The 230686-nt window shown below is 44.3% G+C and carries 209 protein-coding genes, 3 pseudogenes and 1 other annotated feature (2 of these 213 cut by a window edge); of the genes and pseudogenes, 42 read left to right on the top strand and 170 right to left on the bottom strand.

The features are described 5' to 3' along the window. The 5 genes from hemW to gpr form a co-directional block, all read right to left on the bottom strand. A protein-coding gene (gene hemW / locus ACUC6J_RS16490) for a radical SAM family heme chaperone HemW (RefSeq protein WP_016821619.1) crosses the window boundary here: on the bottom strand, window positions 1-579 show its beginning. It extends 609 nt beyond the left edge of the window; the window shows 579 of its 1188 coding nt (coding positions 1-579); the start codon lies at window positions 577-579; its stop codon lies off the left edge, out of view. 412 nt (window positions 580-991) lie between these two features. Next, window positions 992-2806, bottom strand: coding sequence for a translation elongation factor 4 (lepA, locus tag ACUC6J_RS16495; protein WP_016821621.1), 1815 nt, complete (start codon window positions 2804-2806; stop codon window positions 992-994). Window positions 2807-2877: 71 nt separating this feature from the next. After that, complete coding sequence (locus ACUC6J_RS16500) at window positions 2878-3387, bottom strand: hypothetical protein (RefSeq protein ID WP_016821622.1); 510 nt, start codon at window positions 3385-3387, stop codon at window positions 2878-2880. A gap of 27 nt (window positions 3388-3414) precedes the next feature. After that, window positions 3415-4674 (bottom strand): stage II sporulation protein P, encoded by a 1260-nt coding sequence (locus ACUC6J_RS16505; protein ID WP_102998831.1) that lies wholly within the window; start codon window positions 4672-4674, stop codon window positions 3415-3417. 232 nt (window positions 4675-4906) lie between these two features. Then, window positions 4907-5908, bottom strand: a complete 1002-nt coding sequence (gene gpr / locus ACUC6J_RS16510; protein WP_447249113.1) for a GPR endopeptidase — start codon at window positions 5906-5908, stop codon at window positions 4907-4909. Window positions 5909-6106: 198 nt separating this feature from the next. Here gpr and rpsT point away from each other — a divergent pair, with 198 nt between their 5' ends. Beyond that, window positions 6107-6379 (top strand): 30S ribosomal protein S20, encoded by a 273-nt coding sequence (gene rpsT, locus ACUC6J_RS16515; protein WP_013372187.1) that lies wholly within the window; start codon window positions 6107-6109, stop codon window positions 6377-6379. Window positions 6380-6462: 83 nt separating this feature from the next. On the opposite strand, the gene holA is transcribed toward rpsT, so the two are convergent. The 6 genes from holA to ACUC6J_RS16545 all read right to left on the bottom strand — a co-directional run bounded on the left by holA (window position 6463) and on the right by ACUC6J_RS16545 (window position 14205). Next, window positions 6463-7494, bottom strand: coding sequence for a DNA polymerase III subunit delta (holA, locus tag ACUC6J_RS16520; RefSeq protein WP_017428180.1), 1032 nt, complete (start codon window positions 7492-7494; stop codon window positions 6463-6465). A 213-nt stretch (window positions 7495-7707) separates the two neighbouring features. Beyond that, complete coding sequence (locus tag ACUC6J_RS16525) at window positions 7708-9171, bottom strand: zf-HC2 domain-containing protein (RefSeq protein WP_447249114.1); 1464 nt, start codon at window positions 9169-9171, stop codon at window positions 7708-7710. Then, entirely contained in the window at window positions 9168-9716 is a 549-nt protein-coding gene (locus tag ACUC6J_RS16530) for an RNA polymerase sigma factor (protein ID WP_013311184.1), read from the bottom strand. Before ACUC6J_RS16530 ends, ACUC6J_RS16525 begins: the two co-directional genes overlap by 4 nt. A 407-nt stretch (window positions 9717-10123) precedes the next feature. After that, window positions 10124-12742 carry a ComEC/Rec2 family competence protein gene (locus ACUC6J_RS16535; protein WP_447249115.1) on the bottom strand — a complete coding sequence of 873 codons (2619 nt, stop codon included), beginning with the start codon at window positions 12740-12742 and terminating at the stop codon, window positions 10124-10126. Between the two features lie 202 nt (window positions 12743-12944). Next, complete coding sequence (locus ACUC6J_RS16540) at window positions 12945-13463, bottom strand: deoxycytidylate deaminase (RefSeq protein ID WP_016821629.1); 519 nt, start codon at window positions 13461-13463, stop codon at window positions 12945-12947. 85 nt (window positions 13464-13548) lie between these two features. Further along, the gene (locus ACUC6J_RS16545; RefSeq protein ID WP_025365376.1) at window positions 13549-14205 is read right to left on the bottom strand and encodes a ComEA family DNA-binding protein; all 657 of its coding nucleotides are present in this window, start codon (window positions 14203-14205) and stop codon (window positions 13549-13551) included. Window positions 14206-14494: 289 nt separating this feature from the next. Between ACUC6J_RS16545 and comER the strand changes: the two genes are divergently transcribed. Next, entirely contained in the window at window positions 14495-15340 is an 846-nt protein-coding gene (gene comER / locus ACUC6J_RS16550; RefSeq protein WP_340865049.1) for a late competence protein ComER, read from the top strand. On the opposite strand, the gene leuS is transcribed toward comER, so the two are convergent. Beyond that, window positions 15321-17759, bottom strand: coding sequence for a leucine--tRNA ligase (gene leuS / locus ACUC6J_RS16555; protein ID WP_447249116.1), 2439 nt, complete (start codon window positions 17757-17759; stop codon window positions 15321-15323). The genes comER and leuS overlap by 20 nt on opposite strands. A 61-nt stretch (window positions 17760-17820) precedes the next feature. Then, window positions 17821-18079 (bottom strand) — a binding site (T-box leader). Between the two features lie 179 nt (window positions 18080-18258). Here leuS and ACUC6J_RS16560 point away from each other — a divergent pair. Continuing rightward, window positions 18259-18648: a tautomerase family protein gene (locus ACUC6J_RS16560; protein WP_031461817.1), complete on the top strand. Its 390-nt coding sequence runs from the start codon at window positions 18259-18261 to the stop codon at window positions 18646-18648. Window positions 18649-18720: 72 nt separating this feature from the next. Here ACUC6J_RS16560 and ACUC6J_RS16565 read toward each other — a convergent pair whose 3' ends face one another. From ACUC6J_RS16565 to spoVAC, 15 genes are all read right to left on the bottom strand, one after another. Continuing rightward, complete coding sequence (locus ACUC6J_RS16565; RefSeq protein WP_016821634.1) at window positions 18721-19494, bottom strand: class I SAM-dependent DNA methyltransferase; 774 nt, start codon at window positions 19492-19494, stop codon at window positions 18721-18723. Window positions 19495-19496: 2 nt separating this feature from the next. Next, complete coding sequence (locus tag ACUC6J_RS16570; protein ID WP_447249117.1) at window positions 19497-20405, bottom strand: CvfB family protein; 909 nt, start codon at window positions 20403-20405, stop codon at window positions 19497-19499. Next, window positions 20402-20749 carry a ribosome silencing factor gene (gene rsfS, locus ACUC6J_RS16575; RefSeq protein WP_017428187.1) on the bottom strand — a complete coding sequence of 116 codons (348 nt, stop codon included), beginning with the start codon at window positions 20747-20749 and terminating at the stop codon, window positions 20402-20404. Before rsfS ends, ACUC6J_RS16570 begins: the two co-directional genes overlap by 4 nt. Next, window positions 20746-21342 carry a bis(5'-nucleosyl)-tetraphosphatase (symmetrical) YqeK gene (yqeK, locus tag ACUC6J_RS16580; protein ID WP_016821637.1) on the bottom strand — a complete coding sequence of 199 codons (597 nt, stop codon included), beginning with the start codon at window positions 21340-21342 and terminating at the stop codon, window positions 20746-20748. Before yqeK ends, rsfS begins: the two co-directional genes overlap by 4 nt. After that, entirely contained in the window at window positions 21326-21916 is a 591-nt protein-coding gene (nadD, locus tag ACUC6J_RS16585) for a nicotinate-nucleotide adenylyltransferase (RefSeq protein ID WP_017428189.1), read from the bottom strand. Before nadD ends, yqeK begins: the two co-directional genes overlap by 17 nt. A gap of 17 nt (window positions 21917-21933) precedes the next feature. After that, window positions 21934-22230, bottom strand: a complete 297-nt coding sequence (yhbY, locus tag ACUC6J_RS16590) for a ribosome assembly RNA-binding protein YhbY (RefSeq protein WP_013372202.1) — start codon at window positions 22228-22230, stop codon at window positions 21934-21936. Window positions 22231-22297: 67 nt separating this feature from the next. Next, window positions 22298-23167 (bottom strand): shikimate dehydrogenase, encoded by an 870-nt coding sequence (gene aroE, locus ACUC6J_RS16595; protein ID WP_019688082.1) that lies wholly within the window; start codon window positions 23165-23167, stop codon window positions 22298-22300. Between the two features lie 105 nt (window positions 23168-23272). Further along, window positions 23273-24400 carry a ribosome biogenesis GTPase YqeH gene (gene yqeH, locus ACUC6J_RS16600; protein ID WP_019688083.1) on the bottom strand — a complete coding sequence of 376 codons (1128 nt, stop codon included), beginning with the start codon at window positions 24398-24400 and terminating at the stop codon, window positions 23273-23275. Next, the gene (locus ACUC6J_RS16605; RefSeq protein WP_013372205.1) at window positions 24393-24923 is read right to left on the bottom strand and encodes a YqeG family HAD IIIA-type phosphatase; all 531 of its coding nucleotides are present in this window, start codon (window positions 24921-24923) and stop codon (window positions 24393-24395) included. Before ACUC6J_RS16605 ends, yqeH begins: the two co-directional genes overlap by 8 nt. A gap of 141 nt (window positions 24924-25064) precedes the next feature. Next, window positions 25065-27311 (bottom strand): transglutaminase TgpA family protein, encoded by a 2247-nt coding sequence (locus ACUC6J_RS16610; RefSeq protein WP_447249118.1) that lies wholly within the window; start codon window positions 27309-27311, stop codon window positions 25065-25067. Beyond that, window positions 27308-28555 (bottom strand): DUF58 domain-containing protein, encoded by a 1248-nt coding sequence (locus tag ACUC6J_RS16615; RefSeq protein ID WP_447249119.1) that lies wholly within the window; start codon window positions 28553-28555, stop codon window positions 27308-27310. Before ACUC6J_RS16615 ends, ACUC6J_RS16610 begins: the two co-directional genes overlap by 4 nt. Before the next feature lie 3 nt (window positions 28556-28558). Beyond that, the gene (locus ACUC6J_RS16620) at window positions 28559-29518 is read right to left on the bottom strand and encodes an AAA family ATPase (RefSeq protein ID WP_019688086.1); all 960 of its coding nucleotides are present in this window, start codon (window positions 29516-29518) and stop codon (window positions 28559-28561) included. A gap of 215 nt (window positions 29519-29733) precedes the next feature. Further along, window positions 29734-30090: a stage V sporulation protein AE gene (gene spoVAE / locus ACUC6J_RS16625; RefSeq protein WP_016821644.1), complete on the bottom strand. Its 357-nt coding sequence runs from the start codon at window positions 30088-30090 to the stop codon at window positions 29734-29736. After that, complete coding sequence (spoVAD, locus tag ACUC6J_RS16630) at window positions 30087-31109, bottom strand: stage V sporulation protein AD (RefSeq protein ID WP_016821645.1); 1023 nt, start codon at window positions 31107-31109, stop codon at window positions 30087-30089. Before spoVAD ends, spoVAE begins: the two co-directional genes overlap by 4 nt. Beyond that, a complete protein-coding gene (gene spoVAC / locus ACUC6J_RS16635) occupies window positions 31106-31612 on the bottom strand; it encodes a stage V sporulation protein AC (protein ID WP_016821646.1) in 507 nt (168 codons plus the stop codon). The genes spoVAD and spoVAC overlap by 4 nt, the downstream gene beginning before the upstream one ends. A 184-nt stretch (window positions 31613-31796) precedes the next feature. On the opposite strand from spoVAC, the gene ACUC6J_RS16640 reads away from it, so the two are divergent. Next, window positions 31797-32876: a M42 family metallopeptidase gene (locus ACUC6J_RS16640; RefSeq protein ID WP_019688087.1), complete on the top strand. Its 1080-nt coding sequence runs from the start codon at window positions 31797-31799 to the stop codon at window positions 32874-32876. A 95-nt stretch (window positions 32877-32971) separates the two neighbouring features. On the opposite strand, the gene ACUC6J_RS16645 is transcribed toward ACUC6J_RS16640, so the two are convergent. Then, window positions 32972-33688 (bottom strand): metal-dependent hydrolase, encoded by a 717-nt coding sequence (locus tag ACUC6J_RS16645; protein WP_016821648.1) that lies wholly within the window; start codon window positions 33686-33688, stop codon window positions 32972-32974. A gap of 350 nt (window positions 33689-34038) precedes the next feature. Here ACUC6J_RS16645 and ACUC6J_RS16650 point away from each other — a divergent pair, with 350 nt between their 5' ends. Further along, window positions 34039-34752, top strand: a complete 714-nt coding sequence (locus ACUC6J_RS16650; RefSeq protein ID WP_447249120.1) for an expansin EXLX1 family cellulose-binding protein — start codon at window positions 34039-34041, stop codon at window positions 34750-34752. A 229-nt stretch (window positions 34753-34981) separates the two neighbouring features. After that, on the top strand, window positions 34982-37243 hold the full coding sequence (locus ACUC6J_RS16655; protein WP_447249121.1) for an AraC family transcriptional regulator: 2262 nt from the start codon (window positions 34982-34984) through the stop codon (window positions 37241-37243). 71 nt (window positions 37244-37314) lie between these two features. Here the strand turns inward: ACUC6J_RS16655 and ACUC6J_RS16660 are convergent, their stop codons facing one another. The 5 genes from ACUC6J_RS16660 to ACUC6J_RS16680 form a co-directional block, all read right to left on the bottom strand. Further along, entirely contained in the window at window positions 37315-38856 is a 1542-nt protein-coding gene (locus ACUC6J_RS16660; RefSeq protein WP_126665853.1) for an extracellular solute-binding protein, read from the bottom strand. Window positions 38857-38965: 109 nt separating this feature from the next. After that, the gene (locus ACUC6J_RS16665) at window positions 38966-39859 is read right to left on the bottom strand and encodes a carbohydrate ABC transporter permease (RefSeq protein ID WP_447249122.1); all 894 of its coding nucleotides are present in this window, start codon (window positions 39857-39859) and stop codon (window positions 38966-38968) included. Window positions 39860-39877: 18 nt separating this feature from the next. Continuing rightward, window positions 39878-40870: an ABC transporter permease gene (locus tag ACUC6J_RS16670; protein WP_016821653.1), complete on the bottom strand. Its 993-nt coding sequence runs from the start codon at window positions 40868-40870 to the stop codon at window positions 39878-39880. A gap of 233 nt (window positions 40871-41103) precedes the next feature. Further along, window positions 41104-41880: an NAD-dependent epimerase/dehydratase family protein gene (locus tag ACUC6J_RS16675; RefSeq protein ID WP_025365389.1), complete on the bottom strand. Its 777-nt coding sequence runs from the start codon at window positions 41878-41880 to the stop codon at window positions 41104-41106. A gap of 169 nt (window positions 41881-42049) precedes the next feature. Beyond that, window positions 42050-42937: a DMT family transporter gene (locus ACUC6J_RS16680; protein ID WP_045244361.1), complete on the bottom strand. Its 888-nt coding sequence runs from the start codon at window positions 42935-42937 to the stop codon at window positions 42050-42052. A 211-nt stretch (window positions 42938-43148) separates the two neighbouring features. Between ACUC6J_RS16680 and ACUC6J_RS16685 the strand changes: the two genes are divergently transcribed. Beyond that, complete coding sequence (locus ACUC6J_RS16685; RefSeq protein ID WP_447249123.1) at window positions 43149-43898, top strand: YdcF family protein; 750 nt, start codon at window positions 43149-43151, stop codon at window positions 43896-43898. 93 nt (window positions 43899-43991) lie between these two features. Here the strand turns inward: ACUC6J_RS16685 and ACUC6J_RS16690 are convergent, their stop codons facing one another. Together ACUC6J_RS16690 and ACUC6J_RS16695 are read right to left on the bottom strand one after the other, a co-directional pair. Beyond that, complete coding sequence (locus ACUC6J_RS16690; RefSeq protein WP_031461831.1) at window positions 43992-44462, bottom strand: DUF523 domain-containing protein; 471 nt, start codon at window positions 44460-44462, stop codon at window positions 43992-43994. A 157-nt stretch (window positions 44463-44619) separates the two neighbouring features. Next, window positions 44620-44846 (bottom strand): annotated as a pseudogene (locus ACUC6J_RS16695) (sigma factor); the annotation flags it as partial. A 221-nt stretch (window positions 44847-45067) separates the two neighbouring features. On the opposite strand from ACUC6J_RS16695, the gene ACUC6J_RS16700 reads away from it, so the two are divergent. Further along, window positions 45068-45718, top strand: a complete 651-nt coding sequence (locus tag ACUC6J_RS16700) for a TetR/AcrR family transcriptional regulator (protein ID WP_447249124.1) — start codon at window positions 45068-45070, stop codon at window positions 45716-45718. Then, entirely contained in the window at window positions 45693-46667 is a 975-nt protein-coding gene (locus ACUC6J_RS16705; protein ID WP_031461833.1) for an alpha/beta hydrolase, read from the top strand. Before ACUC6J_RS16700 ends, ACUC6J_RS16705 begins: the two co-directional genes overlap by 26 nt. Window positions 46668-47011: 344 nt before the next feature. Here ACUC6J_RS16705 and sigK read toward each other — a convergent pair whose 3' ends face one another. After that, window positions 47012-47713, bottom strand: a complete 702-nt coding sequence (gene sigK, locus ACUC6J_RS16710) for an RNA polymerase sporulation sigma factor SigK (protein ID WP_025365394.1) — start codon at window positions 47711-47713, stop codon at window positions 47012-47014. A 210-nt stretch (window positions 47714-47923) separates the two neighbouring features. Then, window positions 47924-48295 (bottom strand): hypothetical protein, encoded by a 372-nt coding sequence (locus ACUC6J_RS16715; protein ID WP_025675174.1) that lies wholly within the window; start codon window positions 48293-48295, stop codon window positions 47924-47926. A 314-nt stretch (window positions 48296-48609) separates the two neighbouring features. Here ACUC6J_RS16715 and ACUC6J_RS16720 point away from each other — a divergent pair, with 314 nt between their 5' ends. Beyond that, window positions 48610-49077, top strand: a complete 468-nt coding sequence (locus ACUC6J_RS16720; protein ID WP_447249125.1) for a discoidin domain-containing protein — start codon at window positions 48610-48612, stop codon at window positions 49075-49077. A gap of 881 nt (window positions 49078-49958) precedes the next feature. Here the strand turns inward: ACUC6J_RS16720 and ACUC6J_RS16725 are convergent. From ACUC6J_RS16725 to ACUC6J_RS16735, 3 genes are all read right to left on the bottom strand, one after another. Next, window positions 49959-50201, bottom strand: coding sequence for a hypothetical protein (locus ACUC6J_RS16725; protein ID WP_167440709.1), 243 nt, complete (start codon window positions 50199-50201; stop codon window positions 49959-49961). A 56-nt stretch (window positions 50202-50257) separates the two neighbouring features. Further along, complete coding sequence (locus ACUC6J_RS16730) at window positions 50258-50575, bottom strand: hypothetical protein (protein ID WP_225164786.1); 318 nt, start codon at window positions 50573-50575, stop codon at window positions 50258-50260. Between the two features lie 143 nt (window positions 50576-50718). Continuing rightward, entirely contained in the window at window positions 50719-50922 is a 204-nt protein-coding gene (locus ACUC6J_RS16735) for a hypothetical protein (RefSeq protein WP_031461836.1), read from the bottom strand. Window positions 50923-51130: 208 nt separating this feature from the next. Here ACUC6J_RS16735 and aiiA point away from each other — a divergent pair, with 208 nt between their 5' ends. The 5 genes from aiiA (at window position 51131) to ACUC6J_RS16760 (ending at window position 55652) form a co-directional block, all read left to right on the top strand. Then, complete coding sequence (gene aiiA, locus ACUC6J_RS16740; protein ID WP_447249126.1) at window positions 51131-51889, top strand: quorum-quenching N-acyl homoserine lactonase AiiA; 759 nt, start codon at window positions 51131-51133, stop codon at window positions 51887-51889. Between the two features lie 14 nt (window positions 51890-51903). After that, a complete protein-coding gene (locus ACUC6J_RS16745; RefSeq protein ID WP_447249127.1) occupies window positions 51904-53226 on the top strand; it encodes an MFS transporter in 1323 nt (440 codons plus the stop codon). A 45-nt stretch (window positions 53227-53271) separates the two neighbouring features. Continuing rightward, the gene (locus ACUC6J_RS16750) at window positions 53272-54660 is read left to right on the top strand and encodes an Asp-tRNA(Asn)/Glu-tRNA(Gln) amidotransferase GatCAB subunit A (protein ID WP_031461839.1); all 1389 of its coding nucleotides are present in this window, start codon (window positions 53272-53274) and stop codon (window positions 54658-54660) included. Between the two features lie 29 nt (window positions 54661-54689). Beyond that, window positions 54690-54881, top strand: coding sequence for a hypothetical protein (locus ACUC6J_RS16755; RefSeq protein ID WP_031461840.1), 192 nt, complete (start codon window positions 54690-54692; stop codon window positions 54879-54881). Between the two features lie 159 nt (window positions 54882-55040). Next, complete coding sequence (locus tag ACUC6J_RS16760; protein ID WP_447249128.1) at window positions 55041-55652, top strand: TetR/AcrR family transcriptional regulator; 612 nt, start codon at window positions 55041-55043, stop codon at window positions 55650-55652. A gap of 201 nt (window positions 55653-55853) precedes the next feature. Here ACUC6J_RS16760 and ACUC6J_RS16765 read toward each other — a convergent pair whose 3' ends face one another. From ACUC6J_RS16765 to ACUC6J_RS16780, 4 genes are all read right to left on the bottom strand, one after another. After that, window positions 55854-56537 carry a hypothetical protein gene (locus ACUC6J_RS16765; protein ID WP_031461842.1) on the bottom strand — a complete coding sequence of 228 codons (684 nt, stop codon included), beginning with the start codon at window positions 56535-56537 and terminating at the stop codon, window positions 55854-55856. Between the two features lie 606 nt (window positions 56538-57143). Continuing rightward, window positions 57144-61736, bottom strand: coding sequence for an OmpL47-type beta-barrel domain-containing protein (locus tag ACUC6J_RS16770; RefSeq protein WP_447249129.1), 4593 nt, complete (start codon window positions 61734-61736; stop codon window positions 57144-57146). Between the two features lie 231 nt (window positions 61737-61967). After that, window positions 61968-62846 carry a hypothetical protein gene (locus ACUC6J_RS16775; RefSeq protein WP_044785397.1) on the bottom strand — a complete coding sequence of 293 codons (879 nt, stop codon included), beginning with the start codon at window positions 62844-62846 and terminating at the stop codon, window positions 61968-61970. Window positions 62847-63057: 211 nt separating this feature from the next. Continuing rightward, window positions 63058-64524: an Ig-like domain-containing protein gene (locus ACUC6J_RS16780; protein ID WP_340865071.1), complete on the bottom strand. Its 1467-nt coding sequence runs from the start codon at window positions 64522-64524 to the stop codon at window positions 63058-63060. 337 nt (window positions 64525-64861) lie between these two features. Here ACUC6J_RS16780 and ACUC6J_RS16785 point away from each other — a divergent pair, with 337 nt between their 5' ends. Next, on the top strand, window positions 64862-65350 hold the full coding sequence (locus ACUC6J_RS16785) for a hypothetical protein (protein WP_019688100.1): 489 nt from the start codon (window positions 64862-64864) through the stop codon (window positions 65348-65350). A 37-nt stretch (window positions 65351-65387) separates the two neighbouring features. Here ACUC6J_RS16785 and ACUC6J_RS16790 read toward each other — a convergent pair whose 3' ends face one another. The 11 genes from ACUC6J_RS16790 to moaA (ACUC6J_RS16840) all read right to left on the bottom strand — a co-directional run bounded on the left by ACUC6J_RS16790 (window position 65388) and on the right by moaA (ACUC6J_RS16840) (window position 73828). Then, window positions 65388-66218: a siderophore biosynthesis protein gene (locus ACUC6J_RS16790; protein WP_340865072.1), complete on the bottom strand. Its 831-nt coding sequence runs from the start codon at window positions 66216-66218 to the stop codon at window positions 65388-65390. A 26-nt stretch (window positions 66219-66244) separates the two neighbouring features. Further along, window positions 66245-66682 (bottom strand): AAA family ATPase, encoded by a 438-nt coding sequence (locus ACUC6J_RS16795; RefSeq protein WP_013372243.1) that lies wholly within the window; start codon window positions 66680-66682, stop codon window positions 66245-66247. A 3-nt stretch (window positions 66683-66685) separates the two neighbouring features. Further along, entirely contained in the window at window positions 66686-67423 is a 738-nt protein-coding gene (locus ACUC6J_RS16800; RefSeq protein ID WP_151256166.1) for a tRNA(His) guanylyltransferase Thg1 family protein, read from the bottom strand. A 100-nt stretch (window positions 67424-67523) separates the two neighbouring features. Next, complete coding sequence (locus ACUC6J_RS16805) at window positions 67524-67871, bottom strand: DUF2294 domain-containing protein (protein ID WP_016821668.1); 348 nt, start codon at window positions 67869-67871, stop codon at window positions 67524-67526. A gap of 185 nt (window positions 67872-68056) precedes the next feature. Beyond that, a complete protein-coding gene (modB, locus tag ACUC6J_RS16810; protein WP_016821669.1) occupies window positions 68057-68722 on the bottom strand; it encodes a molybdate ABC transporter permease subunit in 666 nt (221 codons plus the stop codon). A 27-nt stretch (window positions 68723-68749) separates the two neighbouring features. Continuing rightward, a complete protein-coding gene (modA, locus tag ACUC6J_RS16815) occupies window positions 68750-69571 on the bottom strand; it encodes a molybdate ABC transporter substrate-binding protein (protein ID WP_447249130.1) in 822 nt (273 codons plus the stop codon). Between the two features lie 75 nt (window positions 69572-69646). Further along, on the bottom strand, window positions 69647-70726 hold the full coding sequence (locus tag ACUC6J_RS16820) for a thiazole biosynthesis adenylyltransferase ThiF (RefSeq protein ID WP_375761843.1): 1080 nt from the start codon (window positions 70724-70726) through the stop codon (window positions 69647-69649). A gap of 90 nt (window positions 70727-70816) precedes the next feature. Further along, the gene (locus tag ACUC6J_RS16825; RefSeq protein ID WP_340865074.1) at window positions 70817-71521 is read right to left on the bottom strand and encodes a molybdenum cofactor biosynthesis protein; all 705 of its coding nucleotides are present in this window, start codon (window positions 71519-71521) and stop codon (window positions 70817-70819) included. 59 nt (window positions 71522-71580) lie between these two features. Next, window positions 71581-71829 carry a MoaD/ThiS family protein gene (locus tag ACUC6J_RS16830; protein ID WP_123797433.1) on the bottom strand — a complete coding sequence of 83 codons (249 nt, stop codon included), beginning with the start codon at window positions 71827-71829 and terminating at the stop codon, window positions 71581-71583. Between the two features lie 133 nt (window positions 71830-71962). After that, a complete protein-coding gene (gene fdhD / locus ACUC6J_RS16835; RefSeq protein ID WP_016821674.1) occupies window positions 71963-72775 on the bottom strand; it encodes a formate dehydrogenase accessory sulfurtransferase FdhD in 813 nt (270 codons plus the stop codon). 39 nt (window positions 72776-72814) lie between these two features. Then, the gene (moaA, locus tag ACUC6J_RS16840) at window positions 72815-73828 is read right to left on the bottom strand and encodes a GTP 3',8-cyclase MoaA (protein ID WP_026065494.1); all 1014 of its coding nucleotides are present in this window, start codon (window positions 73826-73828) and stop codon (window positions 72815-72817) included. 602 nt (window positions 73829-74430) lie between these two features. Between moaA (ACUC6J_RS16840) and fdhF the strand changes: the two genes are divergently transcribed. Both fdhF and ACUC6J_RS16850 read left to right on the top strand, forming a co-directional pair. After that, window positions 74431-77373: a formate dehydrogenase subunit alpha gene (fdhF, locus tag ACUC6J_RS16845; RefSeq protein ID WP_290409381.1), complete on the top strand. Its 2943-nt coding sequence runs from the start codon at window positions 74431-74433 to the stop codon at window positions 77371-77373. A 12-nt stretch (window positions 77374-77385) separates the two neighbouring features. After that, window positions 77386-77868 (top strand): DUF1641 domain-containing protein, encoded by a 483-nt coding sequence (locus ACUC6J_RS16850; RefSeq protein WP_340865076.1) that lies wholly within the window; start codon window positions 77386-77388, stop codon window positions 77866-77868. Between the two features lie 84 nt (window positions 77869-77952). On the opposite strand, the gene ACUC6J_RS16855 is transcribed toward ACUC6J_RS16850, so the two are convergent. The 6 genes from ACUC6J_RS16855 to ACUC6J_RS16880 all read right to left on the bottom strand — a co-directional run bounded on the left by ACUC6J_RS16855 (window position 77953) and on the right by ACUC6J_RS16880 (window position 86005). Continuing rightward, window positions 77953-78306 carry a hypothetical protein gene (locus ACUC6J_RS16855; RefSeq protein ID WP_016821678.1) on the bottom strand — a complete coding sequence of 118 codons (354 nt, stop codon included), beginning with the start codon at window positions 78304-78306 and terminating at the stop codon, window positions 77953-77955. Between the two features lie 170 nt (window positions 78307-78476). Further along, window positions 78477-79478, bottom strand: coding sequence for a 2-keto-3-deoxygluconate transporter (kdgT, locus tag ACUC6J_RS16860; protein WP_017428226.1), 1002 nt, complete (start codon window positions 79476-79478; stop codon window positions 78477-78479). Window positions 79479-79526: 48 nt separating this feature from the next. Further along, window positions 79527-80534: a tripartite tricarboxylate transporter substrate binding protein gene (locus ACUC6J_RS16865; protein ID WP_340865077.1), complete on the bottom strand. Its 1008-nt coding sequence runs from the start codon at window positions 80532-80534 to the stop codon at window positions 79527-79529. Window positions 80535-80660: 126 nt separating this feature from the next. Beyond that, the gene (locus ACUC6J_RS16870; protein ID WP_447249131.1) at window positions 80661-83102 is read right to left on the bottom strand and encodes an AraC family transcriptional regulator; all 2442 of its coding nucleotides are present in this window, start codon (window positions 83100-83102) and stop codon (window positions 80661-80663) included. A gap of 197 nt (window positions 83103-83299) precedes the next feature. Next, complete coding sequence (locus ACUC6J_RS16875; RefSeq protein WP_447249132.1) at window positions 83300-84973, bottom strand: methyl-accepting chemotaxis protein; 1674 nt, start codon at window positions 84971-84973, stop codon at window positions 83300-83302. A gap of 27 nt (window positions 84974-85000) precedes the next feature. Next, window positions 85001-86005: a BMP family lipoprotein gene (locus ACUC6J_RS16880; RefSeq protein WP_447249133.1), complete on the bottom strand. Its 1005-nt coding sequence runs from the start codon at window positions 86003-86005 to the stop codon at window positions 85001-85003. Window positions 86006-86295: 290 nt separating this feature from the next. Between ACUC6J_RS16880 and ACUC6J_RS16885 the strand changes: the two genes are divergently transcribed. Next, a complete protein-coding gene (locus ACUC6J_RS16885) occupies window positions 86296-89472 on the top strand; it encodes a bifunctional cytochrome P450/NADPH--P450 reductase (protein WP_447249134.1) in 3177 nt (1058 codons plus the stop codon). A gap of 89 nt (window positions 89473-89561) precedes the next feature. On the opposite strand, the gene ACUC6J_RS16890 is transcribed toward ACUC6J_RS16885, so the two are convergent. The 4 genes from ACUC6J_RS16890 to ACUC6J_RS16905 form a co-directional block, all read right to left on the bottom strand. After that, entirely contained in the window at window positions 89562-90158 is a 597-nt protein-coding gene (locus ACUC6J_RS16890; protein WP_031461861.1) for a restriction endonuclease, read from the bottom strand. A gap of 167 nt (window positions 90159-90325) precedes the next feature. After that, window positions 90326-91735: an aspartate ammonia-lyase gene (gene aspA, locus ACUC6J_RS16895; RefSeq protein ID WP_016821686.1), complete on the bottom strand. Its 1410-nt coding sequence runs from the start codon at window positions 91733-91735 to the stop codon at window positions 90326-90328. A 199-nt stretch (window positions 91736-91934) separates the two neighbouring features. After that, entirely contained in the window at window positions 91935-92465 is a 531-nt protein-coding gene (locus ACUC6J_RS16900) for a GNAT family N-acetyltransferase (RefSeq protein ID WP_240753026.1), read from the bottom strand. A gap of 106 nt (window positions 92466-92571) precedes the next feature. After that, window positions 92572-92976: a VOC family protein gene (locus ACUC6J_RS16905; RefSeq protein ID WP_447249135.1), complete on the bottom strand. Its 405-nt coding sequence runs from the start codon at window positions 92974-92976 to the stop codon at window positions 92572-92574. A gap of 298 nt (window positions 92977-93274) precedes the next feature. On the opposite strand from ACUC6J_RS16905, the gene ACUC6J_RS16910 reads away from it, so the two are divergent. Further along, entirely contained in the window at window positions 93275-94429 is a 1155-nt protein-coding gene (locus ACUC6J_RS16910; protein ID WP_447249136.1) for an aminotransferase A, read from the top strand. A 521-nt stretch (window positions 94430-94950) separates the two neighbouring features. Here the strand turns inward: ACUC6J_RS16910 and ACUC6J_RS16915 are convergent. From ACUC6J_RS16915 to ACUC6J_RS16945, 7 genes are all read right to left on the bottom strand, one after another. Beyond that, window positions 94951-96024, bottom strand: a complete 1074-nt coding sequence (locus tag ACUC6J_RS16915) for an ABC transporter substrate-binding protein (protein WP_090889522.1) — start codon at window positions 96022-96024, stop codon at window positions 94951-94953. Next, a complete protein-coding gene (locus ACUC6J_RS16920) occupies window positions 96021-96842 on the bottom strand; it encodes an ABC transporter permease (protein WP_017428237.1) in 822 nt (273 codons plus the stop codon). The genes ACUC6J_RS16915 and ACUC6J_RS16920 overlap by 4 nt, the downstream gene beginning before the upstream one ends. Further along, window positions 96832-97644: an ABC transporter permease gene (locus tag ACUC6J_RS16925; RefSeq protein WP_016821692.1), complete on the bottom strand. Its 813-nt coding sequence runs from the start codon at window positions 97642-97644 to the stop codon at window positions 96832-96834. The genes ACUC6J_RS16920 and ACUC6J_RS16925 overlap by 11 nt, the downstream gene beginning before the upstream one ends. Beyond that, window positions 97634-98743 (bottom strand): ABC transporter ATP-binding protein, encoded by a 1110-nt coding sequence (locus ACUC6J_RS16930; RefSeq protein WP_090889525.1) that lies wholly within the window; start codon window positions 98741-98743, stop codon window positions 97634-97636. Before ACUC6J_RS16930 ends, ACUC6J_RS16925 begins: the two co-directional genes overlap by 11 nt. A gap of 75 nt (window positions 98744-98818) precedes the next feature. Then, the gene (locus ACUC6J_RS16935; RefSeq protein WP_031461868.1) at window positions 98819-99955 is read right to left on the bottom strand and encodes an N-acetyldiaminopimelate deacetylase; all 1137 of its coding nucleotides are present in this window, start codon (window positions 99953-99955) and stop codon (window positions 98819-98821) included. A 182-nt stretch (window positions 99956-100137) separates the two neighbouring features. After that, a complete protein-coding gene (dapD, locus tag ACUC6J_RS16940) occupies window positions 100138-100851 on the bottom strand; it encodes a 2,3,4,5-tetrahydropyridine-2,6-dicarboxylate N-acetyltransferase (protein WP_013372273.1) in 714 nt (237 codons plus the stop codon). 212 nt (window positions 100852-101063) lie between these two features. Continuing rightward, window positions 101064-101969 carry a hypothetical protein gene (locus ACUC6J_RS16945; protein ID WP_447249137.1) on the bottom strand — a complete coding sequence of 302 codons (906 nt, stop codon included), beginning with the start codon at window positions 101967-101969 and terminating at the stop codon, window positions 101064-101066. Between the two features lie 232 nt (window positions 101970-102201). Between ACUC6J_RS16945 and ACUC6J_RS16950 the strand changes: the two genes are divergently transcribed. Next, window positions 102202-103146 carry a DMT family transporter gene (locus ACUC6J_RS16950; protein WP_016821696.1) on the top strand — a complete coding sequence of 315 codons (945 nt, stop codon included), beginning with the start codon at window positions 102202-102204 and terminating at the stop codon, window positions 103144-103146. Between the two features lie 74 nt (window positions 103147-103220). Next, window positions 103221-104084 carry a sulfurtransferase gene (locus tag ACUC6J_RS16955; protein ID WP_447249138.1) on the top strand — a complete coding sequence of 288 codons (864 nt, stop codon included), beginning with the start codon at window positions 103221-103223 and terminating at the stop codon, window positions 104082-104084. A 142-nt stretch (window positions 104085-104226) separates the two neighbouring features. On the opposite strand, the gene ACUC6J_RS16960 is transcribed toward ACUC6J_RS16955, so the two are convergent. The 10 genes from ACUC6J_RS16960 to ACUC6J_RS17005 all read right to left on the bottom strand — a co-directional run bounded on the left by ACUC6J_RS16960 (window position 104227) and on the right by ACUC6J_RS17005 (window position 111184). Next, window positions 104227-105231: a phosphotransferase enzyme family protein gene (locus tag ACUC6J_RS16960; RefSeq protein ID WP_447249139.1), complete on the bottom strand. Its 1005-nt coding sequence runs from the start codon at window positions 105229-105231 to the stop codon at window positions 104227-104229. A 36-nt stretch (window positions 105232-105267) separates the two neighbouring features. Next, window positions 105268-105867, bottom strand: coding sequence for a YdeI/OmpD-associated family protein (locus ACUC6J_RS16965; RefSeq protein ID WP_330707557.1), 600 nt, complete (start codon window positions 105865-105867; stop codon window positions 105268-105270). A gap of 203 nt (window positions 105868-106070) precedes the next feature. Further along, entirely contained in the window at window positions 106071-106331 is a 261-nt protein-coding gene (locus ACUC6J_RS16970; RefSeq protein ID WP_017428245.1) for a hypothetical protein, read from the bottom strand. A 138-nt stretch (window positions 106332-106469) separates the two neighbouring features. Continuing rightward, window positions 106470-107093 (bottom strand): class I SAM-dependent methyltransferase, encoded by a 624-nt coding sequence (locus ACUC6J_RS16975; protein ID WP_447249140.1) that lies wholly within the window; start codon window positions 107091-107093, stop codon window positions 106470-106472. A 21-nt stretch (window positions 107094-107114) separates the two neighbouring features. After that, a complete protein-coding gene (locus ACUC6J_RS16980; RefSeq protein WP_019688125.1) occupies window positions 107115-107570 on the bottom strand; it encodes a DinB family protein in 456 nt (151 codons plus the stop codon). Window positions 107571-108085: 515 nt separating this feature from the next. Beyond that, window positions 108086-108880, bottom strand: a complete 795-nt coding sequence (locus ACUC6J_RS16985; protein WP_447249141.1) for a phosphotransferase — start codon at window positions 108878-108880, stop codon at window positions 108086-108088. 49 nt (window positions 108881-108929) lie between these two features. Further along, complete coding sequence (locus tag ACUC6J_RS16990; protein WP_447249142.1) at window positions 108930-109208, bottom strand: hypothetical protein; 279 nt, start codon at window positions 109206-109208, stop codon at window positions 108930-108932. Window positions 109209-109504: 296 nt separating this feature from the next. After that, window positions 109505-110152: a DMP19 family protein gene (locus ACUC6J_RS16995; protein ID WP_447249143.1), complete on the bottom strand. Its 648-nt coding sequence runs from the start codon at window positions 110150-110152 to the stop codon at window positions 109505-109507. A gap of 80 nt (window positions 110153-110232) precedes the next feature. Beyond that, window positions 110233-110646, bottom strand: a complete 414-nt coding sequence (locus ACUC6J_RS17000) for a GNAT family N-acetyltransferase (RefSeq protein ID WP_447249144.1) — start codon at window positions 110644-110646, stop codon at window positions 110233-110235. 88 nt (window positions 110647-110734) lie between these two features. After that, window positions 110735-111184 carry a GNAT family N-acetyltransferase gene (locus ACUC6J_RS17005; protein ID WP_447249145.1) on the bottom strand — a complete coding sequence of 150 codons (450 nt, stop codon included), beginning with the start codon at window positions 111182-111184 and terminating at the stop codon, window positions 110735-110737. A 504-nt stretch (window positions 111185-111688) separates the two neighbouring features. On the opposite strand from ACUC6J_RS17005, the gene ACUC6J_RS17010 reads away from it, so the two are divergent. Then, window positions 111689-112084 carry a hypothetical protein gene (locus ACUC6J_RS17010; RefSeq protein ID WP_016821711.1) on the top strand — a complete coding sequence of 132 codons (396 nt, stop codon included), beginning with the start codon at window positions 111689-111691 and terminating at the stop codon, window positions 112082-112084. Between the two features lie 106 nt (window positions 112085-112190). Here the strand turns inward: ACUC6J_RS17010 and ACUC6J_RS17015 are convergent, their stop codons facing one another. Then, window positions 112191-112760, bottom strand: coding sequence for a TetR/AcrR family transcriptional regulator (locus tag ACUC6J_RS17015; RefSeq protein WP_090889568.1), 570 nt, complete (start codon window positions 112758-112760; stop codon window positions 112191-112193). A gap of 240 nt (window positions 112761-113000) precedes the next feature. Between ACUC6J_RS17015 and ACUC6J_RS17020 the strand changes: the two genes are divergently transcribed. Further along, window positions 113001-113750 carry an SDR family oxidoreductase gene (locus ACUC6J_RS17020; protein WP_447249146.1) on the top strand — a complete coding sequence of 250 codons (750 nt, stop codon included), beginning with the start codon at window positions 113001-113003 and terminating at the stop codon, window positions 113748-113750. A 288-nt stretch (window positions 113751-114038) separates the two neighbouring features. Here ACUC6J_RS17020 and ACUC6J_RS17025 read toward each other — a convergent pair whose 3' ends face one another. The 7 genes from ACUC6J_RS17025 to ACUC6J_RS17055 form a co-directional block, all read right to left on the bottom strand. Beyond that, window positions 114039-114389, bottom strand: coding sequence for a hypothetical protein (locus ACUC6J_RS17025; RefSeq protein ID WP_025365449.1), 351 nt, complete (start codon window positions 114387-114389; stop codon window positions 114039-114041). A 269-nt stretch (window positions 114390-114658) separates the two neighbouring features. After that, window positions 114659-114751, bottom strand: a complete 93-nt coding sequence (locus ACUC6J_RS17030) for a putative holin-like toxin (protein WP_447249147.1) — start codon at window positions 114749-114751, stop codon at window positions 114659-114661. A gap of 410 nt (window positions 114752-115161) precedes the next feature. Then, window positions 115162-116883: a helix-turn-helix domain-containing protein gene (locus ACUC6J_RS17035; protein ID WP_447249148.1), complete on the bottom strand. Its 1722-nt coding sequence runs from the start codon at window positions 116881-116883 to the stop codon at window positions 115162-115164. 109 nt (window positions 116884-116992) lie between these two features. Continuing rightward, window positions 116993-117769: a (2Fe-2S)-binding protein gene (locus ACUC6J_RS17040; RefSeq protein WP_058829969.1), complete on the bottom strand. Its 777-nt coding sequence runs from the start codon at window positions 117767-117769 to the stop codon at window positions 116993-116995. A 1-nt stretch (window position 117770) separates the two neighbouring features. Beyond that, window positions 117771-118811 carry an ABC transporter substrate-binding protein gene (locus tag ACUC6J_RS17045; RefSeq protein WP_447249149.1) on the bottom strand — a complete coding sequence of 347 codons (1041 nt, stop codon included), beginning with the start codon at window positions 118809-118811 and terminating at the stop codon, window positions 117771-117773. 621 nt (window positions 118812-119432) lie between these two features. Beyond that, window positions 119433-119933: a hypothetical protein gene (locus tag ACUC6J_RS17050; RefSeq protein ID WP_447249150.1), complete on the bottom strand. Its 501-nt coding sequence runs from the start codon at window positions 119931-119933 to the stop codon at window positions 119433-119435. Between the two features lie 171 nt (window positions 119934-120104). Then, a complete protein-coding gene (locus ACUC6J_RS17055; RefSeq protein WP_010345209.1) occupies window positions 120105-120329 on the bottom strand; it encodes a helix-turn-helix domain-containing protein in 225 nt (74 codons plus the stop codon). A 153-nt stretch (window positions 120330-120482) separates the two neighbouring features. Here ACUC6J_RS17055 and ACUC6J_RS17060 point away from each other — a divergent pair, with 153 nt between their 5' ends. Beyond that, window positions 120483-120770, top strand: a complete 288-nt coding sequence (locus tag ACUC6J_RS17060) for a DUF6809 family protein (protein ID WP_023989605.1) — start codon at window positions 120483-120485, stop codon at window positions 120768-120770. Window positions 120771-120953: 183 nt separating this feature from the next. Here the strand turns inward: ACUC6J_RS17060 and ACUC6J_RS17065 are convergent, their stop codons facing one another. From ACUC6J_RS17065 to ACUC6J_RS17090, 6 genes are all read right to left on the bottom strand, one after another. Further along, window positions 120954-121244: a hypothetical protein gene (locus ACUC6J_RS17065; protein ID WP_447249151.1), complete on the bottom strand. Its 291-nt coding sequence runs from the start codon at window positions 121242-121244 to the stop codon at window positions 120954-120956. Between the two features lie 55 nt (window positions 121245-121299). Then, window positions 121300-122406 carry a hypothetical protein gene (locus ACUC6J_RS17070; protein ID WP_447249152.1) on the bottom strand — a complete coding sequence of 369 codons (1107 nt, stop codon included), beginning with the start codon at window positions 122404-122406 and terminating at the stop codon, window positions 121300-121302. Next, window positions 122403-122711, bottom strand: coding sequence for a nucleotidyltransferase domain-containing protein (locus ACUC6J_RS17075; RefSeq protein ID WP_076293995.1), 309 nt, complete (start codon window positions 122709-122711; stop codon window positions 122403-122405). Before ACUC6J_RS17075 ends, ACUC6J_RS17070 begins: the two co-directional genes overlap by 4 nt. 212 nt (window positions 122712-122923) lie before the next feature. Further along, entirely contained in the window at window positions 122924-123562 is a 639-nt protein-coding gene (locus ACUC6J_RS17080; protein ID WP_447249153.1) for a DUF2971 domain-containing protein, read from the bottom strand. A gap of 735 nt (window positions 123563-124297) precedes the next feature. Further along, window positions 124298-125587, bottom strand: a complete 1290-nt coding sequence (locus ACUC6J_RS17085) for a hypothetical protein (protein WP_447249154.1) — start codon at window positions 125585-125587, stop codon at window positions 124298-124300. A 197-nt stretch (window positions 125588-125784) separates the two neighbouring features. Next, the gene (locus ACUC6J_RS17090; protein ID WP_010345194.1) at window positions 125785-125988 is read right to left on the bottom strand and encodes a helix-turn-helix domain-containing protein; all 204 of its coding nucleotides are present in this window, start codon (window positions 125986-125988) and stop codon (window positions 125785-125787) included. 171 nt (window positions 125989-126159) lie between these two features. Here ACUC6J_RS17090 and ACUC6J_RS17095 point away from each other — a divergent pair, with 171 nt between their 5' ends. Continuing rightward, window positions 126160-126447, top strand: coding sequence for a hypothetical protein (locus ACUC6J_RS17095; RefSeq protein ID WP_447249155.1), 288 nt, complete (start codon window positions 126160-126162; stop codon window positions 126445-126447). Window positions 126448-126623: 176 nt separating this feature from the next. Here ACUC6J_RS17095 and ACUC6J_RS17100 read toward each other — a convergent pair whose 3' ends face one another. The 8 genes from ACUC6J_RS17100 to ACUC6J_RS17135 all read right to left on the bottom strand — a co-directional run bounded on the left by ACUC6J_RS17100 (window position 126624) and on the right by ACUC6J_RS17135 (window position 135146). Then, complete coding sequence (locus tag ACUC6J_RS17100; RefSeq protein ID WP_165178547.1) at window positions 126624-127595, bottom strand: restriction endonuclease; 972 nt, start codon at window positions 127593-127595, stop codon at window positions 126624-126626. A gap of 146 nt (window positions 127596-127741) precedes the next feature. Continuing rightward, on the bottom strand, window positions 127742-128389 hold the full coding sequence (locus ACUC6J_RS17105; protein ID WP_447249156.1) for a hypothetical protein: 648 nt from the start codon (window positions 128387-128389) through the stop codon (window positions 127742-127744). A 126-nt stretch (window positions 128390-128515) separates the two neighbouring features. Then, a complete protein-coding gene (locus ACUC6J_RS17110) occupies window positions 128516-128800 on the bottom strand; it encodes a tyrosine-type recombinase/integrase (RefSeq protein ID WP_447250304.1) in 285 nt (94 codons plus the stop codon). Window positions 128801-128903: 103 nt separating this feature from the next. Further along, window positions 128904-129248 carry a tyrosine-type recombinase/integrase gene (locus ACUC6J_RS17115; protein WP_447249157.1) on the bottom strand — a complete coding sequence of 115 codons (345 nt, stop codon included), beginning with the start codon at window positions 129246-129248 and terminating at the stop codon, window positions 128904-128906. Then, window positions 129224-129445: a hypothetical protein gene (locus tag ACUC6J_RS17120; protein WP_447249158.1), complete on the bottom strand. Its 222-nt coding sequence runs from the start codon at window positions 129443-129445 to the stop codon at window positions 129224-129226. Before ACUC6J_RS17120 ends, ACUC6J_RS17115 begins: the two co-directional genes overlap by 25 nt. A 294-nt stretch (window positions 129446-129739) precedes the next feature. Continuing rightward, window positions 129740-131803, bottom strand: a complete 2064-nt coding sequence (locus ACUC6J_RS17125) for a methyl-accepting chemotaxis protein (RefSeq protein ID WP_447249159.1) — start codon at window positions 131801-131803, stop codon at window positions 129740-129742. A gap of 283 nt (window positions 131804-132086) precedes the next feature. Then, window positions 132087-132623 carry a CueP family metal-binding protein gene (locus ACUC6J_RS17130; protein ID WP_330720658.1) on the bottom strand — a complete coding sequence of 179 codons (537 nt, stop codon included), beginning with the start codon at window positions 132621-132623 and terminating at the stop codon, window positions 132087-132089. Window positions 132624-132758: 135 nt separating this feature from the next. Then, window positions 132759-135146: a polyprenyl synthetase family protein gene (locus ACUC6J_RS17135; RefSeq protein ID WP_447249160.1), complete on the bottom strand. Its 2388-nt coding sequence runs from the start codon at window positions 135144-135146 to the stop codon at window positions 132759-132761. A gap of 178 nt (window positions 135147-135324) precedes the next feature. On the opposite strand from ACUC6J_RS17135, the gene ACUC6J_RS17140 reads away from it, so the two are divergent. Beyond that, the gene (locus ACUC6J_RS17140) at window positions 135325-135894 is read left to right on the top strand and encodes a TerD family protein (RefSeq protein ID WP_447249161.1); all 570 of its coding nucleotides are present in this window, start codon (window positions 135325-135327) and stop codon (window positions 135892-135894) included. A gap of 43 nt (window positions 135895-135937) precedes the next feature. Here ACUC6J_RS17140 and ACUC6J_RS17145 read toward each other — a convergent pair whose 3' ends face one another. From ACUC6J_RS17145 to ACUC6J_RS17160, 4 genes are all read right to left on the bottom strand, one after another. Next, a complete protein-coding gene (locus tag ACUC6J_RS17145; RefSeq protein ID WP_447249162.1) occupies window positions 135938-136858 on the bottom strand; it encodes a hypothetical protein in 921 nt (306 codons plus the stop codon). 212 nt (window positions 136859-137070) lie between these two features. Continuing rightward, on the bottom strand, window positions 137071-138012 hold the full coding sequence (locus tag ACUC6J_RS17150) for an ADP-ribosylglycohydrolase family protein (RefSeq protein ID WP_447249163.1): 942 nt from the start codon (window positions 138010-138012) through the stop codon (window positions 137071-137073). A gap of 84 nt (window positions 138013-138096) precedes the next feature. Next, on the bottom strand, window positions 138097-139182 hold the full coding sequence (locus ACUC6J_RS17155) for a hypothetical protein (RefSeq protein WP_447249164.1): 1086 nt from the start codon (window positions 139180-139182) through the stop codon (window positions 138097-138099). Then, window positions 139182-140177: a hypothetical protein gene (locus tag ACUC6J_RS17160; RefSeq protein WP_447249165.1), complete on the bottom strand. Its 996-nt coding sequence runs from the start codon at window positions 140175-140177 to the stop codon at window positions 139182-139184. Before ACUC6J_RS17160 ends, ACUC6J_RS17155 begins: the two co-directional genes overlap by 1 nt. A 181-nt stretch (window positions 140178-140358) precedes the next feature. Here ACUC6J_RS17160 and ACUC6J_RS17165 point away from each other — a divergent pair, with 181 nt between their 5' ends. Both ACUC6J_RS17165 and ACUC6J_RS17170 read left to right on the top strand, forming a co-directional pair. Continuing rightward, window positions 140359-141009 carry a hypothetical protein gene (locus tag ACUC6J_RS17165; RefSeq protein ID WP_447249166.1) on the top strand — a complete coding sequence of 217 codons (651 nt, stop codon included), beginning with the start codon at window positions 140359-140361 and terminating at the stop codon, window positions 141007-141009. A gap of 34 nt (window positions 141010-141043) precedes the next feature. Further along, window positions 141044-141613: a DUF1697 domain-containing protein gene (locus tag ACUC6J_RS17170; RefSeq protein ID WP_447249167.1), complete on the top strand. Its 570-nt coding sequence runs from the start codon at window positions 141044-141046 to the stop codon at window positions 141611-141613. Window positions 141614-141724: 111 nt separating this feature from the next. Here the strand turns inward: ACUC6J_RS17170 and ACUC6J_RS17175 are convergent, their stop codons facing one another. Beyond that, entirely contained in the window at window positions 141725-143470 is a 1746-nt protein-coding gene (locus tag ACUC6J_RS17175) for a methyl-accepting chemotaxis protein (protein ID WP_447249168.1), read from the bottom strand. Between the two features lie 349 nt (window positions 143471-143819). Between ACUC6J_RS17175 and ACUC6J_RS17180 the strand changes: the two genes are divergently transcribed. Continuing rightward, on the top strand, window positions 143820-144404 hold the full coding sequence (locus tag ACUC6J_RS17180) for an RBBP9/YdeN family alpha/beta hydrolase (protein ID WP_102998912.1): 585 nt from the start codon (window positions 143820-143822) through the stop codon (window positions 144402-144404). A gap of 148 nt (window positions 144405-144552) precedes the next feature. On the opposite strand, the gene ACUC6J_RS17185 is transcribed toward ACUC6J_RS17180, so the two are convergent. From ACUC6J_RS17185 to ACUC6J_RS17230, 10 genes are all read right to left on the bottom strand, one after another. Beyond that, entirely contained in the window at window positions 144553-147345 is a 2793-nt protein-coding gene (locus ACUC6J_RS17185; protein ID WP_447249169.1) for an alpha-mannosidase, read from the bottom strand. 38 nt (window positions 147346-147383) lie between these two features. After that, complete coding sequence (locus ACUC6J_RS17190; RefSeq protein ID WP_447249170.1) at window positions 147384-150539, bottom strand: beta-galactosidase; 3156 nt, start codon at window positions 150537-150539, stop codon at window positions 147384-147386. Then, window positions 150536-151855, bottom strand: coding sequence for a glycoside hydrolase family 125 protein (locus ACUC6J_RS17195; RefSeq protein ID WP_447249171.1), 1320 nt, complete (start codon window positions 151853-151855; stop codon window positions 150536-150538). The genes ACUC6J_RS17190 and ACUC6J_RS17195 overlap by 4 nt, the downstream gene beginning before the upstream one ends. A 67-nt stretch (window positions 151856-151922) precedes the next feature. Continuing rightward, window positions 151923-155036, bottom strand: a complete 3114-nt coding sequence (locus tag ACUC6J_RS17200; RefSeq protein ID WP_447249172.1) for an alpha-mannosidase — start codon at window positions 155034-155036, stop codon at window positions 151923-151925. Continuing rightward, a complete protein-coding gene (locus ACUC6J_RS17205; protein ID WP_447249173.1) occupies window positions 155036-157339 on the bottom strand; it encodes a glycoside hydrolase family 3 N-terminal domain-containing protein in 2304 nt (767 codons plus the stop codon). Before ACUC6J_RS17205 ends, ACUC6J_RS17200 begins: the two co-directional genes overlap by 1 nt. 21 nt (window positions 157340-157360) lie before the next feature. Then, window positions 157361-158281: a carbohydrate ABC transporter permease gene (locus ACUC6J_RS17210; RefSeq protein ID WP_447249174.1), complete on the bottom strand. Its 921-nt coding sequence runs from the start codon at window positions 158279-158281 to the stop codon at window positions 157361-157363. Window positions 158282-158304: 23 nt separating this feature from the next. Beyond that, on the bottom strand, window positions 158305-159234 hold the full coding sequence (locus ACUC6J_RS17215; RefSeq protein WP_404302241.1) for an ABC transporter permease: 930 nt from the start codon (window positions 159232-159234) through the stop codon (window positions 158305-158307). A 111-nt stretch (window positions 159235-159345) separates the two neighbouring features. After that, window positions 159346-160824 carry an ABC transporter substrate-binding protein gene (locus ACUC6J_RS17220; protein WP_447249175.1) on the bottom strand — a complete coding sequence of 493 codons (1479 nt, stop codon included), beginning with the start codon at window positions 160822-160824 and terminating at the stop codon, window positions 159346-159348. Window positions 160825-161009: 185 nt separating this feature from the next. Then, window positions 161010-162533 (bottom strand): response regulator, encoded by a 1524-nt coding sequence (locus ACUC6J_RS17225; RefSeq protein ID WP_447249176.1) that lies wholly within the window; start codon window positions 162531-162533, stop codon window positions 161010-161012. Further along, window positions 162526-164370 carry a sensor histidine kinase gene (locus tag ACUC6J_RS17230; RefSeq protein ID WP_447249177.1) on the bottom strand — a complete coding sequence of 615 codons (1845 nt, stop codon included), beginning with the start codon at window positions 164368-164370 and terminating at the stop codon, window positions 162526-162528. The genes ACUC6J_RS17225 and ACUC6J_RS17230 overlap by 8 nt, the downstream gene beginning before the upstream one ends. Before the next feature lie 170 nt (window positions 164371-164540). Here ACUC6J_RS17230 and ACUC6J_RS17235 point away from each other — a divergent pair, with 170 nt between their 5' ends. Continuing rightward, window positions 164541-167288: an endo-beta-N-acetylglucosaminidase gene (locus ACUC6J_RS17235; RefSeq protein WP_447249178.1), complete on the top strand. Its 2748-nt coding sequence runs from the start codon at window positions 164541-164543 to the stop codon at window positions 167286-167288. A 153-nt stretch (window positions 167289-167441) separates the two neighbouring features. Here the strand turns inward: ACUC6J_RS17235 and ACUC6J_RS17240 are convergent, their stop codons facing one another. From ACUC6J_RS17240 to ACUC6J_RS17280, 9 genes are all read right to left on the bottom strand, one after another. After that, entirely contained in the window at window positions 167442-167978 is a 537-nt protein-coding gene (locus ACUC6J_RS17240; protein ID WP_123797475.1) for an SMI1/KNR4 family protein, read from the bottom strand. A 53-nt stretch (window positions 167979-168031) separates the two neighbouring features. Continuing rightward, on the bottom strand, window positions 168032-168466 hold the full coding sequence (locus tag ACUC6J_RS17245) for a hypothetical protein (protein WP_447249179.1): 435 nt from the start codon (window positions 168464-168466) through the stop codon (window positions 168032-168034). 28 nt (window positions 168467-168494) lie between these two features. Continuing rightward, window positions 168495-169154 (bottom strand): DUF2625 domain-containing protein, encoded by a 660-nt coding sequence (locus ACUC6J_RS17250; RefSeq protein ID WP_447249180.1) that lies wholly within the window; start codon window positions 169152-169154, stop codon window positions 168495-168497. Window positions 169155-169189: 35 nt separating this feature from the next. Continuing rightward, on the bottom strand, window positions 169190-169708 hold the full coding sequence (locus tag ACUC6J_RS17255; protein ID WP_340865196.1) for a hypothetical protein: 519 nt from the start codon (window positions 169706-169708) through the stop codon (window positions 169190-169192). 30 nt (window positions 169709-169738) lie between these two features. Beyond that, complete coding sequence (locus tag ACUC6J_RS17260) at window positions 169739-170899, bottom strand: immunity 26/phosphotriesterase HocA family protein (protein WP_447249181.1); 1161 nt, start codon at window positions 170897-170899, stop codon at window positions 169739-169741. An 84-nt stretch (window positions 170900-170983) separates the two neighbouring features. Continuing rightward, the gene (locus ACUC6J_RS17265) at window positions 170984-171991 is read right to left on the bottom strand and encodes a phosphotransferase (protein ID WP_165081941.1); all 1008 of its coding nucleotides are present in this window, start codon (window positions 171989-171991) and stop codon (window positions 170984-170986) included. An 89-nt stretch (window positions 171992-172080) separates the two neighbouring features. Next, window positions 172081-173079 carry an AraC family transcriptional regulator gene (locus tag ACUC6J_RS17270; RefSeq protein ID WP_044787682.1) on the bottom strand — a complete coding sequence of 333 codons (999 nt, stop codon included), beginning with the start codon at window positions 173077-173079 and terminating at the stop codon, window positions 172081-172083. A 28-nt stretch (window positions 173080-173107) separates the two neighbouring features. Further along, complete coding sequence (locus ACUC6J_RS17275) at window positions 173108-174301, bottom strand: MFS transporter (RefSeq protein ID WP_153795079.1); 1194 nt, start codon at window positions 174299-174301, stop codon at window positions 173108-173110. 14 nt (window positions 174302-174315) lie between these two features. Further along, a complete protein-coding gene (locus tag ACUC6J_RS17280) occupies window positions 174316-177078 on the bottom strand; it encodes a family 78 glycoside hydrolase catalytic domain (protein WP_447249182.1) in 2763 nt (920 codons plus the stop codon). Between the two features lie 278 nt (window positions 177079-177356). On the opposite strand from ACUC6J_RS17280, the gene ACUC6J_RS17285 reads away from it, so the two are divergent. Further along, a complete protein-coding gene (locus ACUC6J_RS17285) occupies window positions 177357-178358 on the top strand; it encodes a hypothetical protein (RefSeq protein WP_017428311.1) in 1002 nt (333 codons plus the stop codon). Window positions 178359-178488: 130 nt separating this feature from the next. On the opposite strand, the gene ACUC6J_RS17290 is transcribed toward ACUC6J_RS17285, so the two are convergent. The 3 genes from ACUC6J_RS17290 to ACUC6J_RS17300 all read right to left on the bottom strand — a co-directional run bounded on the left by ACUC6J_RS17290 (window position 178489) and on the right by ACUC6J_RS17300 (window position 180659). Further along, window positions 178489-178890, bottom strand: coding sequence for a hypothetical protein (locus ACUC6J_RS17290; RefSeq protein ID WP_017428312.1), 402 nt, complete (start codon window positions 178888-178890; stop codon window positions 178489-178491). A 22-nt stretch (window positions 178891-178912) separates the two neighbouring features. After that, window positions 178913-179185, bottom strand: coding sequence for a hypothetical protein (locus tag ACUC6J_RS17295; RefSeq protein ID WP_447249183.1), 273 nt, complete (start codon window positions 179183-179185; stop codon window positions 178913-178915). 274 nt (window positions 179186-179459) lie between these two features. Continuing rightward, on the bottom strand, window positions 179460-180659 hold the full coding sequence (locus ACUC6J_RS17300; RefSeq protein WP_017428314.1) for an MFS transporter: 1200 nt from the start codon (window positions 180657-180659) through the stop codon (window positions 179460-179462). A 251-nt stretch (window positions 180660-180910) separates the two neighbouring features. On the opposite strand from ACUC6J_RS17300, the gene ACUC6J_RS17305 reads away from it, so the two are divergent. Together ACUC6J_RS17305 and ACUC6J_RS17310 are read left to right on the top strand one after the other, a co-directional pair. Beyond that, a complete protein-coding gene (locus ACUC6J_RS17305; protein ID WP_447249184.1) occupies window positions 180911-182671 on the top strand; it encodes a methyl-accepting chemotaxis protein in 1761 nt (586 codons plus the stop codon). A gap of 301 nt (window positions 182672-182972) precedes the next feature. Further along, window positions 182973-184550 carry an S-layer homology domain-containing protein gene (locus tag ACUC6J_RS17310; protein ID WP_447249185.1) on the top strand — a complete coding sequence of 526 codons (1578 nt, stop codon included), beginning with the start codon at window positions 182973-182975 and terminating at the stop codon, window positions 184548-184550. An 89-nt stretch (window positions 184551-184639) separates the two neighbouring features. Here ACUC6J_RS17310 and ACUC6J_RS17315 read toward each other — a convergent pair whose 3' ends face one another. The 30 genes from ACUC6J_RS17315 to ACUC6J_RS17460 form a co-directional block, all read right to left on the bottom strand. Further along, the gene (locus tag ACUC6J_RS17315) at window positions 184640-185602 is read right to left on the bottom strand and encodes a helix-turn-helix domain-containing protein (protein ID WP_447249186.1); all 963 of its coding nucleotides are present in this window, start codon (window positions 185600-185602) and stop codon (window positions 184640-184642) included. 130 nt (window positions 185603-185732) lie between these two features. Beyond that, window positions 185733-186128, bottom strand: a complete 396-nt coding sequence (locus ACUC6J_RS17320) for a hypothetical protein (protein WP_016821773.1) — start codon at window positions 186126-186128, stop codon at window positions 185733-185735. A gap of 40 nt (window positions 186129-186168) precedes the next feature. Then, complete coding sequence (locus ACUC6J_RS17325; protein WP_447249187.1) at window positions 186169-187152, bottom strand: sensor domain-containing diguanylate cyclase; 984 nt, start codon at window positions 187150-187152, stop codon at window positions 186169-186171. A 24-nt stretch (window positions 187153-187176) separates the two neighbouring features. Then, window positions 187177-187983, bottom strand: a complete 807-nt coding sequence (locus ACUC6J_RS17330) for an alpha/beta fold hydrolase (protein WP_019688184.1) — start codon at window positions 187981-187983, stop codon at window positions 187177-187179. Window positions 187984-188069: 86 nt separating this feature from the next. Continuing rightward, on the bottom strand, window positions 188070-188420 hold the full coding sequence (locus ACUC6J_RS17335; protein WP_206704146.1) for a hypothetical protein: 351 nt from the start codon (window positions 188418-188420) through the stop codon (window positions 188070-188072). 106 nt (window positions 188421-188526) lie between these two features. Further along, window positions 188527-189363, bottom strand: coding sequence for a methyl-accepting chemotaxis protein (locus ACUC6J_RS17340; protein ID WP_447249188.1), 837 nt, complete (start codon window positions 189361-189363; stop codon window positions 188527-188529). 227 nt (window positions 189364-189590) lie between these two features. Next, window positions 189591-191048: a glycoside hydrolase family 1 protein gene (locus tag ACUC6J_RS17345; protein ID WP_447249189.1), complete on the bottom strand. Its 1458-nt coding sequence runs from the start codon at window positions 191046-191048 to the stop codon at window positions 189591-189593. Window positions 191049-191076: 28 nt separating this feature from the next. Further along, complete coding sequence (locus ACUC6J_RS17350) at window positions 191077-192993, bottom strand: beta-glucoside-specific PTS transporter subunit IIABC (RefSeq protein ID WP_017426867.1); 1917 nt, start codon at window positions 192991-192993, stop codon at window positions 191077-191079. Window positions 192994-193109: 116 nt separating this feature from the next. Further along, window positions 193110-193937 carry a BglG family transcription antiterminator LicT gene (licT, locus tag ACUC6J_RS17355; protein WP_016821780.1) on the bottom strand — a complete coding sequence of 276 codons (828 nt, stop codon included), beginning with the start codon at window positions 193935-193937 and terminating at the stop codon, window positions 193110-193112. Window positions 193938-194334: 397 nt separating this feature from the next. Beyond that, window positions 194335-195351 (bottom strand): GTP 3',8-cyclase MoaA, encoded by a 1017-nt coding sequence (gene moaA, locus ACUC6J_RS17360; protein WP_016821781.1) that lies wholly within the window; start codon window positions 195349-195351, stop codon window positions 194335-194337. A gap of 69 nt (window positions 195352-195420) precedes the next feature. Continuing rightward, the gene (locus ACUC6J_RS17365; RefSeq protein WP_016821782.1) at window positions 195421-195654 is read right to left on the bottom strand and encodes a MoaD/ThiS family protein; all 234 of its coding nucleotides are present in this window, start codon (window positions 195652-195654) and stop codon (window positions 195421-195423) included. After that, window positions 195647-196090, bottom strand: a complete 444-nt coding sequence (locus ACUC6J_RS17370; protein ID WP_026065414.1) for a molybdenum cofactor biosynthesis protein MoaE — start codon at window positions 196088-196090, stop codon at window positions 195647-195649. Before ACUC6J_RS17370 ends, ACUC6J_RS17365 begins: the two co-directional genes overlap by 8 nt. Before the next feature lie 86 nt (window positions 196091-196176). Continuing rightward, window positions 196177-197196, bottom strand: coding sequence for a ThiF family adenylyltransferase (locus tag ACUC6J_RS17375; RefSeq protein WP_017426865.1), 1020 nt, complete (start codon window positions 197194-197196; stop codon window positions 196177-196179). 108 nt (window positions 197197-197304) lie between these two features. Next, entirely contained in the window at window positions 197305-198501 is a 1197-nt protein-coding gene (locus ACUC6J_RS17380) for a nitrate/nitrite transporter (protein ID WP_025365500.1), read from the bottom strand. Window positions 198502-198708: 207 nt separating this feature from the next. Further along, window positions 198709-199356, bottom strand: coding sequence for a response regulator transcription factor (locus ACUC6J_RS17385; RefSeq protein ID WP_038978085.1), 648 nt, complete (start codon window positions 199354-199356; stop codon window positions 198709-198711). Window positions 199357-199363: 7 nt separating this feature from the next. Continuing rightward, entirely contained in the window at window positions 199364-200428 is a 1065-nt protein-coding gene (locus ACUC6J_RS17390) for a PAS domain-containing sensor histidine kinase (protein ID WP_025365501.1), read from the bottom strand. Between the two features lies 1 nt (window position 200429). Then, a complete protein-coding gene (locus tag ACUC6J_RS17395; protein WP_016821790.1) occupies window positions 200430-200882 on the bottom strand; it encodes a GAF domain-containing protein in 453 nt (150 codons plus the stop codon). A gap of 45 nt (window positions 200883-200927) precedes the next feature. After that, window positions 200928-201611 (bottom strand): respiratory nitrate reductase subunit gamma, encoded by a 684-nt coding sequence (gene narI / locus ACUC6J_RS17400; RefSeq protein WP_013372381.1) that lies wholly within the window; start codon window positions 201609-201611, stop codon window positions 200928-200930. Continuing rightward, window positions 201608-202174, bottom strand: a complete 567-nt coding sequence (gene narJ, locus ACUC6J_RS17405; RefSeq protein WP_340865213.1) for a nitrate reductase molybdenum cofactor assembly chaperone — start codon at window positions 202172-202174, stop codon at window positions 201608-201610. Before narJ ends, narI begins: the two co-directional genes overlap by 4 nt. Continuing rightward, window positions 202167-203756 (bottom strand): nitrate reductase subunit beta, encoded by a 1590-nt coding sequence (narH, locus tag ACUC6J_RS17410; protein WP_016821792.1) that lies wholly within the window; start codon window positions 203754-203756, stop codon window positions 202167-202169. The genes narJ and narH overlap by 8 nt, the downstream gene beginning before the upstream one ends. After that, window positions 203746-207420, bottom strand: coding sequence for a nitrate reductase subunit alpha (locus tag ACUC6J_RS17415; protein ID WP_447249190.1), 3675 nt, complete (start codon window positions 207418-207420; stop codon window positions 203746-203748). Before ACUC6J_RS17415 ends, narH begins: the two co-directional genes overlap by 11 nt. A 199-nt stretch (window positions 207421-207619) precedes the next feature. Beyond that, window positions 207620-208297: a molybdate ABC transporter permease subunit gene (gene modB / locus ACUC6J_RS17420; RefSeq protein WP_447249191.1), complete on the bottom strand. Its 678-nt coding sequence runs from the start codon at window positions 208295-208297 to the stop codon at window positions 207620-207622. Continuing rightward, window positions 208294-209145 (bottom strand): molybdate ABC transporter substrate-binding protein, encoded by an 852-nt coding sequence (gene modA, locus ACUC6J_RS17425; RefSeq protein WP_031461948.1) that lies wholly within the window; start codon window positions 209143-209145, stop codon window positions 208294-208296. Before modA (ACUC6J_RS17425) ends, modB (ACUC6J_RS17420) begins: the two co-directional genes overlap by 4 nt. A 48-nt stretch (window positions 209146-209193) precedes the next feature. Then, entirely contained in the window at window positions 209194-209901 is a 708-nt protein-coding gene (locus ACUC6J_RS17430; RefSeq protein ID WP_447249192.1) for a DUF542 domain-containing protein, read from the bottom strand. A gap of 108 nt (window positions 209902-210009) precedes the next feature. Continuing rightward, on the bottom strand, window positions 210010-211431 hold the full coding sequence (hemG, locus tag ACUC6J_RS17435; protein ID WP_447249193.1) for a protoporphyrinogen oxidase: 1422 nt from the start codon (window positions 211429-211431) through the stop codon (window positions 210010-210012). Beyond that, on the bottom strand, window positions 211424-212530 hold the full coding sequence (locus tag ACUC6J_RS17440; RefSeq protein WP_017426857.1) for a TIGR04053 family radical SAM/SPASM domain-containing protein: 1107 nt from the start codon (window positions 212528-212530) through the stop codon (window positions 211424-211426). Before ACUC6J_RS17440 ends, hemG begins: the two co-directional genes overlap by 8 nt. Before the next feature lie 15 nt (window positions 212531-212545). Further along, on the bottom strand, window positions 212546-213334 hold the full coding sequence (locus ACUC6J_RS17445) for a YwiC-like family protein (RefSeq protein ID WP_044787712.1): 789 nt from the start codon (window positions 213332-213334) through the stop codon (window positions 212546-212548). A 123-nt stretch (window positions 213335-213457) separates the two neighbouring features. After that, window positions 213458-214252, bottom strand: a complete 795-nt coding sequence (locus tag ACUC6J_RS17450) for a hypothetical protein (protein ID WP_031461951.1) — start codon at window positions 214250-214252, stop codon at window positions 213458-213460. A 44-nt stretch (window positions 214253-214296) separates the two neighbouring features. Further along, window positions 214297-214764, bottom strand: coding sequence for a hypothetical protein (locus ACUC6J_RS17455; protein WP_447249194.1), 468 nt, complete (start codon window positions 214762-214764; stop codon window positions 214297-214299). A gap of 46 nt (window positions 214765-214810) precedes the next feature. After that, the gene (locus ACUC6J_RS17460) at window positions 214811-215287 is read right to left on the bottom strand and encodes a DUF6097 family protein (RefSeq protein ID WP_447249195.1); all 477 of its coding nucleotides are present in this window, start codon (window positions 215285-215287) and stop codon (window positions 214811-214813) included. Window positions 215288-215419: 132 nt separating this feature from the next. Between ACUC6J_RS17460 and ACUC6J_RS17465 the strand changes: the two genes are divergently transcribed. Next, window positions 215420-216151 (top strand): hypothetical protein, encoded by a 732-nt coding sequence (locus ACUC6J_RS17465; protein ID WP_447249196.1) that lies wholly within the window; start codon window positions 215420-215422, stop codon window positions 216149-216151. A 5-nt stretch (window positions 216152-216156) separates the two neighbouring features. Here ACUC6J_RS17465 and ACUC6J_RS17470 read toward each other — a convergent pair whose 3' ends face one another. Together ACUC6J_RS17470 and ACUC6J_RS17475 are read right to left on the bottom strand one after the other, a co-directional pair. Next, window positions 216157-216858, bottom strand: a complete 702-nt coding sequence (locus ACUC6J_RS17470) for a DUF1963 domain-containing protein (RefSeq protein WP_447249197.1) — start codon at window positions 216856-216858, stop codon at window positions 216157-216159. 20 nt (window positions 216859-216878) lie between these two features. Continuing rightward, on the bottom strand, window positions 216879-217805 hold the full coding sequence (locus tag ACUC6J_RS17475) for a cell division protein ZipA C-terminal FtsZ-binding domain-containing protein (protein WP_447249198.1): 927 nt from the start codon (window positions 217803-217805) through the stop codon (window positions 216879-216881). A gap of 159 nt (window positions 217806-217964) precedes the next feature. On the opposite strand from ACUC6J_RS17475, the gene ACUC6J_RS17480 reads away from it, so the two are divergent. The 4 genes from ACUC6J_RS17480 (at window position 217965) to ACUC6J_RS17495 (ending at window position 221420) form a co-directional block, all read left to right on the top strand. Beyond that, window positions 217965-218711, top strand: coding sequence for a hypothetical protein (locus tag ACUC6J_RS17480; RefSeq protein WP_031461957.1), 747 nt, complete (start codon window positions 217965-217967; stop codon window positions 218709-218711). Window positions 218712-218986: 275 nt separating this feature from the next. After that, window positions 218987-220072: a WXG100 family type VII secretion target gene (locus ACUC6J_RS17485; RefSeq protein ID WP_447249199.1), complete on the top strand. Its 1086-nt coding sequence runs from the start codon at window positions 218987-218989 to the stop codon at window positions 220070-220072. Between the two features lie 33 nt (window positions 220073-220105). After that, window positions 220106-220942: a hypothetical protein gene (locus ACUC6J_RS17490; protein ID WP_447249200.1), complete on the top strand. Its 837-nt coding sequence runs from the start codon at window positions 220106-220108 to the stop codon at window positions 220940-220942. Next, window positions 220935-221420, top strand: a complete 486-nt coding sequence (locus ACUC6J_RS17495; protein ID WP_031461960.1) for a DUF5381 family protein — start codon at window positions 220935-220937, stop codon at window positions 221418-221420. Before ACUC6J_RS17490 ends, ACUC6J_RS17495 begins: the two co-directional genes overlap by 8 nt. Before the next feature lie 44 nt (window positions 221421-221464). On the opposite strand, the gene ACUC6J_RS17500 is transcribed toward ACUC6J_RS17495, so the two are convergent. Both ACUC6J_RS17500 and ACUC6J_RS17505 read right to left on the bottom strand, forming a co-directional pair. After that, complete coding sequence (locus ACUC6J_RS17500) at window positions 221465-222640, bottom strand: aminotransferase class I/II-fold pyridoxal phosphate-dependent enzyme (protein WP_447249201.1); 1176 nt, start codon at window positions 222638-222640, stop codon at window positions 221465-221467. Between the two features lie 68 nt (window positions 222641-222708). Next, window positions 222709-223548 carry a MetQ/NlpA family ABC transporter substrate-binding protein gene (locus ACUC6J_RS17505; RefSeq protein WP_025365511.1) on the bottom strand — a complete coding sequence of 280 codons (840 nt, stop codon included), beginning with the start codon at window positions 223546-223548 and terminating at the stop codon, window positions 222709-222711. A 289-nt stretch (window positions 223549-223837) separates the two neighbouring features. Between ACUC6J_RS17505 and ACUC6J_RS17510 the strand changes: the two genes are divergently transcribed. Continuing rightward, complete coding sequence (locus ACUC6J_RS17510; RefSeq protein ID WP_025365512.1) at window positions 223838-224395, top strand: YdhK family protein; 558 nt, start codon at window positions 223838-223840, stop codon at window positions 224393-224395. A 114-nt stretch (window positions 224396-224509) separates the two neighbouring features. Here ACUC6J_RS17510 and ACUC6J_RS17515 read toward each other — a convergent pair whose 3' ends face one another. From ACUC6J_RS17515 to ACUC6J_RS17530, 4 genes and pseudogenes are all read right to left on the bottom strand, one after another. Next, window positions 224510-224656 (bottom strand): antitoxin Xre/MbcA/ParS toxin-binding domain-containing protein, encoded by a 147-nt coding sequence (locus tag ACUC6J_RS17515; protein ID WP_236633968.1) that lies wholly within the window; start codon window positions 224654-224656, stop codon window positions 224510-224512. A 153-nt stretch (window positions 224657-224809) separates the two neighbouring features. Then, the gene (locus ACUC6J_RS17520) at window positions 224810-225295 is read right to left on the bottom strand and encodes a methylated-DNA--[protein]-cysteine S-methyltransferase (RefSeq protein ID WP_025365513.1); all 486 of its coding nucleotides are present in this window, start codon (window positions 225293-225295) and stop codon (window positions 224810-224812) included. A 571-nt stretch (window positions 225296-225866) separates the two neighbouring features. Continuing rightward, window positions 225867-226901, bottom strand: a pseudogene (locus tag ACUC6J_RS17525) (glycosyl hydrolase); the annotation flags it as partial. Between the two features lie 1355 nt (window positions 226902-228256). After that, window positions 228257-228459: pseudogene (locus tag ACUC6J_RS17530) on the bottom strand (isocitrate lyase/phosphoenolpyruvate mutase family protein); the annotation flags it as partial. A gap of 346 nt (window positions 228460-228805) precedes the next feature. On the opposite strand from ACUC6J_RS17530, the gene ACUC6J_RS17535 reads away from it, so the two are divergent. Continuing rightward, the gene (locus tag ACUC6J_RS17535) at window positions 228806-229807 is read left to right on the top strand and encodes a chitosanase (protein WP_025365516.1); all 1002 of its coding nucleotides are present in this window, start codon (window positions 228806-228808) and stop codon (window positions 229805-229807) included. Window positions 229808-230038: 231 nt separating this feature from the next. On the opposite strand, the gene ACUC6J_RS17540 is transcribed toward ACUC6J_RS17535, so the two are convergent. Continuing rightward, the gene (locus ACUC6J_RS17540; protein ID WP_025365517.1) at window positions 230039-230410 is read right to left on the bottom strand and encodes a hypothetical protein; all 372 of its coding nucleotides are present in this window, start codon (window positions 230408-230410) and stop codon (window positions 230039-230041) included. A 182-nt stretch (window positions 230411-230592) separates the two neighbouring features. On the opposite strand from ACUC6J_RS17540, the gene ACUC6J_RS17545 reads away from it, so the two are divergent. Next, on the top strand, window positions 230593-230686 hold the 5' portion of the coding sequence (locus ACUC6J_RS17545; protein ID WP_025365518.1) for a hypothetical protein. The gene runs 86 nt beyond the window's last position; only the first 94 of its 180 coding nucleotides appear in the window; the start codon lies at window positions 230593-230595; its stop codon lies off the right edge, out of view.

Below are 230686 nucleotides of genomic sequence, written 5' to 3' on the forward strand. Positions count from 1 at the left end.
CTCTAGGGCTCTACTGACGCTTTCATCCAGCATGTCCACCGTTTGGTTCGGCAAACCGAACATCAGGTCAATCGACAGATTGTCCAAGCCGGCCTTACGTGCGTTTTCCAAACTACGATAGACGTCATCTGTACTATGAATACGACCTATGCCTGTAAGCAGCTCATTCTGGAAAGCCTGCACACCAAAGCTGAGTCGATTGACGCCGCCTTCTTTCATCACAGAAAGTTTTTCAAAATCAGTTGTGCCTGGATTGGCTTCCATGGAAAACTCAATATCTTCCGCCCAATTTGGAAAATAGGTACGAACGCTCTTCAGGAAATATTCCATTTCCTTCGGATTGAGGGTTGTTGGTGTTCCGCCCCCGACAAAAATGGTCTTTATCTGTCCTGGCGGGTGAAGTTTGACCGTATGTTCCATCTCCCGTTCCAAGGCATACAGATATTCCATAACAGGCTGATCCTTGAGCACATAAGAGTTAAAGTCACAGTAAAAGCATTTATTCGTGCAAAAAGGTATATGCAGATAAACCGCTTGAGGCGCGGATGAATATTCATGTTTTTGTATGGATGCGGTCATACCGATCCTCCTTGTCGATTCAGGGTTTAGTGAGAAAATGAGCCGAGGTCGAGACCAACCGCTTCGTGTTCCATTTGATCTTCTGATCGCTGTTACTCCCAAATTTTCCATTATATAAGCACTCTTAGGGATAAAATTGGGGAGTAAAGGCGAACGCTACGCTTCTCCAGATTCAAATGGCCCACTCCGCTGCTGCCCACCACGAGTCGGCCCATTTTTGTGGTGTAGGTGTTGCAGTAAAAGAGACACTGCTTTAAGAAATACTCTAAAGTTTTAATGATACTATGCTTTGTTACGCTGATTGTAACTTGAACGAGCTCTCTGTCCTGAATAGCTTGCTCAAATAAAGAACGTCCATTCTCCATGCATGGCAAATGCCCCATGAAAGAATGGACGAATACTTCAAACTGCTTTACTCATCTATCTTCAGTACCGCCATAAATGCTTCCTGCGGTACTTCTACGTTACCGACCTGCTTCATACGTTTCTTGCCCTCTTTTTGCTTCTCAAGCAGCTTCCGTTTACGAGAAATATCGCCGCCATAACATTTGGCCAAGACGTTTTTACGCATAGCCTTAACGGTTTCACGCGCAACAACCTTTGTTCCTACAGATGCCTGGATTGGCACCTCGAACATTTGCCGCGGGATCAACTCGCGCAGCTTCTCACAAATGATACGGCCGCGGTGGTAAGCTCGATCTCTATGCACGATGAACGATAGCGCATCGACCTGCTCACCATTCAACAGAATATCCATCTTCACCAGATTAGATTGGCGATAGCCTGAAATCTCATAGTCAAAGGAAGCATAGCCTTTGGTGCTGGATTTAAGCTGATCAAAGAAATCATATACGATTTCAGACAAAGGAATCTGGTACGTAATTGTTACCCGTGTTGTATCTAGGTACTCCATGTTCACGTACTCACCACGCTTGTTCTGACAAAGCTCCATAACTGTACCTACATAATCATTTGGCACGATGATGCCCGCCTTAACATATGGCTCTTGTACATGTTCAATACGCCCTACTTCTGGGTAGTTGGACGGGTTATCGATTTCGATCGTTTCCCCATTAGTCAATTGTACACGGTAAATTACGCTTGGTGCCGTTGTAATCAACGGAATATTGAATTCACGTTCAATACGTTCCTGAATAACGTCCATATGCAGCAGACCAAGGAAACCGCAACGGAAACCGAAGCCCAGCGCACTGGATGTTTCCGGTTCAAAGCTGAGCGAAGCATCGTTCAGCTGCAGCTTTTCAAGCGCCTCACGCAGATCGTTGTATTCCGATGTTTCAATCGGATACAGACCGCAATACACCATCGGATTAATTTTCCGATAGCCTGGCATCGGTTCTGGTGTTGGATTTTTGGCATCCGTTACCGTATCCCCGACACGAGTGTCGCCCACATGCTTGATTCCGGCCACAATAAAACCAACATCACCGATATTTAGCTCATCCACGATCGTCATACGTGGCATGAAAGCTCCAACCTCGATAACCTCAAACGTTTTGTCAGTCGCCATCATTTTAATTTTCGAACCCGCACGGATACTGCCGTCCACAACACGTACATATACGATTACGCCTTTATAAGGATCATAATGCGAATCGAAAATAAGCGCCTTAAGCGGATTATCCGGATTTCCTTGCGGAGCAGGCACACTTCTGACCACCTGTTCCAAAATTTCCTTGATACCGATTCCAGCTTTGGCTGAAGCATGTACAGTTTCACTCGTGTCCAAACCGATAACATCCTCGATTTCCTGCTTTACCCGTTCAGGATCAGCACTTGGCAAATCAATCTTGTTAAGCACTGGCAAAATCTCCAGATTGTTGTCGAGCGCCAAATAAACATTAGCCAATGTCTGCGCCTCAATCCCCTGCGCTGCGTCTACTACCAGCAAAGCACCTTCGCAGGCTGCCAAACTACGAGATACCTCATAGGTAAAATCGACGTGTCCCGGTGTATCAATCAAATTCAAAATGTACTCTTCGCCGTCATCGGCCTTATAGGTGAGTCGCACTGCCTGGAGCTTAATTGTAATCCCGCGCTCCCGCTCCAGTTCCATCTGGTCAAGCACTTGCTCCTGCATTTCGCGGGAAGTGAGTGCACCGGTGTACTCCAAGATCCGGTCAGCCAGCGTGGATTTACCATGGTCTATATGTGCAATGATACTAAAGTTCCGAATTTTACGTTGTCTTGCCAAAATGTCAGTCATGCCTTACCCCCACACAATGCCTAGTATCAATCAGCTTATTATAGCAGTTGTAAGGGGGGGCAGCAATATTTCTATTCTGTTACCCCGTCAAATACAGATACAACCCAGCGAATACCTTGTCTTGACAGGTTTTGAAGCAGCCCAGCCGTTTTATCGGCCATGGTATCCACCGAAGCCTGCTGCGCCTTTACGGCTAGCAGCTCACGAGGCGTCTCTAGGCCCTGCCGAATATTGTCATTCTGAGCAGTCTTCGTATCCCATTCATGTGTCCAGCGTGCGGTCTGCTCCTCACTTCGTTCGTTTGTTTTTCCTTCATTCGTGTCCGTTTGTGGCTCAAACTCGACCTTTCCACTTGTATTATACGTACGATTATACGCTCGGGCATTAGCTGCCGGGGTATCTTCAATCACCGTCTGCTCATAATCAACTTTCTGTTGATTCACCGATGAAACTGGATTCTCGTCCCATTCCGGGCCATAGACTGAGCGCAGGCCAGAGCCTGCCAGCTGCATGCCAAGTAATACGCCTGCTCCGATCAGAAGCACAAATCCAAGCGCTTTTTTACGAAAATGTCCGGTCATTATATCCCCCCCTAACTGCTACCTTATTTAATTACCGCTGTTGTTCTTTTTGGTGTCAGATACGTTGGTACCCGCCTTCTGTGCTTTCTGATCCTCCCAATACACTTCACTGATCATGTCCGCCAGAACGTCAGAAGTTCGTTTTAACTCCTCCTCGGTGTTGTCAATCCCTCCGATTTCGATCAAAATGCTATGAGAAGACAAGCTTTGATTGTATTCACCATTGTTTCCTTTGCCGCCATCTTTTCCCCATACACCGCGCGATACGCCGTGATATGATTTTTCCAGCTTTTCATGAATGCGAGCAGCAAAAGCTTCATTTTTGCGCCAATTTTTGTTGTCATGTCCGATAATAAAATACACTTTGGCATAAGAAAGTCCATTAATCGTGGCTGTTGTTTTTCCATGACGTTGGGAATCACGATGAATATCGAGCAGATAAGTTAAACCTTTATTTTGAGCCAAAGCCTCCTTGACTGTTGTGCGTGAATATTTATAGGAGTAGTTCCAATTGTAATTTTGAACTGTGGTGGCATAATCCTTGTTTACATGCAGTGTAGATATCCCTTGCTTTTCCAGTCTCTTCTTTACAAAGTCTCCTACCCTTGATACATTAGCTGACTTAGAGCCTGAATTGGGGTTGGAACTGGTTTTGCTCAGTAATGGATTATATGCTTCTCTGGGATGAGAATGGTAGATTAATATACGCTTCTCCCCTTTGGCGGCATCACCTGGATCATCCTCACGTGCAGGGTCTGTTTCCGGTGTTGTCGGAATATCCGGCGTAGTAGACGGCGGGTTCTCAGCTGCGTTTGAGCTCCCAGGGGTATCTGTCGTTCCCTGATCAGGCTGATAATCCGTAGGACCCTCTACCTTGATGTTCCCCGAACCCTTGCGCAGCAAGACAGGCGCTCCAGCAGCCATGCCAGGAATTTCACGAGAAATGAGACTTTTGGGATCTTGCGGATTAATACCTGTAAGCATCTGAAAAACAAATGGCGACCATTGTTCACCCGACAACGAAGAATGCTGTTTTTTTTGTGCCAAATGAGGTACCTCCATACCTAGCATATCCGCGAAAAAACCGCTGGACACCGAGCCTGCCAATCCTTTCATCGAAGAAACAGGAGAAGTTTGCAAACGATTTTCTGCCAGCCCTCCTAGTCCCAAAACGACAAATAAAAGCGCCGAGCCCATGATGAGCAGCACAAGCGTATGTCCCATTGCCAAAATTTCGATACCTTTTCTTCTCCATCTTCCGACGTTCCAGGTCTGAATTTTTTTCATGTGAGCCTTGTCCTCCTTCGTCCCGTCGAAACCCGCTTATTACATTCAGAACACAGGGTTCCTATCTGTTTCGGAAATCTCTTATACTTCAACTCTATGAACGGAGAACAATTACTAGAACACAAAAATCTCTATCTACAGGACAAGCCCATCCCTTTTTGAAAGAGATAGGCTACCTGTTAAATAGAGATTTTCTGTCGTGTCTTAGAAAGATGGTTTTGCTAGCCTTTCATTAATGCGTATAAGCGGCGACATTGTCGGGATCAACAGCTTCATGTAGAGCTGCGTTCAAACCGGTCGCAATGATATTCGCGATATCTTCAATAAATTCATCGATCTCTTTTGGAGTCACAATCAAATCATGCCCCAGCGGTTGAAGTACCTCTCTCACCAGCCCGAGTCTCTCAGGTTCTGAAATATCATCCAACATTCCCAGAATTACTTTGGTAGAAGCCTTTTCTTTGGTAAAATGCGTTTTCATCAGTTCGATTACATTATTGACGATGGTCGAAGCATAGCATACCGTTGGAACGCCGATAGCAATACACGGAACTCCCATAATATCCTTGGTGATACCGCGGCGCTTGTTGCCAATACCTGAACCCGGATGTATTCCGATATCCGCCACCTGGATGGTCGTATTGACACGCTCCAGTGAACGTGACGCCAAAGCATCAATAGCAATAATAAGCTCTGGTTTTGTGCGGTCCACAATACCTTGAACAATCTCACTGGATTCGATTCCCGTGATACCAAGAACACCCGGCGCAATCGCACTCACATCCCGATATCCAGGGTTGATCTGATCAGGTGTCAGTTCAAAATATTGACGGGTGACCATTAAATTTTCAACGACAAGCGGACCCAGCGAATCAGGAGTAACGTTCCAATTCCCCAGCCCTACCACCAGCACCCTTGCCACCTTAGAGATCCCTATTTTTTGTATAAAATGCTCCATTTCTTTTGCAAAGGCAATGGCTACCCGTTGTTGGAGTCCAGTGTCGCCTTCACGCAAGCCAGGTACTTCGAGCGTAACGTAATGCCCTTGTATCCGCCCAATACGGTTGGCTCCTTCCTCATTTAATACATCCAGCCGCGTAATTTTAATCCCGTTATCTTCCTCCACATTCTCATTTATACCCGCCAGCGGTACAGGCTGATTCCGTTCTGCCAGCTCTCTTGCCTCTAATGCCAAATCCGTGCGTACCGCATACTTCTGCAAATCCAGATCCATCTGTTAAACCTCCTTGTATACCATCTCTGGCTATAGTGTGCGAGACACCCAACAGGTTTATGCACATCCATTTTCATCCTGTAATTTGCATCGTCTTAGAATGTTTTCTTATTGCAATTTGAGGTGTGGCATGCTAAAATATTTTAAGTTGTGAAACGTTTGTGTTCATAAGTAATGCCTTTACAGGAGGTGAATGTAATGCCAAACATCAAATCCGCTATCAAACGCGTTAAAACTAGCGACAAACGCCGTGCGTTGAACGCTTCCCAAAAATCCGCGCTTCGTACAGCAGTTAAAGCTGCCGATACAGCGTTGGTAGGTAACGAAGCTGAAGCTGCTGCTGCTGCTTTCAAAGTGGCTTCCCAAAAGCTGGACAAGGCTGTAACTAAAGGTCTGATCCACAAAAATGCAGCTGCTCGCAAGAAATCCCGCTTGGCGAAAAAACTTAACGCTCTTACAGCTCAAGCGTAAGCAAGAGCTACTTTTATACGTTAATGAAAAAATCCTGACCAGCCTTGGCTGATCAGGATTTTTTAGTTTATAACTTTATGAGATTAGATTGAAGCGCCTGCCCCCATTTTCATTAAAAACAGTTCCAGTCCCAGCACCTTGTCAACGACACCTGTCTTCATATGATAATCCAGCTCGCCCAGTTCATAGAGAAGCTGGCGCAGCTGCTCAGAACGGAAGCGTCGTGCTTGATCCCCTGCAACTTTCACCCCATAAGGATGCAAGCTGAGCTGACTCGCAATTTGTTGCTGAGAATAGCTTTGACCTGCCAGCTCTTTGACCTGCAACATAATACGAAACTGCCGTGTGATCAAAGCTGCTATCTTGATGGGTTCTTCTTTTTGCTTAAGCAACTCATAAAAAATACTGAGCGCCTTATCCAGCCGCAAATTAGCCAGATCCTCGACCATCGCAAATACGTTCTGCTCTGTATTACGAGGCACAAGGGATTCAATGTCAGCGGATGAGATCGTTCCCTGCGCTCCTGCGTACAAGCACAGCTTATCTATCTCGGCTGCCAAGGATTGAAGCCCGACACCCGTGTATTGAATGAGTCTCTCAGCCGCTCCTGCTGCCAACTGCACTTCTCTTTCTGCTGCACGCTTATGGACCCAAGCCACAAGATCATCTCCACCCATAGGGGCGAAAGCAATAACTGAGGCATCACTTTTCAGTTTCTTGACGATCTTTTTCCGTTCATCCAACTTTTCAGCCTGAACCGTAAAAACGATGACGCTATAGTCAGTCGGGTTATCCATGTAAGTCAACAGCGTCTCAAGACGGTGCTCTATTTTGCCGTTATCTTTGCCTGCTGCAAATACACTGGTATCCCGTACAATAATTAGCTTCTTTGGCACCAGAAAAGGCGCTGTTTCTGCGTCCTCTACAACCACCTCAATTGGCGTCTCGGTTAAATCATAAGAACTAATGGCGAAGTCACGATGCTCCTCCTCGACCACCTTCTCTTTTAGCATCTCAACAAACTGCTTCATTTGATATTTTTCATTGCCATATAACAGATACACTGGCGAAATATCACCTTTACGAATAGCCTTAGAGGCTGTTTTTACATCCATTTTCCGTTCCCCCCACCCACTGATCGTACCTGACATCCGACCGGAAGGCAAGTCATGACACAAACAAAGGGACCCCACCTTTAGGCAGAATCCCTTCACCACCATCTATATCAACACGGCAGCAGAAAGCTCTAGAAACTTTCGGCCGTCGGGATACGACGTCGGTTCATATAGTTTATTCTCTGTTTCTAAAAAGTGTGCCACTTACGAAAACTATTTTCCAGTGCCACGCGGAACGGTGTACGTATATTTACTTGCAGTCCCATCCTGCTCTGTCTCATACATAAAGGTCTGGCTGTCATCTGACCAGCTTCCTTTGACCCAAGCACCCTTCAGGGTACGGACTTCCAGTGTTGTTCGGTCTACACCGTTATCGGAAAGCTTATACACTTTCAGCTTTTTGCCCTCAATAGCCACCGCATAGCTACCATCAGGCGAGTTGAACTGATCTGTAGAGGCCGACTGGGCACCATAGGTGGAAGCATTATCACTGTCCGGAGAGACCAGCGAATTAGATACAAAGCCTTCTCTACGAACCGGGTCTTGTGACACCGATGATTGCTGATCATTAGAATCGGCATTGCTGCTATCCGCCCCTAAAGAGTTCCCCGCATCCTTGGTGACACTTTTGGATGTCGCATCTTTCGACGTTTCATTTGAGGCAATTCGACTCTGTACCTTTAATTCCTGGCTAAGCGACGAAGATGCATCATTTGTACTTGTATCATCGCTATTATCCTCCTGAGCGGTACTCGTACCCGCTAAAGGTGCCTTTTCCATTTTCGGATCCAGCTGTTCATCAGGAGCAATCGTGGGTTGATCAGATTTTTTCTGTTTTAGCTGTTTGTCATCGGATGTAGGAGCATCTGCAGGCGAGTCATCCTTTGTCGCCTGACGATCGACGTTCGGCTGTCCCTGCTTTTCATCCTGATGGGATGAATGCTTAGTCGGTGCAGACTTTGTTGAAGGTTCCTCGCCAGCTTGCTGGTCATCAACCTTCCCAGCATCCTGTTTGGAAGGATTCTTTTCGCTATCTGAACTGTCTGTTCCCTGGTTGCCCAGGTCAGGTTCCTTATCTGCAGGTGTCAGTGAGGAATCAGCACCTTGTCCCTGTTCAGATGGCTGCTTGGTCGATTCCGCTCCAATGGCTGCATCACGTCCTCCACTCCCATTGGTCGTACCTGGAATTTCCGTCTGAGTCTGCTGGCTTGTCACCTCGGGTGACTGGGATGTAAGTATACCTTCCGCATCCTGCACGGTTTTAGGCTCGAAGTTGAATACTACAATCCCCAGTACAACAGCAGCGGCAGCCACGCCCATGGCAGCACGCCCTCCCACCCGGTTCCACCAAGGTACAGGCTGAGTACGTTGTCTAGGCCCTGCTCCAGACTCTGGATCAGCAGCCACAGGCTGCATTTCCTGAAGCGCGCTTCCCTGCTCTTCACGTGCGCGGTCAATGGCATCAAGCTGAGGCATGATGGAATCCACCAGGCTGAACGCCGGGGAAACCGCAGGCAATTCCTCCAGCTCGCGAGAGAGTGTCTGAAGAATATGAAATTTTTCCGCACAGTCCGGGCAAGTCGCAATATGGTTCATTAATTGGGACGTCTCTTCTTCGCCCAGTTCATGATCCACATAACGCTGCATCCAATCCATCACCTCTTCTCCACACTTCATCCTGATACACCACCTTTCTGATATTCCTGAAGTAGCCCTTGCAATTGCTGTCTTGCACGATACAAGTATGACTTGACCGTATTTAGCGGCAAATCCAGAGAATCGGCAATCTCGTTATAAGAGAAATCCTGCAAATATCTCAGGACAATTACCGTCCGGTGGTGTTCCGGGAGCTGTTGTATAGCCTCACGAACATCCTGTGCCATGTAAGAGGTTAACACCTCAACCTCCACGTTTTGGGGGTCGTTAAATATCATGTCATGCTCGTCAATGGAAACCGAAGGCTTTGTTCTTCTGAATTTGTCGATGCATATGTTCGTTACAATGCGCTGGACCCAGGTTTTAAACTGTGCTTTTTCCTCATAAGAGTTAATTTTGGAATATATTCGTATGAGGGCTTCTTGTGAAGCATCCATGGCGTCCTGCTCATTATTTAGAATGTAATATGCCGTACGGTACACATGCTGTTCTATCTCTCTTAATAGGGTAATGAGAGCGTCGCGATCGCCCGATTGAGCGGCTCGGATGAGTCCCTGCTCTACCACAAAGGATCCCCCTCTCCCTGCAATATTACAGACGTATCCCTTTTGCAAATTGTTGCAGGATAGACGTCTGACGCTAATTTTATTTTTTTAATAAAAAAAATTATAACAAAATGCCCAGAATCCCCATTGTATCCTCCCTTAGAATAACAGAAAAAGGGAAGGTAGTCACCTTCCCTCAGCCCCTACATACATCTAAATACTAGACCTATTAAACTGCATGAAACATTTTGTCACTTCTTAGAAATCAGAAAATCAGATATGAGTTGTAATCGATAAGATAGAGCAATCGGATCTTGAAAATAAAAATCGTCGATTAAGAATTGATATACCTTATCTGATTTAACGGCAGGCAGGTTCTTGGCTGTTACAAGCCTGCTTTTTTGTAGTTGAAGATGATTTTAACAAAATCATTTTGAATTCGTCTGTTCACGTCTGCGTTGATACCGAACACTCAGCTTCCCTTGCTGCGCACGAATCTGTACCTCTCCCATTGTATCTGTTCGATATATGGCAGAATCAACCTCCGCCAAACGTTCCAATACTGCTTGATTCGGATGTCCATAAGTGTTGCTTGCACCAACTGAAATGACGGATACTTTCGGCTGCCAATAGGACAACCACTCTTCCGAGGTGGAATACTTACTTCCGTGATGTGCCACTTTCATAACGTCTACAGCTTTCCTTGCAGCTCCTATTGCTCCCTGAGCTTTCACATGGGATGAAGAATGGGTTAATTCAGAAAGCAACAGCGACTCTGCGGCATCATCCATATCTCCTGTGAATAAAAACGAGACCCCCTCCATCTCTAAAATCATGGCAACGGAATAATGATTTTGTTCCTTCATAACAGGCAACTGCCCAGATTCGTTCTCCTCCAGCTTAAACGGATAGAGAAAGCGAATTGTCGTATCCCGGTCTGGTTCCCACTTCATGCTATGATGTGCACCGTACAGCTTGATCTGCTTGTTCAAAGCCGTGTTTAACAACTTTCGAAATGGAGCTTTGTCTGTTAGGGTACCATTAAAAAACAAGGTGGTTACGGGAATCTGGTCAAATATAGCCTGTAGTCCTCCGGCATGATCATGGTCTCCATGCGTTAAAATGACAGCGTCCAGCCGATGCACCCCACGTTGCTTTAGCAAAGGGACAATCGTATCCGCGCCAACCTCGTAGGGATCTGTACGCTTGCGCCAAGCATTTTTCCCTGTTGCAAAGTCCATCGTACCCCCGCCATCTACCAAAATATGTTTTCCTCCCGGCGTTGTAATTAAAATGCTATCACCTTGGCCCACATCCAGATATTGAACAACTCCCGTGTTTCTTTCACTAGGAGATTGGTACCCTATACATAGTATGCCAAGCCAGGCAATACCACTTAAAGCGAGTGCCGCATGACAATATCCATCCCACTGTCGATGCGCAAATTTCCCTGCACCCTTCGGTTCATGATCCGTTTGCAAAATAGTCGCCCACTCGGCAGAAGCCGCTAGTCCTGTATGCACAGGTGAAGCTATGGGATTAGATTTCACATCGGAAATGTCGCCTGTTTGCCTTCGAGATATCAACCATGTTTTGAGCCAGTACAGAACGCTGTACAAAGCTGCGTAATATGCCAGAACCCACAGAATAGAAGAAGACGGCCAAATACTCACATAAGCATCATCCACATTCATCCATTTCACAAGCGAAAAGGTTAGATCGTTTAATTGCTCCGCTGGCCACGCAAGGATGCGAGCCCCCTCCCCCCATAAAAAGGCCATTCCCATTGCCACCGTACCTAGTGGAAGCACGATATATGTAATCAGGGGGACAAGTAAAAAATTAGCTGCAAATGATAATATCGAAAATTGATTAAAGTAGAACACCGTCATTGGAAACGAAACAAGCTGTGCCGTGATTGTGATCGCAAGTTCACCACCGATCAGGAGGGGCCATTTGGCGAAAAACGGCTTCATAAGCGGCATATATATGAGCAACCCACCTGTCACCAAAAAGGAAAGCTGAAAGCTGACGCTAAGCAGGTAGTATGGATTCCATAGCAGCATAAGCAACGCAGATATACTTAAAATATTAAGTCCGTCTTTGAGCAACCCTCGCCGAGCTGCAAACAAACCGATCATCGCCATAATCCCTGCTCTTACAACAGAGGGAGAAGCACCTGTCAGCAGCACATAAGCCGGAATCAGTACCATCACAATCGTAAGGGAGGTTTCACGGCTAACTCGTAACAGCTTGAGTAAATATAATAATGTGGCCGCATATACCGCCACATGCATACCTGATATCGCCAAAATATGCGTTAAACCAAGCTGCGTAAATTCATTATACGTTGCTGGGTCCAGCTCATCTGTAACCCCAAGTATCAGACCTTTCATATATCCTGCGTGAAGAAGTGATGTAAAAGCAGATTCCATTTTTTGACCTAGCTGCTCTCTAAGCTGATCATTCCATCTCAATAATGTGTAGCGGTTCCACAGTGAAGCCTTCTGCCTCTGTAACGAGGCGGCTCCAGCCCCCTTGATAAGCCAGTGAATTTCCTGCGTGTGCAGGTACTCACTGTAATCAAAGCTACCAAAGTTCCCCGCTTTTGCTGGTGCCTTTAAGCTGCCACGCAGCAGGATTGCATCCCCACGCTGCCATGCTGCCGCAAGTTGCTGTTCCTGCTTCGCAGCCAACTTGATATGAACAATGACCTGTTCAGAAATAGACCCCCGTTGTTCATCCTTATTGGAATGACTAGCAAAGTGATGAATTGAAGTAACTCTCATCTCAAACTGCGCACGATCACCATCAATCTCAACTTCTGAAGCAATAAACCCTAATGCTTGAACAGGCATGTCTTCTATGACAGAAGAAGATACATGAAGTGCACCAGGAATACTGCTCACGTTATGCCCATCATGCCAAAACCAATGAAATCCACCACCACTCAATGCAATCCACAGCAATACCATATGTCGGATAGGAATTTTCATCAATAAAGCTATAAGCGGGAAAACCAGAGTAATTCCCGCCCACAGCACCAAAAGTATACGTCCCGAATACAGACACGCTCCCGCACTTCCTATAATCCAACAAACAGTGAGGCTTAATATAGGCCTAGTAAACACAAGTTGGGCTTGAATACAATCACCTTCCCATTAGCAAACATTGCTTTCTGTCAACACACAAAACAAAAAAAGAACCCCTGACAAAATAACATTGTCAGAGGTTCTTCCTCGTTATTATTTAATCCTTAACATCCATCAGCGTTTCCTGCGGTGGATGATAAGTCTCCAGCATGCGAAAGGCGATTCCCTTTTCCTCCATCATAGCTCGAACCTTGTCGGCATCTTTTGGATAAGGTCGGTGATATACAATCTCCACAATGCCGCTGTTCGCCAGCATATTGGCACACGTCCAGCACGGCTGGTCGGTGACATATACTGAGGAGCCTTCACGGTCAATCCGGTCAGTAAACAGCAGCAGGTTCTGCTCCGCATGAATAGTGCGAATACAACGCTGCTTCTTAACCATTTCCTCCCGTCCATCACGGTGAACGACCTCATATTCCTCCGAGATCATACAGCCTGCCTCAGAACAGTCAGGCACCCCGGATGGTGCTCCATTATAGGCCGTCCCCAATAGCTTCTTACCTTGCACAAGTACGGCTCCAACATGACGCCGCGAGCAGCGCGAACGGGTGGATACCATATAAGCGATATCCATGAAATAGGTGTCCCAGTCCTTGCGTACATCTGCACTCATTTCCATCTCTCCCGTATAAACAAGTTAAACGTAAAACATATCCGTTACAGCCACTCTCAAAGCCTACACCGTAAACTTAAATAAGTTATAAGCTAACATACGGCTTCATTTTCGCTAACATTTTAGCTCCGATTCCCTTTACATGATCCAAATCGTTCACACGTTTGAACAGCCCGTGCTGATTACGATAGTTCAAAATAGCCTCGGCCTTTTTAGCCCCAACTCCCGGCAGCTCCATTAACTCGGCAGCAGTCGCTGTGTTAATGTTCACCTTTTTTTCACCGGAAATGGATGGAATAGCCGAATCATTCACCGTATTTGTCCTACTCGTCGTTGCAGCATTCGAACTGGCAACAGCTGTGTCTGATCTCGAATCCGCAACATCTGACTGCTTTACGGTACTTGAATTCCCCGCCATGGAGTGTTCAGAGTTTTCACTTAAATCAGCAGATACACCCGTAGAACTCTGCTTAGTATTATGCTTCACATTGTCAACAGCTTCGTCATTCGCACTGCGTTCAGCTTGGTCTGAAGCCTCTTTTACAGCATGCTTTCCTTCGGCATACTCACTGCTGCGCTGTGACTCAATTGGCTGCGACTCTATCGCCAAAGCCTGCTCCACCTTATGGTTAAGCAAACTCCACTCTTCTTGTGGCTCAGTTCGCTGCCCTCCAGCAAACAAAATAAGTCCACTCCCGATTACAGCAAGCGTTATTGCCGTTCCTGTCCATACGCGTTTCATTTTTCGTATCGTCCCCTACTCCACATGGATTTCGAGAATTTTGAGCCGACTGAAAACACCGTCTCAATTAAACAGAGCAAGTCTGTTCAATTCCCGTCAAACCGGAGGTTGTAAACACCTCCATACGGTATCGCTGTGAGTATTTATACACAAGGGTGGTACGACCCCAGGCACGATCTAATGTGCTCAGACATAAAATTCGTCATGTCGGCCAAGACCAAGTGCATACACTAAGAAGAATGACAGCACAGCGTCTATACCGCAAAGTATGAAAGGAGGACGTTGAACAATGAAAGTTGGATTTATCGGGACTGGCAGCATGGGAAGTCTGCTAATTGAATCTTTTATTCATTCGGACGCACTCAAACCGCAGCAAATATTAGCAAGCAACCGAACGTATTCCAAGGTAGCCGAGCTAGCCCGTCGTTATCCAGGTTTGCATGCAGCCCAAAGCAACCGTGAGACGGCAGCGGAAAGCGATATTCTATTTATCTGCGTGAAGCCGCTGGAATCAAAAACCGTAACGGATGAAATACGCAACGTCATTACAGAAGAGCAGATCGTCGTTTCTATCACAAGTCCAGTACAGATCCGTATTTTGGAGCATGCACTGAAAGCCAAGGTGTCCAAAATTATTCCGAGTATCACTCACCAGATTGGAAGCGGAGCCTCACTGTGCATCCATGGAAACCGGATTACAGAGGAGGATCGCTCCCTTCTGGAAGAGCTTATGTCCCACATCAGCAGGCCAATTCGGGTTAAAGAGTCTCATACACGGATCACATCGGATTTTTCGAGCTGCGGCCCTGCTTTCTTGGCCTTTTTTATGGACCAGTGGATTCAAGCCGCAGTTCAAGCTACGGGTATAGACCGTACAGAACTATGCGCATTGGCCGGTGAAATGATCATCGGCACTGGAAAGCTGCTCACGGAAGGCGGGATGACACCAGCCGAGTTACAAGCAAGAGTAGCGGTTCCCGGAGGTATAACCGCTGAAGCTCTTGCGTTGTTAGACATCAGCCTGCATAGTGTCTTCCCTGAGCTAATACGGGTCACGCACAACAAGTATGAAGAGGACATGCAAAAGATAGATGCCTCCTTCGGCTTAAAGCCGATTAACCGGCAACAATATTAACCAGCTTACCCGGAACAGCAATTACCTTGCGAACCGTTTTACCAGCCAGTACTTCCTGAACGCTGTCCAGCGACAATGCAAAAGTTTCCATCGCTTTGGCATCAAGATCTTTGGCAATCGTTGCACGCTGTACGATTTTACCATTCATCTGAATGACAATTTCCACTTCAGCGTCTACCGTCCATGCTTCATCATAGGCAGGCCAAGCCGCGTAGGTAATGCTCTCGTTGTGTCCCAGCAGCTGCCACAGTTCCTCGGCTAGATGCGGTGCAAGCGGCGACAGCATTTGCACGAAGTTTTCCATCGCTGCACGCGGCAGAAGGTCTGCTTTGTATGCATCATTGGTGAAGATCATCAGCTGGCTGATCGCTGTATTGAAACGCAATGCATCCAGGTCCTCGGTTACCTTTTTCAGCGTTTTATGCCAGGTCCGTTTGAACTCGTCGCTACCGCCGTCATTTTTAATTTTTTCGTTCAGGCTACCATCCTCGGAAACAAACAGGCGCCATACGCGGGACAGAAAACGATGCGCTCCCTCTACCCCATTCTCATTCCATGGCTTGGTCGCTTCCAGCGGCCCCATAAACATCTCATAAATACGCAGCGTATCGGCGCCAAACGTATTAACAATATCATCTGGATTGATGACATTACCGCGTGATTTACTCATTTTTTCATTATTGTTGCCTAGAATCATACCCTGGTTGACCAGCTTATAGAAAGGCTCTTTCGTTTCCACTACGCCGATATCATACAGCACCTTGTGCCAGAAACGGGCATACAGCAAGTGAAGAACCGCATGTTCCGCTCCGCCAATATACAGGTCAACAGGCATCCATTCGCGCTGTTTCTCTTTGGACACAAGCTCTTTATCATTTTTTGGATCAATAAAGCGCAGGTAGTACCAGCAGCTTCCTGCCCATTGCGGCATCGTATTTGTCTCGCGACGTGCTTTCATACCTGTTTCAGGATCAACGGTTTCTACCCAATCTGTCGCATTCGCCAGTGGGGATTCACCTGTACCTGAAGGCTTGATATTGTCCATCTCTGGCAGTACGAGCGGCAGTTGATCCTCAGGAACTGTTTTAATCGTTCCATCTTCTAGATGAATTACTGGAATCGGCTCGCCCCAATAACGTTGGCGGCTGAACAGCCAGTCACGCAGACGATAGGTTACTTTGCCCTGCCCCTTACCCTCAGCTTCGAGCCATTCAATCATTTTCGGAATAGCTTCCTCATTGGTCAGTCCATTCAGCAGGCCTGAATTGACATGCGGACCATCCTCGGTGTATGGCTCTTTGTCCACGTCTCCACCTTGAACGACCTCAGTGATTTTCAATCCGAACTTCTTGGCAAATTCCCAGTCACGTGTATCATGGCCCGGTACTGCCATAATTGCACCTGTTCCGTAGCCTGCCAGTACATAGTCGGCAATCCAGATTGGCAGCTTTTCGCCGTTCACCGGGTTCACTGCATAAGCTCCTGTGAATACGCCTGTTTTATCTTTGGCCAGATCCGTACGCTCCAGGTCACTTTTCCGAGCAGCTTGTTCACGATACTGTTGTACAGCGTCCTTTTGCTCAGGTGTAGTGATCATATCCACCAATTCCTGCTCTGGGGCCAGCACACAGTAGCTTGCACCGAACAATGTATCTGGACGGGTTGTAAATACTGTGAGTTGTTCGTCATAGCCTTCAATTGGAAAATGAACCTCTGCCCCGGTAGACTTACCAATCCAGTTCCGCTGCATATCCTTAATGCTTTCGGACCAGTCCAGTTCCTCCAGATCGTCAAGCAAACGATCGGCGTATTCCGTAATTTTCAGCATCCATTGACGCATGGGTTTGCGGATAACCGGATGACCGCCACGCTCACTCTTACCATCAATTACTTCTTCATTCGCCAGTACCGTTCCCAGTGCTGGGCACCAGTTCACGGGCACTTCAGCTACATAAGCGAGGCCACGCTTGTACAGCTGGATGAAAATCCACTGTGTCCATTTGTAATAATCAGGATCAGTTGTGCTGATTTCACGATCCCAGTCATATGAAAAGCCAAGTGATTTGATTTGACGGCGGAAGTTATTTACGTTCTTCACCGTAATTTCGCGTGGGTGCTCGCCTGTATCCAGCGCATGCTGTTCGGCAGGCAGACCAAAGGCGTCCCAACCCATCGGATGCAGTACGTTGTAGCCACGCATTCTTTTATAACGTGAAACAATATCTGTAGCTGTATATCCCTCCGGGTGGCCTACATGCAGACCAGCTCCAGACGGATACGGAAACATATCCAAAGCATAAAACTTCGGTTTACCCGGTTCTTCCCCAGTGCGGAACGTTTTGTTCTCATCCCAATATTTCTGCCATTTTGGTTCAATACTTTGCGGTTGATAGCCGTGCTTCGGCTGTGTGTCTGTCATTGTCTTTTCCTCCTCAAACGGTATGCAACAAAAAAACCTCTGCATCCCGTAGCGTGTCAGCGCTAGGGACGAGAGGTTATATTCCCGTGGTACCACCCTAGTTAGCAGAAAGCGTTCTTCGCATTCTACTCCCTTTGCACCTGATAACGGAGGTGATCCGATGCGTATTAATAACAGGATACTGACACCTATATAGGTGCTTTCCTGCGTTGGACGCATATCTCCGAGGTGAGTTCGCTTTGCACTGTCAACCGGCTTGCACCACCCGCCGGCTCTCTACATGTCCAGACAAAACTACTATTCCTCATCAGCGATTATTTAACCGTTAATAATGGCACTATTATATTGAAAACCGCGAAAAAAGTCAAATAAGGACTACATTTGATACGAAGCGCCATCTTCATACTAGTTGTCCATGACACATGAATACGAATGTTTTATAATAACTCCAAGTTGCAATGGTTCAAGTTGAGATGAGATAAGAAAGGTGAGTGGAGACATGGCACAGATTAAAATTTTCGGGACAAAAGAGAAGCTAAATCCGATCAAAAAGCAACTTTCAGAGGTGATTCACTCTGCCGTGGTGGATGCGTTCAATTATCCTCCAGACAAGAGGTTTCATCGTTTTTTCCCTATGAATCATGAAGATTTTATATATGCAGATGGTCGCTCCGACGCATACACCATTATTGAAATCAGTATCTTCGAAGGCAGAACGACAGAAGCTAAGAAGCAACTCATCAATCTGTTATTTCAAAGAATTAACGATCTTTTGGGTATTTCTCCACAGGATCTTGAAATTACTATATTTGAAACCCCGAAACAGAATTGGGGCATTCGGGGTGTACCGGGTGATGAACTTCAGCTGAACTATAAAGTGAATATATGAGAGCAAAAAGACGCCCTTCATGACTTCATGAAAAGCGTCTTTCTTTTTCTATATTAGCTCAATGAATCCTAGCTATTTTACAGCGACATAAAAAAGTCTCGCCGCGTCATCTGCTGCTTCTACCCATTCAAAATCTGCATATACCTTCACATCACGAAAACCCGCTTTGGACAATTCTGCCTTCATCCAGTCTGGATCATAAGCACGCTGTACATGAATTTCCTCAAAACGCTGGTACAGATCGCGTCCTTCATGTTCTGCTTTCGCAAAGATACTGAGATGATGCTCAATTTCACAACGGGGAGTGTCCAATGCGCATGTCCAGATATACGAAATAGAGCGTTCATCCAGTACGAATGGTTGTTCTTCATCATAACGCAAAAATGTCTGGGGATGATGTACATCAAACAGAAAGGTTCCACCAGGCTTCAGACCAGCATACGTTCTGCGAAAAGTAGAAATGATATCTTCTTCCTCAAGTAAATAATTCAGGCAATCGCAAAAAGAAATGACAGAATCCACGGGCTCCGGTAAAATCCATTCTCGCATATCCTGCTGTATCCAGCGAACGCTCCCCTCACGAAACAATCGCTGCCCTTGAGGAGTAGTTTCCATTTTGCGACGGGCTACTGCCAGCATGTCAGAGGACAAATCGATGCCAGCCACCTCGAAGCCTGAGTTAACCAGTGGAATCGTAATTGAGCCCGTTCCGCAGCCCAGCTCGGCCACTGTATGTGGCATACCGTATCGATCCCAAGCTTGCCGTGCAAAGCGCAACCAGTCCGGGTACGGCATGTCCTGCATTAGCTCATCATACACATAGGCAAACTTGCGGTAAGAAGCCATCTTTATTCCCCATTCCCGTCCTTCGGTTTAGGCATCTTCTCCACCAGGTAGGTCCAGTTTTCTTTTTGTGTAACCAGCCCTTCCTTCATCAGCTTGCCCATCGCACGCTTGAAGGCGGATTTACTGATACCAAACCGTTGCTTGATAATATCCGGCGGCGTTGCGTCAGAATATGGCATACCGCCACCCGGACGTTCCTTCAGAAATGCAATCAACCGATCCGCATCCTCATCACGGCCTACTTCCTTGCGTGGCGACATCGCCAGATTGACCCGACCGTCTTCACGAACAAGCGTGACCCGTACCTTAACCTCCTCGCCCAAGCGAAGCATGCGGTTACGTTCCGACGAATGAATCATTCCTATTGCACCAAAACCAAGCACCCCCCCGTCCACCAGGACGAATGTGCCCATCTGAAGCGGCTTGTACACCGTCGCCTGCACCCATGTATTAAGCCACGCACTAGGAGCATGGAAACACAATGGAGCCAGTTCCTGCTCCCCTGCCAGCTTAGCTCGCAGTCTGCCTTGTTTGTCATGCTCCATAATGGCATACACGTAGTCACCCACCCGAGGATGCAGATCACGGTTTTCTGGCAACTCACGAATCGGCAGCAAAAGTTGGCGCCCCAATCCCATCTCCAGGAAGCATCCCAACCGCGGATGCACATCGGCCACCTCAAGCTTTGCCATTTCTCCCAGAGACAAGAACGGCCTTTTCATAGTTGCAGCCAAACGGTCCTCTGTATCGTGGAAGATAAATACCTCCAGCCGTTCACCCACCTCGATTTCACGAGTCAGCTCCGTATAATGCAGCAGAACATCCTGCTCACCGACGGTAAGAAAGTAGCCGAAAGGAGATACCTCACGATCCACCATAATGGTGACATAAGTACCAGCGATCAAACTCATACCTTCTCCACAACCTTAGCATCCGACCAAAGCCGTTCAATGTTATAATATTCGCGTTCGTCGCGATGGAAGACATGCACTACAACATCTCCCAAATCCATTAGAACCCAGCGAGCAGAATCCATTCCTTCGATTCCTTTGATGGTTACACCTTCATCATGAGCGCGTTTGCGAATTTCTGTTACAATCGCCTGTACTTGTGTATCCGAATTACCGTGACAGATTACAAAATAATCCGCAACTAGCGATACTCCACGCAAATCCAGTGCGACAATATTCATTGCCTTTTTATCATTAGCGGCCTCAACCGCCGTTTGCATTAATTTCTCATTCGTTAGGGTCATTCATGAACCTCCGTTTTTTTCTGTTTTAGCTGTCGAATCAAGTCATTGCGCGACAAGACCGTCAGCGGAAAAATAACCTTTTGCTTTTCCAGCAACAAAGAAATCGTAGAATCAAATCCAGCGATAAGGCCCTGCTCCAAACTTTTCTTTGCCTGTTTACGAATATGTTCAACCCCAGGAAAATCCCGCCCCGGTTCGATGTAATCAGCCAGACACACGACTTTATCCAGCAGGCTCATACCTACGCGGCCTGACGTATGCCAGCGGATCGCATTCCTTATTTCCGGATCATCCACTCCGTAATCTCTTGCCGCAACGCAGTACCCTACCTCTGAATGCCAGAGCTGCTTGTCATGCTCCAATAGCGCCTGATCACATTCGGGATAGTTACGAATCACTTCCTCCATCTGCTGAACAGGCCAATATTTCGCTACATCATGCAAAATAGCCGCCAGTTCTGCCTTATCCGGGTCTGCTCCATAACGCTTCGCAAGCTCAACAGAGGTATGCATAACACCCAGCGTGTGCTTCCAGCGTTTTTCAGGCATCTGGCCAGATACGACTTCCATTAGCTGCTCACGGCTGTACTTCATACAAACCGCCCCTTGTAATATAGTCATGAACACGATCAGGCACAAGATAACGAATAGTGCGGCCTTCTGCCACACGCTCCCGTATATCCGTCGAAGAAATGTCTACCACTGGCATATCCGCCAGCAGTACCTTGTCCTGCAAATAATATGGCAACTCATCCAGCGCAAGCTGGAAGCCCGGTCGCCGCACCCCAATAAAACAAATCCGCTGCGCCAATTCCTCAATCCCCTGCCAATGAGGCAAGTAGTTCACCATATCTGCACCAATAATAAAATAAAAATCTACAGCAGGATGCAGCTCCTGAAGCTTCTTGATCGTGTCAATGGTATAGGATACCCCCCCGCGAAGCACTTCAATATCCAGCACTTCAAAAGCAGGATGACTCGCTACCGCTTCACTCGTCATCTCCAGACGCTCCTTGCCGCTTGCCCCCGCTTGATGCTTGTGCGGAGGAATATGAGAAGGCATAAACCATACTTGATCCAGCCCATAGGCATCTCTTGCCGCTTCTCCAGCCAGCAGATGTCCAATATGAATGGGATCAAATGTACCACCCATAATACCGATTTTCATAATTTTCTCCCCGCGTATTATCCTCTAGGCAACTCGATTTGCTTATGATCACGAGATTCCTTGTACAAAATAATGGTGCTCCCAATAAGCTGTACAAGCTCGGAACCCGTCTCTGCTGCCAGTTCTTCCGCAATTTCATGTTTGTCGTCTAAACAGTTGTTCAAAATTTGTACTTTCATCAGCTCACGCTTTTCAATCGCATCATTGATGTGACGCATAAGATGCTCATTCGTACCGTTTTTACCTACTTGAAAAACTGGGTCCAAATGATGCGCCATGGAGCGCAGATATCTTTTTTGTTTACCTGTTAACATGTATATTTAACCCCTTCGTCGCCACATATACAATGCGGCATTTCCATAATTTTAATGTATATCCGACTTACGTTAGGCTTCTCAGCACAGCCGCTCTCATTTGGTCTACTGCAGGGGCCACTCCCGTAAAATACTCAAAAGCCACTGCCCCTTGGTACACAAACATGCCTAAACCTCCATGTACAGTGCAGCCACGCTGTTCACGACTTTCGCGTAAAAGCCTCGTTTCCAGCGGGTTGTAGATCAAATCGCTCACAATGATTCCCTGCGGAATCAGATTCGTTTCCAGTGGAAGCTCATCAGATAAAGGAGACATTCCCACCGAGGTTGTATTAATCAATACATCCACTGTCGTGAGTACATTCTTGGCTTCCTCGTTGGAATAGCCCATTACTGGAATTGCTTCTGTCGTCCACTCCAATGCCAGTTGTTCAGCTTTGTCACGTGTTCGGTTCAGAATAATGACCGATTCAGGTCGCTCCTCCAACAAAGCATGAATCACGCCCCGAGCAGCCCCACCGGCTCCTAGAACAGCAATTCTTGCACCCTTTAACTCAACAGAAGTCTCTTCTTTAAGGGAACGCACATAGCCAATTCCGTCCGTATTATAGCCCTTGAGCCGTCCATTGTCATTCACTATCGTATTGACAGCGCCGATGAGCCTGGCCCCTTCATCAATCTCATCCAGATATTTCATAACCTCAACCTTATGGGGAATCGTCACATTGACTCCGCGGAAATGCAAAGCCCGAATCCCCTTCACAGCATCCTCCAGCTGATCCGGTGTGACATGAAGAGGTACAAAATCTCCCTCAATCCCCGCTGCCTGTAAAGCTATTTTATGCATAAGAGGCGATTTGGAGTGCTTGATCGGATCACCCAATACGCCCAATAGTACAAGATCTCGTTCGGTCGCTCCAGACTCCCCGCTGTTCATCGTTGCTCTCCCCCATATTGCAAAATATTAGGCCGCTCAAATACATGAATGGCGGCAGGAACCCGTATGTGTTCCTTGCCGCCCTATAGCTTGGTTACAGCATTGTTAAATCAACGCAGGCCGCAAAAGCACACGGACTCCCCGAGGAGCATGAACCGCTACCAGAGCTCCGTTCTCACTATTTACCCTAATCCATCCCAAACCGGATATATAGATGTCCGATGGAGATTTGCGTGGAACGCGGAACTCATGTCTGGTCCATTCTGGCATCTCTGCCAATTGATCGCGTGTTGGTGGAGACAATAGCTCCCCGGCATGATCAGCGAACAACTGATCAGCTCGCTCCAGCTTCGTGCGATGTATTTTAAGACCACCGTTAATGTAGCAGGTAAAAGATTGGTGCTGACCGTCTACAAAATCAAATCGGGCCATACCGCCGAAAAACAATGTTTGTCCGGCATCAAGCTGATATGCAGCAGGCTTCAGCGGCTTGTCCGGCATAATAGCACTCAAGTCCTGACGGGAGACAATTTCACTGAACCGCCAAGGGTACACAATACCCGGAGTATCAATAATGTGCTTGCCGTCGTCGAGCGGAATATTCACCATATCGAGTGTAGTTCCTGGGTAACGGGATGTTGTGAGTTCCTGCTCCATATCGCTATAATCACGAATCAAGCGGTTAATGAGCGTGGATTTACCCACATTTGTGGCTCCGACTACATATACATCACGGTTACCACGCAGTTCAGATACCACATCCAGCAGACGGTCAAAGCCCTGATTTTTTTTAGCAGAGCACAGTACGATTTCTTCCGTGCGTAGCCCTTGCTCCTTCGCTTGCTTTTGTACCCAGTTACGTACCTTGTTCCAGTTTGTGACCTTAGGCAACAAATCAGTCTTATTGACTGCCAGTACAACCGGATTCGAACCTACAAAACGCTGTAGGCCGGAAATCAAGCTACCTTCAAAATCAAAAATATCTACAATGTGGATGACGAGCGCATCCTTGTCCCCAATCTGACTAAGCAGCTTCAAGAATTCATCTTGATCTACCGTCACCGAAGAGGTTTCATTATAGTTTTTGATCCGGAAGCAACGCTGACAGATGACCGGTTCACGAGTTAATAATTTTTCCGGAATATATCCCGGAAGGTCCGGGCTAGTGGTCTGCATGGCGATACCGCAACCACTACATTTGACGGCAGTTCCACCGTCAGGTCTTTCAGTCATTCTTCTTTTCCTCCTCAAGCCATAAGCCTTTCTTACGTAACCTTGTGAGCGCGATTCGCTCCAACCGTCGATTAAATCGGGTCATGACTCCTTCATCATGAATGGATATCGGCAGCACCAAAACGGTATGCAAACCCATTCGGTTGCCTCCCAATACGTCCGTCAACATTTGATCCCCGACCATAATAGTCTCTTCCGGAGTAAGCCCCATCATACGAATGGCTCTACGAAAGGACGAGTTGGATGGCTTCCGGGCGGCATGTATAAATTCAATGTCCAAAGGCGTAGCAAACACGGATACACGGTCCATATTGTTATTAGACACGATGACAAGCTTAAAACCCGCCTGTTTGACCTTTTCAAACCAGGCCACCAGCTCGGGAGTTGCGTTCGGCGCTTTTGCACCGACCAGCGTGTTATCCAGATCCGTAATAATGCCGCGATATCCTTGAGCATACAAGCCTTCAAGATCAATATCAAAGACGGTATTCACCCGTAATTTGGGCATCAGCATTTCAAACAACGTCGGTCACCTCAGTTTCATACGACAAACTATACCATATTACTATGGCTTAGTAAAAAGCTATCCGCAACAAACGGACAGCTTTTTACTAAACATATAGATTAAGATTAAAAATTGCGACACCAAACCTAGTAAAAATGACTAGCCTTCATCCTTCTGGTCAGACTTGGCTCTTCGCCCAGCCCATCGTTTTATCCATGGTTCCTTTTGCAACAGGGAAGCTTGCTGGCGAACACTGCGCCAATCCTCGGCGGTTACCGACGAAGGACTATAACGCGCTTGTTCAAAGCGTCCTAGTAACTGATGTAAAATCACAGCGCGTTCCGGTGCTTCTTGTGACCATCTGTCGACTGATTCCCTCAGTGTCTCATGGCTTGCGCGGACATAGCCTTTCCTTCGCATGTACCGTAACCAGTGTTCCGTTTCGACGACCACTTTTTCATCTGGGGTCAGCGGTTTACCTGTGCGTAAACGCAGCAGGTAAAAGTGAATGTCTGCCCGATTACGCCAAATGATATAAGCAGCCCACAGCAGAAGAATGGCAACAGCAGGGCCTATGATTACAGGATGAACCTCTAAGCCTTCCCCTGGATCCGTCTGCGGAGTCTGCTCAGGCTGCTCTGATTCTGGCTGATCCTTGACCTCTGGGGCGTCTGGAGTCTTTGAATCCTCCTGCTCTGTAAGTAACGGCATATCAAAGCCAGGCGTAGCTTCTACCGGAACCCAGCCATATTCGCCTAAATATACCTCTGCCCAGGAATGAGCGTCCGCGTTTGTCACGGAATAAGAGGACATGTTTTCGTCACCATCGCCCGTGGTTGCATCATCTGAAAACGTCTGCTGGCCAGGAGCATACCCTTTGACCCAACGGGCTGGAACCCCAACGGAGCGAGCCATCATGACTAATGAAGTGGAATAATAATCGCAATAGCCCTCCCGAATCTCAAACAGAAAGGCATCCACGAAATCCCTGCTTCTTTTCCGTGAGAGATCCGGATTGTTCGTATATGCATAATTTTGCTGTAGATACTGCTGTAGCAATCCGACTTTTTCATACGGCGTTTTGGCCGTCGCCGTTACATTGCGAGCCAAATCACGAACCCGCTGCGGCAATTCCTCTGGAATTTGTAAGTAGGCTTCCTGTTTATTTTTTCCATACAACTCATTAAAACTTTTTCTACGCAGCTCTTTCTCAGGGATCACTGGAACATGCGATACCAAAGTATACGTTTTAGGATAAGCAGTTCTTCGAGATGCTGGATTCCAAAGCAGTTCTGCCTGTTCCGGATTCCAACGCAACCCGTTTGCCCGTGAATCTCTGTCCACCGATTGAACACGATGCACCGAATAGGCGCCAAACAGAACGGGATAGCTCTGATCATTTTGCATGGTAACGGTCTGCACGACCTGCTCAGTAGAGTGTCTCGTTTCTTGTGCGTTTTCAAGCTCTGCGGTCATCGACACCTCATTTGGTGCTGGATCATCGTTGCCCACGTCGACCCAACCTGTACCGGAATAGGTTCGTTTCGTTTCTCCTCGCCAATAGCTTCGCTGATTAGTTGTGATAGTCATGACAGGCGAATAATCAAAATTAAAACCTCCACCCAATCGATTATCCTGGCGACTATAACCAGATGCGGTGTTCATGCGCTGATTCAGTGCCCCAGATCCATTGGTGGTTCCTGCGGTGGTTGAGCTAATGCGCTGGGTCCACGCTGTATAGGGGTCCGTCAAAGCTGGCTGTACCTCGGGCATATTCACACCCGCCATAATTATAAGCGCAAAAATGACAGCAATATTGGCCGCAATTTTATACGGATAACGCCGAATATGCTTCCATCCTTGAGGATAATGCTTACGAAAATACTGCAGATGCTGTGTCACTAGCCATCCCATACCAGCAAAGACGATCCAGGCAACCTCCTCCCACAGCACAGTTGGTGTGAAGGAATCAAGCACCGCCAGAGCTGCAACGTTGATGCCCACAAAAACTAGAATCCGCTGCTTCGTGGTAACGATGAGCGGCACCATTTCAATGACTAGCCAAGCAATGAGGGAAAACCAAACATAAGGAGACATATTAGATATAAACTGATCCAGACGATTGGCTGCTCCGCCAAAGGGGATAATGATGGAGTAAGACACTAATGTCCGATACAAAATAAAGAACAGCGTTACCGCCTTAACGACAAATTCAATCCATGGACGGAATGGTAGTAAAATCTTCACCAGCGCCAGCATTGTAATGGTCATCAGTACAAGTGCCCTCGTCTCTTCCAGCCATAATTCAGAAGCAAAAGACACCCATTGCATAGCAATAATAATAATCCACAAGAACGTAAAGGCGGGAGCCCAGGAGCTCTTTAACGATTGTAACCAGCTTTTCATTGTGTCCCTCCCCCCATTACAGCCGGGAGCTCTTCGAGGCTCTCAACATCGTAGCCCTTAATTCCCCTTGCACGAAGCATACTCATCCACTTTTCAGCTTCTCCCTCGGCAGAGCCTTCGCCGATATAGACATGGCACGGAGTCATCCCCCGGGTATCGGCCCAGCGAAGAAGTTCCAGCGCCTGATGATCCTTCAGCGGACTAATCAGTATAAAATAACAGCCTTGCGGAAACTGGCGCACACAGCTTTCTACAGCAGTCATCAAGCTGCCTTGCGAAGTGGTGTGGATGTCTACCAAGTGATGCATCATTCGTTGTCGTTCCATCATCTGCTCACTTGGCTGAAAAACAGTCCCCTTCTCTCCAGCTGTACACAGTCCGACTCCCATCCGCTCCCGTCCACCATATTCCAGCAATGAAGCGGTAGAAGATACAGCTAGCTCAAACTGGTCGGCGTTTACATAATGCTTTGTTTGTACGTCGAGCACAAGCATCGTTTTGGGAACCGTCTCATGCTCAAATTCCTTCGATTTCCAACTACCTGTGCGAGCCGTCGCATTCCAGTGGATACGTGAAAACCGATCTCCATATACATAATCTCGTACACCGTTGATTTGTGTCGTTTCACGGCGCGTTCGAGTTTGAACGGTCTGCGGTCCAGACATCCTTGAGCGGCGATCATTGATCTGCCAATATGGAATGAATGCCGTGCGAGGAAGCACCCGAAATTCACCGCGTGCATTCAACCTGCCCTTGTGCTCCAACAGGCCAAAGATGTCCTCACTCACACATTCGGTTTCCTCAAAATAGTAGCTTCCTCGTTCTAAAGCAGGGGTTTGAAATGTAAGCTGGCCGCCACCTTTCATACTAGGGATAACACTGTCTTCAAACGACCAGGATTCCCCCGTATGTCGCTTGAGCACCTCGCGAACAATGACATAGGGTAACGGAAGAAAGCCAGGAATGCTCAGACTGAGCTTTACTTGTACCTGATCTCCCGCATGCAGCAGCTCGCCAAACTCCGAGCCTTGCGAAAGCTGACGATGGCCCTGGACGCGACGAACTCCACTCAGACCAACCATCCATAAATAAACGATTAACAACGTAACCATAGAAAACAGCATGACCGATGTCTTTCCACCCTGAAACAACAAATAAAGCAGGCACACTACCCATATACATAGCATAAGCCAGATGCGACTTGATAGCCGGGGAAGCCTGCGCTTCCTTTTGACCATGTTCATTCCTTAAGAACGCTCCATTCGTACGGGTACATGAACCTGTCGGAGCACGGACTGCAGCACGGACTGGGCGTTGGAGCTATCGAGGCGTGCTTCGGGACGCAGCAGCAAACGGTGCGTCAGTACATAAGGTGCCAGCGCCTTCACATCATCAGGCAACACATAGTCACGGTTATCCTGAAAAGCGAATGCCTTGGCAGCCATGACAAAAGCAAGTGCGGCCCGTGGACTAGCTCCCAGTAGCACAGATGGATGTTCTCTTGTCGCACGCACGATATCGAGTAAATAGGACGTCACCGCTTCGTCCATATAGATATCTCTGATTTCCTGCTGGATGTCAGCAATCTGTTCCATATGCGCTACAGCCTCCAGACGATCTGCTGGCTGGCCCGTCTGATGATGAAGCAGCATGTTACGCTCTGTCTCCAAATCAGGATAGCCCAGGCTGATTTTGAGCATAAAACGATCTAATTGTGCTTCCGGCAGCATATAAGTACCTTCAAAATCAATCGGGTTTTGAGTGGCACACAACATAAAAGGATGAGGCAACATATGAGTGTCCCCATCCACCGTCACACTTCGTTCCTCCATAACCTCCAGCAGAGCTGACTGGGTTTTCGTCGTCGCTCGGTTAATTTCGTCTGCCAGTAAAATGTTAGTCATAACCGGACCCGGACGGAAATAAAAACGCTCATCCCGTGGATGAAATATAGATACCCCTGTAATATCACTCGGTAGAATATCAGGATTACATTGAACACGGCGATAATCACCACGCATGGATTTTGCAAGAGCCTTGATCATTTGCGTTTTCCCCGTACCCGGAACGTCTTCGATCAGAATGTGTCCACCCGCCAGCATAGCCGTAAGCAATAATTTTATTTCAAAGGATTTCCCTAATATACATGATTCCAGATTAGAACGGATTGCAGATACAATCTGCACAGATTCTTGACGCACGGGCATAACTCTGTAAACCTCCTAGATAGCAACATGTTTCCTATTATTGTACATGAAGGTGGACATAGAGTACACTTAACTCCTTGCCCATATTATTCAAGCTCCATCTTCTCTTATAGGTACATATTTTTTGGAACAGTCAAAAACCCTTCGGTTATCAAATCCGAAGGGTTCACGTATACAATTTATTTTACTTTTTATCCTATTTAAAGCACCCTGCTTTATATGCTTCCTTTTGGACGAACAAACAAGCATGCCAGAAAAGAGAAAATAATCGCCGAGGAAATCCCTGCGCTTGTCAGACTAAAGATCCCTGTAATAACACCAAGCCATCCGTCCTTTTCCAATTCGGTTAGTGCACCATGTACGAGTGAGTTACCAAAGCTGGTAATTGGAATCGTCGCACCCGCTCCAGCAAATTTGATAAGGGGATCATATATTCCGACAGCGTCGGCAATTGCACCTGCTACCACCAACGTACTCATTGTGTGTGCCGGGGTCAATTTGATTACATCCATCATCAACTGACCCACGACACAAATGGCACCGCCCACTAAAAAAGCCCATAGAAATATCATACTTTTCCTCCCGCTTCAAAAGCTACAGCATGTGCAACACATGGAATGCTTTCACCCTGCTGTGTAGTCAAAGGAGACAATAACGCTCCGGTCGCCACGACCAGCACCTTTTGTAGTTCTCCCTTTTCGATCCGCTTTAACAGATGTCCATAGGTTACAACAGCTGAGCATCCGCAACCACTTCCACCCGCAATGACCTTCTTTTGCTTATTGATGTCGTAAATCAGTAAACCGCAATCATTAAATTCCGTTTGATTCATATCGAATCCATCTTTTTTAAGCAGCTCCTTGGCAATCGGCAGCCCTACGGAGGCTAAATCCCCGGTTACAATAAGATCATAGTAGCCTGGGTCCCTGCCTGTATCTCGAAAATGAGACAAAAGCGTGTCCGCCGCCGCTGGAGCCATGGCCCCGCCCATATTAAAGGGATCTTTAATGCCCATATCCATTACACGCCCAATAGTGGCACAATCTACCACCGTACCTGACTTCGCATGTCCCACAATGGCCGCACCGGAACCGGTAACAGTATACTGAGCTGTGGGGGGCTTCTGTGCTCCGTATTCATTAGGATAGCGGAATTGTTTTTCCACAGTACAGTTATGGCTGGTTGTACCCGCCATCACGTAGTCGCCCGCCTCTGAATCCACAATAAGTGCTGCTAAAGCCAAGCTTTCCATCGACGTTGAGCAGGCTCCGAAAACACCTAAATAAGGAATAGCAAGCTTGCTAGCCGAAAATGAGCTGCTGATAATCTGATTCATCAGATCACCACTTATGAAAAATTGCACTTCCTCTTTGTTTAAATTTGAATTAATTAACGCAAGCTCTGTAGAATGCTCAATTAATCTTCGTTCCGCTTTTTCCCATGTTTTCTCGTTTATTTCGATATTGTCATAAATATAATCGAAATCTGTGGACAACGGTCCCTCTCCTTCATCCGGGCCTACAACAGTTGCACTCCCAATGATGCGCGGTCTCGACTCGAACTTCCAGGTTTGTCCTCCCTGTCTTCTCATAAGTGATTGCCCCCCACACCGAGGATTGCGTATATAACGCCCACGATAAATGCGGCCACAACACCAAATACAACAACGGAGCCTGCCAGCTTGAACATATTTGCACCAACTCCAAGTACCAATCCCTCGGAACGATACTCCAATGCAGCTGAACACATTGAGTTCGCAAAACCTGTGATGGGTACAGCGGTTCCCGCTCCTGCCCATTGGGCAATCTTATCGTAGACCCCGATGCAGGTTAATATAACAGACAAGAGGATCATCATGGATGCAGTTGGTGCCGCAGCTTCTTTGGCTGGAATATGCATCCCTGCCATAAAGGCTTCCTGAATCGCCTGCCCAATCACACAGATGACGCCACCAACCAGAAAAGCACGCACACAATTGGCAAATACTTTTCTGGAAGGTTCATGCTTTTGGGAAACACTTTGATAGTCTTTCTCATTTATGGACAACGGCGACGAATTGGTACGAAAACCGCGCTGTCCTGACTTAGCTGGCATCATTCACCACCCCTTATTCAAAAGTTCCGCGCTTGGCGGTTCAGATTGCTTGGCTCCTTAACATTATGAGCTTTTTGGGGAAATGTTATGTCAGGAAAATGATATCGTGGACATTCCGTACAAATCCATTCATACTGAATACATGACGACCACTGGTTAATTAATAAGGAGTGAGGTATACATCATGGAAGCAAAAACATTGGAATTGTTTAAAACCTTAACAGAGTTCCCTTCCATTTCTGGACATGAGCGAGATCTGCGGGCATGGGTTAAAGAACGAATATCCGGTTATACGGATGAAATCGTTCAGGACCGTTTGGGCAGTCTTTTTGGTGTACTGCGCGGGCAAGAAAGTGGCCCACGTGTAATGGTGGCAGGACATCTGGATGAAGTTGGTTTTATTGTGAATGGCATTACGGAAAATGGAATGATTCGTTTTCAGCCGGTTGGAGGCTGGTGGAGCCAAGCCATCATGTCACAACGTCTTCAAGTATTGACCCCAAATGGCCCAATCATTGGTGTAGTTGGATCTGTCTCACCACATTTGCTTGATGAAGCGCAACGCAGCAAACCGATGGACATCAAGCATATGTACCTGGATATCGGCGTAGACAGCAAACAGGAGGCGCAAAATCTGGGGATTGTACCCGGAACGGCGATCGCTCCGATCTGTGATTTCACTCCACTTGCGAATCCCAAAAAAATCATGGCTAAAGCATGGGACAATCGATATGGTGTTGGCCTGGCCATTGAGCTGTTGGAGGCATTACATAAGGAAAAGGACCAGCTTCCAAATACATTGTATGCAGGAGCTACGGTTCAGGAGGAAGTGGGACTGCGCGGTGCACGCACAGCTGCCAATCTGATTCAGCCGGATATTTTCTTTGCACTGGATTGCAGTGCTGCCAACGATATGGGTGGGGATCCGAACGCATACGGACAGCTTGGTAAAGGCGCACTGTTGCGGGTTTTTGATCCAGGTATGATTACACACCGCGGAATTGTGGAGTATGTGCAGGACATGGCGGAAACTCACAAAATTAAGTACCAATATTTTATCTCCACTGGGGGAACGGATGCTGGTCAAGTGCACTTGAGCGGAATTGGTGTGCCATCTACCGTCATCGGCATATGTGGACGATACATCCACACTTCCTCGTCCATTATTCACACCGATGATTATGATGCGGCCAAGGAACTGATCATTAAGTTGGTTCAAAATCTGGATCGCACAACACTGAATACCATTATTGAACGAGCTTAAGAAGTAACAGAGAATAAGAATCTATAAAAAAACAGTCAAGACACATACGTGTGCTTGACTGTTTTTTAATTTAATAGAAGAAAAAATAGAAGTTCTCAAATTAAATGCTTGTACCGAAGCAAAGCAATCACTACAAGTACAGCTGTTAAGGTGATACAGATATTTTCTACCTTTGCTCCCTTCCGGGTTCCGGTGCTCATTAATCTAAATCTTAGCTTCCATTTGAATGGCGGCAAAGGCTTAATTCCGTTATTCGTCAAGGAATCTGCCAATAAATGTAGCAAGTACGCTATACCTCCAGCCAGCCATATACTGTCGCCATGCAAACGTGTCGTGCCGTAAAGCAGCGCGGTCCATGCTACTGTCCCATATACCGTATGCGTCAATCCTCGGTGCGGAACAAGCGTACATATGATCAGCAGACACCCGGCGATATAATTCCACGGTGCATATGATTCCCCATACCAGGCAAGGCCGATACCAATTAGAAAAATGATAACTTTACGCATAGACCGTGACGGCATAAAAGAAGCGCTGATCATCAGCAAAGCCAAAACAAGATTCCAGGGTGGCGGAGCCAAACGGGTGAAAAACACCCAACCCGCAGCCCCAATCATTAGAAGCTGTATGAGCCTAAGCATTTTGTTCGGTAACGCACGGCTCACAAGCATGGAGTTAGGCTCGTCAATATCCGGCAGCAATGAACCAACCACAGCGGCTGCCACGGCAGCCGGAGTCACTTCGAATCCACTTAAGGCTAATACCGATAGGGAGACCCCGGTTCCAATAATTAAATGGGCTCTTCCCATCATGATGCATAACATCCTTTCTTGCAGTATACACAGAGTCGACATTACTCTATTTGAATCAGCATTATTCGATTGTATACGACAATCAAAACGAGAACAATAGTTCGCTTATTCTATTTAAAAGACTTCATCCAAAAGTCCTAGTTTCGCCCTCCATTACTTGACCCTCCCCTTATTCTTTATCTGTACAGCCATTTCTCAAAAAACACGCCATATGACCTATGGGTATGTTGACAAATATCTTCAACATTTTCTTTTTGACTAAAAGTCCTATTGTACAATTTGGAATATTAGGTAATATAGTGTTTATATTTACTATATAAATCTATTAAATGAACAAGGAGGAAATGATTATGCAAGAAAAATCTCTGTTCCGAAAGTTCAAAACGATTGGTCTGACGTCGTTGCTAAGTGTCGTATTGTTCGCACTTCCCGCTTCAGCTGCTTGGAATGATACATACACGGGGTACGCCACATATACAGGATCAGGTTACTCTGGAGGAGCATTACTGCTTGATCCTATCCCTTCTGATGCCAAAATTACAGCGCTTAACCCCACACAATTGAATTATAACGGAATTAAAGCCGCATTAGCTGGAGCCTATTTAGAAGTTCAAGGCCCCAAAGGAAAAACAACCGTCTATGTAACAGATTTATACCCTGAGGGTCCGAGTGGCGCACTTGATCTGTCTCCGAATGCCTTCAACCTGATTGGCAATCAAAAGGATGGAAAAATCAATATTTCATGGAAAGTTGTCAAAGCTCCGGTTAGTGGTAATGTCTCCTACCGCATTAAAGAAGGCAGCAGCCAATGGTGGGCAGCCATTCAAGTACGCAATCATAAATATCCAATCTTAAAAATGGAGGTCCAACAAAACGGGCAATGGCTCAATCTCGAAAAACAGGATTACAACCACTTTCTGGGTACTAACTTAGGAAAACAGCCTCTGAAAATACGGATTACGGACATTCGCGGTGTCGTACTGAATGATACCATCCCAGCTCTAGCGGAAAATGGCACAGGCCAAGCCTATATTGTTAAAGGTAATGTTCAATTTCCTGACTAATTGAAATGCCGCCTCATCTTTGCTTCTTTCATTTGAACCAATAAAACAGGCCGGGAACCGACGCAATCTAGTTTGCGTATCCGTGTTCCCGGTCTTTTTACGAAAAAATCATTATTTTTCACAAAGAATCGGTTTGTTCACTGTCCTGTTCATAAAATCATACGTATAATGAATACATAAATAGGGTGTACTTTACAGCTACGTTCACACAGACAGGAGGCCTGTTCATATGAGCAATTTCAAAAAGCATCACAAGCTACACAGCAAATTGCTGGTCAGCATTACGTTATGTATAACACTAACGTTGCTGGTATCCACCACTGTATATTATTTCTACTATATTCGCGTGGAAAAGGAGCAGGCGTTCGAAGCCAATCACAATAGCTTAACGTTGAGAAGCAAAGAGGTCATCAACATGACATCTATTGCTCAATCGTTGGCATTTCAAATGTATCGCAGCAGTACCCTATCCAAGCTGTTGTATTATCCCAAGCCCAATGTATATGATGTAACCGCTGCCATGACCGAATTAAATAATTATCTTAACTCCATGCCTTATATTGAATCCATCTACGTGTATAACCCTAAAAGTGACACCTTCTACATTGCGTCCTCACAAGGCCAAAACGGGTTATTCAGCAAGCATGAACTGGCTGATACAGACATCATTCGCGTGCTGGATCATTATCAGGACTACAAACCCTTTACGCCTATTCCACGCACGTATCCGTTGCTGTCTGCCTCAGACCCCGAAGCTGGCGTAGAGCAAGCAAGCCCAGACATCGCAGCCTATACGTATTTATGTTATGACGCAATCAACTCGAACGAAGCGATAAATTCGGCTGTGATTGTGAACGTGTCAGCGGCCTGGATGAACAAGGAAATGGCGTCGACCCCCATCTCAGGTGGGACTGCTTATATTTTAGACGATCAAGGCAGATTGTTATCTGGTACAACGTTGACAGACGAAGCTTTGAACGAAAAAGAACAGCTATGGCTGCACACTAGAGTCAAAAAACAGGAAACAGGCTATTTTGTAGAAGACTTTCATGGTAAAAGATCACTGATTTCCTATACTTCCCCGGATGGACTAGGTTGGCAGTATATTAGTGTCACACCTTATGAAAGCGTTATCAAAATGGCGAGTGTTATTCGTAATGCCATGGTACTGATCGCGGCCATCATCGGAATGGCAGGATTTGTAGCTTCCTGGCTGCTGTCCAAAATGCTGTATACGCCTATTGGTCAAATTGTTGTGCATATGAATTCACTGGAATCGGAGAAACGCAACAGTATGTACACAATCCGGCAAAACATTTTACGGAATGTGATTCGCGGCATCCGAAATCTTCCTGCCGGTGAAGAACCGGAAAGACTGCGTGAGCTTGGGATTACATTCCAGTTCGATAAAGATTATCGGCTTGTACTCCTGCGCATAGATGAATATGCCCGCTGGCAAAGCGAGCGCGGACCTGATCTGCTACCCTACAAGTTTGCCATCATGAATATCGCTTCCGAAATATGCGGGCAAACGTATCGGGTGGAGACCGTTGATATGGATGAGGATAGCGTCCTGTTGATGCTCAACATTTTAGACCCTGCAGAACATACAGACACGGTACTACTGGAAACCCTATTACGCCAAATACGCGAAGCCTGTTTTGAATATTTAAAGCTAAGTGTATCACTAACCTACAGCGTAATTACAAGTCAACCAGAACGGCTGCATTTGCTGTACCGCCAGGTAGAGAACGCATCTATGCACCGTTTTTTTCAGGGTCATGGCTGTATTATTAATGCGCGAAACACTACAGATGAAGATGTCCAAAATACTTATGTATTTCCATCGGATAAAGAAAAAAAATTGCTGGATACGCTGCTATCTGGTCATACGGAGGATGCACACCGGATGTTCCAAGATCTGTTGATGCATATGGAGCAATATCCGTTTTCCTCTGTACGGGTGGCAATATCTCGGCTTATCATGAGTGTGAATAATGCCGTTCGGCATATAAGTGAGCTCAATGGATTTGCTATCGAATCTAAACCTGAATTACCATCCGCAGATCGATTAGAGACCGCCGAGGATCTTATTGCTCATTACCAATTGGTCTTTGAACAGGTTCGCTCCAATCTGGCGGAAAAACGAAATACAAAGCAAGAACGATTGGTACAACAAATCAACGAACGAATGGAGCAAGCTTATACGGACCCTAATTTCTGTCTCAATCAGATTGCGGAAGAGCTGGATATGTCTCCAATCTATGTAAGTAGGCTTTATAAGCAACAAACCATGTCCACCATCGTAGACGTCATCCAGCAGCTCCGTATTCGCAAGGCCTGTGAGCTGCTGGAACAGACCGACTGGTCGGTGGCTGACGTGGCAGAACAAACCGGGTTTGCGAGTAGCTCTTATTTCCACCGTATGTTTAAACGCAGTTTGGGCGTGACACCCACAGATTTTCGCCGTTCTAAAGCGAATGCGCAATAGGCGATATCAAAAAAGCAAGCCTCCAACTTTCTGGAGACTTGCTTTTACTTTAGATCACAGCTCTTAACGTTTTACTTGATCCCCTTCTCCTTCACATAGGCTTCCCATTGTTTTGTATATTCGGTTTGAATCTTCTCCAAACCAGCTTGGTTCGCCTTTTGCATGAAAGTCTCAAGACCTTGATCAACGTTGTCGATCAGCCCAGCTTGAAGCGGGTACAGATACTGCTTCTCGACCTGTTCTAATGCCGCCTTTTCTGCTTGGTAGGTCGTATAGTCCTCTGCAAAACCGGTAAACAGGTCAGGCTTCTGGATTTTATCCAGCTCGGCAAAAATCTTCTTCACACGGTCAAAACCTGAATCAAACAGCATGTATTCCGGGTTACGCCAAGCCCAGCTGTTCATACCTTCCCGTGAAAATCCATTCGTACTACCGCTACCTATCATATGATAGTAACCATCTTTGACTTCGTAGTTTTTGCCTTCAACACCATATTGCGTAAGCAAATTATAACGTTTGTCTGTTACCAGCTTTTCATAAAAGGCCAATGCACGGGCTGGGTTCGGGCTGCTTTTTGGAATTGCAAAGCCATTATGGATCGGATGCACCGGAGTTGCATAGCCTGTTGTCAGCGGGAATGGATAGTACTCAAGCTTCCAGTCGGGATGAGATGCTTTGAGCTTAATGACCATATCATTAAACCGGGTTGGGTTGTCGCCAAAAATACTCGCAGCTTTACCAGAAGTGACCTGATCCTGAAGTGTATCTTTTACGTTTAATACGTTTTTAGGAATGAATCCTTTATCAGCCCAGCGTTTATAAGTATTCAGCTCTTCTTTTTGTTCATCTGAGCCCCAATATTTATACACCTCTGTTGGTTTTTCATATTTGATGCCAATGCCATAAGGCAAAGCACCTACACTCTTCGTGACTAATTCGGTATAACGATCATGCAGATTTCCCTTGATATCACTGTTCAAAGATACCGTTTTCATACTAGGCTCATGCTGACGTATCCCGTCCATGTAAGCCTCGTAACTTTTGATGTCTGTCGGTTTAGGCAAATTGTACTTTTCGCGTAAATCCTCACGCCATACAAAACCGTTTGTGACATATTCTTTATACGTGCCAGGCACGGTATAAATTTTTCCTCCGATTTTAACCCCATCCCACATGTCCTGAGGCACGAATTTTTGCAAGGCAGGTGCGGCCTTAGGCAGCAGATCGTCTAGCGGCAGGAATGCCCCCTTCTTGGCATAGGCCTGATACTGCGTCCAATCTGCAGTGAAGATCAGGTCGATAGGCTGACCCGAAGACAATAACAGCTTATATTTTTGATCCCAGTCTGTCCACGTCGTATAGTTAAATTTGACGGTGGCATTCAGATCTTTTTCTGCCAACTTATTAATCTCTGCCTCAATGGTAGACAGATCCTTAGGAGCATCACCCAGCATATAAAATTGCAGCTGTACTTTCTGGGCTTTATCATCCTCTCCATTTGCTTTTTGTGCGCTGTTTCCGCTACCGCCCCCACATCCGGCTAAGAGCGCCATGATAACCATTACTGCAATCAGGATGGACATGCGTTGTTTTCTTTTCTTTGTGAATGTCATGTGAATCCTCCCTTTGAAATGGTAGTCCGTTTAAATAGAACGCTTACAAAAAGTGCTGTTTGGATGGCACAATGTCAGCACATTATGCCATCTCAACCTTTAGTGCCGCTTATCCTTTTACCGCACCAATCGTCAGCCCCTTGACAAAGTAACGCTGAATGAACGGGTACAGTAGTAAAATGGGACCCGTAACCACGATCGCCATTGCCATTTTGGTCGACTCTGTCGGCATATCGTTGGAAAGAGACACGCCGGTGCCTGCACCCATTTGAGCAATAAATTGCATGGAGTTAATGACATTATACAGATAGTATTGCAACTGGTATTTATGCGGGTCATTAATAAAGAGTGAGGATGAAAACCAGTCATTCCAGTAAGCCAAAGCCAGAAACAGCCCCACAGTGGCAATACCCGGTGTAGATAAAGGCAGTACAATTCGATAGTAAATTTTAAAATCACCCGCACCGTCTATTTTAGCGGACTCGAACAGTTCTTCCGGCATGGAGGAACGAATGAAGTTTTTCATCAAAATGATCAGAAATGGAGTCATTAATCCCGGGAAAATAAGCACTGTATACGTATCTAGCAGCCCCAAATACCTCGTGAGCATAATGTACCAAGGTACTAATCCGCCTCCAAACAACGTCGTAAAGTAAATATAGAATGAAAACGCGTTGCGGTATTTAAAATCTTTGCGTGCCAGCACATATCCGGCCATCGTCATCAGGAACAGGCCCAGCGTCGTACCTACAACCGTGGTAAAAATCGTCACCCCATATGCCCGCAACACCTCTTCAGGAAAGGTGAACACCGTCCGGTATCCTTCCAGCGAGAATTGCTGTGGAATGAAGTGATAGCCATCCCTGATAATCGATTCATTACTGGTTAGTGAAGCCGAAATAATAAGTAGGAACGGGAGTAAACAAGCAATGGATGCCACAATGATAATCACATAAGAGATAATTTTAAAAAGTCGAGTGTATACATCCTCTTTGATCGCCATCCGTTTCGGTCCTCCTTTCTAGAATAAGGCATATTCGTCGTTCAGCTTGCGAATGATATAGTTCACGGTCATGATCAGTACAAATCCGAACAGGGATTGATACACGCCTGCGGCCGAAGCCATACCCACATCAAAAGTTACTTTCAAGGAACGATACACATAAGTGTCCAAAATATCCGTCGTATTGTACAGCACACCGTTGTTACCGATTAACTGATAGAACAGATCAAATTGTCCTTTCATAATACTACCCAGTGCAAATAACAGCAGCACAACGAATGTTGACTTGAGCATAGGAACGGTAATGTACCAAATTCGTTGAAAAATGTTGGCTCCGTCTATTTTAGCTGCCTCATAATACTCGTCACTGATCCCTGTGATCGCTGCCAGGTAGATCACCATACTGTAGCCGAGATTTTTCCACAAATAGAACAGGATAATCAGGAAAATCCACACCCATGGTTTGTTATACACATCCACGCGTTCACCACCGAATTGCACAAGCAACGTGTTCAGAAAACCATTATCATAATTAAATATGTTATACACGATGACACTTAGAATGACGAAGGAAACAAAATATGGAAGAAACATCACAGATTGAGTGATCTTTTTAAAGTAGCGGCCTCGCAACTCATTCAGTAAAATAGCGAGGACAATCGCTAACACGTTACCTAGTAAGATAAACGCCGCGTTATATCCAACCGTGTTCAATGTCAATTTGGTCAGCGTACCAGATTGCCATAGAAAGCGAAAATTCTGGAGTCCGACGAACTGGGCCTCAAAAAGGCTGGTATTAAAGTCAAACTGGGTAAATGCATAATAAATGCCGACCATAGGAATGTACGAATTTATGAAGAAAAAGATTAAAGTGGGCAACAACATCAGAAATAATACTCGATTGCGGATCAGTTCATAGAAAAAACCGTGTTTCTTGCCTGTTCCCAGCCTACCGTTCAAGCGGGAATCCGTCGTAAGCATTGCAGAATTTTTGGGCATAGGCTGATTCAATGTGAGTCACTCCCCCTCTATATACATACCGACTGCAAGGTTTGTAGCATCGCCGCCGTATAACTATATATTATGTAAGCGCATTCAAAATGAAAAGTGAAGCCTCTCATGCTTCATGAACAAAGGAGTGTCCAGAGGAGTGAACAATTCTGATATTTGTGAAGTTTTATGTGATATGAGGCGCCTGATCGACGCCTTCAGCCCATTCGTCAAGCATATTTGGACGATCTGCTCTATTCCTTTTGCCCACCCTGAAAAATGGTTTCATCCTGTTTTACTCGAAATCCGTTTTTCTTGGCCTGCTCCAGCAGCTCAGCGGCATTATCCTGCGGCTTATATCCGATTAGTTCTTCCAAGTAACCAATGTCATAATAATTATCCGTATTGGCTGACGTACCGTACAAATTAAGATAACTCATCTCCGAAGGGGCCTCGATACAGCAGACGGTCAGATGGATCATATCGCGCTCGGAGATCCATATATGAGCAGCACGCTCCGAATGCGGCCGATCATCCCCAGGAAAATTACCGATGCGGATATTCATTGAAGATATTTTGCCCTGATCGGCATACAGCCGTCCCAACAGTTCAATATAGCACTTACTCAATCCATAAAAGCTATCCGGTCGGTAGGGATCTTCTACATCTATGGCTTCGCCTACTTTATAAAACCCTGTGGCATGATTGGAACTGGCGAAAATAATGCGCTTCACCCCATTTTTGACCGCAGCTTCATATAGCTTATAGGCTCCGCTTACATTGCCAGACAGCACTTTGCCGAGGAAATCCCCTTCATCCTTAATCCATGCAAAATGCAGTACCGTATCCACTCGATGTGTAAGCTCAGCCAACCTTGCAGTATCATGTATATCCAGTTCGACAATCCCTGCTTCTTCATCCCTCATTACATCGGCAGCGGTTATTTCATATTTTCCTTCCGCTTTTAGCCCTTCATAGAGTACTTTCCCAATTGTGCCCGCCGCCCCTGTAATCAACAATTTTCGTGCCATCGTCCGCATCTCCCTTCTTTATTTGGCAGTGTGCCGTCATTCATAGCTTAACCAACTCCCTAGAGTGGGAACCTTGTTACCATCATTCATTACATTCTGTCACCTATAAAAAAAGGACTCTGCTACCTGAGCAGAGTCCTTACTTGTTGCTATTATTAAGTTATTAATTTCAAGCTTGCCGTACTACCCTCACTCTGCGATTAACCAGATAAATGCTAAAGCCGATTAATACCAGACCGATCAGCAGAAAAGCCGTAATCGATTCGTGAAGCAGCATAGAACTGACAAATACCGAAATCACCGGCACCAAAAACGTATAGGAAGCGACCTTACTAGCATCTCCCGAATTGACCAGCGTGAAATACAGCAGCCAGGATAGTGAAATTCCCAGCACAGTCCCGAACACCAGTCCTGACACATATGGAACATTCCATACGATGTCTGACCAGCTTTCCGTTACCGATCCAGCCCCTGTCAACACGATGCCTCCAAGTGTACATTGAAATGCGACCAGCCACAACGAATCCACACGCTTGTTAACCTTTTTCACATACACGGTTCCTAACGCCCAGCTCACCGCTGTAATAATGGCAATAATTACACCTGCAATAGCCACATGTCCTGAAAAGCCTCCGACACTGACAGCTGCCACGCCCAGAAATCCAATGATCAATCCAATCACTTTGAGCTTGGACATTGCTTCCCCCAGCCACATCCATGCAAAAATGCCAACCAACACAGGCTGAAGATATACCAGCACAGAGAACAGACCTGATGGAACGTACATGAGCCCCACGGTTTGCAAGCCATAAAACAGAACTACGTTAAAAATACCTGAAATAGCATACACCCGCCAATTTTCTTTCCAGCGAATGCGATTCCATCTCGGTGCTAAAATCGCTCCCAATAGCAGGCCACCCAACAGTGTACGTAGCCCTGCAAACAAAAGGGGAGGCGTGAATTCCAGTGCAACTTTATAGATGGGCCAAGAAATGCCCCACAATACGACCAGTAGCGCGATCATCATTATCCGCTTGGCTGTCGTTAACTCTCCCATGATGCACTCGCTCCTCTATGAAAAAAATCACTAGACTTTATATATTACGCCTATGGGACAACTTTATCAAACAAAAATATATAGGGAAAAGCTCCGCTTCTCCAGTGCGTTTGTTCATAGGATAGGTTTTCGAACAGAGGAATCCAGTCTTTGGCCTATGTTACAATGTACCCAATAGATAAAGCTTATTAGGATAGGAGGTTGTCTGCACTTGATTTATTTCATCAAATTTCTATACAGCTTTGTGCTTCCTCCCGGTTTGTTCATCCTCGTGATGGCAGGGCTTGTAATCTGGCTATGGAAACGGGCGCGTAAACCTGCTGTTGTACTGCTCCTTGTTACATTACTCCTGTATGTTTCATCGACCAATTTGGCTGGAGATTTGTTAATCCGTAGTCTGGAAAAGCAGTATCCACAGCCCCGTACTGTTCAAGGCGATGTTATTGTCGTACTTGGGGGCGGAGCTACAGAGGGAACTCCCGACATCAACGGGCAAGGTAATCTGCTAGGGTCTGCAGCCAACCGACTGCTCACTGCGGCCAGACTGCATGAAGCAACAGGTCTACCTATCCTTTTTTCAGGTGGACAAGTGTTTGGAGACAGTGGTAATGAAGCGAATATTGCGCAGAGGCAGCTAGTAGGACTCGGTATTCCGGCAAAGGACATCCTCATCGAAAACCGTTCCTTAAATACACAGCAAAATGCCGTATATACCTCCCAAATTTTAAAACAGCACCAGCTCACAAAACCTATTCTGGTGACCTCCGCATTCCATATGCCCCGTGCTGCACTGGAATTTCAGCGTGCAGGTATGCAAGCCACAGCTTATCCAACCGACTATCTGGCAAGTGAAAAGCTGTCACTATATGCTGCCAAACTTTCACCGTCTGCTGGAGCCATATCTACAACCGGGACAGCCCTCAAGGAGTATTTGGGGATTTTGGCATTAAAGCTCAAATAATGTGATACACAGGTGTAAAACGAACACAGCACAAACAAGCGTCTTGCGCTTACCGCTATAAGCCAGTAAGCGATTAAGACGCTTGTTTTATCATTACATATTCTCATGCAAGAAAATTTCCGATATTGGTTCTTCTGATATGACCTTAAAGCCCTCCCTTTTTAACAAGGCTGAGGTTACCCCATTGCCTGCAATTTTACGGTTTTCGAATGCCCCATTATAGATCGCTGCCGATCCGCAGGACGGACTGTTTTCTTTTAAAACAATAAGTGACGCGTTAACCTCTCTGGCTATATGTAAAGCTTCGTACGCACCTCTAATGTACATATCACTGACATCATTGCCTGAATACTCGATCACCTTGGCGGTGCCAGTCAGCACATCCGCCCCTGTCCCTCCAACAATCTCAGCAGGCTCTCTCGGCGTCATAAAGCCCCCCAGTAGCTCAGGACAGATCGTCATTGCCTTCTTTTCCTCTACCAACTTCTGAATATGTACATCCAGGCTATCCGTCCCGTTATATCGCACCTTCATGCCTGCCAAACATGAACTTACCAGAATCATTAATCCACCTCATATCCATTGCTTTCACTGTTGAGTAATTTAAAGTATAAACAAATTTTCTCGTAGAGTCATCGTACGAAAATTTAGACTCGCCACTACGTCCGCGCTCCGTCAGGATATTCGTCCAGCTGATGACATAATCATAATCCTGTATTCAAATCTCGTTGCCTTCCTTTCAGTCCCTATAGGATCATGGAGTGATACGTCTTTGCGTGTTTTTTTCAGAGATTGCAAATGCATCAGGATCTCATTTTCTATACAACGAGCTGCAAATATTGCTAACTTGGTGCCTTTCCCATTCTGAAAGCTTTTAATGACCTTGATCAGTCCGATGGTACCGATGGATATAAGATCCTTCAAATCTTCGCCGGTGTTATCGAATTTAAGGAAGGCGGAACGTTTAACTCATCCAAAATAATCTGATAAAAACAAGCCTGAGGCGCATATTGGGCAGCACTCCGGCTTATTTTTATATGTTGAGGTTCATCCTGCTCGTAAGTAAAATAAATTAACTCTTGCTATAAGTCATAATTTTAGATATATTATTAATTAAATAATCAATCATTTAATTAATTAAAGTTTAGTTTAAAGAAAGGGGAATACATTTGGCAAGACCCATCAATGAAGAAAAAAGACTGGAGCGGCGTAAACGTATCCTAGAAGAAGCTGTTGTCCTGTTCGCAGAAAGTGGATATTCTAATACCACAATGGCTATCATTGCGCAGAGTGTGGGAGTGACTCCTGGAACCATTTTTCAATATTTTCCTAGCAAAGAAGCTTTATTCTACGCCGCAGTCCTTGAGCCGCTTGCTGATATTCAGGTGAAATCGCTTGCTTGTCTAAAAAAAGAAGGGACACCAGGCGTATTGATTAAGAGCATGGTGGCAGAACAATTCAACCATATCTACTCCTATATAAATGAATTGCGGCTTGTTCAATCTGTCTTAGGACAACGAATAAGATTCCCTGAACTTACACAGAAGGTCCTTGAAAGTGTAAAGGTAATGACAGATGCGATCGAATGCATCTATGCCAAGGGACAGTTAATGGGAGAATTCAACAAATGCTTTTCTCCAGCAATGATCTCTCGTGCCTATATCTCTTTCTTAAATGGAGTGGGCTTAACTCTTGGAGAAAGTATTATTCAGCATCCGGAGTGGGAAAATCTGAAGGAGCATGCCTTTTATTTGTTCGCACCCATACAACCTAAAGAAAACCGGAGGAGTCTGAATGAGTCAAACATCATTACAACCTGATCTGACATTTAACGTTCGTGTGAAAAAACGGAAGAAAATTTTATGGAGCCTAGGAATCGTGCTTCTGCTTGTAATGGCTCTTGTATTTTTTATATCTTATAAAGTAGTAGACACCTTGTTGCACCATCCTAGAGACACTAATGTCAGCTACGAATTGAATATCGATAAAACACCCTACGAAGAGATCGAGTTCAAGAGTTTGAAAAATGATAATACGATTAGAGGTACATTCTTTCCTGCAAGTGGTCTTTCTGGTAAACCAAGTGATAAGACGATTGTTGTCGTCCATGGATATACGAGCAATCGTTTAGTCAAAGGGCGGACCCAAAAGTTAGTAGAGCATTTCGTTCCGAAAGGCTACAATGTATTGGCATTTGACCTCAGCTCGCAAGGTAAATCCGATGGTGACTTGATTACACTGGGCCTCAATGAAAAATACGATTTGCTAGGAGCTGTAAGCTACTTAAAATCCAGAGACCATACGGGTGATAACATTGGAGTTATCGGCTTTTCAATGGGTGCTGCTACTTCTCTGCTAGCCGCAAGTGAAAGTGATGACATCAAAGCCGTAATTGCGGATAGTCCTTTTCGTAATGCTGGTCTATTTCTGAGAGAGGGTTTGCCCTACTTTTCAGGTCTACCTGCATTTCCATTCAGTTATACATCGACATGGATGGCAAATTGGGTCTTTAAGGTTGATCTTGATTCCATATCTCCTATGAATGCGGTAAAAAAGATGCAAGACAAGCCAGTTATGCTCATTCATGGTACTGGAGATCAGCAAATCAGTTATAAAAATACAGAAATTATTTACGAGTCCTTAAAAGATAACCCAAAAGCAGAAGTATGGTACCCGCAAAATACGGAGCACATCGATGCCATCAACCATTACCCCACTGAATATTTCAAAAGAGTAGATCGCTTTTTGGATGAGTATGTAGGAAAATAAATTCAATCCAAGAGAGCCGACTAGCGAAAAAGCTTGTCCTGACGAAGTAAAAATACCCAATAATATCAAGCATTTTTAGCCTGTAGTGCAGAAAACCACTACAGGCTTTTATTTGCGTTTTAAATGAAAATACATAGCAAAATAGCTATTATTTAAGCGAAAAAAAACGGTAGTACGAGTACAGAGCATGTTGATAAAGACAAAAGACAAGTGTATGCTGTTTGCTGGTCAGGAGAAGATCCTTTTTGGAGATCATTTGAATAAAGACTCGGAATTGAATAAATGAACTAGAAAACAACGCGTTCTCTACAAGAGCAGCGCGGCTTCAAATATCTCCTTATCCATTATCCCTTCTGCTTGTAAAATTCATGGTACAACTTCATCAGCGCGCGCTTTTCAATTCGTGACACATACGAGCGTGAAATTCCCAGTTCTCGTGCAATTTCCCTCTGTGTTCGTTCTTCTCCTCCAGCTTCCAGACCAAATCGGCCAATCACCACTTCTTTTTCACGGTCATCTAAAATATCCAGATTGCGATAGATTTTGCTCTTCTCGATTTTGAGCTGTACCTTATCTACAATATCGTCCGCCTCGGAACCAAGGATATCAATTAAAGTAATCTCGTTGCCTTCCTTGTCAGTCCCTATAGGATCGTGGAGAGATACGTCTTTGCGTGTCTTTTTCAGGGACCTTAAATGCATCAGAATCTCATTTTCTATACAACGGGCTGCAAATGTTGCCAGTTTTGTTCCTTTTCCGGTCTGAAAGCTTTCAATAGCTTTGATCAGTCCAATGGTGCCGATGGATATAAGATCCTCCAAATCTTCGCCGGTGTTATCGAATTTTTTTACAATATGGGCCACCAGCCTTAGGTTATGTTCAATAAGTGTGTTACGGGAATGTGCGTTGCCTTCGGCAAACAGCTTTAGGTGTCGAGCTTCCTCTTTCTCAGTCAATGGCTGCGGAAAGGCGTTGTTTTTCACGTAGGAAACGAGTAGCGTCAATTCCTTGATGAACAGAGCGATAGCACTAAATAGTCCGGGCACGGATGACACCTCCTGAGGTAGTTGCGAACTTACCGGCCTTTGTTACTTACCGGGCTTGCGGTCTGTTTATTGTATGTAGGCAGGTGCCCATCCGTGCCTGTACTCCGAAAACTGCTCCGTAACAATTTGCCGGATATCTTTCTGGAGCAATCTCCAATACTTAATTTGAAACTTAGAGACTTGATTTCCCCATTTTCTTTCAGTAGAGTATTAACTTTTTTCTAAATATGACAATGGAAGTGGGGAATAGACTATCGTATCTCCATCCTCATCTCGTTTTAAAATAATAGCGAACTCAGCACCATTACTCTCATCGCCTCTTGGCAACGGGAAGATCATAGCGGGACAACGCAACTCATAATTATAAGGAAATTCTTTTCGAAAATCCTCTAAAGCATAATTCAGAATTGCATCTATTTTATCGGTAAGCACATGAAATCCACCTATTACAAAATCATTGGACTCTTGGGAAGCGGTATACTTCTCAAATAACTGGGTCTTGTATTCCTCAACAGTGCTAAAACAAACTTCCCAATCCAAAGGGAATACGCCATTTGCCAAATAATAAGTGTATATTTTCATATTCTATACATTCTCCTTCTCGCAGCTAAAATAGTTATTTATATTGTTTCTCTCAATCTTTTTCGATATAAATTAGCCTAGCCTTTAGAATGAGCTTGTTAAAGACCCGAAAATAGCACCCTTTTCTTATTTCCTCCTATATCGTTTGAATTTTTTAATTACGTAGGTTCTTATCCCGTCCATTGCTAGTATAGTCATGAAATAACTGGTTGCTATTATAATGCTTGGCCACTCATTTATGATTATGCCTTTTTTAATTAAGGAATACATTCATTGAGAGTTTCATACAAAATCCAGATAGTTATTCGTTTTCCATGGAACCTGTCGTTATAGCTGAAGATAACGTTTCAACGAATGGAGATACCAAAAATACTTTTCCGAAAAATGTTTTGATCGATAATAATCTCTATTGGGAGAGCAGCTTAAGTGGTAAAGGTGGGGAAATCATCTTCAAATTAGATACGGGAAAAACGATCAATGATATCCTCTTAGCCCAGCCACCTTCTCGCGCTTTTATACTTTCGTTTTCGTTTCATGGCTCGAGTGACGGAGAAAACTGGTATAGGTTAGGACAAGTCGAGGCTGTACCAAGCACTGCAAAAATAACCTATCAGTTTAGTAATGAAATTCCTTTTTCATATTATAAAATAGCTGTACTTTCCTCTGGATTGAATAATACAACCACCTATTATGGTATCCGATACATTCAACTAAGAACCGCGCTAATCAATGGCGTTCCTGCCTACAGAGCGTCCAATATAAATCCCGATATTGCGGAATAAGCCAGTACAAAATACAAAAAAGGGGGCTGGACAACGCCCCTATGAGTAAAGGCTATACTTGAGACAAAAGTTATTCTTACATTCCTAAAATTTCTAGTTATAAGTGATACTTTCTTGCTTTATAACTGAGACTTATCCTCCAACAATAACATAATCACACCCTAATATGATCACTCGTCATTCTATAACTGTGAAGAGAAATGAGAACCAGTAGATTCCTTTTAGCTACTGGTTCTACCTGAACCGCAACAGCGACACAACATCCGTTTGAGTAAACTGTAGGCGATCTGCCCGGCTAAAAAAGTCTCAGACATATACCAAAAAAAGTATAGCCAAATTCGTCTCATGTATTACCGTAACTCATACCTGCGTCAATATGCCGGAAGTGTATTCAATAAGATATCCTTTTTCACGAGCATATTTGATTGTGTTTCTAATCCGACGCTGAAACTCCATTGGTGATTTAACCTTTCCGATATGAATTTCTATCGTATTATCCCACCGAAAATAGCCGTAAATATTCGTCCCTTTACCAGGAACTCGTAGCCACCGGACTATTCGTGTTAAAGCTAAGCAATCCAAGAAGAATGCCATAATGTCGATTGACAACCATGAAACCTGGTGCATGACCTAAATACAAGAATAATCCAACGAGAAAACTAAATATAAAACTTATGCAAACAGTTTCAAGCGAACGCCCTTGATAAAGCCTGAAGCAAAATTTGAATCTCTTAAACATTTCATCCCACCAATCCTTAAATCTCTGCAGTTGTCTCCATGCCGTGGATTTTCCACCATTTGATCACAGTAACCGCTGACTCCCCAAGATCCTGTAAGTCAGTAACGTGTACAGCATGACAACATTCAAGCTTTTACCCGGACTAGATGCCCCTCATGGATCGAAATCCATTCGTGCCGAGAGGAGTGAATTCTAATCGGGCTACTTTCTCAAATGACCACTCGTATCTCCCTGGTATCCAGCCGCCCCCAAATTTAACCTCCATGTAGCTACCCGCTTGGATCGGCTTACCGGCAACAAAATGCCGCAGGCCATTGCTGCTGCCTTTGTGTCCAAGTGTAATCAGATCTTCAATCATTCCATTTTTTTTCGGCTGCGGAGTCATCGGGTCCTTCTCCCCAACCCACTTCCTGACTTTCAGTTCCAGCCCAGGGATCGGTTCTATCCAATCCGCATCCTAATAATATGTTCCGGTGTGATTCCGAAGTTATCCGCTGTAAATAGTATTCTAAGCTGACTAAAAGAGGGCACTGTCACAATTTCCTCTCCTACTTCGGGGTACCGTCGTAAGATTAAATCGGACCACATTTCAGATACAAATTCATCGTTGCTTTTCAATTCAAATCGTGGCAGATGACTAATAAACTCGGATCGCTTTTTGCCAACTGCCTCTGCATCTTCTTCTTGCTTCCGGGATGCGTAAGGGTAGAGCAGATACATACCAAAATGATATAGATGAATATCTATCTTATTGTCCATGAGCTCGTCCACCAGGTACTTGAGCATTACGAGACAGTCAGGCTTCTTTTCGGCATTCAAAAAGATATCATATCTGTGTCTCAGGTTTCGAAAGAATCTTTCCGGGTATTGGTATACATATAAAAAATCCCCTTTTCAAGTCCTCAATTATTGGCATACATATCGACCTGCACCCGGCTGCAGGCTAGCCACTTCTCCAATCGATCAAAAACCTTAATTTCAAATCCCGATTCATTTCTCAATACTTCAAACCGGATGTTCTCCTCTACCGCCGGCCCTCCAATTGTAACTTGATCTCCTATCAGCATACCTTCAAGATTAGCTTTTCGACTTAGGCTTAGTTTCATAAAACTCATTCTTTCCTTATTAATTAAGTCCAACTGATCGACTCCACAGCCCGTAGCAGTTGTTCAATCAATCTTTACTTGTTGCAGGTGTAAGGCTTTTGCCGAAGCCCAACCGCCGATGACAAATTGACATCGGACAATTTGTCCGATATAATGAAAACAAAACGGACAAACTGTCCGAATCTATAATCTGAAGGGTGAAACTGGGATGTATATCAAAAAGTTGTATTTTTTACCCGTAGGTGAATGTTTCCTAGATCAATCGGCAGTTAATCGAACCCTTGTCCCCGGGAAATTAGTCGGAATGCCTGTGTGGTCTTTTCTATTGGAAACGACCAGCGGGCCGATACTCATCGATACGGGAATGCCCGACGCTTTTATCAACAATCCCGATTACTACAAGGGGACTAGACGTGAAGGGCGCGTCGTCCCCAGCATGTCTGACGGCGACTCGATCGTAAATGTGTTAAAGCGTGTCGGTTATCGACCTGACGATATTCAAATGGTCATTAGCTCCCATTTACACTTGGATCATTCTGGGGGAAACGGGCATTTCCGCAATACGCCGATCCTTATTCAAAGGGCAGAGTATGATGCGGCCATAAACAATGAGGATTACTCTCCATTAGAGTGCAGGCTGCCCGATTTACAATATCAAATCATTGAGGGTGACCATGAATTAATTCCGGGGGTTCAAATTTTATTCACTCCGGGTCATTCCCCTGGCCATCAATCAGTCCTTGTCACAACGGAAAAGTCGGGCCCAGTGCTACTGACAATTGATGTTGCTTATACTAGGGAGAACTTTGAGAATAGCGTACCGTTCTTGACATTCGATCAAGAGATGGCTGCCAAATCGATTACTCGCATGCAGGAGTTAATTCAGGATGTTAGGCCGTCCTATGTTTTCTTGGGACACGATAGAGATCAGGCGCAAAAATGCCGCACCTTTCCTGACTTCCTGTAATGGAGGGACAGGCTATGGATACTCAATCAATGGCTTTATCCGGCAATGAGCGGAAATTAATGGGGACACTTTGCTTGCTCATTATTTTCGGAAACATCAATATGACCATGTTTAATTTGTCTATACCTTCGATTTCCGCTGACTTTGCCCTGACCTCCTCGCAGGTGAGCTGGGTTATGGTCGGTTACAGCATTTTGATGGCTATCGGCGCCGGTACTTACGGCAAGTTAACGGAGTCCTTTTCCTTTCGCCAGCTGTATGTCATTGGTTTAATCCTTTTAGCTTTCGGCTCTATGATCGGCTTTTTTGCAGCTTCATACTTGCAAGTCATCATTGGAAGACTGCTGCAGGCAGCAGGGGCCTCATCCATCTCTCCCCTGTCTTACGCGGCAGTAACCCTGTATTTTAAGCCTACAGTCAAGGGACGGGTGTTGGGAACCTTATCCGCCACAATTGCCTTTGCTTCCGGCTTCGGGCCTGTGTTCGGCGGTTTCGTGGAGCAATACTTTGGCTGGCGTGCTTTGTTCATCGTGTCCAGTCTGAGCCTATTTGTTATCCCTTTGATATTCAAGTATGTTCCTGACAAGAAACACGACCGCGGTTCATTCGATTTTCTCGGAGCTGTTTTGTTCTCCGCGGGACTGGCGTTGGTGTTGCTAGGGGTTACGAACTATTGGTTTATGCTCATTGCAGGAGCAGCAGTTCTTCTATGGTTCGGTACTCATATTCAGAAAAAAGAACATCCATTTATCGATGCATCTTTCATGAAAAATGCTCCTTACCGACGAATTCTAGGGATTGGATTCCTTACCTTCGTATGCAACACGGGGTTAACCTTTACTCTTCCTGTCATGATGAAGAATTCCTTTCATTTACCAACTAGTAAAATCGGTCTGCTGATGCTTCCCGGTGCCGCCTGTGCAGCCTTGCTCGGATCCCGGATCGGAGGTTGGACAGATCGTTTCGGAAGCTCCCGCGTGCTTGTCATGTCGCAAAGTCTCGTCATCAGCGGATTTATACTACTGGGGGTATCTGTACATTTGCCGCCATGGATCGACGCTTTATTGATCATTATCCTTATGATTGGATTCAACGGTGTCCTCACCTCTAGCAGCAATTTAGTTTCGACGACACTCCGTTCGGCTGAGCTGGGTGTGGGGATGGGTATTTTCACACTGGCCTATCTCCTAGGCGGAGCATTCGGCCCTGCGCTGGTCGGCCGACTGATTGATCTAAAGATGCCTTTTTTTGTTGTTTATTTTACCATTTCCCTGTTGGCAATCCTGACATACTTATTCGCAAGAAAGGCAAATCCTAGCGGAAGCTATGGTAATTAGTTTGGTAGACTTACGACATGTCCGAAAGATATGGAGGATGAATAGATGAGTAAATTAAATTTCCAACTGTCCTTTGCTGCTATTCATGAGCTGGCCGAGGGGATCCGAACAAGGAAAATATCCCCCGTAGAGATTACAGAACATGCGCTTCACCGCATCGAACGTTTGAATCCGAAACTGAACGTTTTCGTTACCCAAACGTCCGAACTGGCGATTGAACAAGCGAAGCAATCGGAACGCGATATTATGCATGGTCGGTACAAAGGGCCCCTTCACGGGATTCCCATCGTTCATAAGGATCTATATTACACTAAAGGGATCCGAACAACTGCCGGTTCAAAAATATTGAACAGCTTCGTCCCCGATTACGATTCGACGGTTGCAGCTAAGCTACATGAGGCTGGAACAGTTCTGCTAGGCAAAGTACAGACTCACGAGTTCGCTGCGGGATTGACAACAACTAGCCCGCACTTTGGTCCTTGCCTCAATCCGTGGAACACTGAACTTGTAGCGGGAGGTTCAAGCGGCGGTTCGGCTTCTGCTTTAGCGGCTGGACTTACTTATCTGGGCACAGGCTCGGATACCGGAGGTTCGATCCGCATACCCGCTGCTTTGTGCGGTGTCGTAGGGATGAAGCCGACGTACGGTCGGGTCAGTCGGTATGGTATCATTCCAATGGCCTGGTCATTGGACCACTCGGGTCCGTTGACCCGCTGTGTCATGGATGCGTCCCTGTGCTTGGATGTGATGTCTGGCTTCGATCCAAAGGATGAATCGACTGTCGATCTGCCTGCGCCAGGTATCAAGATGTATCCGAATGGTCTCAGAGGTGTGCGTATCGGATTGCCGACAAGCTACTATTACGAGGATTTGATGCCGGAAGTGGAAGCTGCGATGAAGGCCGCTATCAATAAATTCCGAGAACTGGGAGCAGAAATCATCGAAGTTAGCCTGCCCCTGATCAAACATGTTAGAAGTGCGACGATGGCCATTATGATGACGGAAATGTACTCGTACCACGAGAAGTGGCTTGAGACAGAATTGGAACAGTATGGACCGGACGTCCGAATGTTTCTTGAAAGCAGTAGAGATATTCCGGCTTCCATTTACCTTCAGTCTCAGCGGGCCCGGCAACTAATTGTCAATGATTTTTTGAATGCATTGTCCGGAATCGACATCTTGTTGACGCCGGCAACACCGATCACTGCGCCGCGTGCAGATGATGATGCTAGTGTATTCAGATTGAACTCATTTACGGTTCCGACCAATTTGACTGGCTTACCTAGCCTGAGCATGCCTTGCGGCTTCTCACCTTCCGGTCTGCCGATTAATATGCAATTGATTGGCCGCCCCTTCGAAGAAGCGACAGTACTAGGTATCGGCAATACTTATGAAATGAATACAGACTGGCACAAGAGACATCCGGATTTGTAAGCCTGACTATATTTGATGGAGGGTAATCTATGGATCAAAAGCAACTTAACTCTGAAGTTAGCAGGGAAGCATCGACCGAAACCGGAACAGATACGACGAGCGACAAGAAAAAAGCATACGAGCAGTTTATTCATACGATCGCAAGTTTAAAGGAACTGGACCTATCGGGCATTGAACCGCATTTGCCTCCAATTTACAAAAAGCACTATACCAAGAAATAAAAAAAAGCTCATCGGTCACCCAAATGAATGTATTTTTAATTTTTCACGAAATGTATTATAATTATGAAGACGGACAACATGTCCTATACACAAAAAACGGACATATTGTCCGTTTTTCGTGTTAAATAACAGTTAAATTAATGATGAAGGGAGATGTTTATGGTGAATTCAGAATCGCAATCTGTCTCTCTGAAAATTCCCAGAGAGGAGTTAAACCGAAGACGAATTTTGGCGGCGGCTAGAGAACTTTTCATCAAAAACGGTGTTTACAATGTCAATATGCATCAGATTGCGAAGACTGCTGGAGTAGGACAAGCAAGCCTATACCGCCGCTACTCGGATAAGGGCGACATATGTCAGGAGATCGCGTATGAAGAATACCAACCTTTGTTTGATGAAGTTCAAGCATTTCTTGATCAATCCCCAGAAACCGCTGCCTTGGACCGGCTTTACCATGTAATCGTAAGATATGTCTCTTTTTTAGAGGCGAAAGTTCCTTGGCTCTGTGAGGTCAGCCGGGCCTCAACCGGGCATCGTCCGTTACAATCTCCGTTATGTCAATGGATGCGCAATATAAGCAGAAATCTGCTAAATGAGGCCATTGAACAGGGAGACGTATCCGGGGTGGACATTTCATATACTATTGAAGCCCTGCTGGCCGTGCTTCACAATATTGATTACCCTCTCCAAGATGAAGGCTTTACAAGCCAACGAGTTCTTGATGGATTACACCGCATATTTATTGAAGGTTTAAGAACTAATAGACATTAATTGAGGGGCTGGCCACAAAGCCACATAACATGGATGAGGGATAGTCCTGCGTAACTCCTCTTTTTATCTCATAATGGTATATTGAATGTACAAAGAAACCATATCCTTTCAAATGGTCGGGTGGTACCTCCATTTTACCCAGGAACGGTTTCTTATTGTTTTACAATTGGAGAATAGGACGTCCCTAGTCATTTTTATGACTTATGGGACAACCCTTTTTTTCTGCCAATGGCTGCTATGCGAGTTGAAGAGATTTGTACAGCACTTGGGGATTTTATTAAAATTTAGTCTATCTTTCTCCTTACGGATATACAGTAATACTTCGGGCATAGATTTATATAAAGTATGGTAAGATACCCCCGTGTATTCTAATACTGTACAAACTGTTATCCGGCCGGCTTTTTGGAGCAAATCAGAAATCACGAAGTCTACATCAGCCTTATACTTATTGATTCTTTCCTGTCTTAGTTTCTCTTTAGTTTCTTCTATTTTTGAAGTTATTTTATTGTTTAATCCGTTATAATTCGTGATTATATTGCTATAAGACATCCCTAAAAATGTGACTACATCCCTTAATGTAATTTGTTCATGATCGTGTGTTTTGATGTACTCATTTGCAAGTGACCAAAGATATTTTTCCTTTAACTTTTTCTTATTGTGGTTTTGCTTTCTAATTGCTTTAGAGATTCTATTACCCAGTCCGTTTACTCCCAAAGCAGAAAATGGAATTTTTAGATATCGAGCAATTGCCTTATGAGATATTTTAAGATTTTCATACACAAATGTTTGAAGAGCTTTCTCCAATTGATCTACAAGTTCAGCACTGTTATAATTCTGACGTTCTATTGTTTTCCTTTGATAATGTTCTTTATTTAAATAGGGCATTAAATATAAAATACCGTTGCACAGAAGGATCAAATAAATAATAGTAGAACGTTAATATTCCAACCTAAAATCGCTCTTGAGTTCTGTAGTAATCCGAGTTTACCCTCCCAATTTAAATCCCCTCTAAAAATCTGTACCAAATCACTACTACATGTTCTGGTTGGACCGAATTTTTTAGATAACTCCCTTGACAAAAGCTTATTTTTGTTTAAATATCCCATGATCTTGTACACAGTATTATTGGACCTTCCTAGTCGACGTGCTATTTCACTCACCGATTGTGTATTCTTTAGAATCTCCCGTGTTCTCTTAATTATACCAACCCAGTCATTAATTGATTTCCACATGTTATCTGAGGTATCAATTCCGTATTCCATCCAACATACTGTACAGACGGAATGCCTATTATATTCCTGACCTTGTACCATATGTTAGCATATATAGGGTAGATATAGTAAATAGAAACACAAAAAAACCAATAGAAACAAGGAGCTTTGTTTCTACTGGTTTAAAAATGTCTCAAACATATACCCAAAAATGTCTCAGTTATCAACCAAATCAGTCTCAATTATTACCGTTACTCACAGCCCCCCTCCCTAATTTTGGTTATTTCATTTGAAGCATATTATAAATCATCTCAGCAGCTTCCGCACGCGTAACTTCCTGTTTGGCACGGAAGCTGCCATCTGGATATCCTTGCACTAAATTAATCTCAGTTAGGCCAAGCACATCCTTTCTGGCCCACTCAACAATTTGAGAAGAATCTGAGTATACATTGCTTTCTTGCTGTGGTGTAGCCTTAATAATGTTATTCACCATTTTAGCAGCCTGCTCCCGGTTTATGACCCGATCTGGACCAAATACTTTGCTACTAAAACCTCGAGCGACTTGATCCTTAATTGCTGTTTTGAGTAGATCAACGTACCACGCCGATGGATTAATATCCTCGAATTCTAGAGCCATATCCGTTTCGAGCGGTAATTTTAGAGAACGAACAAGCATCGAAGTGAATTCCATACGTGTTACAGGTCTGTTTGGTTCAAAAAGCGTGCTGGATGTCCCCTTCACTACGCCCAAATCGGCAAGCGCATTTATTTTCTCTCTATTAAGTACCCGCTCGATGTCACTAAAATGATTTGGCTTCGTCTCGATTGTTAAGCCTTGAAAGAACTCTATTTTTGTTTCTGTCGGCTCCTCTACAACAGTCTGAATCGGTTTTGCACTCCCTGCGCCTCCTGCTCCACCACCTGTATCCACAGTGTTCCCTGTAGTTTTGCCGTTTGCTTGTTTTGCCTCCGTGCGTTTTCCTTGACTATTTTCTGCCCAAAGTTGAACGGTATACAATTGCTTCTCTCTCAGTTGTCTCCAGATAAAACCTCGATCCTTGCCACGATATAGCTCAGTTCCTTCTTCACTGGCGAGGACGAAAATATCTTTTTCATGTTCTGACTCCCAATGGATGATAAATTCTCTATTGGTTGTTTCTATCTTGGAAAACGCAAATGCTGGAGACGGTAGCGTCTCCACCTCACCTTCTGCCCGCTTACCTTCACCGCTTGTGTTCACTGGCTTAACAGTAATACGATACAATGTAGAACTATCTAATCCGTCTACTTTAAACTCTTGAGTAGTCGTATGGCCGATAAGCATCTCGTTTTTGTAGACATTGTAAGCATCCGCACCCGGAGCTTCTGGCCATGTAATAAGCAAATCGGTATCCGTTACGCTTTTCACAACCAACCCATGATTTGGTATTTGACCTGGCAATGTACGATACGTAAAGGGAGCAACGTCGCCTTCTCCCGTAGTATTCATCGCCTGTATACCAAACGAGTAAATTATACCAGGCTGGATATCTGAAAGTATGATGCAAGCTTCTCTAGTGTCAAAAACTTCCCCTGTATCTTTGCGGATTACTGCATATTGGGAAGCACTCTTGATTTCATTCCATGTCAGCGAAATCTGTCCATTCCCAAGTTCCGTAACTTTTACATTTTGTACTTGAGGCGGAAGTGTCAGCAGTTCACCCAACGCTGGCGGGCTGTAACCACTGCTGTTCCCACTGCTCACTTGAAAAGTGTAGTTACTCCCACCTGCTAAACCAGATACAACTATCCGTGGTTCCGTACTATAATAATTTTGACCGTTGATTGTTACCTTATATTGAGTTGCCCCATCAATCGGAGCCCATATCAATGTGGCATCATGCTCGCGAACATCTACAACTGCAAGTTGTACAGCCAAATTCGGTAGTGTTAATACGTTGATAGACGTATCTGGACCCGTGCCACTTCGATTGTAAGCCCGAATTTTTATATTGGCCGGTCTGCCTGATGGCAAGCCCTCAAAAGTATAAGTACGGATACCACGCGGGATCTGCACCTTTGGTCCATCGTTAACATTTAAGATGTACCCTTCAGCCCCCTGCACATCTTGCCACTCTACACCAACAGAATATACATCCTTCGTTACACTTGAAAGTGTAGTCACCTGCGCTGGTAATGTCATAACGCCGAGATGAGCATAGTCTCCGAATCCTGTTTCATTTTCAGCAGATATACGATAGTTATACTCCGTTCCCGCCTGAAGCTCAGTATCGGTGAATTCTGTATATACATCGTTATAAACCGAGACCTTATCTCGCTCTAGAGCATAGTAGGTGGCAGTGATTACAGAATTCCACTTCAAGTCGATTCTATCTTCTCTTACGGTTACATTTCGGAATCCGCTTGGGCTGTCTGGTAGACTTAAAAAAGATACATGTTTTGCTGCCCCCTCTCCCATGGCGTTTATAGCGGATACAGAAACTTCGTAATACTTACCAGGTTCCATCCCCTTAATCGGATTATACACATCCTGTGTAACCGTATCGCTAAATATGATTTCTCCCGTACTTGCGTCCGCTGCTGTAATATTATATTTATTAGCTGAAAAAACTGGCGTAAAGTCGGCCATGATTTCTGCTGAATGACGAGAGACCGGTCGTAACTGAACATGCTCAGGGGCATCAGGTAACGTTAATACACGGACTCGATTAGAATATGCATTGCCTCCTACATAATTACTGCAACGCAGTTCATACTCATATTGATGTCCTCCTAATAGCCCTGTATCTGTAAAAAAATTTGTCGGATGGTTAACATCCCAAACCTCATTTGTTGTTAGATTTCGGACTGTATAGACATAACCATCATCAAGACCAGAGGGGAGAGTCCATTGCAAATCAACCTCTGTGTTGCGTACAGATGTTGCCGAAAGCACAACAGGCTGCGGTTGCTTTTGAATGCGAAGTGCACTGCTGACCGTTTCATACATGTTTCCTGCCTGGTCTTTCACCTTCGCATGGACATACCATTCACCTTCATTTGAAAGATCCAGCTGGACTATGGGATCGACTGCAGCCTCCCAGTTTTCAGGTGAATCGGAGCTGTTCGTGACTTTGTACTGCCTTGAAGATGGTTCAATCCCTGAGTACTGGTCAGCATATCGCATGTTCACATGAATATTAGTATCTTTCCATTCACGCATATTGGGTGTCAGTTGAATGCTCGGCGGCTCCAAATCGATATAAGACATTGCGTTCACCGGAACGCTTCGATTTCCAGCTGCATCTACAGCTTGAGCAGTTACTTTTACAATTCCGGAACTATTTAATATTCCCGATGAACCAGGCACATAAGCGCCAGAACCCAATTGATATTCATAATGCACTGCTGTAGTATCCGTTGCACCCGAGAGTGTAAACTGTACTGGTTTATTGATATATCGGTTAGGATTCGTTACCTCAGAAAACATAACTTTCGGAGGGGTGGGTTTGGTTCGATCAATCATAACCGATTGAGTCACAATGGGACTAGACACATCAAGATTATTGATCGTCCGCGCTGATAGTTCGTAACTCCCTTCTGCATTTAATGTAAAAATGCCATTGTATGTCAGCCACTCCCCAGTTGGACTCAAACGATACTGTGTCTTCTTAATTCCATTTGTAGAGTCACTTCCCGACTCAATGGCAATGTCCACATCACGGTTCGTTGGACCCGTTTCGCTAGCCAGTATAACAGGAGCCGTCGGCCCCTTTTTATCAACGGTGACTTCTTTGCTTACCTCCCGGCTTACATTACCGACATTATCAATGGAACGAGCATAAATTGTGCTTTTGCCATCTTGATTGACATGAAACACTCCACCATAATCCTGCCAAGCCTGATTCACAACACCGGACAATCGAAATTGAGTATGGGCTAGTCCAGAATAATCGTCTGCGCCCGGTTGTAATGAAATGGTATATTCATTACTGTTTCCTGTTGCATCTATAATGGGGGGAGTTGGTGGCATCCTGTCTATTCGGACATTGGCGGAAGAAAGACCACTATACTGGTTATTGACGTCCACTGTTCGGGCATAAATTGTATTTACACCATGATCATTGACAGTGAAGGGACCAATATATTGCTGAAATGCTCCTCCATTCAGGCTATATTCATAGTACTTTAATCCTTCAGGAGCCACATCCCCATCAATCCACACGGTTACAGGCTCTTTGGTCCACCCTGTAACAGCCTGTCCCTCTGCACCAGCATGAATCTGGGGTGGTTTAGGCATCAAGTCTGATTTGGGAATAATACGAATTCCAAACTTGGATATTTCATCACTTGTCTGTTGACTAGTTCCCATCGCTCTGAAATATCGTACATCCCTTAATGTAATAGAGTCGGTGATATCTATCCATTTTCCCTGGTAATAGCTATTGGCATAGAATTTCGTTACATTAGTCCATGTATATAAATTCGTTCCGTTGGGTCTCCAGCTGTCGCCTGCGGCGGCATTAGATGTATATATATCTGTATGATAAGACCCCTCAATGTAAACAAAAATCCTGTAATCCGAAGTCTTAATAGATCTTCCAATATCAACAAAACGATTTGTCGGCTGTTTAGTTCCATCACATGTATACCTTGCCGACCCCATGCCAGTGTATACTTCCGTTGCTCCTACTCCACTTCCTGACCAAGAGCCCCAACTGTCGCCACCACCTGGCAAATTATTTTGGCAAAAAGGACCTCCGATGATTTCCTGGGTAGCAGCTGATACCCTTTCCGGAAATATGGGAATGGCCATTAATAAGAGGAGTAAAGCCAGTACTCCATACACCCATTTATTGTGCTTCCTAACCTTTCGTTTATTTTTTCGATACATACACTTCTCCTTACTTTATTTTATTTTCAAAGAGTTCTACGTACTCGCTTTGGCTAAAATAGAAAAAGCACCTCAAACGAAGGCAGTAATGCCTAAGTTTGAGGTGCTTCCTCAATTTCACGAGTATGTTTTGAAGTTATTATACTTCGTTCCAAACAGGATGTAAACAGAACAGCAAAATGAACTGAAATAAATTTTCGAAACACTCATCCCAGAGACCCTTTTGAAACTTTAATTGGCCTGAACACCCAAGTTCCGAAAAAATCCCCGCATATTCTGCATGTAAGAATCCTCAGGAGCAGAAGATTCCTTAAGAAGATTTTGCATACTATTCATAAACGCGGAAGCTGAGGATGTATCCGCTTTGTCAAACCGATTCGTTAACTGTGGTTTATTTAACAGCTCTTCAGTCTGTTCTGTACGTTCCTTGTATTTATTAATCCAATCGGGGTTTTGAGGAACCTTTTGTGCAAAACTCAACAGCTGGCTTAATCCATTTCCTCCACCCTTAATGTCATTCATGAACGCAGTATATTTTTGAGGATCGACCTGTTTCATCACTTCCGACAGCTTGACGTAGTCCTCAGGGGCACCTATCGGACGATCTGTAGGAGTCGTGTAGCTAATATCTCCGGTCTCTGAATCAATGGTTCGTGTCAAGGCAATACCAGCTATCTGGTTCATGGTTTGCATAAATTCCTTGGCTTTATCGCCTTCCATGTAATGATCCGCAATATACTTGGACTGGGAAACTCCCATCTCCAGCAATACCGCGCGCTGCTTCTCATCCGTTACCGTTCCATCGACGATAAAATTGGATTGAATCATATTGTACACAGCATCGGATACTTCTTCCGGTTGGCCCTCCAAAACCCGGTTTAATGCATCGTTGATCTGAGTTGTGCCAAAATACTTGGCAGCATGTGACACGATATCCCCCTCAGCCAGCTTTCTGCCAGCTTCACTAATCTCCACGGTGTCCTGAACGACGAACCTGGACACTTTTTCTTCATGTAGCTGGGGGGACGGAACTTGCTTGCTTGTCGGATTGATCCGTAAGCTACCAGAGCTAAGAACCGCTTGTTGTGCTTTAAGAGGTTCAAAATTCATTCTACTTCCTCCTGTCATGTTTGTAACAGGCAATCTAAGGCGTATGTACGATGTAATGTAACCCTGTTGCTATATATATCGGACAAAGCATATATGGAATGAATATATGCTTTGTCCTAAAAATGAACAATTTTTGAAGCAAGATCCTGACTCTGAATATAAATTGTTAAAATAAACAATCTGACGTTGTCATTGCTTTATAGACAGTACATCAACCACCATAAATGCTATAAGCAAAGTGATATACAATATCTGTAGCTGTAAGTGAAGTACCTGACACCTGGGCAGCTACACCTGAAAGATCATAGTAATGTGTAAAGCTTATGGGACCAGACAAGTATTCTGCAATACTTCCCGTAGAATGCGGCAGGGAAAGGGTCACACTAAAGGCTCCATTTTGATCCGTATAACCAGTACCTGTACGAGTTCGATTCCCGCTGCTTTCAGTCCAGTTCTGGTTCAACCATGTCACATTAACTGGTGCATTTGCTACTGGATAATTATCCGTTGTAGTAACAACACCCTTTACAGTCAGGCTGGTGTTTCCATTAACCCGATAATGGCGACCGTAAGAGTAGGATGGATAGTCATTCGGACCGTTTTTAGAGTCATAACCGTTAATTACAATTTTTCCAGCCCGAAGTACTGGTTTAAGTGTGAGTGCATATAAATGGTCGGGTGAATACTGGTTTGTGGTGTACACTCGCACATAGTAGGTTCCCGTATTCAAAGTGACATTATGATTGGTTTGCGGCAGAAGCGCCATTTGGTTGCCACTAAGAGCCCCATAAACTTCCGCTTTGTAACCGTAGCTTTCCGAAGTGCTGTCCAGTTTGACATTCAAACCATCATAATTTCGATTCACAGGAATTGTGATTTGATACCAATCATTGTCAATCCCTGAATGAATGGAGCGTGAATTCAGGGTAGATCCCCCTGTACTAAATGTAAAGTTATAGGCATGAAAAGCACTCTCATCCGGTTCATAGGCATCATATTGGGAGTTTACATCCACGGTTAAATAGAAAGGATCATTTATGCTCGATCCCTTTTTGGAATGGACTGCAACTGCGTAAGCTTTCTCAGATCCGGTAGCATTGCGGCTTCCTACGTTTTCAGGAAGTGATGCCGATCCCTGTTCATACTTGTTAAAATAGGTTCCATAGGTGGAGGCGTCAATAGCATTGGGGTTGATATCCCCTGTTGTCATATCAAATTCGTACAAGTATAAGTCATAGTCAAGCTGCTCTGAAAATGGACCATCCAACTGTGCCTGCAACAATTCACCTGGCTTCACATAAATCGGATATAAAAACTGTGTGCCTCCCTCTTCCGTAATTGTACCTGAATACGTAGCAGAAGAAGCTGTGGCTGCCGTTGGACTAGCTTTCAGGGAAGGAAGGGTCTCCCTTTTCAAAGAGAATGTCTCTGGTGCTTTAAAATTGATATTTTCCTGCATGTTATAAACGGAGGATGTAATACCTTTAGGCTTGTCCACCCGGGTTAAATGCTCAATAACATCCTCGTTGTTCGTTGTTAGCTGAAAACTAGAATCAGCTTCAATAGCTTGTTTTTCCTTGTTCATCTCTGTGCCTTGACTCGCGTTTGCAGTCATCCCAAAAGCAAACAGGAGCATCATGCTTAGCATAACTGAAATAGCCTTTCTGAACCTCTTCATACTGAAATCCCCTCTCAAATGGTTTAAGGAATTCCCGCTATTCCCTGGAGAATCAGGGTATCTTCTAGGCTGTTGTCTCTATCATAAAACATTCTTGGTTCTAATGGAATATATTGTAGCAAATATTTTTAGTCGTCATTTCCTAAAATAGAAAGCTCTAGAATCCATAGATTAAATGATAATACTAGGATAATAGACTTACTTTAGACACCTTTTTACCATAAAAACCCTACCATTCTCTTATTCATACGATATAATAAACTGATATGGGTAGTTCTTTTAGACTAAGTAATATATCTAATTACCCATAAACATACATAGAAAAAGGGGAATACAGATGAAAAAACTTAGTATATTTATGTTAGTATTGTGTTGCTTTTCAATTTTGGCAGCTTGCTCTACCGATCCGGTAAAAAAAGATTTAATTACCTATGTGAATGATGGAATGCTTCCGTTAACACAAGATGAAAAAGCAGTAACTGAAAAATATGAATCTGTGACCGGGGATAACTTCACAGATGATGAAACACTATATAATACGTTACGAGATGATATTATCCCAGAATACACCAAATACCTCGATAAAGTTGAAGCAGTAAAGACGGAAACTCCTGAGGTACGGGCCGTCCACGAAACCTACATCAAGGCGGTTAGCACTCAAAAAGAAGCACTCATTACGATGATCGATGCGTTGGAAAAAGGAGATCTAAACTTAATTAATGAAAGTAACACCAAGCTTAGCGAGGGTAAAAAGCTCTTCAGAGATTTTGGTGAACAGGTTAACACACTGGCTAAAGAGCACGATGTGAAGATCAATAAGAAATAAATTTTAAAGCTCCCATCTCGGGAGCTTTTTCTATATCCTAGGAATACTCGAAGCAAATTATCGCTTTCCTTAATTCTCTATCATAAAATAAGTAAACCTTATCGGCTCCAAACGCTTGAAAATAATATCCGGTGAAAGAACCGATATAGGTAAATGTCTCACCATTGGCACGTTTAGGCACATGAAGCAGATTGGTTTGCTCGAACTGGAGCATCTCTTCCAAGGATTCGTCATATTCCTTGATGTAGCTTTGGGCCTCATCAGACTGAAATGCGATATCATCCAGAATACCGTTGACTTCGGGAAAGCTTAGCCCCCAGCCACTGGATTGTTTTTCCTCAAAATCGTGAGTGAGCTCTTCCACAGACTTTTTGGCCTCTCCAAAGGAGGAATATGGATAAATTTTATGGTTTTCCAGGAAAAATGCTTTGCGAGCTTCGTAGTCTTGTTCATTAGCTATGTACACCTGTTCCAGTCCGTCCAGTGCCATGACTTCTCTCTTCATACGTAGGTACGCTTTATCTCCGGTAGATTTCAGCGCTTCATAGGTAGCCTCCAACTGCGCTTTCTGATGAAGACTAAAATAATTCCAGTCTGCTTCGAATTTGTATTTGCCGTCAATTACATCGAATCCCAGCATATCTTCCTTGGTATATAAGGTATGAAATTGCTGAGTATTTTCACCCACACAGCCTTCGTGGATTTCTTTTACGGAAACAAAATGAAGCCACTCGTCCTGCTCTGGAAATAAAAATTGGAGATTAATCGAGCAAATTGGCAGAAAGTGCTTGCGGTGATGTTCAAGATCGCTGGCAAATACGTCCTCGTATGCTGGAAAACGTTTGATAAATCTCTCTGGTATGTTCATGGATGCTCCTCCTAAATTGTACGGTTCTATGGTTGCTTTTCGATCCGAAACGTCCCTTCACTCGAAATCACGCTGTAAATTTCATCAAATCCTTCTTCGTAACTTGGGACCTCTAGTTTACTCATTACACTTTTAATACCGATTTCAGGAATATACTCTTTGCCTGTGCGCTGCTCATTACGCTTAATAGATTCAGCATAATCAGGTTCAAAGTAGTAGCCAATGATTTTAAATCCCTTGTTTTTACAAGCATCTATATATTTCTTTCGTTCTTCGACTGTGGGATTGGTATTGTCCACTACAAAACGCTGCATCGTTTCGATGGAGGTCTGAAGGTACATATTTTCCCTATTCCGTGTTTTAAGCATATCAAGATTTATCCGCATATGTGTTTTGAAGAATCGTTCTTTATAAAAAGTCGACTTGCCCGAAGCCTGAATTCCTATAAAAATGACACACTCCAAACCTCACACATCCTTGTCCAGGTATACATATTGGTTAATATAATCTCTATTTTGTGAAAAGATTGGTGTGTCATGATCAACATCCCACTTGCTTCTGACGGCTTCTCCTTTGTTATACTGTTGTTTGGTAATGCAGACTCCCCGCTTTTGCCAGACCGGAAGGTCATTCCAGTTCAGCCCTTTTTCCACAAAAAGCTTGTCTTGAAGCTGATTTCCGTTCAATCCTTGTAGTTCTGAATGCCTGAAATGAGCTTGAGCTACCATAGAAATGCTGTTTTTAGTAGCGTCTTGTTGTCTCCATAGAAAGTAGTTTGCAACCTCATCGTGAGGCAAAACCCATGCTCTTGCATCAAAAGTGGCTAGAGGCTTATCCGGATAAACTTTCTGGATTTCCTCATTAAATTTGGCAGTAGCCAAAGAAGCAGATATAGACACCATCTTTTGAAGATTATTTTCAAACCATGATTGTGTCGTTAATTTGTCATAATTCGTAAGAAGCAGAGAGATTTCATCACTCTGATGGTACACCAGTTTACAGCCCATAATATTATAGGCCAAATATTTGCATGTCTCCCATAATGCAAAGATTAGCTTTTCATCAAAAGGTTTCGTCATCTCACGTGTAAAAGTATGAAAATGAGCACCATCGATTCTGATAATTACGGGTAAACGGCGGGGCAGATTTAATCTATAAGCATTTTCATATTCCTTCATTCTATTTCCAAAATCATCTTTTTTCATAAACTATGTAGCTCCTTCGCTTTTCATAGTATCTATTAATCAAAGGTGCTGCTGAACTCTCCAACAATCTACAATCCAATGTCGGTTTCACCTTCTCTTTTTATTTCACAGCAATATTATCCTCAAATACAAAAACGGAGATGGCTATATCTTCTTCCACTTTAATATCTGAAAATAAATGCAGTAAGCGGGAATCCATATAATCCTCCAGTTCTTTATTGAACTGTACAGGATAGATTTTTTGTACCATTTTGGTTCGAGCTGCATGCACCATCTCTCTTCCTGCATCCTCTTGTGCAAGAAACTTTTCGGATGGAGTTAAATTACCGTATAGCATTGTGATGGCCATATTATCTACAAAGGTTGTATGTATGCGTTCCGGGCCTTTTCCAAATAGCTCTTTACGTACTTTTCGAATAATTTCGTTAAAACCCGTTTCCTTTCTCATATCGCACCGCTCTCCTAAATCTACTAAAATCCTTGTTACTATTTCCATCATAACCGATTCCTATCATATAAAACAGAGATGAAGCGAAAGTGATTCTTGGAACATGCTTACCATTGAACGTCATAGAAAAGAAAACGCAGCCCGCCCGATCGGACAGACTGCGTATATTACTGAATCCAAACGGACTAGTCCTTCACCAGTCGATTCGATAGCATCAACATGATAAAAGAGAATAGGATAATGACGGCTACCCAGCTCCAGGAGAGTGTCATATTTCCGACCTCGGACGCGGTGTAAATCGCCGTAGGCAGGGTTTGAGTCTGTTCAGGAATATTACCCGCAAGCATCAGTGTAGCACCAAATTCCCCTAACCCTCGGGCAAATCCGAGAATGTACCCTGAAATGAGCGGTCGGTAGGCAAGGGGCATCGTAATATGGCGAAACACTTGCCATTCGTTGGCACCTTGCGCACGTGCAGCCTGCTCTACTTCGGGTTCTACAGCTTCAAAACCTGCTTTGATCGTCCGATAAGCCAGTGGAAAAGCAACAACTACCGCCGCCACCACTGCGGCTCCCCATGTAAATACAATCGTCTGCTGGAACAGGCTTTCAAAGGCAGCGCCAATCCAACTTTTCCTTCCCAGCAAGATGAGCAATATAAAGCCGACAACAGTAGGAGGCAAAACAAGTGGAAGAAGTAGAACGGTCTCAATCACACTGATTCCTCTCCGCAGCTTGCAGTTCGCCATCATCCGAGCTACCACAGTTGCTAATAAAAAGACAATGATACTGGCAACGACAGCGACTTTAACAGATACGATAACCGGAGGAAGAAAAGCCGACCAATCCAACGGGACCCCCTCCTTTATCTGTGAATTCTATTTCCCGGTTGTTTCTGCTGGAGCTGAAAATCCATCTTTACTAAATACGCTCATGGCTTCATCTGTACGCAGAAAATCAACAAACTCGCCTGCTTCCTTGCTGTGCTTGGTTGCCTTTACGATGCCTTCTGGATACAGGATAGGTGCGTGCAATTCCTCAGGTACTTCTAGCGCTACGACCGTTTTATCGGATGATTTGGCATCTGTCAAATAAACGAGTCCAGCATCGGCATTGCCTGTTTCAACATAATTTAATACCTGTCTTACGTCTTTGGCGAATACCATTTTCGGTTCCAGCTTGTCCCATAATCCGGCCTTTGTCAGCGATTCTTTGGAATACTGTCCGGCCGGAACGGTAGTAGGCTCCCCAACGGCAAGCTTCATATAAGAAGGACTTGTCAGATCATTGAGTGTAATACCCTTGTTGTCTGTGCTCTTGGCTTTATCTTGCGGAACAACCACAACCAGTTTATTTTGAAGCAGTACGCTATTTTTTTCCACTAATGATGCATCGGTTAAAGCCTTCATTTGCTTCATACCTGCCGAAATAAATACGTCAGCGGGTGCACCCTGCTCAATTTGTTTCTGTAAAGTACCGGATGACGCATAGTTAAAGGTAAGCTTGATATCTGGGTGCTGCTTTTCATACTGTTCCTTGAGCGTATTCAGACTATCTTGAAGACTCGCAGCGGCAGATACGATCAACTCTGTTTTGGCTGCAGGCGCTGTCGACTGTACAGCAGCCGGAGACGAGCATCCAGCCAGAACCCATGCCAACAATCCAACGAATGTGAATATGTACCCGAATTTCTTTTTCAACTTGTTCTTCCCCTGTCCTCTAAATTCCGTAATGAGGTGACAGTGCGCAGCTCATTAAGGTCTGAATCTATTGGGTTAACCCAAATATTTGTGATAAATAGATCTCGCCTCGGCGATATCCTTGGTGCCATGGATCAGAACGCGTCCATCCTGAAAAAGAACCAACCGATGCGCTCCAATGACAACGGACACTAGATATGGATTATGCTCCACTTGGCCCCCCTGACGGGATAGCAGACGGGCCGCTTCGTTCAGATTGCGTACAGCGCCCGTGACCGGTCGGATCTGAACCGTATCACGTCCGCACAGTACAGCCGTTTTAGCCTGATGCTCCAATTGTAGAAATGGATACACCGGATGCTCTCCACACGTCGGGCAATCCGTTTTTTTCATGGCGCTGATTTGGATCGCCTGATGTTGATTATTCCATAGATCGAAGGAAATCAGCTTGCCCTGCAAGGCTGAATTGTCCCCAGTGAGCAGCTTCAATGCTTCGGCACTTTGGTAAGCTGCCACCATCTGTACAGCCGGGCTGATCACACCGACCGTATCACAGGTTGCGCCGCCGAGCGGTACGGTTCCGAGCAGGCAATGCAGACAGGGTGTCTGTCCTGGAACGATCGTAAAGGTTGTTCCGTAACTACCTACACACGCTCCATATATCCAGGGGATTTGGTGCTTGACGGCGTAATCGTTAATAAGCAGACGTGTATCGAAATTGTCAGTGGCATCTACGATGAGGTCCACTCCTGCTGCAATGTCGCCGATTTCCTCTAGTGATACGTCTTGGACTAGCGCACGGATGTCCACGTCCGAATTGATTTGCTGCAATCGCCTCTGGGCGGCCACTGCCTTGGGTATCTGTTCACGAGCATCTGCTTCGTCGTAGAGCTGCTGGCGTTGTAGGTTACTCCAGTCTACATAATCTCGATCTACCAGCGTCAACCGTCCGATGCCCGCTCGCACCAGCATGTCCGCGTTGGCCGTTCCTAGTGCTCCAGCACCTACCATTAACACATGCTTGCTGCGGATATTTTGTTGTCCTGTCAGCCCGATCTTTCCGAATAATTCTTGTCTTGAATATCTGGCGTGGGACGCCTGCATGTGTGCTTCTGCATCCGCATCCGTTGTTGGGTCCTTTTTCATTTCAGACATCGTTATTTACGCCCCCATACTTCTAATCCATTAATTGCTGCAAGTCGATCAGACAAGATAAAAGTTCAGATGTCCCGCCTAACTCAAAAGTTATGGGGTGTTATGAGGATTCCAGCCACCCAGCTGGTGCCCCTTCCACTCGGAGCCATCCTCCCACACTTCCTTTTTCCAAATTGGTACGATTTGCTTCAAGCGTTCAATAGCATGGCGACTGGCCTCGTAGCAAGTATCACGGTGTGCAGCAGAAACAGCAATCACGACACTGGTTTCTCCAATCCTTACCGTACCAAGCCGATGTGTAATGGCAGTGCGCGTTGACGGCCAGCGATCAGCAATTTCGTCGCCAATTCGCTTCATCGTGTTCATCGCCATCGGCACATATGCTTCATATTCAAGCAGCACCGTTCGCTGACCTTGTGTAAATTCCCGGGTCGTACCCTTAAAGGTTAATGAAGCCCCATGCGAAGGGTCGTGTACCTTAGAGGTTACCTCATCGGCATCAATCGGGTCGTAGGTAATAGCATATAATCCGCATTTAGAAACGACCGTCTCCATTCCGGGAGCTGACTGATGAAGAGCAATTGCGTCTGTTGGAAGCACAAGTTCATCTGGAGAAGCCAACTTTTGATGATGGGTAAAAAAACAACTAGACAGTTGTGAAGCTATCTCCGGGTACAACTCATTCAGCCTTGTTCGAATGTCTGCAATGGTCACCGTTTCCTGTGAAAGTTCCACAGTGAGCACGTCACCAAATTGCTCCGCCATACCTGCGAATAATTGAATATGGTATTGCATATGCATCTGACCCCCTTTGTTCCCTTATCTATCGAATTCACCTAGCCTGTTACTGGAGCTTATCCTCCTGAAACCGGAGGAATAATCGCAATTTCATCATGTATACTAACCAGATCCTCAGGAGCGGCATAGGCTTGATTTCTGGCAACAAAAGCTCCCTGCAACTGGGCCGCTGCTTCAGGGAAATATTTGGACAGCAAGTCTTTTAATGCGTTGACGGTCATCGTCTCCTGATCAGCAGGCACCGTAATCATAGGCCTTCCCATCAGTTCTGCAAGTCCGGCAAATACTTGAATATGATAGTTCATTAAGTAGGTTCCCCCCTTTCAGTACAAGGACTAACCATCGCATATACACCAAGAAAAACCAACATGAACTAATACCTCGAAAGGTTTTATTCCATGCTGGTTAACTATGATGGTCTACATTGATATTTTTATATTATATTTTAGATTCAACCAGTTCATCAATCCGCTCCGTGTGCGTATACACATTCAAAGAACGACTTCGTATAAAACCGATGGTAGTAATCCCCAGATCCTCTGCCAATTCAAGTGCAAGCTCTGTGGGAGCTGACTTGGACAAAACAACCTCACAACCAATTTTCGCAACCTTCAACAAGATTTCAGACGAGATGCGCCCACTGAATACGATGATTTTATCTTGTAATATAATATCATGCTTTAGGCAGTGCCCATAGATTTTATCAAGCGCATTGTGGCGGCCGATATCCATTCTGGACAGGATTATTCCGTCTTTGTCACACAGCGCAGCATTGTGAACGCCACCCGTCTCCTGAAACGTATGTGCCGAGGTTTGCATCAAATTCATCAGGCGGAAACAGTCATCAAAAGACACCGTAACATGGGCATCATTCATTCTTTTTGCCACTTTAGCATCATTTATAAAGTAAAATCCCTGTCTACTTTTTCCGCAGCAGGAGGTAATGTATCGTTTGGAATGAAAGTTTTGATAAAACTCATTCATCCGACGGGTTTTAATATGAACAAAACCTTCTTTTTCCTGAACCCAAATATCTTCGATATCATCATACCGTTGAATGACGCCTTCAGAGGCCAAAAAGCCTACTACCATATCCTCTACATACTCTGGTGTACAAACCATGGTGGCAAATTCCTGCTGATTGATTTTAATGGTCACTGGATACTCCGTCACCACTGTGTCTTCAAAACGCTTGATCTGACCGTCCCGATAACGTAGGATCTCGCGTTTTACCTCAGCCGGCTTTTCCATGTGCTCAACTCCCTTGTTTCTGACAGGCTGGCTCTTCGGTCACCCGCCGATATGTGACATTTCAATTTTGGACGATGCTTGCTTCGTATGAGTCAATCGTTCCTCTGAATAGCGGTCGGTACGTCCTCTCCAAACACGCTCAATGTAAGATCTAATCTCATCATCGGATTGCTCGGACCGCAGCATCGTGCGAAGCTTGTACCCTTTAGACGCAAACAGGCATGTGTACAAGGAGCCCTCAGCAGAAATTCTCGCCCGTGTACATGTGGAGCAGAAAGCATCCGTAACGGATGAAATGATGCCGATTTCCCCGTCTCTGTCCAGATACCTGTAGCGCGTCGCCACCTCACCTTTGTATTGGGGTGGAACAGGTTCTAACGGCATGTGCTCATGGATGGTTTCGATGATTTGCTGCTTGGAAACAACCTGATCCAATTTCCAGCCATTGGTGTTACCTACATCCATAAACTCAACAAAGCGCAAAATATGCTTTTTCTTTTGAAAATAGTCGGCCATAGGCACAATATCCTGATCGTTAAAGCCCTTTTGCACGACCATATTTATTTTTACCTGCATTCCCGCTTGAGCTGCAGCTTCAATACCTTCCAGCACTGCCTTTACACTGCTTCTCCCCCCGTTCATGCGGCGGAATCGACCGTCATCCAGCGAATCCAGACTAACCGTCACTCTCTTCAGCCCCGCCTCCCGTAGTGACGCTGCATATTTAGGCAAAAATACACCGTTCGTCGTCATAGCAATATCTTCAACCCCATCGAGTTGAGTTAGCGAATGAATGAGCGAGGACAAATCTTTCCTCAGCAACGGCTCACCCCCAGTAATACGCAGCTTTGTAACGCCGAGCGAGACAAAGATACGAGAGAGGCGGGTAATTTCCGCAAAAGTCAATATTTTTTCTTTTGGCAAAAACGGATAGTCATGGCCAAATATTTCTTCAGGCATACAATATCGGCACCGAAAATTACATCGGTCTATGACGGATATTCTCAAGTCCCGTAACGGACGATTCCATTGATCGTCGCTGCGGTTCGCCATCCCGTTCACCTCAATCCGTCTTCATTAATAAATCTCTTTTAACTGTAAACTGAACCAAAAAACCGGCATCACAACAACTTCTTCGCTTATGAATATCGAAGAATCTGCTAAATGCCGGTTAATTTATCTACATCAGGATTTTACGAATCCTCACATCATGTGATATAGAAAAATCAAACTAACAAGCGCTGCGCCAAATAAAATATACGCGATTCCCACGTACACTCCATTCACGAATGCTCTCAAATAGATACATTCCTATTGTTAGCAATCCTGGAACGTTTGTCAATGATTTTTCGCTTTCTCAATTGATAATCATTATCGATTAAAAATTTTAATAAATCACCGTTGAACTATCTTAAATTTTACGCTATAGTTACACCAGATGACATGCAGAAAATGACATATTCAATTTATTGATATACAGGCGGTGCGTACTGTCTGATATTAATACATACTCCAATGGCGGATTGGCCTCCAGGACCTAGAGCTTGGTCACTACTCCACCATAAACACAAGTGCTTAAACACGAGCACTTGTGTTTATGGTGGAGTTTTTTTGTTCCCAATTTTAAAATTCAAAATCTGAAAGGAGCCTGAACCGTGGCGGATAATACGATCAAAATTACATTAAACGGACAGGAACTGAAAACGAATAGCAGCGCAACCATTCTTGAAGTGATCAACGAAAACAATATTGCCCACCCCCAACTGTGTTACGTTCCCGAAGTGGATCCAATCCGCACCTGTGACACATGTATTGTGGAAGTGGACGGAAAGCTTATGCGTTCCTGCTCAACGCTTGCTACAAATGGAATGGATATTCATTTACATTCAGATCGCGCAAAAGCGGCACAAACCGAGGCTATGGACCGTTTGCTGGAGAATCACCTCCTCTACTGCACGGTGTGCGATAACAACAACGGTAATTGTAAACTGCATAACACCGCAGAGCTTATGGAAATTGAACATCAAAAATATCCATATCGACCGAAGGTTGATCCCACAGAAGTGGATATGTCCCACCCTTTTTACCGCTATGACCCCAATCAATGTATTGCATGCGGCCAATGCGTAGAGGTATGTCAGAACCTGCAGGTCAATGAAACACTGTCCCTCGACTGGGAGGCTGAACGCCCTCGCGTGATCTGGGACGATGGAGTTGCAATTAACGATTCCTCCTGCGTCAGCTGCGGTCAGTGTGTAACGGTTTGCCCATGTAACGCCTTGATGGAAAAGTCCATGCTGGGAGAGGCCGGCTTCATGAGCGGCATAAATAAGGATTTATTAAATCCAATGGTTGATCTAATTAAGGAAGTGGAGCCAGGCTACAGCGGTATTTTTGCCATTTCGGAAGCTGAAGCAGCGATGCGTGAAACACGTACGAAAAAAACTAAAACCGTCTGCACGTTTTGCGGTGTAGGTTGCAGCTTTGAAGTTTGGACCAAAGGCCGCAAAATTTTGAAGGTACAGCCTACCTCTGAGGGGCCTGTTAACGGCATTTCGACATGCGTCAAAGGGAAATTCGGCTGGGATTTTGTGAATAGCGATCAACGTTTGACCTCGCCTTTAATTCGTCAAGGAGACGAATTCGTGGAAGCAACCTGGGAAGAAGCCTTGAGCCTGATGGCCAGCAAAATGGGAGCTATCAAAGAAACCTACGGAGGCGAGGCACTCGGTTTTATTTCTTCATCCAAATTTACCAACGAAGAAAATTATCTGATGCAAAAGCTGGCTCGTCAGGTGTTCCAAACGAATAACGTTGATAACTGCTCACGGTATTGCCAATCTCCTGCATCATGGGGGCTACAATATACCGGAGGCATCGGCGGCGACAGTGGCACGATTAAAGACATTGCCTCCGCAGGTTTGGTCATACTAGTCGGCTGTGCGCCGGGAGAAGGACATCCCGTGCTGGCTACCCGCATCAAACGTGCGCATAAGCTGCATGGTCAAAAGTTGATCTCCGTCGACCTGCGCAAGCATGAAATGGCAGAACGCGCAGATTTGTTCATGCGTCCGAAGCAAGGTACTGATTATGTATGGTTATCCGCTGTAGCCAAATACATCATTGAGCAAAACTGGCATGATGCTAAATTCATTGAGAAACATGTAAATTTCTATCCTGAATATTTGAAATTACTGGAGAACTTCACCTTGGAATTCGCTGAGCAGGAAACTGGTATTTCCCAAGAGACGCTCATTCAGGTAGCGACCATGATTCACGAAGCGGATGGCACGGCCATTTGCTGGGGCATGGGCGTGACGCAAAACATCGCAGGCTCTTACACTTCGATCGCGATTGCCAACCTGCTGCTGGTGACTGGCAACTTTATGCGTCCAGGTGCAGGCGCATATCCGCTTCGAGGACATAACAATGTTCAGGGTGCTGCCGATATGGGTACCATGCCAGATATTTTTCCTGGCTATCAGCCCGTAACGAACGATGCCATTCGGTCCAAGTTCGAAGCGGCCTACGGCGTACAAATTCCAAGCCAGCGCGGACTGGACAACATTCAAATGCTGGAAGCCATTGAGACGGGTAAGCTCAAAGGTATGTATATCGCTGGAGAAGAAATGGCATGGGTGGATGCAGACTCCAATCATACCCAAGAAATGCTGGCGAATTTGGATTTCCTTGTCGTTCAGGATGTATTTCTGAGCAAGACAGCTGAATTCGCTGATGTCATTTTGCCAGCTGTACCTTCACTCGAAAAGGACGGTACCTTTACGAACACCGAACGTCGTGTACAGCGTTTATATGAGGCCCTCCGCCCTGTAGGAGACAGCAAACCGGATTGGTGGATTTTCAGCCAATTTGCCAAGCACATGGGATTTGATTGGGATTACAGTCATCCGAGTGAAATTTTTGAGGAAATGGCGACGCTCACTCCATTTTTCTCCCAATGTAATTATGACGTATTGGAAGGCTGGAACAGCTTCCATTGGGGATCGCCGGATGGTAGCAACACTCCGCTTCTGCATACCAACGGCTTTAACTTTCCAGATAAAAAAGCACGCTTGGGACTCTTCGAATATGTACCACCAAAAGAGTATCCCGCTGAATTCGATCTGACCTTAAATAATGGCCGACTGCTCGAACAGTTTCACGAAGGGAATATGACGACAAAGTCAACAGGCCTTCAGCTCAAACTCCCAAAAGTATTTGTGGAAGTGTCCCCTGAGTTGGCAGAGGAGCGCGGAGTTACAGACGGATCGCTGGTTCGACTGGAATCTCCCTATGGGGCGGTCAAGCTGCATGTTCTGGTGACGGACCGGGTACAAGGAACAGAAATTTATGTACCGATGCACTCTACCAGTCATGAGGGTGCTGTCAATCTATTAACTGGTGGAGCATTTGATGTAGTCACCCGTACACCTGCCTATAAACAAACCAAAGTACGGATGCAGGTTTTGGAATTCGATGGTCAAAATCCACTCCCACATATCAATCCACGTTATAAAAAGCGGCATCCGCAAAATGGGGTTGAAGTGAACCGTAAGTGGAATCGTCCCGGTTACATCGATTTGGTAGATCAAAAATAAGGAGGTCGAACCATGGCTAAGCCTATTTCAATTGTGAGAAAACGTATATTGACAGCAGAAGAACGGCAAAAACAATCGCTGGATCAACTTACTGCCGACCTGGCAGACAATGGGGCAGCATTGCAGAAGACGCTTGAAATTGTACGTGAACTGCATAACAGTGGTCTTCTCGAAGCAGCTCAGTCTATGCTAAAAGCCAAAGAAACCATTGCCAAAATCGCTGTAGGACAAGCGACGCGCAAGCCTGTGACGAACATCATCAATAATCTAATGGGTGCAGCAGGGATGCTGTCCGAGGTAGACCCTGAGCTGATGAAAAAACTGGCAAGCAGCGTCACTACGGGCCTGAATGAAGCCGAAGAGCACCTAAAGCAGAATAAAAAGACGCGGCTGCGTGATCTTATGAAGGCAATGAATGATCCAGATGTAAACCGGGCAATGGGGTTCGGTATTCATTTTCTTAAGGGCGTGGGAAAAGGTTTGTCTGATAAATAGCTTAATAGATATGAAAGTGGAAGGCTACTAACCACAGATAATAAAAAGAGCTGGCTCCGAAAAAAACGGGGCAGCTCTTTTTATTTATTTTTTATCTACCTGCAACAAGGTCACTGTTTTAAGAGAAACGGCATCTTTTATTTGCTCCTCCGCGATAACCTTAAGTTTTAGCAAGCTGGAAATTTTTGAAGTGTCCGGCTTGGAAAACAAACGCCATAATTGAGGATCAGGCAATGAATCATACAATTTCGCATGATCGTATTCCTTGCGGTGCTGCTGTACAATCCTGACTCGGTAGTTGCCAATTTCCCAATCGGATACTTCCTGCTCTGCACAATGAGCGGTAATGTCATTGCGCAAATCAGCCAGTTCACCTTCAATTTCCTTTTGCTTTTGCTTTAACTGGTAATAGCGACGCACCTTGTCTTCCAATTCCATCACGCTCCTCTGCTTACATATGTATGTTGGCAGATGCGTTTTAGGACAAGTTTTATCATGTTAGGATGGAAGGTGTATCTATAACTGTAACAGCATTTCCCGGGTAATGGTAACGTCGACCAATTGAGTCCTCATTACTTAAATTTTATTTCAGGATTTTTGCAAAATCCTCATTTAGGTACATTCGCCCCTGGAGTTACAGGCCCCGCTCCTTTGGACTTCCCCTTGCGCTTCATATAATTGGCCCAGTATGCCGTCAAAATAGGCACCAAAATGGAGGTCACTATGACCGAAGCGGCTACTAATGCCGTTGCAGATTGGGCAACAGGTAAAAATTCAGGCTTGATATTGGCAACAATGACTGGATTCGCTACTGCTGCACCTGCGGTGCTGGAAGCTGCAATCCCTGCCGTACCGTTGCCACCCCCAATATATTTGTCCGCCAGAATCAATGGAATACCTGTAAAGATAATTACAAAAACACCCAACAAAATACCTAACACACCTGTCTGGACAATAACACTCAGGTCAATGGAACACCCCAACGCAAATCCAAAAAATGGAATAAGAGCTTGTGTCGCGTTTCCAAAATATTTACGGAAATCATGATCCAGATTGCCCAACATAAAGCCGACCAAAAACGGTAATACGGCCCCGACAAATGTTTGCGGTTCAAAAACGGCCAGCCCGGTACTCCCTAGAATAAGCATAGTCACCAGTGGACCTGATTCCAGTGACATCAGCACGAATGCTCCTGCCTCTTCCTTGGAGCCATACTGCTGCATAATGGAGGCGTAGAGACCGCCGTTCGTCATATCCATAGCCGAGATCAGCGCCAGCACCGACAAACCTGCAAATAGCCCACTTTCCACGCCGCCAACAGGCAGCAATCTAGACGCAATGATCGCCACGACCCAAGCGACCGCGATTTTAGTCAATACGAGCGTTCCTGATTTACGCAATACGGTGCCTGTCGCTCGCACATCTATGGAAGCACCCATACAAAAAAACCACACTGCCAAAATGGGCACCGTACCGGTCATCAATCCCTTGGTAAAAGATCCAAAATAGTCGCCTGCCCATGGAGTAAATGTATGAAAAAGTGCGCCGATAAACAGCGGCACCAGCATAATGCCCCCTGGAATTTTATCGATGTTTTGTTTGATTTTCATAACTTCATTCAACCCTTTCGTTTTTGCCAATGCAAAAACAAGGCCGTTTTACTTGCGGCTTAAGCCGAGCTCAGGAATCAGTTTTGCGAAAGTATCATGACTATCCTTCAGTAGACGCGCGAACGCCTCTGCATCCTGGACACGCAATCCCAATCCATGTTTTCGCATTTCCTCCCTGAATTCCTCGTCTTTCGTCCCCTTGATCAGTGCATCCGCCAGCGTTTGAGCCACTTCATTGGGTGTATCCTTAGGTACAGCCAGCCCTCTCCAGGTACCTATAAAATGGACACGCAGCCCAGTCGCCTGCTGAAGTGTCGGCACTTTTGGAAACGCTTCCGAAATGGTGTCTGCCTGGATCGCCAGTATGCGAAGTTTTCCTTCGTCCACGTATTTCTTCACCTCTGCGGGACTGACAGGTACAGCGTCCACGAATCCGCTCATTAAAGCAGAAACTGCTGGGCCTGCTCCCTCATAAGGGATATGGGTGAAGCGGACTCCGCTTTTCTGCTCCAGCATCGCGGCAGCGAGGTGCCATATACTTCCTGTGCCTGCATTCCCCATTTTCAGCTTGCCTGGATGGGCCCTAGCATCCTCTAGAAATGCCTCCGCTGTCTTCCACGGCGCATCCGCCCGAACCGTAATGGCAGAAGGGTCCATATTGGTTTGAAGTAGCGGCTTAAAACGCTCATAGGTGATGGGTAGCAGTCCCAAATGTGGTAATGTAGTCAGTTCAGCGACCAGATACGTTACGGTGTAACCGTCTGCCTGCGCCTCAGCTCCCTCCATCAGCCCGACAGAACCGCCGCCACCTGTTCGATTAACGACGATGATCGGCTGCCCGAGATGCTTTTCGGCGGCTTTTGCCAACGCTCTTGCGGTAATATCTGTACCGCCCCCCGCCGCATACGGAACGACAAGCGTTACTGGCTTCGCAGGAAATATACGACTGTGATCCTGCAGGGCGCGGTGATCCACATATTCACTGATACTCAAGGCAGAAAGCATAGCCACTCCTGCCGCAACCAGCACATATTTTTGCCATGGCTTTTTCTTCATTACGCTTCCTCTTCTCTACAAATAAACTGGGCCTATTACGCCCGCCGTCACCTCCAACGTTTTCGGTCATTTGTTCGCGCTTACATGAAGTCAATGTACCGCAACGTGGAGGCCCACATCTATCGTCTAATCTTCGTGTTTATCTTCTATTTCACCAAAGCGCCGATCTTTTGACCGATTTGCATATTCATTAGAAGATTTGTTGATTTGTCTGAATTTCCCTGGGGTCACTTGCTTATACTTGCGGAATACACGAATAAAACTGTTCTCGTTTCGGTACCCGACCTGCTCTGCAATTTCACCAATTTTCAAATGCGTTTCACACAGCAATATGCATGCCTTTTTGACACGTAATCCAGTCAAATAATCATATACGGTAGTCCCCGTTTCCTCTTTGAACATACTACTCACCGAAGACACGCTCATGTGAACATGATCCGCAATTTCCTGAAGCCCGATGTTCAAATGCAAGTGATGTTCCATATAGTCGATCATCTCTTGTACACGTACAAAATCTTTGGACTGTTGGCGTCCATGCCATTTCTCTTCAATATCAGTCAACATGATGGCCAGCAGCGCCTCAATGTCTTGAAGGTCTAGCGTCAGAATCTGATTCCAATGATAATCAGCGAGCTGATCTGGCGGAGTCACGCTTTGAGTGGTACACCATTTTAACAAATCTTCCAGTAGTTCATGAACAAATAGGTAGACCTGGTTTGGAGATGTCCTAAAGAGTCGAAGTTCTTCTACCCACTGGCTGACTAGCTTTGCACTTGCACCAGGTTCCTGTGACTCCACAGCACGAATCAGATCCACACGCCGATGGTCCAATAATCTTGCATCTTGAGACTGATCCTGTGGCTGCATATCCACTATGCAATCCTGTTTCACATTTATGTTGCTGCTCAAATTCATATGTGAACGTCCATACCCCTCATACAAACGCAAATTAAGCGCCTCTTTTCCTTTTATAAAAGACGCCCGTGCCTCTTGAATATCTGTGACCCTATGCCCAATCCCTACCGAAATCGTCATAGGAAGATATTCCCCAACAACCTGAATTAGCCTGTCAACGCTGTTGCGAAGCCATGCTCTCTCTTTAGCAGCTCCCTCCGCTTCAACTTCATATGTGCTTTCTCTGAACTGCAGCAGTACAACCAAACCACTCTCTTCCTCCGGCGCGCTAACTGCTTTCCAATGAGGCTCAAGCATCTCCAGCAAAATATTGTTCAGCGCATATTTAAGTAGCATTTTGTCCTCTTCCGGAAAGCTTGCGCTCCACGTAGAATACCGATCAATCGACACGATCATAACAACCAAAGAATTATGGTCCCAATCGGAAAAATACTGTTCCCATTTCGTACGCATTTCCTGTACACCCATTCTACGCTGGAAGACATCTTCTATATATTTGGAACGCAGCTCCGGCAAGCTTCGCTCTACCACCAATGATTTGCGGTGAAATTCTCCAACCAACTTGCTAATCACGGGTTCCAGATCATACAATCCTCCCTGACGCGTTCCCTTGTTGCCTGAATTCAAGAGACTATTAATTTTTTTCATAGGGCGAAAAGCGGCATAACTGTAATAGTACACCGCCGAGCACCCAGCCAGGATAGAGATCAAGGCCAGCCACAACATCATATTGCGCGCCAGTTTTACATTTTTCAGTAGCTTGTCCATCGGTACGAGGGAGACTAGACGCCAGCCTGTGACATCGGAGAAGGTCTGGTTCGCCATATATTCCATATCTCCAATTTCTACATAAGCATAAGGATTCACATCCAACTCTTTCAAAACCCTGCCCATATCATTTAAGGGTATGGACGATCTCAGTTTGGGATAGATCAGCTCGCCCTCCAGATCATAGACGTATTGCGAGTTGGATAAATGAATATACAGTTTGGAGAAAAAACGGTCGTAATCCAGATTGATTAACACCACACCCCTGACCTGTCCATTCTCTACTATAGGTCTAGCCAGCGAGAGCAGCTCTATCGTGCCATGCTGTTGATCAGTACCATACCATCTCCGCTTAATCAATAGCGGCTTTTTTTGAATGTCCTGAATCCAGGGAACCCAGGTTGTATCCGGTGCTTGATTCCAATCGGGCAAATAACCATAATTGCTGGACACGAGAGCATGATTATCCAAAGAAATGACTTCAATCGAATAAATTTCTTCGTGTGAAGAAAGGGTTTTCAAATATTTCTGAAGTCGTTCGATAACGGAGGCTTTGTTGGATACCGATTTTCCATCCGCATAAATACGTATAAAAGACTCTACATCCGGATAATAAGCCGCATCCAGTGCCTTGTTATCCGACTCACGAAAAGCCCGATTAGTCACATCCAGATTGATTTGCAACAATTCTATATTAGGTGTATTCAGCTCGGTATCCAAACCTTCACGGTATCTTGAATACGATAGCAAGCCGATCACGCTGATCACGAGCGACACGCACAGCGTGAGCAGCAGAATCAGTCTTGTCTGCTTATTTTTCAGTATCAATCGAAGCTTAAGTCGCAACATTCCTGTAACTTCATCCTTCCGGACTACGTTGTCCATCTTCCTCTTACTCAATATTAGATGACATATTACCTTTACATCTATTTGACACATGAAGTGGAATTTCCTGCCTTTACAAATCAAACTTAACAGGAGCCATATCATTAATAATAAAAAAGAAGAAGTCTCCCTGTACAAGGTAGAACTTCTTCTTACGTGCTGCTTGCATCCATTGTTCAGCAGCATAGATATTCGTATTACAGTGTTTGGCTCGTCTTTTCCACCTGAAAACGATTCAGTTCCCGCTGCATCTCCTCGCGAATCTGGCGAAGCTCCTTTACCTTCTCAGCCGATTCCTCGAAGGAACGCTTCTGCTCCACCGTGGAAGCCGTAATCTCTTCACTGCCTGCGGCGGACTGCTGAGTGATTGCGCTAATATTCTCAATAGCTTGCTGCACCTGTACACTCAGTTCTCGTGATACATTCATGTCTATGGATAATTTGCTGACTTGGCCGGCAATTTGCTGCACTTTGCCACTAATCTCTCTAAACGATTCTCCGGTGGAGGAGGTTGCCTTCTCCTGCTCGCGGAACAACTCCTGACTTTGCGCCACAGAAGTCTTCACCTTATCCATAGCCTGCGTGATCCTCTCAACAGCGGTATAAATTTTCTTTACAGCAGATTCAGATTGACTCGCCAGCTTTTTCACTTCATTGGCAACAACAGCAAAGCCTTTTCCCGCTTCACCCGCACGTGCAGCCTCAATCGAGGCATTCAAGGACAACAGCGACGTTTGGCTGGCAATTTCAGATACATAACCGGTCATAGTTGTGATCTCAGCTGCATTAGATTCCAGCTCTCTAACGGTTTGTTCCACTTCAGACATTGCCGAACGGTTCTCTGCAACAATTCGCATTTGATCACTCATGACACGCGCACCCTGCTCTATGACACGCAAAGCATCCTCACTATACGTGGTTGATTGCGTAGTCTCCAGCAAATTAGATTCAAACTTCTGCTGCATATCATCCACCACGCTAACTGTCGATGACAGGTCCTCAGCAATTTTCTGACTTCCTATCGCAAGTTCCTCTGTTGATGTGCTGACTTGTGTCACAATTTCCTTCATGGCCTCATTGTGCTGATCAATATCCCGAGCCATCAGATCGACACGATTACCCGCCTGATCAATGGAAAGTACAATGCTGCGCAAGTTCCCGATCATAACACGGAAAGATTCATTGAGCTCGTCCAGCTCGTCTCGGCCCTTTGTTTGAGGAAGTTGAACAGTTAAATTCCCCCCGGCAATTTGCTTCGCTGCATCCGTTAACTTGCGGGTTCTAAGGGCAAGCTGCCTGGAGGTATATGTATTATATAGCCCAACCGCCACCAGAAGTAGAACTGCACCTGCCAAGGCTAATTGCCAAGTAAAACGAATACTTTTGGTCAGGTCTTCTGTGTATTGGTCGTAACGCGCCTTGGTCAGCAGATCCAGCATAAATACATCGTTCTGAATCCCCTGGGCACGCATGGCCTCTCGTTTGGATTCTGGGCTGTTCTGAGCACTCATCGCTTTTTCCGTTGCTACTTTCAATTGGCTGAATTTTATTTTAATCGAATCCAGTCGCTTTTGCTGTGCTTCGGTCTGCATCATGCCCTGTGAAAGCAAAGTAATCGTTTTTTCAGACTGAGTTAGCTGATTTTGCACATCGGCTTTGTTGCTCTCCGTCATGGAAGTAGAATAATTTTGCAGTGCCTGCCCCGACTGAATCAAATAGGCATTAAGCTGCTGTACATTCAACATAGCTGGAACAAGATTACTGCTTTGAGCGTTAATACGTAACAATTCAAAAATGATATAAGCTACTAAAGCCAGGCAAGCGATCAGGGAAATCATCGCGTTAAGCACCAGTTTACCTTGCAGTTTCATCAGCATTCATCCTCCGTTTGCGAAAATTTATTGGGTGGGTACAGTAAGTGTGCCGGATTTGATTTTTTCCATTAAATCATCCATTACCTTTTGCTGATCCGGATTCAGTGTCACGACACGAATAGGCGCCAAACCTATACCTTCTTCCGCAAGTCCAAACACCATATCCTTCTCCGTAAATTTTCTTTGATGGTCTGCAAAGCCTTTGACTACTGTATAAATTGCACTGTCTACGTTTTTAATCATTGAGGTCACCACCGCTTTTTCTGCAATAAAAAACTGGTCGCTATCGACCCCGATGGCGAATTTGTGCTGCTTCTGCGCTTCCTGTAGCGCACCTACACCGGTTAGCCCTGCTGCTGCAAAAATGACATCAATCTGGTCCTGATTGATCATGTCATCCGCAATTTTCGTACCCAGCTCCGGTTTGCCAAAATCTCCTGCATACGTTGCCGTAACTTTGGCATTAGGCTTGACTGATTGCACCCCTGCACGATACCCAATTTCAAACTTTTTCAACAGAGGAGATTCCGCACCTCCGAGAAAACCCACCTGTTCCGTACGACTCGTCAAACCGGCAACAACCCCGGCCATAAAACTGCCCTCTTCTGCTTTGAAGGTAATGGAGGCCACATTCGGCAATTCCGATGTTTCATCCACGATTAAAAACTTACGGTCCGGATTCTTTTTGGCAACAGCCTCCAAACTGTCCTTCACCATGTAACCCAATCCAATGATTAAATCCGCTTTTTCTTGAACAAGCTGATTAAAAGCAGCCTCATACGTCTTGGTCTCAGTTATTTCCCGGTATTCAAAAACAATGTTCCCCTCATCCCGTGCCTTGACCAAACCTCGAAAAGCCGCATCGCTGTAAGATTGATCACCCAGACCAATATCTGACAGCACGATTCCCACCTTAATGGGTTCGGTCTTGGTTTGTACGCCTGATTGCCCACATGCACTTAGCAATAATGCAAAGATCGTGACAATGGGAATCCACCTAAAAGTTAATAATACAGCTCGTTTCTTCATGACATATCACCTCAACATAAAATGCAAATCCCCAACATCTTTATATCGGTTATAGAGGTGAATTTGTTCATAAATTTTTCTGTAAATTCATTGTAAATGGATAATGACAATGGGTTCATCTTTTTCTACATGTAATAAGCGTCTCTTTTCGTACTGCTTTTATTGTACGAACTGTCTAAAATTATTTATTTCGTTTATCTGGAAAGAATAAAGTGTAATTTTTATGGTAAACGTAGGAAACCCCCTTCAACCATCACTCTATGTTGAAACTGAAAGGAGCTACATTTAGAATGACTTCAACAAATTCAATTCCGCAGCCTAAAACATATGGTCCCTTAGGAAATCTGCCCTTGATCGATACCCATGCCCCTGTCCAGTCGCTGGTTAAGCTTGCCAATGAGTACGGTCCCATCTTTCGCATGGATCTGCCTGAAGGAACGAACATTTATATTTCCGGTCATAAGCTGGTCGCAGATGCTTGTGATGAATCCCGTTTCGACAAACAGGTGTGGGCTCCCTTACAAAAAGTACGAGCTTTTGCCGGAGATGGGCTATTCACAAGCTGGACTGAGGAGCCGAACTGGCGCAAGGCCCATCAAATATTGCTGCCAAGCTTCAGTCAGCGGGCCATGAAGGGTTACCACAATATGATGCTTGATCTTGCTGTTCAGCTGGTGCAGAAATGGTCTCGGCTCAATCCAGATGAAAGTGTAGAGGTACCGGAGGATATGACCCGCCTGACTTTGGATACTATCGGGTTATGCGGCTTTAATTATCGTTTTAACAGCTTTTACCGCGACCAGCCCCATCCGTTCGTGACCAGTATGACACGCGCACTGGATGAAGCAATGGGTCAGTTGCAACGTCTCAATTTGCAAAACAAGCTGATGTTATCGAAGAAAAAACAGTTTAAACACGACATCGAAACGATGTTCTCTCTGGTGGACAGCATTATTCAAGAACGCAAAACCACGGGCAACCAAGGTGAAGAGGATTTACTGGCACGTATGCTGGAAGGCAAGGACCCGGAAACAGGTGAAACGCTGGATGATGAAAATATCCGCTATCAGATCATCACCTTTCTCATCGCCGGTCATGAAACGACCAGTGGACTTTTATCCTTTGCCATTTACTATTTGCTTAAAAATCCACGAACACTAACCAAAGCCTATGAAGAAGTAGATCGTGTGCTCACCGATTCGCTGCCTTCCTATACTCAGGTGCGTGAACTCAAGTACATAAGGATGATACTGAATGAAGCCCTGCGGCTATGGCCAACAGCTCCCGCCTTTTCTCTCTTCGCCAAAGAAGATACGCTGCTCGACGGAACCTATCCGCTAAAAAAAGGCGACAGTGTCAATGTACTTATTCCCAAACTTCACCGTGATACCGAGGCTTGGGGTGAAGATATTGAGGAATTTAGACCCGAACGCTTTGAGGACCCATCCGCCATTCCGCAAGATGCCTACAAACCGTTTGGCAACGGTCAACGGGCCTGTATCGGACAACAGTTTGCCTTACAGGAGGCCACCCTTGTGCTGGGTATGGTACTGAAACATTTTGAGCTGATTGACCATACTCATTATGAGTTGAAAGTCAAAGAAACGCTCACACTCAAGCCTGAGGGCTTCACCATTCAAGTACGTCCGCGCAGCACACAGACTACCGTCATGCTGCCAGGTGCCGCTCAAGAACTTCATGAAAAAGAGGAACAAAAAGTTGCAGCCCCCCATGCCGAAAAGCATGATACATCTTTGCTATCTTTGTACGGCTCGAATCTGGGTACAGCTGAGGGACTTGCAGGTGAACTAGCCGATTTAGGCCGGAATTGGGGTTTCAACAGTAGCATTGCAACTCTAAATGATCGTGTGGACCATTTGCCTAAAGAAGGCGTGGTACTTATTACGACTGCATCTTATAACGGGCATCCGCCAGATAATGCAGATGCCTTCGTAGAATGGTTGAAGCAGGTAGACGAGGGACAATTGGCAGGCATAAGGTATGCTGTCTTTGGTTGCGGTGACCGGAATTGGGCCAGCACGTATCAGCGCATTCCAAGGATGATTGATGAACTGATGGCTGCCAAAGGGGCAGAGCGACTGTATGATCGGGGTGAGGGCGACGCCAGTGGTGATTTCGAGAAGAATTGGGAAGTCTGGAACCACGGCTTATGGCCGGAATTGCTGAATGCTTTCGGGATAGAGCACAGTGATACAGAACCTCAGGACACCAGCAGTCTGAGCATAGAGTTTGTAAGCGACGTACTAAGCGCTCCGCTGGCGGCCAACTATGAGGCAGCTACTGCCATTGTTACCGCGAATCGTGAACTGCACGCTGCTGAAAGTGAACGCAGTACACGACATCTGGAGATCCAATTACCAATCGGATTGTCCTATCGCGGGGGTGATCATCTTGGTGTTTTGCCGCGTAATCCTGCTTCGCTGGTTAATAGGGTGATGCAACGCTTTAAGTTACAGGATCAGGACTACATCGTATTAAAAGGCAGTGACCGGGATGCGGCGCATCTCCCCTTGGATCGGCCTGTCAGCGTAGGAGATTTGCTCACTCTCAGTGTGGAACTGCAAGAATCAGCAACCAGAGCCCAGCTAAGGCAACTGACATCCTTTACAGTGTGTCCACCGCATAAGAAAGAAATCGAAGCTTTGCTCGAGGATACTACTTTCGATCAAGAGATACGAAAGAAGCGCGTCACGATGCTGGATATTCTGGAGAAGTATCCAGCCTGCGAGCTGCCATTTGAAAACTTCATCTCGCTGTTACCACCACTCAAGCCTAGATACTACTCCATCTCCAGTTCTCCGCTTGAGTCGGAGAATTCAGCGAGTATAACCGTGAGCGTCGTGCGTGGACCAGCCCGTAGCGGAAAGGGCGAATATCTCGGTATCGCCTCCAATTATTTGGCACAGCTCCAACCAGATGATCCGGTTGTCATTTTTGTGCGAAAGCCTCAGTCTGGCTTCCGTTTGCCGGAAGACCCGACCGTGCCTGTGATCATGGTCGGTCCAGGGACTGGTATTGCTCCATTCCGCGGATTTCTCCAAACACGCCATGTGCTTAAGGAGAGAGGAGAACAGCTCGGCGAGGCGCATCTATACTATGGCTGCCGTGATCCAAAGCTCGATTATCTATACAAGCAAGAGCTGGAGGCCTGGGAGCAGGAAGGAATCGTTACGGTTCATACAGCCTTTTCACGTCTGCCTGGTCAACCCAAAAGGTATGTACAGCATGTCATGAATGAAGATGCAGACACTCTGATTCACTTGCTTGATGAAGGAGCGCATCTGTATGTATGCGGCGACGGTAGCCGGATGGCCCCCGACGTTGAAGACACGCTCTGTGCGGCCTATGCGGATGTACACCATACAAGTAAAGAAGAAGCGCAGCAATGGTTGGAGCAGCTCCAACAGGATAAACGCTATGCCAAGGATGTCTGGACAGGCATCTAATGATAGCGGTATATAAAGATAGATCATGTTAAAAATATGAGGGACTGACTACCAGGCATCGATCTCGTCGGCTAGTAGTTCAGTCCCTTTTATGATTTGCTTTTGTTCCACCATTTAGAGGCAACTACGTCTGTTTTACTTTCTATAAGTTCCATGACCTCTTCACGACGTTTGGCTTTGAACAGGTCAATCATATCCACCAAATCATTGCGGTCCAATAATTTAACCCCGTTGACAGCAGCAAGTGTTTTACAGGATTCCGTGTAACGTCCGGAGGTGATGACAACAGACTTATCGGCCGCATAATAACGCATGGAAGTGTAAATTTCCTGTACAGCTCCCAAGCCGACCGGATGTTGTACAGCATAACGCTTGGCCTGAATTACGACTCTGGCGCCTTCACGGTCTGTAAATACCAGATCTGCTCCAAAATCCCGGCTGCTGGTTGTTTTATAAATGTCCTTATAGCCAAGTGCGGATAATAGCCGCTGCAAATAAAGCTCAAATTCCGAGCCATCCTCCATACGATCTATATCCTGAATTCCGATTTTACGCGGGTCCAGATCACGTAAAATCCGATTCCGACGACCACGTATCATTCCCCTGATGATGAGCACAAGCAGTAATAGTAATACAATAAGTCCTATTCCTAATTCCTTATATGCCGATAATTGCTCCAGCAGCATTCCTCTTCCCCTTTTCTACAGCAGGCATGCAAGCGGTATATTCCTTAGTAGGGTTACCGTTACCACCTATCACACTGACACGGTTTTACACAAAAGCAACCCCGCCGAATTCGACGGGGCTGCCTTCATTTTATCTCAAAGTTGCCTACATTCTAAACTCCGCAATATTATTCACGATTCAGCAAAGATTCTCCGGCAATACCAGGCTGAGTCATTTGGTACGGGTCCAATATAATGTCCAATTCTTCCTCAGTCAGTACATTATATAGCAGACACAGCTCACGTACCGATTTGCCAGTCGTAATTGCTTCGCGGGCAATGCGTGATACGACCTCATAACCGAGGTGCGGATTGAGCGCTGTAATAATACCTACACTGTTCTCCACATATTCACGGCACCGCTCCACATTTGCTTCAATTCCTTCCACACAATGAACACGGAAAACGTGGAAGCCCTGCTTCATAATTTCCAGCGATTGCAGTAAATTGTAGACAAGTACAGGCTCCATCACGTTCAGCTCCAGTTGGCCTGCCTCCGAAGCCAAGCAGATTGTATGATCATTACCAATGACCTGAAAGGCAATTTGATTAATGACTTCACACATCACTGGATTTACCTTGCCCGGCATAATGGATGATCCTGGTTGACGAGCAGGCAGACTCAGTTCTCCCAGACCAGCGCGTGGTCCAGAAGCCATCAAACGGATGTCATTGGCCACCTTGGACATATTCATCATACAAATTTTCAAGGCAGCGGACACTTCGGTATAGGCATCCGTATTTTGTGTGGCATCTACGAGGTTTTCGTCTGCTTCCACAGGAAAGCCACTAACCTCAGCCAGTACCTCAGCGACACGCTGAATATAACGACGGTCTGCATTCAGGCCGGTACCCACTGCAGTTGCACCCATATTAATGGTTAGCAGGTGATCTTTGGTTGCACGAACACGTCCGATATCACGGCCCAGCACACGAGCATAAGCCTGAAACTCCTGCCCTAATCGGATCGGCACTGCATCCTGCAAGTGGGTTCTACCCATTTTGATCACACTATCAAACTCAGTGGCCTTGCGGGAAAAAGCTTCCTGAAGCTCACTCATGGTGACTAACAGCTTATCAATCATACTTAATACAGCCAAATGTACAGCCGTAGGAAAAGCATCGTTCGTCGATTGCGCCATATTAACGTGATTATTAGGACTGATCTCCTGATAGTCTCCTCGCTGCTTACCGATCAGCTCCAGCGCCCTGTTTGCAATCACTTCATTTGTATTCATATTAATGGACGTGCCTGCGCCGCCCTGAATCGGATCGACGATAAAATGATCATGCAACTGTCCTTGAATAATCTCGTCAGCAGCCTGAATAATGGCCTCTGCTTTGGGGCGATGTAAACGGGTTAGTTCCATGTTTACCGTCGCTGCTCCCTTTTTTACGATCGCCATGGCTTTAATCAACTCAGGATGCAATCGTTGGCCTGTAATTGGAAAATTTTCTTTTGCTCTTAGAGTTTGTACACCGTAATAAGCATCTGACGGCACTTCCTTGGTTCCTAAAAAATCATGCTCCAGCCTCATATTCTTTGATTCCTCCGCTGTGTTTGCTACGTTCTTCAATTCAGTACAGTCAAATGACATAAAAAAACCTTTTCTGATTTCCTCTTCATTATACGTTCCGATTCCCGTGCTTTACCAGTCGAATAAACGCGGAAAAAAGTTATGTAATCCTATGACAATTTATGATTACCCGCAAATACCACGGTTATTCGGCAAATGCTCAGCTATGACTGGAATACGGGTTTAATGGCTTATAATAATATCGAGTGGCGTGCAGCTGACCATCGGCTGATTGAGCGTAGTTCGGAATAACACCAGCTTCCACAAACCCGATCGACTCATATAATCTATTAGAAGGATCTCCCACCCGCGTATCCAGCACCAGTAGGGTTCTGTTATGACGCACTGCCTCTTCTTCGGCTGCCTTCATTAACTGTCGTGCGATCCCAAGCCTACGTCCGGACGGATGCACCATAAGCTTTGCAATTTCTGCCCGATGTGTAGCGTTCGCTTTTTGAGCCAACTGAAGCTGAACCGTCCCAACAGGTATTCCGTCTCTCTCGGCAATCCACAGAACTACATCGTCCTCAAGCACACTGTTCCAATAAGCTGCTGACTCCTGATAGCCCAGTGGCGGTAAGAAACCTATAGATGCACCATCAGCAACCACGTCGATCAACAGTCGGCTTAGTGAATCTGACAATACTTCGCTGAGCACTTGAACAGAGTATATTCTCACTTCGTTAGACATTGTAATTCCTCCTGATGAGTTCAATCACATGCAAGAAAGAAAGTAAACTATCTTTTTAGGATAGATTACTTTCCATGATACTTCGTTTGCTTAATCACCCTTACTTCTATGACTGCTCTGCCATATAAAAGAACTCCCATAGATGACCATCCAAATCCTGAAAACTCCAGCCATACATAAAACCATGATCTTGAGGCTCATTTGAGGGTTTTCCGCCTGCTTTCAAAGCTTTGTGGACGATCTCATCCACCTTTTCTCGGCTCTCCACCGATAGGGCAACAATCGCTTCTGTGCTTTTCGTGGCATCTGAAATTCCCTTTGAAGTGAACGCTTTAAAACGTTCTTCAACCAACAGCATGACAAAAATATGTTCACTAACAACCATGCAGGTTGCATGTTCATCCGTGAACTGAGCATTGAATTCAAATCCGATGGAAGTGAAAAAATCAATGGAGTGTTGCAGGTTTTTAACTGGTAAATTCACAAAAATTTGTTTAGCTGTTACTCCCACGACATTTCACCTCTTCATTCTACTTTATCATACTACTTCTCCACAAAAGATAACTTAACTATCTTACAAAGTCAATCAATCTGACATTTACCTAGTTCTGTGATCGTTAAGTCAATTGGCTTTGATCACTCCCCATTTCCCTTATGATTACGCTTACAAACATACCCTATATTTAAGATACCACAAATTAGCCAATTTAGTACCTGAATTATGTAAAATGAATTCTTCTTGCCGTAGCATAATCAGATCATATTATTGTAAACTTGTTCTAATACAGAAAAAGGTGGCATTACACACTATGGAGCATTTGCTTAACGATCAGGTTAAAAATATTCAAATCAGCGGCATCCGTAAAATCGCCAACAAAGTTGCCGCATTACCCGGAACGCTATCCTTAACGATTGGACAACCGGATTTCCCTACCCCTGCGCATATTATGGAAGCTGCCCATCGGGCGATTGATGAAGGTCGGACCACGTATACACCTAATCCGGGACTACCGGAATTACGCGAAGCCGCAGCAGCGTTTGTAGATCGCAAATACGGCCTGAATTACCGAGGACAGGATGAGGTTATCGTGACGAACGGAGCCAGTGAAGCGCTGGATATTACCCTGCGCACGATTTTGTCACCCGGAGACGAAGTCATTCTACCTGTGCCGATCTACCCAGGATATGAACCATTGATCCGTTTGTCAGGTGGCATTCCAGTGTTGGCTGACACCCGCAACAGCGGCTTCAAGCTAACGGCCGAGGTACTAGAGCCTTATCTGACTGAGCGGACAAAAGCAGTCATTCTCGGGTATCCTTCGAATCCAACCGGACGAGTAATGAGCCGCGAAGAGCTGGAAGCCGTCGCAGATTTGCTCAAGGAACGCGATTTGTTTATCATCTCGGATGAAATATACAGTGAACTGATTTACGATACACCGCACGTATCTATTGCAGTTCTTCCAGGTATGCGGGAGCGCACCATCGTCATTAACGGACTGTCCAAATCACATTCCATGACAGGATGGCGCATTGGTTTTACACTTGCACCTGCTGAAATCACACAGCACATGGTCAAAGTGCATCAATACAACGTGACCTGTGCTAGCTCAATTAGCCAATATGCAGCACTAGAAGCCCTGACCGCTGGGGTGGATGATGCACTTCCGATGCGCGATGAGTACCGCAAACGTCGTGACTATGTACACGGAAGACTGACTGATATGGGAATTCCACTGGAGAAGCCCGAAGGAGCCTTTTATCTCTTCCCTTCCATCGCCCATTTTGGATTAAGCTCAATGGACTTCACCTTAAAGCTGCTGGAAGAGCAAGGAGTGGCCGTCGTGCCGGGAGATGCCTTTTCTTCCTATGGCGAAGGTTACATTCGCTTATCTTACGCCTACGGACAGGATGTGCTGGAGCAAGGGTTGGATAAAATAGAGAGGTTTGTTAGAGGGTTGTAGGGAAGGTGGTTAGGGGCGCTACGCAGTCCATTTGATCTTCCAATCGCTGTTGCTGGGGGATTCTTTAATTGTATAAAACATTTATAGGTAAGAATCCCTCAGCAAAGGCGAACGCTGCCGCTTCTCCAGATTCAATTGGCCCGCTTCGCTCGCTGCCCGCCTTAAAGTCCCACAATTTTCTAAGGTATGTGAAGTGGTAGGGTTAAAGACATTACTTACCGCTTCGCGCGGTGAGTACACAAAAAAGGCCCTAGAACCACCTACGTTGGTGGTTCTAGGGCCTTTTCACTCTTCCCCTACTCCCTTACCGTCGGCGTGGGGGATTCATAGGTACGTGGCTTTAAGTACGGCGTAACGGAGGGGGCGGAATGGTGCTGGACAAGCGAAGCGTTCGCCTTTAAATTCCGATTTTCACCTTTACATATTCAATCATAAAAATCGGAATTTAACAGCGATGGTAAGCACCATCCGCCTCCGCAGCGGCCTCTAAAGCACCACCCCCTAGTCCGCACACCACTCCCCTACTTTAAATGCATTTTGAATTGCAGGAACAATTCATTATAGTGAGCGAGCATTCGCTTACCCAGATTGTTGTATACTTCCAACTTATCTGTAATTTCAGATGGAGGATAGAAACGCTCATCGCCAGAAATATCCTCAGGCAGCAATTTCTTTGCATCCTTGTTTGGCGTGGAGTAACCTACAAACTCGGCATTTTGAGCGGCTACATCGGGCTGCATCATAAAATTGATAAATTTATGAGCCGCGTCCACATGGGTGGCCGTTTTTGGAATAACTATATTATCGAACCACAGGTTGGACCCTTCATCTGGCACGACGTAATCCAGCTTATCATTCTGATCCATGATTTCGGAAGCATCACCGGACCATACAACTCCAGCAGCAGCTTCCTCGTTGGCCAGCAGCATTTTAATCTCATCGCCAACCACTGCCTTGACATTGGGTGCTAGCTTCTCCAGCTTCGTCAAAGCTTGCTGCAAATGCGCCTGGTTCGTATCATTCAAGGAATAGTGGAGACTGTTCAGCGACATGCCCATAATCTCCCTAGCTCCATCAACTAGCAACAGATTATTACGCAGCTTCGGGTCCCATAGGCCATCCCAGCTATGAAAATCAATGCCCTTCGTTAGCTCCGGGTTGAATACAATCCCGACTGTACCCCAAAAATACGGAACCGAATATTGGTTATTCGGATCAAACGAAAGGTTTAGATAATGAGCATCTACATGCTTCAAATTCGGTAGTTTGCTGTGGTCCAATGGGAGCAACAGATGCTCCTGCTTCATTTTAGCCAACGCGTATTCCGAGGGAACCGCTACATCAAATGAAGTTCCCCCCTGCTCGATTTTCGTCAGCATCGCTTCATTGGAATCAAATGTTTGATAAATGACGGTAATGCCCGTCTCCTTCTGAAACCGTTCCAGCAGCTCAGGATCAATGTAGTCTCCCCAGTTGTACACCGTCAGTGTGTTACCACCGGAGTAGCCTTGGCTGGAGTTCAGCCACGCTGCCACGCCCATCAGACCAAACGAGATAATGAAAATGGACAGAAACACGCGCATAAGCGACTTCATCTAGGCACCCCCATTTCCGCCGCAGGCTCTTTTTTACTATTACGATTCGCCTTGCGCATGATAAAGTAGTAGCCCACCACCAGCAGCACAGTAAACAGGAATATGAGCGTGGACAGCGCATTGATGGACAAGGAAACCCCTTGACGGGCACGTGAGTATATTTCCACTGATAAGGTCGAATAGCCACTGCCAGTCACAAAAAAGGTCACCGCAAAATCATCCAGCGAGTACGTTAACGCCATAAAAAAGCCTGCATAAATTCCTGGCTTAATAAAGGGCAAAATCACCTTGGTTAGCACATCCAGCCGGCTGGCACCCAAATCACGCGCGGCATCGACCAGAGATGGACTCATTTCCTGAAGCCGTGGCAAAATCATAATGACCGCAATCGGCACACTAAACGCAATATGGGATAACAAAACAGAGTAAAAACCCAGCTTAATCCCAACCATCGTGAACAAAATGAGGAAGGAAGCGCCGATAATGACGTCCGGGTTCACGATTAATACATTGTTGAGCGACAGCAGCGTATTTTTGACTCGACGGTTCTGCATCTGATGAATAGCCAGTGCCCCCATGATCCCAATTATCGTAGCCAATGCAGACGACAACAAAGCAATCACCAAAGTGTTAATGACAATAATGATCAAACGGGTGTCTGCGAACACCTCTTTGTAATATTGAAGTGTAAAGCCTTCAAACTCGTGCATGGTCCCGCCGCTGTTGAAGGAATAGTACATCAAATACAAGATAGGTGCATACAACACGAGAAAAACAATCACCAAATAAATATTTCCGAATCGGTTTTTATTTGCCATGCCGCACCCTCCGTTTCGTTCGCGAGGTGAGCAGCATAATGATCGCCATCGCCAAAATCAGGAACACAGCAACTGTAGAGCCCATACCCCAGTCCTGAGTAACCAGAAAATGCTGCTCTATCGCCGTTCCCAGCGTAATCACACGGTTACCCGCAATCAGACGGGTAATCATAAACAGCGACAGCGCTGGAATAAACACAGCCATACAGCCGGATCGCACACCCGAAAGTGTTAACGGGAAAATAACCCTGCGAAACGCGGTCCATTTGGAGGCTCCCAAATCACGGGCTGCGTCCAGCAGTGAAGGATTCAAGCCTTCCAACGCGTTATAGATGGGCAAAATCATAAAAGGCACAAAAATATACACAGATACAAACACAAAGCTGGAGCTGGTAAACAATATTTGCTGACCACCCAACCCAACCATTCCTAGCACCGCATTCACCGGACCATAGGTTCCGAAAATGCCAATAAAAGCATACGTTTTGAGCAACAAGTTAATCCAGGTTGGCAAAATAATGAGCAACAGCCACAGCTGCTTATGCTTGGTGCGAGTAAGTAAATAGGCCGCCGGATACGCCACGAGCAGTGAACATACCGTAATCAGAAATGCATACCAAAACGAGCTAAGCGTCATGCTTAAGTAAACAGGTGTCAGAAACTGAGCGTAGTTGCTGAATGTGAGATGACCATCCACATCAAATAGTGAATAGTAAAATACAAGGACAACTGGCGCCGCCACGAACAGCACAATCCATAAATAGTAAGGCAGCAGATACGCTGCTCTTGTATTACCGGACATGCTGATCTACCTCTTCATAGGCTTCCAGACGCCGATCGAATTCTTCCTCTGTCTCCCCAAAGCGCATGACATGAATGGCTTCCGGGTCAAATTTCAGGCCGATTTCACTTCCCAGCTCCGCCTTTTTGGTAGAATGCACGAGCCATTCCTGTCCTGAATCATCATAGCAGCTTATTTCATAGTGAACCCCACGGAACAATTGAGTATCCACCTTTACCCGCAGCTTGCCTTCAGCAACACTCGTAATCTCCAAATCCTCGGGCCGGATCACAATTTCAATCGGTTCGTTCGGACGCAATCCTCCGTCAACACATTCAAACTGTCGACCGTTAAATTCCACTTGATAATCCGCGATCATACATCCAGGAACAATATTCGATTCGCCAATAAAGTCAGCCACAAATCGATTAATCGGCTCATCATAGATATCATTTGGGGTACCGCTCTGCTCGATCTTGCCTTTGTTCATGACAAAAATTTCGTCTGACATGGCCAGCGCTTCCTCCTGATCATGCGTAACGAATATAAAAGTGATTCCCAGGCGCTGCTGCATTTCACGCAAAATATACTGCATTTCTGTCCGCAGCTTTAAATCCAGTGCCGACAAAGGTTCATCCAGTAAGAGAACATCAGGCTCATTGACGATAGCCCGTGCAATCGCTACACGCTGACGCTGCCCCCCGGACATCTCGGAAATTTCCCGTTCACCGTAGCCTTCCAGATTGACAAAGGACAACGCCTGTGTCACCTTTTCCTGAATGTCCTTTTTGTTCATCTTCTTGATTCGCAGACCAAAGGCTACATTTTCAAATACGTTCAGATGTGGAAATAGCGCATAATCCTGAAAAACCGTATTGACCTGCCGCTCATTGGCCGGAACACGATTAATGAGTTTATCATTCAAATAAATAGAGCCTTCTGTCGGCTCTGCAAAACCTGCAATCATACGCAAAATTGTCGTTTTGCCACAACCGGAAGGGCCCAGCAGTGTATAAAATTTACCACGCTCAATCTCAAAGCTGACATCCGCCAGCACTGGGGGATCGTTGTCATATTGTTTGGTCACCCGCTCAAATCGGATGATGGTTTGCTCTCCCATAACACCCTCCTTCAAAAATTCGACTTCATTCCATTACATTCTCTTCATTAAACATAATTATTCAGGCTGTATCATTCACCCTTGAGACTTCCATGTAAAATAGTCTGTCAGCACGCGGATGGCTACCTCAATGGCTTCCTCTGCAGGCTCCAGCTTGGCATGATGCAAGCCATAAGGCGTATCCACGCCAAGCCAGAACATCAGACCGGGAATTCGCTCCAGGAAATACCCGAAGTCCTCTCCCGTCATCGCTTCTCCGCATTCAACGAGCTGCACATCCTTCCGATTACTGACCCAGTTCATGAATTCCTCAGTCACCTTGGCTTCATTGTACACTTGCAAATAATTGGAGCCATAATGAATCTCCGTTTGACATTCAAACCCAGCTTCCACACCGCGCACCAGCGCCTCAATCCGCGATTTAACCAGCGTCATCGTATCGGCAGACAGCGTACGGATTGTACCTTCCAAACGAGCGGTTTCCGCAATAATGTTCTGCTTCGTGCCTCCACTAACCTTGCCAACAGTAATGACTGCTGCATCCAGTGGGTTCACGTTACGGGCTACCACCGTCTGTAATTGCCCTACCAGCTGGCAAGCAGCTACTACCATATCATTCGCCTTATGTGGATAAGCAGCATGTCCCCCCGTACCCTTGAGATCGATGAAAAGCTCTGACGTATTGGCAAACAGGATACCCGGGCGAGTAGCAATTGTGCCTACAGGATATTCTGGTGCAACATGCAATGCGACAATTTCATCCGGCATCCAGTCGGCCAGCTCCGTGCTGTCCCGCATAGGCAAGGCTCCACCAGGTCCTTCCTCCGCAGGTTGAAACAACACGACCAGATCATCCTTAATCGGATGGCTCGCAAAGTGAGTCACAATTCCCAATCCAATCGTCATATGTAAGTCGTGTCCACAAGCATGCATGTAGCCTGGATGAGTCGAACGGAAATCGTAACCCGTCTCTTCCTCGATGGGTAAACCATCCATATCACAACGATATCCATAGCGGCGCTTAGGAGCCGTTCCATGAATGAATACTAACACGCCCGTACGCCATGTACGAATCTCCAGCCGCTCCTGAGGGAGCGTTTCCAAGTAGTTCAGCAAGTATCGTTGTGTTTTATATTCCTCAAACCCTGGTTCGGGAATTTGATGCAGATCCCTTCGTATTTGAACAAAAGAACGATAATCGGCTGTACTCATTTTGCTGCTACGCCTCCTCTTTATAGCTCATCAGCTCTTACCTGGCAAAAGAACAAAAGGACAAAAGCCCGGCGCAGCCGCCGAGCCTTGTCCGTTGTGCTTCGTCCCTAAGTTATGCTGTCAGTGCATCATGCTCCTGACAAGGAATCGTTCACCTTTGGTACATAAAAAACTTTGCCTTCTTACAGAACGCGCAGTTCTTTCAAAATCTCAGTTTTAGATTTGGTCTTGTCATCGACTTGTTTGATTACACGTGCAGGTGTCCCCGCTACCACAGAGTATGGAGGCACATCTTCAGTTACAACCGCTCCGGCTGCAACAACTGCACCTTTACCGATGCGTACGCCTTCCAGTACGACCGAGTTCGCACCGATCAATACTTCGTCTTCTACGATTACAGGCTGTGCGGATGGTGGCTCAATGACACCTGCAAGGACAACGCCTGCACCGATGTGGCACATGTTGCCTACTTTAACACGACCGCCAAGTACAGCATTCATATCAATCATGGTGCCTTCACCAATCGTAACGCCAATGTTAATTACTGCACCCATCATAATGACTGCGTTGTTACCGATGCCTACCATATCGCGGATATAGGCGCCTGGCTCAATGCGTGCATTAATGCCTTTCAGATCCAGCATAGGAACAGCGGAGTTACGGCGGTCATTTTCCACCACATAATCTTCTTCTTTCGCGTTTGCGCTATCCAGTACCGGCTTGATATCGGCCCAATCACCAAATACCACACCGCTGTCTCCAGAAATAAAAGCTTGAACGTTCTCGCCAAAAGATGCGGAAGCCAAAGCCCCTTTTACATATACTTTAACAGGCGTCTTTTTCTTGCTGTTTTTAATCACGTTGATGACTTCTTGTGTATTCATTTCGATGGACATATTAAATCTAACAACTCCTTCATCGCTTCATACGACTTCGCAAGCCGGAATGATCTTATTCTCTCATCCTTTATAGCACAAAAGTGCAGGTCTCGCAATTACAGATTAGACCCTCGAAGCGCTAACCTAGTACCTGAAACAACAAATTTCAGCAGTTTAACTGCCTTAAATTCATAATTATAGGCCAGCGTCCATCTGACTTTATATTAGGATTATTTATTAGCTTGAAGGCTCTCCAGCGATGTATAAATGAAGGATTCAAATCCTTCAGCAGGCTCCCCTTGTGGAATATTCACTTTCACGCTGAAAGCCCCTGTAGTATTTTCCACAACAATATACTGTTGTGTAATCTTCGAGCCGTTCGCTTGCAAGAACAGACGGCTGCTGGTCAGCACTTTAGGCACGTCTGCTTTGTCCAGCTTTTGCACCTTGCCAATGGAAGCCAAGTCCTTCTCGCCTTCTTTTTGAAGCTCATCTAAATTTAAGTTGGAGGGCAACTTCGTAATTTCAGCGTAGTAGTTATCATCTACCGCCAAAGCGACACGGTTTTGATCTGGGAACAGGGACATCGGGTCAAACACATACAGCGAATAGCCCTCTCCCTTTGCCAAGGTTGCTGTCTGCTTTTCCTTTTTCCCTTTAAGGGTAAGGTCAAAAGTTTGAGTTTTCGCACGTTCCCCGCCTACTTGTTGACCAGAACTTCCGTTTTGATTGCCATCTGTTGCAGCCTCTGTCTTTTGTATTTTCGTTAAAGTCAGTTGCTTCGCTGTCGCGTCGCCCTCTACTGCTTGTTCGTTATATTCAAACGCTACTGGATCACCTTCTTTAAGTCCAGCTATTACCGTATCCATCCCCTCCCCTAATTGGAAGGATTGGGCTTCGCCATTCATCTCAATCTCTACTGTATGCGGATCAGCAGCTCCGTTGTATACGCCTGTGCCTTTTTTAACCTGCGGTTCAGCAACCGGCTCTGGTGCGACTTGCGGCTGTTGCGTTTGCGGTTGGTCTGCCCCTGAAGGTGCATTGTTATTGGTTTGCGGTTTCGTACCACAGGCTGATAGAGCCAGCACTGCCACGACAGTCAGTAGTATGATTGAAAATGTGTTATGTTTTTTCATAAAATCCACCTCCACTATGTTAGACGAGCTTGTGCAGCAAAAGTTCTATGCAGCATCTCACTTAAAATCCTCGCTCTCGCTCCCGTTGATTATATTCTCAGTATTTTGCAAAATCCTAATACCATGGGAATGCCAGGTACGGTATAATGAGCTATATTAAACCTCATTTTCGAGATACCGTTAGAAAGAATTTTAACGTATTTATTTTCTTTCATACGGATGGAGCTGCCACATGAATCAAGCACACAAACCGTCGTTTTCCTTTGAATTATTGTACATCATAGGTATTATCGCTATTTCGTTCTCCTCGATCTTCGTTAGATGGTCTGAAGCCGAGGTGTCCGTCATCGCTATGTACCGTTTGTACCTGACCAATCTGCTGATGCTGCCATTGGTCTGGAAATACCGCACCGAGCTATTCAGCCTCACTCGCAAGCAATGGATGCTGATCCTCTGGTCCGGAATCGCGCTAGGGCTGCATTTCTTGCTGTGGATGGGCTCGCTGCGACTGACCACCGTTGCAAGCTCTACTGTTATTATGACATTGGAACCGATCCTTGTCATGCTCGGTTCTTTTTTGTTTTTCCGGACAGGCACGAATCGCGCTATGCTCTTCGGAATGGGTATGGCCTTTGTCGGCTCACTGGCCATCGGCGCAGGGGATTTTCATGTCTCAGGACAAGCTCTGCTCGGAGATGCACTGTCCTTCTTGGGCATGATCGCCGTGTCCATCCACATGCTAATGGGCAAGCATCTACGCGAGCATTTGAGCGCTTTTGTCTATAACTTTTGGGTTTTTATCATCGCAGCCACATCGCTTGCGCTGTATAATGTGGTCAATGCTATACCTTTTACTGGATATGCGCCACGGGAATGGGGGCTGTTCCTGCTGCTTGCCATAGTGCCTACGCTGTTCGGACATTACCTGTTTAACTGGCTGCTCAAATACATTAACGCCACCGCGGTGTCGATGGCGGTACTCGGTGAGCCTGTTATTTCTTCCCTGCTGGCATGGGTGCTGCTCGGGGAAAGGCTGTCTACCTTACAATTTGGGGCAGGCTTTTTTATCCTGTTTGGAGTATGGGTTTTCATTCGATACGGAACGGATTTTAAAAAGCAAGTTGTCCACCAAAGTGAAATGCCTGACAATGAGCACCCCCTGAAGGTTAGCTCTTAGCTTATTACCCCATTTTCATAAACCATACTCAATGGATTAAATTTACTATTAAAAAAAGGAAGGCGGAATCCTCTATGAAATCCATCGTATCTAAGCGCTGGCTGTTGGCCCGATTGTATGAACCCGACATAATCATTGCCGACTGCCGTTCCGTGCTCGGACAAGCCGGGGCTGGACGGACCGAATTTAATGAAGACCACATTCCTGGGGCGATTCACTTCGATTTGGAAGAAGACCTTACCGCTCCTCTAGGCAAGCATGGTGGTCGCCATCCACTACCTGATGTAGATACACTTGCTGCACGTCTGAGCCGTGCCGGGATCAATGCAGGTTCACGCATCGTCGCTTATGATGACCAAGGAGGTATGATGGCCTCCCGCTTCTGGTGGCTGCTGCGCTACCTCGGTCATGAGCAGGTATACGTGCTGGAAGAAAGCTACAGCGCTTGGAAGGAAGCAAAATTCCCCGTTACGGCAGACCAGCCAATTCGCATTCCCTCGACCTTTGTGGCAAATATTCAGCCACAAATGCTCACAAGTATGAAAGAAGTACAACGTATATCCGAAGCTTCTGTTCCTGTTGGCTCCTATATCGGTTTTTCACCTATATTGATCGACTCCAGAGAACGACCGCGCTACCTGGGACTGGAAGAGCCTATAGATCAAGCAGCGGGGCATATCCCCGGTGCGGTGAATTTCTTCTGGAAAGAGGTCTTGGACGAAAAGGGTGTATTTAAAAATGCAGAGCAGTTGAAACAGCATTTTTCTGATCTTGATCAGGATGCTGAGATCATCGTATATTGCGGATCAGGCGTATCCGCCTGCCCGAATGTTCTGGCCTTGAATGAGGCAGGATTTAGTAATGTGAGACTCTATCCAGGAAGCTGGAGCGATTGGATCAGCTATGAGGAAAATCCGGTGGCGACCGGGGAGGAATAATCCGTTTTTAACGGATATAAAGGTTTTAAAGACAAACCCACTGCCTTAAGCGGTTAGACTCATGGCAGTGGGTTTGCTTTATTTATGTAAAGGATCTCTAGGTTTTTTTCGGAATATAGTTATCATTAGCTTTGCATACTAATTAAAATATAGGGTTTAATTCCAACCACTTTTGAAGCAGTTTAATATCTTCATCTACATTTCTGATGACAGCAGAGTCTCCCCAAGTATTTGGAAGATAAGAAATGTATAGAGTGCCAATATTAAAAATTCTTCTGAAGGGAATAAAGAGGGCAATAGAATCTACTTCACTTTGGCTCATAGCTCTAACCTTGTTATATCCATTTAAGAATTGATATTTTCGTTCTTCTCTCTTTTTTAATTTCGTTTCGTCACATCCCATGCCAAATGGGAAAGCATACATAGATATGTCATATGCTCTCCATCCATTTCCACAGAAATCAAAATCAAAAAGGATAGGATTGCTGTTAGCGTCAACTCGGATATTCCCACTATATATGTCGCCGTGACATATACCATATTGCGGTCTTTCAACAGTTAAATACTCTAGTTTATCGCTCACATTCTTTGCAACTTCCTCTAAAAAATGCAGGTCAAAATCATGAATGGTTGAGAACTGTCTGATAGCATCCATAGAATTATCTATAAATGAGGCAGCATCTAGATTCCATCGTTTTTTTCCAAGCTCACATTTGTCCCAAGCATTATGAATTGTAGCGATATAACTACCTAATCTCTCGTTTAATTCAGCCGTTTCCTCAATTTGATTAAACTCAAGTTTTCCAACAGACGTATATAGCACTCCATACCTTATCCCATTTGCAGTGTTGAACTGTGAAATAAATTTTCCATCATGTCTTGTAACTGGTGTAGTGATTTCAATGTCTGATGATCTTAGGTGATTGAGCAAATCTACCTCTGCTTGTATTTCTTCCATGCTTCTGATCCCTTGACGGTATACCTTAAAGAAATACTCTTTTTCGTCTGCATTAACTCTATATATGTCATGTATGCCTCTATAAAATAACCGGCATTTAAGTAAGCTATAAGAAAAATATTCTCTTGAAATGTACTCACGAAGTGCATCGGCAGATAGTAAAGATACCTCCAACGGAAAAAAATCCAAATGAATATCTCCCTTCAATTTTATTTCTCATCGAATTTATCGATCATTTAATCCCTTTCCATTGAGAATGTCCTGCATACATTTTTCAATCCTCGATTCCCGAGTTTTAGATTGTTTGGGCGCAGCAAAATGCATAATGTATGCTCTTTGTCGTCCCGGCGTCAATGCAGCAAAAGCAGTTTTCAAAGCAGGATTTTCATCTAATTTAGCTTGAAATTCTTCAGGAAAAATAAGTTCTGTATTCTTTTTAAAATCCACTTTCAAACCGGCTTTTTCCACTTCAACGGCTTCAATAATATAGGCTTTCAAGATGGTTTCCATCTCAACAATTTCTTCAACATTCGTGAACCGAATCTGCCGCCCTGCCTGCGTATCCTCCCCAGGTTTGATCAGAATACCATTAGGGTCTTTTAACAAAGCACCTTTGAAAAACATAAGCGCACAGTGTTCTTTAAAGCCTTGTATTATAGCTATGTTACTATTCTGAAACATGTAACAAGGTTTACCCCACTTCAGTTCTTCAGTGAGCTGGCAGTCAAGCATGATTGCTCTCAACTTCTCCATTTCCGCCTTCCATTTGTTCACTTTTCCTAAATACACATCAACCTTAGGATTCATTTCCTCTCTATTTGTCATGTTAGCTCCCCCCTTATGTTTTTGCTCATCATGTTTATGTATAAATATTTACAGAAAATTGATTTTCGATACGAATACAGAAGAAATCACGATATCAAGGGCAAAGCCGAAACGTATATTTTTTATTATACGAATTCAGTCAATCGAAGAATAGCCGTCACATTGCTATATTTATTATATGTTCACCTCATCCCATCTATAAATTACATAACCCAAACTTCTTCGTTCACTTCTCTTGTCTTTATTTTCTCACTCCAACTCATTATTCTTGAGAATTCTACCGCACCCAATACTCCCCATAGCAATGGAAAGAATAGAAATATGGCATTTACCAAAGACAATAATATACCCATCCCTACATCATCCATTGTTCTTATTGATTTAAAACAAATGTGCACCACTAGTGTCAGACTAAATAATCCCAAGCCTATAATACTTACTATTGGTTTGTCTTGCATTCTCATTTTTTTATTCCCTTCGGTTCCAATTACATATAACGATCTGTATGCACGATGTCCTAGCGTTTAAGGACTAACAGTCCGGCTGCCACTTGCGGCAGTTAAGCGGTAGGGTGTGTCTGTTGAATTACTTCCCCGAAATGGCTAATCAATATTTTGAACAACTATATATCTTAATTTATATTCTTGTTGTTTTTCTACATGTGTCAGATATTCTTTTATGGAACCCGTTTCTAATATATTCAAATCATTAAAATGTTCAATTAAATTTTCTTCAGTAAAGAAGTGAGCATATTTCCCTTTCTTGTATTCATATGTTCCTTCCTCAACTTTTCTACCCACACCATTATTAAAATCGCGATCAGAAAAACACGTAAAAAACATCACCCCCTGTTCCTTCAAATGCATCACACAATTCTGTATCAGTTTTTTTCGGTCTTCCAACAAAAATAAATGTAATAAATCATAACAATATATGCCGTCATACCTTTTGCTTGTACGAAACTCTAACACCGATTCTCGAATAAAATTCGTTTTTAAATCCCATTCTTTTGCTAGATCTATAGCTGAACTAGATATCTCAATTCCATCAACCTGAAAACAAGAAGAGAGCATCTTAGTATTTCTCCCATATCCAGCACCAGGAACCAATATATGATGTGCATTATTCTTTTTGAACAAATCTATAGCTTGCGTTACAGTTTGACTTGGTTCACAACCCCAAATCATTCCTTCTTCAGCAAACCTTTTGTTCCAATAATCTCTCATATTATTCACCTGCCTATATACTCACATAGCTCTTCTTTTAAGCTCATCAATCTGTTTTATATGATGTTGATCATGCCAGATAAAATCTCTTAAATAAGATATTACAGTAAACTTCCCGTCAACATATTCTTTAGTAAACTTATCATCTTCCATACTCTCTATACTCTGCAATATCATGTTACGGTACTGAATAGTCATTTCAATTAATTCTTCCTTCGTTTTTGTTTTCCCATATTCAACAGCATCCTGATTAAATTGATTAAAATCAATATGTGTTAATGTCAAAGGCGTATTGTTTAATATCGGATGTATGGCTGCTTCATAAAAGTATTTATCCCACAGCAGTATATGACTTACGATATCGTGAACTGACCATTTATCTTCGGCAATCTTTATTTGCCAATCCATTTCACGAATCTCAGAAACAAAACATATCCATTCCTTGAACTCCTCTAGTAACTGCGACTTTTCATTCATGGTTTCCACACCCCTCTTTTCAGATTTGCGTTAGTTAGAATAACGTATTTGTATTCATGAACCCCAAAAGTGGGGTTTGCTAAAAATTTTTATGAATTCTATAATGATTATTTCTTTCAGCATCTATTTCTATCACACCAACAAACTTAAAATTACTTTTTTGAATAACTCTATTGGATGATCCATTCTCAAGTAATGCAATTGCATTTAACTCTTGTTGAAGTTGATATTAATATCCAGTTCACTATAAAGTAATAATTGTTATGATCTTTATTGAACCATCCATTAATGACTACCAAACAAAAAGGAATAATTATGGTTGTTCCCATTGCAGAAAAAAAAGTAACAATCCACAATTCTTCAAAAACATTTATCAACATCCAAATAGGAAACAAAGTTAGATGAAATATAACTATTGGCAATATGTTAATGGTAAAAAGGTTTCTTCGTATTATTGCAACTAGCTTTGTAATTTCTATATCCCTCTTTCTATTGTGTTTTGAGCTAAAGAATTTCTAATTTTTTATAATAGTTTGTAATTTATCTATAACTTCATTCCGATCTTCACCGTTTACTTCACATACTCGAGCCGCTAAAGTTGGTGCCATCCATTCCTCAAGGAATTTTGGATTCATTTCAGATAGCATTAAATACTCTCTTAGATACTCTCTATTAAAAAATTCACGATATTCTCTCTTAATTAGCCAACTGGGAGCATTAGACGGTAGTGCATGTGATTGAATCATCATCGAAGTTCTAGTAACATCTGCCGCTTGATTACCAACCACAACATTCATCCAATCAATAATTATAGGTCCCTTGGATGAAAGGATGATGTTGCCGGGATGAAAATCATAATGACAAAGTGCATTACCTCCAGGCAATGTATTAAGCACATTTATAACTATTTGCTTCGCATATTCTTTAATCACTTCAGCAGTATTAATTTTGTTGGTTAATTCAGTTTTTAGATTTGAGTTCATTTTGATCTCAATGTTATGCAATTCAAAATGAAGTTGCGCCATTAGCTTAGCATAATGAGAAATACTTAATTTCGTTGGATCTATTTGTTTTAGCATTGTTGGCCCATCAATTTTCTCATAAATAAGACACGACGTGCCCTTATACTCCAACAGGCCAGAATAATTAGGTGCTCTAAGATTTAAGCTATTTATAATCTCGGCATTTTTTGCTTCCTTTTTTGCCTCGTGCATTGAGTGGCTCTGATTATGAAAAATCTTTATTACTTCGGTTTTCCCCCATTCATAGACACTTGCAGTATTACCAAAACCAAGTAATTCACCTATCATAATTTGCCCCTTTCTTCGCACAACAGGACGTTGCGTTTGCTTTCTCCAATTAACATTCCAACGCTTTGCTTGCTTCTGTTAGTTCATTATTGGCCTCTAAATATTTTAATATTTTTTCGATATCATCGTGGTCCATTGTCTTCGCTATAATTAGATGTTTAATATTAAATCCTGGTACTTCCATTTTTTCTTTAAAGTGATTTACTAATTTTTGAGGGGTTGTCACCAAACTCCATCGTTCACTTCCATCCGAAAAAGTATGGGTCACCTCCACCAAATCAAACTCCTTTGGATCATCATCAAACTTCCATCTTTCTAAATAAGGCACTTCTATATCTCCTTCGATAAAATGAGCTTTTGATATCCAAACTGCTTTTCCATGGTTTCCAGTAATTCTATACTTGTCCCTATCTTCTTTTTTACGATGTATTTATTGCCCCTTGTAAGTGCATGAGCATAAACGCCTATACTCATACAAGTTATGATTGTTCCCTCCATCAATTCACTTCCATACCATATTTAATTTAAATGAAATTGCCATCTTCCTATATTTTTCTACCGGGCCGAGGGAATTCACAGCGCCCAGCGATCCCGGGTCAGACGATACCAACGCACTTCTGCGAATTACTTACGAACATCCTTAAGCTCTTGCAACAATACAATCCAGTTATCAGAGAGATAACCAATTAAGTAATCAAAAATATCTCTATCTATTGAATATATGTACAGTCCATCGGCCAATTCTTTAATTCTTTCAAGCAGCCATTTATTAATTTCATGTCTCTCTTCAAATGGTGTAACTTGATATTGTTCTAATTTTATTTTTCCATTAAGATTAATACCTTCAATAAGATCCCTTATTCCCTCCATAATAGACGAATCTTCTTCCGCTCTAATTAGCTTTAAAGCAGCAATTGTTCCATTCAAGTACTTTCCAGTGGCATTTTCCAGAAATCCGAAAACTCCATTCATTGATAATTCTGTATCAAAATCTATTAACAAAATAATAGTCCGCAAAGATTCTGGTACCTCATAAATTATGCCTCGTATTGAGCTAGCCTCTTCTCCGTAGATAACACTACCCATGTGTTCCACAAGATCTGTAGCCGAAAAGTTATTATGGGGCGGAATTAATAGCTTTATAACATGATTTAGGGTGCTCATCATATTCACCTTGATTTCATAGTTTTGGTTTCGCATGGTTTCGTCTAATATTTCTGTATTCCTGAACCCCAAAGGGGGCGTCTGCTGAAATCTCTCTTCGAAACCCAACTCGCAGACCTAGGCTCCATTGGAGACGCAGCTTGAATATTATATTTTAAATGTCACTTCCTTCATTGATTTCCTCAACGTTAATTTTTGTTCAACTCCTTTGTCAGTATTATTTCAAGAGGTTCGTTCTCAAGCATTAAACATCCAGCATCTTTATATCCAAGCTTCCTATAAAAATGTTGAGCTCCTTCATTGGACTGTGTTGAGGTCATGACCATCTCAAATCCCTTTTGTTTCATTAATTCCTCCCAATACTGGACAACCTTTTTACCAATGCCTGTTCCTCTGTACTCCTCATCTATCCATATCATATTCATAAATGGTGTGTTGTCCCAAAAAAATCCGTATCTCATCCAACCTATTTCTTGATTGGATTCTCTAATTATTAGAATTTCATTTTCTTTTATTTTTGGTCTTATCAGTGTTTTATGTATGTGCTTGTCTCTTAACGAGATATACTCATAATCTGATTCAATTGCAAAATCAATCTGCATTGTAAGTCCTCCCTTTCATGCTTTTCATTAAATATCTTCTTGGTAACACTTAGCACTGATGTCTCATAACGTTGTACATTACATAAGTTTATAAAGTCTTTTCAAAAATGTATAAGTCACCTTCTTCTCTAACCTTAGTAAACCCACACTTTGAATAGAAGTGATGATTCTTGACACTCCAGCTAGGAGTATCCAGCCACCATTTAGTGCTGTCCGGAAATTTATTTTCAATTTTCTCCATCACCTTCGTTCCGATTCCTTGATTTTTAAAATTTGGATCAATAAAGATCCTTCCTAGATTATGCACTCGATTACATTCTACAAATATCATAGCTCCCCCGATTATTTCTCCATTAAAGAGTACCTTGAAATATTCGCAATTTTGCATCATTTCTTCTTGCCAATTTATGGAATCATATCCTATGGGCCCAACGGTTCCATTAATATTAAAATGCTTTGATTCATCCTCAAAACTGGCCTTTTGTATTTCAGCAAGTTTTTGTGCATCAATTTTTCTAGCTTTTTCTAATGTCAGCACCCAACATACCTCCACTATTTTCTATTTTTTATTTTTTCTTGCACAGGTTTCGTCTAACCTCCTCATATTCATGACCCCCAAAGGGGTTGTCTGCTGAAATCCTCTTCGAACTCCATCCCAGCAGGTCAAGGCTCTGTGAGAATTCTTAAGCTTGAATATTATGTTATCAGAAGTTACCGAACTTCTTCATTATGCATTCAAAATCAATCTGCAATTTTTTGACTCCAAACTGAAATCAGTGCTTAACGTAAAGGATAAGGATGAAAATGGAATAAATTCGTCAAACACTAACTTTTAAGTCGAGCTTTTTTATTTTAAAACTTTTACATATTGGAATTATCTCAAGAATATAATCCTATCGATTAGAACAATCAAAAGAGTGTAATTATCGCATATATGATTAGATATAGAAATTTTTCCTTTGATACAGTAGCCTTTCGGTAGCAAAAAATTTAGTCCATGGTCGATTTTTTGGCAGGAAATAAGTCATAAGGAGATGTAGAAATGGCTGTGATGCTTGAAGTAACATTAATCGGAATTTCTTATGGGCACAACTTGGATGGAGGGCCATTAGAAATATCCGGTGATCTTTATGTGAAAACAATAAATCAAAACCAGACGGAAAAAGAATCTTTTGTTATGTTTTCTACAAATACACCTGTGACAATAGGCGTTGGAGAGATGTATAGAATTGGTACAGCGGTGAGAATTGCTATTTCTCATGATCAACCCACAATATTTGCTAGGTATATAAGACTTGGTGGTTTCTTAAGTATCGGAAGTCCTAAGTATATAGATATAGACTATGTTTATTCTGCAGCTACTCAATATTATAGGGTTATTTTTCCTAATCAAGATGTTAATGAATCTGCTGTAGCTCAATATTCGATTAGATGGTAACATTATATTTGACACTATTGCTCTAATATTAGTATAAAATGAAAACATTCCTTTTTATTATCTTCATTATGGGTGTCAGTCTCAAACAAGCCTCTACATTAGAGGCTCATCTGGACGATGTTCGTTCGTGTCCCTCGACACCACAGTTCAGTAAATTCCAAAATTGTTCAACTATGACCGATGCCGGATACGGCATCGAACGGGTAATCCACCATTCTAATACCCCCACTGCCGCTGAAATTAAAAATTGCACCGTAATGTCCCTGTTCATATCCTGATCGAGGTTGATCGAATCCAGATGCTCGCACAGACTTTGCCGGAACATTGTCTCTATTTGGTTTCGAAAAACCGTACTTCCCTTGTTCGTCAGCATTATAGAGTAGAATGAAGCATGCTGCTCCAAATATTCAAACGTACGCAGTAGTGCGGTTTTGGAAGGGAGATGAAAGAAGTTATCTTCAGACATACAATTGTGTAGTAACTCTTTAATTTGAGCTTCCATGCATTGATCGCGCAGATCGTACTTATCAGCGAAATGCAAATAAACCGTTCCGCGATTGACATTCGCTTCCTCCGCAATTTGATTGATCGTAATTCTCTCGAATTCCTTTTCAGACATCAGCCTCATAAAAGCATCAATAATGGCTTGCCTCGATTTTTGAATACGCCTGTCCATATCCTTCTCCCCTTTGTACCATCCGAAAAAATGAACATTTGGAAGTCCTATGTTGAAAAATCAACAACCACGCTTGTTTTAACCATTGAACCCCCTATACCGCTCTGATACATTCACTTTATAAAATTTATGTTGATGATTCAACATATGTTCAATTTTAGAGGAGCCATAATCATGAAAGCCATTGTTTTAACAATCTTTTAGATGAATTTATTCACAAGAATTAGGAGGGTTTAAAAATTGAAACTTACAGGAAACACAATTTTTATTACAGGCGGCGGTTCGGGAATTGGACGTGCGTTAGCAGAAGCTCTCCACAAGCTTGGAAACAAAGTTATTATCTCCGGTCGATGTAAAGAGCGTCTGGAGGAGACGATCAAAGCGAATCCCGGCATGTCCGCAGTGGAATTGAATGTACAAGATCCTGCCAGCATAAAGGCGGCCGCCAAGCAGTTAATCGAAGAATACCCGGATATTAATGTCTTGATTAACAACGCCGGCATCATACAGTCCGATGACGCAGCGGGCGTGATCGATGAGGATGTTTTGATTTCGACTGTCACGACAAACTTGCTAGGTCCCATTCGGTTAACTTCTGCATTCATCGAGCATTTGAAGTCCAAAGAAGAAGCGGTTGTCATCAACACGACTTCAATACTTGGATTTGTACCGTTAGCGACAACTGCTGTATACTCCGCGACGAAGGCAGCACTTCATACCTATACGCTGTCCCAAAGGTACATGCTTAAAGACACATCGGTAAAAGTAATAGAAATTGTGCCCCCATGGGTTCAAAGCAACAACGATGAACCACGGGCGATGCCGCTTGCTTCATTCATTGATGCAACAATAAAGATACTCGGCACGGATACAGACGAAATTTTGGTGGATGAAGCGAAAATGTTTCGAAATAACCCTGGCCCGAACGAAAATGTTTTTGTGACCCAGCTTAACGATACGATGAATTCTGAACCTCCAAAGATCCATTGATCCATCTGTAATTTAATTTTCAAAAATTTAAGAACATGAAGTAAACACTCTTCTCCGTCTACTATTTCACATAACGTTGGGTATTCCCGAAGTTCAAACAGCTTAAGGCACGTAATGCCGGGTGGCTCTGCCAATTAGCCAGTTGAATTTGTCCGGTGAATTTGCTCTTCCGAAATGCCTCTTCTGGACCAAGGGTCGGGCTTGTCTCGGCCCGATGCTTGGATGTAATGTTATACAAAGGTACCATGAATTCATTGAATCTACTTAGAAATCCTGTTTAATTCACCATCACCATTCTCTCCATTCTTCTGTAATATCTTGATCTTCCTCAATTTCTAATCCAGCTAGTCTTGCTGCCTTATCTATAAATTCAGCCAGTTCTTCACGTTCCATCGTTTCAATAAAATAGTCGTTCTTTTCATTCAATTCATTAATCGTAATTACAATTTCTTCTACAGCCTTCATAATACCTTCAGGATGTTTAGTTTCTTGTAATAATATTAATTGGTTTAGATAGTTATTCAGGACTTTATCAGACATTAATAATCTCTCTTCCGTAAAAAGGTCATCTCCGTATTCAACCATTCTTTTGTTCCACAATTGAGTTGGTTTTTCATTAAATAGGTCCTGTAATGTCATTGGGCATATCCCTCATTTTCTTTTCTTTGTTTTAATAGATTTTTAAAATTGTTGCATAGTATTTCGCATATGAGTTTGCTTACTAACTTGCTTTTCACTTCACTTATCTAATTTTTTCTTTAATTCATCTTTTTTCATCTGTTAGTACACTTAAAGAAAGACCAATTACGGTCAACATCTGGTCATTACAATTGGCTTGGAGGGTTTATTCCCTTCTAAGTCTCAGGTAATAAAAACCAACCTTCGGCTCTCAACCTTTAGGTGGTTTTTTACTTTCTCTTGTTGTTATTGATGCATGTTAAAAGTGCAAGAATAGATGTCCAAAATAGTAACATTAGAGTCACCGCATCTTTTACATCCATGGTCTCACTTTTCGAAGGAAAACCATGCCCACCCAAGAGCTAATTGTATCTATATTTTACCTGTGTTTACTTCTGCGAACCAAGTGTTCCCATCTATTTTCTTACATTTTTCTTTTATTCTATTTGTTGTCTATCATTTCTAGCATATAACGTTTCTGTGTTCACGATGTCCCTCTGACTATGCGAATGAAATGACCGGCCGCGGTGCGTATGTGTCCGCCTGTCCCTCCCTGGCATTCCTTTTTGCCGGACCGAGGAACCGCCAGGCTCCGATGCGTGGATATGATGTTATCTGATGGATTGGCCATAAAAAAACAGTTCAACTTTCCCTCTATGACATAAGGCAAAGATGAACTGTCTTTAGTTCCTGTTAAAATCTCTATGCGCACAAGTAGCAACTCCTTCTCCCATCAAGCCAACAAAGCCTGAGCGATCTGATCCACAATGCCATTGATACCTGTGGGTCCATAACAGCCGATCCATGTCGCGGCATCGACCGAGTGTATGTGCTGGCGCTCAACGGTATCAAGCATTCCCCAGACACGTTGCTCTGTCGCGGATATTCCCTCCTGCATGAGTTCATGGCTAAGCAAGAAGTAATGGCTAGCATGTACAGCCGGTAGTCTGTCAACTGAGATGTGATAGGCCGTGTCGGAGGTATCTGCCACAAATAACGGAACAGGCAGACCTAGATCACGGTACAGTACAGCCCCTGTACGATGAGAGGCAGAATGCACGCGAACCAGAGAATCCAGCGGACGGATCAGTGCCACGCTCTTGCCTGCCAGTACGGGAGCAAGTTCTTCGGACAGCAATGTGGTTCGTCGGTGATAATCCGCTATAATACGCTTTGCCTCTTCTCGTTTGCCTGTCAGTTCACCGAACAGAGTCAGAATAGTCTGCCAGTTTTCATTGCGCTTAAACATGAGAACTGGAGCGATCCGGCTTAACTGTTCATAGTGCTGATCATGCACCTCGGTGCAAATAATCAGATCTGGAGACAGTCGTTCCAATGCAAGCAGGTCGGGATACTCATATGTTCCGAGTAATTCGGTATTCTGAAGTCCTGCCCTGATCATTTGAGGGAAATGTAACACTGCACTTCCTAGTCCTACACTACCTGCTGGAGAGAGCCCCAGCGCAAGCAAATGATCGGCATATTGCACATCGAGTACAGCGATACGCTTCGGAGATCCGATAACATAGTATTCCCCTCGCATATGGCATATCACCGAGCCTTGAGCCGACTCATATGAAGAAGCTGTGTGGTTCCGCTGCAAGGAATGGGCATAGTCTATATCTGTTTTCGAAGCGGCATCAAGCCTATAACGCAGCGGAGGGACGCCATAATATTTCTTAAACGCCCTACTGAAATAATACATGTCGCGATAGCCCATTCTGTCAGCAATTTCACCGATGGGAGCATCCGTATGACGCAGCATCCGCGATGCACTCTCCATGCGCAACTGAATGACATACTCAATCAGTCCGAGCTGCTTCTCTTGTTTGAATCGTCGCTGCAGCTGTCTTAAGCTGCATCCAGCAAGGGCTGCCAGCTCTTTAAGCTTCAGATTCTGGCGATAATGCGACGCTATATATGAAGCGACAACATCCACCATGTCAGACGCTTCTCCTCCATGACCACGTTCGTAATCCATGATCAGTTCGTAGATCATACCCTGAAGCAACGCATTGGCATGAAAACGTTCCATCCCTTCGCCACGACGCCATTTGGCAACGATTTTTTCTGCATTCTCAATCCATTCTGCTTGGGTTACCGAATTTTGCACAAATGAAGTGCGCAACGGGTGTTTGCGATATGAGGGCAAAACAAGAGAGGCTCCCTCCATGGAAGAAGCCTTGTACATGATCACGATATAATAAATGTCGTCTGATCTAGCCGTCAGCGTTAAGGATGTCCCCTTAACAACATGACCAACAAAAGAAGCTCCAATGTGGCAAACCTCACCATTCATTGCAAGCTCCCCTTCCCCTCCGTATGCCAGCAACAACACATTAGAAGTTAATTCCGTTTCGCGAAGAACACTGCCTGTCTGCAAAGTACCGCTATACTCGTCAAGCATCTTGATCGTTGTATCACTCCATAGACTTGTCTGTTCTTGTAGCGGCATTTCTCTCATCTCCTGACAATAGCATCCTTTGCTAGAGTGACTCGCATGACTGGGCTTAACCAATTAACTACAACCAGGCCTGTTAGCAAAAGTAAAATTGTTGCTGTTGTCATTTTAATTGAGATTTATTCTCATTGTCAATTTTCGGACATTTTCTGCAATATTCCCCTGACATCTGGTAATAAAAACAACAGGTGGTACGCTTGCTTTTCACGGCTGGAATGCTGTCCTTATTTTTTGTGAACCGAGTGAACGGATTTCTTTTTACACCGAACAAATGCCCGGGCGCTCCTTGCGTCAGATATGAAAAATCTGCCTGGATGTGCTGACTTTCTTGCTCAGCATTGTCTACTTCAGGAGTATATAATGGGACAATGCGTATCATGATATTCTCCCAAAGGATACTCATCGAAAGAGGAGCAATCGCAGCAAGCGTCTTTAACAGCGGTGCAAGGTGTAACGCAAACATCTCCTTTACCACCTTTTCCCGCCATACTTCCCTGTCTCCCGTTAGTGCTTCTGCCCGAAGCCCGTTTATAGCCAGAAAAGGAAAACGCGTCTCCCCCTCATTAGCTGTGAGCGTCGGATGATAGAGAAAGCTGTTGTCTAGCCGAAAAGAAACATACTGATGATGAACGCTCATCGCGGTCAGTAACGGAGCAATCCACAGGTAGCCGATTCGCTTAGCTAACATCGAAGCGGCTACCCTCATGTCAGGCGCACCAATATACTCTTGAAGCCAGCTTAAATACTCTCGGCATGCAGCTTCTTCATGTAGTTGACTCAAAGCAATAATACGGACATTATCTTCAGACGGCTCACCAAGCCGAATCGAGTGTTCATCCGCCGTTTGCTGCCATAAGTCAGTCGATAGATAATGGTCCATTTTAATTCGATCCCAACAGTGCTTCCAATGCCTGATCTACAATAATATTAATTGCAAGTGGGCCATAATAAGCGATCCAAAGTGTAGAATTAACATCATATGCACGGTTATTTTTGACTGCATCAAGGGATTTCCATACTGAGCTGCTATCCAAAGCCTCTGCCTCTGCCGCAAACAACTCATCAGACAGAACAAAATAATGATCTGCTCCAATCTCAGGAACTTTCTCCATCGAGATTTCAACGGAGGTATCATCTTTGATCTTCTGGACTAATGCAGGCATTTTTAAGCCCAAATCCTCATACAGAATCCCGCCTGTACGATGCTCAAGACCATGAACACGAATGCCTTCTTTTCTCGGTCGAATAAGTGCTACCGTTTCCTCTCCCAACTTCTCCGACAGCTTCTCCTTCAGTCCTGCAATTTTGCCCTCATAAGCCTTACGCACAGTTTCTGCCTCTGCCTGCTTACCTGTGATCGCAGCCACCGTAGCTAACGTATCTCGCCAATCCTCGTAGAAGTCAAGTACGATTGTGGGTGCTATTTTGCTTACACTCTCATACTCTTTCTCTTGAAAATCAGTCATTAAAATAAGATCCGGGTCCAATGCTACAATCGCTTCCAGATTGGGCTTGTCCCGTGTACCTAAAACTTGTACGTCACCCGGCTTATCGCCTAAATATTCTGGAAATGTGGTATTGCCTTCAGCGATAACACTGCCTGCCGGCTGCTCGCCAATGGCTAGCAATTGATCCAGAAATTTGACATCAAGCACAGCAATTTTCTTTGGTTTCTCGTTAAGCGTATACTGACCCTTCATATGCGAGATCGTAACCGGGAAGGCTCCGGCAGTCTGAGACGCTCCATTCGAAGGCGTGTCCGTTGGAGTTGTAGCAGACTCATTGCCGCCATTTGTACCTGCTCCGGCACCGCAAGCCGTCAGTACAAGAACAAGGGCCAGCATCCAGCCCATTAAAAATCGTGATTTATGGTCACCATGTGCCATGCTTCCGGCAGCTTGCCTCTTTGTTCCTTTATTCATGGTGAATCCTCCTTATGTATGATAATGATTTTCATTATCGAAATATAAGGCGAGTATAATATATCTCCACATCGCGTTACCATGTACTTTTGCGACATTTCAGCCGGACTAATGCGACATGTAAACCGCTATATCTTCATTTACAATTCTATCAACTCTTTTACTAATTACTGCATAATCATCGTCTAATGTATCAAGCCAACAAAAGCAAGAATCTCCCCTTTTTTCTTTTCATTGATTTCTACCTCTTGCGTCAATGTACATTCCATATCCATTTGTTCCATTGAAACTACAACAGAGGTTTGTATGATAAATTTGTGGGTACTCTTCATTAAATTCTGAATGTGGGACTCATAAAATGTTCCTTTGGATTCATAAGCCATTTTCGGTGAAACATCTATCTTTAATACCCTTTCATCCGCAGATATTTCTAAATCATTTTGCTTTCTCCTTTTATCAAGTATTTCCTATAACGTCCTTGTATTTATGCACCCGTTAGGGGGTGTCTGCTGAAATAATTTCTCTCCGACACTCTTCTATCAGACCCAGGCTCCAAAGGAGCTGCAGCTTGAATATTATGTTATGTGATGCCACATCTTCTTCGAACTTTCTACCTAACAATTATTTATGGATTTGAACTTTGATTTTAGATATTTGTTTATCTATTAAATTATAGATTTTTTCGATTTCATCTTCTTTGATCTTATTTTTTACCAATTCATTTTTAATTTCTTGTTGAAGTTCAATTAACGCTTTAAGTTTCAATGTTATATACCAGCCTGTCCATTCCGTAACTAGGCTATCGTCAAAGCATTCGCCATCGGTATAAAAGAACATTCTATAATAACCTATTCTCTTTTTTTTGTAGTAAATGTCTAACGTAGATATAACCTGCTGGGAATAGTGACTGTCTACAATCTGATAATCGGAATGAAAAATAGTTTTATACTCAATTGTATCTATTGAAGGCTTAATATCTTCTAGATTCAATTCATCAAAAAACAAACTAATTTCTTCTGGACATTCTTTCATGTAGTTATTGAATGTTACCCAAAAACCTTCTAAGGTTCTATCCATAATTTTATGTGTATTAATCCAGCTCTCTAGCGCTAAATTATCCAATTGAATCATCCATCCTTTAAAATCTTATGTGATTTCACATAACGTTCCTGTATTCATGAACTCCGCTAGGGGTTGTCTGCCGAAATCCCTCTTTGAAATCCAACTCGCAGACCAAGGCTCCAACGGAGCCGCAGCTTGAATATTATGTTATATGACGGAATCGCTTCTTCACTACTGGTTTTCTTCGGGTACATACTCAATTAAATCTGATAATTTGCAGTTAAATGTATCGCATAGCTTGAATAAAGTTTCCAGCTTTGTTGTTTCTATATTCGTTTCCCTATACAACTTGTTGATTGAATTCCGACTTAAGCCCGATTTCGCCATCAATTCTGTTATATCATCTATTCGATGTTCTGCCATGAGTTCTCGTATATTGCACTTGATTACGTTCATCTTTTCCCCTCCATAATTCTATCTTATCTCCCATACCAGCAATCATCAACGAAAAGCGAAGTTTTAACTCTATAAAGTCAAATATTCACCTTGAAATTAACTTTATAAGGTTATATAATAACTCTATAGAGTTAATTAGAGGAGGAATAACATATGATTAATACATTAGAATCATTAACAGAGCCGCTTATAAGAATACGTTTAGAATTACTCTTTGCTGAGCTTCTGGAGTATCATACGGAGTACAATCAGCTTTCTTCGGAAACAGATCGATACTTTAGAACACTTCGTGAAGCGTTACCCGATCAACTTCAACATACGGTTTTTCTGTACGAAGATGCTCAAATATCTCTCCAATCCATCTTAGAAAGAAGCATCTACATACAAGGTTTCAAAGACGCTCTACAACTCTTTAGTGAATTGAAAAATTCTAACATTTAGAGGATCATATGATCCTCTTTCCTATTGTTTTTGATTCTGTCGTATAACGTTCCTGTATTCACGACCCAGCATATGCTGGGTGTCCGGCGTATGCCGGACCCAGGACGAATGTCTAAAGCGTGAATATATTGTTATAAGAATTTACTATTATAATCAAATATATTATAAAGACTTTAATATTCATTAAATCACGGAGTTGTATTTCAAAAGCTTCATCAAGTTATCTCCCATAAGTGTGTGTATTGTCCAATTTAGATTTGCAGTTGCACGTTTGATCGCATTGTAAAATGGTTCTGTTCCTTCGCAAGGAGAAACAAACACTACCACAGCTTTATTACCAAAATTAGCAAATGGTCTATACACTTGATATGTTACATCCTCAGTTACTTTCTTTTTAATCTCTTGTCCAGATTTAAAAGGCATACAAAGATAATTAACTTTATTGGTCCCAACTTTTTTAATAGGCAATTCCATATCTGATATCTCGTACACACCATGAGGCTTAACTTTTTCTCTATCTACAATTGATTTATCTATATTTATAATATATTTGAGCAACTGCCTCTCGAAGCTCTTCGTCGTTATAATTTAAATTTTTTTGTTTATCCTCTTCAGTCAATTCGGTTGCATTATGTTTACCATAGTCCTTGAAATAATTATCCATAGTAAACCATTCGTTAATTTCGTATTCTTCGACAACAGGAATTCTTAGGTTCGTTAATTCAACATTATTTTCGTGTTTGAGAATAGCACTACAATTTCTAAGGACTATAACTTTTTCAATAAACTTAAAATCACTATATTTATCTATAAGAACATTCCAGAAGTCATCTGGGAATTTATCCTTGAAGTACTCGAAGTCAACGTTTATAAGACTAAAGTATCCCCATATTTTTTTAACAATAGAGTTTATATCTTCTAAATTGTTCACCTCTTTTCGAATAAAGTTTATTTCTTTTTTACTATAATCTTCGCAATACTTTATTGTTGATATTAAGAACAAGTTCAACTGAGGGTTGCTATCTAATTGAACTGCCATTTCTTCTTTTTCTACAAACCTTTTAACAATATTCAAGCATTTGACCGCTAAGTCAGTTGCTTTATCTCTATATAATTTCGGCTCTGTTTTAAGATATTCCACCATAGCTTGCAAATAATTAAGAACCGTATAGAAAGCAGGTACAAGTATATCCATTTCATTGTTATGATCAAGTAAGTTATTCATTCCACGTACTAATCCAGAGTCTCCTCTTGTAAAAAAATACTCATCTTCTGAGCTTCCATGTACCATACCTTCCCTCATCTGAAGTCTCATTATATTAATATCAATATTTACGTTATAGGTTGCACGTCCAACTGAATCTGATGTTGCTTTATAAAACTCTTGTGGCAATTTATAAAGACTATGAAAATAAAATATTTTATCAAGAATATAAACTTGATTAGCTATTTTTTTTAAAAATATTGTTAATAAAACTTGATTTTCTGCACTTAAAGTAAAGTTTTCTTGTATATCTTCTAATAAAAATGCAAGTTCACAAAGTTCTTTTATCTGAGCTTTATTTGGCTCCATTTTTAATGTTTTTTCACATAAAAATAGCTGATCATTTAAACTCGTTTCTAAAAATTCTTTCATAATGACACCTCTTTCAATTCATTTAGTGAATCATCTGTTGAAATTTTAAAAATATAAGAATATTCCTTTTGAGAAAGACAAATAGCATCAACTTTTATTTCTACATTCTCTCCTAAGCTCTTAAGTAAGATTCTTTTTCTTGTAACAATATCTAAATCAATAAAATCGTCTGATACTACTAAAATATCAAAATCAGAATATTGATTTTGTAGATTAAATGCATAAGAACCTCTAATAAAAAGTTTCTCACAATTAAAATAAGTATGGCTACTCAGTTGTCTAATTATTGACTCTTCAATACTCATATTTATTTCACTCCATAAAACTACTATTATTTATTTTTTTGATTTCACAGTAATTTTCTTATAACGTTCCCGTATTCACGACGCCTGGCGGCTGCCAGGTGTGTCCGGCCGCTTTTGCTTCCCTGAAGTCATACTCCCGGACCGAGGGCGTATGCCCTAAGCGTGAATATAATGTTAAGCGATGGTAATGTCTTCTAAGTGATACCTTAAAATCAAAAAATAATTGGTCTTAGACAAACAATTCCTGCAATTTTCTTCAACAAATCGTCTTTATCGTTATTCACAAACCATTTATAAGCTTTCTCATTAGAAACTAGTAGTACCGCCTCTGATATATCAAATTGAAAATCACCTTTGACCCTCCATTCTCTCTCGTGAGTCCAGTCAATAATATTTGATCTATCACTTAAGTTAAAATTAACAATTCTCCAATGTTCATCCTTAGGTAACATTTTCTTTGCTATTTCTGTTTGTTCATATATAGCAGGGCGAGCACCTTTTTCATATGCATAGATTTTTCTAAATGCTATACCTGCCGGCAAGTAACGAACTTTTATTTTTTCCTTAGGCATACCGCTTTCTACTTGTTTTTCTCTATAGCCTTGCTCATGTAGTATATTTTGAACTAGAGAAACTGGAGGGGTATCCTGAAAACAAACTGCGGGGTTATCTCCTACAATAAATCCTGGGGAACCGGGTTTACTCCCAATAATTTTTCCCTCCTTTAATATTTTCATTAAGACTTGACCTGTCTTCAATTCACCTTTTGCTCTAGTTAAATGAGTAATATAAGTAGTGAGGTCTGTTCTCCCGCTAATCCTGTTATTCCATTGATCTATTGTATAAGGCATTCAATCACGTCTTTCTTTATAGTGTTTTCACATTACTTTCGCGTAACGTTCCTGTATTCATAAAATCCAAAGGGGTTGTCTGCTGAAATACTCTGAATTCTTTCCCGCAGACCAAGGCTCCATCGGAGCCACAGCATGAATATTATGTTATGCGAAGCTTCTACGAAACCTCTTTTGAACCGATATCTACAATTCTTTGTTTAAAATAAACTCAAAATCTTCATCAGACACTAAATGATTATCTTTTATAAATGTCTCTAACTCATTCAAATAATTATTACAGAGTTTGATATATTTATCTCCATATTGATCTTGAATCTTATTTGAATTGGTTTCAATATTAATGATTTCTTTACGTACGTGCTCTTCTTAAAAAAAATATTGAACTTGTATAATTATCACTTAGACATAAAGAAATTGAATTGTTAATATAGCAGACCAAGCCATAGAATACAGAATTTCTTCTTAAGCCTGTCCATTGCTTATGAATCTCTTCTGTATTTAATTTTTTGGCTAACTCAAAGACATGAGAATTCAAAAAAATCTGGTATTCCTCCATCTTTAAGCAGTTTCGCATAACGTTTCTGTATTCATGATGTCCGACGAAGTCGGATGTGTCTGGCTGCTCTTGCTTCTTTCGATATTCTTCTGCCGGACCGAAGGTGCGTACCCGATACGTGAATATAATGTTATGTAACGTCCATCCATGCTATTCCTCAGTTCCTTTATTGACTGTCATTTCCAAAGATTTTTCTCATCTTCGTAAAATGGTATCCAATGATGTGTGTCACCATGCGAGGTTGAAACCTTGGCCATATCCAAATAATTTTGTACATCAATTAATTCCATCATAATTGACAACAAAAAATCTACTGGAAATGTTGCATTCTTACTCGGATCATCCTTATCCAACAAAATGAATATTGGATAATCATTTTCCTTTACTACTTCTATTGATACACCCTCTTTAATAATGTTAATTACATCCCAGCCTTGACTATTGATATACTGTTCCAATTTATCTATCTTTAATGATGAGATAAAAAATTTCGATCCCATTAATAGATCTACAACTAACCTTGTTTCAATAGGATAAACTGTGAATGGAACAGTAGTTCCGGTATTTTGTCTATAATCCAAGGATGAGATAGTAATTGTTAGTTCATCTCCCTCCCATTCTTTCAAGGTTCCCAACAATATATTGATCTCATTACTCTTTTGAGATTTTGTAAGATTTCCTGCATCTACACAACACACACAGAGGAACTCATTAATTTCTCTAATTGCGGTTCCTTCTGTCTCAGTTTCAATTAGCATTTCTTCTAATACTTTTAATTCATGGCGTCTAGAAGGAAGCCTTAACATATTCACAGGTTTCTCATTAACTTGACCATATTCATTATTATGAAAATCCACCAGAGATTTCATTCTTTCTTTTTGCCTGCTGATTCGTGCTCCCCTACTATTCCCTTTCTTGACTTCTATTATTTCGAAGCTCTCATCCGTTTTTACAATAATGTCCCCAATGTTTGTTACCGAATTAAGATCAGTAATAAGAACCTGAGAACCTGGTCCCTTTCTATCATTTAGAATTGCTGCTAGCTCTAACCCTTCGCTAAACCCTTCTTCTAACAATGCATAAACTGATGTTTTATTTGCTTGTAGCATAGTATAAAGTGAGTAATTATAATCAATGAACCTATATGCAATACCATCTGCAACTTGAATTAGTGCATTCAAAGTTGTTCTTGTGGCGCTTTCATAAAAGTCAAGCAATTCCTTCTCTTCATTCTTATCTCGCATCTCTTTAATAGATTTCAAAGTCTGTATCTCTGTAATCATAGCAGTCATAAGATTTATTTGTAGAGCGATGAAGGAATACCAATGGTCCTTTCTACGTAGTGCCATTAAAGCAAAATCCTCTACAATTGTTTTCATCTCATCGAATCCAGGAAAATACAAGTTTTGAATTGATGTAGTTAAACTTTCTTTGTTCATTCTTACTGTCTTTGAAGATATTCGCATGCTCATTCTCCTTCACTTTTATAGCATGTCACATAACGTTTCCTGTATTCATGAGCCCCGAAGGGTTGTCTGCTGAAATCCTTCCCTGAAATCCTTCTAGCAGACCAAGGCTCCGAAAGGAGCCGCTGCTTGAATACTATGTTATATGACGGAATCACTTCTTCGATTAATCAACATTCATTCTTGATTCTAATCAGTCATTGTTCTGCTATATGTTCCAATAAATCTCCTGGCTGACAACCTAAAGCCGCACATAATTTATCAATCACTTCTAACGACACATATTCGTTCGTATTGAGTTTCGCCATTGTAGCAGACGAAATACCTGTCATTTTCAATAAATCTTGCTTCTTAATCTCCCTGTCGATCAATAATTTTTGAAAAGGTTTATAACTAATCATCTGATATTCCTTTCACACATCAAGTAAATTTTTCTTTAATTATATGAAAGTATATTTTCTTTATCAAAAACATCTTCAACATGTATTGACTTAATTATTTGACATGATAAAATTATATTTAATAAGTTGAACTTTTATTCATAAAATAAAATACATTGGATGGTGTTTAAAATGCATAATTCTTTAGAGATCTTACTTGATTCACTGATTCTTACTCGAATTGAATCTTTATATGACGAGCTTATCAAAAACAACTCCAGCTACAACCAGTTCTCATCCGAACGGAATCTCTACTTCAAGCAGTTACATGAAGGAGTACCGGAGAATATACAGAAGATCCTATTCCTTTACGATGATGCTGAGCTTTCTGTTCAAGCTATTTTAGAACGTGAAATTTATTTGCAAGGTTTTAAGGACGCTCTTCATCTGCATAACGAAATACATATATCTTTAGATTGAGAGCCTTCAGGCTCTTTTTCATTTTGATTCTGTCATATAACGTTCTTGTATTCACCACGTCCGACATAGTCGGATGTGTCCGGTTGCCTCTGCTTCCCCGAAATCCTTCTGTCGGACCGAGGGCGTATGCCCGATGCGTGAATATTATGTTAGCCGTTGTTAGTTCGTTCTTCAAATCACAGACCTAATCTGAAGTCTTCAATTTTCTGTTTAATAACTTCTTCTGGCTCATTTCCATTCTTTTTTAACATTAACATTTGTTCAAAATCAGTATCATTTACAAAGATAATTAATTTATTATGTGCCATCCAAATTTCTCTTTGAGTGTGAATAGCAGATTCTTTAGGCTCCGTTCTTAATGCTATTATTCCAAACATTCCAGGGCCATAATCCTTTAAGTAATTAGCCATCTGTAGTACACAACTTTTGTCTAGTTTAGATGAATAATTCTTTGAGTCAACGATTATATAATCAGCTCTATACCGTCCTCTTAAATATTTCCAGTATCCTTCATCACAGTAATTAGCCATAATAATGTCCCTTCTGTTGGCCCTTACATGATCTGAAAGTTCAATAATTGGTTTGCCTAAACTAGGATAAAAAAGATGTTCAAGTATACTAGCACATATCTTTTGATAAGCCATCCAATGTTTAGTTCCCTTTGTACATTTATTTAACTGTGTCAATAATTCATCTTCTACTGTCACTCTAAACAATTCGTTTTTTTCAAAGAAATCTTTTAATTCTTTCGATTGTGAGTTTTTTATCTGTGAATAAAAAATATTTGAAAGTTTATCAATGTCCCATACAGTTAACCAATTATATTCGTTTAATTCGCTTTTTTGCTTTGATGATAGTTCACCTGGAAACGCTAAGACTACCTTACCTTTAGATAATTTATATGCCGATAATTGCTTTAAGACTTGTTCTAATCTGCTCAATGAGAAGATAGGACTTGATTTACATTGAATTAATAGTGTTTCCCCACGATAATCTGCAACAATATCAATTCCAGTATCACGTATTGTGCTTTCCGATCTGACATTACTAAAATCTTTATGTTGTTTCATCATATTTGCTAATTCGTATTCAAATATGTATCCTTTTAAAGCATTTGTAGCAGCGTACATATCTTTAGATGGCATCATTAATTTTCTCCTATGTTCTTGTATATGGACTTCGAATTAATTTCGGCTAACGTTCCTGTATTCACGACCCAGCGCAGGCTGGGTGTCCAGCTCATGCTGGACCGAGGACAAATGGCCAATGCGTGAATATTATGTTATCTGAAGGACTATACTAATTTAAAATGTAATTCTCGTAAGTCATTAGCTATGGTCTTATATCTGTGATAATCTCCATTAATAAACTCATCGTAGATAAATCTAAAAACAGTAGCATAGATAAATGCAAGTAAAACAATTGCTGAAATTATCACAAATATTGTCAAAACAGTAGTTAAATCATCAGTATATTTATTTAAAATATTTGTATAGGTGGCTGAAACAATGGGTAAAAGGATAGTCAAAAGAATTCCCCTCCCTACAAAGAACGGAACTTTCTGTTCTTCAGCTTGCTTTTCTACTAGCTTTATCAGCAAATCTATCTTTTTAGGATCTGTATCAATGCTTTCATTTCTCAAAAATGCTCTTAATCCCTCAGTTCTAATTTGATAATAATTTTTCCCTTTATTATCAAATTTAATTATCCGATCTCTTTCTAAAATCAAGTCTCTAAAAAGTATAACAATACAAATTATTAAAGAGACAAAGGATACGTTACTCCAATCAGATTTTATATTGTACTTTATTGCAATAATTAAGATAATGCTTAAAATAAGGGCAATAATAGATCTATTAAACCCTTGCCATTTTATTTTTTTCATCATTATGTGTAACAAGCTTAAGTCCTTTTTATAAAGTTTTAGAAGTTTATCTGTCATTGTTTTCTCCTTTTAGTCTTTCAGATAACGTCTTATTTACGAACTTCCGAAAGAATACTCTCTTTGTCATATTCACGAACTTCGTGAATCCTGCACTTTGTTCCTGATTTCCGTACTTGCTGCGTTTCAATTATCCAGCCCGCCCATCCGATCCAACGGACTTTGAATCCGCCCAATGTCCCGCCTGCTCACATGTGTATACCGCTCCGTCGTTCGCACACTCTGATGCCCTAGCAGTTCCTGAATATAGCGAAGATCAATCCCATTCTCCAGCAAGTGGGTCGCAAAGGAATGCCTTAGCGAATGGATACTCACCTGTTTGCGAATGCCCGCTTCAGCCAGCGCATTTTCAAACACTTTCTGCGCTGAACGTTCCGTCAGGTGGCGGCCTTCCCTCTGCCCTGAAAACAGCCAGTCTTCTGGCTGCTCCCCCCTTTATACTGCTCGACCACCGCAAAAGCCGCTTCGGATAGCAGCGTTTGCCGATCCTTTCTGCCCTTTCCCGGACGAACTTTCAGTACTTTCCGTTCACGGCGCAGTCTTCAAGACGCAACCTCACCACTTCGCTTACCCGCAGCCCGGATGTATACGTCAGGTACAGAATAGCCTTATGCTTTGGATTTTTCACTGCTTTCAACAGCTGCATAACCTCATTCAGGGACAGCACATCTGGCAGTTTACTCTCCTTTTTCGGACGAACATAGGCGGCGGATTTGGGCTGCTTTAGCACATGGCGAAAGTAAAATTTCAGCGCGCTGATCGCTTGGTTAACATAAGCGTGCGAAAGGCCTTTTTCGAGCAGTGCCAACGCGTATTTTTGCACCGTCGTATCATTTATGCTTGCTTCGGTCCCTTGCAATCTTGCAAAAAAGCGTTCCGTTTGCGATATGTATGCTTTAATCGTCTTGCTGCTTTACCCCCTTGCCACCAATGCATCGCGCAATTCTTGCCGCTGATCCGAATTCCATTCACCTCGTTCCGAAGATGAGAGAACCGCATTAGCCTGCGCGTCCCGCCGATCGTTTTTTCATCCCGATAAAGTAGGTTTATCTTCATCTCACTTGCCTCCTTAGTATATCAGCCGTTCAAAAAATTGGAAATCTAATTTTGCACAAAAAAAGGGACTTAAGATGGATATTCATCTTAATTCCCTGATTCTTTCAGAGTGAATTATTGATCCATTAAGTCCAATTTTCATCATCATAAAGTGTCTTGCCTTTACTTGTCCAGTTCCTCCGCGCAGAAACAAAAGAAGAGCCCGATTATTATATTAAGAAAATTAAGCCGCTAAAAAGCCCGCGCTGGACGCGGGCTTTGCTGTATATCTAGCCAACATCATTCCTAGACTTGTTACTCAACCTTAAACTGCTTTAATTCGTCTTGAAGCTTAGTGGACAATTGGTTTAATTGTTTGGATAGTTCAGCAACCTGTTCGAAGCTCTCCAATTGTTCCTGCGTGCTGGCGCTAACCTCTTCGGTTGATGCAGAATTCTCTTCTGTGGTGGAAGAGATGATTTCCAGCGCCTGCAAAATCTCATCTTTGTGCTTGTGGACTTTGGAGGTGTTGTTGCTGATCTGGATCATTCGCAATTTCAAATCTTCCAAATCCTTGTTAATGCTAAAGAATACTTGTTTCGTGTCCTCTACCGATCTGGCATTTTCTTCTGCGATTTTCAGACCGTGAACTGTATGCTCAACCGATACACTGGTTTTTTCTTCAATCACGCGTACCTTCTTGTAGATTTCCTGTGTCGCCCGTGCGGTCTGCTCAGCCAGCTTGCGAACCTCCCCGGCAACTACCGCAAACCCTTTGCCCTGTTCTCCTGCACGTGCAGCTTCAATGGAAGCATTGAGTGCCAACAGGTTGGTCTGCGTTGCAATTTGGTTGACCGTATCCACGATGCCCGAAATCTCATGACGGCTCAGATCGATATCCTGAATGATAGCCGACATCGCTTGTGTGGAATTATGATTTTCTTCCGCCCATTTGGATAGCTGATCTACTACTGCAAGCCCTTGTCCGCTTTGTTCGGCAGAGGTTTGCACCATCGTTTCGATGGTTTTGGCATCATTGGCAATTTCGTCAATTTGGCCGGATAAAGCTCCGGTTTTTTGTAAAATGTTATCCGTTTCGATAGATTGGTAGTTCGTTGCATTGGCAATTTCATTAATTGCTGTCGCAGTATCGTTCATCGTGATTGCGGTTCTGGAAGAAATGGATTGCAAATCATGAGAAGACTGATTCAAGACTTGAGCTGAGCCACTCACCATTTGTAGCATGCCTTGAATTTTTTGAACCATATTGTAAATTCCTTGAGAAATTTGCCCGATTTCGTTGTTGGAATGCGTATCAAACTGAACGGTCAAATCTCCATTTTCAATCAGTTTGATTTTGGCAAGCAATTTTGGGATTGATCTCAACAGATAACGGAGCGTTATATAAGAAATTACAACGAGCAGGATGGTGGCTGCGGCAAAGCCGCCAATGGTAAGCCAGGTAAAGGTTTTTAATTCTGTGAGCACCTCTTCTTCTGAAATGGTTAAGCCTACAGACCACCCCGTATCTTTACTGGTTGCATACCCAATATAACGACGTTCCCCATTATCATTAATTAGCTGTACTCCGGACTCACCAGCAATCATTTTCTTTCCGATCTCCCCAAGATCACCTGTGCTTTCGTTAATCTTTTCTTTCAGCACTTTATTTTGATCGGGGTGATATAAAATATCACCTGTTTTGGATGCAAGAATCGAATAGCCTGTGCTTCCAAGCGAATAGCTTTGCATAACGGCAGGGATGTCTTTGAAAGCAATATCGACAGCAGCAAATCCGATTAATTGGTTACTGCTATCTTTGATCGGATAGAAAATGCCCATGAGCACATTACCCGAATTGACGTCCTTATAGGGTTCTGAGTAGTATAAACCGTTTGCTTCAACTGCCGGTTTAAAGTACGGGCGTGTATAGATATCGAAATCCGGTTTGGAAGCAACACCATCATTCTGAAGAAAGAAGCCTTTACCAGATATGCCTGCAATCCAGGCGTCGGCAAAAGATGGCTCTGCCTTTACAATGGCTGCCAGAGTCGCTACTGTTTCCGCAGCATAAGGAGAAGTTTTCACCATCCCAGCTGATTCGGTGGTTTCTATATATTGCCGAAATAAAGTATTGGTTGACATTTGTTTGACTAGCGAGCCCTTTTCCTTAAATAACGCATCAAATTGACTGACGGTGGCCTGCGTCTTGGTCTGGAGCATGGCCTCTTGCTGCTTGACAAGCATACTTTGCGTGCTCGCATACATGAACGTCCCCAAGGTTGCAAAGACGACAACGATAATAACTAACAAGACCATGGCCAATGTGTTGGCGATACTGGATGATCTGAATACGCGCTTCTTCATATTTTGTGACATGCTGCCATCTCCCCGAGGAATATTGAGCAAAAAGCTCTTAGATAATATGTCGGAAGTTTGCAGTTGTTTTAATAGGTTTTTAGTATACACAATTTAAAGTTTTGCTATCTGATTCCTCATAAATTCCCTCCCAGCCTGCTCGGTAACTCCAGCAAAAAATTAGGGCAGCACAAAGAGCCTCCGTCAGACGCAGGCTCTTTACTAAAAGTTATAAACACGCAGGGTTATGCGGACTTAAAGTGTACGAGCAATCAAGTAAGCTCAACCTCTTTATTCTCTATCGTTAACCCAACTGCATCGTTGTGATACATGTATCGTTTTTCTCATATGTAGAGAATTCCGTTTGGGCCGTTTTACCTTCATGGTTCACACTAATGCGGTAGGTTTTATCTCTTGGCAGCCATAGATCAATAAAACCATTGGGTTGTGATTTCATGGCATTCTCCATGATGATATTCCCTTCGGAGTCGTGAACGGTCACATTGAACGCCCCATTTTTTATTTCGCCTTGGCAACCGGTTAGACTATGAGTTGCACAAGGGTGGGTCTCTTCTACATATGGCGCTATCGAAACAAAAAACTCGTTGTCAGGCAAATCATAAGTTATAGGTTGGGTGTTGTCTCCATTAACAATTAACTGACTGGAATTAATGGAAGCGGACTGGGCTGTTGCCTTGCCTGCGCTGAAATCATGCACCAATTGCTTGATATCGGTTGTCCCAAGCTTGTCCGCTCCTTCTTTTTGCATATTTCCTGCAATCAGGTACGTGCCTAATGCCGCAACAACCAACCCTGAAGCGACCAAGATTCCTTTTTTCATCTGGAGTTCATCTCCTTGTCCGTTTTAAATCATTATAATAGAGAACGCCCCGTAACGGATAAAATACGGCACTGAAGTCACCAGATATTCACATCTTTGCTTGTTTATTCAGACATATCTGGGACACAACTCTTTTTAACGATCCCGGTTCACAATATAATTCATCAGATGCTTCAAAAAAGAGATATTGCGGGGTACCTCTTTTAATGCTTCCATGGCAAGGCAGTAGTGCTCCCACATTTCTTTACTGGCACCTTCGTAACCAAGGATGGACACGAAATTCGAGTTATTATTATCCGAATCCTGGCCCACAGGTTTTCCAAGTAAGAGCGTATCTCCTTCCACATCAAGCAAATCATCTTTGATCTGAAAAGCAATCCCCATATGATAGGCGAATTTCTGCAAAGCGGCAATCTCTGATTCCTCGGCCTGTGCGAGCATGGCTGGCATAACGAGACAAGCCTCGAACGCCACTCCTGTTTTGTAAAAGCACATCATATTCAGCTGCTCCAAGGTCAAAGCCTTTCCTTTGGAATCCAGATCCATCGCCTGACCCATACACATATCCTCTGCCTTACGGGCCGAGTATTGGATCAAGGCAAGCACAGTCTCAGCGTTGAACTGACTCAGTGACGATTGCTCCCCGATGGCCTTCTGGATCAGATATAGTCCGGTTAATTCCGCAGTAGCGCTATTGTGCACCTGATGTAATGTCTGACGCCCTCTACGGGTAGAAGCGTTATCCTGGGAAGGCAAATCATCAAAAATCAGGGAGGCTGTATGCATATATTCCAATGATCGCAGAAGAGGTACGATTGCCGAAGCGTCTAATCCATATTCTTTTACGCCCATGACCCAAGTCAAAATAGGTCGTATCCTTTTCCCATCCCCCTCGAGACTATAATTTGCAGCATCAATAAGCTGTTCTTTCATGACCTCGATCCCAGAAGGCTTGGTAATCTTCAATTGGTTGTTAATCTGATCACGGACTGTTTTGACCGTATTCATAAAGTCTTCCTTTTCCCTCGAATCGTTTTTCAGATGGGTAATCATCTGGTCCCGAAGCAGCTTATCGAAGAAATCTACATCCTCTGCTTTGCCCACCATTTTCTGAATGAGACGATTAAATTCAGGATTTCCAGATGCAAAAATCTCCATTATTTCATTGTACTTTTCTGCACCTACCCGTTCTTTATAACGTTTGAGTCCATTTATTGCACGGTCCAGTATCACCTCGCGAGCCGTGGCATCGGAATGATACACGTTATCGATCAAATTAGAAATGACCGCCCAGTATAGCTCGAAGGGATTGATCAAATCCGATCTTTGATGATGATATTTTAAATAATAGGTATAGGGTGTTACCGCACCGTCTCTCATATCGTCAGCCATATCCGCAAAATCATCAGCAAGCTGGTTATAGATACCATAAAAGAATGTTCGTTGCTCAAACCCTTCATCCTCAGGAGCACTAATCACGGAACGGACAATCAAGCGGGAAGAAGCAGATTTTAAAATCACGGGTATATAAAGTTCTTCATTGGTGTAATTGGCTCTCGCTAGATTCTTATCCCGGTCGATATCTTGAGAATGAAAAAAAACATAGGACTGCTCGAAAAAGGTTTGCTGTGTGTCTGGCCGCTGATGTGCCTTAATATACTCAAAAGCATCCGAGAGCTCCGAATGGATATAGCGAATGAACTTCATATGATCGCCAGTCCAGTCGCCCAGCTCTGGCACAGATCCGGTAAGAAGCGCGGTGCGTATCATGTGGGAGTATTGCTCTTTCTCTTGAACGGTCAACAGCTGAGAATCGAGAAGATCATCAATAAAAGGATAGGTCAACCCATAGAAATACCCAAGCCTAATCGCTTCATCCAGTCTGCGCGACCGCTCAACAGGTGGCACGGCTTCGTCCATTTCTTCCATCACATGCAGAATAACCCCAATGATGATTTTAATCAGTTTGCGCTGGGCGTGCTCTGCATCCATTTCCTCAGAAATATGAGAAGATACAGAGTTAAGCTTGTTGATTAGCCAGATTACAGTGGCTTCGATCCCTTCCTTTTGAGACCACCGATACACCCCGGCTATATTCATAAACTCCGGTTGATTTCTTCTATTAGCACGGGTGGGTTGAAGCAAATATCTTTTCACGTCAGCAATAACGCGCTGAATCCGGGTCTGTGTGTTCGCAGAATCTAGAGCCTTGCCTAGATCCCTCATGTAAATATAAGAGACACTTCGCTTCAGATAATCATCCAATTTGCCTGTGTAACTCAGCCATTGAATGTATCTGTCATAATCCCGAGTATCCGGCTTTCTCTTATTCCGCGAAATGAAGGATAACCATGAAGAAGGACGGATATGATTCCTTTTCCATATATGGATATCTTCTGTAAGAGAAGTCACATAAGTCTTATCCTTGACCTGATTATAGAGTGATGCAAAATACTGGAGCGCCTTCTGCTCAGCCAGCTGGTATCCTGTATCGGCTCGAAATTTTTCATTCATATGATGCATTACCTCAACTTCTCATTTTGTTTAAACATGGTTGCATTTCTCCCTAAGGGAACGAATTTGGATCATGTTTTTATCTTTATACGGAAAAAAATCTGTGAAGTTACGAATAGATTATATCCTTCTATATATATGCTACAATTTCAGAGTAGAACAAAAATAATGATAGGGAGGCATAACGTTGAGTATTAGTCTAGTTAAAGGGCAGAAGGTAGACCTGACCAAAAATAATCCACACTTATCCGTACTAAAAGTAGGGCTTGGATGGGACCCTATGAGGGGTATATCCATGGATATTGATGCGTCAGCACTGCTTCTTAATGAGAACGGCAAGCTGACTCAGACGAAAAATCTAGTATATTTCGGAAACAAAAATAGCCCTTGCGGGGCCGTCGTACATAGTGGTGACAACTTGACAGGACATGGTGACGGTGATGATGAAGTCATTACTGTATCCCTTCAACAACTACCACCTGAAGTGCATAGAGTCGTATTTATTGTGAATATATTCCGTTTTTTCAGCTTTGGTAGACGTAAGGATTTCAGTATGGTGAACAATGCTTATATTCGAGTATTGGATGCGTCGCAAGATGAAGAGATTCTCCGATACAATTTGACAGAGGACTATAAAGGGATGTGTAGCATCCGTGTAGGTGAAGTATACCGCTATGGAGGGGAGTGGAAATTTGGTGCTATTGGGGAAGGCAGCACCATTACCTCCCTGAATGATCTTGTCAAAACGTATGAATAAGTATTTTTGGTGTTAAGGAAAAACCCACGTCTGACGTGGGTTTTTATACTATCTCTTCAACAGCCACCTGATACAGCAGAGAACCTTCACGGAGCAGCAGGCGGTCTTTTCTGAAATCCTGTTCATGCGGTTGAAGGAACTTTTGATCGTCATTTAAAAAGCGAATGTGTTGTCCTTTGCTCAAGTTGCCTGGCTTCACATTCTTTTTCAAGACATATTGTCCATTCTTGCCATACCCGCCGTCGAACAAAAAGTGATACCCATCTGTAGCCACCCCGGAGCAGCCGGAAATCCTCGGATTCACAAACGTAATATTCGTACGGTCGCTACCGGAAATATACCCTAATGAAAAGTCTGAATAGTAATAAAACCAGATTTCCTGTTCGCTGATCACGTTCAAAGCATAGCAATCATGAATATCTGCCGCTTGGTTCTCATATATTTTGTGTCCCTCTTTATTCCAGGCGACAAGGCCGGAGGACCCCACAGGCTCATTCCAACCATAATTCCCGAATATACCTTCATCAAAATAACTGGTCCAGATCGTACCTTCTTTTGTAACCTGAACACTCTGGATACCGTCTCCAAGCAGTAGTTCATTCACAGTACGACCTTCATAATCAATAATTTTACCATTTAGATCGTATTGATCAGGTCCGTAATAATGGCATCGTGCTCCGACGAGTAACAAATAATCTTGTAGAGGCTGTACATAATGATAGTTGAACTGCTGCCCCTCCAAACACACCTCTTGAATGTGATCGTCTAGAATGAGTACCTTGTAAGTACGTCTCTCTTTAAGAGAGGCAGGCGTGAACATCCCCCGCACTCGTTCTGGGACTTTATCAATGAGCAAAATATACACGCGTCCATCAGGACCAAATTGGGTCGAAACGATCTCAAACCCTTCTATATTATTGGAAATATCGACAAATGAATGAAGCTGTTTATCTAGATGTGACAATGTAGTTCCTCCTCTAAAAGATCAGTAAAGTGAAGTATGATTTGTACTTGACTTCATTTTGTCATAACGACATGTAGCTGAGGAGGGCGGAAGTATGGCGATATGAGTAGTAGTCCCAAGAGATGAGTCATCGGCAAAATATAGTAAACCAAAAAAGCTAGGTTCTGCTTCATAAGAAAAGCAACCCAGCTTGATCTTTATAGATGTTCCCCTTAGAGTGTCTGGCCCTTGTCGGCCTTCTGCCATAAAGCCTCAGTCAGCTCATCAATCGTCTCTTTCATTGCCAGCTTCTCGCGCCAGTGACTCGGGATACCGCTTAGCCCGTAATAAGCCCCTGCAATCTGGCCGTACACTGCCCCGGTCGTATCTGCGTCATCCCCCAGATTTACGGCCAGCAGTGCCCCCTCTTCAAATGAAGCCGAATGGTGAAATGCCCACAGCGCAGCCTCAAGGGAACGAATAACATAACCGCTTCCTTGGATTTCAGGCGGCTCCTTATGCTTGTAAGATCCCTGAATGATTTCTTCAATGGCTGCCGAATAAGCTGACTGGTCCTTCCGCCGCCACTTATAGCAGACATCGGGTGATAACATGGATTCTTTGTCCGCTCCCCGCAGACCTGCCACAAGAATTGAAGCAAGCGCGGCACAGGCCTCCACACTTTCGACTGCTCCATGGGTGGTGCGCGAGCTCAGCTCAGCGTACATTACAGCTTCTTCCGGGCGGTTCGCATAGGCCATGGCGACAGGTGCAAGCCTCATAATCGAACCATTACCAGCAGTCATGGGGTCAACGGACCCGCTATATGGATCTCCAGTGGCTTCGAAGCGATGCAGTGCTGCTCTCGTCGCACCACCGATATCAAAGCACGTTCCCGTGCTGCTCATATATCCTAGGTGATACCAATTGGTGTAGCGACGCATTTGGTCTGCTGGATCAAAGCTATCCTTTTGCACCATACTCTGCGCCAAACATAACGCCATAGACGTATCGTCCGTCCACTGTCCTGCCTTCAGCCCAAATACACCACCGCCTACAATATCCGTTACAGGTTCGAATGTGCCTGGACTGCTAAATTCTACTGTGGTTCCCAAAGCATCACCCACAGCCAGCCCAACCAGGCATCCGCAAAAACGATCCTTGATCAGTGCCATTTTGATGTACACTCCTTTGTAATTGTTATAACTAATGCGTATCTTTCCATATGACCAGGATGGAAGAAAATCCGGTAACGCTAATTATTCGTAGCTCAAGGCTTTACAACCGCTATCTGGATGTAATTCAACGAAAATTCCTGCCTCTTGATGGTAAATGAGTGGAAATCGCTCCGTATCTACATGTTCCCGCGCACCGCTTGAAAGCCGCCATACCTGAAGCGGGACTTCTTTTCCCCATAAGAATAATCGGTCGCCGCAAACAGCCATATCCGCTTGGGGATATGGATAAATCTCGTCTTCTTCAGGCTTACAATTTAGAGGCGGGATCGCAGGAAGCACACGTCGGTACCCGGGCTGAGTCATATCGAATAGGACAACCGCCGGTTCCACGCCTTCCTCTCCCCACTCTTCCTCCTCCAGTAAATCGGCATCCATCTGTCCCCATACCGCCAATGTATCGGGTCCTGTCCAGCACACTGGCCCATCCCAATCTATGGTTTGCCAAAGATGGCGAACTGACGGACCATTTTCCGATTCCCATGGGTTCAGCAGCCAATCAGATAATGACCAAGTTCGAACCACTCCTAATGGAGCCCATACCCATCCTGTATCCGCCATCCACTTTCCCTCTGGAGAAGCCAGCAGTCTCCCATGAAAGTAATCTAGATAATGCTCATCTTTGCTTTCGTTGTTATAAACAGGGCTAGGTCTTGCTGTCAAAAGCCTCCCTGTTTCTATATCCGTCAGATCCAGCCGGTTCCATTCCGTTCCATGAACAAGGATACACATACCGTCTTGATGTACAAATGCCAGGGGGAACATACTTTTATCATAGTGGTATTCGTCCCGCGATAATTGCATTTTTTCTTGAGCATAGACTAAATCATACACTGCCGCATGCCGGCCAAAACGATTGGATATGGCTACGTACTTGCCGTCAGGACTGGTCACCATTTGGACAGGTTGCATGGGATTAAAATCAGGGATACAAATACGTGTACATAATTCTGCGTTACCAGAATACAGCTCTAGCCTCCACAGTTCTGCCTGTGTATTTAGTGCTAGCAGGGTTATGCTGCCCTGAGAGCCACCTTTTACAGGATGAATGGCCGTAAGGCGTCCGATAGACGATGGTAAATCAGGTAAAGAAACGTGAGAGAATGGCATCATTTAACCCCTTTTACTCTGGATAAATCATAATGTATACCCGCATTTGCGAAGATAGTATTATCGACAAAAAATCCGAGTTCAAGCAATGCAGTCAATAGTTTCATAAAAACTCCCGGTTTTTTCTTGCAGAATAATTTAAAATATGTAATTTCGCTAGGATTACTTTTGAGAACAAAATAGGAGTAATTCATCAAGATCAAATGGGAGATGAATTGCTCTGTTGGAGATTGATGCTCATTGATACAGTCGATCAGCACCTCTAATACCCTATTTTTATTAGAGTTATAGGCTTGTATAAATATCGTTGCTTCTGCAAACGACTTGTTGAAATCATCATACGGAAAATCATATACATCATGACTGCCCAAGATGAAGTTGACCAACTGGCCTTGCAAAATTTTTATTTTTCCCAGCGTTGCTCGGGTATCCATATCCATCTTATTTTTGTTAATATGCTCATGCAACATGTCAATTAGAATGTGCAAATCATACTGCTGTGCGTCTTCCATCCTGTACATTATCCTATTATTTTCTATCGTTAGACGATCATAAATGTCATCTCCTAAACCCAATTCAAATAAGAGAAGGTGAAGAAAAAATAGCCTATCCTGAGTAAGCGAGAATTCATTCCTTCTCTCTGCTACATGTGAAATCTGATATTGATAATAAACACAACATAAGTTTTTTCTGCAATAAGCAACATCTTTATGTATATCAAACATGTTAAAAATAAGCGCAAGCAATCGAATCAGACGTTCAGCATCCGTTACGCTTAGAATGGGATGATCCATTTTGGTAAATAGCGACCTGTCAAATAAATCATGCCATCGCACTAAAGAAATATGATCCTGCTCATTTATATTCAGAGTTAATATTCTTAAATTTTGCTCTTGATCAGGATAGGAATAAAATAGATCTTCATGATTCAAATCAGAAATGCGCTCATTAAAGTATGCTCTTAATTTGTAATCGTATATTTCAGAAAAAGACATTTCTCTCCTCCTTACACCTTATTTTCGAACTCCTATATTTTAAAATTATTCTGGATCGACTGGCAAGGTAGCATAATTACAGAAACATATGTTCTTCATTTCTATATTATGATATCTTAATGCTAAAAGTAAAACGTGATGTCGCAGGTCATAGCCTACGACTAGAAAGGAATACACACCTATGAAACAGTTAAATGAAGCGCTTACCCGGTTTGTACACCAGCAAAACTTGTATAATGAAGCCTACGGGCTGTTCCAAGACCACGATATCCAGCCCCGTTCAGAGAGTATAACAGATTGCTGGGACAGTCGGATTCCTCTATCTCCTGAGCTTGCGTACATGTATAGCCACTATGAAATGATCGATGCCAAGGCAGCGGGAACACACAAATTAAAAAACGCGGCAGTTGAAGTTGGGGATGCCGCAGTTCTCTTTTTTGTCGCACCAGAACATTTATATCGCCAACAGCTAGGCTATCGCTTCATTACGTCTGGTGAGCTTGTCCAAGAGTCATCTTCGTGGCCATCTCATCATGTCGTAATTGCCACATTTAATGACGATCCACTCATTGTCGATACTAGCACACCCGATTCTCCTGTATATGCTGCAATTGAAGGTGGGACAGCGCAGCAGGTTGCTGACTCTTTAGCTGACTTCTTTACGGCTCTTTCCATCCTGATTGAAGGTGCCTGTACCTTTAAGGGAGAATTGATAGATGAAGATACATACGAAACCAAAGCAGAATATATCGAGCACGTAAAACCATTGCTGCATCATTTGTTGGGCGAAAACCAAACCACGTACTTGCTGAAATATCTATCCTTTTGTTAGAAATCCTATTTGTTAAAGAGAGGTGGGGCTTTTTATGATCTATATCGCATTACTGCGGGGCATCAATGTCGGCGGCAACAACAAAATTGAGATGAAGAAGCTCAAGCAAACGTTTGAACATGCAGGTATGGGACATGTGACGACTTACATTAATTCTGGAAACATTATTTTTTCCAGTCAGGAGCGGTCCAACCAGGAGCTATCGCTCATATTGGAACAGGCGATTCTGGAGGATTTTAGCTTACCCATCCGTGTCATCGTCCGTAATATGAAGGAGATTCAGAGCATTATGGAGGCACTACCGAATGAATGGGCTAATGATACACAGATGAAAAGTGATGTAATGTTTCTGTGGGATGAAATTAACGATATTACCGTTCTGGACAAGCTTCCTTTGAAACCGGGAATCGGGCATGTCATATATACGCCCGGGGCCGTACTGTTTTCTGTCAGCAAGGAACAAGTCACCAAAAGCGGGTTAACGAAATTAGTCGGCACCAAGCTGTATCAGCAAATGACGGTGCGGAATGTGAACACAACCCGGCAGATTTATAAGCTGATGCAAATGGCTGAGCAGGAAGAGTTACGAGATTTGGACTCTTGACTGGATGACGAAAGCAATCTAGTAGAGTCTGCTCAAAAAGGGAGCCTTCTTACGGCTCCCAACTGTTTTTCTTCGTCCTTCATTTAAATACCCATCACCGTATGGTCCTCGTTAAATTTTAAAACCTTCGACCAGTCCATTCAGTCGAGCAGCGCTTTCCTTCACCTGATCAGACTGTTGTGCCACATCAAGAGATTTCTCCGTCGATGAAACCATATTCTCTGCAATGTGCTGGGTAGATATAGCAGACTGCTCGCTGGCGGTTGCAATCTCATGGATCGCTCTCACCATGGTTTGGATGGTTTCATTTACCTGCTTAGAGGTGGCGTTCAAATCATTGACTGTGTTCGTATGCCCAACAGCATCAGTGTAATATTGTCCCGCTGTGTCCTCAAGCAGCTGATAATCCTTGCCCACCTGGGTTTGCAGGAAGTGCAGTAATTCTTCGGCATTGGTAGTCAGGTTTTCTACAGACTGCACAACCTCTTGAGTAACACTCTGAATTTGGTCTACCGCGTGTTTGGAGCCGTCTGCCAACTTACGAATCTCATTAGCTACAACCGCAAACCCTCGACCTGACTCACCGGCACGAGCCGCTTCAATAGATGCATTTAGGGCCAGCAAATTGGTTTGTGCCGTAATTTCCAAGATAGACTGAGAAAGTATACGAATTTGATCTACTGCCTTGGCTCGTTCTAATGCTTCTGTCATCTTTGCATTAGCCTTCTGGTAAATTTCCTTGGCCGCTTTATTGGATTGACTAGCCGCTTGCTTCAACGTTTCGGCCTTTACACTTGTATCATAGGCAGACTGAGCTCTTTCTTGAGTTTTGACTGAGATGTACTCTGCTGCCCGCTGCATTTCATCCGCAGAATGATTCATATTTTCGGTGTATGCTGAAGTCTCCTCCATAGCTGCTGACAGCTGTTCGACCGTGGCGGATACATCGCGAATCCGTTCATTGAGATCTGTCATATTCAGATTCGTCTGATCGCTAAGCTGGTTAATTTGGCGCGACTCATTGATCACTCCCGTAATGACCATTGAGGTTGAATCTGTCATTTGCTGAATAGCACGAGCAATGACAGCGATCTCATTATTTCCTTTGAGCAAGGCAGGATCAAGGGCTGCCGTTAAATTGCCTTGGGTAATTTCTTCACAGTATTTCGTAATGGTGCTCATCCGAGAACGAATGTTTTGAATGGCCACAAAGGAGATTGTGATCAGAACAACCAGCACAAGAGCCAGAACCGTGATCAACACAATTGTGCGCATTTTAATCTCATTTTGTGTATTTTGATATAGGTTGGCGGATTGCTCATTGTTATAATCTGAAATGGTAGTCAGCATCGTAACTATGGCCGTACTAGATTTATTAATCCGACCTCTCTCTTCTGTGTCATAAGTTCCAGTATTTTTTTTGACGGCCATGATCTGTTCAATATCCTGAAAATACGTGTCTATACTGCCTCTTAGTTCCTCATACAATTTCTGTTCCTTTGCATCCAATGTCCTTTGTGAAAATTCATTTAGCCCGGTTGTAACACTATCCTTTCCTTTCTGTACCTGCTTATATTGTTTATCTGTATACTCTTTATTGTCGAGTATTTTTGTATAATTGGCCCGCATATTGTAGAAATCACTTTTGACTTCAAGAATATTGGTTTGGTGTTGAAAGCGATCCACATACAAAATACCTTGACCCTCTTTAGCTTGATACATACCGATAACCCCTACCAACGATACAATGAGCAAACCCACCAAGCTGATCACAATCATGGAGATCATCGTTGTCGTAACCTTTACATCTCTAAAACCTTTTCCTTTTTTTGTCCTGTCCGATAGCTTGTTACTCATCCAAACCCCTCCAGCTCGTCTATGGATAATAGTTCACGCTGCTCTCAACTTTCACGAGTACTCCGATCCCCCCTTGATGCTGCCCTCCAAACAACAATATGAAGTAGATTACAAAACGTGATGCTATATATATCGGTAGAAAGCGCTTAAATTTATAAGTCAAATTACAGTACTGCAAAAATAATGAATATTATAACAGGAAAATTTATACATGGACTTGCTACGTAAATCCACAATTTTAGTACTTATAAGCATGGGGAGTTTGGTAAACTAGAGGGGAATGCCTGCATGAAGTGAGGCACATATGCAAATTAAGTTCTAAACACTGGATGATGGGAGAGAACGTATTGTGACAAACATACAAAATCAAAAGCAAGTATATATAATCCATGGATACACCGCTTCGCCAGCAGATCATTGGTTTCCTTGGTTACAAGACAAATTACAGGAAGATGGGGTTTCGGTAGATATACTAGAAATGCCCAACTCGCAAGCGCCCAAGCTTAATGAGTGGATTGAGTATCTATTGCAAAATATTAAAGTTCTACATAAAGACACCTATTTTATTGGTCATAGCTTGGGATGTGTATCCATATTAAGGTACCTGCAGCAAGTAAATATCTCGGAACCGCTGGGGGGCGCCGTGTTCGTTTCCGGTTTTACTGACCCAGTGCCAAGCCTACCATCATTAGATGAGTTTACAATTGACCATTTGGATGATCAGCAAATTATGGATTCACTAAAGGCACGTGCAGCTATAGCTTCAAAGGACGATACAATTGTCCCCTTTGCACTTAGTAAGAAACTAGCGGAAGATATGCAGGCTGATTTTCACGAAGTAGATCATGGGGGGCACTTTTTGCAAAGTGACGGTTTTACCACCTTACCGATGGTATATCAAGTGTTAATTGAAATGATGAATGCAAATGAATAGCATGTCAGGAGAGCCTTGTGTCAAAAAAGCAACACGGATTGAATCCGTAACCTAGCTACTATTTACTTTTAGCAAACGATAACAAGCCCCGATGATAAGCTATTCCATCGGGGCTTGTTAATTTGCTATGGCCTTCTTTACTTTATTGTTAGGTCTTCAATTTAAAACCCAGTGTGATAATTTCATGCGGCTTTACAGACTGAAGCAACTCATTAGAAGAATCCACTACGATGTCTTCTCCTGGTTCTTCGAGGATATTACTTTTATAAAAATCGTACTGGTGCGGCCCGGGCTTGATAATTAATTCGGCTATACTATTGCTCATATTGTACCAGCGTAACAGCACATCCCCCGACAGCTCATTCATTTTCATAGAGGAAAAGGCAAGCTCCGTGCTTTGCCAATCAAACGGTGCATAATCTGGAGCAACTGTACCCACATGAATCCCCGTTTGTTTTACAATCCAAGGAATTTGGTATTGATAGGCTTCTGTATACGCGCCTGACTGAATACCGTCGCCATCATGTGGAATGATTTCCAGACGAGCGGTGTGCTCACCTGGGCACTGCGCTTCCGGCGTCGGGAACCATCCCCAATCCCCCAGCTCGCCAACTGAGCGAAGCAGCGTTATTGCAATCGTGTTACGTCCATCACGCATGATTTCATATTCATTCAACCCGAGATTGGCTACGGTTAGACCCGCCTGTTCCCCGCTTACATCCACAAACGCCTCCTGATGCTGTGTGTTGCTTGGGTTTTCCCACTCAGGTGCGGTTTCATTGTCCCGGATTGCAATTTCAAACATCGAGTCCACCCGATGCTCACCAGAAACTATATCTGTCGGAAACAGAGCGCGAAGACGGTGATCCTTGGCCTGGTTGTTAAAGGTGGTTTCCATGGAAACCCCCCTGCTGTTCCTAGATAAAGAAATGACGGTCCGTATCGTCAGCGGAACGGTCTGCCAGGAGCGCTGAGCCTTGCGGTACGGATAATAAACCAGTTCTCGCTGCTCCTGCTCCAGCGTTTCATCAGCGGAAGCCGGTATTTCCCAATGATGGATAATCTCGATGGATGCCAGAAAAGGTGTATCTTCAAGCATGCGAATATCAGCGATCAAGTCTTTGGTAGTCAGTGCCTGCTCTCCCTCGGGCTGTCTGAACATATACTCGTTGCCGATATCACCCACATTTTCATATACGCCAAGGTCTTTGTAGCTGCGGCCTGTACGCTTATCTGTCAGGGTAAAAGAGCCGTTATCCGCAATTTCGACGTGAAGTAAATCATTTTCCATACTGCGACTGCCATGAAAAAGGGAAGAGGAGTCCGTATCGATACTACTTCTCAGCCAAGCATAGGTTTTTAAGCCTAGCAGGGGCACACGTTCAACCTCAAAGGTAAGGCGAACCCGACGAGACATGTAAGGCTGGCGGAATCGGTCATCCGGCAAATCATAACCGAACTGTAGCCCGAGGTCCTCCATCTTGCATGCCACCGGACTCCCTTCACTGTCCACCAGTATGCGCCCGGAAAGATCCACGTTCTTCGCTTGATGAGCAGCCTCCTCAAGCGTGTATCCTTCGCGGAAGTACAGACGCACCACTTCTAGTTCTGCCGACACTACACCACTGCGTTCCCAGCCTGACGTATTAAAAATCACGAGTGGCAACGCATCTGCTCCAAAGCGATTGAAGTCCGTCGTATCCACGGTTTGCGCAATGACCTCAATGCTTTCATCCACAATACTCTCGGCTACATGACGGCTCTTATCGAACCGGGTCACCATCTCACGGTGCACCTCGTCCACACTACAACCGCAAATACTGTCATGCGGATGGTTCTGCATCAGTGTTTTCCAGGCATAGGTGAACAAATGGTGAGGATAAGCCTGCCCCAGCAGATGCGCGACGGTCGCAAGCGGCTCTGCCACTTTTTCCAGCATCACTTGTCCCAACTGGTTCATCTGTTTCAAATACACCCGAGTAGAAGCCGTATTCACCAGCGTTCCCCAGCCGTCCGTGCGCTGACTGCGAAGCTCTCCCTTCACTGACGAGAGTTGCCTTTGGGAAGTCCGTTTCAGAGAAGTCAGATAATCGTTGAAATTGGAATGAACAAACTCGATATTTGGATAAAGCTTCTGTGCCGTACGGATTGCTTCCGGTAAATCAAGCTGTAAAGGCTGATGATCGCAACCGTTCATGAACAGCAGTTCACCAGTTGAAGCATATTTTTGCGCATCATCCAGTTTACGCTTCCAATAAATCTTGGCTTCCGCCTCATCTATAGGAACCTCATTGCCGTTGGAATACCAGTTGGCGAATAAAATACCGAGTACCTCTGATCCGTCTGGCCCCGTCCATAACAGTTCCGAAAAGGAAGACTCGTAGCCTCTATCCGACACCGTATTGTTAAACCCTGTCGGCTTTACGCCCCTTCCGAAGAAAACATTCGTTATCCCCGACTGTTGCATGAACTGCGGAGTCTGCCCAACCAGGCCAAACGTATCGGGGAAGTATCCGATCTTGGACGGACTGCCGTAACGTTCGGCATCGCGGTGACCAATCTGCATATTGCGTATATTAGCTTCGCCGCTGGTCAGAAAAGCATCCTGCAAAATGTACCAGGGTCCGATAAAAATACGACCATTGCGAACATGCTGCTCCAGCCGTTTCTTATGCTCGGGCCGAACCTGTAGATAATCCTCCAGAATGATCGTCTGCCCGTCCAGATAAAAGCTTTTATAATCCGGGTCCTGCTCCAGCTTATCCAGCAGAGAATCTATCAGGCTAATCAGGCGCATATGGTGCTTCTCATAAGGCAAATACCACTCCCGATCCCAGTGGGTATGCGAAATAATATGTGCTGTCGTCTTGCTGCCCGTGTATGTGTCTACTTCCCTGCTTATCGCTTGATTGTTGATTGATTCATCCCTTTGCTCGCTCATCGCATATCTCCTCACCGTATGTCTTGACCTGCCATTGTTCACTGTATCACTTCAATCGTCACGTCCTCGGGACGATATACTGCTAGCAACTGACCTTCTCGACCCACAGCAAACAAGATAGAGCGGCTCCTTGGCAACAGAAAAGCGTAGGATAATCCAGTCTCCTTATCCCGAACACGCACTTGGGTATCCCGGGAAAACTCCGATACGAAAATATATAGGCCCCCATTCTTGAAATTCAGCTTACGTCCATATAGCCCCGGCTGATCGCCACCGTCTATCCATTCCAGCTCTCGCTCCACCCCGGCAGCAGTGAGGGCGTAGCGATATAGCTCAGCAATCGGCTCATCCCTACCATTTAACTCCAGTGGAAGCGGACTCCAGATCAAGCGCCCCTTGCCAAGCGACAGGTTCACAACTTCATCCCCCATCCTTCCATCTGCTGTTGGTGATAGTAGTTCCTCTTTAGCGACCTCAGCAATTCGCCGCTGTCCAAATGAGACAGGAAAGGTTTGACCCTCCAGACTCAGTGCTTCCTCCCGTTGGACGTTCCCCAGTGTACGCTGCCCAGTAATGGCATCAACCCGTTCGGTCATTTTCCAGTAAGGATCAAGCCCCAGTGGTCCGGTGACTAGTAGCGTCACACCGAAGGCTCGCACCATGTCCAGAAGATGCTCCAGCGATGTACTATCGAAATTGTGCGCGCTGGGGACCATAATCAGTTTCGGTAACTGCCGCTTGAGCGAGTCCAGATGATACTCGGAGACGGCACGGAACGGCTGCTTAAGATTATAGGACATCACCCGGGTAAGCCGTGTCGTGGCATCAAAGGCAAGTGACCGGTTGGAGAAATCATTGGAATACGGGAATACAACAGCCGTTTCCTCCAGCTTCCGGTCTGTAAACAGATCGCGAATATCACTCATAAAACGCCCAAAATCGTAAGATACCTCTGCTTCTGGCTTCTCGGTCCCATCCGCACGTAACGCACCGATGTGCGATTCATTGGCATTATCCATATAAAAGTTCGTATTCCAGATCCAATGAATCGCACCCGCTCCGCCAGTCGAAAAGGCATACGCATACTTGCGCTCCAGCATGTCGCGCAGCTCCTCCTCCGAACGCTTGGCTCGACCATCCGGCGTCTCAACATACATGATCCCGGTTTCCTGCACGAGATTCGGTTTGTCTGGTGTTTTGGCAAAAATACCGTCCCACACCAAATGATCATTCAGCCACCATGAATGCACCGTCGTATAATCCACCACAGCCTCATAAAAAAACGGAGATGGCCGTTGCGCGCCCAGTGCCTCGTCCTGACCTACAGTTACCAAATGTCCGGGACAAAGCTCCCGAATCGTAGTCGCCAATTGCTCGGCCCACAGATTGTGCATTTCCATCGAAAATAGACAGTAATCCAGCCATTTGGCTCCCTTTTTGGCCTGATGCATATCCTGAACGCCGAAGTTGATCTCCTCCGGCTCGGGGATTGTGGCAGAAGAAAAGCAGGAAAGCTGCTGTGGCGTCATATTCCAGGCTTCCTGCAAAGCCTCAATGCTGCCATGGCGTTGCTCCAGCCATGTACTAAACGCCGCCTGTTCCCATGAGTCCCTCGCAGAGCGTGGACCGTCTGCGAAAATACGCGACGGATCAAACATCGAAGGCTCGTTAATTAGATCCCAATCCACATGGGTTGTAGCCGTGTGCCGACTGACAATACTGCGAATGAATCGCTTTTGTGCTTCCACGCTTTGCGGATCAAGATAAGGGTTAACCCCTTCCCACGTTTCCGGCGTAAAAGAAAAGAACGTGAACGTCACCTGCAAGCCATGCCTTTTGGCTGTCAGCAGAAAAGCATCAATCGCACGAAGCACCTCTTCCGAAGCGTGTCCGTCTATCTGCATCATATTGCGATAAGCCGTCCATACCCCTGTGCGAATCCAGTTGATGCCCGCTTTGGCCATCTGGGCCATATCCCGATCCCAAATTGCTGCATTGGGCAAAAACAAAAATTTCCGTGCCACATCTGAGGTCATATAGGTCATGCCAACAACAGGTAACGGACGCCCGTCCTTTATAAAATAATCCCGACTACGCATGATGATCTGTCCTTCAGCCAGCAGTTCGGCATCCTGCCCCCAAAAGCCCTGTCGCAATATACGTACTTCACCATCCGATGATTCAGCTCGGCAAATGACCCGATATAAACCGCTTTGAATGGAAAAGCCAAGGGGAATACGTACAAAGTTCTGTTCTTTGCTAACCTCAATCTGCAAGCGATTGCTCCATACCTGCTGATTGTACTCATCCAATATTTGCTCCACCGTCAGGTCAAAGCTCCATACCTCGTGATTTCTGGGCGTGGCTCCTTCTCGCTGCAATCTCTGGGTTTGAAGTGTCAGTATGGCTCGTTCCCCGGACTCATAAGCAGCATAGTTTGGCTTGATAGATAGCTCCGTCATCCCCTTGGCGCAAAAACGTGCCCATTGGGCAAGCAGCTGCTCACCATCCTGTTCCCAAAAGGAAGCTATCAACGGCACATGGATAAACATCCAGCGTGCGCCAGCAAACAGACCTCGGGCATGCTCCCATAGCACCCCCGGGGCAGCAATATCCCGTCCGTCCTTACTTACTCCCTTGAGCAAAGGATAAATTTGCGTATTCATCGGCCCGGCAGAGCCCATTTGGTGCGGTAGATCGCTACTTTTGGTCGTATGTGGAACGAGATTCCACGTATCCGCCACCTGGAACAGAGACTCCTGACCACACAGCACAGGAATATCCTCTGATGCGACCAGGGAAGCTACCTTCGACGCATCCACTCGCAGCACCTCATGAATATGCAGCTCCTGATGATACGCAGTCTGTTCAGTCTCAATTATCCAGTCTCCATGCTCATCAGCAGGATTGCGTACCGGATGCTTAAAGGGTGCTCCTCCGACGTTAAGCAGCCCTCCTCCCCTATGGAGAAATGCCACGATTTCGGTCCAGGCGGACTTGGGGAAGTACGGTGCATGCAGATTGACAAAACAGCCGTTGTCCATATGCTTTAGCGTTTCAACCAGTTCATCGGCTCCTACGACTACCACGTCTGCAACTCCCTGAAATGCCTTGTCTGGCAACAGGCTCCCTATAGCGGGAAAGTCTTGCTCACTAAAAACAACGATGGATGGGCTTACTGTGGATTCATTCATAACAAGCCCTCCTTCATGGCCTTATACACAAGCTGGGCAAACAGACTGTTGGACCAGGCAAACCATTTTCTCGTGTAAACTGTAGGATCATCGGCATGAAAGCCCTCGTGCATATAGCCGGTGTCCCCATCTGTCTCTTCCAGCATCCGGATCATTTCCAGCTTTTCTTCTGCGGTCTGGGCCGTTAATCCTTGCATCGACAGGGACATATGCCAGATGTAACCCGGCAGCGTGTGCGGACTTCCGATGCCTTTAGCCGCCTTCCCTTCAAAGTAAAACGGATTCTCCTGACTTAAAGCAAAGCGTCTCGTATTTTGATAGATAGGATCGTCCGCCGTCGTATAGCCCAAATACGGAATGGACATCAATCCCGGTGTACCCGCATCATCCATCAGGCAGTAGTTGCCAAATCCGTCTGTTTCATAAGCATATATAGGTCCAAATACCGGATGGCGGTAAATACCGTACAAGCGGATACCGTGCTTCACCTCAGCCTCCAGCTCCTTCAGCTCGTTCAGAAAGTCCATATCACGAAATACCCACTCCGCAAACTCCTGCATCTGACGCAAAGCAACTACCGCAAACATATTACCGGGTATATTGTAGTGGAAATCGCAGGCATCATCACTGGAACGGAAGCCTGACCAAATCATCCCCGTATAATTTACAGGCATACCGAGTCCCTGATTGCGCAAGGAATCCGTGGGAATGCCGTTATTACGCGTAAACCGATACGCAGACTGCTCTTGGTGACGCTGCTCCGTTTTGAACACATCCACTATTTTGCGCAGAGCCGACTTGAATTTTGAATCAAAAATATCGGTAAGCTCCGTTTCCTTCCAGTACATATAAGCTAGCCGAATGACAAAGCACAGCGAGTCGATTTCAAATTTTCTTTCCCACACCCATGGTGACATCTCCGTCTCATCAGTCGCATTCCAGTGCCAGTCATTCGCTGTCTCATTGAACGCATTCACATACGGGTCTATGAGGACATAATGAATATGGCGCTTGATCAGCCCCCCAATGATGCGCTGTAAATCAGCATCCTCCCTGGCTAACGGCACATAATGAATGACCTGCTCTACAGAATCCCGCAACCAAAGAGCTGGAATATCCCCTGTAATGAGAAACGTTGTCCCATCATCCATTAGCTTGGTCGTCGTCTCCAGTGAATTTGGAAAACAGTTCTTAAACAGCTTCAGCAGCTTCGGCCTGTGAGCCAGTGCTTGCTCTGCTTCCTTAAGTACGTCCTGAACAGCCTGCGGCAAGTCAAGGTCGGGCATTGGTATTTTGGGAAGTCTGAATTGTTCCAATAGTTTTTTCGCTCCTTTATCTGACGGGAAACACCCGTGCGGTTATAGTCTTTCTAATCCAGCATATCTATTGCAAACGTATCGTTTTAATTGCATAAGGTGTAAAAGACAGCGTAAGACATCCACCTTCCAGCTCAAGCAGCTGCACAGGTTCCTCCAGCGCATTCGACACGTAGGCTGCGTTGAACGTGTAAGGCCAGGTCAGCTTGATCGTTTCCCTTCCCCCGGAAGATTCGTACAAACGAAGAATCGTCCCCAGCCCATCTTCGGCCGGCTTGATCGTATCCAGCACAACGTGACGGCTATCAAAATTAATGAACGATCCGCTGCTCGGCAGCACTCCGCTATTGTGCTTTTGCTGCTGCACAACAGGCATATCTTGGTTCAGCTCAGCCGCATGACGCAAAGTATGGGCGCTGCGCCAATCTCCAACATGCGGATAAAGCGAATACGCAAAATCGTGCTCGCCCAGATCGGCTTCTTTATCCGGCCATTTGGGTGCTCGTAGCAGAGACAGACGGATGGTACTGTCTTGAATGTCGTAGCCATATTTGCAATCATTGAGCAGACTCACGCCATATCCGTGCTCGGAAACATCCGCAAATCGGTGTCCACATACTTCATACTGCGCCTGCTCCCAGCTCGTATTCCGATGGGTCGGCCGTTCCAAGGCACCGAACGGAATTTCATAAGTCGCCTTGTCCGTAACCACATCTATAGGAAAGCCTACCTTTAGCAGCTTGTGCGCTTCATTCCAGCTCACATGCGTTTTGAAATCAATTCGCCGCTCATGATGATAAAAGATTACATCCTGTGTCATTTCAGATTGATGGATTCGCCATCGGAAGCGCAGCACATCCTTCGTTTTTCCCTGAAGCACTACTTGTTTTTCCAGCAACTCGGCTTCTCCTGCTACCTGTTCCTCATAGCGGTCATCCAAATCCCAGGCATCCCACAGCGTCGGACGATCATGGAAAAAATAAAAACGGTTTGCCCGTTCCCCTTGCTTCAAAATTTCACGGTTTGCCGCTTTATCCAGCAAACGAATCATTTCGCCCCGCTCGTTAAATTCCACCTTATAAAAGGCCGTCTCCCACATATCCCCCAGCGATCCAGATATCACAGCGATCTCGGGCTTCTCACCTGCTTGGGCCTGTTCTCGCTCCAACCAAATCGTTTTGTAGCCCAGTGCAGGAACATCCGGAATACGCACCGAAATGCCGCCTTCCTCCACATCGGTGTCCAGCCGCTCGGCTTCATCATTAGCGTAGTGGTAGGCATACCATCCCTGTGCCGATTCCGTAGCAATATGAATCACAGCATTACGGCTCCAGCCCAGGCTGTTAAACACCAGATACGGTGTTCCTGCTCTCGATCCTTCCGTGTTCACTTGAGCCGCCAGCGTCGTAATCCCCTGTTGAAGCCCGACATGTCCCCATTCGAAAATTTGCTGATACTCCTTATCCGAAGTGCCGTACACCTCGGTAATCGCCGAGCCAGGGATAATATCGTGGAACTGATTCAACAAAATCAGCTTCCAGCCCTCATGCAATGCCGAACAGATATCCTCCACCTGCTCCGGCTCCAGCTGTGGTAATGCCAGCGTGCTCCACAGTTCTGCCTCGCGGTAGACTCCCTCCGCTTTCCGGTTATTGCGTTTGTTGCGGGCGTGGGTCGTGTAGGTTCCTCGGTGCAACTCAAGGTACAAATCACCATGCCATTTGGGAAGCTTCGGATGTGCCTGATCTATGCCTGCGAAAAACTGTCCCGCCGTGCTGAACCGACCCGCAGGCAATCCCACCATTAGCGAAGAACGCTCTATATATTCCAGCATTTCACGCGTAACTCCGCCCCCGCCGTCTCCATGCCCGTAAAGCAACATGTGCTCAGGATGCGCTGATTTTTCACGATAAGACTGCCAATGGTCATGAATGTCCTGGGGCCGTGTATTTTCATTCACGCCATGATTGAGGTAGGACAACATCGAAGTCCCATCGATGCCCACCCAGTGGAACAAATCATAAGGAAACACATTCGTATCATTCCAGCCAAGCTTAGTCGTCATAAAATAATCTATCTTCCCATGCTTTAAAATCTGCGGCAGGGACGCACAGTAGCCAAACGTATCCGGCAGCCACTCGATATGAGAGATTTTGCCAAATTCCTGTTGGTAAAAGCGCTGACCATACAGCATTTGGCGGATGAGCGATTCGCCACTGGGCAGGTTCAAATCAGGCTCTACCCACATGCCCCCGACCAGCTCCCACCGTCCTTCAGCGACTCTCGCTTTGACTCGTTCATACAGCTCTGGATCATTTTCCTTTACAAAGGAGAACAGCAGCGGCTGGCTCTGTGCATATTGATAGGCCGGGTATTCATCCATCAGCGCATCCACCGTTGAGAAGGTTCGGCTTGTTTTCCGTACGGTCTCGCGCATCGGCCACAGCCAGGCAATATCGATGTGCGACTGTCCTACCATATGCTCCAAAGCTTGCGCATTTCCGCCGATCTCCTGAACCTGACGAATCAGCTCCTTTTCTATGGCTGAGATCGCTCCTCCTGCTCGAATGGCGTCTTCCTCCAGATTCGCAAAGCAATCCATCACCTCATACAGGGCTTTCAGCAAGCGTATGCTACGGATGTCGCCCTCCGGCAGCAGTACAGCGGCTTCGCTAACAACGGTAACGGTATACATCAGGCTTTGCACAGACTTATTGGGCCGTACAAGATAGCTTGTAACAGAAGAAATCGGAGGTTGAATGACAGCCTGCCGATTGAGCGGATCTACGGGCTCAGGTACCGGATCAAACAGCTCAATCTCCAGCTCAGGGGAAGACCCGATGAGCTCTGGATTTAGCGTGACATAGGTATGATTGCGATCAAGCCCGTGATAGGAAGCACCATTGACTCGCAGCAATCCTTCTCCCCCGGACTCAAACACCAATCCAAAAGGCTCTCTCAACCACGTTGTCGGTACGTCCAGCCGCGTTCGAAGAAAGTAAGTCGTCCCCTGACTGCTGGGGAATCGCTTGAGGTCCAGTCCTACCGTTAAAGGCCCGGCGCCTTCGTATTGACCTGGTGTTTGGTAAGTGGAGCGTGTAATGTTCCAGCTCCGCAAATCCAGCTTCTCCAGCCATTGGCATTCCGACAATTCCCGAATCAGGCGTTTGATACGCTCCATTATTCATCCTCCCGTACGATCAACTCGGCACACAGGGTATCTTTGGAGTGCCTGCCTACTTGAATTGAAAATCGCCCAGCCTCAACGACTGGCTGTAGATCATGCCCTATATATTGCAGCTTGTCGGAGCCTACCACAAACTCCACCGTCCGTGTTTCTCCTGGCTGTAATACAAGCTTGCAAAAGCCCTTGAGCTCCCTAATTGGACGGGTCACCGAGCTCACTGCGTCCGAGATATACAACTGAACTACTTCAGCCCCTTCCCGGTCGCCCGTGTTGGTTACATCGACTGTAACCGTAACGGATTCGCCCGCTCGGATCGAATTGGCGCTTAGTGTAAGCCTTTCATAGCTAAACGTCGTGTAGCTAAGACCATAGCCAAACGGATAGCGCGGCTCGGCATCGTCTTCCAGATACCGCTTGCCCCGGGAACGCTTGCCGTTGTAATATACCGGCAACTGCCCCACATGTTTAGGGATGGAAAGAGTCAAACGTCCCGAAGGGTTCACATCCCCAAATAAAATATCCGCGATTGCATGCCCTCCCTCCTGACCGGGATACCATGCTTCCACAATGGCATGTGCGTGCTCCTCCACCCATGGCTCAGCAATCGGTCGCCCGTTCATATAAACGACGACAAGCTCCTTCCCCAGCCTGTAAACTTCCTGCATGAGTTGAAGCTGTACGCCTGCAAGCCCCAACGTCATCCGGTCGATGCCTTCGCCGCATTCCATGTCGTTCCAATCGTGATCCGATACCTTCGAGGCGCCGGTTTTCAGGTCAATCGTCCCTTCCCCGAAATCGCGGGCGCTGGACCCTCCAACCACCATCACCACGGTATCGGCCTCAGCCGCACATGCCAGTGCGTTATCAAAGCCTTCCCGGGACTCTCCCTTGATCCGGCAGCCAGGTGCATACAGAACGCCTGAATGATCCTTGCCCAGCTTGCCACGGATACCATCAAGTACAGTTACTACACGGGTTCTCTGCTGCGGTGATGTATAATCGCCCAGTTGGTTGTAGATCTGATCTGCATTCGGGCCGATGACCGCAATACGCTTGGAGGTTTTCGGCAGGGGGAGCGTGCTATTGACGTTTTTAAGCAGCACAATCCCTTCGGTCGCAAGCTGACGAGCCAACCGAATATGCTCCGCCTGACCAATTACCTGCTCCGCTCGTTCTGCATTCACATACGGTTTGTCAAACAGACCGAGCCTGTATTTTAACGTGAGCACCCTGCGAACCGACCGATCCAGCACGCTCATCTCCAGCTTGCCAGCACGAACCGCCTCGACCAGATGACTTCCGAACATTTCCCCGGACATTTCCATATCAATTCCTGCGCGAATCGCCTGCACAGCGGCATCCAGTCCATTTTCAGCCACATCATGACCGCTCGCTAACATTTCAATTGCGCCACAATCTGTAATGATCAGACCGTCAAATCCCCACGCCTGACGAAGAATATCGTCCAATAGCTCAGCGTTCACTGTACACGGTACACCGTCAATTTCGTTATAGGCTGGCATAACAGATTGCGCCCCTGCTTCCACCGCTTTTTGGAATGGATACAGATCGACCTCCAAAAGCTCACGCCAGCCCATATGCACAGGTCCGGCATTACGTCCGCCTTCCGAGCTACCATATCCTGCAAAATGTTTTAGTGTGGCAGCTACGCTATGTTCGCTGAATAAGCTTTCCCCCTGAAGCCCCTCCACTGCGGCAACAGCAAATTCGCCGATGAGATAAGGGTCTTCGCCAAAGCATTCCTCCGTGCGTCCCCAGCGTGGATCACGCACAACATCAAGCACGGGCGAGTACGTGACCGCCCCGCCCTGAGCGCGGGTTTCACTCGCAACCGCACGGCACATATCGCGGTACAAATCAACATTCCATGTGCTGCCGATGGACAGCGGAACCGGAAACACAGTGCCGTCAATCGCCATATGCCCATGAGAGCATTCCTCACCGATCAGTATCGGGATACCCAGCCGGGAATGCTCTATCGCATAGCGTTGGATCATATTCACAGCCTCCGCCCCTTGTTTGGCAGATAAGCCATTCTCCAAGGTCACTCCGGTCCACGGATCAGCGCGAAGTACCCCGTATAAGGAGCCGACTCCTCCATTTTGTACCTGCTGCTTGAAATCATGATGTAGGGACAATTCCCCGTCTATGTGCTCATACACTTGCCAGCCAAAGGGCTGCACAAGCTGCCCCACCTTTTCTTCTAACGTCATCAAACCGATTAAGTGCTTAACCCGTTCTTCGATCGGTTTGCTTTTGTCTTTATAAATCAACATGTTCATGTCTCTCCTTCCCTGTTATTCCTTCACAGCCCCAACCGTAAGTCCCTGCACAAAGTAACGCTGGAAAAAAGGATAAGCGAATATAATAGGCAGCGTCGCCAGCACCACCATCGCCATCCGCGAGGTATCCTGCGGAATGGATTGAAGTGCAGCCAGACTTATAGAGCTGTTCTGCGAATTTTGCTGGATGAACTGAATACTGGATTCAATCCGCATCAACATAGACTGAAGCGGCACCAGATTGGGATTGTCAATATACAACAGGGCATTAAACCAGTCATTCCAGTAACCAAGCGTGCTGAATAAGCCAATGGTGGCAAGTCCAGGCAGAGAGAGTGGAAGCACGATTTTTAAAAAGGTGTAAAACTCGCCTGCCCCATCTATTTTGGCTGATTCGACAATGGCATCAGGCACACTGGTGCTATAAAATGTGCGCAGGATCATAATATAAAAGGCATTCATGGCAAGCGGCAAAATCAAAGCCCAAATCGTATCCTTAAGCCCGAGCAATTGGGAAACGACCATATAGGTCGGGATCATTCCGCCATTAAAGAGCATGGTTAAAATCGCAAAAATGGAAAAGAATCTCCGGTAACGGAAGCTCTTTCGTGAAATGGCGTACGCATATAACGAAATCAGAATGAGACTGATCACCGTACCGATGACCGTTACAGCAATCGTCACCCCATAGGAGCGCAGTAGCGTATCACTGGTACGAAATATGAAGCGGTAGGCTTCCAGACTCCATTGAGCCGGGAGCAAACGATATCCGTCCCGCGCCAGCGTTTTCTCATCGGTTAGGGAAATAATGACGACAACCAAAAACGGAAACACACATAGGAACGCGAACATCCCTGCTATCCCATTCAGAACAACATTCCAGCCCCGTGAAATATGATGGAAATCTCGTTTTTTTCTTTTTTTTCCAGAAGCCATAGTCCACACCCCTCTCCTCTTTTTTAGAACAAAGCGCTGTCTTTATCTATTTTTCGCACAACATAATTGGATAGGATGACGAGAACGAAGCCAACCACCGACTGATACAAGCCTGCCGCCGTGCTCATCCCGATTTCGCCTGTCGTTTTCAAACCACGATATACATAGGTGTCGATGACGTTCGTTACCGAATACAAGGTACCCGAATCTCTCGGCACCTGATAGAACAAACCAAAATCCGCATAAAAAATCCTTCCGACTGCAAGCAGCGTCATAATGATAATGATCGGCGATAGCAAAGGGAGCGTCACATTACGAATTTGCTGCCACTTGCTGGCTCCATCTATCATGGCTGCTTCATACAAGGATTTGTCGATACCCAAAATCGAAGCCAGATATACGACACTGTTATAGCCGATCGCCTTCCATAGACTGACTAGAATCAAGATATAAGGCCAATAAGCGGCCTCTGAATACCACTGAATGGGCTCGATGCCAAACCCTGCGATAATTTGATTCAGCATCCCCCGATCCATGCTCAGAAAGCTGAAGGCAAAGTAGCCCACGATGACCCACGATAGAAAATATGGGAGAAACATGCCTGTCTGGTACAGCTTCGCCAACCGTTTATTAATCAGCTCGGAGAGCAGAATAGCCATAGCGACTGAAAACACAAGTCCAAGAATAATAAAGACCAGGTTATACAAAAGGGTATTTCGCGTGATGACATAGGCATCATTGTTATTGAACAGAAACTTGAAGTTATCCCAGCCCACCCATTTGCTCGTATAAATACTGGCCCAGAATCCTTCCCTGTTAAAACGATATTGCTTGAAGGCAGCCACAGTACCAACCAACGGCAGATATGAAAAGAAAAAGAACCAGATAGCGCCAGGCAGCACCATGAACAGCATAACTTTGTTTCGAATCACATTTCTGAAAAATGCGGCCATAGGTATCCCCTCCCAATCTGTAATGAGAAAAGCAGCTAAAATAGCTATTGGAAAAAGACCGGGCGTAACTTACACCCGCCCGATCTCGCTTATATTTCACAACCTAAAGGATTATTTGCTGTTTTGTGCCTTCCAGGCATCAAGCTGGGATTGCGCTTCCGCAATCACCTTATCCAGCCCAGCCTGCTTGAATTTCTCAATTACTTTCGGGAGATTCGTTTCCGGGTCCAGCGTGCCTGTCATCAGCGAAGCCCAAAATTGCTCTTTGACGTTCTGCACCGCTGCCATCTCCGTGGATACTTTACTGCTGTCAAAGTTGAAGCTCAGGATGGGAGAGTTTTTTCCTTCCGAGTTGAACTTCTTGAATTGCTCCCATTTGTCAGCGGGATCATTCGGATTCAGATACAGCAGCATATTGTTACCGAGTGAATACGAAGGCATATCATAGTTTTTGGAATCAGCCAGATTTTCGATATATTGGCCATCTGTTTTTTTGTAATGCACTCCTTCAATACCAGAGTCAACCATATTACGTAATACTGGATCTGTATTCAGCAGGTTCAGGAACTGCATCGCCTTTTCAGGGTTTGCCGAGTTAGCAGAGATCGCCATAATGGAGCCCTGTACAGACGTATTGGTCACAATTGGATCACTGGCAGGTGTCGATATCACCGGATAGCCGTAGCTGGCAGACCATAGATTATCGGCTAGTGGTTGAGTTTGCGCACGATCCAGAAACCAGTTTCCGGACGTAGTTAAATCATTAGTCGAGCCTGTAGTTGCAGCTTCCGGTGATACATATCCGGCCTTGTAATACTTATGCATCGTCGTCAGCGCCTGCTTCATTTCAGGTGTTTCCAAGATGTTTACGATTTTATAGTCCGTAGTATCCAGTTTGACAGCCATCGGCAGGTTTTGAATGATATAGTCATATGGAACATAGGGAACATAGTTTTTGTCCATACCGAATGCCGTTACGCCGGGCTCGTTTTCTTTAATCGTTTTGAGTAGAGGCTCCAGGCTATCCAGCGAGCGGACATTGGAAAGGTCCAGCTTGTATTGGGTTAGCAATTTTTTATTGAACCGCCATACCTCTTGCTGTGGAAGCTCCTTGTTGGCAGGAATGCCATAATGATGACCATCCACCTTGGAGCCTTTCAGAAACGCAGGATCAATCGTCTTTTTAATATCCTGACCGTACTTGTCAAGCAAGTCGTCCAGCTCCATGAATGCGCCCTTTCTGGCATTTTGTACATAATCAAAACCACCGGAAGCCGTAAATACAATATCCATTGGCTCTCCCGAAGCCACATTCACCTGCATTTTTTGCGGGTAGTCGCCCCAATCGACCATTTTCATTTTGATCGTGGCGTTGATTTTCTTTTGGGTGTACTTGCTAACCTCTTCCATCACCCGATCTACATCTTTTTGAGGTGTACCAATGGTATACCAGATCAGCTCTACCGGCTTTTCCGCTCCCTCATTCGTCGTTTCCCCGCCACCGCTGCTTCCTCCACATGCACTGAGAATGAACGTTAAAACCATACACATCACTAGAACAAACGAGTAGCTTCTTTTGCTTTTACCCATGTATGATCCTCCCTTATGAAATGGAATCTGACCCTGTCGTTTCATTCATTTCTGTTTCAGGATTTTTGCGAAATCCTCATTGATGAAGCAACTACGTTAACCTTAACTAATGTAAGCACTTTCATAAAGAAGATAAACTTAATAAACCAAGGTACAAATTAAAGAAATCCATGTACACCTGGTATTTATCCCAATCCTTTATAGTCTGTCGGGGAAATGCCCACATATTTTCTGAACTGCTTATAAAAATATCCCGTCTCCCAATACCCTACGTTCCGCGCAATTTCGTTTACCTTGAGATTTGTGCTTTTAAGCTGCTCCTTGGCTTTTTCAATCCGGTATTGATTGATATATTCAGCAAAGGTTTCGCCCGTTTCCTTATGAAATAACTGACCGAGATAAACGGGATGAAGGTGGTACTGGTATCCTAATATTTTTAATGATAGCTCCTTGGCATAATGAACATGGATATAGGACAGCACCTGACTTACAATAGGGTTTTTCATATCTTGCAGTAGTGAATTGACCGTCTCTGTCGCCACATGCTGAAGCGCGCTCACCAGCTCTGCCCATGTCGTACAACATTTTATCTGGTAAAGCCCCTGCTGAAACCGTTCCGACTCATTGGAATGCTTGATGCTTTCTAGCTCCATCTTGAACCGGATCACCAGTTCCAGCGCCATATTCCGCAATTCATCCGGGGTAACCCTTTCAAGATGCTGGATTTGCTCAAAATCACTCTGAATCCGTGCGGTAAGCGCATCTAGGTCTCTTGCTATAATCAGCTTCGCATAATCCTTCCATTCGATGGAACAAGTCTCGCCAGCATTTCCCCCGCCCTCCTCTAGCAACGTATAGTCAATGATCCGGCGGTCATCATATAGCACAAAATATTCCAGTGACCTTTTAGCTTCATTATAGCTGCGTGGAGCAGCAAGAAGCGAGCCGGCGCTGCCTATCCCGATATAAACTGTTTCTTCCCCGTCCGTTGACCACTGAACAGAAAAATCCTCCAACTGCATAATCAAGTCCTGTCTGCCCTCATCATAATTCGGCAGTGCGGCAATGATTACACTATCCGCATCAACATCGCGAAACAATGTTAAATTGGGCTGATGCTGAATGTACTGCCTTAACTGTTGATGCATTCCTACCGAATCCCCCTCCGTCCGTAACACGGCTACCGCCATAAAGGGGATATTTAACGAAAAACCTATCAATTCAGCACGTTCCTGAAATTCTGTAGGCGCAATCTGCCCTGTCAACCAACGGTACAACGTATTTTCCTTAAGCACCTGCACCCCGAACGTCTCATGTCGTTGATCCATCCGGAACCTGTCCAGCTTCTCCTTTGTATTGCATAAAGTGGATTCCAGTTCTTCCACATTAATCGGCTTCAAAAGATAATTTTCGATGCCCAGCTTCATGCCTTCCTTCAAGTAATCAAATTCATTAAATCCGCTCAAAATAATCACCTTCAAGTCAGCATGCAGCTTTCTCGCCTCACGAATCAGCCTGAGACCATTCATCGTTGGCATGGAAATGTCCGTAATAAGTATGTCCACGGGCCTGGACGCCAGCGCTTCCAGCGCCAAAGAGCCATTTTCCGCATGTCCGACAACTTCTAGCCCAAAAGAGGTCCAATTCACAATATCGTATAATCCCTCAATGATAAAAGGCTCATCGTCTACAATAAATACTTTATACATATATGGCATCCATCCCTTCCCTGTTGGGGCAACGTACCCGAATCGTCGTTCCCTCACCGCTGCGGCTTTCCAGTTCAATCCCGTAATCGGCTCCGTGTAGAAACCGAAGTCGGGTGTGCACACTGCGTAGTCCAAACATTTGTCCGTTTTCCTCCTGGCGTTCCAGTTCCTCCAAAATCTCTTTCAAACGCTCCTCTTTAATGCCCTTCCCATTGTCACGGATCTCAACCAGCAGAACTTCCCCCGTTTCCCGCACATCAATGGTCAGCACATTATCATTCCGGTCGCTTTGGATACCATGAACAATATAATTCTCAATGATGGGTTGAAGCATCAGCTTCATGACAGAGCGGGTATACAACTCGGGGTCGACCGTAATCGTGTAATTGAACCTTTCCTTGTAGCGTATTCTGAACAACTCAAGATATAATCTGCAAGCCTCCAGTTCATCTTTAAGCGTGTATATTTTTTTCTGCTGAACCAGGCTTTTGAACAACACCGATAAGTTATAGATCATTTCTCCTACATCCTTGGCTCCCTGGGAAATGGCCCTCATACGTATCACTTCAAGCGTGTTATACAAAAAATGTGGATGAATACGTGCCTGCAAGGCAACCAGTTCCGTTTGCTTTTGTTTGATCTCTGCTTTATACACCCGTTCAATATATAGATTAAGTTCGTCCAGCATATCGTTGAAGCTTCGAGAGATTTGTCCCAACTCGTCCTCTCGGAGGTCCTGAATGCGAGCTGTGAGGTCACCATTTTTTACTTGACGAGTGAATTTAATAATCTGATTCGTTCGTTTAGCAAAGTTAATGACGAAGAATGCAGGGAACAGCACAACAAACAGAATACAGATGACACTGATGGTCAAAATCGTATTACGAATGCCCCGGTACGATTGAGCCATTTCCTCATGGGGGACTGCCCCAATCACGACATATCCTTCGTCCGGAGAAATCAGCTTGTTAATATACATATTTTTCTTCGTCTGAATGATCCCGGCACCGAAATCCACATCGTCATATAATGATCGGGTCACTTCGACATAAGGGTACGTTTTTCCGTAATAGTTATTCCTTGAATCGAACAGAACGGTTCCATTGCTGGACAGAACGATAATTTCTCCCTTCAGGTTGTTCCCGTAGCTGGCAAGTGCATTGGAGATACTTTTGGAATTTAGAAATACTAGAAGCTGACCGGTATTTTTGAGTGTTTGCTTATTGTTAATGGGGACTTGTAACGAATATAACGAGGGGCTCCACTGATCGACCGCCTTCCGAATCCAGTAATTCGGAGTAGAGACGCTTTTGCTTTCTGCAGCCATCACATCCGGTACAAAGGAACGCGCCGCATGCACCGGGAATTGCTTGAATTGCTTGTTCTCATTGAAAGTAGACAGATATTGCTGGTCGGCACTGTACAAAATCAAATTGCTGATGTCGCTATTTTCATCCAACCAATTTTTAAAATAGGTGAGTACATCTGTTGAGTAATCATGACTCTCCATGTACATTTCGTCCATGCGGTGCTGTACATATTCGGAATACGCGTGGTCCATAAAAAAGGAAACATTCATTGAGAGAACCTCATTCCGGTACATATCTCGCACCATGTTCTGGACGGATTCATGCCGGAGATGGATATAACGGTCAACACTTTCCATAGCTGCTTTCTGGGTATCCAGTTCCCGCCGAACAATGGATTGCGAAATGGAAACATACGTGACATATGCAATTGTAATGATGGACAAAATCGCAATACAGGAGAACAACACGAGTATCCTCAGGAACATGTTGTTTTTAAAATAAGCAGTGTATCTAGTACCCCTTTTCATGGTATAAGCCCTCCAGAATCGTGATGCGTAAATAAAGTATACCATGTCCTTCGCAGGAGATAAGTAAGCGCATTCATGAAAAACGCGATTTTCTTTAATTTAAACGCTATATCTTTAATTTATCCTCTATGTAAAAACCGTTTTATTGATTATCTTTAGGGGGATGAGCTATGAAACGTAACAAGGTTCACAAGTTCGCTTTAAAATGGACTGCTCTGGTTTTGACTTCTGTCCTGTTCAGTCAAACCCTCTCTCCATCCGTGTATGCAGGCGATACCCTCCCGTATAAAGGAGAAAGCGCCAAAGGACCGAATCAGCCCTATCAGCATGGATACGCCAGCTCACATATTTTGGACTGGACTCCCACCCAAGATGTCTATGGAGATATGCTTCGCGCCCGTGTCCCACTGCAACAACGAAACAGCCCCTTTGCAGCCACACAGGCTCAGCCTGCTTTAAGCCCTGACACGCAAATGTTTACACTCAGCGGCGATTATGGCAACGCTTTCTTCGATAGCTATCCCTATACCAATAAATTCAGCCAATATTTGTTCAATTACTGGCAGTATACCGACTATTACGGCTACTGGCATGGCATGCCTACCGCCCATGTCCCTGAAGAGCTATACGATCCCCAAAAGGATTGGACGGAAAAGTGGTTTGAGTTCGGCATTCTGAACATTCCAAATCCGGGTTATACGAATGCGGCTCACAAAAACGGCGTTCTCTCCATCGCCTGTATCTTTTTCTCGGATAATGACCGTGGACCGCAAACGTATAAGCAAATGCTCCTACAGGATGCTCAGGGAGAATTTCCGGTAGCCAAAAAATTGGTCGAAATGGCGAAATATTATGGCTATGACGGCTACTTCATCAACCAGGAGGAAGCTTCAAAAGGCGTAGCTACAGAGGACATTCCCCGGTACAAACAGTTTATGAAATACTTACGGGATCAGGGTATGTATGTGCAATGGTACGACTCCACTGTAAACGAAACCGGGAAAATTGCTTATCAAAATGAGTTTAATGCCGTGAACAGCCCGTTTGTCAAAGACAAGCAATATGGACAGGTGTCCGATTCTATTTTTCTGAATTATTGGTGGGACAAAGCGAAGCTGAAAAGCTCCCGCGACCATGCCAAGCAATTGGGTCTGAACCCTCTTAAAACTGTTTTTGCCGGGATTGAGGGCGGGAATGGTGACTTTGGCAGATGGAAGCAAAAATACGACCTTCGTCTGAACATTGGTGATAACGGGCAGCCGATGAACAGTATCGCAACGTTGGGAGCAGATTTCACACATAATGCGCTGGATGAAGAGCTTGGCGGGCAGGACACCAATCGCAGAGCTGACAATGCGTATCAATGGATGACCTTTATCCGCGACCGTGTCTGGTGGTCCGGTCCGAATCAGAATCCCGTCCGTGCACAAAGAAACTCAAGTGTAGATTTGTCTGATGTAAAAGCTTCAGGCGCAAACTGGGACGGTATCGCCGCATATATCGCCGAACGTTCCGTCATCCGTGGCTCCCATTTTAACACCAGCTTCAATACCGGCCATGGCTTGCAGTACGTGGTGAATGGAGTTGTTTCCAATCCGAAGGAATGGTCCAACATCAATATTCAGGATATCCCGGTGACCTGGCAATGGTGGCTCGATACCAAAGGTAAACCGCTCTCGGTTGACTATGACTATGGTCCGAATTATACCAAAGGCACTCGGCTTACCTATCAGCCTATCGGTGCTTATCAGGGCGGCAGTTCCCTCGTCGTGAACGGAGAGCTGAATTCAGATAACTTTTTACGACTGTATAAAACGGATCTGTCGATTAATCAGAATTCAAACTTATCCATCACGTACAATAAGCCTTCCTCTGATGACAGCTCAGTACTGAGCATCGGACTTATGTTCAAGGATAACCCCAGCCAAGTCGTAAAAGTCAGTATCCCTAACTCTGGTAAACAAACCACGGGCTGGGTTAGCCGCAATTTGGACTTGAGCCCCTATCAAGGAAAAACGATTGCAGCTTTCGGTTTATCTTTTGATAAGGCGAATAAAACAATCAAAAACTATCAGATGAATATCGGCCAAATCAAGATAACAGACGGTTCTGCCCGGGAACCAGCCGCGCCGACAGGATTTAAAATCACCAAGGCACTGACCGATACGAACGAAATGCTCGTAGCCTGGGACCTTGAGGATTACTCCAAAGTTAAACAATACAATCTGTATGAGAACGGCTCCTATATCGGCGGAATTTATGACTCAACCTATTATATTAAATCCCTAAACCATAAATCTGGTGAATTAATGCTTACCGCAGTTGGGGCTGATGGAACGGAAAGCGAACCGGCTCGATTAAGCTACGATCTGAATGCTGCCGTCAGTCACATTAAGGTGGAGACGAAAAAAAACGGGGATGCCACAGTAACGTGGAAAAATCCATCTAAAGCAGACGGAACGGTTAAATTGACCTTAATCACCGACTATACGGACACCGTATTCCAGAAAACCATTACGGCGGACAATGGCGCTGAAACGGCTACGTTTACCGATCTGCCCACAAATGGTGATCGCTACACCCTACGTATCGCCATCGGCAATCATGAACCTGTAGCCTATACCGGGCAGCTCGCAGACACGATGATAGAGCCTTATGCAAAAGAGAATGTGACAGTCACCGGATCAACCTATACGCTTGCTCTACCCACCTTGAAGGACTGGCATTATTTATATGTATACGAAAACGATGTGCCCAAACTATTTGGTGTAACTTATGTATCAAAAAAGTTTCCTTACATTGTCCGGGGAAGAACAAAATTAAGTGAACTCACTTTTACCCCTACTTCTCGTACCAGCTCGCTAAAGATCGTGCTTGAAGATTACGCTGGCAATCAGGCCACCACATATGTAAGATAGCTTGGTGCAAGAATTCCGAGACCGTCGATTCGTTGTTCGAACAACTAGCTCAAATTCAGCTATAGGGACGTGAGCATACGGCACAATAGCGAGAAAATCCAATTCAATGGACTTCTCGCTATTGGCTATATATTGGGCAGAATCATGTACCTATCAATATAATGCCCATTTTTCCGTACACAGCTCTATAAATGAATGGGCAACCTGTTCACATTCGTCATACCCCAAGCTACCAGAATGAGCAAAAAGAATGGGATATTCGTTGTTTCTTTTTTCTTCTCTCATATCAAACATATAGTGATTTCCACTACCATCCATCGCAAACGACACGGCTCCGGCCATATACTCTGGCAGCTCGTAGGCGAGGTTCATTTCTCTCAAATCCTCGGTATTGAAAAATTGAAAATAACGTTCTCCATTTTGAAATTCCCCGCCATTAGAGTATTTCAGCAATTCTATGTAACTATCAGGAAATTGTTCTTGGGGCAGATGCCAGCCCACAGGATCTAGCGGTTTATATTGATCATAAAATGGAGACGATTTCGGGAAAGGATTCACTTGTCTTTGTTGGATTTCGTGAATTTCCTGCTCCGATAGCTTGATGTTCCATGTGCTCAAAAAATCCCCGATTTGTTCACCAGTTGCTTCCGGGCATTTTACAAACTGTTGCTCAAAATGAATTCTCCACATAATAACCAACCTCCCTGCCTTGACGTCTCTAAAAGTTGTTGTTGCTACCTTTTTCAACCTTCTCCATCTTTTTCAACCCATTCAGCCACACTTTCATGAGGTTGAAGGTCCTCACGTTTATAGTAAAAAACGGTCTTGAGCTCGTAATCCAAGCTTTCAGCAGCAATAAAAAATCGAGTGCCGAACGTTTTATCCTCCATACAAATCACAGGCCCCTCATGAAATCCGTAAGAGACGGTTTTTAACATTTCCAATTCCTTGTCAGTAGCCAGTCTAAAGCACTCAATTGAAAATACACCACCCGGACAGGAAAGAAATGAGACCTCGTAAAAAGTGATCTCTATGTTGTGATAATAGCTAAAGTCAAAGCTCCCTGCTAGTACCAGATTGGGGCGACTTGTATAATCATAAATGTAGTAATAGTCAATGTTATTTTGAGAAAGTATTTCATTCAGCTGCATCAGTTTGGATTGAATGGAATAATTCATGATCTTATGTCCCCCTCCCCACTCGCGGCTATTCCCGATCCGTCACCGCCTGCCACGCTTCTGTTATTGCTATAGGTGATTTGTGGCTGGTCTCTCCGCCACCTTCCTGAGTCCATAGCGGCGGATAATAAGCAAATACCTCTCCTGGCTGAAGTTGCTCCATATCCGACTGCCAACCATTCCAACGGAATGTCTGGTAGAACAAGCCCAAATCTCCCTCAGCCAACCAGCTCAAGAAACCGGAATAAGCCAGCTCAGTGGATTCCCACTCCAATGCATCCGGTGCAAAATAGTAGATGTGGCCGCTACGTCCAAACTTCCCTGTATCCAATCCAAAGAAGCCACCTGCTGCATCATAGGCCACAATCAGCATTCCCCCAAGTGCAGGGACGCTTGCTGGCTCTTGCAGCCCGTTCCACGAAGCCAAACTACCGTAAATATCAGGCCCACCTGCACCCAGTAAGGTGATCCATCCGTGGTCAAATATGATCCCTCCTGTTTCATAGGCAACCGTTCCCAAGTACGATTTTGTGCTCACTTGCAAACGGTAGAGCGAATCTCCCCTAGCAGATTCCGATTCTGCCGGTACAATGCGAAATGGATTATTCCCTTCTTGCAGAATGTTTCTGACCTCTTCCCATGCATGGTTGTCCTGATCCACCAGCTCATCAACCGTTAACGTATGCATATCCATTCTCCTTCCTGTATTCCGATATCTATCTTTCAACCTTTGAACTGATTTTCGAAAACCTGCGTTTGCTCTAAAATCACCCACTGATTCAGCTCGTCGTAGCCTTGGACAATCGCCGTGATCTCATGCCTCGGATACATCCACTCAGATGGGGTCTTTTCCGCATATGAATGGGTGTCTGCCAATCCGACTGCATTGTGCTGGAAAATATGAATAAGTGTTCCGTGTGGGAAAAATGCTTCAATATAACCCTTTACCTTAGTCCCAACGGGCAGTACGGTTTTGACTTGATGCCATTCCTTGTTAAAGGTGTGAAGATTGCTAGACCAGATTTCTTCAAACTCTTTTTTTGTAATTTTCGTATAATAGGGCTCTGTATCATCAATTGCTTTCTCGGCTAACAAGAAATGATATTGCTCGTGCTTACGATTAGAAGCAATAAAAGTACCGTCATCTTGGATCACAATTTGCCGATAGGCTACGCCGTCTGAGTCTATTTCAAAATACCAGGTTCCCATGCCTGGTTCCGGACAATCTTTAAGATATTTCATTGGCCCCTCCTAAAAGGATGTATAACCGTGTCATTTCTTCTTTCTTTTTCCGCTATAGATTCTTGTCAAGTATGCGAGATATTCCGAACGCGTCAGGCCTCCCGTTTGGCGGTTGAACTCATCGTACGAAATGTCTTCCGGGAATCCGAATTCGGCCAGTGCTTTTCGACGCTCCTCCCGATACAACGGATTATCCAGCGTTTTGTGCCACTCCCGCTCTTCCCAAGGACCAAAACAGTCCGTAATAATACCTGAATACACACCGTTATTTAAAAATTCCCGCGAAGACTTGAACACTGTCTCCCCTTCCGGTTTGGAAATCGTGCCCGTTCCCCAGGACAGCCTATATATTCTTTCTTTACTGCTATCCGTGCTAATGCCGTAACCCATCGGAAACACAATATCCTCTTCTACCAATGCTTTATGCCCTCCCCACTCGTAGGACCCTCGCATAAAGGAATCATCCATAACAATCCAGGTTGTATCCGATAACGGGGCGGCTGTGATGGATTCCAAAGTTATTGAACGGTCACGACTTGTACACAAATACGGACGTACGAATAAAGGCATCGTCATGACACTGTTCCATATGCTCTCCTTTGCAAACAACTGATCCTTTTGCATTTGGCGCAAATCACCGACGACCAATACATACCCATCTGTAAAAAGGTCTATTTCCACACGAAAGATGTCTCCCGGGATGGTTTTATAACGCTGGTTTTTCATATGCTTTAATCGATCCAGCTTTCGATCATAATCGTTAGGCACAAGTGACGGGTAACGTTGAAGCCAATCCATGATCTCTTCTTTACTATGTAAATGCTCACATCCAGTGATGGGCAATCTCACGCCAGTTTTGCTATTCACAGCAGTAACATAACTAATAGGACGATCTCTTCGAATGCCTGCTGAAAAGGACACACCTTCTGCTGAGATGCTCGAAACACTTGTAAAATTCAGTTTTTTCTCTTTGCCACGAGCCGTTTTAGGCAGAACAAATGCCCGATCACGGGTAAAAATCTCTACATCAGCTTCTCCATAAGCATCCTCTTTAGAAGAAATTCGCTTGCGAATAACATCTCCATCCATACAAACAAAATATCCTTCTTTAATTTCTACCACGTCCCAATGTTCTTCCAGCGTCTCCAGCCCAAAATAGGGTCGTAACGCGTTCGTTAACCAACTATTCATCTGCTCCTCCTGTTCCGAGTTTAATTCAATAGACTTCATTTCTGTTATTCCAGAAATTATAACATAACACGGCATGTAGCTCGTTTATTCATACATTGTTCCAGCTTGGGCCAACTCCTCCTGAATCCAGCTACTGCTGGTAGACAGTTGGAGCAAGTCGGCCGCAATCTGTTGGACCTGTTCTTGCAATACGTGTGGCTGATCTGTTCCTTCCAGAAAGCGACTCACAAAATGAAGAAATACGTCTACCTTTCTAAGCAGCATCAACACAGGCAAAGCGTCGATCTCGGGTTGGCTTAAACGGATCTGGCGGCTGAAGCCCCGACAAAAATCACGAACAGCCGTTGTCTCCTCCGGTTGCCCCAAAAATCCTGATAAGATGACCGCCGGTTCCATCACCCGAACGTCTAACGTGCAAAATTCAAAATCAAGCAGTGCAGCCACCTGGCTATGATCAGAATCTTTTACTAATAAATTAGAAGCGTTCAAATCTCCATGTACAAGCTGATGCGGCAACTCTTCCAATGCTTGAAGTGAATCTGTAATCTCTTCATATACTTTTCCTATCAGGCGCAGCTCTTCATGAAAATTCTTGAGAGGCTCCGGCGGGTTTAAACAAAAGCCTTGGATTACTTCCGGGCTACATAATGGATAGGATTGCTGCAAAGCATAATACGGCCGATAGACTGGGGTCATATCAAGATTAAGTGTTGCAAGCACGGCAGACAATTCACCAGCTGCCTCGCCAAAAGAATGGGCAAAGCTAGGGTCCTGCTCCAAGGGTGATATACCTTCTATGTATTCGAATAGACACACATATTTGCCACTATCCTTGTCAACCTGTGCAAGTGTCTCTCCTGTAATCGTTCGAATTGGCATTGGAACCCTGAAGGATAGAGATTGCTTGCTCAGCGCCTGCAAAACCGCATGCTCAAATTCAATTTTGTCCCGATCCCTGTGTGTATCGTAGACGCGCAGCACCCCACTTCGCCCACCGCTCTTAACAAAATACGTCGTATTATTCCAGCCCCCGGTTCGTCTCTGCAATCTTCCGTTCCACTCTGGCCAGTTCCGTCTTAGTACCGCTTCCAAGGATATCCCCCTTTACTTACTAGCTTATGAATTTGCCGATATTATAACATATAGACGCCCAATTCAAATTGGACGTCCTTGTGTATTCTTCATTTTCTCATTTGTTTGTTTCGGATATTTTGCGGGGTGGCACCATACGCGGTTTTAAATTTTTTATAGAAAAAACTCATGCTGTTATATCCCACCTGCTTAAATATCATTTCGAACGGCAGGTTGGTATTCACAACCAAAGAATAGGCGGTATTAAGCTTAATGTTGGCAATCAGCTCAGTGTAAGTAAGACCCGTAACTTTTTTTAACTTGTTACTTAAATACGTACTATTGTAATTAAAATGGTTAGATAATTGCTGAAGGCTTAAATGCTGATAATGCTCTTCCATGTAATTCAGAATAGAGGTAATATGATTTTCCTGCTGGTTTACATGAATATTATGCTCGCTTTCCAATACACGAACCAATTCTCCAAATACAATTGGCAAATAAGCCTTGACCAACTCCATGGAATCCTCTTGCCTGGAAAAATATTCAATTAAGATTCTACGCAATATATACTGAAGATTCTCATTATGCTGCGACTCAAAAATAATAAAGTGATTATGGTGCTGATGCTGAAGGACTGAATTGGCGAGAAATTCACCGATCAAACTTTTTTTCTTGGATAGCCGCTGTAGAAAGAGGGACGAGATCGTTTCTCTTTGCAGCAGGATATTAATCAGTATATCGTTTTCTCCCAAAGGAGAGATGCTGTGCGGCACATCCTTATCCAGAACACACACTTGACCTTCACAAAGCTGAATCTCTTTGCCTGCTATAATTTGGTTGCATTTACCTGAGTAAACATAGTTTAATTCAATAAATTCATGCATGTGCTCTAGCATCGGAGCAAACCTGTTGTGCTTGCTAATATAAATATCATGTTCTCCGAAAAAGAATAAAGCGGGCATTCGATACATATTCAGATTCATATCAAAAAATCGCTCATTCTCCGATTCTTTGGAGAGATCATTAATCACCTGATTGCTTTGTTGTTGCAGAAGCTCAATTTCAGTTTTACTTCTCAGCAACTGATCCAACTCATGCAGGTTCATAAACACAGACTCCTCCTTCAGACTCCCATTAACTGTGAACTGCCGTCTGTGCTTTGCTTCCCTTTCCTCTAATAGCGATTCCCAGACAGAGGAGCGCAGCAATCGTAAAGACAATTGCTGAAACGAGAAAGGCAAACGAGGCAGTTTCATTCCCAAACAACACCCCAACTAACTTGATGATATAAGGCGAAGCAAACGCTCCCAAATTGGAGCCTACCATTGCAATTGAAATAGATATCGTCTCACTGCCCTTAGGTACGATTTTAGTTAGTATGGTAAAAATATAGGGAATAAACAGTGCAAAGCTAAAGCCAATAATCAGCATGGCAACCGTAACCATCGTCACATTCTGAGCAAACCAGAGCAAGACAAAACCTGTTGCTGTTAATAAACTGGAGATAAAAGGAGCGTAATTTCTGAACCATTTATATATTCTACCAAACAAGAAGCCTGCAATCATGGTTGATAAGGAGAACAGCGTTAAAGCGGTCCCTAAAAATCCTGCATTAGGCATACTCTTCTCAGCAATCATAATGCCTGTTTTGGTATACACAATCATAATAAAAGTCATAAACAGAAAAAGTGCAGCTCCTAAGCCAAGTACAGGTAGGGATACTCCCCTACTCTTGTTACCCGTTCCTGTCGTGCACACTGTAGGCTCCCCACGCTCTGGTTCAGGGATGATAAAAAAGAATAACAGTGCGATCGGAATCGTGATCGCATAGCATAAAAAGGCAAACGGCCAGTCGATTAGGGCAAGCTGTCCTGCCACAAAGGTAGCCAGGCTACTTCCGAGCCCTTGTACAGCGCTTTGAAAGCCTACCAATTGAGCACGTTCGTCCCCTTCAAAAAAATCACTAATTAAACTGACAGCCAGTGAATTGAACATCCCCAGACCTGCTCCTAGCACCAAACGCAACGCGAGAATCCATGTAATGTTCGTAGTGAGCATAGGAAGTATTCCGCCGATGACCACGAGCAGAAGTCCTAGCAGGACTGTATTTTTTTTACCCAGGCGAGAAGAGATCGGACCACTCAGCAGCACAAACAGCATCATCGAGAAGGACGGGATCGTAACTACGCTTTCAATCAGCGAACTGGAGACTCCCGGGAATTGGTTCAGCATCATCGGGATGACAGCCGAAATAGCACTCGCTGATGTCAGGACTAAGGAAATGGACAGCAACGCCGTTTTAAACCATATTTTGTTTTTAATATTCATCAAGCTTCTCACCTCTAGTCTATGTTATTTAGTCTCTGGTTGTATTTGTATTGGAACGTATACTGTCCAGACCCGGCGGTAAACGTCAATTCATGGTCTCCACTCTTTTGGAAAGTCGCCTGTTCTCCGGTAGAACCTAATTTTCCGGCCAGCTCTCGTGGCACAGTACCAGGTGGATACTGAATGGACGGGTATTGTATGGTAATGGTCTGTTGTAGCGCATCCAGCTCCATAACGCCTGGAAGCGTAATCTCAGCCGTCGTATTATGTGGTACGTGAACCGTCATCTGCATTTCTTCATTCACGATTTCCCAATGGACAGCAAGCGCACCATATGGTGTCTCCAACTTGCCATGGGCCGAAGTAAGATTAACAGGCGGTTTGGGTGCTAAACGAGATTTTTTATAGCCCGCTTCAAGCACATCGATTCCGGCAATATTTTGGTACATAAAGTCTCCAACTGAACCGTACGAATAGTGATTGAACGAGTTCATATCAGTGCTCCAGAAGGAGCCGTCCACTTTGATGCTGTCCCAATGCTCCCACATGGTCGTGGCCCCACGTTCAACCTGATAGAGCCAGGAAGGATAATCTTTCTGGAATAAAATTTTATAAGCTACATCTGTATAGCCGTTGTCGGATAAAACTAGGCATAGATAGGGCGTGCCCACAAAGCCGGTATCCAGATGCATATCATTTTTTTCTATCAGCCGTACGAGCTCCTGGATCACTTGCTTTTTATAGCTTTCTGGTACCAATCCGAAGTGCAAAGCCACAACCTGTGCAGTTTGGGTATTCGAAGTCAGCTTGCCAGCGTCATCAAAATAACGGTTCGCAAAAGCGGCTTTAATCCCTTCATGCAGGCTTTGATAGGTGTTGTAATCGGTATAGCGATTCAGCAGTTTGGCCGTCTGCGCCAAAATATGAGTCGAATACGCAAAGTATGCAGTCGCTACCAGCGTTCCATCGGTCGCTCCAAAATAGCTTCCTTCCTCGCTGTCCAGCGCCAACCAATCTCCCAGTTGCAAACCACTATCCCACAGATGCTCCTCAGTCCCCTGGGCACGGATATAATCGACCCATGCTTTCATACTGTCATACTGCTGAGCCAAAATCTGCTTATCCCCATAACATTGATAGATAGTCCACGGACATATAACCGCCGCGTCCCCCCATGCTGCCGTCGTTTTGTCCATATTATCTGCAAAGGTTCCTTTGAGGACGTCCGGCACGACAAAAGGCACAGCCCCATTCTCCAGCTGGTTGTAAGCCAAATCTTTCAGCCACTTTCGGAAGAAGGAAGCACTATTCATATTGAAGCTGGCCGTTCTGGCAAAAATCTGTGCATCGCCGGTCCAGCCTAATCGCTCATCACGCTGCGGGCAATCGGTCGGCACATCCAGGAAGTTCCCCTTTTGCCCCCATACAATATTGTGCTGGAGTTGATTGAGCTTTGGATCGGATGTCTCGAACAAGCCAATTGTCTCCATATCTGAATGCAAAACAACGCCCGTAAAATCTTCAATGTCTACGCCAGCCGGAAAGCCCTCAAGTTTCACATATTGGAAGCCTTGAAAAGTGAAATGCGGCCTAAATATCTCCGTCCCCTTGCCGCTGCAAATGTACGTAATCTGCTGCGCTGCATCCCGAATGTTATCTCGGTAAAAGTTCCCTTGCTGATCCAGCACTTCACCATGTATCAAATTCAGAACCGTACCCTCAGGAGCTTCAACTTTAAATTCCAGCCAGCCTACCATATTTTGCCCCAAGTTAAGGACCAGCTCGCCTTTAGGCGTTTGAATCAGTTCAACAGGCTTTAATCGGTTCATTACACGGACAGGCTCGTTCTCCTGAGCAACCAGATGACTTAACGGAAACGGGACGACCTGCATCATTTTCCGTTCATTCAAGGAGCGATGCTCGCCTGCCTGCTGCTCCAATCGGGCATCATAGATTTCGCCGTTATAAATGTCCGACATCAAAATGGCACAGCTCGTTTCCTCCCAGGAAGAATCTGAGCAAATGAGTTCTGAACGGCCATCTTCATAGCTAATCTTCATTTGAAATAACAAAGCATTCGTGTTCCCATAGGTATCCTTGCGCTTTTGCCAGCCTAGATAGCCGCTGTACCACCCTTCTCCTACCGTGGCTGTGATGCGATTATGTTGTTCTCGAACGGTAGAAGTCACATCATAGGCTTGCACCTGGACACGATCGTTATAATCTGTCCATCCCGGGGTAAAATAGGCATCGCCTACTCTTTGTCCATTTAGCTCCAGCTCATATAGACCAAGGCTTGTGGCATAAATGACTGCTTTTTTCACTTTTCCCTCAACTGAAAAACACTTGGAAGCGGCAAAAGGGGCTCTTGTCTGAAACTGTTCATGGATGCTGCGTTCCTTCACTGTAATCCATTGTGCCTTCCAGTCCTGCTCAGAAAGCAGCCCCATTTCCCAAAAGCCAAACTCACTCCATTCCGATTCCTCCGGTTCGGTGTCACCTGCTCCCTGAGCCCATACTTTTACCCGGTAATAATATCGTTGTCCGGATTCCAGTGGAGGACCTCCATAGGGAAACAAAATGGATTGCTCCGAATAGGAAAAATGATTCCAAATCAGCGGTTCAAAAGTAGGATGTATGGATACTTGCAATTGGAAGCGTTTTTGGAAAACGTATATGTTGTCAGATTCAATTTGCCAGCTTAGTCGCGGCTTTAGGCAGCCCAGTCCAATCGGATTGTTTAAATGTTCACATCTAAGCGCTTTCACTTTTAGCATTCGTATGTCCTCCCTGAGGTCTTCTTTTGTGTTTCTATACTCAAATTAAAACGCTTCCAATAGTTGTGCGCAATGTTGTATCCCTGCATGTTGTATGCTTGATTTACAGGTGTTGAATGTCCAACCCTTATATTGAATCTTAAAATGGGTCTATTAGAAAAATATGTACGTGTATACATCGCTGCTACACTAAGCGATCCCGTCTCAAAAGGAAATCGCTTGTTTTATATACATATGGATTGTAGTATTAAGCCGATCAAGAAAGGAGAATCACAGTATTGGAAACGAACTACAAAAGGCTGCTGGATCAGATGATGGCACCCTATGATGAAATGCTGCAGAGTCTAGTAAGTGATCACGCCGATTTTTCGAAGGTTGACTATTTGGAGCAACACAATGAGGAATATGGAAAAAGTGATGCCAATTATACCAATCGCCTGAAGGTGCTTTTGGCTATGTATAATCGTGAGGATCGAGATGCCCCGCATTACGAACCGATTGTGAGAAGGCTGCTCGTGAATGAGATTATAGACAGGGAAACGAACAGTTTTCAGGGGATTGGCGATGCTCTGTATTACGCCATTTTTTTACTGCAAAAGTATGAGCGTGAGCAGGACCAAATTTTGTTCCAGCAGGCCAAGAAGGCCAATTTCGATACATATGCCGGGTTTGACCCTGAGTTGATTTTGGAAACATATTTGTTCAGCAAAGATACAGCTGATCTTGAGGATTGCATCAATATCGCGAGTGAGCTCGGAGAAGATATGTATCTATCATTATTTATCGATTTGTGGATCAGAGAGCAGACGGATTGGAACAAAGAAAATTTACAGGCACTCGTTTATCATGAGAGATGGCGCAACCATCCAGAAGGTGAAATTGAAGCCCTTAAAAAGCTGGCCGAAATGGAAAAAACAGAAGGAAATCATCATAATTACTGTTCTACTGCATCTAACTTGGCAGAGAAGTTCATTGAAACAGGTCGATTGGATGAAGCGTGGGAAACGATGGTCACCATTATTCCGCTTATTACGAAGGAAAAAGAATGGTTCCTGTACGGACTTGGTCGCAATATTATTACCTCCTGTATCCATATCATCTTGCATTTTGGGGCAGAAAGCCTGCAGGCCTCTTCATTATGGCAAACAATAAAAGGGATTCTTCAACCTGCCGCTAACAATATGGGCACCAATCAATATCAGCTTGCTGTATCTGCCAGCAAATTTATGGCAGATACCGAATTGGAGCAAACGTTAATCAGAAACCAAAAGCACCGTTAATAATCCAGTTGCAACAAGGAGACTGTCGCGTGTACTGCAAAGAACCAGGCACTCGACTCAGTGGCTCGCCGTCCGGTCGCCCCTCGAAGCGAGGGGCAGCAAAAATACGGATTGCAGTGCATGGCCTTCTCTACAGATTTCCGGTCACGATAATACCATCTGCTTGCTTCAGATGCGCTCTGACCCATGCTGTAAAGGAATCGATAAATAGGCGTAATTCTGACTCCTTGGTAGGCCAAGTATCCAATTGTGTTAATATTTCATGCCATACCGACGCCTGAATCGGATTATCCCAGCAGGGGTCAAAAGCCTCATACGTTTCTCCCGTATCAGGATCGACAAGTGGATATTTGGACTTTAACGCAGACAGCACGATATCAAAGTCATCTGCGTAGATGAATATCATCTCCTCCAGCTTCGGTTCATCAGCATCCCCATAACGCAACGGTTCAAAAGTATATCCAATATTGGCTCGTGGACCGCTATAGCGATAGATTAGTGTCTGAATCTCTTTTTTGTCCTTCTTACTCAATCTCACCCACTCCTTTCTTCGGCTATAACTCGAACCAATCCGCAGCGCATTTCTCTTCTTCCAGCACCCTGCACATTCCTTCCCTCAACCTCATCGCATCTCCGCCGCCGATATGAAATAGACAATAGATATAAGGTTCATCATCTTCTAAATCTTCAATATTTCTTGCCTCTTCCAATGAAATCTGGAGCGCTTCAGGCCAATCAGAATTATTCTGAAGCAGGACAAAGCCATCCTCATCCCTTTGCATCCGATATCCGTCAATCCTAGGCAATGCTTCAGCTAAGCGTTCCATTAGCGCTTTAATATCCTTAACATTTGCGACCTTAATTCCATACTCCCAACCTATCTACATTCCTCCAACACGTTTTCAAAAAACCTGACTGAAAGACCTGAGTGCGTACAAGCTGTATTTTTTGTTTAATGCCACCCATTTTTGCCGGATTTCCATAAGCTCTTCACTCCCTTCTGATTTTCCTGAAATTTCTTATAACTTATTATAATAGATATAGGCTTCCGGTGAGTATACTCCGGAAGCCTATGGATTCATCTAACCACTCTTTTATTTATCATGCCTTGTCAGGCACAGGCTTACTATTCCCGTCTCCCTTTTTTACCCCCAGCATAACGATAGCCATACAAGCAACCAGAACCGCTATAAGAATAAAGGGAATATATTTGTCTACTCGATATAAAGTGGTCGTCAAAATAGGAGCAATGATCGCGGAAATTCCCTGTATCGCAGCTACCAGCCCTGCTGCTCCCCCTTGCTGTTCTTGACTGACCGAAAGCGAAGCACCTGCCATAAATCCGGGCATCAGTAAGCCCGTGCCTATGCCAAACATAAAGAACGCTGCATAGTAAAGGACCAAGCTGGCTGAAATCAGAAAAAATGCCATTCCAGCAATCAGGAATAGAGAACCGAGCAAAATCATCGGCTTAGGCTGCCATTTAAGCCATTTCATTTGGATGATCTGCACGATCAGCATCGCTGCTCCGGAGAACATAAGTCCAAAGGAAACAACTCTTGCTGTTTCTTCGGATGTAAGACCTAACTGATCTTGAAAATAAAAACCACCTATAACCTGAATAGTCACAATACTAATCATCGTAACCAAGCCTGCAAACAAATACATTCTTAGACCTGGCTGGAGGGGATTAATTCGAGCAGGTTTTTGCTGAATAACAGGCTGGGCGGCCGGAATCGCCAGTAGAGACACCACGAATGCAACAGCGGCAATGACAATTCCAAAATATAAGGGCCATAACAGTCCTATTAAAGTAAAGGCACCTGCAATCGCGGGGCCAAATACCAGCCCAAGCCCATTCGCCGCACTAATAATAGCCATACCACTTCCACGCTCTTCACCCTCCGTTACATCCCCCATATAAGCTTGGGAAGATGACAACACCGCCGGGATAAAGCCGCCAATTAAGCCGCGTGTAACAATCAGCAGGACTAACAGCAGTCCCCCACTGAGCCAACCCTTTAATCCTGCAAAAAGAGTAAGCGTAAACAACAGACAGCTTACACACATCCCTATAAACCCAAGCAAAATCACAGGCTTGCGGCCCTTTGCATCACTCAGATTTCCCCATACTGGAGCCATTAAGGCCATCGTTATAGAACCAAGCGATATAATTATTCCGGAATGGCTTTCTCTTAAGCCTAATTCACGAATAAGGGGCGGCATAATTGGAGCAATGAGCATGAGCCCTAGCATAGCCACAAAAACACTGAAAAAGATGCTCCCTTTTATTCTATTCATCCTCGCACACTCCTCTGTTATAGATTCTCTCTATGCAGAAGTATACGGAGCATACCAAAAAGCTACTGCCTATAGACGGATAAATTTGCGGTTAAACGGATTTAATTTAGCCTATAAAATAGCAGCCAGGCTGAAAGGGCTTAATTTCCTGACGAGTTTTTACGATATATGATGTACAGTCTTTTTACCTTTAGTAACAAAATGCAGTTGTGGGTTGAGTCTGTATATCGATCTCTAAGGGGGAAATCACAGTGAAAACAAAGATAGGATCAATCATGAAGGTGAGATCGTTAAGGGCGAAGTTAACCATAATGTGCTTGATTATTTTAATTGTACCTACTTTTGTGATTGGAAGCTGTTCTTATGTTGTTTCCAAGAATGAAATGAATGAATCAGGCAAAGTGGCACTTAAGAATAGTGTGCAAATGGTAATTGGTATGATTAGTTTCCTCAATGGGCAAGTCGAAGCCGGTAATTTAACATTGGAGGAAGCACAGGAAAAACTGCGCATCGAACTGCTCGGTGTAAAAGATGCTAATAACAAAAGACCGGTAAAGATTAAATATACTGTAGGTAAAACAGGTTATCCGTGGGCAGTCAACCAAGATGCCGTTTCAGTGATGAACCCTTCAAATGAAGGCCAGGATTTAATAAATGCCGTATCCGAAGACGGTGTGCATGTGGGAAAAGAGTTTGTAAAAGCCGGTACAAACGGCGGGGGATTCGTCACTTATAAATGGGCTTTACCTGGTACAGATCAAGTAGAGACGAAAATCTCGTACGTTGAAAAGGATCCTTATTGGGGGTGGATCATCGGTTCTGGAGCATATTTTAACGAATTTAACAGCGGAGCGACCAAAGTCCTTTATATTGTCCTGATTATTACGGCTGTTGCGGTTATTCTGGGAGCAGTTATCGTAAGCTTTGTTTCGGGACGTTTTACGAAACCTATTATCACGATTGCAAAGCGGCTTAACTCAGTTGCGGACGGTGATTTAACAGTCCAAGAAGTCAAAATGAATTCAAAAGATGAGATCGGTGAGCTTGCACAGGACTTCAATCATATGATTAAAAATATTCGATTTCTGATCGGTGAGGTAAACCTGTCCACCAAGCAGGTCGCTGCTTCCTCGAAAGAATTGACCCTTGGAGCAGAGCACACTGGACAGGCAACCGAGCATATCACCGTCGCAATTCAGGAATCGGCGGCCGGTGCGAAGGAGCAGCAACTGATGCTTCAGAAGACAACCAGCTCGCTTGAGGAAATTTCAATAGGTATGCAACGGATCACGGATAGCTCCTTGACTATTGCTGAATCGTCTGCAGACGCGATGGAAATGGCGAGCCTTGGCGGTACTGCTGTACAACATACAGTGAAGCAAATGGACTTGATTAACCATTCTGTCAATGAAACCGATGCGGTTATGAGAATGTTGGATGAACGCACTCAACAGATCGACACGATGCTACATGCCATTACGGATATCGCACAGCAGACCAATCTGCTTGCCTTAAATGCTTCGATTGAGGCTGCCCGTGCAGGCGAAGAAGGCCGCGGTTTCTCCGTAGTTGCTTCAGAGGTAAGAAAACTGGCCGAACAATCGAATCAGTCTTCCGGGCAGATTTCTGAGTTGATTCAGAATATGCGCAAAGATATGGAGCATTCGCTTCAGACCATGGAACGCGTAAAACAGGATGTCGACTCCGGCATTAAAATTGCCAATGAGACGGAGCAGCAGTTTAACAAAATTGTGGCGTCCACCAATCATATCGCACAGCAAACGGAAGAGCTTGCAAGCATCACGGAGCAAATAACCGCAAGTGTCCAGGAAATTTCAGCAAGTGGAGAAAACGTATCGAGTCTGGCGCTCCAAGCGGCGGACAACTCGCAGAATATTGCAGCGTCTGCAGAAGAACAGCTAGCTTCGATGCAGCAGATCACCAGCCTGGCAACGACCTTGTCGGATATGTCACAGAAATTACAGGATCTAACGGTCAAATTTAAATACTGACGGAATAAGTCTTTCCAAAATATCACGCTAAGCTGTTATTCATATTATGAGGTCAACCATTTCTTTCTGGTTGACCCTATTTGCATTTGCTCTGAGAAATTACGGAAAAGGCTCGCAAATCGTGATCCCCTTCTAGCGATGTGAATTGGGCACGGTTTTTGTCGATTTGGTTCAGAATTGGTTCAGAGGCATTTAGTATAGTAAATCAGTAGTGTAAGAAAGAAAATTATATTAGTAGGTTAGTCATCATGGAGGATCTTAGTAAGTTCATCGTGACACCGGAATTTTATGGAGGAAATTTATGCGTAAAATCAAGTCTTTTTGTTTATCTTATCTTGCTGTTATCGTTTTATTTGGAACCTGGACATGGAGTTTTTCCGAGAGTGCAGTGTATGCAACCTCCCCACCAGTACCTAGTGTAACGGATGCTGTGTATGCTACTGAAACCACAGTAACGAGTTGGACAAATCCTTCTAAACAAGGTCAATCCGTAACGTTTAGCATCAAAACCATCTCAACCCCACAAATTACGAAAGATTTAACCGGCACGGTGGTCCTTATGGATGGTACGGATATATTAGATACGCTGACGATGAGGCCAAATGGCATTGCGAATGGATATGCCACTGCCACTTACACCACAAGTAATCTAAGTGTGGGAAGTCACCCGATTACGGCTTTATATAGTGGGGATGCTCGTTTTATTCCCAGTACATCTGAGCCATACATTCAGGTCGTAAATGCATCTGCACCTGCGCCTACACCTTCACTGAGACCTACAGTAACTACAGTATTGAGTTCGACGAATCCGTCTAGTCAAGGTCAAGAAGTAAGGTTTAGCGTGAGGACAACTTCAAACCCACAAACGTCGGGCGATTTAACTGGAACGGTCATTCTTATGGACGGCACGAATGTATTAGATACGCTGACGATGGAGCCGGTGGGCATTTCGAACGGCTATGCCAATGGGTACTACACTACAAGAGACTTAAGTGTGGGAAGCCACGCGATCACTGCTATATACAGCGGGGATGCTCGATTTGCCCCGAGTACATCTGAAGCGTATATACAGGTTGTAAATGGAAATGCAAGCACTGGTGGTACTGGTGATACTAGCAATAACGACAGCAGCAGTAGCAATAAAAAAGATAAGAAGGATAACACGGATAGCAGTGATTCATCTTCTTCCAGTGAAACAACCTCACCTTCATCACCATCGGTTTCTTCAACGGTTTTACCGACTCCAGAAATCATGCCAGTAGAGCAATCCGAGGTTGCGCATGAAAAATATATAACGGGTTATCAGGATGGTACTTTCCGACCGGACCAGTCGATTACACGGGCTGAAACCGCTGCGATGATGGCTAGGATTATGAAGTTGGAGACAAAAGAAGGCTCAACGACATACAAAGATGTACCTAGCACGTATTGGGCAAAGGATTCGATTATAGCACTTACGACACAGCACCTCATGAATGGGTATGCAGATGGAACATTTCGACCAGAGCAACCCATTACCCGTGCAGAAATGGCAACAATACTCGCATCCTGGAAGCAGCTTAAAGGTACACAAACCACAGCATCTCCTTATACCGATATCGAAAAACATTGGGCAAGAGATTCCATTGTAGCGTTAGCTAATGCAGGATGGATTACCGGCTATAATGATGGAAGCTTCCAACCCAATAAATATATAACACGCGTAGAAACCGTTACAATTTTGAACACAATCTTAAAACGAGGACCCCTGGAAGGAACCATTCAGGCTACATGGAAGGATGTACCAACAGATTACTGGGCATTCAAAAATATTGAAGAAGCGTCTCGTACCCATACTTCAACCATCGATACAGATGGCATTGAAACTTTCGTGAAATAAGCACCAAATAAAAAGGCTGGAGTCCTATCTATACAGGGTTCCAGCTTTTTGTTTACTTAATATTTTTTAACATGGTCAAAATAGAATTTTTAAAATAATTTCTTTAAAGATGATGGCTTCACTCCGTATTCCCGGAAAAACTGCTCTGAAAATGCACTCACATTACTGTATCCTACAGCCATCGCAGCTTCTGTTACATTGCTTTCCTGGCTTTGAAGCAGCTTCATCGCATATTCAAGACGAATTTGGCGCAAATGTTCAAATACAGTTGTTCCAAAACATGCTTTGAATCCTTTTTTTAATTTAAAATCATTTAATCCAACCTTTTTTGATAATGCGATCAGTGAAGGAGGATCAATCATGCTGGATTCAAGGATTTGCCGAGCCATATGCAACTTTCTGACATCTTCTTTAGATAGGCCTTCGGGCATGGGAGTTAAATCAAATAACTGAATCATAAACCTATTCAAAATCTCTAGTGCCGCTGCTTCCATTAATAAAGGCGATCTATGCACACTTTTCAAGTCTTTGATCAAATGTTCAATCATCACTATACTTCTGTGATCCAGTTCAAAACTAAGATGATGGAACGCAGCACCCTTCAGAATTTGATTAAATTCAATAGCTACCTGTCGACGAGCTGCCAACTGTGAAGCTGCATAATTAAACAACGAGACAGGAATGCCAAGCGCAAAGGATTGGTATTGTTCGTTAACAGGAGGATGGAAATATGCTTTGAAATCCTGTAAAAAAATAAGAGCACCCCGCCCTATCGGGAGCGTGTAGTCCAGACCAGCTATATTTACATGACGTTGACCCGAAAGTGCAAATTGAAGTTCAATCATTTGTCCTCTGGAGGCAAAGTTCGTCGGATAAGGCTCGTGATATTGAATATGCGAATACACAATCTCGATTCCGCTGTAAGTCGTAACTCGGTAAATATGTCCGTCGCCCGCTTCCGGTAACATCATATACGTATGCTCGTTTTGTTTTCTAAACGGAGTTTTTTCTAAATAATGCTGATATATTAATGATAACGAATTTGAATTCACTAGTGTCCACCTCAAAGGTTTTCATTCATTCTGATACCACAAATGAGAATCGTTATCATTAATATTAGCTGAATTTGACTGGTTTGACCAGGCTTATTGGAGTATGCTGTAGAGATATTCGGGGAATCTATTAATCCCAATCCATATAAAACGTTGCCTTCAATTTACCCTTCTCACATGCTGGGCAGCTCAAATGAACCGGCACATTGTTTTCAATGAGTTCCTGCTGCATAACACTCGCGCATCTAGGACAAGCATAAGAAATTTTATACTGTGATGAGTCCGATTCCATCTCAATAAACAATTCATTGCGGATGGCCTGACAGACCGGGCACACATACAGAGCGTCATAAGCATCATATCTCGTCGAAGGGTTGCCTATGAATTCCTCAATACGCCGTTTAAGGGCAGCATCCTGTACAAACGAAGCAATGGATTCCAAACGCATATACAATAAACCAAACCCCACAAATATGTTCTCAGTATAAGCACAGATATCACAGTCCAGCTTGTACGCTTCGCCCATTTTATCCTCCAGCTCTTCATATAGTTAATGAAGCCTCTATCTATCTCTTTATAAGACTTGCTGCATGCGTGACCCGGTTTCTCCCGCCACTCTTGGAAGCATACAGTGCCAAATCTGCTTGATGAACTATCAATTGTTCCGTATCCGCTTGCGTAACCGTTGCCACGCCAATACTCACAGTAATGCTGTAATCTCCCCAATCCCTTGAGGCCGTCGTGGAGCGATATCTTTCTGCTGCACGAATGGCTTCCTCTGCGTCGTTGCCCGGAAGAATAATGACAAACTCCTCGCCACCATAACGAGCGACAATATCCATCTCCTGTGACATGGATTGTAGTAACTCAGCCAGATTAGTGAGCACCAGGTCGCCCACCGGATGACCATAAGTGTCGTTAATGTTTTTGAAACGATCAATATCAATGATCAGCAACGAGAAAGGTATTCCGGTCTCTTGAAAGGAGGCTAGGCTGATTTGTAATTGATCTTGAAAATATCTTCTATTTTTAAGCCCAGTTAACGGGTCGGTTGACGCCATCGTTTCTAGCTGGTGATTAATCCGCACTAGTTCCTGCTGTTTGATTTCATATTCTTCGTGCAACCGTTCAAGCTTCTGGTTTGCTTCATTCGTCGCCTGATATAATTCCTGAAGCTTGGTTTTGGTCTGTAGTATATCTTTCTCATGTTCAATCCGCTTACGCATCATAAGCACTACACAATCAATAACAGCTTCTCTATTGCGTTCCTGCCGAATCCCGTTTAGAAGTACAGGCACATCCTGTCGATCACTTGTGCGAAACGAGAAGTACATCTCATCAACATGCCCGTACAACTGGATGTAGGGATAAAAATAAGTATGAAAAAATAGCTTGTTCGTAACAGACATTGTCGTTTCAATCGGCCGCCCGAGCAATTGATCGCGTTCATAAAGAAGCATGTCCAATAAAGTTTGATTTACCGATTGAATGATCCCAGCGTCCGAAATTGAAAAGTATCCACAGGGAGCTTTATCTAATTGAATATCCATTGCACGACTGCCTTTCTTTCAATATTACACACTGGCTAAATATTCTTTGATTAAATCGCTCGTTTCTCCTGGTTGGCTTAAATGAGGATAATGCCCCTTTGCTCTCATCTGCTGAAGTCTGCTATTTCTAAGATGGGTATGCAAATAATCCCCTACCTCAATTGGAGCAATACTATCATCAGAGCACTGGAGAATAAGCGTAGGAACCGAAGCATGCTGAAGATCGACACGGCAATCTGAAAAAAATGTAACCTCTGCGAATTGCCGTGCAATATGAGGATCTCTGGAGCAAAATGCCTTTTCCAACTCTTCGGTTAAGTCCCCTCGCTCGGGATTTTGCATAGCAATGGGCGCCATGTAACTAGCCCAGCCAATAAAGTTCATTTGCATCATATCCAGTAATTCATCAATATCACTCTTATCGAAACCTCCATAATAAGAAGGCAGGTCATTCACATAGCGTGGAGAAGGACCGAGCATGACAATGCGTTCAAAATATTGAGGGCTTCGGATGGATGCGAGCATTCCGATCATGCTGCTAACGGAGTGTCCGACGAATATGGTATTCCGTAATTCTAACGCTTCCATAATATCCAGCACATCTTGAGCATATCCTTGCAAGTCACTGTATTTTTGGGAATCATAGTATTTTATTTGGGAATCTCCAGACCCAACGTAATCAAATAAGACGATTTGGTAGTTGTCGATAAAGCTAGGGACGATATAACGCCACATATCCTGATCGCATCCAAAGCCGTGAGCAAATACAATCGTCTGGCTGCCTGTACCCAACACTTTTACATTATTACGTCGGAGAATATCAACGGTCATTGTAAATCACCTCTCTGAGGTAGTATCTGTTCTATGGCTTCTCTTCCCTATTATATCGGAAAAGATTTGATTATGGATAATGGATCTCATTCATAAATCCAGCGTTTAATGATCCCCTTTACCTTGTGCACATGTTGCTGTGATGGGGAACAAATAATAACTAATTCGTTTTTCCCATTCGTATCTAACCAATAGTGAACGTCATCCCCCTCATTAACCGTTTCATGAATGATTCTGATGGATTTATGACTTATTTTCGATTTAGCCGAAAAAATGGGGTTCATATCCATAACTTTCTGACCATTAGAAAAGGATGTGTTGTAATAAGGAATCACCCAGTTCTCTTTATCCTGATCTTGTACTAAATTTAGAAATACACGCACCCAATAATCCTCTAGTTCTGTGTAACTCTGTTCATTCAACCCATTCAAATTCATATATGTATCCACTCCAAATGATTTAATAAACTTAAAAAAGTCTCGCCCTGTGATCACATTTCCATGACGGAATGCACAATTCACAGACCGAGACTTCTTCCAATCTTTATTTTACATCCACATCATTCGTGATTTTCTCTATTAAACCTCTCAAGCCTTGGTTGGTATCATTTAATTGATCAATAATATTCATGAACTCCGACACAAGCTTGGCCTGCTCTTGGGAAGATACAGTAATCTGCGTAATCTCTTGTTCCATACTATAAACCGATTGTCTGACAGCTTGCAAGGATTGCTCGATTCGCCCAGTGGCTTCCTTGGTGCCCGTAGACATCTTGCGGATTTCTGCGGCAACAACCCCAAATCCTGCTCCTGCCTCACCCACCCGAGCAGCTTCAATGGCTGCATTTAGTCCAAGCAAGTTTGTCTGCTCTGAAATTTCCTTGATGTAGCCAGCCACCTCAGTCACATTACCAGAGTCCTCAACCGCCTTTTTCGTATTGCTTAAAATTTCCTCGGCTGTCGCACTAAGCTCCTCCGAATGAGCTGCTACATGCTGAATCCCTTCCACTAGCTTGCTTGTAACATCCTCTGCTTGGCTCATCAACTTCTTCAGTTGATCCTGATTATCCATACTATAGGTGATGCACATTACTGCCTCAATCTCATTCTGTTCATTCTTTATCGGATGAAAGTAAGAATCAGCAGCAAACCCGAAAACTTCGGCATCATAGCGAACTCGGGTCTTTTCTCCGCCTACTAGCATTTTGAAGTTCTTGTGTACATCAGGGAGAGGGTCGCCTGCCTTGAAGTCATAGACTAAACTTTTCCCCGACTGAAAGAATAGAAATTTTTCTTTATCCATTACAGATATTAAAACATCATGTCGTGCAGCTTCTCTAATAAACGGTATGGCAGACAAAACAGCTTCTACTTGATTCATAATATGTATCCACTTCCTTATATTTTGTTATCCACCCTACCCTTTATTTCGACATTTTCACCCCATGTGTTTAGTAAAATTAACATACTATTGACTATGGTGATCTCCTAATCTGTATACATTCACCGTAGTTTCCTGAAGGGAAACTGGTTTTAAATCCAAACAGCGCATGCCTACTGAATAGGCATGCGCTGACTGTATCACTTTTTGAAGACACACACTAGTATTTAGTCTAGCTGTTCCCCATTAGTTTCGATCACACTCTTATACCAATAGAAGCTCTTCTTTCTGGATCTGGCAAGTGTTCCTTTACCTTCATTATCCTTATCGACGTATATGAATCCATAGCGTTTTTTCATTTCACCGGTTCCCGCACTTACTAGATCAATACATCCCCAAGGTGTATAACCTATTAAATCTACTCCATCAGCAATGGCTTCTTTCATTTGCTCAATGTGCTGCTTTAGATAATTAATTCGATAAGCATCTTGAATGGAGCCGTCTTCTTCCACTGTATCCACAGCGCCCAGACCATTTTCCACAACCATTAACGGGATTTCATATCGATTATAAATGTTATTGAGGGACCATCTCAATCCCTGCGGATCGATTTGCCAGTCCCAGGCGCTTGCTTTTAAATAGGGATTCTTTAATCCCATGGATAAATTCCCACTCACCTTCTCCTGATTGGGGTCTGCACTGACACAAGTGGATGAATAATAACTGAAAGTATAAAAATCTACGCATCCTTCTTTTAAGACGTCCTCATCATTGTCCTGCATCGTAATTTGGATATTATGTTCTTTAAAATATCGTTTGGCAAATCCGGGATAAGCACCTCTTACTTGAACATCTGAACATAGGAAATTACTCAAGTTATCCTTTTGTTGAGCGAGCAAAACATCATCGGGGTTACAGGTAAGTGGGTATGAACACATATAAGCAATCATACAGCCAATTTTAAAATCCTTATTGATTTCATGCCCCAGCTTTACTGCCTTTGCACTGGCTACAAATTGATGATGCAAAGCTTGATACAGGATCTGCTCATCCTTCACTGTAGCATGGGCAAGCTCTCCATTCCCCTCTGGCATCATCGCTCCAGCCATGAACGCCCCAAAAGACAAGGTTAAGATATTGATTTCATTAAAGGTGAGCCAGTATTTTACAACATCTTTGTATCTGTTAAAAAGAACTTCACAATATCTTACATAAATATCTACCACTCTGCGATCTGACCAGCCGTTATATTTTTGGGTTAAATGAAACGGTGCTTCATAATGTGAGATCGTAACCAACGGCTCAATGTTGTACTTTTTTAATTCTGCGAACACACGATCATAGAACTGCAAGCCTTGCTCATTCGGCTCTGTATCATCTCCGTTAGGAAATATTCTGGACCAAGCGATGGACATTCTAAAAACCTTGAAACCCATTTCAGCAAATAATCGGATATCCTCTTTATAATGATGGTAGAAATCAATAGCCTCGTGACTTGGATAGTTCATTCCTTCTTCCAATACAGGCGTAATTCTTCGGGAAATAGTATGCGTCCCGGCTGTTATTACATCAGCAGTGCTTAGTCCCTTACCATCCACGTTATACCCACCTTCAAATTGGTTAGCAGCCGTGGCCCCTCCCCATAAAAATCCTTGTGGAAACTCCTTGGTTATATTATTGTTCATAGTTCATTCCTCCTAAAATATGGGTAGCTTAGACCATGACCGTCAACAAATCCTCTTTATAACCAATCGTCTTCTTCTCCGTTTCAATAACATCCAAGTAACTAGCAGTGTTGGCAACAATTACAGGAGTAGTCAGAACATAACCAGCCTCTTGGATAGCCTCCAGATCAAACTCCATGAGCAATTGTCCCTTTTTGACGGCTTCCCCTTGTTTTACTTTGGGATAAAAATGTTTACCTTTTAATTTGACTGTATCCTTACCTACATGGATGAGAATTTCCACGCCCTGATCACTGGTAATTCCGATCGCATGACCTGACGAAAATAAGGATGTTAAGACACCATCTACAGGTGAAACGACCTTGCCTTCGGAAGGCTCAATGGCAATCCCTTTACCCAGAGCACCTGTCGAAAAGGCTTCATCAGTTACCTCAGATAAAGGTTTTACATCACCCTTTAACGGACTAATTACCGTCTCCTGTCTTATTAATACTTCTCCTCCTTTTGCTGCTCCCGTTGAACTAACTTCTTTTTTCGTTTCTTTCACCTCATCATCTTTAAATCCGCCAAAAAACATAAGCAAGAAGCCTAATACGAAACTTACCAGGATACCAATAACAGCCCCATAAAATCCGCTGTCTATTCCTGACGGATTAATATAGCTGGGAATCGCGAAAATGCCTAAGCCGCCAATGATATATCCTTTCGTTCCCATCATTCCGATAATACCGCCACCTACTGCAGACGCTATACAGCTTAAAATGAATGGTTTCTTACGTGGTAATGTAATCCCGTAAATCGCGGGTTCTGTTACACCAAAGATCCCGGAGATAACAGCTGGAATGGAAAGGGATCTCAGCTTTACATTTTTGGTTTTGAACAAAATCGCCAGTACGACACCTGTTTGAGCAAAGGAGGCTCCCAGCGTTGCAGCAAGGATCGGATCGAATTTGAGCACCGCCAAGTTGTTCATAGCGATAGGAACAAGACCCCAGTGCAGTCCAAAAATAACAAATACCTGCCAGAAAGCCCCCATGATAATACCTTCAATCATCGGGCTTAAGTTATACACAAAGAGGGTGGCTGCGCCAAGCAGTTGACCTGCCCAAGTCGAGAGTGGTCCAATCACAATCAGCGCTAAGGGTACAATAACTAACAAAGTGAAAAACGGAACCAAGAATGTTCTCACTACGCTAGGGATGACCTTTTTAAAGAAATTTTCTATTTTTGAGCCTACATAGGTGGATACGATAATCGGAAGAACCGTTGATGCATAGCTCATCAGAATGACCGGAATACCTAAGAAGGTGATATATACCGGTGACTCAAATATAGTGCCGCTAAATAAAGTGTATAGCGGTTTACCCGAGGCTGTTATCGTGCTAAAGGTTGGATAAACAAGTGACGCCCCGATCGCCATACCTATAAAAATGTTGGCATTGAATTTTTTAGCTGATGTATACCCCAGGAAAATAGGGAAGAAGTAGAACAAGCAGTCTCCTAAAGCATTGAGAATTTGATAGGTACCCGATGTAACAGTCAGCCAGCCTATAGCTACAAACAAGGCCGTAAAACCCTTAATCATACCCGTGGCACTCAAGACACCCAGCGTGGGTGTAAATACACCTGAAATGGTATCAATAAACCTATTGAACAAACTGACTTTTTCACCTGATGTTTCTTCTGAATCGCCTGCCTGGAAGCCGCCTATCGCAGCAACATCCGCATAAACCTCGGGCACATGATTACCGATCACAACTTGGTATTGTCCCCCGCTTTTTACCACAGTGACGACACCATCCATATTTTTCAGAACCTCTGTATTGGCCTTATTTTCATCCTTTAGCTTGAAGCGCAAGCGTGTAATACAATGAGTTAGACTATTTACATTTTCTTTGCCGCCGACATTTCTGATGATGTCTTTTGCTAATGTCTCATACTTCATTGTAACTGCCCCTTTATTTGTATTTATAAAAAAAGGCAAAACCAAAATAGATCAAATTCGATCTAGGTTGGTTTCGCCTGCATTACCAGTAACAATCCAAGGAGTTATTCAATTGGTCATTGAGTTACGCGTTGAATATGAATCGTTATATACAGTTTTTCTTCATCTGACAATACCGTGTCCAAGTATTTCTCAATCTTTAGCATACAGTTGTAAGCTTTTTTGTACTTTGCTTTCACTTGCCTTAATAGAAAATCATCTTCCAGTGCTAATTTTTTTTCTTTTTGAATTAATCGCTGAAAGAAAAACCTTAAATGTGTAATAAATCGTTCATAGCTGGTCGAGTGTTCATCCAGAGTTATATTGTAAGAATATTTAATAATATTTAAGATATCCTGTATTTTTTGAGTTTGCTGAGCGACATCCGCTACTTTATGGTAGGAGCTGTTGACTTGAGCATTGATTAAATGAAGAGCTATATTACCTGCTTCATCTTCAGACAATCGTTTACCTGTTTCGTCTTCAATAAACTCCAGCGCTTTTAAGCCAACTCCAAACTCTTTAGGATAAAATTTTTTAATTTCCCAGATGAGCGGATTTGCATTTTTAAACCCTTCATCAAACATTTTAAATGCATTGTTCATGTGATCTGTAAGCGAAACATATACATAGTCGCTCAGCTGTGCTTCCAATATGCTCTTTCCATATTCAATGATGTCATAGCATAACGAAACATATTCTGTAGGGACATCCTCTAACAGTAATTTAAATTTCTCTGAAGCATCTTTTTGTTTAAGTACAAACACCTTTTCAATTAAATGCTCTTCTACTTGTTCTCCTGCATTCTTTTTGAATGCAATTCCACGACCCATAACAACAAATTCATGCCTTTTTGAATCTTTGGCTATTATGGCGTTATTATTAAATATCTTTGTTATGATCATTCTGGCTGCCCCCCTGATCCCGCAATAATCTAAAAAAGGATTTAGATGCTGGGCGATATTTCAGATAGGTCACAAGACGGTAATAGCCGATCAAGCTTTCGCTGTAAGCCAAACTATAATGTGTAGATTTATAAACCCATTAAAATGAAAGCGTATTCATAAAGAGGAATAAGCCCTACACTATCACTCACCTTTCTACGTTATTGCAAATCTGTATACAAAAAGAAAAGGCAAAACCCAACACATGGAAGTCCAGTTCCATGTCCCGGGTTTTGCCTTTTCAGTAACAATCCCAAGATCATAATAACATCGAATTTAAGTTTTGCCAACAAAAATGTTTGCGCTTTCTTTTCGGGAATATCCACATCGAACACGGCACATTACCAGGATAAAAATGTCAGCCGCCAATGTAGGACATGTTAATTTTTTTTCTGTTGTTTGCAGTCTGTTCTGTACGTTCATCGGAATACCGATCTATGCGTTGTTCCCATACTGAAGTAATCGCATCAAGTAATTCCTGATCATTCGCCCCGTTACGAAGCATCTGGCGCAAATCAAATCCGTCTGAAGCAAACAAACACGTATAAAACTTACCATCAGAAGATAAACGGGCACGCGTGCAGGATGAGCAAAACGAATCAGAAACCGAAGTAATAAAGCCAACTTGCGCGTCGCTGTCTTTATAACGGTAACGTTTTGCCACTTCTCCAAAGTAATTCTGATCTACCGGCTCCAACTCGTACTCATTCTTAAGTCGCTCCATAATTTCTTCTTTTGTTACTACCTTTTTGAAGCTCCATCCGGTATCGTTACCTACATCCATAAATTCAATAAAACGAAGAGTTATTCCCTGGTCCTTAAAATAAGCAGCCATCGGCAAAATCTCAGAATCATTAACACCTTTTTGAACCACCATATTGACCTTAATCTCAAAACCGATTTCTCTTGCAAAATCGATCTGCTTCAAAATAAACGCAGGCTTAATGCCCCGTCCATTCATCTGCCCAAATAGCTCGGGGTTCAGAGCGTCTACACTGACATTAAGCCGTCGCAGTCCCGCGTCATAGAGGCGTTGCGCCTGTTGCCCTAGTAGCAAACCATTTGTGGTCAACCCTATATCCTCAACTCCACTGATAGACAAAATACTAGAGACAAGGTCGGGAAGGTTCGGTCGCATTAACGGCTCACCACCTGTGAGTCGTATTTTTTTGACCCCAAGGCCTACAAAGAGCTCCGTAAGCCGATGAATCTCTTCAAACGATAGGCATTCGCTTTTGGGAAGAAAGGCAAAATCGTCGCCGAAAATTTCTTTTGGCATACAGTAGGAACAGCGAAAATTGCAGCGATCCGTAACAGATATACGTAAATCACGAATCGGACGCCGCAATGGGTCCTTCAGCGGATGTGAACTCATGTGACCACCTTCTTTTTTTCATTAGCTGTATTTGACGTTGCGGACATGGACACATGACAAGCACTTTCACTAGCCGCCGCTGACAGGCGGAATAAAAGCTGCGATATCTCCATCCTGCAGTACATCTGTAAGCAACGCGTACTCCTCGTTTACTGCAATTCGTGTAGAATTGATCGGCATATCCGGGTATTTATCTGTGATCCAACTGTATAATTCCCCTACAGTTTGGCCTGCCAAATCTGCCATTTCTTCGAATTTTCCCGTTACTTCACGGAGTCCCGCAAAATAGTACAGCTTAATCATGACTGATTTCCTCCGGCTTTTTCTTTTGTTGTCCGATCCATTGTGTTCCGTTTTCCCATATCTCTCGCTTCCAGATCGGAACGATTTCCTTGATTCGTTCGATTGCGTATTCATTCGCCTTATACGCATCCGAGCGGTGTGGTGAAGAAACAGCGATGACAACGGCAATATCACCGATCTGAAGCTCACCAATCCGATGTGCGATTGCTACTCTTGTCCCTTCCCATTTCTGTTCAATTTCGTGGCCAATCTCTGCAAGCTTTTTCTCAGCCATAGGCACATAGGCCTCGTAAGCAAGATATAATGTCCGTACGCCTTGGGTCCACTCTCTTACGTGCCCTGTAAACACGGTCACCGCTCCCGCTTCTGGTCTTAAGACATAATCTGCATAAATCTGCGGAAGAATGGGCTCCGTCACGATTTCAAATACACTCATCTTTTCCACCTTCCAGCCACCTGGCAAGCTACTCTGCTATGAAAACTCTGCTCACTATTTATATTTCCTGGATCTATATCCCTTGTTTAACCGAACAACTGATGGTATAGCTTTTGACCTCTGGCAATACTTCCAATACCGTGAATGAGGAGCCTTCCGTTTTTAAATAAAATCATTCGGTGCTCAAAGGCATAAAATTCAACGAAATAAGGGGTCCTTTTTACACGTTCCGCCATAAGCCTGCCCATTTTCTCTGCATCGTCCAACGTAATCGGACGATGAGGGTCTGGAAGAACCTGCACTACATCCCGTCCGCACAGCGAAGCATACGCCGAGCGACGGGATGCGGTCAGTGCAGGAAACACAGGATGTTCTCCACAGGTCGGACAATTCTGATTGCGGATGCGGGAAATCCCTATGTCCATCTGCGTATTTTCCCATAGATCAAATAAATGAACCTTGCTGCGCATTTTATCACGTTTACCGCTCAGCCACTTCATGGCTTCTGCACTTTGGAGAGCAGCCGTCACTTGAACTGCGGGCGAGATAATTCCAGCCGTATCGCAGGTCTGATTGATTGCCGGCAGCGATGGCAGTAGGCAACGAAAACAAGCTGACTTGCCCGGCACGAACGGAAAAACAACGCCTGTGCTTCCAACACAGGCGCCGTAAATCCATGGAATTTCAGCCTTTCGTGCAGCATCGTTTATAAGCAGCCGGGTTTCAAAATTATCCGTTGCATCCATCAGCAATGTGCTTTTACCAGCAAGCTCTTGAGCAAGCCCGGTATCCAAGCTGTCGAGATAGGTATACAAGCGTACGTCTTCTCGTATCGCCTTTAACCTTTTTTCAGCAGCCGTTACCTTGGGGAGCATTTGTGCAGCATCCTGCTCCGTGAATAACTGCTGGCGTTGCAGATTCGACGTCTCCACATAATCACGGTCAACCAGGTGAATCTCTCCGACGCCCGCTCTTACTAATGTTTCAGCGATGGCGGAGCCTAGTGCCCCGCAGCCGATAATGGTAACAACAGCTTCAGACAGATTACGTTGTCCTTCACTGCCGATGGGTCTAAATAAGATCTGTCTTGAATAACGTTCCTTCATCACAATGTCCCCCTAACGTTGAAGAGCGATCGTTAACTTTGTGCTTTTTCCTGTGGCTCTCGCTAGAAACGTTAAAGGTGTCTTTATAATTTCTCCACTCTTAATGCTTTACTGCTGAAGTTCCTTTTGTTTCTCAAAGCGGTTCTGCTCGGCAGCTACAGGGAAACGTCCTTGATAATATAGCCATATGACGAGAATCAGGCTAGCCAGTGCCACTTGGGAGAGTAACATGAACCCAATGGAATATTGGCCAGTAGCCGCATGAATCGTCGATAACAAGATCGGAGGGAAAAAGCCACCCAGGCCACCCATCATGGATACAATTCCGTTCACTATGCCTGCCTGTTTATTAAAATAAAATGGAACTAGCTTGAAAATGACACCGTTCCCGATTCCCGCACTCACAGCGATAGCCAAGCACCCTACTGTATACAGGGTGATGTCTGGGGAAAAAGCCAAAAGAATCGCAGCGACCGTATACACAGCAAACGTACCTACCAGCAGAAACAAGGGCTGAAAACGATCCGCCAGCCAGCCACCGATCGGGCGGAAGAATGTAGCAATTGCGATAAAGCCTGCTGTACGCATCCCTGCATCCACTTTATCCAGTTCGAAATTCGATACGAGAAAATTCGGTAGATACACCGTAAACGCTACAAATGAGCCAAACGTAATAAAATAAAAGAGCGAGAAAAACCAAAGCTTTTCATTTTTGTAAACCCCTTTGATTTGCTCCATAATGGGCGTCTTGACTTTAGCTTCATGACGGTCCCCAAAGAAGAAATTCAAAACGATAAAAACAAGCAATAGGATAAGATACAGCTTGACTGTAAGTGCCCATCCTACCTGTGTCGCTACAATCGGAGCGGAGAAGGTCGTTACCGCTGTCCCTAGGTTGCCCACACCATACATCCCGTTGACAAAGCCATGTCTTTCTTTCGGATAATACTTGGGCAGTGAAGTTACTCCAACCGAGAACACCGCTCCCCCAATCCCAAGGAACAAGCCACCGATAATTAAATCCGTCATCGTCGAAGCTTCACTGATATAGTAGACCGGAAACAAAAGCAAAACAAAGCTAACGAGGAAAACGATTCTCGCCCCGAAAATATTGGCATAATAACCAAGCGGAATGCGCAGAATCGATCCAAGCACGACCGGAATCGCCGTAACCATGGCCAGTTTTCCGGGTGGAATCGCAATATCCTCCGTAATGAACGGCATGAGGGAAGAAATGATGACCCACACCATGAATCCAAGAATCAGGTTCAATGTTTGTAGCGGCAACTGCATTTTTCTAATCATTTAACTCACCTTTTCAACTTTATTCTGTCGAATGTTTGATTTGTATTTTTCTGTTCCCATTGTAGCCGCTAGCCGTTCCTTTCGAATATAGGGGACTCCCCTTTCCCGGTCAGGGGAGTCCCTGAAAATAAAAAAGCCGCTTCTCGTAAGAAGCTGCTTGATTCATTGTAGATATATTATTGGATTAAAAATAATCTTCTTCATAAACTAGAAATCCAGCATTTTTTTCTTTAAAGCATATTGGACCAGCTCAGGCCGGCTTTTTAAGTTCAACTTCTCCATGATTTTAGCTTTATTCGCTTCCACGGTTTTGACAGAAATGAACAGCTTTTCGGCAACTTCCTTGTTACCGTATCCCTTTGCAACCAAAGGGAGAATCTCCAGCTCGCGCTTGGACAGAATCTCATACGGATCTTCGGTTTGTGATGTTGTGTCTTTCTTAATGAACTCACGCACGAGAGAAGTGGCCATTTTAGGATGGATATAAGTCCCGCCCCCATGAATGGTTCGTATGGCAAGCAATAGCTCCTCATCTGGTGCATTTTTCAAAACGTACCCTGAAGCACCATTCTTCAAAATATGAAATAGATATTCTTCGTCGTCATGCATGGTCAGTATCAGAATTTTAGTGTCAGGGTGGTCCTCTTTAATCTTGCCTGTGGCGATCAAACCACTTTCGCCTGGAGGCATGCTGAGGTCCATAATTAGAATATCCGGCTGATGTTTGGCTACCATAGTATACGCTTCAATCCCGTCCGCAGCCGTTCCGACAACCTCCATATCCGATTGGAAGTTGAGAATCATGGAAAATCCGCTTCGTACAATGGCATGATCATCCGCTAATACAATTTTGATCAAGTTTCTATTCCTCCTCGTGTCCAATCGGAATTTGTAAAAAGACTTTGGTTCCTTGGCCAACATTCGAAAGGACGCCAAAACTTCCACCTACCAGTTCTGCTCGCTCCTGCATACCATACAAGCCTAGTCCTGTCCCAATAGGCTTGCCCCCCTTATCAAAGCCAATCCCATTATCCTCTACAGTCAAACGAAGCGCGTGTTCGTGCTCCGACAAAGTAACTTTAACGGTATCCACCTGGGCATACTTCAACGCATTGAGCACAGCCTCCTGACAGACGCGATAAATGACTGTTTCTTTTTCGCTTCCATACCGCTTCTGGGGAAGATCAGATACGAACTCAACCACTAGACCAAAACTTTGCTCGACCCGCTTAAAGTGGGAACGGAATGCCGCCTCAAGTCCAAAATCATCAAGGGTAGCAGGACGAAGATCCACAGACAGGTTGCGGATATCATCCAGCAAGCGTGTCATGGATGCTTCTGTTTGTTTCATGTTTTTAATGAGCTGCTCATCATTCGTCATGTATTTTAATACCCGTAGTTCAACAACCGCGCTCATCAATTCCTGGGCGACGCTGTCGTGCAGCTCTCTGGAAAGCCGTTTACGCTCGTTTTCCTGTGCTTCAATAACATGTTTCATCATTTTGTTCTGATACAATTTCTCCTGCGTCTGAAATTGCGGGGTCAAATCTCTCAGCATCAGCACCCGGATTCCATTTGTAGAATCAATCGTATGAAAAGAAGCTGCATAGGGAACCATTCCGTTGCTTTTCGTCTCCAGATAAACCTGAAAAGAAGCAAAATTGTTGGATTCAGGCACATTGAAATAACAGTCAAGGCAGGTACGGGGCTCTGTGTCGCTTGTATAGCCTCTGCATGTTCCACATAAGGCCCTGTCCTGTCCTTCATAGAGTTGAATGAGAACGTCATCGTCTACAATCTCCTCAGCCGCCGGGTTCATGGCTAGGGTTTTCCCTTCCCTATCAAAAAAGAAGATAGCTTCTGTACTGTTCTCAAACATCTTCACCATTAGCGTACTCAAAGAGTCTGTCCCTATAGACAATGTCAATTCAGATCACTTCCTTCCCGTTCAACTCTCCAATTCCCCTATGTGCCAAGGTTTCCAAATCACGCATCATAGCTTCGGTCATCAGCTGTTCTTCTCGAAATCCACCCAGCAGTACACCCGCGACGCGAGCATCATTCCACAGGGGCACAGCGCCGAGACTCTTGAGCTTCTCGGATTGAACGATTGGATAGTTAAACAGGTTGTCTGCCCCAACAAATTGATGAACAGATGGAATAAAGATAGATTTCCCGGTTTTAAACACGACTCCAGCTATGCCCTTTCCAGATTGCAGTACAATCCGCTTAAATCGATCATTCAAATTGCCAGCGGCGTTTTTCCATTTAATGACGTATTGATATTCGGCCGGTTCAACCAGAGCAAGTGCCATAAAATCATAACCGAAATGTTCGCGTATTCGCTCAAGCTCCCTTTGATAATCCATCTTATTATTCATCACTCTCTCCTAATAAAACTAGGAAAGAAGGCAGGGCCCGCTTTCCTAGTTTGATTTATGTCTTCTGTAAAGGATATAACTTCTGCGCACATAATTCAACGGAACACTCCACACATGTACAAGCCGGGTAAACGGCCAGAATGCAAAAATCGCAAAACCCATAAGGACATGAAGCTTGAACGAGATCGGTACGTCTCTCATCAGTGTAGGGTCAACACGGAATATGAACAAACCGCGGAACCAGATCGAGATAGTCTCCCGATAATCAAATTCTGGCTGAACCGCATTCGTTACGAGTGTGGCAAACATCCCCATGCACACAAGCGCCAACAGCAATACGTTTACAATCAAATCAGAAGCTGTACTTAAACGACGCACATTACGAATTGTAAAACGTCGAGAGGTAAGTATCAACATCCCAAGGAACGTCATGGCTCCAAATATTCCACCAATATAGACCGCTCCAATGTGATATAGATGATCGTTTACCCCCAGTGCATGCATCCAGGTTTTGGGTATACCCAGACCAGACACATGACCGAAAATAACTGGAATGATCCCCAGGTGGAATAAGAGGCTTCCGATCATCAATTGTTTCTTTTCAATAAATTCGCTCGATTTTGCCGTCCAATTGAATTGGTCCGTTCTATAGCGGAAGATATGGCCTACGATAAAAATGACCACACACATATAAGGGAAAATGACCCATAAAAACTGCTCCATCATCATAGCGTGGCTGCCTCCTGTTCTACGCAAGCTTTAAGCGTTTCGCGCAGTCCCTTGACCAGATGAAAATACGGGCTTTCCATTTTTTCCAGCGCTTTAAGCAAATGATAAGTGCCGTCTTCCAAAATCGCGATCGGCATGCGGAAATTTTCTGTCGTCTTTGCATCCTGTACCCATTCGGCGGCATACAGGAATTCACACATGAGCGGTAGGTAATCCGGCAGCTCACCATCTGGCATTTCAAGACCATACATTTCATAGAGAACCTTTAACTTGACCAGCATTTGTCCTCTTTCTTTTGCATCTTCAAACTTGAAGTAAGTCATATATAGTGCACAATTTTTTTGAAAATCGAAGGTTTCTGTATACAGTTCCTGGATCTCTTCCATACTAAACTCTTGCATAAGAGACCAGTACTTATGAGCATACGTATACGCAGGATGATCCGGATCAAATGATGCTTCCAGAAAAGCCGGATGAAAATCCAGCTTTTCCGGGTACATGAGTTGTTGGGCGAAAAACCCGAATGAAGGCTTGAATTCATACAGTTTCGCTACATTAATCACGCCAAATACCCCCGTAGAAGTTTTCTTCATACATTTGCTTGCCTGATTTCGAAGGCTCTTCCATTCCCGTGGAGCTTGCCAGGCTACAACCGCTACAGCCAGCTCCTCCAACTCCACAACCTTCCATATTCCCTAAGGTATCACCGTAACCAGCAGCTCCTTGGGCGCGATATGGATTAGAATAACCCTCTTTATGCGATGTTGGAATAACGAAACGGTCCTCGTATTTGGCAATAGCCAGAAGCCGGTACATCTGCTCGGCCTGACGTGCTGTCATGCCGGTGCGTTCCAGACGGCTTTCATCGAAAGATTGTCCTGTGGACTGGGCACGCATATAGGAGCGCATCATAGCCATCCGCTGCAGCGATTCTTTCACCGTCTGGGTGTCGCCCGCCGTCAACATATTGGCAAGATACTGAATAGGCGTGCGCATTTCTTCGATAGCTGGAAAGATCATATCTGGATTCTCGATGGAGTCTTTCCCTTCAAAGTAATTCATGATCGGACTAAGTGGTGGTACATACCAGACCATCGGCAGCGTGCGGTATTCCGGATGAAGCGGGAATGCCAGCTTATACTCAATAGCAAGCTTGTAGACCGGTGAGTTCTGCGCAGCCTCAATCCAATCTTGCGAGATCCCATCTTTTTTTGCCTGCGCAATTACCGCTGGATCACTTGGGTCCAAGAACAAATCACACTGTGCTTTATACAGATCTTTCTCATCCTCTTTAGAAGCAGCCTCCTGCACCTTATCCGCGTCATACAATAGAACGCCAAGGTAACGAATTCGTCCGGTACACGTCTCGGAGCAGACGGTTGGCAACCCGGCTTCTACGCGCGGGAAGCAGAAGGTACATTTCTCTGCTTTATTCGTCTGCCAGTTGAAGTACACTTTCTTATATGGACAACCCGTCATGCAATATCTCCAGCCGCGACATGCTTCCTGATCCACAAGCACGATGCCATCCTCGTCCCGTTTGTACATGGCACCTGAAGGGCAGGATGCGACACAGCTTGGATTCAGACAGTGTTCGCAAAGCCGAGGAAGATACAGCATGAATGACTTCTCGAAATTGAATTTAATCTCTTCTTCAATTTTCTGAATATTGGGATCGAGAGGTCCTGTCACATGGGTACCTGCCAAATCATCCTCCCAGTTTGGCCCCCAATTCAGATCCATTTTTTCGCCTGTTACAGCAGATTGTGCACGCGCGACCGGAGAATGCTTCTGCTCTTTGGCGTTGGTCAAATGTTCATAATTGTAAGTCCAGGGTTCATAATAATCCTTCATTTCAGGCATATCGGGATTGTAGAAAATTTTACCGAGCGCTATCTTGGACAGCTTGTTCCCTGACTTCAGTTCAAGCTTCCCTTTGCGAAGCTGCCAGCCCCCCTTATACTGCTCCTGGTCTTCCCAGCGTTTTGGATAACCAATACCGGGCTTCGTTTCCACGTTGTTGAACCACATATATTCCGCACCTTTGCGGTTTGTCCAAGTTGTTTTGCACGTCACACTGCACGTATGGCAGCCAATACATTTATCCAGGTTCATGACCATGGCAATTTGAGCTTTAATCTTCAAGCCAGTTAACCTCCTTCATTTTACGTACCGCTACGTACACATCGCGCTGGTTGCCGATTGGACCGTAATAGTTGAACCCGTAGCTAAGCTGAGCGTATCCGCCAACCATCTGGGTCGGTTTGAGATGAATTCTTGTTGGCGCATTATGACTGCCCCCGCGTGTATCCGTGATTTCGGAGCCTGGCACTTGAATGTGCTTATCTTGTGCATGGTACATAAACATCGTTCCTCTTGGCATCCGGTGGCTGACAACTGCCCGGGCGGTGACAACACCGTTACGGTTGTATACCTCTACCCAGTCATTGTCGGCCAGATCGTGGGCTGCTGCGTCTTCGTTATTGATCCATACCGTTGGGCCTCCACGGAACAGCGTAAGCATATGCTGGTTATCCTGATAAGTGGAGTGAATATTCCATTTCCCGTGTGGAGTCAGATAACGAAGCACAAGTGAATCCTGGCCGCCTTTGATTTCCCGATCACGTGTACCGAATACCATCGGTGGCAAAGTCGGTTTATAGATAGGCAGCGACTCCCCAAACTGCTGGAAGATTTCATGATCGATATAGAAATGCTGTCTTCCTGTCAAAGTCCGGAACGGAACGAGACGCTCAATATTCGTGGTAAATGGCGAGTAGCGACGTCCCTGTTTGTTAGAGCCACTGAATACCGGTGTCGGTATAACTTCACGCGGCTGCGCTGTAATGCTTTGGAATGTGATCTTCTCGGCGGCGCGGTCGGCTGAGATGTCCATTAGCTTCACACCGTGATCCTTTTCCGCCTCTGCGTAGGCTTTTTGCGAGACACGACCATTCGTTGCAGACGAAAGATGAAGAATCGTATCAGCCACTTGACGGGCTGTCTGGATCTTTGGCAGTCCATCTTTAATGGACTCATCGTAATAAACCCCGTTCAGCTTCTTCAATTCCTCATATTCATCTGCTACCGAGAAGCTAACGCCATGCGCGCCCGTTTTTCCAGTAGCCAAATTTGGACCGAGCGAGACATATTTATCGTAAATTTTGGTGTAATCGCGTTCTACGATGCTGAAATTAGGCATGGTTTTACCCGGCACAGCTTCGGCCTCGCCTTTCGTCCAGTCCTTTATAAGCCCCATCGGTTGCGCAATTTCGCCTATGGAATCATGCCCAAGCGGTGCAGTTACAAGGTCTTTATATATTCCCGGTAGATGCTCTTTGGCCATGTTCGAGAAGGTTTCAGACAGCTGACGGTAAATATCCCAGTCCGAGCGGGATTCCCAAAGCGGATTCACCGCAGGATTAAATGGATGCACGAACGGATGCATGTCTGTCGAGGACAAATCCGTCTTCTCATACCAGGTCGCCGCCGGAAGTACGACATCCGCGTACAACGGTGTTGTGGTCATCCGGAAATCAAGTGCGACCATCAAATCAAGCTTTCCTTCCACATCTTCCCGCCAGACGATTTCCTCAGGCTTCTGATCTTCGTTCGGCCGGGCAAGCAGCGCGTCGGAGGCTCCAAGCAAATGCTTCATGAAATATTCCTGTCCCTTGGCCGAGCTGGAAATGAGGTTGGACCGCCAAATAAAGAGCGAACGCGGGAAGTTCTCCGCTGCCCCTGGATCTTCAATAGCAAAACGGGTCTTACGCGATTTAATCTCTTCCACAGTGTGGTTAATGATTTCCTCGTTTGACTTCTTGCCTAATTGCGCCGCCTCTTCGGCGAATAGCAGGCTGTTTTTATTAAACTGCGGGTAAGAAGGCATCCAGCCCAACCGTGCAGCAAGTACATTGTAGTCCGCCGGATGTTGGTAACTGACCTCTCCCCCAGTCGGCGATTTCAATGTGTCGGTGCCGCTTTCTTCATACCGCCACTGTTCTGTTGCAAAATAGAAAAACGAAGTAGCATTTTGCAACCGAGCCGGTCCCTGCCAGTCTTTTGCAAAGGCAATCGTTGACCAGCCTTCAATAGGACGGCACTTCTCTTGACCTACATAATGCGCCCAGCCTCCACCGTTAACACCTTGGGAAGCCGTCAGTACGACCAGGTTCAAGATGGAGCGATAAATGGTGTCACTGTTGAACCAGTGATTGATCCCCGCCCCCATAATGATCATGGAACGTCCTTGAGTGTCGATGGCGTTCTGAGCAAATTCGCGAGCAACTTGCACTACGACCGATGCCTTGACTCCCGTGATCTTCTCCTGCCAGGCAGGAGTGTAATGAGAAGCTGCATCGTAATAATCCTTTGCATTATGAGGGCTATCATTGCGAGCGACACCATACTGACTCATCATCAAATCATATACGGTGGCTACGAAGCGCTCTGAACCATCAGCCAGACGTACTTTTTTCGTCGGAATGACACGTTTGAATGTTCCGTTACCTGTGTTATCAAAATAAGGGAATACAATTTCTTCCCATTGCTCGTCATGACCTTCCACCGTGAGCGCAGGCTCAACCTTGGTTCCATCTTCCCGCTCCAAGATCAGATTCCATTTCTTATCCTGCTCCCAGCGCTGTCCCATTGTTCCGTTCGGGACCATCATTTCCCCTGCTACTTCATCGAATATGACCGGTTTCCAATCTGCATGCTGTGAAGCATCCCCCAGATCACTCGCCCGCAGAAAACGTCCGCCTTTCCAGGCTCCTTCGTGGGGATCAAGCAGAATCATGAATGGCATATCTGTATATTGCTTGGCATAGTTAATGAACATGGATTCCTTGCGTTTCTGGTAGAACTCATCCAGAATGACATGGGTCATCGCCTGTGCCACAGCGGCGTCTGTACCCGGATTGGGTGCAAGCCAGTTATCAGCGAACTTTACGTTTTCCGCCAAATCCGGAGCCACGGATACGACCTTCGTTCCTTTATAGCGTACTTCCGTCATAAAGTGGGCATCCGGCGTCCGGGTAAGCGGCACATTCGATCCCCACATGATCAGGTAACCCGCGTTGTACCAATCTGAGGATTCAGGTACGTCCGTTTGCTCACCCCAAATTTGAGGAGAAGCAGGCGGAAGATCGGCATACCAATCGTAAAAGCTCAACATCTCCCCACCAAGCAATGAAATAAACCGCGCTCCTGAGGCATAGCTTATCATTGACATTGCTGGAATAGGGGTGAAGCCTGCAATCCGGTCAGGACCGTATTTGCGAATGGTGTAAATTAATTGCGCCGAAATCAGATGCAGAACATCATCCCAAGCCACACGAACATGCCCGCCTTTGCCGCGAGCCGATTTATAGAGCTTGGCTTTCTCCGGGTCTTCGACAATGCTGGCCCATGCGTCTACCGGATTGCTATGCTCCTTGAGGGCAGCTTGCCAGAGTCGCAATAGCTTACCGCGCATATATGGATATTTCACACGTAACGGGCTGTATTCATACCAGGAAAATGAAGCACCACGCGGGCATCCACGCGGCTCAAATTCTGGCATGTCTGGACCGCAGGAGGGATAATCGATTTGCTGATTTTCCCAAGTGATGATGCCGTTCTTAACAAAAACCTTCCAGCTACAGGAGCCGGTACAGTTAACACCATGCGTCGTGCGAATCACTTTGTCGTGAGACCAACGCTGGCGGTACACGTTTTCCCATTCTCTATTTTTTTCTTCAAGGATTGACCAATTTCCGGAATAGCTCTCGATTGGTTTGAAGAAGTTGAGACTGTATTTCTTTTTCATCGGTGATCAACGCTCCTTTTCAGAATGAATCAGTCCGTCGCAAGCCCATGGGAAAGATTCATTCGCTTACTCTCATTATGAAATTCATTCCTCTCCGTTCCCATTAGGGAATGTCCTATAGCGCTATAGAAAATCCCTCGTTCTAAGGAAAGATACAAAAAAAGCCCCCCTCTACCAGAGGGAAGCTTGTATGAATAGATTAATTGTTCTTTTGGCCTGTTAACAGGAGCATTATAAAGGAAATGAATATGATAGAGCATGTCCAAGCCCAGGCCATAGGAAGATGACCAGAATCCACTGCAATATAGATGGCTGTAGGAATCGTTTGTGTTTTACCCGGAATATTTCCGGCAATCATCAGCGTAGCACCGAACTCGCCCAGCCCACGGGCAAAACCAAGTATAAAGGCCGCTTTAAAAGAAGGGAAAATCAAAGGAAAGGTGATATATCGGAAAACCTGCCATTCATTTGCCCCCATCGAGCGCCCCGCGTTTTCCAAGTCCCGATCCACTGCAGCGAATCCCATTCTCAGTGTCCGATAGACTAGAGGAAAAGCCACAACCACCGCGGCCACAACCCCAGCCCACCATGAGAATACAATAGGCTCGCCAAACCAATGCTCCACCAAACGTCCAAACCCACTTTTTCGTCCGAGTAAGATTAGCAGTAAAAATCCAACTACCGTCGGCGGGAGCACCAAAGGCAGCATAAGCACGGTTTCAACGAGTGTTTTCCCTTTAAATATTCCTAACCGCGACATGGACCATGCCGCAAACAAGCCTAATAGGATCACCAAAACGCTGGATAACAGTGCAATCTGTAACGATAAACGAATCGGAGGCCAATATTCGCTCCAATCTATAGCCTGCATGCTCACTTCGGTATGGTAAATCCATACTTAGCCATAATGTTCAGAGATTCTTGCGATTGAAGGTATTCATAGAAGCTTTCGGCTTCTTGGATGTGTTTGGAAGCTTTGATGATCCCGATAGGGTACTCAACCGTTGAATAAGTTTTAGAGTCCACCTCAAAAGCAATTTTCGCCTTTTGCGAAGTTAACGCATCTGTCTTATACACAAATCCGACATCTGCGTTACCCGTTTCTACATATTGCAGCACTTGTCTAACATCTTTTGCCTGAACGAGCTTGTCTTGTAACACATCCCAAAGCTTAACGTTCGTCAGTGCTTCCTGTGCATATTTGCCTGCAGGAACACTCTCAGGAATACCGATTGCTACCTTTTTCACTTCTTTTTGCATTAAATCCTTTACACTCGTGATGCTCGTCGTCCCGTCAGCAGGGATCACCGCTACCAACTCGTTCGTCAGCCATGTTTTTTGTTTATTGCTCTCTATTAAATGCTGATCTACGAGAGACTTCATGTTTTTCTTCGAAGCAGACAAAAACAAGTCCGATGGAGCTCCTTGCTCAATCTGCTTTTCCAGTGCACCAGAACCACCAAAGTTGAAATTCAATTGAATACCCTTATGGGATGATTCGTACAATGTCTGGATTTCTTTGAGTGCATCTGTTAAGCTCGCAGCCGCGGAAATGGTCAGTTCTACAGTTTCAGTCTTTTTCGATGAATCCTGGCCGGAGACCTCGTTCTGGACCGCGCTGCTACCACTTGAAGCTGATTGTTGCCCCGCACCGCACCCTGCTAGTAATAACACAACACAAAAAGCAAAAAAGAGTGCCTGGCTATGTTTAATAATTTTTTTCATTTTTGTTTGACTCCTTACGTCTAGCCTGTCATGAAGTGATAGGTTTCATTATGAATGGGGTTGTGCCTGTCTGGTACGTTCAACTAGTGTACAATTCTCAAGAAGAATATGATTATAAATGTCCGCTTCCAGATCCTCCAAACGCTTCAATACAAGTCGATGTGTGCCACAAGCTTCCTGTAACGGCTCAAAGCCATTGGTAATCAAACGCAGCTCCTGCAGTAAATCCACAACCGCTTGGTGCTCGTCTTGCAACTCGGATAAGTGAAAAAGAAGTGCGTCCACACGCTCAAACGTCGAGTCCTGAAAAAACGCTTGAATCAACGGAAACAGAAGACTTTCCTTGAATTGAATATGTACCGTTAACTTCTGTTTAAGCAAGGTATAAAGTTCATTCACTCGCTTCAGGTGCGAATAGCGTTCGCTATGAACCCGTGTTAGCTTGGTAATATACGGTGTGAGCGCCGCTAGTTCTTCACACAACTTTGTATGATACTCATCCTGAATATAGGCGATCAGTTCTTTGGGTTCTAGTGAGGAGGGTTGCATTTGCTTATGTTGTGCCTGATTTTCCTCCACTTCATGCACCCGCGCCAGCAGTTCACCAGCGTGCAGCCCCCGGCTGGCAGCCGCTTCACGGAGCGATATTTTTCCGCCACAGCAGAAGTCAATCCGTAGTTTACGGAACAAGTCACTTGTTTTGGGTACTTCTTTTACAATGTCCGCTACCCATGTTTCTTCCGTTAACTGGCTCATTTTCATTCCCCCATCTTACTTCAGTTTTATACTTAACTCTCATTTTATGTCTCTCTCAAGGCTGAACCAATTAGGGCGATCCCTTTTTCACTCGTGGAAAGAGCCTGATTATAAAAAACCTGAGACCAGCTGTTCAGCTGCTTCTTTGCCTTGAGCGATACAATCCGGAATGCCAACCCCTCCATAACCAGCACCACATAAAAATACACGTGGAAAATCCTGTGACAAATCATGTCTCACCTTCGCCATCTGCTCTTTGTGTCCTATCGGATATTGTGGCATGGATTGATTACACCGACTGACTTCAGTTAATTCAGGTTCAGCATCGATTCCCATTAAATCCTTCAGGTCTTTGCGCGCCGCAGCTACAAGTTCATCGTCTGTCATCTGAACCCATCCCTGTGAGCCTGCATGTCCAATGTAAGTCCGTAAGAGTGTATACCCTTCAGGTGCGGTATGGCTCCACTTTGTCGATGACCAAGTACAGGCCGTAATCATTTTTCCTTCTTTGCGGGGAACTAAAAATCCAGTTCCCTCATAGGCAAGATCAAGGTCTGAATTTTTATACGCAAGGGAAATATTCGCTACCGAAACGTAGTTAATCTTATGGAGCCAGCTCACACTTGCGATATCGGAAAATAATGTAGCCGCCTCAAAGGCTGGAACAGCGCAGATCATTGCATCTGCATCTATGATTTGCCCATGGTCTAGCACTACTTGATAACGATCCTCTTTTCTCACCTCAGCCACACGCTGTCCCATCACAAAATGGACGGTGTCGAGCTTTTCCTTTAACCGATCCACAACGGTCGATAATCCATGTCGATAGGAAAGAAACATGCTTTTCTTGGCGATATCCGGCAATTTGTTAGGTGCACCCGACTTTCTCCCCGCTCCTTTAGCCATACCTATAATCAAACTTCCATGTTTTTGTTCCATCTGCTTAAATTGAGGGAAGGTTGACTTGAGGCTAAGAGAATACGTATCGCCAGCGTAAATACCAGATAGCAAAGGCTCAGTAATCTGCTCCAACACCTCTTTACCTAGACGCCGCTTGATAAAATCCCCCAGAGATTCATCCATATCGCCTTGCTTGGCTGGAATAATTAAATCCAGAGCTGCGCGTGCTTTTCCCAGTGGAGAGATTAGCCCTGTCCGAATGAAGGGCGTTAACTTTGTTGGAATGCCTAAAATAAAGCCCATTGGCATAGTATGCAGCTTGCCTTTATGCAAAATGGAGGCCGACTTGGCCTTCGGGTTTGTTGACACCAAATCGGCTTCCAGCCCCAGTTCCATAGTCAGATCCAATATAGCTGTTTTTCTGGCCAGAAAAGCATCCGGTCCTTTTTCGATCATAAAATGGTTTTGGCGAACCGTTTGCAGCTTTCCTCCCAGACGGTCGCTTTTCTCCACCAGTGTAATCTCCACTTCAAGCTGCCTGTCTTCCGCTAACTTTTTCACATAAAAGGCAGCACTTAAACCGCTTATTCCTCCACCAAGGATAACAACTCTTTTAGCATTTTTATTCATGAGCACACGTTTCCTTCCCCACTCCAGGCATATATGCACAATAAGGGTCACTCTCCAAATAGTCTCCTGTGATGGCAAAAGCCCTTGCTCTGGAGCCTCCACAGACTGTATTGAATTCGCAAACTCCACATTTGCCTTTAAGCAGAGATTTATCCCGAAGATGGTTCATAATCGGAGAGTGCCGATAAATATGGGCCAAACTATCCTTTCGTACATTCCCGCAAGTTAGCGGTAGGAAACCACTCGGGTACACTTCGCCAATATGACTGATAAAAACAAATCCATCTCCATCATTTACGCCTTTAGGCGCGCGTCCCAAAACATCTGCCCGTTTAGGTTCGAACATTGCACCGTTCTTCACTGCTTTACGCTTTTCCTGTAGGACAACCCTTCGATAATGAGGTGCTTCGGTAGCCTTTACACCGTAGGGCATCTGTTGCTGTATCTGATACAACCACTTCATTACAGCCTCATGCTCATCAGGAGTAATCATATCTTTTTCCATACCACGCCCGGTTGGAACGAGAAAAAACAAGCTCCATAACACCGCCTGCATTTCCTTTACCTTTTCTGCAATTCGCTCCAGATCGTGAAGATTGTATCGGGACACGGTGGTGTTCACTTGGATAGGGATGTTCAATTCCTTCAAATATCCAATTCCCCGCATGGTCGTATTGTAAGAACCCACAGTCCCGCGAAAATGATCATGAATGTCCGCGCATGAACCGTCCAGGCTAAAAGCCCATCGTGATAAGCCAACCTGCTTTGCTTTTTCGACCGCTGCTCTTGTCACTTTTGGGGTAGCACTGGGAGTCATGGAAACCGATAGCTTTTTCTCCTCAATTGCATATTGAGCCAACTCAAATAAATCAGGACGCGATAACGGATCTCCACCTGTGAAAACCACCAGTGGTTGATTCATTTCAGCGATTTGATCGAGCAGCTTTTTGCCCTCTTCAAATGTCAGCTGACGAGGGTCAGGCTTATATTGGGCTTCCGCTCTACAGTGAAGGCATTTTAATGCGCAAGCTCTCGTTACCTCCCAAATGACGATAAACGGGTCTACGCGATAATCTCGTGGCGTTTGCAAAGATATCATTGATGTCTCTCCTTTTTAAAAATATAAAAACAGCACAGATACATAGAGCATCAATGAAAATCCAATTTCAGCCATGCCTACATGCTTTGCCTTTAACTCGAATTTGGGAAGCCATATAGCTCGTATGAACAAAATTAAAAATGGAATAACCAAAAACACCTTGATCCAGGCGGCCAACAGCACAATGATCAGATGATAGATAATAGACGCATAATAGTAACGTGGATTTTTTCTTTCACGGATGATCGTTTTAACATAAAGAGCCGTTCCTATGAAATAACATACCAACAGCAAAAATAGCTCTGTGGTTAATGTCCAATCTCCACCTTCTCCAATATGAACAACAGGGTATATAAAAGAACAGAAAAGCAGAATCGCGGTAATGTCATTTAACAAAGCACGCTCATTCTTCATTTTGGCGTAATACATATTAGCCATAAAAAAGAACAGGAGCAGAACTCCGTACCAGATCAACGCAGGTTTAACCCATACTAGAGAAGCCAAAAGAGGAAGGAGTATTGCTCCGTATATAACAACAGGTTTACGGTATCTTTTACTGTTTCCCGTTTTGATCCATTGAAGAACAGGAAAACTAAATAAATAGATAAAAAACCAGCATACGAATAGAGGTATATGAATGAATTGTTTTGGAGAAGCAGCTAAGCCAAACAAAAATGGAAGAATGAGCATTGCCCAGGCTCCATGCTGATTGGGGATGTATCTACTAATCCCTTTCAAAGTCTTGATCCTTTTTTCACAATGTGTAACATCTTTATAGCTTCGGTTAATCGACTCATCATCCATTCCCCCAAAATTCAATTTTTCACCCTACTTTAATTCTAAGTATTCTGTCCAATTGAACCAATCAGGGAGTTCCCTTTTTTTTTTTGGGGAATAGCCTAACCTGAAGATAAACCTTCACTTTCTTTATAAAAACGTACCAAAATAATAGTCCAGCGCTTCCTGGGAGTATCCGTCATCTCCTTGCCAGGCTGCTACCGAATAAAAATCATCATTGCCGCCGCGGCGTCTACGAGGTGTGTCCCGTGGTGCCAGCAAGCCAGCATATCCCCATACCTCCATAACCACGTCGCGTTCATTTTTGCTGGATGGGAACACATCTTTCCAGCGCTTCTCCAATTGCCGCGCACCATTCTGAGCCTCACAGTCCTGAACGGCTTCCAGCATGTTATGAAGGATAGCCAGATCCTCATCCGAAACCTGGAACTCCTCTTCTTGACTAAACAATTCAAGGTCCATCCAGCAGTAAAGAAGGTGATTCAGCCGAATACCGCCCCATTTGATCCGTTCAAAATTCAGCACATTCAAATCCTTATTGACGTATTCCTTATCGGACATTAGTTTATGAAAATTACAATCCCCACAGCTGCTGTAATTGGTCAGGACGACAGGTCGCTCCCCATAGGTATGCATAGGCAGTTTTGCGGTTAATGCCCAGCTCGATAAGGCGCTTCGCAAATGAACCTTTTTCGTGGAAAGACTGTGCAGAAACGCCGCTGCCACTCGCTCTTTTGTAGCCTTTTGCTGATGCAGCTCATATAACCTTTTTATCATCTCATCATGTGTAATGGTGATCGGATCGAACATCAAGCCCTTACTTTTGGCATATTCAAAATCCTCACCCGAAAAGGGTCCTCGCTCCTGCTTCCAGCCGCTGGACCAGAAAGTGTTCATGAGTATTTTCTTTGCTTTTTTATCCATCACACTTCTCCTTACTTATCCCAACAGTCTCACCTACAAGATCGCTATTCACCTTTATACTTAAAAGCAACGGCCGTATTTCCCGACCGCGGGTCAAAATAAGAAGAGATTTTCCCCCAGTCAAGTTCATATTCCATATAGGGGTAAGGCTTGGTTTGACGATAGCTTGGCTTTACGGACAAATGTCGTTGTAACAAACGATCATGCTCCCTTTGACGCTTTCTTTCCCCTTCTTCAGACCAATTATCCCATGAAGTTGGAAATTCATTGCCTTGGAGCGAAATCTCCACAACCACTAGACTTGTATCCTTAAAGCATACAGACACAAAAAAATACCGGTGCAGCAGAGGAACTTGATCAAAATGATACCAAATGTAATCATTCCCTAGCTTTCTTACAGAATGAAAATATTTCGTGTACAAATCGGTCCTTAACAACTGCTCTTCTGTTAAAGAAGAATAAATCGCGTGCTCATTATCAACTTGAATGATGCCCGATTCCCAGTCATTCATTGCTGCCACTCCTTAAACTGATATGCCAATCTTCTACAGCTACTCTTTACCCTCGTTTGTCCACATGATGGAAGATGGCCTGCCAGGCTCGATCCAGCACGCGTGTATGTAATCGTCTAGCACAAACATTTCTAACGATACCAAGCACGATCACACCCACAAATACAACACTAAGTATTGTAATAGAGGGAACCCAATATTCGAACATGGCATTTATCAGCACATCCAGCAGATGTCGCTCCGGCTGCAAATATTCCACCACTGCAACAATACATGCTGCCAGCAATACGAGCACAGATAGGGTCATAAGCGTTGCATTGATTACTTTGTATCTGGCAAGCCCTTGCTGAAAAATGCGAGTGCCAGCATATTGCTCCAGCAAGATAATTTGCTTGTGAAAATCATCTTCCACCTGCTCTACAGGCAGGTCGTGCTTTTGAATCAATGCATGTGCTTTCTTCAGTTCGGATTGAATAAATAGGCTGCTCTGGATAGCAGATCCTAACTGACCTAAAACATTCATATCTTTTTACCTCATTTCAATAGTTTCTAAATTACGAGTATATCGTTTCATACTGAACATGACAATGTATGGAACATTATAAACAAATGATAAGATAGGATAGTCTAATATAAAACAGAAGGGAGATTGGTCATGCAGTCTGTTGATCACCAACTCTATCTGGCTGAAAGCCATCGTATTCCTAAATTATCCATGTCACGGTACATTCAATATTTTAATATAAATGTCAAACCATTTTTGGAACAATGTATGGTTGAGCATACGATCCAAGGCTATGAAGTCTACAGATTCAGATTGACGGCAGAAAAGCGCGGAGAATTCGATTCATGGAACTTCCTGCAGCTTCTACAAGTTGAAAGCAAATCGGTCGCCGAGCAATATGTGAAGTTAAAGCAACAGCTGACAAGCTTCCCAAAAGAAATAGAGGTACGCAGCGAATTGATGATCAGCACGCCCCAATCGAATTACCCCACACCACCGCAACATGTACAGCGGCGTGCATTCAAGCCCTTTTTTGCTGTTGAATATGTAGATGTGCAAGCCCCATATTTGGATGAATTTCGGCACATTATGATTCACAATAACAGCCCTGCCATGCGAAACATTCTTGAGCATAAAAAGTGGTGCTACATGATGATTGCCCTTGAAACATTGGAAGTGTGGCACCATCATGACGCCTTTCCAACATGGAATCAAATTCATATCATTGGCCTTTACCCGGAAGCTATGCTCCATTATAAAAAAGATTTCGAAGAAGGCTTGCAACAACATGCCGGAGTTACTTTTCAGGAAAACTTCGATAGACTCAAAAGTATTCGAACCATGCTGTACAAAACGATCGCTTCCAGGCTCTTCCCTACATGAGCTTATTAATAAAAATCAAAGTAACCTCGCCAGGTTCCTTCATTTTGATGCTTGGCAAAATAAAAGCTACCCCCATCGACAATATTCAATTCGGCTTTGGCATCTGACGCAATCTGAAACACAAATTCACAGCCTTCGCCAAAGTCGATGCCTGGTTGAATAAAGCTGGGATAGCCACCCATTTTGTGAACCGCATATATGTCCTCTACGATGTCCTCAAAATAGTCGGGCTCCTCCTCGTCCATATCATTGAGGGCATCGCCGTATTCCTCAGGAATATCTTCCCCGTCCCAGACTGGATAATCATTCTCTTTGAGCTCGGGGAACAGCGGAAATGCTTTGATTTGCATAAATGCCGGACCAAAATCTTTTTCAACCAAACCCTCTACCGACGTATACTCACGAATACACATATATCCTTCCATATCTTCATGATCCAGTACATCGGGAGACAGGAAGACTGTCAACAGCTTGACATCACGCATAGCTTGAGGAACAAAAGGCATAGCAGGCAGATACAATTGCATGATCGGAGCCATAACATTTCCCTGTACATCAATCGGCTGTTCCTCTGTCGGTAAAGCTACTGTGACTCTACCGATCCAGCTCTGATCAAGGGAACCCGACGGTCTGCGTCCCCCTGTATGAAAAATAGTAGCTTTACGTCTTAAAATCGTTCTTAGCTTCTCAATGGAGTTGCTGGACAACGAAATCACTCCTTTCTAACCTAGAATAGAAACATCACAACATCCTCGCCTGCTCTACAACCAAACTCACTTAAGCGGTCTTCCATCTCTTGAATCTGGCGCAGATAGTCTTCCTGTACAGCTGGCAGCTCCTGTTCATTCACTAATGTCCCACCGAGTCTGGCGCGCGCATATTCGGCACCTTTCCACATCGCCTCAAACACAGCTTGCGGCTGCACCGTTCGTACCGCATCCATACTGAAAATCAAATCTGCAAAGCGATCCTCTGCGAGTGTACTCAACCAAAAGAAGCCGGGATCGGTTCCCGTATGTACGCTAAATAGTTCATCATAGCCTCCCGGACCGTGATGGTGTGCATGGAAAATATCCATATCTCCCCACTCCATTCCAAGGCTGAGCATGACATCCCAGATGTCCACTCCACGATAAGATTGACCTTGATCCGCTACCAGCCTAAGCATGACAGTGTGTTCCCTCTCACCTTCCTGATCTACAAATGCTTGAAGTTTTTCCGCTTTTGCACGTGCATGGGCAGCATCCTCCCGAGGAAGCACACGAACGATACCCTTCTCCTCAAATCGCGCTGGCAGTGTGTTCATAAAGTCAGTAACCTTGGCTTCTTCCAATCGAATCTGCATCTCTACATTATCGAATATATCTATACAAATACAGATTTTATCATAATGGCATTCGCCTGCCGGTCTGCGTCCCACACTAGTCCATATCTGCAAATCATGGACATGCCCATACACAATATACCCCTTAAGCAATTGTAAAATATCTTCATCTGACAACGTAAAACCACTGAATTCCACATCAATCAGCCAATAGATATTAGCATCTGGCTCCACTTGATGGATTCCTTTTATGGTCTTCACAGGCTTCTGTACCAACTCTACGGCAAGAATGCTAGATACATCCTCACTCCCATGTTCTGGTAAATTCAAGAATTCCCCTCCTTATTACCTGTTTTCACTTAACAGTTTCCTATAATTCTCAATCTATATTAAACTATAAATCACCAAGCACAAAATTGTATAAAAACGGTGCTGGGTCGTTGAACATGAATCGTAGAAACTCAAAGCTTCGAAAGGGGAGAACTCATGATGCAAAAACTTTGGCAAAAAGGAAAGGCTTTGTCCCTGCCTATTATGGTGTCTGCATCGCTGATTTCTGGAGCGCTGTTGGTAAATATACCTGCAGCGAATGCAGCTGCAACCAAGGAATTGCTTCAGTTATCCGGGCAGGCTACTTACTATGGAGAGGTTGAGAATGGTCAGCCACACGGGCGCGGTACGATCAAATGGAGCGAATATAAGCAGTATTCGGGTGATTTTGTGAATGGCAAGCGATCAGGTACTGGGAAATATATAAATCAATACACGGATGCAGATGGACAACATCATAAAGTCGTATATAGCGGAACGTGGAGCAATGACACCATAAGTGGCAAGGGTACGCAGACTGATAAAGTGACGCAAACGGACGGAACGATACGTTCGAATGAAATCCAAGTCGGTACTTTTCAGAACAATGGATTACAGAACGGCTACCAAGTGATCCATGCTGTAGCCGATCCAGACTACAGCTTTACTTATAAAAATGGTAAAGAAGTGCTAAATATTTTGCACAGTAATCAGGATCTGGTCCAAAGGTGGCAGCAAGGAGAGCTTTTCTCCGTAAATTATAAAAATGGCTCCGTTCAAAAGGAATACTCCATGTTCCCTGAAGAGGTCGCAACCAAAGAACGTCAAAGACAAGCGGCCATCAAATATCTCAAAGGGATTACCACCAAGATCACCCCTCACTTGCAGCAGTTTGAAAAGCTGTCCAAGCAGGTTCCTTTAAAATAAGCTAGAGTGTCGCACATTATATAGTAGCTTCTATGCATGATGGCCTCTCATTCTTATGGAAAGCTCCATTTGAACAGAGAGGCTTTTTTTCATCTTCTTTATGAGTAACATGTAAGAATTTCGAATCATAACAACTCCTACTATTTTCCCTTATACCCCCTCATGAACTCATACAAATGACTTATTTTTAACAAAAACCCCCTCCTTTTTTTGCTAACCACCGCTAGAATCACTAAAATATTAAGTAATTATTTTAATCATCCGAGGTGGACATCATGGCTAAAATTATGGTTCCTCCTGAGAAACTAGAGGCGGTTTCCAGGCAGTTCGCACAGGCACGTGAACTGGGAGCACAAATTTGCGGACAACTGTCACAGCAAATCCAAATGCTAGAGAATAGCTGGGCAGGAACGACACAGCAGCGCTTTTATCAGGATTTTCATAAAGCACGTGGACAAATGGATGCTTTTACTCAAACGGTCGGTTCTGTCAGCACAGAGCTGCGTTCCATTGCAGTAAAATTCAAGGAAACAGATACCCAAGCAGACACAGGGATTAACCAAGGAGATCAGAGCGGACAGATTAAGAGCAATGAAGGAGCAACTTCTGGGAAAAAAGGGAACGACCCAGCAGATATAGCCATTAACAGCCTGTCAGAAGCCAATAAATGGCGGGGACAATTGGGCTTTGCCGGGACAGCGATCTATAGCGGTCTGGCTTCCACACTTGTGCTCACCAAAACAGTAGAATTCAAGAAAAGTCTGAAAAATCCTACTCGAGCGGTTATACATAATGCGGCATGGGTGAAAGGCAAGGGTAACAATGCTTTTATGCGTAATTTGGGCAAAAGCCTAAATCGCCAATTCGCTAAACCAGGTATTGTCATGAAAGGCTTGAAGGGCTTTGACCGTTTAGCCGGAAAGCTTCAAATGGGTAAGCTCGGTCTTGGATTTAACAAAGCTAATAGTTTTCCTCAGTGGACGCGCAACGTCATCGCCGGGGTGGAAAAAGGACGTTACGGCATAGCCACTCGCCAAATTCCCGGCATGATTGCCAAAAAGCTGTACCCTATTAATGCCACCATGAATATTGTGGGCGAGGGCATCAGTCTGGCCGGAAAATGGAAAAGTGGGAAGCTTACCGGAACGGATGTCGCTGTATCTGCTTCTAACGTAGCGATCAAAACTGCCGCAACTTATGGCGGTGCTGTCGTTTTGGGGTCCGTAGGCGGTGCTATCGGCGGTCCGGTTGGTGCAGCCGTCGGTGCATACGTTGGCGGTACAGTGGGAAGCTGGGCAGGTGGAAAAGTCGCCAAGTTCGCCGAAAAAGGGATACGCTGGGCCAGCAAACTATTTAAATAACATACACTTAACAGAGAGAGAAGGAGCCTGACTATGGACAAACAAACGGTAATTTTAACGCTTGAGGAACTAGGGTTTGCCTTGACTGCACTGGGTGCAGAGGATATGGCTTCGGGTCTGCTCCAATCCTATTACGGGGAACTAACGGAGGATCGCTGGGAACTGCTTTTTCATGCTGCAACACATAGCCTGGTATCCAAGGGCTTGTTGGAACAGCAGGATGACGGGCAACAGCAGCTTGAATTTGATACGTTCATTGTTGACATGCTGGCTCATCTGGTACAAAGCCGCCAAATGCTGCGTGGATACAAGGAGCAACAGGACAAGCAAAATACATTAACGATACACCATGGAAATGGCCGTTTTTTGTATCACCTCTCCAGCCACAATGAACTCCATTTCTTTCGCTGGTCTTCCCCAGAAGACTGGCATCACGACATTGATCAATTATTCGACCTGTTTTCCCCAAACTTCAATGCACACTGCCGATACGTCGATCTGACAGAAGAACAGTGGAATGAGTTAACCTCATCCAACTTCACGATGCAGCAAATGGCAACGTGGAAGCTTAAAGAGTCGGCTGAGCAAATGATACAAGACTGGCGAGAGGATTTTAATCGTAATCACTGCAACCTCGATAATTTGAGCCAGATGGTATACACGGACACGGATGAAGAGGGGCCTTCCGTTACAAATCTGCTATTTGTTCTTAAAGGAACGAATGATGTGTGGATCGTAAGAAATACAGCACTGGATATGCAGGCCACCCCATGTCTGCGCATTGAAAGTGTGACTGAATCAGACTGGAGAGAACGGATCACTCATTTCATTCAGGCGTTTGTACCCGACGAGGCGGTATTCCGTGGATAAAATTGTATATCGCAGATCTCTGGCATTTTGGAAAACCCTTGGTAGCTTGATGTTTGTGCTGATTTGTCTGTTTTTACTGTTGCTCATTTTTATCGACGAAGATATCTCTGCTCTGCAAATCTTCTTCTTTATTACGTCTGCTATGATTGGACTTCCTTTTTTTGGTAGTTATTTGGTGGTCTGTTTGAACAGAACGCTTCGTAAGGATACCTTCCTGTTCATCTTTGATGAACACAGTATTTCCGACGGTATTCGAACTGTCCCGTGGTCTGCAATCACTAAAGTTGAATTCGAGGGAGCCTCCATCCGCAAATGGTTGCGCCCTCGTTTCCCCACCTTTATTTTTCATCTGAATGACCGCAGCACCTGGGAAGTCAGCACCGATTATGTGTTGAACGATATGGAACTGAATCAAGCCGGGAAACAACTTCGAACTCTCATTAACCAGTATGGCAAGCCGAAGAAAAAACGTTTTTGATTTGCGCTCTCATTCCATGAATTTCTTTTATTCCAGCTTATTCTTTATGCTTGAAAGACACCCGTTGCTGCGATGCGCTGTACCGCCTCTAGCAGTCTTTCTTCACTGTTCACCAGGCTGACCCTCACATAAGAAGCTCCTGCACGACCAAACCCTTCTCCAGGGGCAACCGCAACATGCGCCTCGTCCAATAAAAAGTTTGCAAAGGAAGCCGATGTATACCCCTCCGGCACCTTGAACCAGGCAAAAAAAGACCCTTGGGGAGCGGCAACATCCCAGCCAATATTTCGTAACGCTGCAATGAGAACATCACGTCGCCGATCATATAACGCCGCGAGCTTCCGTACTGGCTCCTGGGTGCCCAGCAATGCGACAGCTCCCGCATCTTGTACCGCGCCAAAAACAGTACTGTAGGCATGCGTATGATAATGCTTGAGCGCACCAATAACGGACGCATTTCCAACCGCAAAGCCAAAGCGCCATCCAGCCATGTTATACGTTTTGGAAGCTGTATACGTCTCGACACCATATTCCTTGCCGCCAGGGATTTGCAATAGACTAATCGGCTTATGCCCGCCAAATCCAAGAGCGCCATATGCAAAGTCATTCATAACCGGAAACTGGTGCCGAGCAGCATAATCCAGTGTGTTCGTCAGGAAATCTACGGAAGCTACCGCTCCTGTCGGATTGTTCGGATAATTAATCATGAGCAGTTTGACCTGCTTTGCGATTTCTTCAGGTACGGTTGTATAGTCCGGCAAGAATCCATGTTTCTCATCCAGAGGAATCGTATGAATACGAGCTCTTGCCAGCGCAGCAGCGGAATAATATTGGGGATATGCCGGATCGGTGGTCAACAACCAATCACCGGGATTCAGCAACGCCTGCGGAATCCCCATTACACCTATGGCTGAGCCATTGAATACAGCAACTTCCCGGTCAGGGTCCAGCTCCACCTGATACTCCCGTTGATAGAACGCAGCGACAGCCTCCAGCGTGCTTCTTTTCCCATGAAAAGGCGGGTAGCCCTGATTGATCGGTTGATCGACCGCTTTCTTCAAAGCGTTGATGATATGCGGTGGTGTTGGCTGATCTGGGTTGCCGGCTGCCAAATTAATTACATCTATTCCTTTGCTTTTATACAGATTCACTTTGTCATCAATTGCGCTAAAATAGTTGTCAGGCAGAGCCTTGACGAGATCAGAGGATGAAAAAATCACGTTTATCTCCACCTTCTATCCATAAGATACAGACTAGGTAAGTCAGCCCACATAAGATAATACCTCAGTTATTTAAAATAGCTTGGCAGCTTGTAGCCTTCATACACAGGATTCGATTGGATGTACTTTTGGAATTCATCGGAATGATATCCCTCAATAATGTCTTTGACGAAGGGCTTGTCCTTATTCTTGCGGTCCACAGCTACCACATTTGTGAATGGATCTGTCAGTTTTTCAAGCTTTAATGCTGAGGTTAACTTCATTCCATTCGATACAGCAAAATTCCCTTGTATAGCCGCAAAATCAACATCCTCCAATGCACGTGGCCCTTGTGCCGGGTCGGTAGCAACAAATTGTAGATGATGCGGATTAGAGGTGATGTCGTTCACCGAAGTTTGCAATGGATCGATATTGTCCTTTAAGGTAATCCAACCTACTTCCTTCAAAATGTTCAGCGCCCGCAGCATATTGACTGGCTCGTTGGGCAGATTGATTTGGGCTCCAGCACTGATTTCGTCAAGGCTGGTATGCTTGCTGGAGTACAATCCCATTGGAGGAGTCGGAACTTGCACAGCACCAATCAGATCAATATTCTCCCGCTTATTCATTGAATCCAGATAGAGCGAGTGCTGGAACACATTGGCATCAATATCTCCATTAGCCACGGCTACATTGGGCTGAACCCCGTCTGTAAACTCTTTATATGTAATCTTATACCCCTTCTTCTCCAAATATGGAGCCACACCATTCTTAAACTGATCGCTATATGGACCGGGATTAAAGCCGATATGCAGTGTTTTCTTTTCTTCGTCCACAGCGCTGCCCGACGTATTCTTGCTGCCACAGCCTGAAATAAAAAGCACAACTACGCCCAGCAGCAATATAAATGAAATCCATTGTTTCTTCATTTTGATGTCTCCCCCTGCTCCTTGATATGGTCTAGTTTTGGTGATTTAAAATATTTAAAGCTTTTAAAACATAGTAATTTGATATGTTTTGTAGATATTACAATGATTTTTTATTCACTGTCAACAACATTTAAATTACGTATCTTCCGCAAAACTAAAAAGGGGGTCGCTTCGGGCGCTCCACTTGAAAACAAAGCACTTCACAAGTTTGTAAAATAATTCCGTTTCAAACATACCCCCTATGGGTATATTTGAATGTGAGAATATAACCCTAAAGGAGCTATTGAATATGAGAATACAATGGACTTTACTTGCTGGTGCAGTCATGATTATTTTGAGTGGGTGCGGGAACAGTAACACGCCAGCCCAGGAGCATACGACAAGCAGCAGTCAACAGCATGACGCATCAGATATGAACCATTCCACATCCAGTGAGCTTCCTGCTGGACTAAAAGAAGCTGAAAACCCAGCTTTCAAAATTGGCAGCCAAGCGACCATTCAAGCCGATCATATGGCAGGCATGAAGGGCGCTACGGCCACGGTTGTGGGTGCTTATACGACTACTGCTTATACAGTCTCCTATACACCAACCACTGGAGGAGAAAAAGTGAATAATCATAAGTGGGTTATTCATGAAGAGATTAAGAATGCAGGCAGCGAGCCCTATGCACCGGGAACGGAAGTTATCCTGGCGGCAGATCATATGAAAGGGATGGATGGAGCTAAGGCTACCATAGATTCCGCCGAGCCAACGACCGTATATATGGTTGATTACACGCCGACTACAGGAGGAGAGCCGGTCAAAAATCATAAATGGGTGACGGAGAGTGAGCTTTCAGCTAATTAGAACTCTTGTATGACTGGTTGCTTATGACCACTAAAGGGAGCCGGCAACGGCTCCCTTTGTACAGAGTGACTGGGGTTTGGACGTGATCATATGTATTTCCTCGAATTAGTAGATTTAACGCGGCATACGCAGAATGGCTGCCTTCAGTGCTTTGATCCCTTCTTCGGTTTTTAAATAATCCGACGGGGTTTCGTGACCAAGTGCGGGAACCTTTAGATCCATCCAAGTCAGCAAATATTCGCCCATGTCAGGCAGCAGCACAATCTGAATCTCCTTTGGAATATGACTTTGGGCCACCTTTGCCCTGATCGTCGGATCTACCTATCATATCGCTCCTGATAGAGCTGGACCATGTCGGCCCAGCTTTCCGGCTTAAACTCTTTCAAATATATCTCTCTCATCCATGAACCCTCCTTATGATCCCAGACAACGCTTCTCATGCTGAAGCAACCATTCTTTTCTCCACAGGCCCCCTGCATAGCCAGTTAGTTTCTGGTTGGACCCAATAATTCGGTGACATGGAATCACAATGCTCAGCTTATTTTTGCCATTTGCACTGCCAACGGCTCGGATCGCTTTTTCATTTCCAATAGCAAGAGCAATATCTTTATAAGCTGTCGTTGTACCATAGCCCACGTTCACCAGCGCATTCCATACTTTTTGCTGAAAGTCTGTACCTTCATAAGCATAAGGAAACGAAAACTCGAAGCGCTCTCCTTTAAAATATTCGTCAAGCTGGCTAGCGCATTCCTTTAATACTTGGAAGGGAGCCTCTTCTATAACCCTCGTTGAAGGCTCATTCCGATTAGAAAACATAATAGAATAGACAGCCTCATTGGTGCCCTGTATCTCTATCTCTCCAATCGGTGATACATAGTTCAATACAGATAGCTTGCTCATCAAAGGATAACCACCTTTCATTTCTAATTCCTATTCTTGTGCAACTTCCTATACTCACTAGGAGATGAAAATATATGTTGATTTCACGCCCAGAGTTTATATTGGGAAAATATACGCCAAGCTTATGATTATGTCTACTGGTCTGTGATTAATATATTACATTTTATATAAATCGTCGCGCTTATTATCTTCGTTACAACAGGATAAGCAAAACCCACACTATCGGAAACCCTTGTCAACTCAAGGGTTCTTGAAATTCCTTATGCCGTTGGCAGCGTAAAATGAACGGCAGGAACGAAGAACGGTGCGTATTGGCTCTTAGGCGGACGCTCTTCCCGCTATTAAACCATGTTGCATGAGCCTATTTCCCTGCTCTGCCTCTCTTCTCACCAAATCGGAAGCCAGCCTCCTTGCTACAGATGCCCAGGCTTGTTCAAACAAGCCTTTAGAGTTTAACCAGTTCATGAAAAAAAGGGCGTTTTGGAATTACTCCAGAAACACCCTTGCTATCAATTCGTTTAAGTATACATTTTATTCAAGCAACGTATCAGAAAAATTGGTTTTAACACCGTTAATTGTTTTGGCCGTAATGATCTACATCCGGTAGCTCATCGAGCGTGATTACATTTGGATGGTTGAACACTTTGTTCAAATGCTCCCGGCTGTTGTTTACGCCATCGGTCAGGAACTCTCCTGTCCAGGTAGTGAACCAGCTCCAGTTTGTTCCGTCACTGGAGAGCAAATCCGGATCCGGGATTGCGCCGTTCTCGGTTAATGCGACCAGCTTCTGGTCGTTCACAAGCGAGACGAGGGCGTCATATTTGTCAGTGACTGGTCTATAGTCGCCCGCAGACGGATAATGATCCGTACTCACGATGTCTACAACATCGTTTCCGGGATACCACTCCGGTGCGCTAGAATTCCAGATCCAAATCAAATTGTTCAGACCATGCACGTTCGTTAAGCGATCATACACCAGGTGGTAAAGTTTCTTTGACGGCTCCGGACCTTTCGCGCCCCACCAGAACCATCCCCCTTCCGCTTCATGCAACGGTCGGAAGAGCACGGGGATTTTCGCATCTTTTAGCTTTTGAAGCTGTGCCGCAATGGCATCGATATCCCGTAAAATAAGTTTATAATCCTCGGATTCCGGGTGATTCAACGCGTAGTCAACGTCGAAAGTGGTGGAATCCCCGAAGAATCCCTTGTACCACTCTTTACCGGGCTGGTCAATTAAACCCTTCGGCGCGTTCCAATGCCATACGACGGTGACAATACCGCCTTGGCTGTGCCAATCGATCGCATTCTCGATCTCGGAGGAGGAAGCGCCGTGCTCGACTCGAGACGGTGAATAATCCATCAGGTCGAATCCGACAATGGCTGGCTTTTTACCAATCGCGTCCTGCATCCAACTAATGTTAGAACTGTTCTGCTGACCGGATAGCATACTCTTGCCGTATTGATCGACAAGATAGCTCATCAACGATTTGGCTTCAGGCGAAGCGCTGGGATTAACGAGTGTCTTGCTAACCTGATGCTCCTTAGTGACCGTCAATTTTTGAAATTGGGCCGCCCCCACGTTCAGAACCCCTGATCCTGCTTCATACACAGCTTCAGACACGGTAACCGGTTCTTCGGATGCATGGGCAAAATAGTTGGTATTGCTCTCTGCGCCTGCCATCATTGGTAGCGAGAATAATAACGCTGCCCCGGTCAGGGCGCTGATCAAACTCTTCGTTTTTTTTAATGAATTCATATTAGTTATCCTCCTAATGTTTATATGCTGCTGTCTGTTATCGCAAGATAAGGTCTGTTATGTGAGAAACAGGAAGTTATCTCAAAGAACCTAATCCTACGGTCTCAAGTATTTATATTCTGTTTTAGCCCCCTTTTTTTGTGCATAACATAATCCATTTTTCTAGTACACTACCTTCTCTCCTAAGTTTCCGGCTGGTTGACTAAACCCATCAATCGCAACGTACATTATTTTTTTTGCTTAGCGAGTTGATCCCATCTTCCTATATGAAAAGGCTTTTTTGGCGAATCCTCAATTATATCGTCATCAAGGAAAAAAATTGAAATAGTTCTATTTGAGTGAAAATTATTTCATATAACAATGAGCTATCAATTCCTGCAAAGAGTGGTAGAGGCTAAGTGTGTGATAAAGAGAATATTGTTGATTCATTTTTATGAATCTTTAATTCACCCTTATGAATTTTGATTTAAATTATTGTTATTCTTGTACTATATAGAGGATTCATACTCACACACATGTTAAAAACGAATCAGTTTACTTCTTCCACGCAGCTCGAGGATGAACAGATCAAAATGAAGATAGCGAATGCTGTAAAGAGGTAAGAGGAATCTACGATTATCGGGCGAGTCAAAGCATGGATCAAGAATACGCTTGGTGAACGAGATGAGGATTTAAGCTGTCATACGTAAGAAAAATCCTTATTACGCTAATTCATATTTAATGGACAGAAAAACTATCTGCCATCAAAGACCTGTATAACAACGTGATTATCGCCTATTAGATCAACTGTAGAAATGACTTGAAATTACTTTAGCTATTTTCAAATTATCTAATTAACGTTTATTCATAAAAAACTAATATTCGCTTCATAAATTAAACAACCTAAGACCGTTATCGGACTCAGGTTGCTTAAATATTGCTTTTTTTATTATTGTTTACTTGATAGGGATCAGTTCATAAAGAGAGTTCTCTTTTTAACATGAATATTCAGAACAGCTCATTTATTAAGCAGTTTTTTTGTTACCCAAGTTATAGCTGCCGAACATTCCGTCCTCTCTATAGTTCATACTTATCCAGTTCAGGATTTTGCAAAATTCTCATATAAATGTGATGTATTTTGAAGGTTAATTAACTGTTCCGCATTCTTTTGTAAAGCAACTATTATCCTATCAGAAAACGCATTTCCAAAGCTAAACCGTTTGACCCCGAATGATGCTTACATGCTGGTCAAAATCAATAAGTTCTCCATCTGAAAACCCAAGCGTATTGGCAATTCCCCAACTTGTCGTACCTATTGCCTTAAAGCCTGCTTTTTCCAGAGCCAGGGCGATAGCAAATCTCAAGCATTCCCTAGAAATAAGATCTCCCCTGATGTATGTAAATCATTAGATTCTTGTATTTTGTTCAATTTATAACCTTCTGGTAGATGATGTATCTCATGTTATCAAGAGGTTGTATTGGTTTCGTCCTCATTCTTGCATTTATGGTCTGCGTTAATCTAATTAAAAATAGAAGATTTAGGTCTATGTATCTAGTTGTAATTCACAAATTTGGAATAAAAATGGTTATTCAAGCGCTGTTCTATCCTATATTTCTTATCTATAATCTTACTAAATCAATTCGAGTTAGATGCTATTCTACGCTAAGGTTTAAAAGTGCCTTGGTGTTGCTACTTACTACTGACACAGCATCACTTTTTCTAGATGTAACATTTCTTTTAGCCTTTCACAATTACATTATTAAGGAGGAGCTATATGTTTAAAATCAGCAATAAACTTATTTCCCATAAAACGAAGTTTTTTATGATATTGTTAAGCTTTTCTGTAATCGCCTCATTCTCTAGCTTGTGCGGCCCCTCGCCTGCCAAGGCTCTTGCTGAAGAAAACGGAACTCCATTACAGGAAACAACCGAAACACATATACAGCAAATCCCCACCACCAGCGAGGATACTACTAGCCAAACAGCGGTTACAACTATTGATCATGATGCTAATTTCTCACCTTCAACACTTCAGTTTCTGAAGGACAATACAGGACTCGACGGTGAGCAGTGGGATAATATTATGAAGCTAGTGAACAAGCCAGAGCAGGATTCTTTAAAATGGACTGAATTCTATGGCTATGCTGAAGATATCGGCGATGATCGTGGATACACCATTGGTATTTTCGGAGCAACAACAGGCGGTTCCAATGACACGGGACCAGATGGCCCCGCCTTATTCAAAGCTTTTGATGCTGCTAGTGGAGCTAGCAATCCTTCTATTACAGGTGGACTAGCACGTGCTGGACTGAAGGGTAAAATGAGTGGTTCGATTCTAAAGCTCAGCGATAGCGATAGTGTAATCAAAAAGAAGATCAAGGCTCTCCAAAACAATGAAGCTTGGAGAGAAGCCACGTGGCGTACGTTCTACGACACCTATATCGAATATAGTGTACAGCAAGCTAAGAAACGCGGATTTAATACTGCTCTGACGATTGGATCATTTGTCGACACAGCTCTGAATCAAGGTGCTACGGGTGATTACGGTAGTCTTGAAGGAATCCTCTCACGTTCTGGCAATAGTACGAATGAAAAGACGCTCATGACCAACTTCTATGCTAAGCGCACATTAGTTGTCGATACCAACGATTATAACCAACCTCCTAATGGTAAGAATCGGGTGAAACAATGGAGTGCTCTCTTAGCTTCTGGTGAAACCGATCTTAAGGACGCAGATGCAGCTATAATCAAAGTAACTAATTGGGAAATGCAGTGAATAAATAACATATACGTATTAAGGAGAGCATGTCGTATGCCCTCCTTATTTTATTTTCATGCAAATTTAGTTAGTGATGCAAACTAGCAACGTCCCATCCTCCTATGAAGTTCCTCTCATCATTCTATTATGTAGGTCGCGTGTACAAATAGAAAGACTGCTCCTGAAGCCCAAAAGTTGCAAGCTCCTGAAGCAGTCTTGTAAAATGTTTATTGTGTCGAATGGATTCTGTTAGATGATCCGATAGCCGGATGGCAGTCTGCCCGTACTGCGGATATTACGGATTTGCTGCAACGTTAAACGTTGATTGGTAGAGATAATAGATTCCACATCGTTCCCGCGAATCAGATCATCCAGGTCGGCGATGCTGCGATTGCCTCTATACACACGGAAGTTACCTCTAAACCGCGTGCCAGTAAAGAGTACAAGTGTAGCATTGCTGCTGGTAGAAAAGAAACGCAGACTTTCGATGCCGTCGAGAATATTATCGGTGTTGCGGATACCTAGGTTTCCTCTGAATACTCTTCGAGAACCCCGAAAATTTTCTTCATTGTAGACTGTAAGGCGTGGATACGTTTGAGATACGTATGCTTTATTAGTCATGTTGTAATTCCTCCTTTCAACTCTAGCGTATGCTTCCCATTTCATTTGGCGCGGGCTTCACAGTATCCATCTAAAAATGGTTATATGTTGAATAGAGTAGACGCAGACTTGAAAAAGGAACATACGTTCTGTATAATTTATCTTAGTAATTTGGAAAATCCTGAACTAACGGAGATGCAGACATGGACGATAAATTTATTGAGGAACTACGTGAAATTAGCAGGAACGACAAGCGAAGATCCGAATTTCTCATTAAAGGGATGAAGGAAACGCTTC

Source organism: Paenibacillus sp. JJ1683, from assembly GCF_053006485.1.

What these genes read in the sequence shown, in the direction of transcription:
- lepA (WP_016821621.1), bottom strand. Translation starts at nt 2,806, where the DNA reads ATGACTGACATTTTGGCAAGACAACGTAAAATTCGGAACTTTAGTATC.
- ACUC6J_RS16500 (WP_016821622.1), bottom strand. Translation starts at nt 3,387, where the DNA reads ATGACCGGACATTTTCGTAAAAAAGCGCTTGGATTTGTGCTTCTGATC.
- ACUC6J_RS16505 (WP_102998831.1), bottom strand. Translation starts at nt 4,674, where the DNA reads ATGAAAAAAATTCAGACCTGGAACGTCGGAAGATGGAGAAGAAAAGGT.
- gpr (WP_447249113.1), bottom strand. Translation starts at nt 5,908, where the DNA reads ATGGATCTGGATTTGCAGAAGTATGCGGTACGCACGGATTTGGCATTA.
- rpsT (WP_013372187.1), top strand. Translation starts at nt 6,107, where the DNA reads ATGCCAAACATCAAATCCGCTATCAAACGCGTTAAAACTAGCGACAAA.
- holA (WP_017428180.1), bottom strand. Translation starts at nt 7,494, where the DNA reads ATGGATGTAAAAACAGCCTCTAAGGCTATTCGTAAAGGTGATATTTCG.
- ACUC6J_RS16525 (WP_447249114.1), bottom strand. Translation starts at nt 9,171, where the DNA reads ATGAAGTGTGGAGAAGAGGTGATGGATTGGATGCAGCGTTATGTGGAT.
- ACUC6J_RS16540 (WP_016821629.1), bottom strand. Translation starts at nt 13,463, where the DNA reads ATGAGTGCAGATGTACGCAAGGACTGGGACACCTATTTCATGGATATC.
- ACUC6J_RS16545 (WP_025365376.1), bottom strand. Translation starts at nt 14,205, where the DNA reads ATGAAACGCGTATGGACAGGAACGGCAATAACGCTTGCTGTAATCGGG.
- comER (WP_340865049.1), top strand. Translation starts at nt 14,495, where the DNA reads ATGAAAGTTGGATTTATCGGGACTGGCAGCATGGGAAGTCTGCTAATT.
- leuS (WP_447249116.1), bottom strand. Translation starts at nt 17,759, where the DNA reads ATGACAGACACACAGCCGAAGCACGGCTATCAACCGCAAAGTATTGAA.
- ACUC6J_RS16560 (WP_031461817.1), top strand. Translation starts at nt 18,259, where the DNA reads ATGGCACAGATTAAAATTTTCGGGACAAAAGAGAAGCTAAATCCGATC.
- ACUC6J_RS16565 (WP_016821634.1), bottom strand. Translation starts at nt 19,494, where the DNA reads ATGGCTTCTTACCGCAAGTTTGCCTATGTGTATGATGAGCTAATGCAG.
- ACUC6J_RS16570 (WP_447249117.1), bottom strand. Translation starts at nt 20,405, where the DNA reads ATGAGTTTGATCGCTGGTACTTATGTCACCATTATGGTGGATCGTGAG.
- rsfS (WP_017428187.1), bottom strand. Translation starts at nt 20,749, where the DNA reads ATGACCCTAACGAATGAGAAATTAATGCAAACGGCGGTTGAGGCCGCT.
- yqeK (WP_016821637.1), bottom strand. Translation starts at nt 21,342, where the DNA reads ATGAAGTACAGCCGTGAGCAGCTAATGGAAGTCGTATCTGGCCAGATG.
- nadD (WP_017428189.1), bottom strand. Translation starts at nt 21,916, where the DNA reads ATGAAAATCGGTATTATGGGTGGTACATTTGATCCCATTCATATTGGA.
- yhbY (WP_013372202.1), bottom strand. Translation starts at nt 22,230, where the DNA reads ATGTTAACAGGTAAACAAAAAAGATATCTGCGCTCCATGGCGCATCAT.
- aroE (WP_019688082.1), bottom strand. Translation starts at nt 23,167, where the DNA reads ATGAACAGCGGGGAGTCTGGAGCGACCGAACGAGATCTTGTACTATTG.
- yqeH (WP_019688083.1), bottom strand. Translation starts at nt 24,400, where the DNA reads ATGACTGAAAGACCTGACGGTGGAACTGCCGTCAAATGTAGTGGTTGC.
- ACUC6J_RS16610 (WP_447249118.1), bottom strand. Translation starts at nt 27,311, where the DNA reads ATGAAAAGCTGGTTACAATCGTTAAAGAGCTCCTGGGCTCCCGCCTTT.
- ACUC6J_RS16615 (WP_447249119.1), bottom strand. Translation starts at nt 28,555, where the DNA reads ATGAACATGGTCAAAAGGAAGCGCAGGCTTCCCCGGCTATCAAGTCGC.
- ACUC6J_RS16620 (WP_019688086.1), bottom strand. Translation starts at nt 29,518, where the DNA reads ATGCCCGTGCGTCAAGAATCTGTGCAGATTGTATCTGCAATCCGTTCT.
- spoVAE (WP_016821644.1), bottom strand. Translation starts at nt 30,090, where the DNA reads ATGATATTTCTATGGGCTTTTTTAGTGGGCGGTGCCATTTGTGTCGTG.
- spoVAD (WP_016821645.1), bottom strand. Translation starts at nt 31,109, where the DNA reads ATGAGAAGACAGGGAGGACAAACCTGGAAGTTCGAGTCGAGACCGCGC.
- spoVAC (WP_016821646.1), bottom strand. Translation starts at nt 31,612, where the DNA reads ATGCCAGCTAAGTCAGGACAGCGCGGTTTTCGTACCAATTCGTCGCCG.
- ACUC6J_RS16640 (WP_019688087.1), top strand. Translation starts at nt 31,797, where the DNA reads ATGGAAGCAAAAACATTGGAATTGTTTAAAACCTTAACAGAGTTCCCT.
- ACUC6J_RS16645 (WP_016821648.1), bottom strand. Translation starts at nt 33,688, where the DNA reads ATGATGGGAAGAGCCCATTTAATTATTGGAACCGGGGTCTCCCTATCG.
- ACUC6J_RS16650 (WP_447249120.1), top strand. Translation starts at nt 34,039, where the DNA reads ATGCAAGAAAAATCTCTGTTCCGAAAGTTCAAAACGATTGGTCTGACG.
- ACUC6J_RS16655 (WP_447249121.1), top strand. Translation starts at nt 34,982, where the DNA reads ATGAGCAATTTCAAAAAGCATCACAAGCTACACAGCAAATTGCTGGTC.
- ACUC6J_RS16660 (WP_126665853.1), bottom strand. Translation starts at nt 38,856, where the DNA reads ATGACATTCACAAAGAAAAGAAAACAACGCATGTCCATCCTGATTGCA.
- ACUC6J_RS16665 (WP_447249122.1), bottom strand. Translation starts at nt 39,859, where the DNA reads ATGGCGATCAAAGAGGATGTATACACTCGACTTTTTAAAATTATCTCT.
- ACUC6J_RS16675 (WP_025365389.1), bottom strand. Translation starts at nt 41,880, where the DNA reads ATGGCACGAAAATTGTTGATTACAGGGGCGGCGGGCACAATTGGGAAA.
- ACUC6J_RS16680 (WP_045244361.1), bottom strand. Translation starts at nt 42,937, where the DNA reads ATGGGAGAGTTAACGACAGCCAAGCGGATAATGATGATCGCGCTACTG.
- ACUC6J_RS16690 (WP_031461831.1), bottom strand. Translation starts at nt 44,462, where the DNA reads ATGATTCTGGTAAGTTCATGTTTGGCAGGCATGAAGGTGCGATATAAC.
- ACUC6J_RS16705 (WP_031461833.1), top strand. Translation starts at nt 45,693, where the DNA reads ATGAGTCAAACATCATTACAACCTGATCTGACATTTAACGTTCGTGTG.
- ACUC6J_RS16715 (WP_025675174.1), bottom strand. Translation starts at nt 48,295, where the DNA reads ATGAAAATATACACTTATTATTTGGCAAATGGCGTATTCCCTTTGGAT.
- ACUC6J_RS16720 (WP_447249125.1), top strand. Translation starts at nt 48,610, where the DNA reads ATGGAACCTGTCGTTATAGCTGAAGATAACGTTTCAACGAATGGAGAT.
- ACUC6J_RS16725 (WP_167440709.1), bottom strand. Translation starts at nt 50,201, where the DNA reads ATGACTCCGCAGCCGAAAAAAAATGGAATGATTGAAGATCTGATTACA.
- ACUC6J_RS16730 (WP_225164786.1), bottom strand. Translation starts at nt 50,575, where the DNA reads ATGGACAATAAGATAGATATTCATCTATATCATTTTGGTATGTATCTG.
- ACUC6J_RS16735 (WP_031461836.1), bottom strand. Translation starts at nt 50,922, where the DNA reads ATGAAACTAAGCCTAAGTCGAAAAGCTAATCTTGAAGGTATGCTGATA.
- aiiA (WP_447249126.1), top strand. Translation starts at nt 51,131, where the DNA reads ATGTATATCAAAAAGTTGTATTTTTTACCCGTAGGTGAATGTTTCCTA.
- ACUC6J_RS16745 (WP_447249127.1), top strand. Translation starts at nt 51,904, where the DNA reads ATGGATACTCAATCAATGGCTTTATCCGGCAATGAGCGGAAATTAATG.
- ACUC6J_RS16750 (WP_031461839.1), top strand. Translation starts at nt 53,272, where the DNA reads ATGAGTAAATTAAATTTCCAACTGTCCTTTGCTGCTATTCATGAGCTG.
- ACUC6J_RS16755 (WP_031461840.1), top strand. Translation starts at nt 54,690, where the DNA reads ATGGATCAAAAGCAACTTAACTCTGAAGTTAGCAGGGAAGCATCGACC.
- ACUC6J_RS16760 (WP_447249128.1), top strand. Translation starts at nt 55,041, where the DNA reads ATGGTGAATTCAGAATCGCAATCTGTCTCTCTGAAAATTCCCAGAGAG.
- ACUC6J_RS16765 (WP_031461842.1), bottom strand. Translation starts at nt 56,537, where the DNA reads ATGCCCTATTTAAATAAAGAACATTATCAAAGGAAAACAATAGAACGT.
- ACUC6J_RS16770 (WP_447249129.1), bottom strand. Translation starts at nt 61,736, where the DNA reads ATGTATCGAAAAAATAAACGAAAGGTTAGGAAGCACAATAAATGGGTG.
- ACUC6J_RS16775 (WP_044785397.1), bottom strand. Translation starts at nt 62,846, where the DNA reads ATGAATTTTGAACCTCTTAAAGCACAACAAGCGGTTCTTAGCTCTGGT.
- ACUC6J_RS16780 (WP_340865071.1), bottom strand. Translation starts at nt 64,524, where the DNA reads ATGAAGAGGTTCAGAAAGGCTATTTCAGTTATGCTAAGCATGATGCTC.
- ACUC6J_RS16785 (WP_019688100.1), top strand. Translation starts at nt 64,862, where the DNA reads ATGAAAAAACTTAGTATATTTATGTTAGTATTGTGTTGCTTTTCAATT.
- ACUC6J_RS16790 (WP_340865072.1), bottom strand. Translation starts at nt 66,218, where the DNA reads ATGAACATACCAGAGAGATTTATCAAACGTTTTCCAGCATACGAGGAC.
- ACUC6J_RS16800 (WP_151256166.1), bottom strand. Translation starts at nt 67,423, where the DNA reads ATGAAAAAAGATGATTTTGGAAATAGAATGAAGGAATATGAAAATGCT.
- ACUC6J_RS16805 (WP_016821668.1), bottom strand. Translation starts at nt 67,871, where the DNA reads ATGAGAAAGGAAACGGGTTTTAACGAAATTATTCGAAAAGTACGTAAA.
- ACUC6J_RS16820 (WP_375761843.1), bottom strand. Translation starts at nt 70,726, where the DNA reads ATGTCTGAAATGAAAAAGGACCCAACAACGGATGCGGATGCAGAAGCA.
- ACUC6J_RS16825 (WP_340865074.1), bottom strand. Translation starts at nt 71,521, where the DNA reads ATGCAATACCATATTCAATTATTCGCAGGTATGGCGGAGCAATTTGGT.
- ACUC6J_RS16830 (WP_123797433.1), bottom strand. Translation starts at nt 71,829, where the DNA reads ATGAACTATCATATTCAAGTATTTGCCGGACTTGCAGAACTGATGGGA.
- fdhD (WP_016821674.1), bottom strand. Translation starts at nt 72,775, where the DNA reads ATGGAAAAGCCGGCTGAGGTAAAACGCGAGATCCTACGTTATCGGGAC.
- moaA (WP_026065494.1), bottom strand. Translation starts at nt 73,828, where the DNA reads ATGGCGAACCGCAGCGACGATCAATGGAATCGTCCGTTACGGGACTTG.
- ACUC6J_RS16850 (WP_340865076.1), top strand. Translation starts at nt 77,386, where the DNA reads ATGGCTAAGCCTATTTCAATTGTGAGAAAACGTATATTGACAGCAGAA.
- ACUC6J_RS16855 (WP_016821678.1), bottom strand. Translation starts at nt 78,306, where the DNA reads ATGGAATTGGAAGACAAGGTGCGTCGCTATTACCAGTTAAAGCAAAAG.
- kdgT (WP_017428226.1), bottom strand. Translation starts at nt 79,478, where the DNA reads ATGAAAATCAAACAAAACATCGATAAAATTCCAGGGGGCATTATGCTG.
- ACUC6J_RS16865 (WP_340865077.1), bottom strand. Translation starts at nt 80,534, where the DNA reads ATGAAGAAAAAGCCATGGCAAAAATATGTGCTGGTTGCGGCAGGAGTG.
- ACUC6J_RS16870 (WP_447249131.1), bottom strand. Translation starts at nt 83,102, where the DNA reads ATGGACAACGTAGTCCGGAAGGATGAAGTTACAGGAATGTTGCGACTT.
- ACUC6J_RS16875 (WP_447249132.1), bottom strand. Translation starts at nt 84,973, where the DNA reads ATGAAACTGCAAGGTAAACTGGTGCTTAACGCGATGATTTCCCTGATC.
- ACUC6J_RS16880 (WP_447249133.1), bottom strand. Translation starts at nt 86,005, where the DNA reads ATGAAGAAACGAGCTGTATTATTAACTTTTAGGTGGATTCCCATTGTC.
- ACUC6J_RS16885 (WP_447249134.1), top strand. Translation starts at nt 86,296, where the DNA reads ATGACTTCAACAAATTCAATTCCGCAGCCTAAAACATATGGTCCCTTA.
- ACUC6J_RS16890 (WP_031461861.1), bottom strand. Translation starts at nt 90,158, where the DNA reads ATGCTGCTGGAGCAATTATCGGCATATAAGGAATTAGGAATAGGACTT.
- aspA (WP_016821686.1), bottom strand. Translation starts at nt 91,735, where the DNA reads ATGAGGCTGGAGCATGATTTTTTAGGAACCAAGGAAGTGCCGTCAGAT.
- ACUC6J_RS16900 (WP_240753026.1), bottom strand. Translation starts at nt 92,465, where the DNA reads ATGTCTAACGAAGTGAGAATATACTCTGTTCAAGTGCTCAGCGAAGTA.
- ACUC6J_RS16910 (WP_447249136.1), top strand. Translation starts at nt 93,275, where the DNA reads ATGGAGCATTTGCTTAACGATCAGGTTAAAAATATTCAAATCAGCGGC.
- ACUC6J_RS16915 (WP_090889522.1), bottom strand. Translation starts at nt 96,024, where the DNA reads ATGAAGTCGCTTATGCGCGTGTTTCTGTCCATTTTCATTATCTCGTTT.
- ACUC6J_RS16920 (WP_017428237.1), bottom strand. Translation starts at nt 96,842, where the DNA reads ATGGCAAATAAAAACCGATTCGGAAATATTTATTTGGTGATTGTTTTT.
- ACUC6J_RS16925 (WP_016821692.1), bottom strand. Translation starts at nt 97,644, where the DNA reads ATGTCCGGTAATACAAGAGCAGCGTATCTGCTGCCTTACTATTTATGG.
- ACUC6J_RS16930 (WP_090889525.1), bottom strand. Translation starts at nt 98,743, where the DNA reads ATGGGAGAGCAAACCATCATCCGATTTGAGCGGGTGACCAAACAATAT.
- ACUC6J_RS16935 (WP_031461868.1), bottom strand. Translation starts at nt 99,955, where the DNA reads ATGAGTACAGCCGATTATCGTTCTTTTGTTCAAATACGAAGGGATCTG.
- dapD (WP_013372273.1), bottom strand. Translation starts at nt 100,851, where the DNA reads ATGTCCATCGAAATGAATACACAAGAAGTCATCAACGTGATTAAAAAC.
- ACUC6J_RS16945 (WP_447249137.1), bottom strand. Translation starts at nt 101,969, where the DNA reads ATGAAAAAACATAACACATTTTCAATCATACTACTGACTGTCGTGGCA.
- ACUC6J_RS16950 (WP_016821696.1), top strand. Translation starts at nt 102,202, where the DNA reads ATGAATCAAGCACACAAACCGTCGTTTTCCTTTGAATTATTGTACATC.
- ACUC6J_RS16955 (WP_447249138.1), top strand. Translation starts at nt 103,221, where the DNA reads ATGAAATCCATCGTATCTAAGCGCTGGCTGTTGGCCCGATTGTATGAA.
- ACUC6J_RS16965 (WP_330707557.1), bottom strand. Translation starts at nt 105,867, where the DNA reads ATGACAAATAGAGAGGAAATGAATCCTAAGGTTGATGTGTATTTAGGA.
- ACUC6J_RS16970 (WP_017428245.1), bottom strand. Translation starts at nt 106,331, where the DNA reads ATGAGAATGCAAGACAAACCAATAGTAAGTATTATAGGCTTGGGATTA.
- ACUC6J_RS16975 (WP_447249140.1), bottom strand. Translation starts at nt 107,093, where the DNA reads ATGAGAGATTATTGGAACAAAAGGTTTGCTGAAGAAGGAATGATTTGG.
- ACUC6J_RS16980 (WP_019688125.1), bottom strand. Translation starts at nt 107,570, where the DNA reads ATGAATGAAAAGTCGCAGTTACTAGAGGAGTTCAAGGAATGGATATGT.
- ACUC6J_RS16985 (WP_447249141.1), bottom strand. Translation starts at nt 108,880, where the DNA reads ATGATAGGTGAATTACTTGGTTTTGGTAATACTGCAAGTGTCTATGAA.
- ACUC6J_RS17000 (WP_447249144.1), bottom strand. Translation starts at nt 110,646, where the DNA reads ATGCAGATTGATTTTGCAATTGAATCAGATTATGAGTATATCTCGTTA.
- ACUC6J_RS17010 (WP_016821711.1), top strand. Translation starts at nt 111,689, where the DNA reads ATGGCTGTGATGCTTGAAGTAACATTAATCGGAATTTCTTATGGGCAC.
- ACUC6J_RS17015 (WP_090889568.1), bottom strand. Translation starts at nt 112,760, where the DNA reads ATGGACAGGCGTATTCAAAAATCGAGGCAAGCCATTATTGATGCTTTT.
- ACUC6J_RS17025 (WP_025365449.1), bottom strand. Translation starts at nt 114,389, where the DNA reads ATGACATTACAGGACCTATTTAATGAAAAACCAACTCAATTGTGGAAC.
- ACUC6J_RS17030 (WP_447249147.1), bottom strand. Translation starts at nt 114,751, where the DNA reads ATGGATGTAAAAGATGCGGTGACTCTAATGTTACTATTTTGGACATCT.
- ACUC6J_RS17035 (WP_447249148.1), bottom strand. Translation starts at nt 116,883, where the DNA reads ATGCCGCTACAAGAACAGACAAGTCTATGGAGTGATACAACGATCAAG.
- ACUC6J_RS17040 (WP_058829969.1), bottom strand. Translation starts at nt 117,769, where the DNA reads ATGGACCATTATCTATCGACTGACTTATGGCAGCAAACGGCGGATGAA.
- ACUC6J_RS17045 (WP_447249149.1), bottom strand. Translation starts at nt 118,811, where the DNA reads ATGAATAAAGGAACAAAGAGGCAAGCTGCCGGAAGCATGGCACATGGT.
- ACUC6J_RS17055 (WP_010345209.1), bottom strand. Translation starts at nt 120,329, where the DNA reads ATGAACGTAATCAAGTGCAATATACGAGAACTCATGGCAGAACATCGA.
- ACUC6J_RS17060 (WP_023989605.1), top strand. Translation starts at nt 120,483, where the DNA reads ATGATTAATACATTAGAATCATTAACAGAGCCGCTTATAAGAATACGT.
- ACUC6J_RS17065 (WP_447249151.1), bottom strand. Translation starts at nt 121,244, where the DNA reads ATGGAATTGCCTATTAAAAAAGTTGGGACCAATAAAGTTAATTATCTT.
- ACUC6J_RS17070 (WP_447249152.1), bottom strand. Translation starts at nt 122,406, where the DNA reads ATGAAAGAATTTTTAGAAACGAGTTTAAATGATCAGCTATTTTTATGT.
- ACUC6J_RS17075 (WP_076293995.1), bottom strand. Translation starts at nt 122,711, where the DNA reads ATGAGTATTGAAGAGTCAATAATTAGACAACTGAGTAGCCATACTTAT.
- ACUC6J_RS17080 (WP_447249153.1), bottom strand. Translation starts at nt 123,562, where the DNA reads ATGCCTTATACAATAGATCAATGGAATAACAGGATTAGCGGGAGAACA.
- ACUC6J_RS17085 (WP_447249154.1), bottom strand. Translation starts at nt 125,587, where the DNA reads ATGCGAATATCTTCAAAGACAGTAAGAATGAACAAAGAAAGTTTAACT.
- ACUC6J_RS17090 (WP_010345194.1), bottom strand. Translation starts at nt 125,988, where the DNA reads ATGATTAGTTATAAACCTTTTCAAAAATTATTGATCGACAGGGAGATT.
- ACUC6J_RS17095 (WP_447249155.1), top strand. Translation starts at nt 126,160, where the DNA reads ATGCATAATTCTTTAGAGATCTTACTTGATTCACTGATTCTTACTCGA.
- ACUC6J_RS17100 (WP_165178547.1), bottom strand. Translation starts at nt 127,595, where the DNA reads ATGATGCCATCTAAAGATATGTACGCTGCTACAAATGCTTTAAAAGGA.
- ACUC6J_RS17105 (WP_447249156.1), bottom strand. Translation starts at nt 128,389, where the DNA reads ATGACAGATAAACTTCTAAAACTTTATAAAAAGGACTTAAGCTTGTTA.
- ACUC6J_RS17120 (WP_447249158.1), bottom strand. Translation starts at nt 129,445, where the DNA reads ATGAAGATAAACCTACTTTATCGGGATGAAAAAACGATCGGCGGGACG.
- ACUC6J_RS17125 (WP_447249159.1), bottom strand. Translation starts at nt 131,803, where the DNA reads ATGTCACAAAATATGAAGAAGCGCGTATTCAGATCATCCAGTATCGCC.
- ACUC6J_RS17130 (WP_330720658.1), bottom strand. Translation starts at nt 132,623, where the DNA reads ATGAAAAAAGGAATCTTGGTCGCTTCAGGGTTGGTTGTTGCGGCATTA.
- ACUC6J_RS17135 (WP_447249160.1), bottom strand. Translation starts at nt 135,146, where the DNA reads ATGCATCATATGAATGAAAAATTTCGAGCCGATACAGGATACCAGCTG.
- ACUC6J_RS17150 (WP_447249163.1), bottom strand. Translation starts at nt 138,012, where the DNA reads ATGGCACTGATCAAGGATCGTTTTTGCGGATGCCTGGTTGGGCTGGCT.
- ACUC6J_RS17155 (WP_447249164.1), bottom strand. Translation starts at nt 139,182, where the DNA reads ATGCCATTCTCTCACGTTTCTTTACCTGATTTACCATCGTCTATCGGA.
- ACUC6J_RS17160 (WP_447249165.1), bottom strand. Translation starts at nt 140,177, where the DNA reads ATGTCTTTTTCTGAAATATACGATTACAAATTAAGAGCATACTTTAAT.
- ACUC6J_RS17165 (WP_447249166.1), top strand. Translation starts at nt 140,359, where the DNA reads ATGAAACAGTTAAATGAAGCGCTTACCCGGTTTGTACACCAGCAAAAC.
- ACUC6J_RS17170 (WP_447249167.1), top strand. Translation starts at nt 141,044, where the DNA reads ATGATCTATATCGCATTACTGCGGGGCATCAATGTCGGCGGCAACAAC.
- ACUC6J_RS17175 (WP_447249168.1), bottom strand. Translation starts at nt 143,470, where the DNA reads ATGAGTAACAAGCTATCGGACAGGACAAAAAAAGGAAAAGGTTTTAGA.
- ACUC6J_RS17185 (WP_447249169.1), bottom strand. Translation starts at nt 147,345, where the DNA reads ATGAGCGAGCAAAGGGATGAATCAATCAACAATCAAGCGATAAGCAGG.
- ACUC6J_RS17190 (WP_447249170.1), bottom strand. Translation starts at nt 150,539, where the DNA reads ATGAATGAATCCACAGTAAGCCCATCCATCGTTGTTTTTAGTGAGCAA.
- ACUC6J_RS17200 (WP_447249172.1), bottom strand. Translation starts at nt 155,036, where the DNA reads ATGGAGCGTATCAAACGCCTGATTCGGGAATTGTCGGAATGCCAATGG.
- ACUC6J_RS17205 (WP_447249173.1), bottom strand. Translation starts at nt 157,339, where the DNA reads ATGTTGATTTATAAAGACAAAAGCAAACCGATCGAAGAACGGGTTAAG.
- ACUC6J_RS17210 (WP_447249174.1), bottom strand. Translation starts at nt 158,281, where the DNA reads ATGGCTTCTGGAAAAAAAAGAAAAAAACGAGATTTCCATCATATTTCA.
- ACUC6J_RS17215 (WP_404302241.1), bottom strand. Translation starts at nt 159,234, where the DNA reads ATGGCCGCATTTTTCAGAAATGTGATTCGAAACAAAGTTATGCTGTTC.
- ACUC6J_RS17220 (WP_447249175.1), bottom strand. Translation starts at nt 160,824, where the DNA reads ATGGGTAAAAGCAAAAGAAGCTACTCGTTTGTTCTAGTGATGTGTATG.
- ACUC6J_RS17225 (WP_447249176.1), bottom strand. Translation starts at nt 162,533, where the DNA reads ATGTATAAAGTATTTATTGTAGACGATGAGCCTTTTATCATTGAGGGA.
- ACUC6J_RS17230 (WP_447249177.1), bottom strand. Translation starts at nt 164,370, where the DNA reads ATGAAAAGGGGTACTAGATACACTGCTTATTTTAAAAACAACATGTTC.
- ACUC6J_RS17235 (WP_447249178.1), top strand. Translation starts at nt 164,541, where the DNA reads ATGAAACGTAACAAGGTTCACAAGTTCGCTTTAAAATGGACTGCTCTG.
- ACUC6J_RS17240 (WP_123797475.1), bottom strand. Translation starts at nt 167,978, where the DNA reads ATGTGGAGAATTCATTTTGAGCAACAGTTTGTAAAATGCCCGGAAGCA.
- ACUC6J_RS17245 (WP_447249179.1), bottom strand. Translation starts at nt 168,466, where the DNA reads ATGAATTATTCCATTCAATCCAAACTGATGCAGCTGAATGAAATACTT.
- ACUC6J_RS17250 (WP_447249180.1), bottom strand. Translation starts at nt 169,154, where the DNA reads ATGCATACGTTAACGGTTGATGAGCTGGTGGATCAGGACAACCATGCA.
- ACUC6J_RS17255 (WP_340865196.1), bottom strand. Translation starts at nt 169,708, where the DNA reads ATGAAATATCTTAAAGATTGTCCGGAACCAGGCATGGGAACCTGGTAT.
- ACUC6J_RS17260 (WP_447249181.1), bottom strand. Translation starts at nt 170,899, where the DNA reads ATGAATAGTTGGTTAACGAACGCGTTACGACCCTATTTTGGGCTGGAG.
- ACUC6J_RS17270 (WP_044787682.1), bottom strand. Translation starts at nt 173,079, where the DNA reads ATGAACCTGCATGAGTTGGATCAGTTGCTGAGAAGTAAAACTGAAATT.
- ACUC6J_RS17275 (WP_153795079.1), bottom strand. Translation starts at nt 174,301, where the DNA reads ATGAATATTAAAAACAAAATATGGTTTAAAACGGCGTTGCTGTCCATT.
- ACUC6J_RS17280 (WP_447249182.1), bottom strand. Translation starts at nt 177,078, where the DNA reads ATGCTAAAAGTGAAAGCGCTTAGATGTGAACATTTAAACAATCCGATT.
- ACUC6J_RS17295 (WP_447249183.1), bottom strand. Translation starts at nt 179,185, where the DNA reads ATGGAACGCTTAGCTGAAGCATTGCCTAGGATTGACGGATATCGGATG.
- ACUC6J_RS17300 (WP_017428314.1), bottom strand. Translation starts at nt 180,659, where the DNA reads ATGAATAGAATAAAAGGGAGCATCTTTTTCAGTGTTTTTGTGGCTATG.
- ACUC6J_RS17310 (WP_447249185.1), top strand. Translation starts at nt 182,973, where the DNA reads ATGCGTAAAATCAAGTCTTTTTGTTTATCTTATCTTGCTGTTATCGTT.
- ACUC6J_RS17320 (WP_016821773.1), bottom strand. Translation starts at nt 186,128, where the DNA reads ATGGGCGAAGCGTACAAGCTGGACTGTGATATCTGTGCTTATACTGAG.
- ACUC6J_RS17325 (WP_447249187.1), bottom strand. Translation starts at nt 187,152, where the DNA reads ATGGATATTCAATTAGATAAAGCTCCCTGTGGATACTTTTCAATTTCG.
- ACUC6J_RS17330 (WP_019688184.1), bottom strand. Translation starts at nt 187,983, where the DNA reads ATGACCGTTGATATTCTCCGACGTAATAATGTAAAAGTGTTGGGTACA.
- ACUC6J_RS17335 (WP_206704146.1), bottom strand. Translation starts at nt 188,420, where the DNA reads ATGAATTTGAATGGGTTGAATGAACAGAGTTACACAGAACTAGAGGAT.
- ACUC6J_RS17340 (WP_447249188.1), bottom strand. Translation starts at nt 189,363, where the DNA reads ATGAATCAAGTAGAAGCTGTTTTGTCTGCCATACCGTTTATTAGAGAA.
- ACUC6J_RS17345 (WP_447249189.1), bottom strand. Translation starts at nt 191,048, where the DNA reads ATGAACAATAATATAACCAAGGAGTTTCCACAAGGATTTTTATGGGGA.
- ACUC6J_RS17350 (WP_017426867.1), bottom strand. Translation starts at nt 192,993, where the DNA reads ATGAAGTATGAGACATTAGCAAAAGACATCATCAGAAATGTCGGCGGC.
- licT (WP_016821780.1), bottom strand. Translation starts at nt 193,937, where the DNA reads ATGATCATAACAAAGATATTTAATAATAACGCCATAATAGCCAAAGAT.
- moaA (WP_016821781.1), bottom strand. Translation starts at nt 195,351, where the DNA reads ATGAGTTCACATCCGCTGAAGGACCCATTGCGGCGTCCGATTCGTGAT.
- ACUC6J_RS17365 (WP_016821782.1), bottom strand. Translation starts at nt 195,654, where the DNA reads ATGATTAAGCTGTACTATTTTGCGGGACTCCGTGAAGTAACGGGAAAA.
- ACUC6J_RS17370 (WP_026065414.1), bottom strand. Translation starts at nt 196,090, where the DNA reads ATGAGTGTATTTGAAATCGTGACGGAGCCCATTCTTCCGCAGATTTAT.
- ACUC6J_RS17375 (WP_017426865.1), bottom strand. Translation starts at nt 197,196, where the DNA reads ATGAAGGAACGTTATTCAAGACAGATCTTATTTAGACCCATCGGCAGT.
- ACUC6J_RS17380 (WP_025365500.1), bottom strand. Translation starts at nt 198,501, where the DNA reads ATGATTAGAAAAATGCAGTTGCCGCTACAAACATTGAACCTGATTCTT.
- ACUC6J_RS17395 (WP_016821790.1), bottom strand. Translation starts at nt 200,882, where the DNA reads ATGAATAATAAGATGGATTATCAAAGGGAGCTTGAGCGAATACGCGAA.
- narI (WP_013372381.1), bottom strand. Translation starts at nt 201,611, where the DNA reads ATGATGATGGAGCAGTTTTTATGGGTCATTTTCCCTTATATGTGTGTG.
- ACUC6J_RS17415 (WP_447249190.1), bottom strand. Translation starts at nt 207,420, where the DNA reads ATGAAAAAGAAATACAGTCTCAACTTCTTCAAACCAATCGAGAGCTAT.
- modA (WP_031461948.1), bottom strand. Translation starts at nt 209,145, where the DNA reads ATGAAAAAAATTATTAAACATAGCCAGGCACTCTTTTTTGCTTTTTGT.
- ACUC6J_RS17430 (WP_447249192.1), bottom strand. Translation starts at nt 209,901, where the DNA reads ATGAGCCAGTTAACGGAAGAAACATGGGTAGCGGACATTGTAAAAGAA.
- hemG (WP_447249193.1), bottom strand. Translation starts at nt 211,431, where the DNA reads ATGAATAAAAATGCTAAAAGAGTTGTTATCCTTGGTGGAGGAATAAGC.
- ACUC6J_RS17440 (WP_017426857.1), bottom strand. Translation starts at nt 212,530, where the DNA reads ATGATATCTTTGCAAACGCCACGAGATTATCGCGTAGACCCGTTTATC.
- ACUC6J_RS17445 (WP_044787712.1), bottom strand. Translation starts at nt 213,334, where the DNA reads ATGGATGATGAGTCGATTAACCGAAGCTATAAAGATGTTACACATTGT.
- ACUC6J_RS17450 (WP_031461951.1), bottom strand. Translation starts at nt 214,252, where the DNA reads ATGGATAAAAAAGCAAAGAAAATACTCATGAACACTTTCTGGTCCAGC.
- ACUC6J_RS17455 (WP_447249194.1), bottom strand. Translation starts at nt 214,764, where the DNA reads ATGAATGACTGGGAATCGGGCATCATTCAAGTTGATAATGAGCACGCG.
- ACUC6J_RS17460 (WP_447249195.1), bottom strand. Translation starts at nt 215,287, where the DNA reads ATGAATGTTTTAGGTCAGTTAGGATCTGCTATCCAGAGCAGCCTATTT.
- ACUC6J_RS17465 (WP_447249196.1), top strand. Translation starts at nt 215,420, where the DNA reads ATGCAGTCTGTTGATCACCAACTCTATCTGGCTGAAAGCCATCGTATT.
- ACUC6J_RS17480 (WP_031461957.1), top strand. Translation starts at nt 217,965, where the DNA reads ATGCAAAAACTTTGGCAAAAAGGAAAGGCTTTGTCCCTGCCTATTATG.
- ACUC6J_RS17485 (WP_447249199.1), top strand. Translation starts at nt 218,987, where the DNA reads ATGGCTAAAATTATGGTTCCTCCTGAGAAACTAGAGGCGGTTTCCAGG.
- ACUC6J_RS17490 (WP_447249200.1), top strand. Translation starts at nt 220,106, where the DNA reads ATGGACAAACAAACGGTAATTTTAACGCTTGAGGAACTAGGGTTTGCC.
- ACUC6J_RS17505 (WP_025365511.1), bottom strand. Translation starts at nt 223,548, where the DNA reads ATGAAGAAACAATGGATTTCATTTATATTGCTGCTGGGCGTAGTTGTG.
- ACUC6J_RS17510 (WP_025365512.1), top strand. Translation starts at nt 223,838, where the DNA reads ATGAGAATACAATGGACTTTACTTGCTGGTGCAGTCATGATTATTTTG.
- ACUC6J_RS17520 (WP_025365513.1), bottom strand. Translation starts at nt 225,295, where the DNA reads ATGAGCAAGCTATCTGTATTGAACTATGTATCACCGATTGGAGAGATA.
- ACUC6J_RS17535 (WP_025365516.1), top strand. Translation starts at nt 228,806, where the DNA reads ATGTTTAAAATCAGCAATAAACTTATTTCCCATAAAACGAAGTTTTTT.
- ACUC6J_RS17540 (WP_025365517.1), bottom strand. Translation starts at nt 230,410, where the DNA reads ATGACTAATAAAGCATACGTATCTCAAACGTATCCACGCCTTACAGTC.